Here is a 223592-nt window from a genome sequence, read left to right on the forward strand (position 1 = left end):
CGCCCAAAAGAAGTTCCGCCAGTAAGCCGCTATAGCCGGCGTTGGGGACGGAAAAGAACAGTTGGCCATCGGGCGCGAGCAGCTCGCGGCAGGCTTGGAGTATGCGTTCGGGATGGCTCAGGTGCTCCAGCACATCGGCGCAGACGATGGCTGTGTAGCTTTTGCGAGGGAACAGTTGCAGCAGGTCGGCGGTTTCCAGGTCGGCGACGATCATCTGGCGGTAGTGTGGGCGTGCCTGTGCCGCTTCGGCTTCGCTCCAGGTCAAGCCGTCACTGGTGCAATTGCGGGTGCGTGCCAGATACTCGCCCAGGGCGCCGCTGCCGCAGCCCAGGTCAAGCACCTGGGCTGCCGGGGGGATCAGCTGCGCCAGCACCGTCAGCGAAGTGCGGTCGTGGGCATCGATGGTGCGGGAATAAACATGCAACTCGTCATTGTTCTGCGTCATCCCTGAATTATCCCCAATGCAGGGATGATGTACGCGCTCTATCTGGCGGGCTGCATTTCCTTACTGCGCTTGGATCATCGTCCCGCAAGCCTGCGCCGTCAGAATCGTCAGCAGCATCGCGTGCGGCACGCGGCCATCGACGATGTGCACGGTTTTTACCCCGGCCTTGGCGGCGTCCATGGCGCCGGCGAGCTTGGGCAACATGCCGCCTGAGATGGTGCCGTCGGCCACCAGGGCGTCGATGTGGGCTGGGGTCAGCTGCGTCAGCAACTGGCCTTGCTTGTCGAGCACGCCCGGAATGTTGGTCAGAAGCAGGAGTTTTTCGGCCTGCAGCGTGGTTGCCAGTTGGCTGGCGACGACGTCGGCGTTGATGTTGTAGCTTTCATTGTCAGTGCCGAAGCCGATGGGGCTGATGACGGGGATGAAGCCGCTTTGTTGCAGCGTCTGGATCACGCCGGGGTTGATGGCGACGATGTCGCCAACCTGGCCGACGTCGTGTTCGATGTTCGGATCCTGGAGGTCGCGCAGCCGTAGTTTTTGTGCCTGGATGAGGGCGCCGTCGCGGCCACTCAGGCCCACGGCCTTGCCGCCAGCCTGGTGGATGAGGCCGACGATTTCTTGTTGCACCTCGCCGGCCAGCACCCATTGCACCACGCCCATGGTTTCGGCGTCGGTCACGCGCATTCCCTGGATGAACTGGCCTTTTTTCCCCAGGCGCTGCAGGGCGTTTTCAATCTGCGGGCCGCCGCCGTGCACCACCACCGGGCGAATGCCCAGCACCTGCAGCAGCACGATGTCGTGCGCAAAGGCGCGCTGCAAGGCCGGCTCGGTCATGGCGTTGCCGCCGTACTTGATGACCATGGTTTTACCCTGGTACTGCTGGAGGTAGGGCAGGGCCTGGGCCAGGATGGCGGCGTGGTCTTGGGGGGCGATGGTGTTCATGGGCAGACTCGCAGGATGGGTGGGCGGTGTTTCAAGGCTGGAACCAACCGGGTACTTTAAAACGAATGATGGCCAGGTAGGCCAGCACGTAGCAGACGATGAACAGCAGCGTCAGGGCAATCAAGACCACGGTGTTGCCGCGAAAAATGACGGCGGGTACGACGGTGAATAGGGCAAAGGCCCAGAGGTAGGGCGAGGTGCGGTTGTTGCGCTTGAGCATACGCCGTGCGATGTCTTCGTCGAAGGTGCGGCGCACGATGCGGCGGTAGATCAGCTGATGGAAGTGCAGTGCGTCGGCAACGCCGGGGGAGATGCCGCGCGCCAGCTTGCGGTAGGCGGAAAAACAGGTTTCCCAAATCGGATAGATCAGCAGCAGGACGGGGAACCAGGGCGAGATGCCGGCGTTGCGCTGCACCAGGTACAGGCAGGCCATGGCGATCACCGTACCCCAGATGTAGGCGCCGCCGTCGCCGGCGAACAGCAGGCCTTTGGGATAATTCCAGAGCAGGAAGCCGCCGGTGGCAGCGGCGGTACTGAGCAGCAGGGCTGCCAGGGTGCGGTCGCCCACCTGCAGGGCGACGTGGGCCAGGGCCAGGCAGATGATGAGGGCCACCATGCCGGCGAGGCCGTTGTAGCCATCGATGATGTTGAAGGCGTGGGGCAGGCCCGCCACGGCCAGCAGGGCAATGCCGATGCCGAGCCAGGGCAGGGGCTGCAGCAGGTATTGGTCGATCCAGGGAATGTCGAGTTCTGTCACGCGCAGCTGCAGCAGCAGCACGGCGAGCAGGCCGCTGAGCGCGGTGAGGAGCAGGCGGTAACGCACAGACAGGCGCTGCGTGATGTCTTCGGCGATACCGCCGCAGGCGCTGGGCAGCAGGGCGATGAACCAAAAAACCGCCCACTCCCCCATGCGCAGCGAGGCGGGATCGTCCCACAGGGTGGAGGCGATGCCCAGCAGCCAGCTCAAACCCATGCCGAACACGATGGCGAGCCCGCCGAGCCGGGGTACGTGGCCGTGGTGAAAACGCTGGGGCATATCGTGCCCGTACTGCCGTGCGTGATGGCGTGCAAACCGGATGATGGCCCCTGCTACAAGCGCAGCGGTCAAAAAGGCGATGAGTGAAAGCCAGATCATGAAGCGGTGGTCGTTTTCTCGGGGGCGTGGCGCAGTTGCTGGGCGGCTTTATACACGGGCGAGCGCCACAGTCGCATCAGGCTGCGCACATGCCACCAGAAAGGGCGCCAGGCGCGGCGGCTGGCGCGTTGGCCGGTGTGCTCGATGTGCGCTGGCGCACGTGCCAGCTGCAGTCCCTGCAGGCGCAGGCGCAGGCACAGATCGACGTCCTCGCCGTACATGAAGTAGCCCTCATCGAACCCGCCCAGGGCCTGCCAGACGCTGCGCCGCAGTACCAGGCAGGCGCCGTTGACCCACTCCACCGTGGCCGGTGGCGCCGGGTGGCAGCGCAGCCTGCGCCGCAGTACCTGCCAGGGGCTGGGCAGGCTGCGTTCGCTATCCTGGTGCCGGCCTTGGGCATCGAGCTGCAGTGGGTAGGCACAGCCGACGCTGGTTTGGGCGGCCGTTTGCATCAGGGCGGGGAACGGATCGGTGGCGTGCAGCTTGACGTCGGGGTTCAGAATGCAGACGAAGGGCTCGGTGGCGCCCGCCAGCGCCCGGTTGTGGTTCGGGCCAAAGCCCAGGGGGTGGGTGTTGTGGCGCAGTTCGAGCACAAACGGCCAGCCGCCTGTGGGCGCTTGCGGCGGTGGCTCAGGGATGTTGAGTGTCAGGATGACGCGTGCAATGCCGGCGCCGCTGTATTGGGCCAGGCCCAGGAGCAGTTCCTGCACCAGGGGGCCGTGGCCGTGGCTGACGATGGAGACGGCCAGCGTCGGGCGTAAATCCGTAGCGTGCATGGCTGTGCTCACACCCCGCGTGCGCGCTCGGTCTTGAACTGCGCCCGGAAGGCGGCAAAGCGCCCGGCGTCGAGTGCATCGCGCACTTCCTGCATCAAATTCAGGTAGTAATGCAGGTTGTGGATGGTGGTGAGCATGGGCCCGAGCATCTCGCCGCAGCGTTCGAGGTGGTGCAGGTAGGCGCGGCTAAAGCCGCCGCGCCCGCCGTCGTCCCAGGCCACGCCGTCCTTGCCGGCGCAGGCGTAGCAGGTGCAGCTGCTGTCCAGGGGCTGGTGGTCGGTCTTGTGGCGGGCGTTGCGGATTTTGAGGTCGCCGTAGCGCGTGAAAACGGTGCCGTTGCGCGCGTTGCGGGTGGGCATGACGCAGTCGAACATGTCCACGCCGCAGGCCACGCCTTCGACCAGGTCTTCGGGCGTGCCCACGCCCATGAGGTAGCGCGGCTTGTGCTTGGGTAGGCGGTGCGGCGTGTGCGCCATGATCTGCAGCATCTGCTCCTTGGGCTCGCCCACGGAGACGCCGCCCACGGCGTAGCCGGGAAAGTCCATCGCCACCAGGGCTTCGAGCGACTCCTGGCGCAGGTGCTCGAACATGCCGCCTTGCACAATGCCAAAGAGCGCGTTCGGATTTGCCAGGCGCTCGAATTCGGCCTTGGACCGCGCGGCCCAGCGCCGGCTCATTTCCATGCTTTTGCGCGCCTCGGCTTCGGTCGTCAGGTGGCCGTTGGTTTCATACGGCGTGCATTCGTCGAGCTGCATGACGATGTCGGAATTCAAAATCGTCTGGATCTGCATACTCACCTCGGGTGACATGAAGAGCTTGTCGCCGTTCACGGGTGAGGCAAAGTGCACGCCCTCTTCGGTGATCTTGCGCATGGCGCCCAGGCTCCAGACCTGAAAGCCGCCCGAATCGGTGAGGATGGGCTTGTCCCATTTTTCAAAGCCGTGCAGGCCGCCAAAGCTCTGCATCACATCCAGGCCGGGGCGCATCCATAGGTGGAAGGTGTTGCCGAGGATGATTTGCGCCCCCATGTCGGTCAGGCTTTGCGGCATCACGCCCTTGACGGTGCCGTAGGTGCCCACGGGCATGAAAATGGGGGTTTGCACCACGCCGTGGTTGAGCGTGAGGCGGCCACGGCGCGCGTGGCTGCTGGGGTCGGTGGCGAGCAGGTCGAATTGCAACATAGGGGCGTGATTTTCCCAGACTGTGGCCGGCCCTGGCCTACACTGGTTTTCAGACACTTTGATGACCACAGGAGGATAGAGCGATGCTGAGAATTTTGGTTGCCGTCGATGGTTCCGAGTTGGCGCTGGACGCCGTGCGCCACGCCACCATGCTGCTGCGCCGGGGCGGCCTGCAGGCTACGCTGGTGCTCGGCCATGTGCAAGAGGAAGCTTCGCTGCTGGAGCTGGCGACACACGGCGCCGACACCATGGCAGCGGCCAGTGTCGAGGCGGCGCAGGATCTGCTCGCCTCCGCCATTGCGCTGGTGGAGGCCGCAGGCGTGGGCTACGAAACCGAAATCGGCCTGGGCAGCGTCGCTGCCACCCTGGTCGATATGGCCGAGCGCTGCGGCTGCGATGCCCTCATCATCGGCGCGCGCGGCCTGGGCGGCCTGCGCGGCACGCTGCTGGGCTCGGTGTCGCAGGCGCTGATTCAGCACAGCCCGGTGCCGGTGACCGTGGTCAAGCACCCGGAGCCCGAGGATTTAGGCTGAGCACCCAGGTCAGCGCAGGGCGCGGAACAAGTCCTTGGGCCCGCCCGCGCTGGGCACCAGGGCGATGTCGTGGCCCAGCTGCCATTCCTGGGCCAGGCGCTGCACCAGGCACAGGGCGGCGTGGTCTTCCAGGGCAAAGCCCACCGAATCGAACAGCGTGATGTCGGCCGCACTCTGGCGCCCTGGTGCCTGGCCCGAGAGCACCTGCCAGAGTTCGGTCACTGGGTGCTCGGCGGGTAGCTGCTGGATTTCGCCCTCGATGCGCGTTTGCGGCGCGTATTCGACGAAGATGCGCGCCGCCCGCAGCACCTCGGGCGGCAGCTCGGTCTTGCCGGGGCAGTCGCCGCCAATGGCGTTCAGGTGCTGGCCGGGCGTGAGCTGGGCGGTGCCGAACAGGGCCGCGTGCGCCTTGGCCGCCGTGGCGGTGGTGATGATGTCGGCGCCCGCGATGGCCTCGTCAATGCTGGCCGCGAGGGTGATGTGCACTGGCAGCCCCAGCGCTGCCAGGTTGCGCTGCAGCTTGGCGCTGGCCTGCGGGTCCGGGTCGTACAGGCGCAGCTGCGTGATGCCCAGCAGGGTGTGAAACGCCAGGGCCTGGAATTCGCCCTGGGCGCCGTTGCCGATCAGGGCCATGCAGCGGCTGTCCGGGCGCGCCAGAACCCGTGCCGCCAGGGCCGAGGTGGCGGCGGTGCGCAGGGCGGTGAGCAAGGTGGCCTCGGCCAGCAGCAGCGGCGTGCCGGTGGCCATGTCGGCGAGCACGCCAAAGGCCATCACCGTGGGCAGGCCCTGCGCCGGGTTGCCGGGGTGGCCGTTGACGAATTTGAAGCTGTAGCGGGCGCCGTCGGAGATCGGCATCAGCTCGATCACGCCCTGGGCGCAGTGGTGCGCCAGGCGGGCGTTTTTCTCGAACGCCGGCCAGCGCTGAAAATCTGCCTCGATCTGCGCCGCCAGCTGGCGCAGGAAGTCGGCTGGGCCAACGTTGCGAACGAGTTGGGCGAGGGTGGGGAGGTCGAGCAGGCGGGTCATGGCGGCAGGGGCGGAAGTCCATCCTGCGGCCATTGTGGCCCCGGGGCGCGCTTTATGGCATGGAAGACACGTAGGCCACCAGGGCTTCGATGTCCTGGTCGCTCAGCAGCTTGACGTTGGGCGTCATGATGGAGTTCACGCGCACGTTGGTGCCGGCGCGGTAGCGCTGCAAAGTGGTGCGCAGGTATTCGTCTTGCTGGCCGGCGATGCGCGCCACCTGGTCGCTGCCGCGCCCGGCGTTGCCGTGGCAGCGAAAGCAGTTCTTGTTGAAGATGTCTGCGCCCCGGTCGGCCAGGGGTTTGTTGCTGCTGGGCTTGTGGACCACTTCCTGCGCTGCGTAGAACAAGACCATGCCGATTTTTTCGTCGTTGTTCATGGCGCGGATCATGCCTTCCATGAACTCGTAGCGGCGCCGGCCATCGCTGAACTGGCGGATCTGCTCCATCAGGTAGGCGGGGTTCTGCCCGGCCAGATTGGGCACGCTCGATTTGGTGCTGTTGCCGCCCTCGCCATGGCAGTTGGCGCACACGGCGGCCACCTTGCGCCCGGTTTTGTACAGCTGGTCAGCCAGCTGCGGGTTGCTCATGGCCTCTTTGAAGCGGGTGTCCAGGTCGGGTTTGGGGCCTGCTGCTGCGGCCGGCTGCCACACCGCCACCGCCATCAATGCCGCCGCCAAAACCCCTCGTATCCGCTGGACCATGGTGAAACCCTTTTGAAAAAAAGGGGATTCTAGTCCTGGCTGCGGTGGGTTCTGGCTTCGAGTAGAGCCTGGGCCAGCTCGGCAAACCCGGCGCCGCGCGCGCTCGGCGTGACGTAGCGCGGCAGATGGGCCAGTTGCGGCACAAAGCGTGCAATGTTGGCCACGCCCACGCTGTGCGGGAAGCGCTCGAACATCTTCTGGTCGTTGGTCGAGTCGCCGATGTACACCCAGCGCTCGATCTCGGCCGCCAGGTCACGCCCGAGCAGCTCGCGCACGAGCCACTCGGCACCCACCCATTTGTCGTGCGCGCCGAACCAGCCGTTGATGTGGATGCTGCTGACGGTGGCGTTCATGCCGGCGGCGCGCATGATGTGCACGCAGGCGTCGATGGCAGCTTGCGGCAGCTGGGTGAATTCGCTGTGGTCGATGGCGATGTCGCACTCGCGCCCGGGTGAATCCGTGGCGCGGTGCGCGCCCGGCACCTGGGCCTCGATGGTGGCCAGCACCTGCTGCATCCGCGTGTACTGCGCGGCGCGCGTGGCGGCATCCTGTTGGTATATTTTTGATAGCTGCTCGCGCTTGTCTGGTGCGCCTTGCAGCCCATTTTGGCTTGAATTTTGTGGCAGCAGCGCGCAGGCCCCGTTCTCGGCCACGATGGCGTCCACCGGCCAGCTCGTGGCAAAGGGCGCACTCCAACCCACCGGGCGGCCGGTAATGGGGATGACGTGCAGGCCGGCGGCCTTTAAATCGGCTAATGCCTGCAGCGCATCGGGCGTGATGGCGCCGTCGGTGGTCAGGGTGTCGTCGATGTCGGTGAGCACGCCTTGTATCGGTGTGCGGGTGTTTTCGGGCCACTGGCTGAGGGCTTGCATCATTGTTTCGCCAACTCGATGATGGCTCGGTAAAACTTGTCGGATCCGTCTTTTGGGTTGTCCGGTGCCAGTTCCATGCGATTTACGTCTTGCTCTACATTGGCCTTAAAGCGCTGCGGCACTACGGAAAAATAGTATGGGGCAATGAAACGTGCGCCGGCATTCATGTGGGTCTGCATGGCGGCAAGATGCACGCCTTCACGTTTCCATTGCTGTGGGTTGAACTCAGGCACACCATAGCCGGTAATTTTGCGCTGGGCGATGAAGGAATTCATCCATGGGCTGTTGGTGGCTCCGCCATACATGTTCAATCCTTGTTTCCATCGGGTATTGCCTTGCAGGGTGGTGTCGACAGCAAATAGCTGATGGTTCCAGGATGAATTCACATTGGGGACGATCTGATGTGAGTACAGCTTGTCTGCCGGTAGCCCTGCTTTCACGGCGCGCTCGTAAAACCCATCCAGGAAGGCATAGACCTGAGCTGCGCGGTAGGCATTCCAGTCGCGCGCTAGCGGGTTGTAGTAGACGTCCTGCAGGGGCTTGGGCATGTCCATGTACGTACGGATGCCGGGCAGTATTTTTTCAGTTGAGTTCAGGTTCTTCAGCCCCGTCGGTGTGCGCGAGCTGGTACGCGACTGGTCGCGCGGAACGACCACGAATTCGCGCTCAGCCAGCAGGGAGCGGCCCTGCTGCGAGTGGGCAATAACCTGCGCAATATGCCTGCCGGGGCGCAGGCCGGTGTAGTCGTAGTCGATGCGGTAGCCCGTGTTGGGCGATGTGACCTCGGCCAGGGCACGATAGACGTCCAGTCGGTTCAGGTAGCGGCCGATGGTGTCCGACGGCTTGCCATCGACATACAGCTCCAGCCGCTGGATGGCGTTGTCGGGATCCCAGAGCCAGCCGCCCAGCGGCAGGGTGCCAGCGGCATAGGTGTCGTAATGCTCTCCAAAGCTCTGTAGTGTCTCGGTGCGGATGTCCTTGGAGGGTGCGGGAACATCACCAAAGCTGCCGTAACGTAATCCGGTACGCTGGTGCAGCTCATCCGTCGTTTGGTACTTGGCCTGCAGCCACTGTCTAAAACCGGCGACTGACTGCGGGCTGTAGTCGGTCGTGCGCATCGTGACGGCCATGCCCATGCCGTTTTCGAAGTCGGGGAACATCTGGTGCAGTTCGCCCAGGAGGTTGATGGCGACGATGCGTCGCTGCACTGCAGTAGGTAGTGATGCAATGCGTTTGGCAACCAGCTCTAGTGCCTCGAATCGGTATTTGTTGACGGGTATTGTTGGGTCAGTGGACAGGGTGTAAGGCAGGATGGGGTAGCCGAAGTAGCCCAGCTGTGGCACTGTGCCATCGCGCAACTGCATCAGATTTTGCGGGTCTTGTGCCAAGGTTTTTGACAACGGTCCGACGGTGTCGAAATGATCTGCGGCCAGATAGATCACCACCGGACGCTTAATGTCGCGGACGAGCTGTAGGGCTGCATCAATCCGGTTTGCGTCGATGTGCCAACTGCCATTAGGTGCTTTTTGGTAGAGGCCCAGCAGTTGCAGCGTCAGGGTGAAGCCCACCTGCGTTCGCCCCTTGGGGCCGCCGGGCTCCAGGGTATCGAGTAGGCGCATGACGGCAGCTGCCCCGTTGCGTTTATGCGAACGACAGAACGACTCCGCTGCGTGGATGTCAGTGATGCGTGCATTTTTCGTAGCCTCATCGCAGAGATACATGCCCTCGATGGTGGGGGCGATGATGAATGGCTGGTGGGCTGGTTGCTGGGGTGGCTGTGCCCATGCGGGCGCTACCGCCAGGAGGGCGGCGAACAATGCTGCGGGGATAGCGGAAGGCTGGAGGGTCATTGGGCGTCTTGCTCCTGCGTTTGCAGCGACAGACTTAGCGGCTCCGTGGGCACGTTGCTCACGTCGTAGTGCAGAAAGGCAATGAGGAACTGGATGCCGACCAGAACCGGCAAGGCGGCCAGCATCACGGTGCCGCTGGTGGCCGGGCTGTGGGTCAGTGAACTGTCCAGCCAGCGGGCAACGCCAAACGCAGTGCCCGCGATCACCAGCAGCACGCCGCAGATGCTGTAGAGCGAGCCCACGTTGAAGTCGCGCACCAGGTAGTTGTAGACATACCTGCGCCATAGCCGCGAGCAATGCTTGCGCAAGAATTCGGGCAGCACCTTGCCGACCTTCAGGTTGGATTCCTCGTCGGCATAGACCGAATCCATGGGCACGTCCCTGACCACGGCGCGCAGCGTGTTCAGGCGGAACAGCATGTCGCTCTCGAAGAAATAGCGGCGCTCCAGCTTGTCCAGCGGCAGTTCTGCCAGCACGCAGGTGCGCACCGCGGTGTAGCCATTGGTTGGATCCATCACGTTCCAGTAGCCGCAGCTGAGCTTGGTCAGGAAGGACAGCACTGCGTTCCCGAAGAGCCGTACGGGCGGCATGCCCTGGACCGATTCGGGGCGGAAGAAGCGGTTGCCCTTGGTGTAGTCCGCCCTGCCTTGCAGCAGCGGACGCACGAACAGGGGCAGCAAGGCGGGATCCATCTGCCCATCGCCGTCGATCTTGACGACGATGTCCATGCCGTCCTCGACCGCCGCCTTGTAGGCTGTGACGATGGCGCCGCCGACGCCGCGGTTCTCCGGGTTGTAGAGCACACGCACGCGCGGGTCGCGGTTGTGTTCCTCGATGAAGCGGCCACTGCCGTCTGGGCAGGCATCGTCCACGGCGTAGATGGTCTCCACCTCGGGGCCGATGGCGGAAATCACCCACAGCACATGCTGGGTGACTTTGTAGCAGGGGATGGCGACGGCAATACGCATCATCAGGTTCGAATCCTCAACTCGTGGAGGCCAGCGCCACGCCGGCCATGATCAGTACGCCGCCCGCCAACGTGCGCCAGTGCAGGGGTTCGCCCAGGAATGCCCAGGCCAGTGTGGGCACGATCAGGAAGGCCAGCCCCATGAAGGGGTAGGCCAGGTGCAGTGGCGCGTGGCGCAGCACCCAGACCCAGCCAAGGGTTGTGAAGCCGTACAGGGCCAGCGAGGCGATCAGCCAGCCGTTGGTCACCAGCGCCATGAGGGAAAGTGTTTCGGGTAGGGCGGCGGCGGCTTTTTTGAACAGGAGTTGGCCGATGGAAATGCAAATAACACAGGCCAGGGTTTGGAGAGTGAGGATTAGGGGCATGTGGGATGGGTAAGACGGCTTAGCGTCAGGCTCGGGTCTGATGGTGCAGCATGAGCGTGGGGAATAGGTGTGTAGATTTTTGGTATGGGGTGTTTCACCGAATGTCATCTGCCCTGTAGGGGTTGATGGGGCGGCCATTTGTGATCAAGGCGTGCGTGGCCTCTGGCATGCTTGAGCGCAGCAATTGCGCGCCATGCCACTGCACTAACGTACCTGCCGGGCAGTGGAACACAAGGTTCAGATTGCCTGATGCGGCAGGGCGCAGCGCGCCGTTGCCCCGGATGGCGTACATGTGCGGTTTGCCGTCCAGATTTATATGAAGAATGGGGCGGGGCACATACCAACTGGTTTCTGGTGCAGGCTGTTCCAGGGAGATGTTGACAGCCATGCATTGGTGGCTGGATTTGGGTGCGGCGACGGTGAGCTTGAGCCGCCAGATGCCATCTATGAAATTCAGTGACTGATTCACGGTCAGTGGAATGGATAGCGTGCCGGGGGTGGCGGTGAGCACCCAGGTGTCTTCCGCCGCCATCCGGGCATTCGACATGCTCGGTGCGCCTACGGCGTCGCGGCCCAGCACCAACTCGGTGGGGCCGGGGCGCGCCGGATCCATGGACCAGGACATGTTTCTGGCAGCCGAACGGCTGAGCGCTCCTGTCGCGGCCATGAGTACGCCGACCAGGGTTATAGCGGCCAGGGCTTGCAGCATGTGGCGCAGGCCGGGGCGCTGAATGCGGGTGCAGATCAGTCGAGCCATGATGGCGATGCCGACAGCGGCAAGCGGCATCAGCAGCCAATCCATCAAAAATATGTTGTAGCGGATGTTGTAGAGCACCGGCAGCAGTTGCCCGGCCATACCCAATGCGAGCAGCAGGATGAAGGCGCTCATGCCCAGGCGTCGCGCTGCGCCGCCGTCTTCGTTGGGCAATGCTGCGTTCAGGTGCTGATGTTGTTGGGCAGACCATCGTCGCCAGGCAAGGCAGGCAGCGGCACCCAAGATGCTCAGCCATTCAAATACGCGGAACTGCCGCAGCTTGGGGCGCATGAAAGTGTCTTCAGGGCCGTAGAACATCCAGGCTTTGAATTTGAACCAGAAGAACGCCACGTTGTCCTGCAGCGAGGTGGACTGGACGATGCTGAGCGCTGCGCGGGACTGAATATGGTCGGAACGGGCGCGTAGCGGATGGCCTGCGGTAGTCGGGTCGGCCTCTTGGGTGACGATGCCTGCGTCGTATTCAAAGCCGCTAAATACCGGCTCCAGCCCCATCTTGAATGGGCTTATGCCATAGAGCAGGCCAGAACCAGCGCCAGTGCTGATACCCCAGTGGTTAAAGTACACCCCGTTTTTCACCACGGTCAATGCTGGCGGCAACAGGGCTAGAGCCAGGGCAAGCACGGCGTGTCGATTGACAACCCGATCCCAGCCAGCAAGCCGGTACGGCTTGATGTGACGCACCATGAGCAGGCCCAGCAGGCCGACGAATGTCAGGATGGCATACAACTGGAGCACGGGCCTTACGAGCAGCGTTGCGGCCAGCCCTGTGGCCGCCAGGGCCAGCCAGCACAGGCACCGATGATCGGTCAGTACATATTCCGTCAGTCCTGTCAAGAACAGCAATAGCCCGAACATGTAGGGTGGTTCGGTCAGCACCTGGGGGATGTAGCTTGCCAGTTCGGGAAAGTGAACCAGCAGACCCGTGGCCACCATGCCTGCAATCAAACCGCCCAGGCGGGAGGCTAGCTGCCACATTAAGGGGACGGCCAGCAGGTAAAGGGCGCTGTTGGCCACTTGTGTGATGACAGGGTTGGCTCCCCAAATGGCTGGCCAGATGTAGCCTAGCGGCGCGACGTGGATGCTTGACGCATCGGCAGTCATGAACGACCAAGGGTCGGACAGGAAAAGGCGTGCGCTGGGCAGGTACGTCCAATAGGCATCGCCATTGAGTTCCGCTCCCGGCGGCGGGAAGTAGCGGATGACCTGCCGCATGGCTGTCGTTAGCATCCAGGCCAGCCAGACGGTTGAAAATAAAAGTCGCAGTTGCTCCTGCGGGCGCTGAGCCATAGATGGCTTCACATCCCCTGCAGCGCCAGCCCCGCATGTTCGCGCAGCGGATGGAAGTGAATCTTCGGAAACCGCTCCTGCGCCAGCCGCACGTCGTACGGGCTGGTACACAGGTAGGCCAGGGTGTTGGCCGCGTCGTGCGCCAGGCGTAGCGGGTAGGCGGCCTCGAATTCGCGCAGCTCGGCCGGTGTGTCGGCGGTGATCCAGCGCGCGCCGGTGTACTGGCAGCTCTCCAGGCGCACGTCGCAGTCGTACTCGGTTTTCAGGCGGTGCTGCACCACCTCAAACTGCAGTTGGCCGACGGCGCCCAGCAGCATATTGCCGCCGGCATCGGGCTTGAAGACCTGGATGGCGCCTTCCTCGCCCAGCTCCATCAGGCCCTGCTGCAGCTGCTTGGAGCGCAGCGGGTTCTTCAGCACCACGGTCATGAACAGCTCGGGGGCGAAGAAGGGCAGGCCGGTGAACTGCAGCGCCGGGCCGTCGGTGATGCTGTCGCCCAGCTGCACGCCGCCGTGGATGGTGAAGCCGATGATGTCGCCGGCGTAGGCTTCATCGACGGCCTCGCGCCGCTGGCTCATGAAGGTGACGACGCTGGTGGGGCGCAGCTCCTTGCCGGTGCGCTGCACCTTCATCTTCATACCCGGGGTGTATTTGCCGCTGGCCACGCGCACGAAGGCGATGCGGTCGCGGTGGTTGGCATCCATGTTGGCCTGCACCTTGAAGACCACGCCGGTAAAGCCCTTGTCCTCGGGGTGGATGGTGACCTGCTCGCGCTCGCGGTTCACCTCGCGGTAGGCGATGCGCGCGCCCGGTGGCGGCGACATATCGACCACGGCGTTGAGCACCTCCTGCACACCAAAATTGTTCACGCCCGAGCCGAAGAACACGGGGGTGAGGCGCGCGGCCAGGAACTCCTGGTGGTCCCAGGCGATGGAGGCGCCCACGGCCAGCTCCATGCTCTCGATGGCGTCGTCGAACGCCTGGCCAAAGCGCGCGCGCAGCTTGTCCACCTCGCTCAAAGGGATGGCCTCGAAATCCTCCGGGCGTTTTTCACTGCCGGGCTGGAACACCGTCATGCTCTGCGTGCGCAGGTCGATGATGCCGCCGAAGCTCTTGCCCTGGCCTACCGGCCAGGTGATGGGGCAGCAGGGCATACCCAGCTCGCGTTCCACCTCGTCGAGGATGTCCAGCGGGTCGCGCACCTCGCGGTCCATCTTGTTGACGAAGGTGATGATGGGCGTGTCGCGCTGGCGGCAAACCTCGATCAGGCGGCGCGTCTGCGCTTCCACGCCGTTGGCGGCGTCGATCACCATCAGGGCGGAATCGACGGCGGTGAGCACGCGGTAGGTGTCTTCGGAGAAGTCCTTGTGGCCGGGCGTGTCCAGCAGGTTGATGACGTGCTCGCGGTAGCTCATCTGCATCACGCTCGACGCCACCGAGATGCCGCGCTGCTTCTCGATCTCCATCCAGTCGCTGGTGGCGTGGCGGCTGGCCTTGCGGCCCTTGACGGCGCCGGCGATCTGGATCGCGCCCGAGAACAGCAGCAGCTTTTCCGTCAGCGTGGTTTTACCCGCGTCGGGGTGGGAAATGATGGCGAAGGTGCGGCGGCGGCGGGTTTCGGGGGCGTGGGACACAGTGGCAAGAATTTGGGTGGGCGCGCACGGCCGGGTGGGGCGCGGCTTTTTGAGGGTGAAGGTGCGCGATTTTACCGGTAGGGCCCTCTCGGTATAATTGCCGGCTCCTCCCGAGGAGCGTTGCAGCGTCCCCAGCACAGCGGGGCGTGAGGCTCGGGAGACTTGCATTCGCAACGACGCTCACCCACGCCTGTCCTGTGCGGTGAACCGTGAACTCTCCCCCAGGCGCGTGGCTTTTTTCATTCTTCTTCATGAGGACGCCACCATGAGCGCAGCATTCAAAGCCCACGACTCGGCCATTGCCGACATCACCCTGGCCGCCTGGGGCCGCAAGGAAATCAAGATCGCTGAAACCGAGATGCCCGGCCTGATGGCGGTGCGCGAGGAGTTCGCGGCGCAGCAGCCCCTGAAGGGCGCGCGCATCACCGGCAGCCTGCACATGACGATCCAGACCGCAGTGCTGATCGAGACGCTCAAAGCCCTGGGCGCCGATGTGCGCTGGGCTTCGTGCAACATCTTCTCCACGCAGGACCACGCCGCTGCCGCCATCGCCGCCACGGGCGTGCCGGTGTTCGCCATCAAGGGCGAATCGCTCAAAGACTACTGGGACTACACCCACGCCATTTTTGAATTCGGCCCCAAGGGCGACGCTGCCGAAGGCCCGAACATGATCCTGGACGACGGCGGCGACGCCACCATGCTCATGCACCTGGGCCAGCGCGCCGAGAAGGACCTGTCGGTGCTGGCGAATCCGGGCAGCGAGGAAGAAAAAATCGTCTTCGCCGCGATCAAGGCCAAATTGGCACAAGACCCCACCTGGTACAGCCGCAAGAGCGCGCAGATCATGGGCGTGACGGAAGAAACCACCACCGGCGTGCACCGCTTGAACGAGATGTCGGCCAAGGGCGAGCTGAAGTTCCGCGCCATCAACGTCAACGACTCGGTCACCAAGAGCAAGTTCGACAACCTCTACGGCTGCCGCGAGTCGTTGGTGGACGGCATCAAGCGCGCCACCGACGTCATGATCGCCGGCAAGGTCGCCTGCGTGGCGGGCTATGGCGACGTCGGCAAGGGCTCGGCCCAAGCCCTGCGCGCGCTCTCGGCCCAGGTCTGGGTGACCGAGATCGACCCCATCAACGCCCTGCAGGCGGCCATGGAAGGCTACCGCGTGGTGACCATGGAATACGCCGCAGACAAGTGCGACATCTTCGTGACGACGACCGGCAACCGCGACGTGATTACGTTTGAGCACATGGCGGCCATGAAGAACGAGGCCATCGTCTGCAACATCGGCCACTTCGACAACGAAATCCAGGTGGCCAAGCTCGAAGAACACTGCCAGTGGGAAGAGATCAAGCCCCAGGTCGATCACGTCATCTTCCCGTCTGGCCGCCGCATCATCTTGCTGGCCAAGGGCCGCCTGGTGAACCTGGGCTGCGCCACCGGCCACCCCAGCTTCGTGATGAGCAACTCGTTTGCCAACCAGACGCTGGCGCAGATCGAGCTGTACACGCGCCCCGACGCCTACCAGGTGGGCAAGGTCTACGTGTTGCCCAAGGTGCTCGACGAGAAGGTGGCGCGCCTGCACCTGAAGAAGGTCGGCGCCCAGCTCACCGAGCTGACCGACGCCCAGGCCGCCTACATCGGCGTGGGCAAGAGCGGGCCGTACAAGCCCGATACCTACCGCTATTGAGGTATTGCTCCCTCCCCCGAAGGGGGAAGGGGTGAATGCAAAAAACATAGCTGCACGCGTTTGCTGGATAAGCATTGCAGCCCTATTTGATTGATAAAGGAAAGCGCCATGCGCGCCGATGTATTCCTGGTCGAAGGCGGCCACGCCGCCACCCGCTCGCAGGCCCAGCGCCTGATTGCCGCTGGCGTGCAGTGGCGCCTGGCGCCTACGCTGCCGTGGAACAAGGTGGCCAAGAACGGCGACGAGATTCCCTTGGGCGCCGAGCTGCAGCTGCTCGACGCGGCCGAGGCCAAGTATTTGTCGCGCGGCGGGCTCAAGCTCGAAGGTGCGCTGGCCGCCAGCGGCGTCAAGGTGGCCGGCCTGCGCTGCCTGGACGTGGGCCAAAGCACGGGCGGCTTTACCGACTGCCTGCTGCAGGCGGGCGCCGCCCAGGTGATTGGCGTGGACGTGGGCCAGGCCCAGTTGCACGAGCGCCTGCGCCAGGACGCGCGGGTGATCGGCTGCGAGGGCGTGAACGCGCGCCACCTGACGGCAGATGGCCTGGCCGAGGCCTGCGAGGAGGCAATCTCGGAACGTGTCGAGGCCGAGGTCGAGGACAACGACACCCAGCCCGAGGCGCCCTACGCCTGGATGCGCAACGGCGGCATGATCGACATCGAGTACGACGACAGCGCTGACGCCAAGGAGCACGAGATCGAGGCCTTCAAGGCCGAGCGCAGCGCCAAGGCCCGTGCCCGCGCTGCAGGCCAGGTGGCCACCGTGCGCCGCCGCCTGCCTGGGCGCGAGGGTGACGACCTGACACCGTCCTTTCCTCTCATCACCGGCGACCTGTCCTTCATTTCGCTGACCCTGGTGCTGCCGGCGTTGGTGCCGCTGCTGGCGCCGGGCGGCGCGCTGCTGATGCTGGTCAAGCCCCAGTTCGAGCTGCAGCCCGGCCAGGTGGGCAAGGGCGGCATCGTGCGCGACGCGGCGCTTTACCCGCTGGTCGAGCAGCGCCTGCGCGACTGCTGCAAGGAGCTGGGCCTGGAGGTAGTGGGCTGGCACGACAGCGCCATCGAGGGCGGCGACGGCAACCGCGAATTCTTCATCCACGCAAGGAGGGCGGCATGAGCCTGCCGATCAGCTTCGAGTTCTTCCCGCCCAAGACGCCCGAGGGCGCTGAAAAATTGCGCGCCGTGCGTGCGCAGCTCTACGCCCAGCGGCCGCAGTTTTGCTCCGTCACCTACGGCGCGGGCGGCTCCACGCAGGCCGGTACTTTTGCCACGGTGCGCGAGATCATTGCCGAGGGCCAGCAGGCGGCCTCGCACTTCTCCTGCATCGGCGCCACCAAGGACAGCGTGCGCCAGCAGCTCGCCGAATTGAAGGCCATGGGCGTCAAGCGCCTGGTGGCGCTGCGCGGCGACCTGCCCAGCGGCTACGGCCTGGGCGGCGAGTTCCACTACGCCAGCGACCTGGTGGCCTTCATCCGCGAGGAAACCGGGCGCGACTTCCACATCGAAGTCGCGGCCTACCCCGAGATGCACCCGCAGGCGCGGTCGTTCGAGGCGGATTTGCAAGCCTTTGCCACCAAGGTGCGCGCGGGCGCGGATGCGGCCATCACCCAGTATTTTTTCAACGCCGACGCCTACAGCCGCTTCGTCGATGAGGCGCAGCGCCTGGGGGCTGATGTGCCCATCGTGCCCGGCATCATGCCGATCACCGGCGCCACGCAGCTCATGCGCTTTTCCGACGCCTGCGGCGCCGAGATTCCGCGCTGGATCCGCCTGCGCCTGCAAGGCTTTGGCGACGACACGGCCAGCATCCGCGCCTTTGGCCTGGACGTGATCGCGCGCCTGTGCGAGCAGCTCGTGGCTGCCGGCGCGCCGGGCCTGCACTTCTACACCATGAACCAGAGCGCCGCCACGCTGGCGCTGTGCCAGCGCCTGGGGCGCTGAGGTGGGGCGCTGAGATGGGCTGGCACCTGCGCTGTTTCGGATGGCTGGCGCTGTGCCTGGTGCTGCCGCTGGCGCAGGCCAACGAAGGTTTGCAGCCCAAGGCGCAGGACTTTGCCCCGCTGGTGCTGACGCCGCCGGGCGAGGCCATGCTGCTCGACCCCGAGGGCAGCGCCACCGATGCCGATGCGGACGACGACAGCGCACCCGACCTGCCCGCGCCGCCGTCCTACGGGCTGCGCGAAACCGAGCGCGGTGCGGCCTCCTGGTATGGCGCGCGCTTTCACAAAAAACGCACGGCCAGTGGTGAGCGTTTTGACATGCGCGGCTTTACGGCGGCGCACCGCACCCTGCCGTTTGGCACCCGGGTGTGCGTGCGCAGCCTGCTCAACGGGCGCGCGGTGGAGGTGCGCATCAACGACCGGGGGCCGTTCCATGCCGAACGGGTGATCGACCTGAGCCAGGCGGCGGCAGAAAAAATCGGCGGCAAGGGCCTGGGCATCAAACAGGTGTCGCTCGCGCCCCTGGACGCGGGCGCGCTGTGCGAGGACGGCCCGCCGCCCGAGGAGGACGCGGCCAAAAGTGCGGGCGATTGATCAGCCGCCGTGCTCCAGGCTGTGCGCGGCGTGGCGATCCTGGCCGAGCAGGGCCTGCATCTGCGGCAGCGCCTGCTGCAGCGCTGGGTGCAGGGTGTAGGGCGGATTGATGACGAACATGCCGCTGGCCGGCAGCCCGGGGCGCTTGTCCTGGCCGGGTGTGAGCTTGCTCGATTTCACCGTCAGCGTGGCGTGCAGCCAGCCCTTGCCGGCCTTGGTGGCCAAAATTTTCAGGCGCCGGGGCAGGTCGTGCGCCTCCTGGCGGCCGATGATGGGGTACCAGACGGCGTAGCAGCCGGTGGCAAAGCGCTGCAGCGCATCCTGCACCATGGCTGGCACGCGCGCGTAGTCGCTCTTGATTTCATAGCTGGGATCGCACAGCAGCAGGGCGCGGCGGCTCGGTGGCGGCAGGAATTTCTTCACGCCCTCAAAACCGTCTTCGAGCAGCGTCGCCACCTGGCGCCCGGCTTCGAGCTGGGCGATGTTGCCGCTGAGCAGGCGGTGGTCGGTGGGGTGCAGCTCAAAGAGCTTGAGCTTGTCCTGCGGGCGCAGCAGGCGCTGGGCGATGAAGGGTGAGCCGGGGTAAATCTTGGCCTCGGCGCCGCTGTTGAAGCCGCGCACCAGTTCCACGTAGTCTTGCAGCGCCGGGGCCAGGGGTTGCTCCTTGGCGGCGGCCAGCAGGCGGCCAAAACCCTGGGCGGCCTCGCCGCTGGTGTGGGCGTAGTCGCCGTCGAGCCGGTACAGGCCGGCACCGGCGTGGGTGTCGAGCACCTGGAGCGCAGCATCCTTTTGTGTAAGATATTGCAAAATTGCAACCAGGGTCGTGTGCTTGAGCACGTCGGCGTGGTTGCCCGCATGGAAAGCGTGGCGATAACTAAACATGCGGCTATGGTAGCGGGCCCATGTGCGCCACAATCGGGCCGCACCCAATCTCCCTGCAACCGTGTGTCCATGACTTCTACTTCTCTCCCCGACCTGGCCGTCGGCGTCGATCACGTCGATGCCTTGCCCGTGGGCACACGCCTGGGCGAGTTCGAGATCATGGCCCTGCTCGGTGTCGGCGGCTTTGGCATGGTTTACAAGGCGTTCGACCATTCCCTGCGCCGCCAGGTGGCCATCAAGGAATACATGCCGGCGGCGCTCGCCGGGCGCTCCTCGGGGCTGCAGCTGTCGGTGCGCACCTCGGTTGATGCGCAGAGCTTTCAGGCCGGTCTGTCCTCTTTCGTCGATGAGGCGCGGCTGCTGGCGCGCTTCGATCACCCGTCGCTGGTCAAGGTGTTTCGCTTTTGGGAGGCGAACAACACCGCCTACATGGTGATGCCGCTGTACCAGGGCATCACGCTCAAGCAGGCGCGCCTGCAAATGCGCAAGCCGCCGTCCGAGGCCTGGCTGCGCAAGGTGCTGTGGGCCGTGCTCGATGCCTTGCGCGTGCTGCATGAGCACGACACCCTGCACCGCGACATCTCGCCGGACAACATCTTTTTGCAGGACGTGGGCCCGCCCGTGCTGCTCGACCTGGGTGCGGCGCGCCACGCCATCACCGATACCCAGCGCCAGCTCACCGCCATCCTCAAGGTCAACTACGCGCCGATCGAGCAGTACGCCCACGGCGGCAGCGCCGACGGCGAGCCGCCGCTGGCGCAAGGCCCCTGGAGCGATCTTTACGCCCTGGCGGCCGTGGTGCACGGCTGCGTGTGCAACGACATGCCGCTGCCCGCCTCGCTGCGCGCCATCCGCGACCGCATGGTGCGCTTCTCGCGCGTGGGCAAGACCGTCAAGCGCCAGTTTGGCGTTGAATATTCCGAGCCGTTTTGCACCGCCATCACGCAGTCGCTGGAACTCCAGCCCGAGCAGCGCCCGCAAAGCATCGACGCCTTTCTGGCCCTCATGGACATGCACAGCGCCCCGCCCGGGCTGGCGCAGTTCAACTGGCGCCAGGAGCTGGGGTCGAGCTGGGCGCCTTCGGAGGAGGCCCTGGCTTCGGAGCAGGAACTCGACTCTGAGGCTGAGCTGCCGACCCGTTTTCTCGACGCTCCGGCCGATTTGGCAGCGCTGGACCTGGATTTGACCGCCGCTGCGCCCGCTGCTGCGGGTGCTACGCCCATTCCCAGCGTGCGCGCCGTGACCCAGGCCCCGGCCCCCGCGCCGCAGGGCTTTGTGGCCGAACCTGTGCCGGCGCCGCGCCCACGCATCGACCGCCGGGTTCAACGCCGCCAGCGCTTGCTGATGCTGGTGCTGCTGGGCAGCGTGTTGCTGGCTGCCGCGCTGTGGTGGTGGTCGCGCTCGGCGGCGCCGGCGCTGGCGCCGCCCGTGCCCGCGCCTGAGGTCGTGGCCGCACCCGCGCCGGCCTCGGCGGCAGAGGAGCCCGAGGAAGTGGTGGAGTTTGTGGAAACCCCGGTCGAGCCTGCGTCCGCACCGGTGGCTGCTGCGCCTGCATCCACGTCCGCACAGGCCCCGGTGGCGGCACGCCCGCGCCGCAATGCGCCGCAACGCGCCGCGCCCGAGCCTGCCGCGCCGCTCCCCGCGCCTGCACCGGTCGTTGCCGCACCGTCGCCGCCCGCCCCCGAGCCCAAACCCACCCCGGTGCGCAACCCCGAAGATGCCTGCGCCGACGCCAACTTCATCGCCCGCCCGATGTGCCTGTACAACGAATGCCAGAAGCCCGGCCTGGCCCGCCACCCGGTGTGCGTGGCGCAGCGCAAGCACTACGAGGCCGAGGCCGAGCGCCGCCGCCTCTCGCCCTGATTTGCATAAATTTGTATAATGGCGGGCTTCGCAGCGTTTTGATTGGCCCCGCGACGAAGTTTTATCCCCACCTAAGAGGCTCCTTTTGAGAAGAGCACCGACCGTGGAAAAGGGCCGCCAACCCCTCTAGTTCAAGAGAAAAACCATGACTACTACTGTCAGCGCAAAGCCCGCTGAGGTTGTGCATGACTGGTTTGTGATTGACGCCACCGATAAGGTGCTCGGCCGGGTCGCCAGCGAAGTGGCCCTGCGTCTGCGCGGCAAGCACAAAGCCATCTACACGCCTCACGTTGATACCGGCGATTACATCGTCATCATCAACGCCTCCAAGCTCAAGGTCACCGGCACCAAGAGCCTGGACAAGGTTTACTACCGTCACTCCGGCTACCCGGGCGGCATTACGGCCACGAACTTCCGTGACCTGCAGGCCAAGCACCCCGGTCGCGCCCTGGAAAAGGCCGTCAAGGGCATGTTGCCCAAGGGCCCCCTGGGCTACGCCATGATCAAGAAGCTGAAGGTCTACGGTGGTGCAGAGCATCCGCACACCGCCCAGCAGCCCAAGCCCCTGGCAATCTAAGGAGCCGAGATGATTGGTGAATGGAACAATGGCACCGGCCGTCGCAAGTCCAGCGTCGCTCGCGTGTTTCTGAAAAAAGGCTCGGGCAAGATCACTGTGAATGGCAAAGACATTCAGCAGTACTTCGGCCGCGAAACCTCGATCATGATTACCAAGCAGCCCCTGGTGCTGACTGGCAACGTCGAAGCCTTCGACATCCAGATCAACGTCCACGGCGGCGGTGAATCCGGCCAGGCAGGTGCTGCCCGTCACGGCATCACCCGTGCCCTGATCGACTACGACGCCGCGCTCAAGCCGCAGCTGAGCCAAGCCGGCTTCGTCACCCGCGACGCGCGTGAAGTCGAGCGTAAGAAGGTCGGCCTGCACTCTGCCCGCCGCGCCAAGCAGTTCTCCAAGCGTTAATTCGCGCGGTTTACCTGCTCACAGCACCAAGGCCACCTGCGGGTGGCCTTGTGCTTTGTGGGTGCAAAATCCCTATCCCTTGGGGGCGCAAAGGCGCCGTGGGCCGTTGGGGCCCCGGGTTTGCAGTAGCATCGCCCCAGTTTTGAATTCTGGAGAACGCCATGAGCGCCGTTGCCCAAGCCACCCCCACCGAAGAAATCCCCGGCCCCATCCTCTTTACCGACAGCGCTGCTGCCAAGGTGGCCGACCTGATCGCCGAAGAGGGCAACCCCGACCTGAAGCTGCGCGTGTTCGTGCAGGGCGGCGGCTGCTCGGGTTTTCAGTACGGTTTCACGTTCGATGAAATCACCAACGACGACGACACCGTGATGACCAAGAACGGCGTCTCGCTGCTGATCGACGCCATGAGCTTCCAGTACCTGGTGGGCGCCGAGATCGACTACAAGGAAGACCTGCAGGGCGCGCAGTTCGTCATCAAAAACCCCAACGCCGAGACCACCTGCGGCTGCGGTTCGAGCTTCTCTTGATGCCCGCTTGGGCCCGCGCCAGCAACCGCCTTTTGGGGCGGTTTTTTTATGCCGATGGCTGGGGGGTCAGGCCGGGTAGATGGCGCCGAGCACCCGGGGGCCAGCGGCGCCGGTGACGGCGGCCAGATTGCCCGGCAGGCGCTGCAGGCAGCGCTGCGCCAGCCAGGCGAAGGCGGTGGCCTCCACCTGCAGCGGCGGCAGGCCATGCTGCGCCGAAGATTGCACGCGCCAGCCGGGCAGGCGTGCGGCCAGGCGCGCCATCAGTTGGCGGTTGTACGCGCCGCCACCGCAGACGATCAGTAGTTTGCTATTGTTTGCATAGCTGCTCGCGCAGTCTGCACAAGCGCTGGCGGTCAATTCGGTCAATGTGGCCTGGACATCGGCGGGCGCTGCCTGCGGCCAGTGGGCCAGGTGCGCTTGCAGCCAGGCGGGGTGAAACAGATCACGCCCCGTGCTTTTGGGCGGTGGCAGGGCCAGGAAGGGCTCGCGGCGCAGGGCGGCGAGCAAATCGGGCAGCACCTGGCCGCTGGCGGCCCAGGCGCCGTCGGCATCGTAGGGCTGGCCCCGGTGCTGCTGGCACCAGTGGTCGAGCAAGGCGTTGCCGGGGCCGCAGTCAAAGCCGAGCACGCTGGCGTCGGCGTGCAGCACGCTCAGGTTGGCGATGCCGCCGATGTTGAGCACCGCGCGTTCCTGCCCCGCCTGGCCGAAAAAGCCCTGGTGGAAGGCCGGCACCAGCGGCGCGCCCTGGCCGCCGGCGGCCAGGTCGCGGCTGCGAAAGTCGGCCACCACGGCGATGCCGGTGAGCTCGGCCAGCAGGGCCGGGTTGTTCAGCTGCAGGGTGTAGCCGGTGCCGTCGAAGGCTTGCGGGCGGTGGCGCACCGTCTGGCCATGGGCGCCTATGGCCTGCACGCGGTGGGCGGGGGTCTGGGTTTGCGCCAGCAGCTGCTGCACCGCCTGGGCATAGGTGCGTGCCAGGGCGTTGGCGGCCAGGGCGGCGCGGTGCAGCTCGTCGGCGCCGCTGCCGTTGAGGGCCAGCAGCTCGGCGCGCAGGGCCGGCGCCAGGGGCAGGGCGACGTGGCCGCGCACCTCGGGCCGGGCTGCCCCTAAATCGGCCAGCACGGCATCGACGCCGTCGAGCGAGGTGCCCGACATCAGGCCGATGAACAGTGCGGGCATGGGCGGGGCGCTGTGTGGCGGCTTAGTTGGCGCTGGCTTGCTCGATGGTTTCGGCGGCGGCCATCTGGCTGCTCATCATGCCGGCCACGCGGGCGAACGCCTGGCGCTGGCCTGCCGGGATGGGGGCGGCCGATTCGCTTTGCTGGGCGATGGTCATGGGGTCTTTTTGCTGGCCGTTGACGCGAAATTCAAAGTGCAGGTGTGGCCCGGTGGCCCAGCCGGTGGCGCCGACGGCGCCAATGAGCTCGCCCTGGCCCACGCTGGCGCCTTTTTTCACGTCGATGCGGCTCAGGTGCGCGTACACCGTCTCGTGGCCGTTGCGGTGCTTGATGAAGACGACGTTGCCAAAGCCGTTTTGCACGCCGGCGAATTCGACCACGCCATCGCCCACGGTGCGCACCGGCGTGCCGTGCGGGGCGGCCAGGTCGGTGCCGTTGTGCGCGCGCCAGGTGTTCAAGATGGGGTGAAAGCGCATCTTGAAGCCGCTGGAGACGCGGGTGTAGGCCACGGGCGAGGTCAGGTAGGCGCGCTGCAGGCTCTCGCCGTTGGCCTGGTAGTAGCTGCCCTTGCGCGCGCCCGGCGCCTGGAACCAGATGGCCTGGTGCGTTTTGCCGTTGTTGTGGAATTCGGCGCTGAGCAGGCGGCCGCTGCGCAGCGGCTCGCCGTCGGCTTCCAGGGTTTCATAGACGACGGCAAAGCGGTCGCCCTTGCGCAGCGAGCGGCGAAAGTCGATGCTGCCGGAGAACACGTCGGCCACCTGGTTGGCGACGGCGTCGGGAATGCGCGCGTCGTCGGTGGCGGCAAACAAGTTGCTGTGGATGACGCTGCCAGCCAGGCGGGTGTTGACCTGCAGCTGCCCCGTTTCGATGCGTGTGACCCAGGCGCCGGCGCTGTTGCGCTCGACAACCAGGCGCTTGAAGCTGCCGCTGTCGTCGGGTGCCCAGCGTGCGGTCAGGCGCACCAGGCGGTGGTCGTCGCTGGCCTCGGCCGTTACCAGGCGGTTGCTGCGCCCGAGCAGCTGCTGCTGCACCAGGTTGTCCTTGCGCAAGAAGGCGGCGGCCATCGGGTCGGCCACGCCCAGGCGCTGCAGCAGCGACTCGGCGGTGTCGCTGCTGCGCACCTGGTCGGAGCGGTAGAGCGAGAACGCCGGCATGGTGTCGGCCAGGGCGGCCAGGGTCTGGCCCTCGGCCAGGGACTGCACCGGCAGGCTGACGGTGGTGACGGGGAGCTCAGCCGGGTCGGGGCCGAGCGACGCCACGGCGTAGGCGCCGCCGCCGCCGGTGAGCAGCAAGGTGGCGATGGCGGCGGTGATGCGGCGCGGGTGTTGGCGTGCCAGGCGGGCCAAAGAGGCAAGCATGGCGTGGCAGGCGGTGGTCAAACCGTTGTTCAAGAGTCGATCCTCTGGGTGAAGTGCGTCCGCGAGAGGCGAAACCCCAGCTCGGGTCGGGGAGCCTGGACGCACTGAACAAACCGGAAAAAGCACCTTCGATGCAGTCGAAGGGGGCGGCTTTATTAGAATCCGCCTTTTGCAAATGAGGCCGAAGTATAGCGGTGAGCGCTCCCCCGGCATCCTCGAAAACCCTTATGAATCAATCTGCTACCACGTCCCCCGCGCCCAGCGCCGCAGTGCGCCAGGCCATGGAAATCAGCCTGCGCGGCGTCGATGAATTGCTGCCCCAGGATGAGTGGTTGAAAAAGCTCCAGCGTGCCGAGGCCAGCGGCCAGCCGCTGCGCATCAAGCTCGGGCTCGATCCCACGGCGCCCGACATCCACCTGGGCCACACCGTGGTGCTCAACAAAATGCGCCAGCTGCAGGATTTGGGCCATCAGGTGATTTTCTTGATTGGCGACTTCACCACGCTGATTGGCGACCCGTCCGGGCGCAACAGCACGCGCCCGCCGCTGACGGCCGAGCAGATCCAGGCCAACGCCGAGACCTACTACACCCAGGCGGCCAAGGTGCTCGACCCCGCCAAAACCGAGGTGCGCTACAACAGCGAGTGGTGCGACGCGCTGGGCGCGCGCGGCATGATCGAGCTGGCGGCCAAGTACACCGTGGCGCGCATGATGGAGAGGAACGACTTCCACCAGCGCTTCACCGACGGTAGCTCCATCAGCCTGCATGAATTCCTGTACCCGCTCTTGCAGGGCTACGACTCGGTGGCGCTCAAGGCCGACCTGGAGCTGGGCGGCACGGACCAGAAGTTCAACCTCATGATGGGCCGCCACCTGCAGCAGGAATGGGGTCAGGAGCCGCAGTGCGTGCTCACCATGCCGCTGCTCGTCGGCCTGGACGGGGTGCACAAGATGTCCAAGTCCAAGAACAACTACATCGGCATCACAGAAGACGCCAACACCATGTTTGCCAAGGTGCTGTCGATCTCCGACGACCTGATGTGGGACTGGTACACGCTGCTGTCCTTCCAGAGCCTGGAGCAGATTGCGCAGCTCAAGGCCGAGGTCGCCGCCGGGCGCAACCCCAAGGACGCCAAGGTGGCGCTGGCCAAGGAGATCACCACGCGCTTTCACAGCGCGGCGCTGGCCGATGCGGCGGAGCAGGACTTCACCAACCGCAGCAAGGGCGGCATTCCCGACGATATTCCCGCCGTGCAGCTCGCGGGCGCGCCGCTGGGCATTGCTGCGCTGCTCAAGCAGGCCAACCTGGCGCCCTCGACCAGCGAGGCTGGGCGCTTGGTCGATGGCGGCGGCGTGCGCGTCGATGGCGGCGTGGTCAGTGACAAGGGCTTGAAGCTGGCCGCTGGCACCTACGTGGTGCAGGTGGGCAAGCGCAAGTTCGCACGCGTGACCCTGGCCTGAGCGGCCGGGACGGGCTCAGGCGGCCAGCGCCTCTTGTGGTTCGAGCCCGAGGGCGGCGCGGAAAAACGGCAGGTAGGCGCGATCGACCTTGCAGATGTGGTCGATCAGCCAGTCCTTGAGAAAGTCCAGGGCTTCGAGCGAGACTTCCGCGCCGTCCTCAAAGCGCAGCAGCAAATCCATGGCCTTGGCCGTGAAGCGGTCGTGCTGCGCCTGGTGCGCCGGCGTTTCCGGGTAGCCGTGCCGCTGGAACAGCACTTCCTCGACGATGAAATGGTTGTGCGTGTAGTCCACCAGGCCTTCGAGCACCTCGCCAATCACGCTGCGCTGGGGCGCGGGGCGGCCCAGCTCCTCGTGCAGGGCGTTGGTCAGGCGCACCAATTCCTTGTGTTGGTCGTCGATTTCCGTAATGCCCAGCTCCAAGGTGCTGGTCCATGGCATGAATGTCATTGTTTGTGTCCTCCGGTGATGGCAATGCACCATGCTCGCTTAAAGGCCCATTTTTTATTGTGGTTATTACCCGGGTGTGTCAGTTCTTCTGAACATCGCTGCGCTAGATCAAGAAAAAACGCCCGCTGCTGCCCGCTTCGGGGTGGCGGGCGCTGGCGGGATAATCAGCAGCTGTCACCACTGCTTACCGTTCAATCTTTTTTATGAGCACCCCACCCCTGGACATCCTCGTCATGGCGGCCGGCAAAGGCACGCGCATGAAAAGCCGCCATCCCAAGGTCTTGCAGCGCCTGGCCGGGCGTGCCCTGCTGGGCCATGTGCTCGATGTGGCCGCGCAGCTGGCGCCGCGCCGCGTGGTCGCCATCACCGGCCACGGTGCTATAGAAGTAGAAGCTGCTTGCGCTGGCCTGGTAAGCCCTGGAGCCGGTTTTGATCAAAATTTTGACCTGAAATTTGCACGCCAGGAACCGCAGCTGGGCACGGGCCACGCCGTGCAGCAGGCCATGCCGGCGCTGGCGGAGTTTGGCGGCGACGGCCTGGTGCTGGTGCTCTCGGGCGACGTGCCGCTGACGCAGGCCGACACCCTGCGCGCCCTGGTGGCGGCGGCGCAGGCCGTGCCGGGCGGGACTTTGGCGCTGCTGACCGTGCGCCTGCCCGACCCCGCGGGCTATGGCCGCATCCTGCGCGGTGCGAATGGCGCGGTGCAGGGCATCGTCGAGCACAAGGACGCCAGCGCCGCGCAGCGCGCCATCGACGAAATCTACAGCGGCATCATGGCCGTGCCGGCGCGCCTGCTCGCGCCCTGGCTGGCGCGGCTCACCTGCGACAACGCCCAGGGCGAGTACTACCTGACCGACATCGTCGCCATGGCCGTGCACGACGGTCTGCCGGTGGTGGCGCACTGCATCACGGACGCGCAGCAGGTGGCGGGCGTGAACAGCCCGGCGCAGCTCGCCGAGCTCGAACGCGCGCACCAGCTGCGCCAGGCCGGCGCGCTGATGGAGCAGGGCGTGCGCCTGGCTGACCCGGCACGCTTTGAACTGCGCGCCGATGCCCGCAGCGGCCAGCGCGGCCAGTTGGTGTGTGGGCAGGACGTGGAAATCGACCTGGGCTGCATCTTTACCGGCAGCGTCGAGGTGGGCGCGGGCGCGCAGATTGGCGCCTACTGCTGCATTGCCAACGCCCGCATTGCCGAGGGTGCGGTGATCCACCCCTTCACCCACATCGACGGCGAGCAGGCTGGCGCCAGCGTCGGCCCCGGCGCGCTCGTCGGCCCGTTTGCGCGCCTGCGCCCGGGCGCGCAGCTCGGGCGCGAGGTGCACATCGGCAACTTCGTCGAAGTGAAAAACTCCACCCTGGCCGACGGCGCCAAGGCCAACCACCTGGCCTACCTGGGGGATGCCAGCGTGGGCGAGCGCGTGAACTACGGCGCCGGCAGCATCACCGCCAACTACGACGGCGCGAACAAGCACCGCACCGTGATCGAGGCCGACGCCCACATTGGCAGCAACTGCGTGCTGGTGGCGCCCGTCACCATCGGCGCGGGCGGTACCGTGGGCGGCGGCTCGACCATCACCAAGGACACCCCGGCGGGCGTGCTCACCGTCGCCCGGGGCAAGCAAACCAGCCTGAGCGCCAGCCAATGGCAACGCCCGCGCAAGACCCCCAAGACGCTCGAGACGCCGGCGCAGAGCTGAGCGCGCTGCGCGCCGAGCTGGCGGCCTTGCGCCAGGCGCACGCCGGGCTGCTGCACGCCGTCTCGCACGACCTGCGCGCGCCGCTGCGCCACATCAGCTCGTTTGCGCCGCTGCTGCGCGAGGCCGTGCAGGCGCTGCAGGCGGGCGACCTGGCTGCCGGCGCCGAAACCGAAGAATTTTTGCAGCCCATGGAGCAGGGCGCGCGCCGCCTGGCGCGCATGATCGACGCCCTGCTGCTGCTCTCGCGCACGGCCAGCGGGCCGCTGCAGCCCGCGCCCATCGACCTGGTGGCGCAGGCGCAGGCGCTGGCGGCGCAGCTGGCCGCGCCCGGCGCCCTGGTGCAGTGGCAGTGGCCCGCCGCGCCGGTGCTGCTGCAGGCCGATGCGGCGCAGCTGCGCCAGCTGCTGCAGGCGCTGCTGGAGAACGCGCTCAAGTTCAGCCAGGGCCGGGCGCCGGCGCAGATTGCGCTGCGGGCCGAACCTTTGGCCGGCGGCGGCTGGCGCTGGAGCGTGCAGGACAACGGCGCCGGCTTTGACCTGGCGCGCGCCCAGGGCCTGTTCGGCCTGTTCCAGCGCCTGCACCGCGAGAGCGAGTTCGAGGGCCTGGGCGTCGGCCTGGCGCTGGCGCAGGCGATTGCCCAGCGCCACGGCGCGCGCATCACGGCCCAGGCGCAACCTGGCGCTGGCTGCACCATCCACCTTGATTGGCCCGCGCACGTTTCGCACGTTTAGAAGTGACCCCCTATGCATACCAGCGCCCTGGTTCTTTTCTCTGGCGGGCAGGATTCAACCACCTGCCTGGCCCACGCCCTGGCGCGCTACGAGCGCGTCGAAACCCTGGGTTTTGACTACGGCCAGCGCCACCACGTAGAGCTCGATGCGCGGCGCACGGTGCTCGCGCGCCTGCGGCGTGAATTCCCGCACTGGGCGCCGCGCCTGGGCGAAGACCATGTGCTGGGCCTGGAGGTGCTGCGCCAGATTGGCGGCTCCAGCCTGACCGAGGAGCGCGCCATCGCCCTGCGCGCCGATGGCCTGCCCGACACCTTCGTGCCCGGGCGTAACCTGCTGTTTTTGACTGTGGCGGGGGCGCTGGCCTACCGGCGCAGCCTGCAGGTGCTGGTCACCGGCGTGTGCGAGACGGATTTTTCCGGCTACCCCGACTGCCGCGACGACACCATGAAGGCCATGCAGCTGGCGCTGAACCTGGGGCTGAACCAGCGCCTGCGCATCGAGATGCCGCTGATGTGGATAGACAAGGCCGCCACCTGGCGCCTGGCCGAGCAGCTGGGCGGCCAGGCGCTGGTCGATCTCATCGTGCAAGACACCCACACCTGCTACCTGGGCGAGCGCGGCGCGCTGCAGCCCTGGGGCCACGGCTGCGGTACCTGCCCGGCCTGCGCACTGCGCGCACGCGGCTGGGCGGCTTACCGCGAGAGCCGGTAGGGTTCCTCGAAGGGGCGAAAGTCCTGCTCCGCCAGCGCGCCCTCGATCCAGGCGCGCACGCCCGGCAGCGCCTGCACGCGCTGCACGTAGGCGGCAATGGGCGCCGGCAGCGGCAGGGCGAAAGTGGTCAGGCGCATACACACCGGGGCGTAGAAGGCGTCGGCAATGCTGAAATTGCCAAACAGCATGGGGCCGCCAAACTCCTGCAGCAGCGCGTCCCACATCTGCACCAGGCGCGCCACGTCGGCGCGCACGCCGGCGTTGTCGCGCCAGATCAGCGCCCCTACCTCGGGCAAATGCGCCTCGATGTTCATGCCGCAGGCGCTGCGCAGGGGCACAAAGCCGCTGTGCATCTCAGCGACCACGCTGCGCGCGCGCGCCCGGGCGCTGCGTTCTTGCGGCCACAAATGCTTGTCGGGATAAGACTCGGCCAGGTACTCGGCAATCGCCAGGCTGTCCCAGATGTGCAGCGCGCCATCGACCAGCAGCGGCACCTTGCCCGTGGGCGAGAGGCTGGCGAGCTGGGCCTTGAACTGTGAGTCGGGGGCAAAGCTGTCGAAGCGCAGCGGTTTTTCCTCGAACGCGATGCCCGCCTGGCGCAGCAGCACCCAGGGGCGCATGGACCAGGAGGAGTAGTTCTTGTTGCCGATGTACAGCTGCAGCATGGGTTTCATCCTTTGTTTCTGGCTCTAAGGCTTGCTGGGCAAGCGTGAGTAGCTATCATTTTTATACTGGCCAGATGGCGCCGTTGTCGTTCAGGATGGCGTCCAGTGGCAGGTCGTGGGCCTCGGGCTCGAAGTCGTCGATATAGCCCACGGTGTAGCCCAGGCCGACGGTTGCCGGGCGTGGCTGCAGGGCAGCGAGGGTGCGGTCGTAAAAGCCGCCGCCGTAGCCCAGGCGGTAGCCCCCCGGGCCGTAGCCGACGCAGGGCACGAACAGCAGCGTGGGGCTGAGCAGCTCGGTGTTCTTGGGCTTGGGGATGCCGTAGGCGTCCTCCTCCATCTCGCAGCCGGGGTACCAGGCGTGAAAGGTCAGCGTCTTGTGCTGCTTGTCGATCACCGGCAGGCCGATGCGCCGGCGCTCGGGGGCATCGAGCAGCTCGCCGTCTTCCTTCCAGCGGTGCAAGGCGGGCAGGGGGTCGAACTCGCCCTTGATCGACCAGTAGGCGCCGATGACCGTGTCGGTGCGCCCGAGCAGCCACAGGCGCAGCACGCGCTGCAGGGCTTCGGCGGCGAGCTGGCGATCGGGCAGGGCCAGGCGTTGCGATATCAGTTGGCGGCGCAGGGCGGCTTTGTCCATCACATAATTCCCGGTATGCAATGGCACAAGATTTTGACACCGCTGCTGGCCGCCGCCTGCCTGGGCGCCGCCAGCCCCGCCACCTGGGCCCAGAACGCGGGCGACGAGGTGCTGCTGCAGATGCAGCAGGCGTTTCGCAAGGGTGAGCGCAAAAAGCTCAGCCAGCTGCTGGCGCAGGCCGGCGGCCACCCGCTCGAACCCTGGGCCGCCTACTGGGAGCTGCGCGCGCGCCTCGATGAGGCGCAGCCGCAGGAGCTGCAGGACTTTTTCACGCGCTACGCCGGCAGCTACCAGGAAGACCGGCTGCGCAACGACTGGCTGCTGCTCTTGGGCCAGCGCCGCGACTGGGCGCGCTTTGCCGAGGTGCACCCGCAGTACCGCATGGGCGACGACCGCGAGGTGCGCTGCTACGCGCTCTACGTCGATCTGCTGCGCGGCCAGGCGCCGGCGCAGATAGAGAACCAGGCGCGCAGCCTGTGGTACGCGCAGCGCGACGCCGACGACGGCTGCACGCGCCTGGTGGGCCAGCTCTACAGCGACAAGAAAATCAGCGAGGCCGACATCTGGCGTCGCGCCCAGCAGGCGATGGAGGCCGGGCGCTCGCGCGCCGTGCGCGACGCCGTGGCCATGGTCTCCAGCGACGCGCTGCCCGAGCTGGCGCAGCTGCAGGCATCGCCCACCAAATACCTCACGGGCCGCGCCACGGCGGTGAGCCACCTGCGCCGCGAACTGGTGGCGCTGGCGCTCATCAAGCTCGCCACCAGCGACTACGAGGCCGCCGCCCGCCTGCTGGAACAAAAATGGGGCCCGCAGCTGAGCGTGCAGGAGCGCAACCAGGTCTGGGGCGTGATCGGCAAGCGCGCCGCGCAGCGCCTGTCGGACGAGGCCCCGGGCTACTTCGCCCAGGTCAGCCGCGATGCCGACCTGAGCGACGAGCTGCTGGCCTGGAAGGCGCGCGCCGCGCTGCGCGCCGGGCAGTGGAAGGCCGTGCGCCAGGCGATCGACGCCATGAGCGAGGCCGGGCGTGCCGACAGCACCTGGGTGTATTGGAAGGCGCGCGCCCTGCTCGCCGGCCGCCCGGGCGAGGCCGAGCGCCAGCAGGCGCAGCAGCTGCTGCACAGCATTGCCAGCGCGCGCGGCTTTTACGAGCAGCTGGCGCTGGAGGAGCTGGGTCAGCCCATCATGCTGCCGCTGGCGCCCGCACCCCTGACGGCGGCAGAAAAGGCCGCTGCCCAGGCCAACCCGGCGCTGCAGCGCGGCCTGTACGCCATCCAGATCGGCCTGCGCAGCGAGGGCGTGCGCGAGTGGAACTACGCCACCAACCTGCACCAAAGCGGCGGCATGGGCGACCGCGAGCTGCTCGCCGCCGCCGACCTGGCCTGCCAGCAGCAGGTGTGGGACCGCTGCATCAACACCAGCGAGCGCACGCGTGACGTGGTGGACATGGGCCAGCGCTACCCGACGCCGTTTCGCGCCCAGGTGCTCGAGCGTGCACGCGGCATCGGCTTGGACCCGGCCTACGTCTATGGCCTGATCCGCCAGGAAAGCCGCTTCATCATGGATGCGCGCTCGGGCGTGGGCGCTTCCGGCCTGATGCAGGTCATGCCGGCGACGGCGCGCTGGACGGCCAAGAAAATCGGCCTGGCGGGCTTTAGCCCCGAGCAAATCACCGACCGCGACACCAACATCACCATCGGTACCGCCTACCTCAAGCTGGCGCTGGACGACTTCGCCGGCTCCATGCCGCTGGCCGCCGCCGCCTACAACGCCGGCCCCGGGCGCCCGCGCAACTGGCGCAACGGCCCGCTGCTCGACGCCGCCATCTGGGCCGAGAACGTGCCCTTTACCGAGACGCGCGACTACGTGAAAAAGGTGCTGGCCAACACCGTGAACTACGCCGCCTTGCTCAGCGGCGCGCCGCAGTCGCTCAAGGCGCGCCTGGGCCAGATTGGGCCGCGCGACGCGGCCCAGCCCGAGCCGTACCGCGATTTGCCCTGAATTTCAGGATGAAAATGGCGTGTAAGGCACGCCAGTAAAGCGCGAGCAGCTATTAAAAATATAGCAAATCAGGCGTAGCGCTTGGCCCGCAGGTTGTCTTTCATCTGCTGCAGCAGCGGCTGCAGCGCCGGGCCGATGCGCAGCGCCACGCAGGTGGCGAGCACGTCGATCACCAGCAGGTGCAGCAGGCGCGAGACCATGGGGCTGTAGCGGTCGTAGCCCTCGGGGTGGTCGGCGGCGAGGTGGATGGCGCAGGCGCTGGCCAGGGGCGAGCCGCTGGCGGTGATGGCAATCGTGGTGGCGCCGTTCTTGCGTGCGATGTCGGCCGCGTCCATCAGGTCGCGCGTGCGCCCGGAGTTGCTGATGATGAGGGCGCAGTCGCCGGGGCCGAGCAGCGTCGCGCTCATCACCTGCATGTGGCCGTCGCTCGCCGAGATGCTGGTCACGCCCAGGCGAAAGAACTTGTGCTGCGCATCCTGCGCCACGATGCCGGAGTTGCCGGCGCCGTAGATTTCAATGCGCCGCCCCGTCTGCCAGGTGGCGGCAATGGCTTCGGCCGCCTGCTGCACGGCGGCCGTGCTGGCGGCGTTGCGGTACTGCAAAAAAGCGGCGACGGCGTTGTCCACCACCTTCACCAGCACGTCGCCGGTCTTGTCGTCGGCGTCCACGCTGCGGTGGATGAAGGGCACGCCCTCGCTCACGCTGCCGGCGAGCTTGAGCTTGAAATCGGCCAGGCCGTCGTAGCCCATGCTGCGGCAAAAGCGCACCACGGTGGGCTTGCTCACGTGCGCGCGCGCCGCCAGCTCGCGCACCGGCAGGCGGGCAAAGGCGCGGGCGTCGTGCAGCACGAGGCGGGCCACACGCTGCTCGGCGGGCGCCAGCGAGGGCAGGGAGGCGGTGATGCGGTCGAGCATGGGCAGTCGGTGGCGGCGGGGGGAGGCTGGCGCCGAATGTAACGCGGTTTCAACGCCTGGCGGGGCATACACTTGGGCCGCCGCCTTGTCGGCGACCGCTATTCGTTACAGGACAACACAGGCATGAACCAGCTCGACGCACTCAAGCAATGGACCACCGTGGTCGCCGATACGGGCGACTTTCACCAGCTGGCGCAGTTCCAGCCGCGCGACGCCACCACCAACCCGTCGCTGATCCTCAAGGCGGTGCAAAAGCCCGAGTACGCGCCGCTGCTGCAGGCCACCGTGGCGCGCTACCGGGGGCAGGCGCTCGACGCCGTCATCGACCGCCTGCTGGTGCGTTTTGGCTGCGAGATCCTGGCGCAGATCCCGGGCCGCGTCTCGACCGAGGTCGATGCCCGCCTGTCGTTTGATACGGCGGCCACCGTGGCGCGGGCCGAGCGCCTGATCGAGCTCTACCAGGGCGAGGGCGTGCACATCGACCGCGTGCTCATCAAAATCGCCGCCACCTGGGAGGGCATCGAGGCGGCGCGCAAGCTCGAAAGCAAAGGCATCCACACCAACCTCACGCTGCTGTTCTCCTTTGCCCAGGCGGTGGCCTGCGGTCAGGCCAAGGTGCAGCTGATTTCGCCCTTCGTCGGGCGCATTTATGACTGGTACAAGAAGCAGGCCGGCAGCGGGTGGGACGAGGCCGCCATGGCCGGCGCCAACGATCCGGGCGTGCGTTCGGTGCGCAAGATTTTCGAGTTCTACAAGCACTTCGGCGTTGCCACCGAGGTCATGGGTGCGAGCTTTCGCAACGTGGGCCAGATCCAGGCGCTCGCGGGCTGCGATCTGCTGACCATCGCCCCCGAGCTGCTGGCGCAGCTGGCAAACAACGATGCGCCGCTGCCCTGTGCGCTCGACGCCGAGGCCGCCCGGCACCAGGCGCAGCCCTTTGTGCAGTACGACGAGGCGGGCTTTCGCTACGCCCTCAACGAAGACGCCATGGCGACCGAAAAGCTGGCCGAGGGCATCCGCGCCTTTGCCGCTGACGCGCTCAAACTCGAACAGCTCGTGCTGGCCGCCTGATTGCTACGAACCTCGTAAACTCGCGTGTTACGCCCGCATGACGGGTGGCTCCCATTTTTTCTTTTATGCACCAAGTCGTCATCAGCGGCACCGGCCTGTACCAGCCGCCCTACACCATCAGCAACGCCGAGTTGGTCGAAGCGTTCAACCGCTACGTCGATCAGGAAAACGCGCGCCATGCCGCCGCCATCGAGGCCGGCACGCGTGCGCCGCTGGCGCATTCGAGCGTTGAATTCATCGAGAAAGCCTCCGGCATCCGCCAGCGCTACGTGCTGGAGAAAACCGGCATCCTCGACCCGGCGCGCATGTACCCGCATTACGCCGAGCGCGCCGACGACCAGCTCTCGCTCATGGCCGAGATCGCTGTCGCCGCCGCCGAGCAGGCGCTGGCGCAGGCCGGCAAGAGCGGCGCCGACGTCGATATGGTGCTGTGCGCGGCCTCGAACATGCAGCGCGCCTACCCGGCGATGGCGGTCGAGATCCAGCAGGCGCTGGGCGCGGGCGGCTACGGCTTTGACATGAACGTGGCCTGCTCCTCGGCCACCTTCGCCCTCGAGCAGGCGGTCAACGCCGTGCGCACCGGCAGCGTGCGCTGCGCGCTGGTGGTCAACCCCGAAATCACCTCCGGCCACCACGCCTGGAATGACCGCGACTGCCATTTCATCTTCGGCGACGTGTGTACGGCGCTACTGATCGAGCGCGCCGACCTGGCCACCGCCGCCGACACCTGGGAGGTGCTGGGCACGCAGCTGGCGACGCAGTTCTCCAACAACATCCGCAACAACTTCGGTTTCTTGAACCGCAGCGAAGACAGCGACCCGAACGCCCGCGACAAGACCTTCCGCCAGGAAGGGCGCAAGGTGTTCAAGGAGGTGGTGCCGATCGCCTCGGCGCACATCGAGTCGCACCTGGCGGCGCTGGCGCTGCAGCCGGCGCAGGTGCGCCGCTACTGGCTGCACCAGGCCAACCAGAGCATGAACCAGCTGGTGATCAAGAAGCTCGTCGGCGAGGCCAGCGCCGAGCGCGCGCCGCTGATCCTCGACGAGTTCGCCAACACCGCCTCGGCCGGCTCCATCATTGCCTTTCACAAGCACCGCGCCGATCTGCAGGCGGGCGATGCCGGCGTCATCTGCTCCTTTGGCGCCGGTTACTCCGTTGGCAGCGTAGTCGTGCGCAAGCGCTGATGGCGGCGCCCTTCCTGCGCTGCGACCAGAGCGCTGCCTGGCCCCAGCTGCAGGCGCACGCCCAGCAGCTGCAAGACCTGGACATGCGCCGCGCCTTCGCCCAGGACGGCGGGCGCTTTGCCCACTTCAGCCAGCAGGCGCCGGGGGTGTTTGCCGACCTGTCAAAAAATCTCTGGCAGCCGCAGACCGAGGCCCTGCTGCTGGCCATGGCGGCCGAGTGCGGCCTGGCGGCGCAGCGCGACGCCATGTTTGCCGGCGAGGCCATCAACCGCACCGAGGATCGCGCCGTGCTGCACACCCTGCTGCGCCGCCCGCGTGGCCTGGCGCTGGCGGGAGACCAGCCCTGGCTGGCGCAGGCGCTGCACGAAGTGCACGCCACGCTCGACGCCATGCTCGCCTTTGCCGAGCAGGTGCGCGCCGACGCGGCCATCACCGACATCGTCAACATCGGCATCGGCGGCTCGGACCTGGGGCCGCAGATGGTGGTGCGCGCGCTCGACGCCTACACCCAGCCCGGCCAGCGCCTGCACTTCGTCTCCAACATCGACGGCCACGAGCTGCAATCCGTGCTGCGCCGGCTGCGGCCCGAGAACACCTTGTTCCTGGTCGCCTCCAAGACCTTCACCACGCTGGAGACCATGACCAACGCGCGCTCCGCGCTGGCCTGGTTCCAGGCCCAGGGCGGGCAGGACGTGGCGCGGCATTTTGCCGCCCTCACCGCCTGCCCGGAGAAGGCGGCGGCCTGGGGCATTCGCACCACCTTTGGCTTCTGGGATTGGGTGGGCGGGCGCTATTCGCTGTGGTCGGCCATTGGCCTGCCGATTGCCATTGCCATTGGCAGCGCCGGCTTTCGCCAGCTGCTGGCCGGCGCCCATGCCATGGACATGCATTTTTGCCAGGCGCCGCTGGCGGCCAACCTGCCACTGCGCCTGGCCTTGCTCGATATCTGGTACCGCAATTTTCTCGGCTTCGGCAGCCGCTGCATTGCCCCTTACCACGCGGGCCTGCAGCGCCTGCCAGCGTACTTGCAGCAGCTGGAAATGGAGAGCAACGGCAAGGGCGTGGACATGGCGGGCCAGCCCCTGCCCATGGCCACGGCCCCCATTCTCTGGGGCGAGCCCGGCTGCAACGGCCAGCACGCCTTTTTCCAGATGCTGCACCAGGGGCGCGACCGCTTGCCGCTGGAAATCATTGCCGTGCACCAGGCGGCGCACGCCCTGCCCGGCCACCACCGGCTGCTGCTGGCGAACGCCCTGGCGCAGGCGCAGGCACTGCTCGTGGGGCGCAGCAGCGCCTGCGGCCACCGCCACTTTCCGGGCAACCGCCCGAGCAGCTTCTTCGTCCTCGATGCGCTCACGCCCGAGACCCTGGGCGCCTACCTGGCGCTGCAGGAGCACCGCGTGTTCTGCAGCGGCGCGCTCTGGGGCATCAACAGCTTTGACCAGTGGGGCGTGGAGCTGGGCAAGCAGCTGGCGCTGGAGCTGGTGGCGGGCCTGGAGGGCGGCGCCCTCGATGGGCTCGATGCCTCCACCGCCGGGCTGATTGCGCATCTGATTTAAAAAACAGGCGCAAAAAAAGGGCCGCAGCTGCGGCCCTTTTGTTTTTGGCGCAAGGCCGGGCTGATTACATGCCCATGCCGCCCATACCACCCATGCCGCCCATGTCGGGCATGGCCGGGGCTGCAGCGTCGTCCTTGGGCGCTTCGGCGACCATGCACTCGGTCGTCAGCAGCAGCGAAGCCACGGAAGCGGCGTTCTGCAGCGCGGTGCGGGTGACCTTGGTCGGGTCCAGAATGCCCATCTCCAGCATGTCGCCGTAGGTGTCGTTGGCAGCGTTGAAGCCGTAGTTGCCCTTGCCGTTCAGCACTTCGTTGACCACCACCGAGGCTTCGCCACCGGCGTTGTTCACGATCTCGCGCAGCGGCGCTTCGATGGCCTTGAGGATCAGCTTGATGCCGGCGTCCTGGTCGGCGTTGTCACCCTTGACGGTGCTGCCCACGGCCTGCTTGGCGCGCAGCAGGGCCACGCCACCACCGGCGACGATGCCTTCTTCCACGGCAGCGCGGGTGGCGTGCAGGGCGTCTTCGACGCGGGCCTTCTTTTCCTTCATCTCGACTTCGGTGGCAGCGCCGACCTTGATCACGGCCACGCCGCCAGCGAGCTTGGCCACGCGCTCTTGCAGCTTCTCGCGGTCGTAGTCGCTGGTGGCTTCTTCGATCTGGATGCGCACTTGCTTGACGCGTGCTTCGATGTCGGCTGCGGCGCCCGCACCGTCGATGATGGTGGTGTTTTCCTTGCCGATTTCGACGCGCTTGGCCTGGCCCAGGTCGGCCAGGGAGACTTTCTCCAGGCTCATGCCGACTTCTTCAGCGATGACCTTGCCGCCCGTCAGGATGGCGATGTCTTCGAGCATGGCCTTGCGGCGGTCGCCAAAGCCGGGGGCCTTGACGGCGACAACCTTCAGGATGCCGCGAATGGTGTTGACCACCAGCGTGGCCAGGGCTTCGCCTTCGACGTCTTCAGCAATGATGAGCAGCGGACGGCCAGCCTTGGCCACAGCTTCGAGCGTGGGCAGCAGGTCGCGGATGTTGCTGATCTTCTTGTCGAACAGCAGCACGAAGGGGTTGTCCAGCAGGGCAACTTGCTTCTCGGGGTTGTTGATGAAGTAGGGCGAGAGGTAGCCACGGTCGAACTGCATACCTTCGACCACGTCCAGCTCGTTGTTCAGGCTCTTGCCATCTTCGACGGTGATGACGCCTTCCTTGCCGACCTTGTCCATGGCGTTGGCGATGATTTCGCCGATGCTGGAGTCAGAGTTGGCGGAAATGGAGCCCACCTGGGCGATTTCCTTGCTGGTGGTGGTGGGCTTGGATGCCTTCTTCAGCTCCTCGACCAGGGCGGCGACGGCCTTGTCGATGCCGCGCTTGAGATCCATCGGGTTGATGCCGGCGGCGACGTACTTGCTGCCTTCGCGCACGATGGCCTGGGCCAGCACGGTGGCGGTGGTGGTGCCGTCACCAGCGTTGTCGCTGGTCTTGGAGGCCACTTCCTTCACGAGCTGCGCGCCCATGTTCTGCAGCTTGTCCTTGAGTTCGATTTCCTTGGCCACGGACACGCCGTCCTTGGTCACGGTGGGGGCGCCGAACGAGCGCTCGAGCACCACGTTGCGGCCTTTGGGGCCCAGGGTCACCTTGACCGCGTTGGCCAGGATGTTCACGCCTTCAACCATGCGAGCGCGGGCTTCGCCGCCGAAAACTACGTCTTTTGCTGCCATGTGTGGCTCCTACGAATTTGAATGAAATACGGTTCTAGCGCCCGTCAATCAAGCGCTAGCAGCTATCAATTAAATAGCGATCGGCTTATTTCTCGACGACGGCGAACAGGTCGTCTTCTTTCATGACCAGCAGCTCTTCGCCGTTCATCTTCACGGTTTGGCCGCTGTATTTGCCGAACAGCACGCGGTCGCCGACCTTGACGGTCAGGGCGCTGAGTTCGCCCTTGTCGTTGCGCTTGCCCGGGCCGACGGCCAGCACTTCACCCTGGTCGGGCTTCTCGGCGGCGTTGTCGGGGATGACGATGCCCGAGGCCGTCTTGGTTTCGTTTTCGAGGCGCTTGACGATCACGCGATCGGCGAGGGGACGAAGGTTCATGGTTTCTCCTGAAGATGTACCAAGGGGTGGACCGAACCAGCCTGCAACAGGCTGGCGAATGCATGGGAGGGGTGTTGTTAGCACTCGACCCCAACGAGTGCTAATGATAAGGGCGATTGCGGCGGTTTCAAGAGCCGGGGTTGTGCGTGTCAACCCAGGGGCAGGAACTGGCGCAGGACGTGGAAGTGGTCTTCAAAGAAGGCATCTTCGAGCGCCGCCAGGCTGGCGATGGGCTGCCACTGCGCCTGCGCCGCATCGTCGCCGCCGCGCACCGGCGGCAGGGCAGCGGCGCCAAGATCGAAGTAATGCACGTGCGTCACGGTGCGCCCGCGCTGGCTGCGCCCGGGGTGGTCAAACACCCGCACGGCCTGCAGCGCGGCCTGCATGGCCGCAGCATCGAGCGGCCAATGCGTTTCTTCCTGCAGCTCGCGCAGGCAGGACTGCCACAGCGTGTCCTGCGGCTCCAGAAAGCCCCCGGGCAGCGCCCACAGGCCCTTGCCCGGGGCGTGGGCGCGGCGAATCAGCAGCACCCGGTCCTGGCAGCGCAGCACGGCGTCCACCGTCACGAACACCGGCGGGTAGGGCGCGCCGGCCCAGCTGGCGCGGTAGGCGCGCAGCACCTGCCATTCCTCCTGCAGGGCGGCGTAGGCCGGCAGTTGGGCAAAGGCGGCCAGCCAGGCCAGGGTGCTGGCAGGCATCTGCTCGGCCAGTGGCGCCAGGGCGGCGGGGCTGTTGAAATAGGCGTCGCGGATGGCGGTGGCGTCGATGGCGCCCTGGCGCTCCATGCGGATCAGCTCCCAGCCCGGGAAGGCGCGCAGGTAGTTGCTGCTGGCATCCTTGAAATGGCCGACCAGGCCGATGCGCGCCCCGGGCGTGGTGTGTGCCGCCACCGCCTGTTGCACCGCTTGCTGCACGGCCTGGGCCCAGCGCGGCTCGTCGTAGTAGTCGCGCACGGGCAGCACGGTCAGGCGGGCCTGCTCCGCCTCGGGCAGGGCGGCGCGCAGCAGGGCGGCGCGCTCTTGCCAGGTAAAGGGGTTCTTCGGGCTGCGCGCCTGGTGCGCCGAGCCCACGACCACCACCACCTGCCGCGCCTGCGCCAGCGCCGCCTGCAGCAGTGCCAGATGGCCGTGGTGCACGGGCTGGAAGCGGCCAATGAGGACGGCGGTGTCGAGCATGTGTTTGCTATGAAAAATATAGCTGCTAGCGCTTGGTGGATAAGCGCTGGCGGCTATTTTTCTCACAGCCCCGCCGCTGTGCGCAGCGCTTGGGCTTTGTCCGTCCTCTCCCAGGTGAACTCGGGTTCCTCGCGGCCGAAGTGGCCGTAGGCGGCGGTCTTGCTGTAGATGGGGCGCAGCAGATCGAGCATCTGGATGATGCCCTTGGGGCGCAGGTCGAAGTGCTCCTGCACCAGCTTGGCGATTTCGTGGTCGGGGATCACGCCCGTGCCTTCGGTATAGACCGTCACGTTCATGGGCCGCGCCACGCCGATGGCGTAGGCCACCTGGATCTGGCACTGGCGCGCCAGACCGGCGGCGACGATGTTCTTGGCCACGTAGCGCGCGGCGTAGGCGGCGCTGCGGTCCACCTTCGTCGGGTCCTTGCCGGAAAAAGCGCCGCCGCCATGCGGGCAGGCGCCGCCGTAGGTATCGACGATGATCTTGCGCCCGGTCAGGCCGCAGTCGCCCTGCGGGCCGCCGACGACGAAGCGCCCGGTGGGGTTGATGAGGTATTGGGTGTCCGCCGTGATCCACTCCTTGGGCAGCACGGGCTTGATGATGTCTTCGATCACCGCCTCGACGAAGGCGCTCTTCATCTTGGTGCCGTCGCTCATCTCGGGGCTGTGCTGGCTCGACAGCACCACGGTGTCGATGCTGTGCGGCTTGCCATCGACGTAGCGCATGGTCACCTGGCTCTTGGCGTCCGGGCGCAGGAAGGGCAGGCGGCCATCTTTGCGCAGCTGCGCCTGGCGTTCGACCAGGCGGTGCGCGTAGTAGATGGGCGCGGGCATCAGCTCGGGCGTCTCGTCGCAGGCGTAGCCGAACATCAGGCCCTGGTCGCCGGCGCCGGTGTTGAGGTGGTCGTCGCTGGCGTGATCGACGCCCTGGGCGATGTCGTTGCTCTGCTTGTCGTAGGCCACGAGCACGGCGCAGCCTTTGTAGTCGATGCCGTACTCGGTGTTGTCGTAGCCGATGCGCTTGATGGTGTCGCGCGCCACCTGGATGTAGTCCACGTGGGCGTTGGTGGTGATTTCACCGGCGAGCACCACCAGGCCGGTGTTGCACAGCGTCTCGGCAGCGACGCGCGAGCGCGGGTCTTGCGCAAAAATTGCGTCCAGGATGGCGTCCGAGATCTGGTCGGCGACCTTGTCGGGGTGGCCTTCAGAGACGGATTCGGAGGTGAAGAGAAAGTCGTTCGCCATTTGAATAAACTCCACAGGTTGCAGCATTTTGGGCGTTGCCCTTGCTCTGGGAGCTTGGCGAACGCTTTAGCAGTTTTGTTTACCGTCGCCCTGCAAGTTGCTCATTTAACTCGGCGACCAAGCCTGTATTTTAATGCCTTTGATCTTCCGGTTTTTGTCCTTGTGGCCTTTGTGGCTGCTGCACGGCCTGGGCGCGGCCCTGGGCTGGGTGGCGTTTGTGGCCTCGGCCACGTACCGGCGCCGGTTTCTGGCCCACGCGCAGCTGGCGGGCTACGGCTTTGCGCAGGTGCGCGCCGCTGTCGGTCACGCCGGGCGCATGGTGGCCGAGCTGCCGCGCCTGTGGCTCGGGGCGCCGCTCGCTTGCGACATCGTGAATGCCGAGTGCGTCGAGCGTGCCTGGGCGGCGGGCCGGGGCATTGTGTTCCTGACGCCGCACCTGGGCTGCTTTGAACTCTCGGTGCAGGCGGCGGCGCAGCGCTGGGCGGGCGCGCATGGCGCCATCACCGTGCTCTACCGCCCGGCACGCCAGCCCTGGCTGGCCACCATCATGCGCACCGCGCGCAACCGTCCGGGGGTGCAGGCGGTGCCCACCGATCTCTCGGGCGTGCGCCAGATGCTCAAGGCCCTGCGCCGGGGCCGGGCCGTGGGCCTGCTGCCCGACCAGGTTCCGCCCGAGGGCCAGGGCCAGTGGGCGCCGTTTTTTGGCCGTCCGGCCTACACCATGACCCTGGCGGCACGCCTGGCACAGCAAACCGGTGCCAGCGTGCTGCTGGCGCGCTGCGAGCGCCGCGCCTGGGGCCGTGGCTACACCTTGATTCTGGAGGAATTGCCTGTGCCCCTGTCCGATCAGCTCGACGCTGCCGTGCTGCAGCTCAACCAGGCGATGGAGGCCACCATCGGCCAATGCCCGCAGCAGTACCTGTGGGGCTATGCGCGCTACAAGCAGCCGCGCGTGGAGGCCCAGGCATGATGGCGCGCGCCGGCATCTGGTTCATGCAGTCCCTGGCCCGGCTGCCGCTGTCGTGGCTGCGCGCCCTGGGCTGGCTGCTGGGGCAGGTTTTGTACCTGCTGGTGTGGCCGCGCCGGCGCGTGGCGCTGCGCAACCTGCAGCTGTGCTACCCCGAGGCCAGCGCCGCCCAGCGCCGCACCTGGGCACGCCAGACCTTTGTGTATTTCTGCCAGGCCTGGCTCGATCGCAGCTGGCTGTGGTCGGCGCCGCAGGCGGTGGTGGCGCAGCGCGTGCAGCTGCAAGGGGCGCTGCACGAGCTCGACGGCACGACGCCGACGATCTTGTTCGCGCCGCACTTCTACGGCATGGACGCTGGCGGCCTGGCGCTGCCGCTGCACACGGCACGGGCCTTCACCTCGATTTTTTCCACCCATCCCAATCCCGCGATCGACGCCTGGTTCATGGCCGGGCGCCAGCGCTTTGGCGAGGTGCGGATGCTCAACCGCGCCGACGGCGTCAAGCCCATCATCGCCAACCTGCGCCAAGGGGGGCTGCTGTACCTGCTGCCGGACATGGACTTTGGCGCCAAGGAGTCGATCTTCGTGCCGTATTTTGGCCAGCAGGCGGCCACCGTGCCCTCGCTCTCGCGCTTTGCACGCCTGGGCCGCGCCAAGGTGCTGGGCATGTACACGCGCATGACGCCCACCGGCTACGTGGCCGAGATCACCCCGGCCTGGGACAACTTCCCGACCGAGGACGTGGTGGCCGACACCACGCGCATGAACCGCGAGTTGCAAGCGGCCATCGCCACCATGCCGGGCCAGTACTACTGGGTGCACAAGCGCTTCAAGACCCGGCCTGAGGGGCAGTCGTCGGTGTATTGAGGGTGTTTTATGGCGCTAGGAGCCTGTCGGACTTGGAGCGTCGAAAGCGAAAATCGGCCCCAGCGAGACCAGTTTTTGCCGGATTGGCAGCCCAATAGCCGAGCTATTGGGCAAAAAGACGGTGTTCTCGAAGAGCGGCGAAGCCAAAAATGGGCCGCTGCGGTCGATTTGCAGCCGACGATTTCCAAGTCCGACAGGCTCCTAACGCTTGTCTATCAAGCGCTAACAGCTATCATTTTTATAGCTATTCTGGGCTATCTGCAGTGGGCGTAGGCGCAATGTCCTGCGCCTCGGGGGCCTGGGCGGCCTCGGCCTGCGGCGGGTGCGCCCATTGCCACAGCAGCTGCGCCACGTCCTCCACGCCCTGTTTCTTGAGTGCCGAGAACAGGCGCACCTCGCCGCCGCCGGCGTTCAGACGCGTAATCGACAGCACCTTGGCCTGCTCGGCGCGCGTCAGTTTGTCGGCCTTGGTCAGCAGCACCAAAAACTTCAGCCCCGCTTCGACGCGCGGGCGCACCACTTCGAGCAGCGCCTCGTCGAGCTCGGTCAGCCCCAGGCGCGGATCGCACAGCAGCACGATGCCCGTAAGCCCCTTGCGGCTGACGAGGTAGTTGGCCATCACCTGCTGCCAGCGCTGCTTGTCGCTGCGCGAGACGGCGGCGTAGCCGTAGCCTGGCAGATCGGCGAGCACGGCGTCCGTCACGCCTTGCTTGCCCAGGGCAAAGAGGTTGATGTGCTGCGTGCGTCCGGGTTTTTTGGAGGCAAAAGCGAGCTGGCGCTGCTGCGTCAAGGTGTTGATGCAGGTGGACTTGCCGGCGTTGGAGCGGCCGACGAAGGCGAACTCCGGCACCTCGACGGGCGGCAGCTGGTGCAACTGCGCAGCGGTAGTGAAAAAGCGCGCCGTGTGCATCCAGCCCATGGCGGTTTTTGCGTCGGGTACGCCGAGGGGGGAAGGGGCTGCATTAGATGCAGCGCAAAGCTTGGTCATGGGAGATGGGGATGCCGTAATCCCTCATTGTAGAATTGCGCGGATTTTCCCTGACATGACATAACCAGACTGCCCTCGATATGAAGTTGCTCGCCTCCTTGCTGACAGCTGCCGCTCTGGTGGCCCCTGCGCTCTCCGCTTTTGCTGCCGACCAGGCCCCGGCCAAGCCCGACCTGACCAAAGGGGAGGCCAGCTACGCTGCCGTGTGCGCCGCCTGCCACGGTGCCGATGGCAATTCCGCCATCCCAACCCAGCCCAGCCTGGCGCAGCAGCACCCTGAATACCTGGCCAAGCAGCTGCAGGAATTCAAGTCCGGCAAGCGCGCCGACGCCATCATGGCCGGCATGGCTGCGATTCTCACCGACGAGGACGTGAAGAACGTCTCCGCCTGGCTCGCCACGCAGCAGGCCAAGCCCGGCGCGGCGCAAGACAAGGAACTCGTCGGCCTGGGCGAGCGCATCTATCGCGGTGGCCTGCAAGATCGCCACATTGCCGCCTGCGCCGGCTGCCACAGCCCCAACGGTGCTGGCATTCCGGCCCAGTACCCGCGTCTGTCGGGTCAGCACGCTGAATACACCGTCGTCCAGCTCAACGCCTTCCGCGACGGCAAGCGTGCCAACAGCCCGCAAATGACCGGCGTCGCCGCCAAGATGACGGACCGCGAGATCAAGGCCGTGTCGGACTACATTGCCGGGTTGCGCTGATAGTTATTGATTCGCGTCAAAATCCGGGCGCCACTTTGGCATAGCCCCCGGAACCTTTCGCCCACGAGCAATCCCAACAAAGGCGGGCCCATCGCAGACGATGGTTCCGCCTTTTGTATTTTTGGCGCCCTTCATGACGGACTCCACCCACGGCCTTCGTATTCATTCCCGCTCCCAGGTGCTGCGCGCTGCGGTGGAGTTGCTGTCGTCGATGCGCTTTGCCATCGCCTTGTTGACGGTGATCTGCATTGCGTCGGTCATTGGTACCGTGCTCAAGCAGCAAGAGCCCCTGGTCAACTATGTCAACCAGTTTGGACCGTTCTGGGCCGAGCTGTTTCTGGCGCTCAAGCTCAACGCGGTGTACAGCGCCTGGTGGTTCTTGCTGATTCTGGCTTTTCTCGTCGTCAGCACCTCGCTGTGCGTGGCGCGCCACACGCCCAAGTACCTGGCCGATCTGCGCAATTACAAAGAAAACATCCGGGTGCAGAACCTGCAAGCCTTCCACCACAAGGCGCAGGCGGATGTGGCCGATGCCACCAGCGAGGTGGCAGCGCAGCGCATTGGCCAGCTGCTGGTCAGCGGCGGCTGGAAGGTGCGCCTGCAGCAGCGCAGCACGCCCCAGGGCGAAGGCTGGATGGTGGCCGCCAAAACCGGGGGGCTGCACAAGATTGGCTACATCGCCGCGCACAGCGCCATCGTGCTCATTTGCCTGGGCGGCCTGCTCGATGGCGACCTGATCGTGCGCGCGCAGATGTGGCTGGGCGGCAAGACGCCGTTCACCGGCAGCGGCACGGTGTCGCAGGTCGGGCCCGAGCATTTCCTGTCGGAGCGCAACCCCACGTTCCGGGGCAACCTGGTGGTGTCCGAGGGCGGGCAGTCGAGTACGGCGGTGCTCACGCAGTCCGACGGCATCTTGCTGCAGGAGCTGCCCTTTAGCGTCGAGCTGAAAAAATTCATCGTCGAGCATTACGACACCGGAATGCCCAAGCTCTTTGCCAGCGAGGTCGTGATCCACGACAAGGCCACAGGCGAGAAGGTCGAGCAGCGCATCGAGGTCAACCACCCCGGCCACTACAAGGGCGTGGAGATTTACCAGTCGAGCTTTGACGACGGCGGCTCGCACCTCAAACTGCGCGCCGTGCCCATGGCGGCGGGCGTGCAGCCGTTCGCGGTGCAGGGCCAGGTTGGTGGCCAAACGGCCATTACGGACCCGGTCAGCGGCGAGAAACTCACACTTGAATTTACCGGCCTGCGCACCATCAACGTCGAGAACATGGAAGACGAGGCCTCTGGTGCCGATGTGCGCAAGGTTGATCTGCGCAGCGCCATCGAGGAACGCCTGGGTGCAGGCCACAAGACGGCGACGAAAAAAGACCTGCGCAACGTCGGCCCGAGCGTGAGCTACAAGCTGCGCGACGGCGCCGGCCAGGCGCGCGAGTACAACAACTACCAGCTGCCGGTCGATCTGGGCGAGGGCGTGCCCCTGTACCTGCTGGGCGTGCGCGAGAGCCCGAGCCAGCCCATGCGCTACCTGCGCATTCCTGCCGATGAGCAGGGCAACCTCGACGGCTTCCTGCGTCTGCGCGCGGCCCTGAACGACCCGGCCATGCGCGAGCGCGCCGTGCAGGCTTACGTGGCCGAGGCCGTCGATCCGGCGCGCAAGGAGCTGCGCGCGCAGCTGGCCGTGTCGGCGCAGCGCGCGCTGGGGCTGTACGCCGGCACGCGCGGCGAAGATGGCCAATGGCATGGTGGTCTCAAGGCCATCTCCGACTTCATGGAGGCGGGCGTGCCCGAGGCCGAGCGCGAGCGTGCGGGCGAGGTCTTTATCCGCATCCTCAACGGCGCCCTGTTCGAGCTGGCGCAGCTCAGCCGCACCCAGGCCGGCCTGGCGCCCATGCAGCCGAGTGCCCACACCCAAGCCTTCATGACGCAGGCCGTGTTCGCCCTGAGCGACGCGCAGATTTACCCCGCCCCCATCGCCTTTGCGCTGGAGGACTTCCAGCAGGTGCAGGCCAGCGTCTTCCAGGTGGCGCGGGCGCCGGGCAAGAACGTGGTCTATCTGGGCTGCGCCTTCCTCATCCTGGGCGTGTTCGCCATGCTCTACATCCGTGACCGGCGCATCTGGGTCTGGCTGGCACCGCAGGACGGGCGCGTGCACGCCACCATGGCGCTGTCGAGCAACCGCAAAACCCTCGACGGCGACCGCGACTTCGCCGACCTCAGCCGCAAACTCATTGGCGCGCAGGCGCCGGGAGCCTCCACATGAACACCGCGACCACCACGCTGACCCTGAACGAAGGGTATTTTTCCCGCCGCAACTGGTTTGACTGGCTGTTTGCCCTGCTCGTCGTCGCTGGCGGCCTGTTTGCCTTGCAGCGCTACGCTGCCTTCATGGATGGGTATGAAAAAGGCATTCTGCTGTGCACCATCCCGAGCTTGATCTGGTTGGGCTGGTTCTGGCGCCCGCTGGCAACGCTGATGCTGGCCGTGGCCGGTCTGTCGCTGCTGGCGCTGGGTCTGTACCAAGGGGCCGATGGCGGCAGCCTGGCGCGGGCCGATGCCGTGTTCGGCCTTAAATACTTCCTCTCCAGTCAATCGGCCATTTTGTGGATGAGCATGTTGTTCTTCATGAGCACGCTGTTCTACTGGATCGGCATGTTCACGCGCGGCCAGGGCGACGTCATGGCACTGGTCGGTTCGCGCCTGGCCTGGGTGGCGGTGGCGCTGGCGCTGATCGGCACCATGGTGCGCTGGTACGAAAGTTACCTCGTCGGCCCCGACGTCGGCCATATCCCGGTGAGCAATCTGTACGAAGTCTTCGTCATGTTCTGCTGGATGACGGCGCTGTTCTACCTGTACTACGAAAAGCAGTACGAGACCCGCGCCCTGGGCGCCTTCGTCATGCTGGTGGTGAGTGCGGCGGTGGGCTTTTTGCTCTGGTATTCGGTGGTGCGCGAGGCACACCAGATCCAGCCCCTGGTGCCGGCCCTCAAAAGCTGGTGGATGAAGCTGCACGTGCCGGCCAACTTCATCGGCTACGGCACGTTCGCGCTCTCGGCCATGGTGGCGTTTGCCTACCTCATCAAGCAGCAGGCGGGCGAGACGCGCTGGTACAAGCTGGCGCCGCTGTGGATTTTGGGCATGGTGCTGTGCTTCGAGCCCATCGTGTTCCGCCAAAAAGGCGTGGAAGGCGGCAGCAGCTACTGGATGGTGTACTTCGGCATCTCGGCGCTCATCGTCGGCGGCATTTTGCTCGCGCGCCAGCGCATTGCGGCCCAGCTGCCGGCGTTTGAGATCCTCGATGACCTGATGTACAAGGCGATTGCCGTTGGTTTTGCCTTCTTCACCATCGCCACCGTGCTGGGCGCGCTCTGGGCTGCCGAAGCCTGGGGCGGTTACTGGAGCTGGGACCCGAAGGAAACCTGGGCGCTGATCGTCTGGCTGAACTACGCCGCCTGGCTGCACATGCGCCTGGTCAAGGGCTTGCGCGGTACGGTCTCCGCCTGGTGGGCGCTGACCGGCCTGGTGGTCACGACCTTTGCCTTCCTCGGCGTGAACATGTTCCTCTCCGGCCTGCACAGCTACGGCACGCTGTAAACCCGTCGGATGCCCCAGCAAAAAGCCCTGCAATGCAGGGCTTTTTGCTATTTATTTAGGAGCTGCTCGCGCTTGCTGGATAAGCGTTGGCGGCTCTTTTTATGCTATGGCAGCAGGCGCTCGTGGGCAAAGGTCTGGGCGGCGCTCTCGCGCGGGCGGATCAGCGTCGTCTGCGCGCCATCGACCAGCAGCTCGGCAGCGCGCCCGCGCGTGTTGTAGTTGCTGGCCATGGAGGCGCAGTAGGCGCCGGTGGAGAGCACGGCGAGCTTGTCGCCCGGCTGCACCGCCAGGTGGCGTTCGCGCCCGAGCCAGTCGCCGCTCTCGCACACCGGGCCGACCACGTCGTACAGGCAGCGCACGCCTTCCGGGCGCGGCTGCAGCGGCACGATGGCGTGGTAGGCCTCGTACATGGCCGGACGCGGCAGGTCGTTCATGGCGGCATCGACGATGCAGAAATTTTTCTGCTCGCCCGGCTTCAAGTACAGCACCTCGGTCAGGCAGACGCCGGCGTTGCCCACCAGCGAGCGCCCGGGCTCGATCATGATCTTGCGCCCGCCGTAGCCGCGTGCGTCGAGCTGGGCCAGCAGCGCCGTCCACAGCGCGTCGGCCGCTGGCGGCTGCTCGTCGTGGTAGGTGATGCCCAGGCCACCACCAAAATCGAGGTGCTCGATGGTGATGCCGGCGGCCTCGATCGCTTGCACCAGATCGAGCACGCGCTCGATGGCGTCGCGGTACGGCGCCAGCTCGGTGATCTGCGAGCCGATGTGGCAGTCAATGCCGACCACGCGCAGCCCCGGCAGGCTGGCTGCGCGCTGGTAGGTGGCCAGGGTGCGCTCGTGCGCAATGCCAAATTTGTTGCCCTTGAGGCCGGTGGAGATGTAGGGATGGGTCTTGGCGTCCACGTTCGGGTTCACGCGGATGCTCACCGGCGCGCGCAGGCCCAGCTCCAGGGCGACCTGGTTGAGCACCTCCAGTTCGGCTTCGCTCTCGACGTTGAAGCAGCCAATGCCCGCTTGCAGCGCCTGGCGCATTTCGGCGCGGGTTTTACCGACGCCGGAAAAAATCACCTTTGCGGGGTCGCCACCGGCGGCCAGCACGCGCGCGAGTTCGCCGCCGGAGACGATGTCAAAGCCGCAACCGGCGCGTGCGAACAGCTGCAGCACGGCCAGCGACGAGTTGGCCTTCATGGCGTAGCAAATTTGCACCTGGCGCCCGGCAAAGCCGCACTGGTAGGCGGCCAGGGCCTGCAGCATGGCGGCCTTGGAATAGACGTACAGCGGCGTGCCGTATTCCTGGGCCAGCGCGGCCAGGGGCTGGCCTTCGAGGCAGAGTTCGGCGCCTTGGTAGGCAAGGTGCGGGTGGCCGGGCAGGGCAGGGGCGGTCATGGAGCGGTGCGGGGGGCAGTGGAGGAGGAGGGGGGCGCGTCGGCGCTGCGCGTGGGCAGCTGCGGCGTCAGCGTCTGGGGCAGGCTGGCGCGCTCACGGGCGGCAGGCTCTTGCGGCAGGTACAGGTCGCCGGTCTGGCCGCAGGCGACCAGGGTGGCCGCAGCCGCAGCAAGGGCTAATACCCTGACTAGAATTTGGCTGGCTTTGAACATGCCCAAATTGTATGACCGACCTTGAATTCATGGACCGCGCCGAGCGCCTGTTGCTCGCTGTCGAACAGGCTTGCGACCGCATCAACGACACCACCGACGCCGACCTGGACGCGCAGCGCAACGGTGGCGTCGTCACCATCACCTTTGCCAACCGCAGCCAGATCGTTATCAACTGGCAAAAACCGCTGCACGAGGTCTGGATGGCCGCACGCGCCGGTGGCTTTCACTACCGTTTCGACGGCGCCCAGTGGTGCGACACCAAGGGCGCGGGCGAATTTTTTGCCCACCTTGGCCGCTGCGCCAGCGAACAGGCCGGGCAGGCGTTGCAGTTCAGTGCTTGATGCTATCAATTTAATAGCTGCTAGCGCTTGACTGGTGCGCGCTAGCACCTGTTTTGGCTTGTAATTCTCAATTGCGGAATAGGTCAAGAATCTTGTTGCGCTCCTCGGGCGCAGGCGCTGCGGGCGGCTCGGTGGCGCCGCCAGCGCCTGTGGGCGCTGCGTCCAGGCCCAGGCTGGTGACGCCGGCGTTGCGCGCAAACTCCTCAAACACCCAATCGCCGCCGGCCTGCACCACGCCCGGGGGCACGGCGGGCTCGGTCACGGGCACACCCTGCAGCGCCTTGGCCATGAAGCTGATCCACACCGGCAGGCTCAGGCCGCCGCCGGTTTCGCGGCTGCCCAGGTTGCGCGGTTGGTCGTAGCCTATCCAGGTGATGGCGGTGACGGTGGGCTGAAAACCAGCGAACCAGGCATCCATCTGGTCGTTGGTGGTGCCGGTCTTGCCGTACAGATCGGGCCGCTTGAGCGTGGCCTGGGCGCGGGCGGCAGTGCCGGCGCGGGTCACCTCTTGCAGCAGGCTGTCCATGATGAAGGCGTTGCGTGCGTCAATGGCGCGCGGCTGCTGCTCCAGGGGCGGCGGGGTGAATTCGGACAGCACCTGACCTTTGTTGTCCGTGATTTTGGTGATGAGCCAGGGGCTGACGCGGTGCCCACCGTTGGCAAACACCGAGTAGGCCACCGCCATCTGCATCGGCGTGACCGAGCCCGCGCCCAGTGCCATGGTCAGGTAGGCGGGGTGCTTGTCGGCGTCAAAGCCAAAGCGCGTGACCCATTCCTGCGCCGTCTTGGGGCCCACGGCCTGCAGCAGGCGGATGGAGATCATGTTCTTGGACTTGGCCAGGCCGGTGCGCATGGACATCGGGCCGTCGTACTTGCCGTCGTAGTTCTTGGGCTCCCAGGCCTGGCCGCCGGTGGTGCCGGCGTCAAAGTGCAGCGGGGCGTCGTTGATGACGGTGGCCGGAGTGAAACCCTTTTCCAGGGCAGCGGAGTAGATGAAGGGCTTGAAGCTCGATCCCGGCTGGCGCCAGGCCTGGGTGACGTGGTTGAATTTGTTTTTGTCAAAGTCAAAGCCACCGACCAAAGAGCGGATGGCGCCGTCGCGCGGGTCGATGGCCACCAGGGCGCCTTCGACCTGGGGCAGCTGCGTCAGCTCGTAACCGCCCTTGGCCAGCTTGGCGATGCGCACCACGGCGCCGGGACGCAGGCGGATATTGGGCGGCGCTTTGTCGCTCAGACCCGATTGCACGGGCTTCAAGCCCTCGCCGGTGATTTCTATGGGGTCGCCGTCAGCGCGTGTCAGCACTACTTTGCGCGGGGTCGCTTCGAGTACCACGGCGGCGAGCAGGTCGCCGTTGTCCGGGTGTTGGGCCAGAACCTCGTCGATGGCCTCGTCGCGGGCATCGGCCGCGCTCGGCAGGGTGATGAACTGCTCCGGGCCCCGGTAATGCTGGCGCCGTTCGTAGTCCATGATGCCCCGGCGCAGCGCCTGGTAGGCCACGTCTTGCTCGCCCGCGTTGAGCGTGGTGTAAACGTTCAGGCCGCGCGTGTAGGCTTCGTTGCCGTACTGCGAGAACACCATCTGGCGCGCCATCTCGGCCACATATTCGGCGTGCACGCGCGTGTTGCTGGCGTTGGCCGCGCGGATCTTGAGGTGCTCTTGCTTGGCCTGCTGCGCCTGCTGCGCCGTGATGTAGCCGTTCTCCTCCATGCGCTCGATGATGTAGAGCTGGCGCACGCGGGCGCGCTTGGGGTTGCTGATGGGGTTGTAGGCTGACGGCGCCTTGGGCAGGCCGGCGAGCATGGCCGCCTCGGCGATGGTGATGTCCTTGAGCGGCTTGCCGTAGTAAGCCTCGGAGGCGGCGGCAAAGCCGTAGGCGCGATTGCCCAGGAAAATCTGATTCATATAAATCTCAAGAATCTGATTTTTTGTGAGCAAGTGTTCTAATTTGAAAGTCAGTAAGATTTCGTAAATCTTCCGGGAAAAAGTTTTCTCGGATGACAAATACACATTGCGCGCTACTTGCATGGTAATGGTCGAGGCGCCCTGGCTTTTGACCTTTCCCAGGTTTGCCAGCGCCGCACGCACCAGGCCCTTGTAGTCCACGCCGCCATGCTGGAAGAAGCGAGCATCCTCGATGGCCAGTACCGCGTCCTGCATCACCTGCGGGATCTCGGAGATGGGCGTGAGCGTGCGCCGCTCCTCGCCAAATTCGCCCAGCAGCGCGCCTTCGCTGGAGTACACGCGCATGGGCAGCTTGGGGCGGTAGTCGGCCAAATCCGACACATCGGGCAAATTCGGATATGCCATCGCCAGCGCTACGGCGATAGTCAGGGCCAGGGCAATGGCCCCCGCCGCTGCCAGGCCGAACAGCCACAGCAGCAGCTTGAGCGCAAAGCGCAGCCACGAGAAGCCCCCGCTGGTACGGGTGGCGGTGTTTTTTTCATTCGGCTCGGAGGTGGGCATGAAGCGCAGGCAGGGCTCTGGACGAGCCTCTGGGCAAGGTTGGAGCGGGCATTATAAAAATCTGCCCTCCCAGCCCGCCGGGCAGGGGCTTGGAAGGTGGTGCTGGCGGTGCCGGCGTGTGGTTTTGGCAACGCCAGGGGTGAAAAGCGGTGTTTTTCCCGGTTTCAATCTCTTTCGAGGCGAACGGGCTAGCTGCTAGTATCGTTGCCAAGTAATAAACAGCTTTGCGCGCCCGGCGTGCAATCCATCGTACACATCGGAGGGACTCCATCTTGATTTCACTGGAGACTTTGTTCAGTCGCCAGCCTGCCCCCTTGTTGGGTATCGACATCAGTTCGTCGAGCGTCAAGCTGGTCGAACTCGGGCGCGATAAGGCAGGTGCACTGGTCCTCGAGCGCTGCGCCATCGAGCCGCTTGAACGCGGCTGGATCACCGACGGCAACATTGAAAAATTCGACGAGGTCGCAGAGGCCGTGCGGCGCCTGGTCAAAAAAAGCGGCACGCGCACCAAGAACGTGGCCCTGGCGCTGCCGCCATCGGCCGTCATCACCAAGCGCATTTCTCTGCCCGGTGGCATGAGCGACCAGGAGCTGGAGGTGCAGGTCGAGTCCGAGGCCAACCAGTACATCCCGTTCTCGCTCGAAGAAGTGAGCCTGGATTTTTGCGTCGTCGGCCCCACCAAAAGCTCCCCGGGTGACGTGGACGTGCTCATTGCCGCCTCGCGCCGCGAGAAGGTGCAAGACCGCCAAGGCCTGGCCGAGGCGGCGGGCTTGAAGCCCGTGATCGTCGATATCGAATCCAACGCCTCGCGCCTGGCCGCTGGCCGCCTGATTGAAGCCCTGCCGAAAAAAGGCGTCGATGCCCTGGTGGCCTTGTTTGAAGTGGGCGCCCTGACCACCAGTATGCAGGTCATGCGCAACGATGAGGTGCTCTACGACCGCGACCAAGCTTTTGGCGGTGCCCAGCTGACCCAGCTCATCGTGCGCCAATACGGCTTTTCTGTAGAAGAAGCTGAAACCAAGAAACGCAGCGGCGAGCTGCCCGAGGACTACCAGTCGGCCGTGCTGCGCCCGTTCGTGGACAGCATGGCGCAAGAAATTGGCCGTGCGCTGCAGTTTTTCTTCACCAGCACGCCGCACAACCGGGTCGATCACATCATGCTCGCTGGCGGTTCGGCGCCCCTGGCCGGCCTGCCCGAAGCCGTGACGCAGCAAACAGGCTTTGCCTGCAGCCTGATCAATCCGTTTGACGGTATGGAAATTGGCGGTGCGGTGCGTTTGAAGAAGATGGTGCGTGAAGCGCCGTCCTACCTCACCTCCTGCGGCCTGGCCATGCGGAGGTTCCTGCAGTGATACTCATCAACTTATTGCCGCACCGCGAGGCGGCACGCAAGCGCCGCAAAGATGCTTACCAGGTCGCTATGGGCATCTCCTTCCTGGTGGGCCTGCTCATTGCCGGTGCGATCTATACCTGGTTCCAGGGCATGATCGAAACCCAGCGTGAGCGCAACGCCTTTCTCACCACTGAAATCAAGGTGCTGGAAAACCAGATCAAGGAAATTGCCACCATCGAAGACGAAATTGCCGCCCTGCGCGCGCGCCAGAAAGCGGTGGAAGACCTGCAGGCTGACCGCAACCTGCCGGTGCACATGCTCAACGAGCTGGTCAAGCAACTGCCCGACGGCGTTTACATCACCAGCCTTAAGCAGGCCGATCAGGTCGTCACCATGACCGGCATGGCGCAGTCCAACGAACGCGTCTCCGAAATGCTGCGCAACCTGGCCGACAACACGCCCTGGATTTCCAAACCCGAGCTGGTTGAGATCGTCGCCGCCCAGGTGGCTTTGACCGCACGCGACCAGCGCCGCGTGGCCTCGTTCAACCTGCGTTTTCGTCTGACGCGCCCCGGTGACGCCCAAAAGGCCGAGGGCGACAAGGGCGCTGCGGCTGCCAAGTAGGTGACACATGGCCCAAAAAAATAAAACTCCGTCGATCGACATGGCGCAGCTGCAACTGCAGTTGCAAAAGCAATTTACCAATCTCGATCCCAAAGACCCCTCGCTCTGGCCCCTGCTGCCGCGCGTGTTGCTGTGCGCGTTTATCGCTGTGGCCGTGGCTGTGGCACTGTGGTTCGCCTGGCTGACCGACTATGAGGTCGAGCTCGAAGCCGCGCGCGCTGAAGAGGTCACGTTGCGCCAGGATTACGAGAAAAAGCTCATCAAGGCGGTCAGCCTGGATTTGCTCAAGAAGCAGCGTGAACAGGTGCAGCAGTACGTGATCCAGCTGGAAAAGCAGCTGCCCAGCAAGGCCGAGATGGCGGCGCTCCTGTCCGACATCAACCAGGCCGGCCTGGGCCGCAGCCTGCAGTTTGAACTGTTCCGCCCCGGCCAGGTGGTGGTGCGCGACTACTATGCCGAACTGCCGATTGCCGTGCGCGTGACAGGCAAATACCACGACATCGGTTCTTTCGCCGCCGACATCGCCCACCTCTCGCGCATCGTCACGCTCAATAACATTTCGCTGGCGCCCGCCAACAAAGACAGTGCCGGCGTTTTGACCCTGGATACCACGGCGCGCACCTTCCGCTACCTCGATCCTGAAGAGATCCAGGCACAGCGCAAAGCCACAGAAGGGAAGAAGAAATGAGCCGCCTCTTGAAATGCACCGCCCTGCTATGCGCAGCAGTGGCACTGGCGGCCTGCGGCAGCAGTGATGAAGACGAGCTGCGCCAATGGATGCAGGAGCAACGCGCCAATGCGCGTCCGCGCATCATCCCCATCGAAGAGCCCAAGGAATTCAAACCGCAGGACTACCTGGGCAGCGGCGATGCTGATCCCTACAGCCCGCAGCGCCTGACTTTGGCTTTGCGTCGCGATTCGAGCCAAGTGGCATCCAACGCCGCCCTGATCGCGCCCGAACTTGCGCGGCGCAAGGAGCCGCTGGAGGCCTTCCCCATCGACGCCATGACCATGGTCGGCTACCTGGTCAAGGCCGATGGGCCCACCGCCTTGCTCAAGGTCGATAACCTGATCTACCCGGTAAAACGCGGCAACTACCTCGGTTTGAATTACGGAAAAATCGCCAAGATCACCGAAACCGCGATTGAACTGCGGGAAATCGTGCAGGACTCCACCGGAGACTGGATAGAACGCCACACCACGCTGGACCTACAAGAAGGTAAGCAAGAGGGGAAAAAATGATGAACACAACGACGACTCCAAAGTTCAAGCGCTGCCTGGCGGTGCTGGGCTGGCTGGCCGCCAGTGGCCTGCCTTTGTCCGCCCTGGCGCAAAACGCCATTCAATCCATCACCGGCGCTCTGCAGGGCGGGGCCGAGGTCATCAAAATCGACCTGGCCGAGCCCCTGAGCAGCCTGCCCACCGGCTTTGCCATCCAGTCGCCGGCGCGTATCGCCATCGACCTGCCGGGGGCCACCAACGGCGTGGGGCGCAACCTGGTCGATATCAACCAGGGCAACCTCAAAACCGTGAACATCGTGCAGGCCGGTGAGCGCGCCCGCTTGGTGCTCAACCTCAAGCAGCCCACCTCCTACAAAGCCGAGCTGCAAGGCAAGTCCTTGTTCATTACGCTCGACCCCGTGGCTGCCGGCACCGTGCCCGTCGCCGCCAAGGTGAATACCGTGTTTGCCCCCGACGCCAACACCGAGACCCTGCCGCTGCGCGATATCGACTTCCGCCGCGCCCCCGATGGTGCGGGCCGCATCGTCGTCAACCTGGCCAACAGCCAAGTCGGCGTCGATCTGCGCCAGCAGGGCAAGAGCCTGGTGGCCGAATTCCTGCACACCTCCTTGCCTGAAGGGCTGCGCCGCAAGCTCGACGTCTCTGACTTCGGTACCCCGGTGCAAATGGTCACCACCACCCAGCAGGGCGATCGCGTGCGGATGCAAATCGACCCCACCGGCGAATGGGAGCACAACGCCTACCAAAGCGACACCCAATTCGTCATCGAGGTGCGCCAGAAGAAGCAAGACCTGAGCAAACTCACCCAGGGCCCGGGCTTTTCGGGGGAGAAACTCTCGCTGAACTTCCAAAACATCGAAGTGCGCTCGCTGTTGCAGGTGATTGCCGACTTCACCAACTTCAACATCGTCACCTCCGACACCGTCACCGGCTCGCTCACCCTGCGCCTCAAAGATGTGCCCTGGGACCAGGCGCTGCAAATCGTCATGGACTCCAAGGGCCTGGGAATGCGCAAGACCGGCTCCGTGCTCTGGATCGCGCCCAAGGACGAGATCGATGCCCGCACGAAGAAAGACTACGAAGCCGCGCAGACCATCGAAAAATTGGAGCCGCTCAAAACCCAGGCGTACCAGATGAACTACGCCAAGGCGACGGAAATGGTCAAGCAACTGACCACCAACCAGAACGCCACGGCCGGTGGTGGCGCTTCCACCGGCACCACGGCCACGCGTTTCCTGACCGAGCGTGGCTCCGCCATTGCCGAGCCGCGCACCAACCAGCTGTTCGTCACCGACACCCCGAGCAAGCTCGAAGAAGTGAAGGCGCTGCTGGCCAAGCTCGATATTCCTATCCGCCAGGTGCTGATCGAGGCGCGCATTGTCGAAGCCCGCGACACCTTTGGCCGCTCGCTGGGCGTGCGCCTGGGCGCCACCGACCTGCGCGCCAACCGGGGCGGTGATGGTGGCTACGGCATTGGCGGCGGCAACCGCGTCGCCTGGGGTACCGACTACAGCAACGCCGTCAGCTCCAGTGGCGCTGGGGGCACGACCAATACCAGCGGCAACTTCGTCAACCTGCCGGCCAAGGTCAGCGGTGTGGACAGCGTGGGCTCATTCGCTCTGTCGATCTTCAACACCGCCGCCAACCGTTTCCTAACGCTCGAACTCTCGGCCATGGAAGCCGACGGCAAGGGCCGCGTCATCTCCAGCCCGCGCCTGATCACAGCCGACCAGACCAAAGCCTTGATCGAGCAGGGTAACGAGTTCCCGACCCAGGTCGCAGACGCCATGGGCGCCTACAAGATCGAGTGGAAAAAAGCCGTCTTGAAGCTGGAGGTGACGCCACAGATCACCCCCGAAGGCAACATCATCATGGACTTGGACATCAGCCGCGACAACCGGGGCGAGACCACGCCCTGGGGTATTTCTATCAATACTCGTCATGTGCGTACGCAGGTGCTGGTGGAAAACGGTGGCACGGTGGCGATTGGTGGTATTTTTGAAATGGAAGAATCCAATCAGGAAAACAAAGTGCCAGTGCTGGGAGATATTCCGGTGATGGGCAACCTTTTCAAGAGCCGTTCGCGGGATTCGGAAAAGCGTGAGTTGCTGATTTTTGTGACGCCGAAGGTTATTTCTGAACGTGCGGCTTCTAACTAATTTGTCAAGTGGAGTGAAAATGAATAAAGTACTCAATGGGATGGCCTTGCTGGCATTGGCAGGACTTTCTGCTTGTGGTGGTGGTGGTGGTAGTTCGGGGAGCGGTTCCGGTGGTGGTGCTGCGGCCGAATATGAAATAACACTCCGCGCTGATAAAGTGGTGTTGCCCGTAAACGTTGCTGGTGTAGGGCCAGGTAAGGGTGTTTATTCTCCCTATACTACTGTTTTATACGTTCAGGCAACTGTTGCTGGGCAGCCAATTCCTGGAGGGGTGGATATTTTTGGGTGCAATGTATCTGGTGGTCTGAATTCTGGTAGTCTTTATTATTTGGATGGCAATCCGGATCATGAGATTCAAGTGGATGATGGTCAAGGTGGGAAAATTTCTGTTCCTGGTGCCTATCGTTCTATTACTTTGGGTTCTAATGCTGGTGGTAATTCATTCCATTTCCATGCTGGCAATCAAGTCGGAACTTCTAGGGTAACCTGTGCTGTTACTGATCCGCGCGATAAGCAGCAAAAATCTGCAAGTATTGATATCACTGTCGGTGGGCCGACGGGTAAAGTTGCAAGCATTGAGGCTATTGCTGCATACAAATCGCTCGGTTCCCAGGGGAATTTGAATAATGTACCCACGGCATCTGCAATACAAGTGCAGGTGCGGGATGACTCGAATCAGCCTGTTTCTGCTGGGGGGGGGGCCAATCTTCAGGTTGGAATTGTTTCCGGTGCTGGGAGTTTGGGGGCAACTTTGTTGTCTTCCCAAAATCGTACCAGCGTTGCCTGGGTATCGACGGTGAATGGGGTTGGTACATTTTCGCTCTCTAGTGGTCAGAATGAGGGTGTTATTTTGTTGGAGATCAAGGCAGATCGTTTTGATAATGACGTAACCAACGGCCTTCAAGATCCGGTGGTGTCGTATTTGGCTGTGCCAGTCTCCAATGGCGCGGTGACGGCGCCAACTATTGATCCGGTGGTTTTGGTGGATGTGGCAACGCCAGATGCTGCAAACGGCATACCTTATGCTTATGCTTTGAGCGCTAAGGGTGGCGTGGCTCCGTATACTTGGGTCTCTTTGGGGGGATTGCCTAATGGTTTGAGTTTGAGCTCTTCTGGCGTTATCAGCGGTACGCCTAGTGTCACCTTGCCAGGTGCTTATAACGTATCGTTCCGTGTGACGGATAACCGAGGAACTTCTTTGACTGGTAATGCAACAATTAAGGTTGATGTTACGCCAGGCATTGATCCGCTGCTCCAGCCGCCGTTGGCAATTAATCTTTCTGGTTGTGGTTCGGATGTGAATGCAGCCTGTGCTATTACTATTGCTAATCCGACGGCGCCGTTTCCGGAATTTTTCTATCAACGTGTATTGTCGGTATCTGGTCCTGGTACAGGGCTTGCTTCGTGGGCGGTAATTCAAAATCCATCATGGGTTACTATGGATCCGCTGGGAATATTGTTCGTGCGATCGTCGGATGCTACGACGTCTCCTGCCTTGATGGATTGCACTAGCGATGCGTTCTTTATTCGAGCAACGCGTGGTGGTCAAACAACGATGCGCAAGGTTAAGTTTGTGATTGGTTCTGGCGCAGGTGTTTGTAAGTTCTAATATGTATCGATAAAACTTCTATGACTTCATCCCCGGCCCCGCCGGGGATTTTTTCATTCTTTCTCCCCATGATCGTCCTCGTAGGTATGCCCGGTTGTGGCAAATCGACCATTGGCCGGCATCTGGCGCGCCGGCTGGGTCAGGAATTTGGTGATTCGGATGCGGTCATCGAGCAGCGCCTGGGCTGCAGCATCCGCAGTTACTTCGACCGTGAGGGCGAAGAGGCTTTTCGTGATGTCGAACAGGCCGTGCTGGCTGAGTTGTTGGCCCAGGGCGCCATGGGCGTGCTTGCCACCGGCGGTGGCGCCGTGCTGCGCGCGGCCAACCGCGCGGCGTTGCGCCAGGTGGCGCAGGTGGTGTACCTGCGGGCGACACCGGAGGAGATTTTTCGCCGCATCAAGCACGACCAGCGCCGGCCGCTGCTGCAGGTGGCCAACCCGCTGCAGCGCCTGCGCGAGTTGTTTGCGCAGCGCGATCCGCTGTACCGCGAGGTGGCGCACAGCACCGTCGATGCCGGCCACGGCACGGCGCAGATGGTGGTCAACCTGATTGCCATGCAGCTCGAACAGGCACAATGGGCCGCCGGCGCTGCGCCTGCCACGCCGGCATCACCGTAACCCCTGTTTGGGCCTGCCCCTTTTTCTCCCATGCCCCGCCTTTTGCACAGCGTTTCGATCGACCTGGGCGCGCGCAGCTACCGCATTGCCATTGGCAGCGGCCTGCTGGCCGACCCTGCCACCTACGACGGCCTGCCCGCTGCGCGCAGCGCCGTCATCGTCAGCAACACCACTGTTGCGCCCCTGTATGCGGCGCAGCTGCGCGCCGCCCTGGCCGGGCGCTTTGCGCACATTCACGAGGTGCAGCTGCCCGATGGCGAGGAATTCAAGAACTGGCAGACCCTGCAGCAGATTTTTGATGCCCTGCTGGCGCAGGAATGCGACCGCAAGACCGTGCTCTTTGCCCTGGGCGGCGGCGTGGTGGGCGACATGACCGGCTTTGCCGCCGCCAGCTACATGCGCGGCGTGCCCTTTGTGCAGGTGCCGACGACGCTGCTGGCGCAGGTTGATTCCTCGGTTGGCGGCAAAACCGCCATCAACCACCCGCTGGGCAAGAACATGATCGGTGCCTTTTACCAGCCGCAGCAGGTGGTGTGCGACCTGGACGTGCTCGCCAGCCTGCCGCCGCGCGAGTTCAGCGCCGGCCTGGCCGAAGTCATCAAATACGGCCCGATCGCCGACATGGCGTTTTTTGACTGGCTGGAGCAGCACATGGATGCGCTCATGGCGCGCGACGGCGCCGCCCTGGCCCATGCCGTGCGCCGCAGCTGCGAGATCAAGGCCGAGGTCGTCGGCCAGGACGAGCGCGAAACCGGCCTGCGCGCCATCCTCAACTTCGGCCACACCTTCGGCCACGCCATCGAGGCCGGCATGGGCTACGGCGCCTGGCTGCACGGCGAGGGCGTGGGCGCGGGCATGGTGATGGCGGCCGCGCTGTCGCAGCAGCTCGGGCTGGTTGATGCGGCCTTTGTGCAGCGCCTCACGGCCTTGGTGCAGCGCGCCGGCCTGCCGGTGCGCGCGCCGCAGCTCGACGCCCAGGACAACGCCGGGCGCTACCTGCAGCTCATGCGCGTGGACAAAAAGGCCGAGGCGGGCGAGATCCGCTTCATCGTCATCGACGGCCCGGGCCGCGCCGCCCTGCGCAGCGCCCCCGACGCCCTGGTGCGGGCCGTGATCGACGCCTGTTGTGCTGCATAAATGATAGCTGCTTGCGCTTGCTGGATAAGCGCTGGAGCCTGATTTGACCACTATTTTTGCCCCCTACGCCTGCGACCCGGCGCGCACCCGGGGGCGGCGCCACCCCGAGCCCGCTGCGCCCACGCGCAGCGACTACCAGCGCGACCGCGACCGCATCGTGCACAGCACGGCGTTCCGGCGCCTGGTGTACAAGACCCAGGTGTTCCTCAACCACGAGGGCGACCTGTTTCGCACCCGGCTGACGCATTCGCTGGAGGTGGCGCAGCTCGCGCGCTCGATTGCGCGCACCCTGCAGCTCAATGAAGACCTGGTCGAGGCCATCTCCCTGGCGCACGACCTGGGCCACACGCCGTTTGGCCACGCCGGGCAGGACGCGCTCAACGCCTGCATGGCCGACTTTGGCGGCTTCGAGCACAACCTGCAAAGCCTGCGCGTGGTCGATGTGCTGGAGGAGCGCTACCCGGCGTTCGACGGCCTGAACCTCACCTTTGAAACCCGCGAAGGCATCTTGAAGCACTGCGCCCGCGCCAACGCCGAGCGCCTGCAGGCGCGCGAGCCCGGTGGCGTTGGCGCGCGCTTTTTGCTCGGCCAGCGCCCGAGCCTGGAAGCGCAGCTGTGCAACCTGGCCGACGAGATCGCCTACAACGCGCACGACATCGACGACGGCGTGCGCTCGGGCCTGCTCACCCTGGCGCAGCTGCAGGACGTGCCGCTGTTTGCGCGCTACCGCGCCCAGGCCCAGGCCGAGCACCCGGCGCTGGCGCAGGCGCCGCGCCGCCTGCTGTACGAGGCCATCCGGCGGATGCTCAGCGACCAGGTGTACGACGTCATCGCCGCCACCCGCGCCGCGCTCGCCGCCGCCCGTCCTGCCGATGTGGATGCGGTGCGCGCCGCCCCGGCGCTGGTGCAGTTCAGCCCCGAGATGCGCGCCCAATCCCTGGCGCTCAAGCGCTTTTTGTTCCAGAACCTGTACCGCCACCCCCAGGTCATGGCGACCACGGCCTGCGCGCAGCAGGTGGTGCGCGAATTGTTTGCCGCCTACCAGGCCGATCCGGCGCAGATGAAGCCGGCCTACGCCGCCCGTGCCCAGGCCAGCCGCAGCGCTGCCGGCCATGCCCGCGTGGTGGCCGACTTCATCGCCGGCATGACCGACCGCTACGCCGCACGCGAGCACGCGCGTCTGACGGGTCAGACGCTGGACTGGGGCGGCAGCGGCGGGTAGCAGCACCAGGCGCCGAATGCCGGCGCCGGCAGCGTCCAGTCCTGCGCCTGCGGCAGCTGCCCGGGGGCGGCGCTGCGCAGCCAGGCCAGGCAGCGCGCCACGCCGGCATGGCTGATCCAGACCGCTGGCGTGGGTGTGGCCGCCAGTGCCTGCTGCACCCGCACCAGCATGGCCGCCAGGGCCTCGCCGCCGCCGGGGCGGTAGTGGGCCAGGTCGGCCGCCCAGGCGTCAAGCTCGGTGCGTGGCACGGCGCTCCAGGGTTGGCCCTCCCAGCGGCCAAAGTCCAGCTCCTGCAAGCGCGGCTCGGTTTTGTAGGCCAAATCGGGCCGCAGCGCTTGCAGGGCCAGCGCGAGCTGCTCACATCTTTGTAGCGGCGATGTGTACACCGGCAGCCGCTGCGGCAGCACCTGCGCCAGGGCCTGGGCGGCGCTGGCGGTGGCAGCGGGGCAGGCCGCCAGATCGAGCCGGCCATAGCAGCGGCCGGCCGCGTCCAGCGGCTGGGCGTGGCGCACCAGCCACAAAGCCATCAGGCCACCTGCTGCGCCAGGCCCAGCGCCAGGGCGGCGCCGAGGTAAAAACCAATTTCCCCCACCTGCTGCGCGGCCCCCAGGCAATCGCCCGTAAAGCCCTGCAGACGGCGTGCGCACAGGCGCTGCACCCGCCAGGCGGCGAACGCGCTGCACAGCACAGTTACTATTAAAAACAGAGCGCCTTGCGCTTGCCAGACAAGCCCTAGCGCCGGAATGCACCACAGGCCGGCGGCGGCCAGGGCGGCGGCGCTGATCTGGTCGGCCAGCGGCTTGCTTTTGGAGCGGGCGCTGTCGCCCACATGGGGCAGGCTGCGGATGATGAAGAGCGGCCAAAAGCGCGAGAGCACCTGGCCGCCGGCCAGCGCCGCCAGCGCCGCGCCCAGGCTGTGCGCGCCCAGCAGCGCCAGCAGCAGGCATTTGGCCAGCAGCGCCAGCACCAGGGCCATGCTGCCGTAGGCGCCGATGCGCGAGTCCTTCATGATGTCGAGCGCGCGCGCGGCATCGGCGCTGCCGCCCAGGCCATCGGCCATGTCGGCCAGGCCGTCTTCGTGAAAGCCGCCGGTCAGCAGCACCGTGGCGATGGTGCCGCCCACCGCCGCCACCGCGCTGGCCCAGGGGCTGTAGGCCAGCGCCAGCGCCAGCACGCCATAGCTGGCGCAGGCGGCCAGCGCCACCAGCACCCCGACGCCGGGGAAATGCGCACCGCTGGCGCGCAGCATGGCCGGGCTGTAGCCCACCCAGGCCGCCAGCCGCCCGGTGACGGGGATGCGGGTGAAAAACTGCACCGCCAGCAGGTAGTGGCGCAGGGCTTGCTGCAGGGCTTGCATACTCTTGTTTTGATAGCTGCTCGCGCTTGCTGGACAAGCGCTGGAGGCTTATTTTGTTTGTAAAAATAGCTTGTATGCGGGGTTGTGCGTTTCCTCCGCGTAGGGGTAGCCCAGCTGCGCCAGGAAGGCGTCGAAGGCGGCGCCGTCCTCGGGCGGCACCTGCAGGCCAATCAGGATGCGGCCATAGTCTGCGCCCTGGTTGCGGTAGTGAAACAGCGAGATGTTCCAGCCCGGCGCCATCAGGCTCAGGAACTTGAGCAGCGCCCCCGGGCGCTCGGGGAACTCAAAGCGCAGCAGGCGCTCGTCCTGCGCCAGCGCCGAGCGCCCGCCCACCAGGTGGCGCAGGTGCTCCTTGGCCAGCTCGTCGTGCGTCAGGTCCAGGGCCTCGAAGTCCTGGCGTTCAAAGGCTTTGACGAGTTTTTCCGATTCGCCCCGGCCATGCGTCGTCATGCCCACAAATACATGGGCGCGCGCGCTGTCGCCGATGCGGTAGTTGAATTCGGTGATGTTGCGCGGCCCGCCGGGCAGCTGGCCGATGAGCTGGCAAAAGCGCTTGAAGCTGCCGCGCGCCTCGGGGATGGTGACGGCCAGCAGTGCCTCGCGCTCCTCGCCCACCTCGGCGCGCTCGGCGACGAAGCGCAGGCGGTCAAAATTCATGTTCGCGCCGCAGAGGATGGCGGCGTAAGTTTCGCCCTTGGTTTTGTGCTGCGCCACGTACTGCTTGATGGCCGCCACCGCCAGCGCTCCGGCCGGCTCGACGATGCTGCGCGTATCGACAAAAATATCCTTGATCGCCGCGCACACGGCGTCGGTGTTGACGGTGATGAAATTGTCCACCAGGCCCTGGGTGACGCGAAACGTCTCCTCGCCCACGAGCTTGACGGCCGTACCGTCGGAGAACAAGCCCACATCAGCGAGCGTCACGCGCGCGCCCGCACGCACGGACTCGATCATGGCGTTGGAGTCGTTCATCTGCACGCCAATCACCTTGATCTCCGGGCGCAGCGCCTTGATGTAGTTGGCCACGCCGGCAATCAACCCGCCGCCACCAATGGCGACGAACACCGCATCGAGCCGCTGGCTGCCCAGGCTTTGCAGCTGGCGCAAAATTTCCATCGCAATCGTGCCCTGGCCGGCGATCACGTCCGGGTCGTCGAACGGATGCACAAAGGTCAGCCCCTGCGCCTGCTGCAGCTGCAGCGAGTGCTGGTAGGCGTCGGTAAAGCTCTCGCCCGCCAGCACGACCTCGCCGCCCAGCGCCTGCACGGCATCGATCTTGAGCTGCGGCGTGGTCGTCGGCATGACGATCACGGCGCGCGCGCCGAGCTTGCGCGCGCTCATCGCCACGCCCTGGGCGTGGTTGCCGGCCGAGGCGCAGATCACCCCCTTTTGCAGCAGCTCGGGTGCCAGCTGCGCCATCTTGTTGTAGGCCCCGCGCAGCTTGAAGCTGAACACCGGCTGCTGGTCCTCGCGCTTCAAGAGCACCTTGTTGTGCAGGCGCCGGCTCAGCGACTTGGCCGGCTCCAGCGCCGACTCCACCGCCACGTCGTAGACGCGGGCGGTGAGGATTTTCTTCAGATAGTCGAGGGGGGTCAGGGGCTGGCTCATGGTCGGCGGGCAAGGGCAGGGGGAAACCCCAAATCATAGGCCCGTCGCCCGCAGAGCAAAAAAAAGCCCCAGGCCGCAGGGCCGGGGGCTGAATCCACCGTTAGAGGAGGTGGAGGAGACAAGAGGCGCAACGCCCAGGGCATTGCATGGCGGCGATTGTAGCGCATTTATGTTGCGGTGCAACATAGTGCGACCCTTCTAGGCGAAGGGCGGATTTTTTTGTTGCAATCGAGCCCTTTTCTTCACTGCAGGGAGCAAGACGATGGAATGCACCGTCAACTGGACAGGGGGCCTGGGCACGCGCTCGGGCATGGGCTTTGTGGCCGAGACGGGCAGCGGCCACGTCCTCACCATGGACGGCGCGCCCGACGCCCAGCAACCCGCCCTGGGCGGGCAGAACCTGGCGCCGCGTCCGCTGGAGACGCTGCTCGCCGGCACCGGCGGCTGCACCGCGTACGACGTGGTGCTGATCCTGCGCCGGGGCCGCCACGACGTGCGCGGCTGCAGCGTCAAGCTTTCGGCCGAACGTGCCGATACCGAGCCCAAGGTGTTCACCAAGATCCACATGCACTTCACCGTCACCGGCCACAACATTCCCGATGCCGCCGTCGAGCGCGCCATCGCCCTGAGCCACGAAAAATACTGCTCGGCCAGCGTCATGCTGGGCAAGACGGCGCAGATCACCACGGGTTTCGAGGTGGTGGCGGCCTGAAATGCCATCACCGGGGCACGGAGCCGCCATGGCCGTGAAAACCCGTGGGTGTAAGCCCGTGTGTGGTTGTTGCACTACAGCAACGAAATCGGCGGTTTCGTACGTTGGCATGGGGATTTTCTTTGCGCTGTCCCCCCGGCTCTGGTGCAATTGGTGCAACTTCCCCATCAGGAGGTTGGCCGGGATCGGTAGGGCGCGCCCTGGCGCTGCTTGCGCAGCGCCCCGGTTCCACTGTTAAACCTTGGAGTATTTGTAATGAAAAAATCCCTGATCGCCCTGGCCGTGCTGGCTGCTTCCGGCGCCGCCATGGCCCAATCCTCCGTGACCCTGTACGGCGTGGCCGACGCTGGCGTGACCTATGTCAACGGCGGTAAGAATTTCACTGGCGTTGAATCCGGCCAAAACAAAACTAGCCGCCTCGGCTTCAAGGGTGTGGAAGACCTGGGCGGTGGCTTGAAAGCCAACTTCGTCCTGGAAGGTGGTCTGAATCTTGATTCTGGTGATGGCAACTCCGGCGCTCCTGCTGGTGCAGCTGCTAGCACCGGCTTCTCGTTCCAGCGTCAATCCACTGTTGGCCTGTCTGGCGGCTTTGGCGAAGTGCGCCTGGGTCGTGAGCTGACCGCTGCTTACAACGCCACTGCGCGTTACGACGTGTTCGGCTCTGTGGGTCTGGGTGCTTCCCAGCTGTGGGCTAACGGCGGTGTGTTCAGCATTCCTGTCGATCCTACGACTGTTATCAAGGCTCGCTCTACTACCGATCAGCGTGTGAGCAATGCTGTGACCTACGTGTCGCCTGATTTTGCTGGCTTCAAGGTTGGTGTGAACTACGGCTTTGGCGAAGTGGCTGGCGCTAACAGCGACAACCGTTACATGGGCGCTGCCGCAACCTACGACAACGGCCCGATCAGCTTGGGTTTTGGTCTGGAGCGTATGAACAAGCCGGGCAATGCTTTGGCTCTGGGTAACACCGATGCGATTAGCCTGGGTGGTTCTTACGACCTGGGTGTTGCCAAGCTGCTGGCTGGCTATCGCCAGTCGACCGTTAAGGGCTTCTTGGGCGATAACACTCCGAATCTGAAGACCAAGGGCTACATGCTGGCTGTGACTGCCCCTGTGGGCCCTGGTCTGGTTCGCGCCTCTTACAACCGTTATGAAGCACGCTTTGATGACGGCAAGACTACTGCTAACCACTTCAGCGCTGGTTATGTGTACAACATGTCCAAGCGTACGGCTCTGTACGGTACCTACTCGTACCTGAAGAACAGCAACGAAGACAACCTTTGGGGTATTTCCAGCAAGGCTGCTGTGAAGGACAACGGTTCGCAGCAAGGTCTGCAAGTTGGTGTGACCCACGCCTTCTAATCACCGGCTGGCGCAAGCCAGCCAGTGCCAAGAAGCACAAAAACCGCTGCCGCGTGCAGCGGTTTTTTTTCACCCTTTCAAAGCAAGTGTCTCTTGTGTGACATGGCCCTAGGGTTAACGCCTGTGGTGTATGTGCCCAGCGCGCTTGCCGGTGCGGTGAGAGATTTGAACAATCGGTTCACTTTCCCTTTGCCGTCCCCAACAGGGATGGCGCAGCCGGCTTGGGTAGCAGGCGAGGTGATTGTCACGGTCACACGCCGTTATTCTGGGTGCAGGCTGGCCTGTACCGTCCGAATGAAAACAAGCAATTTTTCCCATCCTAGAGGAGTCGTTTCCATGAAGAAAACCGTCATCGCAGCCCTGGCCCTGTGCGGCGCAGGCGCTGCCCTGGCCCAGTCCCAGCCCGCAGCTGCGCCCGCTAACACCAGCAAGGTGCAGCTCTCTGGCGTGGTCGATGCTGCTTATCGCTATACCAACAACGAAGGCAAAGATCAAGGCGGCCTCAACCGTATGGTGGGCGGCGGCATGTCGCAAAGCCGCTTGGAATTCACCATTGAAGAAGACATGGGCTCGGGCACCAAGGCTCTGGCTTATATGGAGCACCGTTTCAACACCGACAACGGCCAGAAAGACACCAAGCCGGTCGATGCACCGTTTTTCCAGCTGTCTTACGTGGGCCTGCAAGGCCCCTACGGTCGCCTGACCATGGGCCGCCAGTGGAACGTACTGTTCGACGTGGTGACCAGCACCTACGCCTCGTTCCCGTACTCGCCCTACATGGACGCCTACAAGCCCGAGCTGGGCATGGCCATGGGCGCACGCACCAGCAACTCGCTCAAGTACATCATTGCGAACGCCGACCGCAGCCTGGCCGCTGGCCTGCAGTATTCGTTTGGCGAGAACAATGAAGTCAAGGACATGCCCTTGATTGATTTGCTCAAGCCGGGCGCTAAAGAAGCGCTGGTGACCCAGTTGCAGGGCCCGGTGCAAAATTACGGCGGCTTCGTGCGCTACTCCAAGAACGGCATTTCCGTCGGCGGTGGCTACATGAACTTCAAGCTGCCCGGCGGCACCAAGGTCGATGCCTTCACCCTGGGCGGTTCCTACAAGGTTGGCGCCCTGTACCTGAACGCTGGCTACGGTCAGAACAAGGTCAAGAACCCGTTCAACGCCACGGTGCCAAGCATGGCCGATGCGGTGCTGTTGTCCACCTACTGGTCGGGCCAGACCAACGGCGGTTTCATGCCCGGTCCTATGATTTATGACTTTGACGCGGGGGCACTGCAGCCGCAGAACGTGGGTCAGGTCGGCAACTCCGCAAGCAAGCGCGAGATGTTCAAGATCGGCTTTGGCTACCAGGTCACGCCGCAGATCAACGCTGGCGCGCATTACTTCCACGCCAAGCAGTCCGGCTCGGCCAATGGCGTGTACAACGGCAATGCCAATTTCTTCGTCACGGCCGTGGATTACGCTTTCTCCAAGCGCACCGATGCGTACGCTGCTATCGACTACACCAAGGTCAGTGGCGGCGATGGCATGACCATCGACAAGTTCGGCGCCCGCAGCCGCACCGGCTTCACCGTCGGCCTGCGCCACCGCTTCTAAGCTGCCGCGTAAGCCTTTAAAGCCCTTCCCTGGGCTTTCCCGGTTTGCTCCCAGGCCCCTGCGTGCAGGGGCTTTTTTTCGTCCTGCTGCCTGCTAGCATGGGCGCTCCCCTTATCCATTGCAGAGGGCTTGTATGCCGGCATTACGTTACAGGGCCAGTGGCCGCGTGTTTGCGCAGATTGCCCAGTTCCACCCCGAGCTGACGGCGCTGCGCCGCGATTTGCACGCGCACCCCGAGCTGGGTTTTGAGGAGCATTACACGGCGGCGCGGGTGAAAGAGGCGCTGCAAGCCTGCGGTGTTGATGAAATCCACACCGGCATCGGCCGCACCGGCCTGGTGGCATTGATCCGGGGCCGGGGCGATGGCGGCGGCGCCATGGTCGGCCTGCGCGCCGACATGGACGCGCTGCCCATGACCGAGCACAACGACTTCGCCTGGAAGTCCGGCAAGAGCGGCCTCATGCACGGCTGCGGCCACGACGGCCACACGGCCATGCTGGTGGGCGCGGCGCGCTACCTGGCGGCCACGCGCTACTTTGACGGCACGGCGGTGCTCATCTTCCAGCCCGCCGAAGAGGGCGGCGGCGGCGCCCGCGTGATGATGGAAGACGGCCTGTTCGAGCGTTTTCCGGTGCAGGCGGTGTACGCCCTGCACAACTGGCCGGCGCTGCGCGCCGGCATGGTGGGCCTCAACGGCGGCGCCATGATGGCGGCGGCAGACCGCATCACCATCGACATCAGCGGCCGGGGCGGCCACGGCGCCCACCCCTACCAGACGCAGGACGTGATCCTGGCGAGCGCGCACATCATCACCGCCATTCAGAGCATCGTGGCGCGCAATGTGCGGGCGCTCGACAGCGCCGTCATCAGCCTGTGCGCCATGCAGGCCGGTGACTTGGGCGCCTTCAGCGTGCAGCCCGGCTGCGCCACCCTGGTGGGCACGGTGCGCACGTTTGACGCCGGGGTGCAGGAGCTGGTGGAGACGCGGCTCAAGGAGCTGTGCAGCGCCGTGGCCCTGGGCCTGGGCGTGTCGGCCAGCGTGCGCTATGAGCGCGTCTATCCCGCCACGCTCAACCATGCCGAGCAGGCGCGCCTGGCGGGCGACGTGGCGCAAAGCCTGGTCGGGGCCGATAACGTCGAGCGCCAGCTGGAGCCGAGCATGGGGGCGGAGGATTTTTCCTTCATGCTGCAGGCCCGTCCCGGCGCCTACCTGCGCCTGGGCCAGGGCGGCGTGCAGGGCGGTGCGGCGCTGCACAGCAGCCGCTACGACTTCAACGACGAGGTGCTGCCCCTGGGGGCGGCGCTGCACGCCGGCCTGATCGAGCAGTCCTTGCCCTGGCAGGCGCAGCCCACGCCGGCGCTGCCCGGGCGCGACCAGAAGGCGCTGGCGGCGATTTTTTCCTAACCGTGTCAGAGCCGGTGCGTGCGGTCGCCGTGGCCAAAGCCCACGGCGGGCCAGGGTGCACCCTTGGCCAGCAGCAGCACCTTGAACAGCTCGCCCATTTCGTGCTCCAGCATCAATTTGGCCGCCATGGCGCGCTGGGCAAGCGTGACTAGCTCCATTTTTTGTAGCAAACCGCAGTTCACCAAAAAATGCCCCTGCGAGGTGTAGCCCAGCACCTCAAAGCCCGCCTCCTGCCCGGCGACGGCGATGGCGGTGAAGTTGACGTGGGCGGTGATGTCCTTGGCGCCCACGGCGGTCAGCGGGTCGGGGTCGGCGCGGTGCGCCTGGTGGCACATCACCGTGCCCATGCTGCGCTGGGGGTGGTAGTACTCGCTCTCGCCAAAGCCGTAGTCGATGAGCAGCAGCGCGCCGCGCGCGAGGCGCTCGCCCAGGGTGTGGATGAAGGCTTCGCCCTGCGCGTGCAGCTCGGTCAGGTAGTCGTGCTCGCCTTCCACGTCCAGCGGGGGGCGCAGCGCCGTGGGGCGATCCTCCCAGGCCAAGCCGTGCCCCTGCCAGGCCACGCCGCGCTCGTACCACTGGCCGTCCACGCGGGCGATGAGCTGCACCGGCATGGCGTCGAGCAGCTCGTTGCCCAGCACCACGCCGGTCATGTGCGCGGGCAGCGTGCTGTGCCAGCAGACCCGCTCGCCCCAGGCGGCCAGGCGTTCTTGCTGGCGCGCGCGCAGGTCGCCCGAGAGATCGACGATGTGGTAGCGCCGCAGCGGCTGGCCCAGGGCGTCGAGGGCGGTGAGCAGCTGCGCCGCCAGCGCGCCGGTGCCGGCGCCAAACTCCCACACCTCGTCGGTGCCGGTGTGCACCAGCGCCTCCTGCACCTGCACGGCCAAGGTGGCGCCAAACAGCGGGGACATTTCTGGCGCGGTGACAAAGTCGCTGCCGCCCTCGGGCATGGCGCCGATTTTGGGCAGGCCGCCGCTGTAGTAGCCCAGGCCCGGGGTGTAGAGGGCCAGTTCCATGAAGCGGTCAAAGCCGATCCAGCCGCCGGCCTGGGTGATCGCCGCGCAAATCACCGACGACAAGGGTGATTCGGGGGCGCTGGGTAGAATTTTCGGTTCGTTGCTCATCACAGCCGGGATTGTCCCCGACTCTTTGCCATGCCCCCACCCTCTTTTCGCACCGTGCTGGTGACTGGCGCGGCCCGGCGTCTGGGGCGCGAGATTGCCTTGGATTTGGCGCGTGCCGGCTGGCGCGTGGCCGTGCATTACCGGGGTTCGCGCCAGGATGCTATGCAAACTGTAGCTGCTTGCGCTGATCTGGCGGGCGATAGCGCCTGTTTTGATGCTGATTTTGCCGATGAGGCGGCGGTGCGCAGCCTGCTGCCGCGCGTGTGCGCGCACTGGGGCCGGGTGGACGCCGTGGTCAACAGCGCCGCGCTGTTCGAGCATGACGACGCCGCCAGCTTCAGCTACGCCCGCCTGGAGCAGCATGTGCGCAGCAACACCGGCGCGCCCATTGTGCTGGCGCAGGCGCTGCACGCGCACCTGTTGCAGCGCCAGGCGGCGGGCGAGGCCGACGTGCAGGGTGCGGTGGTCAACCTGCTCGACCAGAAGCTGTGGAACCAGAACCCCGATTTTTTGAGCTACACCCTGTCCAAAGCCGCGCTCGAAGCCGCAGGCACCATGCTGGCGCTGGCGCTGGCGCCGCTGGTGCGGGTGGTGGGCGTGGCCCCGGGGTTGACGCTGACCAGCCATATGCTCGCGCCCGAGCGCTTTGCCCAGCTGCACGCCCTGAGCCCGCTCGGGCGCAGCTCCGAGCCGGCCGAGGTGGCGGCGGCGGTGCGCTTTGCGCTGGAGAACCGGGCGGTGACAGGCACCACGCTGCTGGTCGATGGCGGCCAGCACCTGCAGCGCTTTACACGCGATTTTTCCTTGATGTGAGTTTGACCATGTACAACCCCGCCGGTACGCAAATTTTGACCCTGACGGGCCTGCGCTTCGATGCCAATCTGGGCATCCTGGCGCACGAGAAAACTGCCCCCCAGCCCATCCAGGTCGATGCCGAGCTGAACCTGGGCACGCAGCCCCTCAAGCCGCAAGACGATGACATCCTGCACGTGCTCGACTACCGCAAGGTGCGCCAGATCATCATCGACGAGTGCCGCGCCGAGCACGTGAACCTGCTCGAGAGCCTGATCGGCAAGCTCGCGCAGCGCCTGCTGCAGCTGCCGGGCGTGATCGGCGTGCGCGTGAAAATCGCCAAGCTGGAGATTTTTGACGACTGCGAGGTCGCCATCCGCATGGAAAGCGGCCAGTGGTAGCTCAGGTGTTGGCGGCTGCGGCTATGGCCTGGGCCCGCAGGTAATCCTCCAGCTCCCGAAGCGGCAGCGGGCGGCTGAAAAAATAGCCCTGGTAGTAGCGGCAGCCCCAGCCGTGGAGCAGGTCGCGGTGTGCCTGCGTTTCCACGCCCTCGGCAATCACCTCCAGCCCCAGGCTCAGGCCCAGGCCAATGATGGATTGGGCGATGACGGCGTCGTTGGCGTCGTCGAGCAGGTCGCGCACAAAGCTCTGGTCGATCTTGAGCTGATCGAGCGGCAGACGCTTCAAGTAGGCGAGCGAAGAAAAACCCGTGCCGAAGTCGTCGAGCGAAAAGCGCAGCCCCAGCTGGCGCAGCGCGTTCATGCGCTCAATCACTTGCTCGGTGTCGTGCAGCATCAGGCTCTCGGTGAGTTCGAGCTTGAGCTGCGCCGCTGGCGCGCCTGTGGCGTGCAGCACCTCGTACACCTGCTGCACAAAATCTTCCTGGCGAAATTGGTCGGCGCTGACGTTCACGGCCATCGTCAGGTGGCGCCGCGCCGGCTCCTGCGCCCAGGCCGCGAGCTGGCTGCAAGCCTGGTGCAGCACCCAGCGCCCCAGCGGCACGATGAGGCCGGTTTTTTCTGCCAGCGGAATGAATTCTGCCGGCGAGACCATGCCGTGGCCCGGCAGGTGCCAGCGCAGCAGCGCCTCCACACCGACAACCTGGCCGGCGGTATCGAGCTGGGGCTGGTAGTGCAGGGCGAACGATTGTTTTTGCAGCGCCTCGCGCAGGCTGCGCTGCAGGCGCGCGCGGCCGCTGACCTGGTCTTGCATCTGCGGCTCAAAAAACAGCACGCTACCGGCACCGGCGTTCTTGGCCTGGTTCAGCGCCAGCACCACGCGGCGCAGCAGCTCTTGCGGCTCCTGGTAGCTCTCGCCCCACACCAAAATGCCAATGCTGACGCTGGCATGGTGTTGCACGCCCGCCAGCGTCAGCGGCTCGGCCAGGGCTTTTTGCAGGCGTTCGGCCAGGTGCTGGGCGTCGTGCGCGGCCAGCACCGGCGGCAGGTTTTCGAGCAGCACCAGAAACTGATCGGCCCCCAGACGCGCCACCGGGTGCTGCGGGCGCACGATGGTGCTGATGCGCTGCGCCAGCTGGCGCAGCAGGGCGTCGCCCTGGTCGCGGCCCCAGGCATCGTTGACGGATTTGAAATCGTCAAGGTCCAGGCACAGCAGCGCGCCCAGCTGCCGGCGTTCGAGGGTGCGCGTTTGCGCCTGCGCCAGCAGCGTGCTCAAGTGCTGGGCGTTGCACAGGCCGGTGAGGCTGTCGGTGTGCGTCAGGCGCTCGATTTGCTCGGACGCCTGGCGGTAGGCGGTGATGTCTTGCGCCGCCCACAGCAGGCAGGGCTGGCCGTCCAGGTGCAGCAAGCTGGCGGAGATGCGCACCGTCAGCCGCTGGCCGTCGCGCGTGAGCAGCTCTTGCTCGCTGGGGGTGCTGTAGCCCTGCGCCAGTGCCTGCTCGATGATGGGCGTGCGCTCGCTCGGGTCGGGCCACAGTTGCAGCGACGGGCCGCTTTGCCCCAGCACGTCGCTGCGGGGCCAGCCAAAGAGGCGCTCAAAGCTGTGGTTGATGTCCAGGATCTGACCGTCGGCCAGGCGCGTGATGTCCAGCGCGTCGTGGCTCGTCATGAACGCCTGGCGGTAGCGCTCCTCGCTCTCGCCCAGGGCTTGCTGGCGCTGGCGCAGCTGCGCCAGCAAGTGGTTGAAGCCGCGCACCAGCAGGCTGATTTCATCGGGGCGCGGCGCCGTCAGCGGCGCCAGCGGGCTCTGGCCCTGCGCCATGGCGCTGAGCTGGCTGGCAATGCGTTCGAGCGGCTGCAGCTCGCGGCGCAGCAGCCACCACATGGTGCCCACCACCAGCAGCGTGAGCGCCAGGGCACCGGCCAAAATTTGGCGCTGCACGAGCTGCAACGGGGCAAAGGCTTGCGCCGTGGGCTGCACCACCACCACCATCCAGTCGGGCAGCGCCACATGCCGGGTCGATGCCAGAACCTGCACCTTGCCCATGGGCGCGACGGTGCTCTCTTGCAGCGCGCCCCGGATGAAGCGATCCATTTCCGGGTTCACGCCCACGGGCGGCAGCGCTTCGAGCACCCGGCGCCGGTCGCTGGCGGCGACGATGGTGCGCGTCTGGCGCGCGATGACGTAGTAGTCGCCCAGCTGGCGTTCGGACAGCAGCTGTACGGCATCGACGAAGTTGGGCTGGCTCAGGTTTACCAGCCCGACCAGGGTGCCCAGCACCCGCCCGTCCATGCCGCGCACCGGCGTTGCCAGCGCCACGATGGGATATTGCCCATCGGGCCCGGCCATGGGGTGGCTGATGACGGTCAAGCCCCCCAGTGCCGCCTGCACGTAGCTGCTAAAGCCCTGGTGCAGGGCGCTGGCGGTGTGAAACACCGTGTGCGGATAGGCCGCGAGCACGCTGCCCGCGCTGTCGGTCACAAAGGTGCCGCCGGTGAACATCTGCTGCAGCACGGTGCGGCTGGTCAGGCGCTCGGGCAGGTCGTCGGGATAGCGTTCGAGCGCGGCGCTGAGCACGGCGGCCACGCTTTGCAGGGCTTGGGTGCGCTCTTGCAGCGCCTGCTCCATTTCCTGGCCCAAAAGGGTGGCGACGGCCATCTGCCGCTCCTGCAGCTGCAGCTGCAATTCCTGGCGCAGGCGCTGTTGGGCCAGCAACACCAGCGCCCACATGCCCGCCAGCAGCAAGGCCAGCACCCAGAGGGTGATGCGGGTTTTGAGCGAGCGTTGCAAGGCAGTTACGAGCATGGTGTGGATGACCTTAGCACGCTTGGCTGATAGCTGCCTGATGGCGGGCGGGTGCCGGATGGTGGGGTGCGCTGGCGGGCCTGCCATCGTTGCCAAAAAGCCCTAAAAACCGCTGCCAGGGCGCAAATACAGGGACAATTTGCGCCCCCGCCGCTGCCCACCCTGGGCGCGCTGCCTCTTTTTTTGTTTACTAGCGCACCATGAACGCCGCCACCGACAACCCCTGGCTGACCGAAGAAGCCGAACCCGCCGCCGCCGGCACCACCAGCACGGCCAGCAACAAGCCCAAAATCGAGCGCGAGGCGCACAAGCTGGAAAAGCGCCTGTGCCGCGAGGTGGGGCGCGCGATCACCGACTTCAACATGATCGAGGAGGGCGATCGCATCATGGTCTGCATGTCCGGCGGCAAGGACAGCTACACCCTGCTCGACATCCTGCGCAAGCTGCAAAAGCGTGCGCCGGTGAAGTTCGAGATCGTTGCCGTCAACCTCGACCAGAAGCAGCCGGGCTTTCCCGAGCACGTGCTGCCCGACTACTTCAAGAGCATAGGCGTCGAGTACCACATCGAGAACCAGGACACCTACAGCGTCGTCAAGCGCGTCGTGCCCGAGGGCAAGACCACCTGCAGCCTGTGCAGTCGCCTGCGCCGCGCCATCCTCTACAAGGTGGCCGATGACTTGAAGTGCACCAAGCTGGCGCTGGGCCACCACCGCGACGACATCGTCGCCACGCTCATGCTCAACATGTTCTACGGCGGACGCATGAAGGGGATGCCGCCCAAGCTGGTGTCCGACGACGGCAAGCATGTCGTCATCCGCCCGCTGTGCTACGTGCCCGAGAAGGACACGGCGCGCTGGGCGCAGTACCAGCAGTTCCCCATCATCCCCTGCAACCTGTGCGGCAGCCAGGAGGGCTTGCAGCGCGTGGTCGTGAACGAAATGCTGCGCGAGTGGGACAAAAAATTCCCCGGCCGCATCGAGAGCATGTTGCGCGCCATGGGCCACGTGGTGACCACGCACATGATGGACCCCAAGCTCTACGACTTCTACAACGCCCGCGCCACCGGCATTGCCGATCCCAATGGCGACATGGTGTTTGACGAGGAAGAATTCCCCGCCACCCCCAGCCTGCCGGGGATGCAGGTCATCCAGATGGGGTGATTGCAAGCAAAAAGTGGCTCTAGCGCTTGCCAGGCAAGCGCAAGCAGCTATTAAATAAATAGCATCAGGAACCAATTCCCGGCGCTGCCCCTCCCTCTTTGTCAACACCCAAGGAGTTGCCATGCTGTTGTTTCAACGTTGTGCTGCGGCGCTGGGCCTGGTGGGCGCACTGCTGCTCACGGGCTGCGCCACGCAGCGCGCCGTGCAGGCCGAGGTGCAGAGCTATTCGCAGCTGCAGGCCCTGCCGGCGCCGCCCACCTACCGGCTGGAGCTGCTGCCTTCGCAGCAGGCGCAGGCCGGGCAGTTCGCCGCCATCGAGGCGCAGGCCGTGCAGGCCCTGGCCAAGGTCGGCCTGCAGCGCGATGAGGCGCAGCCGCGCCTGGTGGTGCAAATCAGCGCCCAGGCGCGCACCACCTTGCCCGAGAACTGGCCCTACGGCCCGGGCGGCGGTGGTTGGGGCTGGGGCATGGGCTGGGGCTGGCACCGCCACGGCGGCCTGGGCGGCGCCTGGATGCTCGACCGGCCGCCGACCCTGCAGTACCGCTCGGTCGGCATCGTCATGCGCGATGCGCAGACGCAGCAGCTGGTGTATGAAACCTCGGCCACGCACGAAGAGGTGTGGAGCAACGACCGCCTCATCTTCGGCACCCTGTTCGATGCCGCGCTCACCGGCTTTCCGCACCCGCCCGCCGGTGCGCGCCAGGTGCGCAGCGAAATTCCCACGCAGTAACCATGCAAGTGACCCGCATCATCGCCGTGCGCCATGGCGAGACGGCCTGGAACCGCGACACCCGCATCCAGGGCCATACCGACATCGCCCTCAACGCCACCGGCCAATGGCAGGCGCGCCAGCTCGCGCGCGCCCTGGCGCAGGAGCCGCTGGCCGCCATCTACAGCAGCGACCTGCAGCGCGCCCAGGCCACCGCCCAGGCCGTGGCCGAGGCCACGGGGGCGCCGCTGCACCTCGATGCCGGCCTGCGCGAGCGCGGCTTTGGCGCTTTCGAGGGGCGCAGCTTTGCCGAGATTGAGGCGCAGCTGCCCGAGCAAGCGCGCCGCTGGCGCCAGCGCGAGCCGGACTACGCTCCCGAGGGCGGCGAAACCCTGCTGCAGCTGCGCGCGCGCGTGCACGCCGCCACCGAGGGCATTGCCGCGCGCCACCCGGGCGCGCTGCTGCTGCTGGTGGCGCATGGCGGCGTGCTCGACGTGCTCTACCGCGCCGCCACGCGCCAGAGCATCCAGGCGCCGCGCACCTGGCAGCTGACGAACACGGCCATCAACCGGCTGCTGTGGACCCCCGGTCATGGGCTAAGCTTGGTGGGTTGGGCCGATACCGGCCACCTCGAACAAGCCAGCCGTGATGAAACCACTGCCTGAACACCTGCGCGCCAGCATCGGCCTGCGCGTCGATCTGATTGAAACCCCGGCCCCGGTCGTCGATCTCGATGCCATGGAGCGCAACATCCAGCGCATGGCCGAGTTCGCGCGCAAGCACGGCGTGCGCTGGCGCCCCCATGCCAAGCTGCACAAGAGCGCCGACATCGCCCTGCAGCTGCAGCAGGCCGGCGCCTGCGGCGCCTGCGTGCAAACACTCGCCGAAGCCGAGGCCCTGGCGGCGGGCGGCGTCAATGACATCTTTCTCACCAACGAGCTGCTCGCGGCCAGCAAGCTGCTGCGCGCGGCCAGTCTGGCGGCGCAGCTGGCGGCGCGCGGTGGGCGCCTGGCGCTGGCGGTTGACAGCGCCGAGGGCGTGGCGCGCCTGGCCGAGGCCATGCAGGTGGCGGGCAGCAGCGCCGGCATCGACGTGTTCGTGGAAATCGACGTCGGCCAGGGCCGCTGCGGCCTGCCCCCCGGGCCCGAGGCCGTGGCCCTGGCGCAAGCCATCACGGCGCAGCCGCGCCTGCGCTTTGCCGGCCTGCAGGCCTACCACGGCAGCGCCCAGCACCTGCGCAGCTGCGCCGAGCGGCGCGCCGCCATTGCCGGCGCCACCGCCCTGGCGGCCAAGGCGCGCAGCCTGATCGAGGCTGCCGGCCTGGGGCTGCCGCTGGTCACCGGTTCGGGCACCGGCACCCTGGTGCACGAGGCTGCCAGCGGCGTTTACGGCGAGCTGCAGCCGGGCTCTTTTCTGTTCATGGATGCCGACTACGCGCGCAACGAGCGCGAGCCGGCGCAGCCGGCGTTCGAGCAGGCGCTGTTCATCAAGACGCAGGTGATTTCGGCGCGCGAGACGCATGTGGTGTGCGACGCTGGCCACAAGAGCCACGCCATCGACTCCGGCCTGCCCCAGGTCTGGGGCCTGGCGCCCGAGCGTGCCCTGGGCTTTGCCAACGGCGGTGACGAGCACGGCATCCTGACCGTGCGCGGCTCCAAGGCGCGCCTGCCGGCGCTCGGGCGCATGTTGTGGCTGGTGCCCGGCCACTGCGACCCGACGGTGAACCTGCACGACCACCTGATCGGCGTGCGCGGCGGGCTCGCGCACGGCACGGTCGAGCGCATCATCAGCGTGGACGCGCGCGGCTGACGCTGCTTATTTTTCCAGCGCCAGCGCCCACTGGCACTTGGCGCGTTTGACGCTGAAAAACGCCTTCACGTTGCGCACATTGCCGTCTTGCGTGAACAGGCGCTGCGCCAGCGCCTGGTAGGCCGGCATATCGCGCGTGTGCGTCACCAAAATAAAGTCGGGCCCGGGCGAGACACGCCAGCACTGCTGCACCTGCGCCTCGGCCACGGCGCGGGCCTCAAAGGCGTCGAGCCATTCGGCCCCCTGGCGATCGAGGCTGACCTCGACGATGGCCGACAGGCCATGGCCGATCAGCTGCGCCAGGCGTTCGGGCCGCAAGATGGCCACCTGGCGCTCGATCAGGCCCAGCGCCTGCAGCCGGCGCACGCGCCGCAGGCAGGTGGGGGCGGAGATGTGTGCGCGCTCGGCCAGGGCCTGGTTGCTTTGGCTGGCGTCTTCTTGCAGGGCTTGCAATAGCAGCCAATCCGTATCGTCTAATTGCGTTTGTTCCATGGTTTTGAAATTTTATTTCTCACATGGGTATTGGTGTAATTTAATTTCATAAATTTCAAAAAAACAATCTGAAATTTCTTTTTGCTTTGCCTAGCATCGCCCCATCTTTCACAAAGGCGGTTTTTTTATGTGCGGCATCGTCGGCGCAGTCTCTGCGCGCAACATCGTTCCCATCCTGGTGCAGGGCCTGCAACGCCTGGAATACCGGGGTTATGACTCCTGCGGCGTTGCCATCCACGGCGCCAGCCTGGGCGGCAGTGGCGGCCTGCAGCGCGCGCGCAGCACGGCGCGCGTGGCCGAGCTGCTGGCGCAGGTCGAGCACGAGCACATTGCGGGTGCAACCGGCATTGCGCACACGCGCTGGGCCACGCATGGTGCGCCGGCGGTGCACAACGCGCATCCGCATTTCAGCCCCGGGCCGGGCGCCGGGCTGGACGCACCCGGGCGCATCGCCCTGGTGCACAACGGCATCATCGAGAACCACGAGGAGCTGCGTGCGCAGCTGCAGGCGCGCGGCTACGTGTTCGTCAGCCAGACCGATACCGAAGTCATCGCCCACCTGGTCGATAGCCTGTACGAGGGCGACCTGTTCGCTGCCGTGCACGCCGCCACGCACCAGCTGCACGGCGCCTACGCCATTGCCGTGATGCACAAGGACGAGCCGCAGCGCGTGGTGGGTGCGCGTGCCGGCTCGCCACTGGTGCTGGGTGTGGGCCAGGGTGAGCATTTCCTGGCCAGCGACGCCATGGCGCTCGCTGGTGTCACCGACCAGATCGTGTACCTGGAGGAGGGCGACCTGGTCGATCTGCAGCCCGGGCGCTACTGGATTGCCGGCGCCGATGGCCGCCCGCTGCCCGAGGGCAGCCGCCCGGTGCGCACCGTGCACGCGCACAGCGGCGCGGCCGAGCTCGGGCCCTACCGCCACTACATGCAAAAAGAAATTTTCGAGCAGCCGCGCGCCCTGGCCGATACGCTCGAAGGCGTGCAGGCCATCACGCCCGAGCTGTTTGGCGACGGCGCCTACCGCGTCTTCAAGGAGATTGATTCGGTGCTGATCCTCGCCTGCGGCACCAGCTACTACAGCGGCTGCACGGCCAAATACTGGCTTGAAAGCCTGGCGCGCATCCCGACGCAGGTGGAGGTGGCGAGCGAATACCGCTACCGCGACAGCGTGCCCAACCCGCGCCAGCTGATCGTCACCATCAGCCAGTCGGGCGAAACCGCCGACACCCTGGCGGCGCTGCGCCACGCGCAAAGCCTGGGCCACCGCCATACGCTGACCATCTGCAACGTCGCCACCAGCGCCATGGTGCGCGAGTGCCAGCTGGCCTACGTCACGCGCGCCGGAGTGGAGATTGGCGTGGCCAGCACCAAAGCCTTCACCACCCAGCTGGCCGGGCTGTTCTTGCTCACCCTGGCGCTGGCGCAGGTGCGCAATCTGCTCACTGAGGAGCAAGAGGCAGCGCACCTCAAAGCCATGCGCCACCTGCCCGTGGCGCTGCAGGCCGTGCTGGCGCTCGAACCCCAGCTCATCAGCTGGGCCGAGGACTTTGCGCGCATGGAAAACGCCCTCTTCCTGGGCCGGGGCGTGCACTACCCGGTGGCGCTCGAAGGTGCGCTCAAGCTCAAGGAAATCAGCTACATCCACGCCGAAGCCTACCCGGCGGGCGAGCTCAAGCACGGCCCGCTGGCGCTGGTCACCAGCGCCATGCCGGTGGTGACCGTCGCACCCAACGATGCGCTGCTGGAAAAGCTCAAGAGCAATATGCAGGAAGTGCGCGCACGCGGCGGCGTGCTCTACGTGCTGGCCGATGCCGATACCCGCATCGACAGCGCCGAGGGCCTGCACGTCATCCGTATGCCCGAGCACTACGGCGCCCTGAGCCCGCTCTTGCACGTGGTGCCGCTGCAACTGCTGGCCTACCACACCGCCTGCGCACGCGGCACAGACGTGGACAAGCCCCGCAACCTTGCCAAGAGCGTGACGGTCGAATGACCGGCACGTTCTTGGGGGCGCGCAGCGCCACGCCGTAGGCGCAAGGTTGCGGGGCTTGCGGCGCAGGCTCATGTCGGCGCAGCCGGCGTGAAGCTGCGCAGCAGCGTGCCGCAGCCACAAGGGTTGTTTGATTGCCAAGAGCGTGACGGTCGAATGACCGGCGCGCTCTTGGGGGCGCGCAGCGACCCGCCGTAGGCGCAAGGTTGCGGGGCTTGCGGCGTGAAGCTGCGCAGCCCTGTGCATGTACATATCTTTTTTTGATAGCGCACAACGCTTGTTTGGCGCTGGTTTGCACTCCCTCTCCCCTTGCGGGAGAGGGTTGGGGAGAGGGGTGAATAGGCAAGGTGCTGCCAGCGCCCCCTCTCCCCCAGCCCCTCCCCCGCGAGGGGGGAGGGAAGCAAAAACCGCCCTTTGACCAGGCGGATGGGAGCCGTCAAAAGATGTGTGCATACACAAGCCCCAGAGGGGGAAGGAGCAAAACCCGCTGCGTGACCAGGCGGCCGGGCGCTAATAGCCCCCGCTTTGCACCTTGATTCGAATACTGGCCACATCCCAGCCCTTGCTGCGCAGGTGCGCCGCCAGGGCGGGCAGCAGCTGGCGCAGCTTGGCGGCGCCGGCGTTGCCCTGCACCAGCAGGCACCAGCTGCTGCCATCGATCGGGCCGGCTTGCACCAGGGCGCGCAGGCCGGGCGGCAGCAGCGGGGTGATGGCCTGCAGGCGGGCGCTGGAGTCGCGCGTGAGCGTGACCAGCTGCGCCAGCGTGGGCGCTTCGGTCGCGGCTTGCTGCAGGCTGATGGCGTGGTGGCGGCGGTGCATGGGGCGATTATCGCCAGCGTGGGCGCCGCCTTGCGGTGCTGGCTTGGGGGCGGGCAGTAAAATGGCGCGTTTGGTTTCCCGCTTCCCGGTGCAGGCGCAGCTTGCAATGCTGGGCAGTGGCCCCACCTGAACTTCCGTACTTTTTAGGGATTTTGGGTCGCTGTGCCGGCGCAATGCGGTGGCAGCGGCTTTTGTTCGCATGGCCACCAACTTTCTCACCAAAATTTTCGGCAGCCGCAACGACCGGCTGCTCAAGCAATACCGTAAGCAGGCGGCGCGTATCAACGCCATGGAGCCTGAGTACGAAAAGCTCAGCGACGAGCAGCTGCGGGCCAAGACCGAGGAATTCAAGCAGCGCGTGGCCCAGGGTACGTCGCTTGACGACTTGCTGCCCGAAGCCTTTGCCGTGGTGCGCGAGGGCTCCAAGCGCGTGATGAAGATGCGCCACTTCGACGTGCAGCTCATCGGCGGCATGGCGCTGCACTACGGCAAGATTGCCGAGATGCGCACCGGCGAGGGCAAGACGCTCACCGCCACGCTGCCGGTGTACTTGAACGCGCTCTCGGGCCAGGGCGTGCACGTGGTCACGGTAAACGACTACCTGGCCAGCCGCGACGCCACCTGGATGGGGCGGCTGTACAACTTCCTCGGCCTGACGGTGGGCATCAACCTGCCGCAGATGCCGCGCGAGGAAAAGCAGGCCGCCTACGGCTCCGACATCACCTACGGCACGAACAACGAGTACGGTTTTGACTACCTGCGCGACAACATGGTGTACGAGGTGCGCGACCGTGTGCAGCGCGGGCTCAACTTCGCCATCGTCGATGAGGTCGATTCCATCCTGATCGACGAGGCGCGCACGCCCCTCATCATCAGCGGCCAGGCCGAAGACCACACTGCGATGTACCTGGCGATCAACGCCATCGTGCCCCAGCTCACGCGCCAGGAGGGCGAGGCCGATCCGCGCACCGGCGAGGGCGTGACCAAGCCGGGCGATTTCACGCTCGACGAGAAGACGCACCAGGTGTTCCTCACTGAACAAGGGCACGAGAACGCCGAGCGCATCCTGGCGCAGGCCGGGCTGATTCCCGAGGGCGCCTCGCTCTACGACCCGGCGCACATCACCCTGGTGCACCACCTGTACGCCGCGCTGCGCGCGCACCACATGTACCACCGCGACCAGCATTACGTGGTGCAGGGCGATGAGATCGTCATCGTCGATGAATTCACTGGCCGCCTGATGTCGGGCCGGCGCTGGAGCGAGGGCCTGCACCAGGCCGTCGAAGCCAAGGAAGGCGTGGCCATCCAGGCCGAGAACCAGACCCTGGCCTCGATCACCTTTCAGAATTATTTCCGCCTCTACAACAAGCTCGGCGGCATGACCGGCACGGCCGACACCGAGGCCTACGAGTTCCAGGAAATCTATGGCCTGGAAACCGTCATCATCCCGCCCAACCGCCCGAGCAAGCGCGAGGATCAGCTCGACCGCGTGTACAAAACCACGCGCGAGAAATACGAGGCGGCGATTGCCGACATCCGCGAATGCCATGGCCGGGGCCAGCCGGTGCTGGTCGGTACCTCGTCGATCGAGAACTCGGAAATCATCTCCGAGCTGCTGACCAAGGCCGGCCTGTCGCACCAGGTGCTCAACGCCAAGCAGCACGCCCGCGAGGCCGACATCGTCGCCCAGGCCGGGCGCCCGGGCATGATCACCATCGCCACCAACATGGCGGGCCGGGGCACCGACATCGTGCTCGGCGGCAACATTGAAAAATCCATCGCCGCCATCGAGGCCGACGAAACCCTGAGCGCCGAACAGCGGGCGGCGCAGATCGAGCAGCTGCGCGCCGACTGGAAGGTGGAAAACGCCAAGGTCGCGGCCCTGGGCGGCCTGCGCATCATCGCCACCGAGCGCCACGAGTCGCGCCGCATCGACAACCAGCTGCGCGGCCGCTCGGGCCGCCAGGGCGACCCCGGCTCCTCGCGCTTCTACCTCGGGCTCGACGACCAGCTGATGCGCATCTTTGCCGGCGACCGCGTGCGCGCCATCATGGATCGGCTGAAGATGCCCGACGGCGAGGCCATCGAGGCCGGTATCGTCACGCGCAGCATCGAGAGCGCGCAGCGCAAAGTGGAGGCGCGCAACTTCGACATCCGCAAGCAGCTGCTCGAATACGACGACGTCGCCAACGACCAGCGCAAGGTCATCTACCAGCAGCGCAACGACATTCTGGACGCCACCGACCTGGCCCCCATGATCGCCGCCATGCGTGAAGACTGCCTGACCGACGTCGTGCGCCAGTACGTGCCGGCCGAGTCGGTGGAAGAGCAGTGGGACTTGCCCGGCCTGGAAAAAGCCCTGGCCGGCGAGTGGCAGCTGGCGCTGGCGCTGCAGCAGGAAGTGGCGGGCGCCAACAGCATCACCGACGACGAAATCCTGGAGAAAGTGCTGCAGGCCGCCACCGCCGCCTTCGAGGCCAAGGTGGCCCTGGTCGGGCGCGAGAATTTCATGCAGTTCGAGCGCGCCGTGCTGCTGCAGAGCTTTGACAGCAACTGGCGCGACCACCTCTCGGCGCTCGATTATTTGCGCCAGGGCATCCACCTGCGCGGCTACGCGCAAAAGCAGCCCAAGCAGGAGTACAAGCGCGAGGCTTTCGAGCTGTTCCGCCAGCTCATCGACCAGGTGAAGAACGAAGTCACGCGCATTTTGCTGACCGTGCAGGTGCAGTCGCCGACACAGATGGACGCTGCCACCGAGGCGCTGGAAAGCCGCGCCGAGGCCATCAGCAACGTCACCTACACGGCGCCCAACGAAAGTGGCGAGGCCGAATCGACCGTCGATCCGGCCACCGTTGCTGCCACGCCGCAGGGCGTGCGCGTGGGCCGCAACGACCCCTGCCCCTGCGGCAGCGGTAAAAAATACAAGCAGTGCCACGGCAAACTTGCCTAGAACCAGGCACAACCCCCTGAGCGGCTGCGCCGCTTCCCCCTTCTCTCGGCTGCGCCGGGAAGGGGGACGACACCAGCGCGGCGGGGCGGCCCTTGCGCGGTGTCTGCTGGTGTGGGCCGCGCCAGTTTCAGGGGGTTGCGGTCCATGTTTTTTGGGGGCGCCTTATCGTCGTCCCTGTTTTTGGAAGGATCATCCCCATGCCCGTACATCTCTCTGCTCCCAACCCTGCTGACCTGCACCCCGTGCGCGGCGTGCGCATTGGCGTGGCCGAAGCCGGCGTGCGCAAGGCCGGTCGCAAAGACTTGACGGTGTTCCTGCTCGACGCGGGCGCCAGCGTGGCCGGCGTGTTCACGCAAAACCGCTTCTGCGCCGCGCCGGTGCAGGTCTGCCGCGAGCACCTGGCTGCGGGCAGCGCCATCCGCGCCATGGTCATCAACACCGGTAATGCCAACGCCGGCACCGGCGCCGACGGCCTGGCGCGTGCGCGTGCCACCTGCGACGCGCTGGCGGCGCAGCTGGGCCTGGCGGCGCAGCAGGTGCTGCCGTTTTCCACCGGCGTCATCATGGAAACCCTGCCGGTCGAGCGCATCACCGCCGGCCTGCCCGCCGCCCTGGCCGACGCCCAACCCGCCCACTGGGCGCGCGCGGCCGAAGGCATCATGACCACCGACACCCTGCCCAAGGCCGCCAGCCGCCAGATCACCCTGGGCGGGCAGAGCGTGAACATCACCGGCATCAGCAAGGGCGCGGGCATGATCCGCCCGAACATGGCGACCATGCTCGGCTTTGTCGCCACCGACGCCGCCATCGATCCGCAGCTGCTGCAGCCGCTGGTGCGCGAGATTGCCGACCAGTCCTTCAACCGCGTGACCATCGACGGCGATACCTCGACCAACGACTCCTTCGTGCTCGTCGCCACGCACCAGGCGGGCAATGCGGCTATCACCTCTTTGGACAGCACCGAGGGCGCGCAGCTCAAGGCCGCGCTCTTGGCCGTGGCGCAGCAGCTGGCGCAGGCCATCGTGCGCGACGGCGAGGGGGCGACCAAGTTCATCACCATCCGCGTCGAAGGGGGCAAAACCAGCGATGAATGCCGCCAGGTGGCTTACGCCATCGCCCATTCGCCGCTGGTGAAGACGGCGTTTTTCGCCAGCGACCCGAACCTGGGCCGCATCCTGGCGGCGGTGGGCTACGCCGGTATTGCCGACCTGGACCAGACCCACATCGACCTGTACCTCGACGAGGTGCACGTGGCCGTGCAGGGCGGGCGCAACCCCCAGTACCGCGAGGAAGACGGCCAGCGCGTGATGCAGCAAAGCGAGATCACCGTGCGCGTCTGCCTGGGCCGGGGCACGGCCAGCGACACCGTCTGGACCTGCGACCTGAGCCACGACTACGTCACCATCAACGCCGACTACCGTTCCTGATATCGCTATTTTTTTAATAGCTGCTTGCGCTTGCCTGGCAAGCGCTAGAGGCCAAAATGAATGAAAATTTTGAGCGCCTGATTGCGCGTGCCGAGCAGCTCATGGCGCGCATCGAGGCGGCCCTGCCGCAGCCCTTGCAGGCGCCCGACTGGGCGGCCGGCGTGGCCTGGCGCTACCGCCGCCGTGCCAGCGGCCAGGGGCGGCTGGAGGTGGTGCGCCACCTGGCGCCGATGGCGCTCGCCGAGCTGCGCGAGATTGAGGTGCAGAAGGAAAAAATCGTGCGCAACACGGCCCAGTTCGTCGCCGGCAAGACGGCGAACAACGTGCTGCTGACGGGCGCGCGCGGCACGGGCAAGTCTTCGCTCATCCGTGCCTGCCTGCAGCACTTTGCGCCCCAGGGGCTGCGCCTGATCGAGGTCGATAAGGATGATTTGACCGACTTGCCCGACATCGTCGAGGTGGTTGCCGGGCGGTCAGAGAAATTCATCATCTTTTGCGACGACCTGAGCTTTGAGGACGGCGAGGGCGGCTACAAGGCGCTCAAGTCCATCCTCGACGGCTCGGTGGCTGCCGCCACGCCCAATGTGCTGATCTACGCCACCAGCAACCGCCGCCACCTGCTGCCCGAGTACATGCGGGACAACCTGGCGCAAACGCGCGGTGCCGACGGCGAGATCCACCCCGGCGAGGTGGTGGAAGAAAAAATCTCGCTCTCCGAGCGCTTTGGCCTGTGGGTGAGCTTCTACCCCTTCAGCCAGGACGAATACCTGCACATCGCCGCACAGTGGCTTGCCAGCCTGGGGCTGGCCCCGGCGCAGATCGAGGCTGCACGGCCCGAGGCGCTGCTGTGGGCCTTGGAGCGCGGCGCGCGCTCGGGCCGCGTGGCCTACCAGTTTGCGCGCGACTACGTGGGGCGCCAGCATGACTGAGGCGGCGTTGCAGCGGCCCTATACCGAGGTGGCGGTGGGCATCCTCATCCGCGCCGATGATGGCGCGCTGCTGCTGTCCACGCGCCCGCCGGGCAAGGCGTACGCGGGCTATTGGGAGTTTCCTGGCGGCAAGATCGAGGCGGGAGAGAGCGTGGAGCAGGCGCTGCGCCGTGAGCTGATCGAGGAGCTGGGCGTGACCATCAGCGCCGCCGAGCCCTGGCGCGTGACCGAGTACGACTACCCGCACGCCCTGGTGCGCCTGCACTGGTGCAAGGTGTTTGCCTGGCAGGGCGCGTTCGAGATGCGCGAGGGCCAGCAAATGGCCTGGCAGCAGCTGCCCCTGAGCGTGCGCCCGGTGCTGCCGGGGGCGTTTGACGTGCTGGGCTGGCTGGCGCAGGAGCGTGGGCTCGATTTCGATCCGAAATTGCTATTAAATGAATAGCTGCTCGCGCTTGCTGGATAAGCGCTAGAGGCCGTTTTTGCCCTTAAAAATCAGGCGTCCTGGCGCTTGGGGTCGCCAAAGGCTTCGTCCTGCGGCCCGCTGGCGCTGGGAACGCGAAATTCCTCGTTCGCCCAGGCGCCGAGGTCGATTTTCTGGCAGCGCTCGCTGCAAAACGGCCGCCAGGGGTTGCTGGGGGCGAACAGGCTCGGGCCGGCGCAGCGCGGGCAGGCGATGGTGCGGGCGGTGGTGGGTTGGGGGCGGTTCATGCGCACAGCGTCAGCTCGAAGGCTGCGTCCTCCTGGCTGGCTTGCAGGCGGCCGTCGGGCTCCATGCGCATCAGGCGCACGGACACCAGCAGGCGGTTGCCGCTGATCTCGGGCACCAGGCCCAGGCTGGGGTCGATGCGCAGGCGCAAGAGCTGGAACGAGCGCCCCTGCGGCAGGTTTTGTTGGAACTGCCCCTGGCTGGCGGCCACGCGCTGCGGCACGCCGGCGTCGCGCAGCATCTTGAGCAGCAGGTAGATCGATTCGGCCAGTGGCGCCATGGTGCTGGCCCAGGTTTCGAGCGCGCGCTGGCGGTAGGCGGGGTCGCTATGCTGCCAGGTGTGGTAGCCCGGCAGGTCAAAACCGCAGGTGCCCCCGGGAATGCCCAGACGGCTGCGGATGCCCATCAGCCAGTCGTTTTCCGTCAGTGCCTGGCCGGCCTTGCCGTTTTGCTGGCTCAGGGCGGTAAAGCAGCGGTCGAGCTGGGCAATGATGGCGTTGAGCGCCGATTCGGAAATCGACGGGTTGCCCCGGTAGCCGTCGAGCAGGTGTTTTTGCCGCTCCAGATCCTTGAGCACGTCGGCCTTGAGGTCGGCGCGCGCCGCCACGTCCATGATCTCGAACAGCGTCACCAGGGCAAAGTGGTGATCCAGCGGATGGGTGCGCGACACCAGTTCGCCGAGCCGGCGAAACAATTGCTCCAGGCGCAAATAGGTTCTCAGCCGTTCGTTGAAAGGATATTCGTAGAGGATCACGCTGCCGGGTTCCTGGGGGGCATTGAAGAAAGCAATCATAGCTGCAACCAGATTGCGATCTGCTCGGCTTGCGCCTCCAATGCGGCCAAAGAGGGCGCTTCGTTGTCGATCACGATGTCCGCCGCCGCTCGGCGCTGCGCCCGGCTGGCCTGGGCGTCGATGATGGCCTGCACCGCGCTGCGCTCCAGGCTGCTGCGCGCCATGGTGCGCTGGATTTGCGTCTCGGCGCTGCAATCGACCACCGCCACAGCATCGAGCCGCTGCGCCCAGTGCCCGGATTCGACCAGCAGCGGAATGTCAAACACCGCCACCCGGCAGCCCCGGGCGGCCGCTTGCGCGGCCTGCGCCGCCGTCGCTTGCCCGACCAAGGGGTGGATGATGGCTTCGAGCTGCTGGCGTGCCTGCGGCTGGGCAAACACCAGGGCGCGCATGGCGGCGCGGTCGAGGGCGCCGCTGGGGTCCACCAGCGCCTCCCCAAATTGGGTGCGAATAGCTGCAATGGCGCCGCCGCCGGGGGCCGTGAGCGCACGGGCGTTGGCGTCAGCGTCGATCCAGGCAGCGCCGCGCGCCGCCCACATGCGTGCCAGCGTGCTCTTGCCGCTGCCAATGCCTCCGGTCAGCCCCAGGCGCAGCATGGCGGCCCCCCAGGGCTAGAGTCCGAGCAGGGCCAGGAACCGCTGCATCATGGTTTGGGGGCCAAAGATCAGTGCGGTCAGGCCGGCACCGGCGAGGAAAGGGCCAAACGGGATGTAGCCACCCTCGCGCAGCCCGCTGGAGAATTTCATGGCGATGCCGACGATGGCGCCAATGACCGAGGACAGCAAGATGATGGGCACCAGCGCCTGCCAGCCAAACCAGACGCCGAGCGCTGCAAAGAGTTTGAAGTCGCCGTACCCCATACCCTCCTTGCCGGTGGCGAGCTTGAAGCCCCAGTACACCAGCCACAGCGACAGGTAGCCTGCGGCGGCACCCATGACGGCGGCAAACAGCGGTACCTCGATCCACTGCAGGGCCGAGGCCAGCAGGCCAGCCCAGAGCAGGGGCAGCGTCAGGTCGTCGGGCAGCAAAGTGGTGTCCCAGTCGATGCCTGCCATGGCGACGATGAGGGCGCAAAACAGGCACCAGGCGGCGCCGGTGGCGGTAATTCCCCAGCGCCAGGCGCAAAACGCAAACAGCGCGCCCGTGACGAGCTCGACCAGGGGGTAGCGCAGGCTGATGCGGGCCTTGCAGCCGGCACAGCGCCCGCCCAGGAAAAGGTAGCTCAGAACGGGAATGTTTTCATACCAGGCAATGGCATGGCCGCAATGCGGGCAGGCCGAGCGTGGGTGCGACAGGCTGATGGCGGGCGCCGTGGCTGCTGCGGGGGCCGCGCCTTGCTCGGCAGCGTAATGGGCGTAATCCGCCGCCCATTGCTGCTCCAGGATTTTGGGGAGGCGGTGGATGACGACGTTGAGGAAACTGCCGATGAGCAGGCCAAAAATGCCGGCCAGGGTACTGGCCAGCCACGGATCCAACAACATCAAACCACCTGACCGAGCTTGAAAATAGGAAGGTACATGGAGACGACGATGCCGCCAATCAAACCACCCAGGAAAACGATGATGATAGGCTCCATCAGGCTAGAGAGCCCTGCCACCATATCGTCCACTTCTTCCTCGTAAAAATCAGCAGCCTTGCCCAGCATGTGGTCAATGGAGCCCGATTCTTCACCAATAGCGCACATTTGAATGACCATGGTGGGAAATACGTTTGCATTGCCCATGGCAGCCGTCAAACTGGTGCCGGTAGAGACTTCCTGCTGGATTTTTTCGGTGGCGACGGCATAGACGGAGTTGCCAGCAGCGCCAGCGACCGAGTCCAGCGCTTCGACCAAGGGGACGCCGGCGGCAAACATGGTGGAGAGGGTGCGTGTCCAGCGGGCAATGGCGGCTTTGTTGATCAAGTCGCCGAACACCGGCATTTTCAGCAGCCAACGATCCATGGCCATTTGCATTTTTTCGCTGCGCCTCCAGGCTTGCATGAAGAAATAGAAGCCGCCGCCAATAACGCCAAAAATTAACCACCACCATTGCACGAAAATCTCACTCATACCCATCACAAACAAAGTTGGGGCGGGGAGTTCGGCGCCAAAAGAGGTGAAAACTTCTTTGAAGGCTGGGATCACGAAAATCATGATTACGGTCACGACAACAAAAGCCACAATCACCACGGAGATTGGGTACATCAAGGCAGATTTAATCTTGCCTTTAATGGCCTCGGTTTTTTCCATGTAGGCGGCAAGGCGATCGAGCAGTGTTTCAAGAATACCTGCAGCTTCGCCCGCTTCGACCAGGTTGCAGTACAGGCTATCAAAATACAGGGGGTATTTACGAAATGCGGCGCTGAGTGAAGTCCCGGTTTCGACATCGGCGCGGATATCGTTGAGCAGCTTGGTCACGCTGGGGTTGGCGTTGCCACGCCCGACGATGTCGAACGCCTGCAGCAGTGGCACGCCGGCCTTCATCATGGTCGCCATCTGGCGCGTGAACAGGGCGATGTCCTTGGGCTTGATCTTCTTGCCCGCGCGCATCCGGCGCTTTTTGATCTTGGTGGGCAGCACACCCTGGCGGCGCAAGGTGGCTTGCACCTGGTTTTCGCCCACGGCACGCACTTCGCCACGCACGGTTTTGCCGTGGCGATCCTTGCCTTCCCATTCGAAGACGAATTCTTTGATGTCCCTGGATGCTGCGGTGGCCATGGTGCTCCCTCGTGGTTCCCCGTGGTGTGGTTGTTTTATTCGTTGGTGACGGCGAGCACTTCTTCAAGCGATGTCAGTCCGAGCTTGACTTTTTGCAGCCCCGATTCGCGCAAAGAACGCACGCCTTCGAGCTTGGCTTGTCTGGCGATGTCGGGGGCGCTGCCGTCCTGCAGGATGATGCGTTGAATTTCTTCAGAAATTGGCATCACCTGGTAAATGCCAACGCGGCCTTTGTAACCATTGTTGCAAGCAGAACAGCCTACGGGTTTGTAGGTGACCCAGGAGCCGTCGATTTCAGCGTCGCTGTAGCCGGCTTCGAGCAGGGCTTCGTGCGGAATGTCTGCGGGTGCCTTGCACTGTGCGCACAGGCGCCGGGCCAGGCGTTGTGCGGTAATCAGGATCACGCTCGATGCAATGTTGAATGGGGCAATGCCCATGTTGCGCATCCGCGTCAGTGTGGTCGGAGCATCGTTGGTGTGCAGCGTGGAGAGCACCAAGTGGCCGGTTTGGGCGGCTTTGATGGCGATGTCGGCGGTTTCTAGGTCGCGGATTTCGCCCACCATGATGATGTCAGGATCTTGGCGCAGGAAGGATTTGAGCGCGGCGGCAAAGGTCAGGCCGGCTTTTTCGTTGACGTTGACCTGGTTGACCCCCGGCATGTTGATTTCCGACGGGTCTTCGGCGGTGGCGATGTTCACCCCCGGCTTGTTGAGCAGGTTCAAGCAGGTGTAGAGCGACACCGTTTTGCCCGACCCCGTTGGCCCAGTCACCAGCACCATGCCGTAGGGCCGGTTGATAGCGGCGAGCAGCCGCTCTTTTTCCTGTGGCTCGTAGCCCAGTGCATCAATCCCCAGTTTGGCGCTGCTCGGATCGAGAATACGGATCACGATTTTTTCGCCAAACAAGGTCGGCAGCGTGCTGACGCGGAAGTCGATGACGCGGTCGGGGCCCACCTTGAGCTTCATGCGCCCGTCTTGCGGGATGCGCTTTTCAGAAATGTCCAGGCGTGAGATCACCTTGATGCGAGATGCCAGCTTGTCTTTGATGGCAATCGGCGGTGAGGCGATTTCGCGCAGCTCGCCGTCGATACGAAAGCGCACGCGGTAATTGTGCTCGTAGGGCTCGAAGTGCAAGTCGGAGGCGCGCATGTTGAACGCATCGAGCAGCATCTTGTGCAGAAATTTGACGACCGGGGCGTCTTCCACGTCGCCGGCAGCCTCGGCCTCGTTGCTTTCCTGGGCTTCCTCGACCGGGATGTCGCCAAACTCGAAATCGCCCCCGGCGGTCAGCGTATCCATGGATTCGCTGACGCTCTTTGTGGTGGCCTCGATTAGCTTGGTGAGCTTGTCGTACTCGGCAATGACCCAGTCCACCCCCATTTGGGTGGTGAATTTGATTTTTTCTGCCGCCTCTTGGTCTGTCGGGTCGGCGGTAGCAACGATCAGGCGGTTGTTGCGTTTGGCCAGGGGCAGGACGCGGTACGACTGGCAGAGCTTGGCGTCGAGCAACTCCTTGGGCAGGCGTAGAGGGTCTATGGCGGCCAGATCGAGCAAGGGCGCGCCAAACATGGTGGCCACGGTATAGGCCAGATCGCTGGCGGAGACTGCGCCCGATCCGGTCAGTTCGGCGATGAAGCTGGTTTTGCTCAGCTGCGATTTTTTATAGATGTCTTCCGCCGCTTGCTGGGTCAGCTTGCCCGCAGACATAAGCGCCCGCCCCAGACCGGGAAGGGCGATTGCAGGGGCTTGTTTGGGTGCGGTATCAACAGCTGCCATGAACCGAGAGTCAAAAGATGCGGAAGGTTCATCCTATCATCGTCGATCACGCCGGGGCTGCATAGCAGCGTAAATCCTTGGTTGTGGTGGCGATGCAAAAAACAAAAGACAGAAGGGGGGGATCCCGGTCGTTTGGCGCAGAACCGCCAAAAAGCAAAACATCTGTTTCGGGGAACGCTTCCTTTCAGGAGCCCAGCCATGGGCCAAGCGCTCCACATCGCGGGCGCCGCTTTTATCTATGTGATTGCATATTTTTTGCGATGTGCTTTTCTCCGTATATAAAAATCTAGCCTGTTGCATATATTTTCTTGAAGAACCAACTGAGATTCGATGAATGTATGCGATAGCATAGATTTTCTGGTCTGTCTAAACTCTGTCGGGTAAAATCTATGCGTAGCCATAGATTTTGGAGTGCTTATGCGAGTCCCCATCCATACCGTTTCTGACCTCGGTCTCGCACTGCGTGCCACCCGCAAGGCCCAGGGCGTGCGCGGTGATGACCTGGCGGGAGCCGCCGGGGTGGGGCACGTATTTCTTATTGATGTGGAGCACGGCAAAGACACTGTCCAGTTGGGGAGGGTGCTGCGCCTTTTGGATGAGGCGGGCTTGCGCTTGACCGTGGATGTACCGACGGAGGCGGAGCCCGTTTTTGCCACTTTGCGCACCAATGGTCTGCGCCGAGCGAAACGTGGCCAGCGTGTGCTGGCCGACACCGATACCGACGGCGCGACAGACGGCACTGCATCACTGTCTGGGAGTGGGACAGATGAATGACATAGCACCCGGCCTACCGCTGGTCGCCGAGCGCAGTGAGCGCGTGCGTGAGCTTCTGGCAGAGGGCATCGAACCCCGTGTCCTGGTCGTGCTGGTCAACGACCGGGAGGTGGGCTGGCTGATAGACGCCAAGAATATCTGGGCCTTCGAGTACAGCCCTGATTGGCGCGCGGCACCCGACGCCTTCGCCCTGTCCCCGGGGTTGCCACTCGCCACAGGCGTACATCTGGATGGCGCTTCCAGCCGACCGGTTCAGTGGTACTTTGACAATTTGCTCCCCGAAGAAGAGCTCCTCAGAATCTTGGCACGGGAGGCAAAGCTCGAGCACACGGACGCGTTCGGGCTACTGCGTCATTTCGGCGGCGAGTCTGCAGGTTCGCTGGTGTTGCTTGACCCCGGTGCGCTTGCGGCGACCCAAGGTCTGAAGCCGTTGCCCTTGTCAGAGCTCAGCCAGCGTATCCGAAACCTGCCTCAGGCGGCGATGACTCTGAATTCGCCCAAGCGCATGTCGCTGGCTGGTGCGCAGCACAAGATGGTGGTAGTTCTGCGGGAGAACGACCCCGACAAGGGAATCTTCGAACCCCTGCAGGGCACCGCTTCCACGCATATCCTGAAGCCGGACTCCCCGTCGAGCCATTACCCCTCGTCGGTGATGAACGAGTACTTCACGATGCGCCTAGCCAAGGCCATGGGGCTGGATGTACCAGACGTGCGCCTCATCCATGTGCCCGAGCCGGTGTACTTGGTTCAGCGGTTTGACCGCACGCCTGCGGTAAACGGTGATGCCGTTCAGCGCGAGCACATCATTGACACCTGCCAGCTCCTGAACGAGTCGAGGCAGGTGAAATATCACAACGCCAATCTGGAAACTCTCCAGTTGGCGTTGCGCCGGTGCCAGTCCAAGACACGCGCACGCATTCAGCTCTTTCGTTGGCTCGCGTTCAACGTCTTGGTGGGCAATGGCGACAACCACCTGAAGAACATCTCTTTCAAGGTGACGGCCAAGGGGGTGGAGCTCGCCCCGTTCTATGACTTGCTTTGCACGGGCGTTTACGACGCCGTGGTCTATGCTGGGGCCGACAAAGCCATCTGGCCCAAGAGTGAGCTGGGCGTAGCCATGGGGCCGGTCAGCAGGTTCGCAGATGTCACGGTGGAGAGCCTGCTGCAAGCTGGAGAAGCTTTGGGCTTGGCGCGCAAGACCGCAGAGCGTGAACTGCTGACGATGAAAAAAGACCTGGCTAGCAAGGCCGAAGCACTGGCGCAAAGCATCCAGCAAGAAGCGGCGGCCAGGGTGCAGGGCATGCCTGCCGGTGACGACAAGGAAACGGCGCAGGCAACCTTGGGCGCCGAAGCTCAGCTGCTATGCGCCATCCAATACATCGTCATTCGAGAGATGCTGACGCGGCTGTGGCCAGCATCCTGAACGTTCGCGCCACGGCACTTTCGGGGCCTCATGGGCGTGTCCTCAAACGCAGTCTTTAAGTCGTTTGTGTCCGTGTTTACGGACTTGAGGGTTGGGGGCACTGACAGTCCGACGCGTGGATAACTAGGTGCGCAGCAAGGCCTGCTCGCGAATGCCGACCAGCCAGCTTTCGTCGAACTGCACGACCATCGGCTTGTAGCCTTGGGCACGCAGGTCGCGCATGTACGTCTCGACCTCAGCCACCTTGTTGAAGCTGAAGTACAGGGTCAGGTCGGGCTTGTTCTTGACGGTGACGCGAAAGCGGCTGCGATTGGCAATGTGTGCCATGGATATCTCCGATTAATGAGGAGACTCCTGTAGGCAGTGGGCTTATATGGACCCGGTAGCTGGCCGTTGAATCCCGGCCGTTTGGCACAGAATTGGCACAGAACCGCCAGAAAGCAAAACAGCCGCGTCGCGGCGGCTGTTCTAAGTCCTTGAATTACAAGGTAATTCTGGTCGGGGTGAGAGGATTCGAACCTCCGGCCTCTACGTCCCGAACGTAGCGCTCTACCAGGCTAAGCTACACCCCGCAGTTGCTTGAATTTTCGCTCAGTGGCGTCGATCAAGTAGCTGAGCCGCTAATTGTAGCAAACTTGCGGCATGTGGATTGGTTGGCAGATGTTGGAGGGCTGCGATCGCGCGCTCGGCTTCGGCGGCGGCGGCGGCGCGGGCTACTTGCAGGGCGCCGGTTTCCTTGACGATGGTGACGACAGTATCCAGCGATTCGGTCGAGCCTTGCTCGATCGCTTCGCGCACGATGGCGGCTTGTGCGGGGGTGCCGCGTTGCATGGCAGCGATCAGGGGCAGGGTGGCTTTTCCTTCGCGCAAGTCGTCACCAATGTTTTTACCCATTTCGGCGCTGTTGCCAGCGTAGTCGAGCACGTCGTCGATGATCTGAAATGCCGTGCCCAGCGCCTGGCCGTAGGTGGCGCAGGCGGCTTCCACGGTGGGGTTGCTGTTGGCGAGAATGGCCCCCAGCTGTGCGCTGGCCTCGAACAGCTTGGCGGTTTTGGAGCGGATCACGCGCAGATAGCCTTCTTCGTCGAGCGAGGCGTCGTGCATGTTGATGAGTTGCATCACCTCGCCCTCGGCGATGACGTTGGTGGCAGCTGACAAAATTTCCATGATGCGCATGGAGCCGGCCTCGACCATCATCTGAAACGACCGAGTGTGTAAAAAATCGCCCACCAGTACACTCGCTGGATTGCCAAAACTCTCGTTGGCCGTGGCGCGGCCCCGGCGCAGGGTGGATTCATCGACTACATCGTCGTGCAGCAAGGTGGCGGTATGAATCAGCTCGACCACGGCGGCCAGGTTGAAGCGTTGCGCGCCTTCGTAGCCTAGGGCGCCACACACCAGCAGCAGCAGGGCGGGGCGCAGGCGCTTGCCGCCAGCGGCAATGATGTAGTGCGAGATTTGGCCGATCAACGGCACGCTGGTGCTCAGGCGTTCGGCGATGACGCGATCGACTTCGCGCATGTCGCCGGCGATGAGCCCCAGAGGGGAGGAGGAGGTGGTGGTGGTCAAGATCGAGCCAGGGTCTAACAGCGCGGGGCCAACCAGGCGTGGCCATTGCGCCCGCGATTATAGGAAGGCCCTGCGCTGCGCTCGCCAGCGCGCAAAGGGCTTGGCAAAATTGTGGGGTGGCTGCTACAATCGCCGGTTCTGCAGGGATGGCCCTGCGGAACTCCAACCAAAGAGGTTATCCATGTACGCGGTCATAAAAACCGGCGGCAAGCAGTATCGCGTTGCTGTCGGCGAAAAAATCAAAGTAGAACAGATTGCTGCGGACGTTGGCCAGGAGATCGTGATTGACCAGGTTCTGGCTGTCGGCAACGGCGCTGAACTCAAGGTCGGCACGCCCCTGGTGTCCGGCGCAGCTGTCAAGGCCACGGTTGTGGCCCACGGCAAGCACGACAAGGTGCGCATTTTCAAGATGCGCCGTCGCAAGCACTATCAAAAGCGCCAAGGCCACCGCCAGCAGTTCACCGAACTGCAAATCGGCGCCATCACTGCTTAAGGAGTTTGAGTCATGGCACAGAAAAAAGGCGGCGGCTCTACGCGAAACGGGCGCGATTCCAAGCCCAAAATGCTCGGTGTGAAGGCCTTCGGCGGTGAGTTGATCAGCGCCGGTTCGATCATCGTGCGCCAGCGCGGCACCCAGTTCCACCCCGGCAACAACGTCGGCGTGGGCAAGGATCACACGCTGTTTGCCCTGGTCGATGGCCATGTGTCGTTCGCCACCAAGGGTGCGCTGAACAAGCACACGGTGAATGTGACCCCGGCGGCCTAAGCCCCGCTCGCTGCATTTGCTGCCAAGCCCCGCCCGTGCGGGGCTTTGTGCTTTTTGCGCGCAGCGGTTTTGTAAACTGGCGCGCTCTAACGGAAGAACACCCCCATGAAATTCGTCGATGAAGCCTATATAGACATTGCCGCTGGCGATGGTGGCAACGGCTGCGTGTCGTTTCGGCATGAAAAATACAAGGAATTCGGCGGCCCCAATGGGGGTGATGGCGGGCGTGGCGGCCATGTGTATGCGGTGGCTGACGTCAACCTCAATACGCTGGTCGATTACCGCTATTCGCGCCGCCACGAGGCCAAGCGTGGCGAGCACGGCATGGGTTCGGACATGTTTGGTGCTGCCGGCGACGACATCACACTCAAGATGCCGGTGGGCACCATCATCACCGACGCCGAGACGGGTGCGGTGCTGTACGAGCTGCTGACCCCCGGCGAGCGCATCACCATCGCCAAGGGCGGCGATGGCGGCTTTGGCAACCTGCGCTTCAAGAGCGCCATCAACCGCGCACCCCGGCAAAAAACCCCGGGTTGGTCGGGCGAGCGCAAAAGCCTCAAGCTCGAACTCAAGGTGCTGGCCGACGTGGGCCTGCTGGGAATGCCCAATGCCGGCAAATCGACCTTCATCGCCGCCGTCTCGAACGCGCGCCCCAAGATTGCCGACTACCCCTTCACCACGCTGCATCCCAATCTGGGCGTGGTGCGCGTCGGGTCCGAGCAGAGCTTTGTGGTGGCCGATATTCCGGGCCTGATCGAAGGTGCCTCTGAGGGCGCGGGCCTGGGCCACCAGTTCTTGCGCCACCTGCAGCGCACGCGCTTGCTGCTGCACATCGTTGATCTGGCGCCGTTTGACGAGGCCGTCGATCCGGTGGCGCAGGCCAAGGCCATCGTCGGCGAGCTGAAAAAATACGATGAGGCGCTGTATGGCAAGCCGCGCTGGCTGGTGCTCAACAAGCTCGATATGGTGCCGGGCGACGAGCGTGCCGCCAAGGTCAAGGACTTCGTCAAGCGCTTCAAGTGGAAGGGGCCGGTGTTTGAGATCTCTGCCCTGACGCGCGAAGGCTGCGAGCCGCTGATCAAGTCCATCTATCAGCATGTGCACGCCCAGCAGCAAATCGAGCAGGGTGTGGTCGAGGTTGATCCACGCTTTGTTGAGCAGCCCGCGCCGTGAGCGGGCGCTAGAATGCTCTTTTTTTCATAGCTGCTAGCGCTTGTCTAATAAGCGTTAGAGGCCAAAAAGACACTTAAAAATGGCTTCGAATGTGCTGCGCGATGCCCGCCGCATCGTGGTGAAGGTGGGCTCCAGCCTCGTGACCAACGAGGGCCGGGGTCTGGATGAAAACGCGATCGGTGAATGGTGCCGCCAGCTCGCCGCCCTGGTGCAGGGCGATACCAGCGGGCGGCGCGAGGTCATCATGGTCTCCAGCGGCGCCATTGCCGAAGGCATGAAGCGCCTGGGCTGGGCCACGCGGCCCAAAGAGGTGCACGAGCTGCAGGCGGCTGCCGCCGTCGGCCAGATGGGCTTGGCGCAGATGTACGAAACCAAGCTGCGCGAGCAGGGCCTGGGCAGCGCCCAGGTGCTGCTGACGCACGCCGACCTGGCCGACCGCGAGCGCTACCTCAACGCCCGCTCCACGCTGCTGACGCTGCTGCAGCTGGGGGTGCTGCCGGTCATCAACGAAAACGACACCGTGGTCAACGACGAAATCAAGTTCGGCGACAACGACACCCTGGGCGCGCTCGTGGCCAACCTGGTCGAGGCCGATGCGCTCGTCATCCTCACCGACCAAAAGGGCCTGTACACCGCAGATCCGCGCAAAGACCCGGCGGCGCAGTTCGTGCACGAGGCGCGCGCTGGCGAGTCTGCGCTCGAAACCATGGCCGGCGGCGCTGGCAGCAGCATTGGCCGGGGCGGCATGATCACGAAAATTCTGGCCGCCAAGCGCGCGGCCGGTTCGGGTGCTTCCACCGTCATCGCCTGGGGGCGTGAGCGCGACGTGCTGTTGCGCCTGGCGCAGGGCGAGGCCATTGGCACCCTGCTGGTGGCGCAAACCGCCAAGACCCAGGCGCGCAAGCAGTGGATGGCCGATCACCTGCAGCTGCGCGGTGCCGTGCTGGTCGATGCCGGCGCCGTGGCCAAGCTCCAGGGTGAAGGCAAGAGCTTGCTGCCCATTGGCATGACGGCGGTGGAGGGCGAATTCTCACGCGGCGACGTCATCGCCGTGCGCGACAGCGCCGGGCGTGAAATTGCGCGCGGCCTGGCCAATTACGCCAGCGCTGAAGCCCGTTTGCTGTGCCGCAAGCCTTCGAGCGAATTTGAAAGCCTGCTCGGCTACGCCGCTGAGCCGGAGATGGTGCACCGCGACAATCTGGTGCTGGCACCGGCATAAAGACAACAGGCCCGCTGCGTTGCGGGCCTGTTCGTTTCAGGGCTCGTGGCTCCCGGTTTGTGGGTCGGGGTCAAAGCTGGCCCCGGGGGGTAACTCCAGCCCGGGTGGGGGCTGCAAAACACCGCCGCGCAGCAGCCCGGACAAGGCGGGTGCGTTGGTGGCGGGCTCGCGGTATTCGCGGCTGCGCATTGCACTGCGCAGGTAGCGCGTGCGCTGATCTTGCCGGGGCACGAAGCGTGCCAGCTCGGTCAGAGCCATTTCGTACACGCCGCGCTTGAATTCGACGACGACGTCGAGCGGCACCCAGTAATCGTTCCAGCGCCAGGCGTCAAACTCTGGGTGGTCGGTGGCACGCAGGTTCAGATCCCAATCGTGGCCAGTGAGTTGCAGCAGGAACCAGATTTGTTTCTGGCCGCGATAGTGGCCGCGCGCGTCGCGGCGGATATACCGGTCAGGCACCTCGTAGCGCAACCAATCCCGGGTGCGGGCAACCAGGCGCACATGCTGTGGCTGTAATCCGACCTCCTCGTGCAGCTCGCGGAACATGGCCTGTTCGGGGGTTTCTCCCCGGTCAATGCCCCCTTGCGGAAACTGCCAGCTGTGGGTGCGGATACGCTTGCCCCAGAATACCTGGTTCTTGTGGTTGAGCAGGATGATGCCGACGTTGGGCCTGAAGCCATCCCGGTCGAGCATAATCTAACCCCAAATTTTTAAACTGCAGCCATTATGCCCGCTGCCTCGTGCCCGCCCAGGGTACTTGCCCGCATAGCCCCCTAGGGTTCCCCCGCCATGAAAGCCTCCCAGTTCTTTATCTCCACCCTGAAAGAAGCCCCCGCCGACGCCGAGGTGGTCAGCCACCAGCTCATGATGCGCGCGGGCCTGATCAAGAAGCTGGGCGCCGGCATCTACAACTACATGCCCATGGGCCTGCGCGTGATCCGCAAGGTCGAGGCCATCGTGCGCGAGGAAATGGACCGCGCCGGCGCAGTCGAGGTCACCATGCCCGTGGTGCAGCCTGCCGAGTTGTGGCAAGAAACGGGCCGCTTTGAGAAAATGGGCCCCGAGCTGCTGCGCATTCAAGACCGCCATGGGCGCGACTTCATCGTCCAGCCCACCAGCGAGGAGGTGGTGACCGACATCGCCCGCCAGGAGCTGCGCAGTTACAAGCAGCTGCCCAAGAACTTCTACCAAATCCAGACCAAATTCCGCGACGAGCGCCGTCCGCGCTTTGGCCTCATGCGCGGGCGCGAGTTCATCATGAAGGACGCCTACTCCTTCGACCGCAGCCCTGAGGCCGCCAAGGCCAGCTACCAGGCCATGGCGCAGGCCTACCGGCGCATTTTTGACCGCTTCGGCCTGACCTACCGCGCTGTGGCGGCCGATTCGGGCGCCATTGGCGGCGACCTGAGTGAAGAATTCCAGGTGATTGCCGCCACCGGCGAGGACGCCATCGTCTATTGCCCCGGCAGCGACTACGCCGCGAACATGGAAAAAGCCGAGGCCGCCGCCCCCACGCACACGCGCCCCGCACCGGCCAAGGCCATGGAAAAAATGCCCACCCCCGGCAAGGCGACCTGCGCCGACGTGGCCGCGCTGCTGGACGTGCCGCTGGCGAGCACCGTCAAATCGCTGGTGCTGGCCACCGACGAGACGAACGAAGCGGGCGAGATCGTCCAAAGCCAGGTCTGGCTGCTGCTGCTGCGCGGCGACCACGACATGAACGAGATCAAGGTCGGCAAGGTGCCCGGCCTGGACAAAGGTTTTCGCTTTGCCAGCCTGGCCGAGATCGAGGCGCACTTTGGCTGCAAGCCCGGTTACCTCGGCCCCATCGGCCTGCAAAAGCCGCTCAAAATCGTGGCCGACCGCGAAGTGGCCGTCATGGCCGACTGGATTTGCGGCGCCAACGCGGTCGATTTCCACACCACCGGCGTCAACTGGGGCCGTGACCTGCCCGAGCCCGATCTGGTGGCCGACCTGCGCAACGTCGTCGCTGGCGACGCTTCGCCCGACGGCCAAGGCGTGCTGGCGATCGAGCGCGGCATCGAGATCGGCCACGTGTTCTACCTCGGCACCAAGTACTCCAAGGCCATGAACGCCACCTTCCTGGGCGAGGACGGCAAGCCGGCGTTCTTTGAAATGGGCTGCTACGGCATCGGCGTCACGCGCCTGCCCGCCGCCGCCATCGAGCAAAACCACGATGCGCGCGGCATCATCTGGCCCGATGCGATCGCGCCGTTTACCGTCGTCATCTGCCCCATCGGCATGGACCGCAGCGACGCCGTGAAAGCCGCTGCCGAGCAGTTGCATGACCAGCTCGCCGCCCTGGGCGTGGACGTGCTCCTGGACGACCGGGGCGAGCGCCCGGGCGCCATGTTTGCCGATTGGGAGCTGATCGGCGTGCCGCACCGCGTGACGATTGGCGACAAGGGCCTCAAGGAAGGCGTCGTCGAATACCAGCACCGCCGCGACAGCGCCGCCACCAAGGTGGCCGCGCTTGACATCCTGGGCACGCTGCGCACACGCTTGGGGCTATGACACACGTGGATGGTTGGGCGCGTCGGCGCTTGCTGGGTACTTTGCCCGCCCTGGCCCTGGGGCCGGCGGCCTGGCTGGGTGCGCCGCAGATGGCGCACGCCGGGGGGCAACTCGAAGAGCCTTTGGCCGATGCGGTGCGCACCGCGCTCAGCTCCGCCGTGGGGGATTTGGCCCCGCCGGAGCCGATTTTTGCCAGCACCGAAACACGCCTGCACTACCTGCGCTGGCTGGGCACCATGAGCGACAAGCTGCGCAAGCGCAAGCCCGACTGGATGGTGCGGCGCGATTTTTTGCAAACCATTTGGTACGAAGCCAAGCGCGCCGGGCTCGATGTCTCGCTCGTGCTCGGCCTGGTGCAGGTCGAGAGCGGCTTTCGCAAATTTGCCGTCTCCAGCGTCGGTGCGCGCGGCTACATGCAGGTCATGCCGTTCTGGACGCGCGTGATTGGCGACGGCGACGCGGGCAAGCTGTTTCACATGCAGACCAACCTGCGCTTTGGCTGCGTCATCCTGCGCCACTACCTGGAGCGCGAGCGCGGCGACGTGTTCATGGCGCTGGGGCGCTACAACGGCAGCCGGGGCAAGTCGCCTTACCCCAATGCCGTGTTTGCGGCGCAGCGCAACTGGCTGTTCCCGGCCACGCTGCAGGCCACGGGCCAAGGGGCGGCGCAGGGGTGATGGAGAAAACTCAGGCGCTGGTGTCCGCTGCAGCGGGCAGGCGCGTGACCATCACCTGGTCGATGCGGTAGCGGTCCACGTCCAGCACCTCGAACTGGTAGCCACCCCAAGTCACGCTGTCGGTGCGCCGGGGTACGCGGCGCAGCATCACCATCAGGAAGCCGGCCAGGGTTTCGTATTCCTCCGCCTGGGGCAGGGCGTCGAGCTGCAGGGCGTGCAGCACGTCGGCAATCGGCGTCACGCCGTCGATGAGCCAGGAATTGGCGTCGCGCTGCACGATTTGTTCTTCGTCCACTGTCTCGACCAGGTCGCCCATGACGGTGCTCATGACGTCGTTGAGGGTGACCACGCCCACCACCAGACTGTATTCGTTGACGATGACGGCAAAGTCCTCGTGCACGTGGCGAAACTGCTCCAGCACCTCCGACAGGCTCAGGCGGTCGGGCACGACCAGTACCTTGCGCACCAGGCTGTCGTCCTGCAGCGAAATCGGCTGGTTGTTGAGCACGCGCTGGAACAGGTCTTTGGCGTCCACGTAGCCCATGACGTGGTCGATGTCGCCGTCGCACACCGGGTAGGTGGAAAAAGGCTCGGCCGCAATGCGCGTGCGAATGAGCGCGTCGGGGTCGTCGCGCAAGAAGAAGGCAATGCGCTCGCGTGCCGTCATGGCGGAGGAGACGGTGCGCGAATCCAGCTCAAAGACGTTGGCAATGACTTGCTGCTCGCTCTCGTGGAGCACGCCGGCGCGGGTGCCCGCTTCGGTCAGGGCCAGGATGTCGGCGTGGGTGATGCGCTCATCGCGCACCGTGGGCAGGCCCAGCAGCGCCGCAATGCGGTCGGCCAGCCAGTTGAACAGCCCCACCAGCGGCCCGAGCAGCGCGGTCAGCCACTGCATGGGCCGGGCAACCCACAGGGCCAGGCGCTCGGGCTCGGCCATGGCCAGGCGCTTGGGGCACAGGTCGGCGAGCAAGATAAAGAGCGAAGTCACCAGCGTGAACGAGGCCAGAAAGCCCACCGTCGCCGCCGTCTGCGGCCCCAGCCAGGGGGCGAGCCAGGCGGTGAAGAAAGGCGTAAGCGCGCCCTCGCCCACCACACCGCCCAAAATGGCCACGGCATTGACGCCGATTTGCACCACCGTGAAAAACTCCCCCGGCTGCTCTTGCGTGCGCATCACCAGGGCGGCGCGGGCGTCGCCATCGTCGAGCATTTGGCGCAGCCGCAGCTTGCGCGAGGCGGCCAGCGAAATCTCAGCGATGGAGAAAAACGCGCTGGCAACAATCAACAGGGCAATGGTCAATAGGCTTTCGAGCAGGCTCATGGCTGCCAGTGTAGCCAGCGCCCGCTGTGGCCCCACGCCACGGCGGGCGCAAAAAAACCGCCCGCAGGCGGTTCCGGGGTGGGCGCGGGGCGCGGGGGATGCGCTTTAGGCCAGCAGCTTTTGCAGCTCGCCCGCTTCGTACATCTCCATCATGATGTCCGAGCCGCCGATGAACTCGCCCTTGACGTAGAGCTGCGGGATGGTGGGCCACTGGCTGTAGTCCTTGATGCCCTGGCGAACGGCGTCGTCTTCGAGCACGTTGACCGAGCCAATCGCCTTGGGATCGACGCCGCAGGCTTTCAAAACCTGCACGGCGCGGCCAGAAAAGCCGCACATGGGAAAGCTGGGGGTGCCTTTCATGAACAGCATCACGGTGTTGTTCTTGACCAGGTCTTCGATGCGGGCGCGGGTGGCTTCGTCCATGGGGTACTCCTAGAAAACGGGCCGCTGGGTTGAAAAAGAAAAAAGGGGTTGCGGCGTTGGGGCGTAATTATTTCATTGTTGGTGCATCTTTTGCGCGCCAGGGCTTTGCGCGCCGCTGCAGCGCACGGTGCCGGCCAAATCGCAGCGGCCCTGCACCTGCTGCAGGCCGGACTCGCGCAGCAGGGCTTGCACGGCGTCTGCCTGGTCCCAGCCGTGTTCGAGCAGCAGCCAGCCGCCCGGGGCGAGCAGTGCGGGCGCGGCGGCGATGATGCGGCGGATGTCGTCCAGCCCATCAGCGCCGCTGGCCAGGGCCGACAGCGGCTCGTGCGTGAGCGCGGCCAGGTGCGGGTCGTGCGCGGCGATGTAGGGCGGGTTGCTGACGATGGCGTCAAACGGCCCCGCCAGGCCCGCCAGCCAGTCGCCCTGGGCAAACTGCACCGGCAGGCGCAGCCGCTGGGCGTTGGTGCGGGCCACTTGCAGGGCGGCGCTGCTGGCGTCCACGGCCAGCACCTGGGCGTCCTGGCGCTGGCTTTGCAGCGCCAGGGCGATGGCGCCGCTGCCGGTGCCCAGATCGACGATGCGCGGGGCGCTGCAGTGCTGCAGCACCTGCAGCGCCCAATCGACCAGGGCCTCGGTGTCGGGCCGGGGGTCGAGCACGCGCGCATCGACGGCCAGCTCCAGGCCGTAGAAGGCTTTGTGGCCCAGCAGGTAGGCCACGGGCTCGCCCGCAGCGCGGCGCTGGCACAGGGCCTGGAACTGCGCCAGCGCCTCGGGGGCGATGGCGTCCTGGTCGTGCGCCAGCAGCCAGGCGCGGTCGTGCGCGCTGCGCCCGAGGGTGTGCAGCAGCAGCATCTGCGCGTCGATGCGTGCCAGGCCCGTTTGCTGGGCCTGGCGCAGGGCATGGTGCAGGGAAATAGTCACTATGGTTTTAATAGCTGTTTGCGCTTGACTGGTAAGCCTTGGAGGGCGATTTGGCCTGATTGGCGACCTTCCTCAGACAAACCCCGTTCGCCCTGAGCTTGGCCTGTCCTGAGCTTGCCGAAGGGTCGAAGGGCGGTTCGCACATCACGCCCTGGCTTCGACAAGCTCAGCCCGAACGGATGGTGGCCAATATCTGGGGCAGATCACCATGGGCTTAAACCGAGGTTTCCAGCTCGGCCAGCAGCTCGGCTTCGCGGGCGTGTTGCAAGGCGGTGAGCACGTCGCCCAAATCGCCTTCCATCACCGCCAGCAGCTTGTACAGCGTCAGGTTGATGCGGTGGTCGGTGAGCCGCCCCTGCGGGAAGTTGTAGGTGCGGATGCGGTCGCTGCGGTCGCCGCTGCCGATCAAGCCTTTGCGCAGCGCGGCCTCTTTGGCGGCGCGTTCGCTGCGTTCCTTTTCCTGGATGCGCGCCTGCAGCACCTGCAGCGCCTTGGCCTTGTTGCTGTGCTGGCTGCGCCCGTCCTGGCATTCGGCGACGATGCCCGTCGGGAGGTGTACCACGCGCACGGCGGAGTCGGTTTTGTTGATGTGCTGGCCGCCCGCGCCGCTGGCGCGGAAGGTGTCGATGCGCAGGTCGGCGGGGTTGAGCGTGATCGCCTGGGCCGCGTCGGGCTCGGGCATCACCGCCACGGTGCAGGCGCTGGTGTGGATGCGGCCCTGCGTCTCGGTCGCGGGCACGCGCTGCACGCGGTGGCCGCCCGATTCAAAGCGCAGCGCGCCGTACACCTGCTCGCCGTCCACGCGCAGCACCACTTCCTTGTAGCCGCCAAGCTCGCTTTCGTTGGCGCTCATGATTTCGACCCTCCAGCCGGCGTTGGCGGCGTAGCGCGTGTACATGCGCGCCAGGTCGGCGGCGAACAGGGCCGATTCGTCGCCGCCCGTGCCGGCGCGGATTTCGACGAAGGCCGGGCGCGCATCATCGGGGTCCTTGGGCAGCAAGAGGCGCTGCAGCTCGTCTTCGAGCTGCGTGAGTTCAGCCTCGGCGGCGCTGATTTCTTCTTGCGCCATCTCGGCCATGTCCGCGTCGGCCAGCAGCTCCTGCGCGGCGGCCAGGTCGGCCTCGCGCTGCTGGTAGCGGGCGTAGCGGCCGGCCACCTGGGTGACTTCGGCGTGCTCCTTGGAGATGGCGCGGTACTGCGCCATGTCGGCCATGATGTCTTCGCGCGAGAGCAAGAAATCGAGCTCTTGCAGGCGCTGGGCGTAACGCTCCAACTGGCTTCTGAGAAAGGGTTTCATGGGGTGGGGTTGTTTTTGCTACTTTTTTCGTAGCTGGTTGCGCTTGCCAGGCAAGGGCTAGAGGCCAAAAATGCTTAAAAATGCCTAGCAAGCGCAAGGCGGGCGCACGGCAGCGGCGCTAGAGCCCGCTCTTGCTTTGCGAGCGCAGGAACAGGCGCGAGACGGTCTGCGCCGTTTGCTGGCGCGCCTGGGCGTCGCCCGCGCGCAGTTCGGCCAGGGGGCCGTGCAGCATTTTTTGCGTCAGGCCCCGGGCCAGGGCGTCGAGCACGGTGTCGATGTCCTCGCCCTTGGCCAGCAGTTTTTTGGCGCGGGCGATTTCCAGCGTGCGCCACTGCTCGGTCTGGGCGTTGAGCTGCTGGATCAGCGGCACCACCGCGCCCTGCTGGGCGGCGGGGCTGCGCAGCTCCATCCAGTGGACGAAGCTTTGCACGCCGGCGTCGATGATGGCCTCGGCCTGCGCCACGGCCGCCTGGCGGTTGGCGTGCGCTTTTTGCACCACGCTGGCGAGGTCGTCCACGGTGTACAGGTACACGTCTTCGAGCTGCTTGACCTCGGGCTCGATGTCGCGCGGCACGGCCAGATCGACCATGAACATGGGGCGGTGGCGGCGCTTCTTCAGCGCGCGCTCGACTGCGCCCAGGCCGATGATGGGCAGGCTGCTGGCGGTGCAGCTGATGACGGCGTCGTACTCGTGCAGGTGCTCGGGCAGGTCGGCCAGGCGCATGACCTCGGCGCCAAAGCGCGCGGCCAGCTTCTCGCCGCGCTCGAGGGTGCGGTTGGCAATGGTGATGTGCTTGGGGCTCTTGGCGGCAAAGTGCGTGGTGCACAGCTCGATCATCTCGCCCGCGCCGACGAACAGCACGCGGATTTCGCCCAAATCCTCGAACAACTGCCCCGCCAGGCGCACGGCGGCGGCGGCCATGCTGATGCTGTGCGCGCCGATGTCGGTGCTGGTGCGCACCTCCTTGGCAACGGCAAAGCTGCGCTGAAAGAGCTGGTTGAGCGTGCTGCCCAGGGCGCCCGCGCCTTCGGCGGCGCGCACCGCGTCCTTCATCTGGCCGAGGATTTGCGCCTCGCCCAGCACCATGGAATCGAGCCCGCTGGCGACGCGAAAGGCGTGGCGCGCCACCAGGCCGTCTTGCAGGGTGTAGGAGTGCGAGCGCAGCACGTTGGCCTGCACGCCGCCGGTCTCGGCCAGCCAGCCCAGGGTGTGCTCCAGCGCCGGCTGGGCGGCGGCGCAGTAAATCTCGGTGCGGTTGCAGGTGGAGATGATGGCGGTTTCCACCTGCGGGTGCTGGGTGCGCTCGGTCAGCGTCTGGCGCAGGCCCTGCAGCGTGGGCGCGATCTGGTCGAGCGCAAACGCAAAGCGGCCGCGCAGATCGAGCGGCGCGGTTTTGTGGTTGATGCCTAAGGCCCAGACTGCCATGGGCGCGGATTATAAAATTGCGCGGCGTCCAGTGCCGCACTGCGGGATTGCGGCGCTGCACAAATCTTGATGTACGTCACGCCCGTGGACCTGCCCACCCTGCTCAACCACCTGTTCAATTTTGCTGCCCCGGCCCTGGGGTTGGCGCTGTGGCTCACGTTGGTGGCCCGCTTTTTGGGGCCAAAACCGGCTGCAGGGCTTGCCTGGTGGGCGCAAGCAGCTATCAATACTGTAGTGGGTTGCACCGTGCTTGGGGCAGGCCTGTGGGTGCTGGGGCGCGACGGCAAGATGCTGACCTACGGCGCGCTGGTGCTGGCCATGGCCAGCGCCCAGGCGCTGATGCGGCGCGGCTAGCTGGGCTTATGCCGCCGGGCTGAACAGATCGACCCGGTCGGTGATGATGCCGTCGGTGCCCAGATCGAGCAGGCGCTCGGCAGCCCATTCGTCGTTCACGGTGTAGCTCAGGCAGCGCAGGCCGGCGCCGTGCACCAGGGCGACTCGGGGCGCATCCCACAGCGCGTGGTTGAGCACCATGGCCTGGCAGCCCAGTTGCTGGGCGCTGTGCAGGTCGGCGTCGGCCGGCGCCCATTGATCGACCAGCAGGGCGCGCGGCAGCTGCGGCGCGGTGGCGCGCGCACCGGCCAGGGCGGCGCTTTTGAACGAGGACAGCAGCGGCGCCGTGGCGCTCGCTGGCCAGATGCGCGCCAGCAGCTCGCCCACAGCGCGGCCCGTGGCCTCTTCCTGGCCGGGGTTGGGTTTGATCTCGACGTTGAGCTGGTAGCCGTTGGCCAGGCAAAAGCGCGCCAGCGCTTCGAGCGTGGGCAGGCCCTCGCCGGCGTAGGCGCGCGAATGCCAGCTGCCGGCGTCGAGCTGCGCCAGCTGCCCCAGGGTCAGGCCGGCTGCCGCGCCCTGGCCGTTGCTGGTGCGCTCCAGGGTGGCGTCGTGCAGCAAGAAGAGCACACCGTCGGCCGAGAGCTTGGCGTCGCACTCGAACATGCGCCAGCCGTGCTGCGCCCCCAGGCGGAAGGCCGCCAGGGTGTTTTCGGGCGCGAGCTTGCCCGCGCCCCGGTGGGCGATCCAGCGCGGGTAGGGCCAGGGGGGGAGGGTGGTGGTGCTCATGCGTTGATCCTGTGGCCGGTGGTGGCGTCAAACCAGTGCAGACGATCGGCGCGCGGGGCGATGCGCGCCGTCTCGCCGGGGTGGGGGTAGGGCAGGCCCTCTTCCAGGCGCAGCGTGACGTCGTCGGCGCCGACCTTGCCGTAGAGCAGGCGTTCGGCGCCCAGCAGCTCCACGGTTTCAATCTTGAACTCCCAGCCGCCGCTGCTGACCAGATCGAGGTGCTCGGGGCGAATGCCCAGAATGCGCCCGGCCTGGCCGCCCGGGGCGTTTTTCAGCAGGTTCATGGGCGGCGAGCCGATGAAGCCGGCGACGAAGGTGCTGGCGGGTGCGTGGTACACCTCCTCGGGCGTGCCGAACTGCTCGACGTTGCCGCCGTTCATGACGATCATGCGCTGCGCCAGCGTCATGGCCTCGACCTGGTCGTGCGTGACGAACAGGCTGGTGATGCCGAGCTCGGCGTGCAGCTTCTGGATCTGGATGCGCGTCTGGCCGCGCAGCTTGGCGTCCAGGTTCGACAGCGGCTCGTCGAACAGGAATACCTGCGGCTGGCGCACGATGGCGCGGCCCATGGCCACGCGCTGGCGCTGCCCGCCCGAGAGCTCGCGCGGCTTGCGCTCGAGCAGGTGCGACAGCTGCAAGATTTCGGCGGCCTTGTCCACGCGGCGCGCGATCTCGTCCTTGGGCACCTTGGCGAGCTTCAGGCCGTAGGCCATGTTCTCGTAGTTGCTCATGTGCGGGTAGAGCGCGTAGTTCTGGAACACCATGGCGATGTTGCGCTTGGCCGGCTCCAGGTCGTTGACGCGCTGGTCGCCAATGCGCAGCTCGCCGCCGGTGATCTCTTCGAGCCCGGCGATCATGCGCAAGAGCGTCGATTTGCCGCAGCCAGAGGGCCCGACGAGGACGATGAACTCGCCATCCTTGATCTCGGCGTTGACGCCGTGGATGACGGGCACGGCGGACTTGCCGTGCCCATAGCGCTTGACGATGTTCTTGAGGGAGATGGATGCCATGATTGCAATGATTTTGATAGCTGCAGACGCTTGATGGATAAGCCCTGCAGCCGGATTTTGTTTATTTTTCGGTGTCCACCAGGCCCTTGACGAACCACTTCTGCATCAGCATCACCACCAGGGTGGGCGGCAGCATGGCGAGCACGGCGGTGGCCATGACGATGTTCCAGTCCACGGCGGCCTCGCCACCGGCGAGCATCCGCTTGATGCCGATGACCACGGGGTACATGTCCTCGCTGGTGGTCATCAGGAGCGGCCACAGGTACTGGTTCCAGCCGTAGATGAACTGGATCACGAACAGCGCCGCGATCGAGGTGCGCGACAGCGGCACCAGGATGTCGATGAAAAAGCGCATGGGCCCGGCGCCGTCGATGCGCGCAGCCTCCACCAGCTCGTCGGGCACGGTGAGGAAGAACTGGCGGAACAAAAACGTGGCCGTGGCCGAGGCGATGAGCGGCAGCGACAGGCCGGCGTAGCTGTTCAAGAGCCCCAGGTCGGCCACCACCTTGTAGGTCGGCAGGATGCGCACCTCCACCGGCAGCATCAGCGTCAGGAAGATGGCCCAGAAGCAGATCATCTTGAACGGGAAGCGGAAGTAGACGATGGCGAACGCCGACAGCAGCGAGATGGCGATTTTGCCCAGCGTGATCGTCATGGCGACGACGAAGCTCACCCACATCATGTGCACCACGTTGGTGGTGGAGCCGAGCTTGCCCGAGCCCACGAGGGCGTCGCGGTAGTTCTCCCACAGATGGCTGCCGGGCAGCAGCGGCATGGGCGACTGCACGATGGCTTCGGCCGTGTGCGTGGAGGCGACGAGCGCCAGGTAGAGCGGAAAGGCGACGATGGCAACGCCCAGTACCAGCACGGCGTGGGAGAGGAAGGTCAGCCAGGGATTGCGGTCAACCATGTCAGTACTGCACTTTCTTTTCGACGTAGCGGAACTGCACCACGGTGAGCACGACGACGATGGCCATCAGCACCACCGACTGCGCGGCCGAGCCGCCCAGGTCCAGTGCTTTAAAGCCATCGAGGTACACCTTGTAGACCAGGATGGAGGTCGATTGCCCGGGGCCGCCCTGGGTGGCGGCGTCGATGATGCCGAAGGTGTCGAAGAAGGCGTAAACGATGTTGATCACCAGCAGGAAGAAGGTGGTGGGCGACAGGAGCGGCAGCTGGATGTTCCAGAAGCGCCGCCAGGGGCCGGCGCCGTCGATGGAGGCGGCCTCGATCAGCGCCTTCGGAATCGACTGCAGGCCGGCGAGGAAGAACAGGAAGTTGTACGAAATCTGCTTCCACACCGAGGCGATGACGATCAGCGCCATGGCCTGGTTCTCGTTCATGAGGTGGTTCCAGGTGATGCCCAGGCGCCCCAGGTAGTAGGTGGCGACGCCGATCGAGGGCGAGAACAAAAACACCCAGAGCACGCCGGCAATCACCGGTGCCACGGCGTAGGGCACGATGAGCAGCGTTTTGTAGATCATGGCAAAGCGCACGATGCGGTCGGCAAAAATCGCCAGCACCAGCGATATGGCGATGCCGCTGCCCGCCACCAGCACCGAGAACAGGGCGGTGCGCTCGAAGGCGCCGAGGTAGTCCGGGTTGTCCCAGAGCTGGCGGAAGTTCTCCAGCCCCACCCACTCGCGGCTCAGGCCGAAGGCATCTTCCATCTGGAACGATTGCAGCACGGCCTGGCCGGCGGGCCAGAAAAAGAACACGGCGATGATCGCCAGCTGCGGCGCAATCAGCACCCAGGGCAGCCAGGCAGAGCGAAAGAGAACACGTTTTTCCATAGGGGCTCGCAAACGGAAAAAGCCGCCACCCCGGCGCCGGGGTGGCGGCTTTGGCCGCAGGTTTACTTCTTGTACGACTTCTCGAAACGCGCCAGCAGCTCATCGCCCCGGCTGACGATGCTGTCCAGGGCCTGCTGGCCGGTCTTCTTGCCGGCCCAGACTTGCTCCAGCTCCTCGTCCTCGATGGTGCGGATCTGCACGTAGTTGCCCAGGCGGATGCCGCGCGAGTTGTCGGTGACCTTGCGGATCATCTGGTTCACGGCGACGTCGGTGCCCGGGTTCTTTTGGTAGAAGCCCGATTTTTCCGTCAGGTCGAACGCGGCCATGGTGACGGGCAGGTAGCCGGTGCGCTGGTGGCTGGCCGCTTGCACCTTGGACTGCGACAGGAACTCGAAGAACTTGGCCACGGCCTTGTATTCCTCGGGCTTCTTGCCGGCCATGACCCACAGCGAGGCGCCGCCGATGACGGTGTTCTGCGGCGCACCCTTGACGTCGGGGTAGTAGGGCAGGGGGGCGATGCCGAAGCTGAATTTGGCATTTTTCGCAAAGTCACCGTAGGAGCCGGACGACGCCTGGATCATGGCGCATTCGCCCGAGACGAAGGCGGCGTTGGGGTTCGAGCCCCGGCCCTTGTAGACGAACTCGCCGCTCTTGGCCGCCTGCGCCAGGTTGTCGATGTGGCGCACGTGCAGCGGCGAGTTGATCTTCAGGCGCGCCTTGTAGCCGTCGGCGGCCAGGCCGTTCTTGTGCGTGGCAAATTCCACGTTGTGCCAGGCCGAGAAGGATTCGAGCTGCGTCCAGCCCTGCCAGGCCAGCGTCATCGGGCAGCTGTGGCCGCTGGCCTTGAGCTTTTTGGTGGCCTCGAAGACCTCGGGCCAGGTGGTGGGCGCCTTGTCGGCGTTCAGGCCGGCCTTCTTGAAGGCGTCTTTGTTGTAATAAAACACCGTGGTCGAGCTGTTGAACGGGAAGCTCAGCATCTGGCCGTCGGGCGCGGTGTAGTAGGTGGCGACGGCGGGAATGTAGCCGGCGGGGTTGAAGTCGGCGCCGGCGTCCTTCATCACCTTGCCCACCGGCACGGTGGCGCCCTTGCTGGCCATCATGGTGGCGGTACCCACTTCAAACACCTGCAGGATGTGCGGCGCGTTGCCCGAGCGGAAGGCGGCGATGGCGGCGGTCATGGACTCGTCGTAGTTGCCCTTGAAAACCGGCGTGACCTTGTAGTCCTTCTGGCTGTCGTTGAACTGCCGGGCCAGGTCGCTGACCCACTCGTTGTTCACGGCGGTCATGGAATGCCACCACTGAATTTCGGTTTGCGCTTGCGCGCTCAAGGTGGTGGCAAGCAGGGCGGTGGCCAGGGCCAGGGGCTTGAAGGACATAAAGACTCCTGTGGAGGGTAGGGGCACAAAAAGCGCCCAGGGTAGGGGCGCTGTGTGTCAAATCGGTGTCGTTGTCGCACAGGCGCGGCGCTTGTCACAACCGGGAAAAACCCCGCTCGCCCCGCGCCCGTCAGTACACAGGGGGGCGATTGTCACCAATTGCACCGGGGTGGCGACTGTATTTACCGCAATGCCCGGCGGCAATAGCGGTGCTTTGGCTAAGGTTTTGTGCAATGCAGCATCCTTGCCTGCCCGGTTGCTTTTTGAAGGATGGCCCATGCCCGACAAGACTTCGCTCGACAAGAGCAAGATCCGTTTTCTGCTGCTCGAAGGCATTCACCCCAGCGCGCAAGAGGTGTTGCGCGCGGCGGGTTACACGCAGATCGAGGCCCTGCCCGGCGCGCTCGAAGGCCAGGAGCTGCAGCGCAAGATCGCCGATGCGCACTTCATTGGCGTGCGCTCGCGCACCCAGCTCACGGCCGAGGTGCTGGCGCACGCGCACAAGCTGGTGGCGATTGGTTGCTTTTGCATCGGCACCAACCAGGTCGATTTGAACGCCGCGCGCGAGAAGGGCATTGCCGTCTTCAACGCGCCGTACTCCAACACCCGCTCGGTGGCCGAGCTGGTGCTGGCCGAGGCCATCTTGCTGCTGCGCGGCATTCCGGCGCGCAACGCGGCGGCGCACCGGGGCGGCTGGCTCAAGAGCGCCGACAACGCCTTCGAGGCGCGCGGCAAGACACTGGGCATCGTCGGCTACGGCGCCATCGGCTCGCAGCTGTCGGTGCTGGCCGAGGGCCTGGGAATGCAGGTGCTGTTCCATGACGTGGTCAACAAGCTGCCGCTGGGCAACGCGCGCCAGGCGGCCAGCCTGCCGGCGCTGCTGGCGGCGAGCGACATCGTCAGTCTGCACGTGCCTGAGCTGCCGTCCACGCAGTGGATGGTCGGCGCCGCCGAGATCGCGCAGATGAAGCCCGGCGCCATCCTCATCAACGCCTCGCGCGGCACGGTGGTCGAGATCGAGCCGCTGGCCGCTGCCCTCAAGGCGGGCAAGCTGCTGGGTGCGGCCGTGGACGTGTTCCCTGCCGAACCCAAGAGCAACAAGGACGAATTCGTCTCGCCGCTGCGCGGGCTCGACAACGTCATCCTGACGCCGCACATCGGCGGCTCGACGCAGGAGGCGCAGGCCAACATCGGCCTGGAAGTGGCAGAAAAACTCGTCAAGTACAGCGACAACGGCACCAGCACCACCTCGGTCAATTTCCCCGAAGTGGCGCTGCCGGCGCACCCGGGCAAGCACCGCATCCTGCACGTGCACCGCAACCAGCCGGGCGTGCTCTCGGCCATCAACCAGGTGTTTGCGCAGCTGGGGGTGAACATTGCGGCGCAGTACCTGCAGACGAACGAAAAACTGGGCTACGTGGTGATCGACCTGGATGCGGCTTCGTCCGAGGCGGCGCTGGAAAAATTGGCGCAGATCGACGCCACGCTGCGCAGCCGGGTGCTGTTTTAGGCCGCCCGGTCTAGCCGCAGTGCCCCCGGGGGAGCAGGCCGGGCCCCTGCTCCCTTAAAATTTGCCCCCCCGAGGCCCCCGGGGCGCAGTGCGCCCCTCCCAGGTTGCACCCCATGAACGTTCCGATTGAGCTGGCCGCCTTGCCGCAAGCCGCAGGCACCGAGCCTGTTCGCCTGCGCGAGATTCCGTACAACTACACGAGCTTTTCCGACCGGGAAATCGTCATCCGCCTGCTCGGCCATGACGCCTGGGCCGTGCTCGACCAGCTGCGCCGCGAGCGCCGCACGGGCCGCTCGGCGCGGATGCTGTACGAGGTGCTGGGCGACATCTGGGCCGTGCAGCGCAACCCCTACCTGCAGGACGACCTGATCCACACCCCCGCGCGGCGCAAGATGCTGGTGGACGCCATGCGCCACCGCATGGGCGAGATCGACAAGCGCCGCACGCCCGACGAAAACCTCGAGCGCGACCGCCGCGTGGGCCTGCTGCTCGACGCTGCCCACCGCGCCATTGCCGAGTTCGACGCCACCCTGGTCGAAGTCGCCGCCCTGCGCAAGAGCGTGGAAAAGCGCCTGGGCCGGCACACGGCGCGCGACAACATCAAGTTCGACGGGCTGTCCCGCGTCTCGCACGTGACCGACGCCACCGACTGGCGCGTGGAATTCCCCTTCGTCGTGCTCACGCCCGACACCGAGGCCGAGATGGCCGCGCTCGTCAAGACCTGCATAGCGCTCGAACTCACCATCATCCCGCGCGGCGGCGGCACCGGCTACACCGGCGGCGCCATACCGCTCACCTGGCGCAGCGCCGTCATCAACACCGAAAAGCTCGAAGCCATGAGCGAGGTGGAAATGCGCCGCCTGCCGGGCCTCGACCACGAGGTGGCGACGGTCTGGAGCGAGGCCGGCGTGGTGACGCAGCGCGTGGCCGATGCGGCCGAGCGCGGCGGCTACGTGTTTGCCGTCGATCCCACGTCCATCGAGGCCTCGTGCATTGGCGGCAACATCGCCATGAACGCCGGCGGCAAGAAGGCCGTGCTCTGGGGCACGGCGCTGGACAACCTGGCGAGCTGGCGCATGGTGACGCCCGAGGCCCAGTGGCTCGAAGTCACGCGCATCAACCACAACCTGGGCAAGATCCACGACGTGGAGGTGGCGAGCTTTGAGCTGGCGTACTTCGAGGCCGATGGCAAGACCTTGATTCGCACCGAGCGCCTGGACATCCCCGGCAAGACCTTCCGCAAGGAGGGCCTGGGCAAGGACGTGACGGACAAGTTCCTCGCCGGCCTGCCCGGCGTGCAAAAAGAGGGCACGGACGGCCTGATTACCAGTGCGCGCTGGATCGTGCACCGGATGCCCGCACACACGCGCACCGTGTGCCTGGAATTTTTTGGCTCGGCCAAGCTCGCCGTGCCCAGCATCGTCGAGATCAAGGACTTCATGTTCGCCGAGCAAAAGCGCTCGGGGGTCTTGCTGGCGGGCCTGGAGCACCTGGACGACCGCTACCTCAAGGCCGTGGGCTACGCCACCAAGAGCAAGAAGGGCGCAGGCCGCCTGCCCAAGATGGTGCTGATCGGCGACATTGCCGGCGACGACCCCGATGCCGTGGCGCGCGCCACCGCCGAGGTGGTGCGCATTGCCAACTCGCGCGAGGGCGAAGGCTTTACGGCCGTGAGCAGCGAGGCACGCAAGAAGTTCTGGCTCGACCGCAAGCGCACGGCGGCGATCTCCAAGCACACCAACGCCTTCAAGATCAACGAAGACGTGGTCATCCCGCTGCCGCGCATGGCCGAGTACACCGACGGCATCGAGCGCATCAACATCGAACTCTCGCTGCGCAACAAGCTGGCGCTGTGCGACGCGCTGGCGGCGTTCTTTGCGCGCGGCGACCTGCCGCTGGGCAAGTTTGACGACGCGCAGGGCATCTCCGCTGCCGAGCTGCTGGGCGACCGCGTGGCGCAGGCGCAGGCCCTGGTGGCCGAGGTGCGCGCACTCTGGCAGGGCTGGCTCGACGGCGTGGCCGAACTGTTCCCGCAGCTGCAGGACCACAGCCTGCGCGCGAGCTGGAAAGTGCAGCTGCAAAAGCCGCTGGCCGAAATTTTTGCCGGCGTGGCCTACGAGCCCATCCTGAAGGAAGCCGCCGCCATCCACCAGAAGGTGCTCAAGGGCCGCGTCTGGGTGGCGCTGCACATGCACGCGGGTGATGGCAACGTGCACACCAACATCCCCGTCAACAGCGACGACTACGAGATGCTGCAGACGGCGCACGGCGCGGTCGAGCGCATCATGGCTCTTGCCCGCAGCCTGGACGGCGTGATCTCCGGCGAGCACGGCATCGGCATCACCAAACTGGAATTCTTGACCGACGCCGAGCTGGCGCCGTTTGCCGAGTACAAGCGCAAGGTCGATCCGCAGGGGCGCTTCAACCGGGGTAAGTTGCTACGAAATCAGGAGCTGGTAGCGCTTGATGGGCAAGCGCTGGAGGCTGATTTGGCCCATAAAAACGTGCGCCGCTCGCTGCCCTTTGCCGACCTCACCAACGCCTACACGCCCAGCTTTGGCCTGATGGGCTATGAGTCGCTCATCATGCAGCAGAGCGACATCGGCAGCATCGTCGCCAGCGTCAAGGACTGCCTGCGCTGTGGCAAGTGCAAGCCGGTGTGCGCCACCCACGTGCCGCGCGCCAACCTGCTGTACAGCCCGCGCAACAAAATCCTCGCCACCTCGCTCCTGGCCGAGGCGTTCTTGTACGAGGAGCAGACGCGCCGCGGCATCTCCAGCCACCACTGGCAGGAATTCGAGGACGTGGCCGACCACTGCACCCTGTGCCACAAGTGCTACAACCCCTGCCCGGTGAAGATCGACTTCGGCGACGTCACCATGGCCATGCGCAACCTGCTGGTGAAGATGGACAAAAAGAGCTGGCGCGCCGGCAACAAGCTGGCCATGGCCATGCTCAACAGCACCGAGCCGCGCACCATCAACCTGCTGCGCGCGGGCATGGTCAACGTCGGCTTTCCGGCGCAGCGCCTGGCCGTCGATGTGCTCAAAAGCGTGAGCAAACCGCAAACCGCGCGCCCGCCGGCCACCGTGGGCGCCGCGCCCATCAAAGAGCAGGTGATCCACTTCGTCAACAAAAAGCTGCCCGGCGGCCTGCCGACGAAGACGGCGCGCGCCCTGCTCGACATCGAGAACAAGGACTACGTCCCCATCATCCGCGACCCGGGAACGAGCAGCGATTCCGAGGCGGTGTTCTACTTCCCCGGCTGCGGCTCGGAGCGCCTTTTTTCACAGGTGGGCCTGGCGACGCAGGCCATGCTCTGGCACGCCGGCGTGCAGACCGTGCTGCCGCCGGGCTACCTGTGCTGCGGCTACCCGCAGCGCGGCAACGGCCTGCAGGACAAGGCCGAGAAGATGATCACCGACAACCGCGTGCTGTTCCACCGCGTGGCAACGACGCTGAACTACCTGGACATCAAGACCGTGGTCGTCTCCTGCGGCACCTGCTACGACCAGCTGCAGGGCTATGAATTCGACAAGATCTTCCCCGGCAGCCGCATCGTCGATATCCACGAATTTTTGCTGGAGAAGGGCATCACGCTGCCGGCAGGCCAGGGCGGCTACCTGTACCACGAGCCCTGCCACAACCCCATGAAGCAGGGCGACTCCATGGCGACGGTGCGCGCGCTGGTGGGCGACAAGGTGCTCAAGAGCGAGCGCTGCTGCGGCGAATCGGGCACGCTGGGCGTCTCGCGCCCCGATGTGTCCACCCAGGTGCGCTTTCGCAAGACCGAAGAAATCAGGAAGGGCGAGGCCCAGCTGCGCGCCAGCGGCGCCGTCGGCGCGCAGGACAACGTCAAAATTTTGACCAGCTGCCCGAGCTGCCTGCAGGGCATCTCGCGCTACCAGGACGACCTGTCCACCGGCCTGCTCGAAGCCGACTACATCGTCATCGAGATGGCCAAGCAGCTCCTGGGCGAGAACTGGCTGCCCGAATACGTGGCGCGCGCCAACGCGGGCGGCATCGAGCGGGTGCTGGTGTGACCGCATCGAGCTGCCCCCTGTGCACCACCGACGGCGGCCCGCTGGTCTGGCGCGGCGACAAGCTGCGCGTCATCCGCGCCGATGAGGAGGCCGAAAAAGGCTTTCCCGCCTTCTACCGCGTGGTCTGGAACGGCCATGCGGCCGAGTTCTCCGACCTCTCGCCGCCCGAGCGCCAGCACTGCATGGAGGCCGTGGCCGTGGTCGAGCAGGCGCTGCGTGAGCAGCTCGCGCCCACCAAGATCAACCTGGCGGCGCTGGGCAATATGGTGCCGCACCTGCATTGGCACGTGGTGGCCCGTTTTGACTGGGACAGCCACTTCCCCGCGCCCGTGTGGGCCCCGGCGCAGCGTGCGCGCGACCTGCAGCGCGAGCAGGCCGTCAGGGCGCGCCTGCCCGCGCTTGAAGACCTGCTGCGCGCGCGTTTGTCGAACCTTGTCCCTTCTGCGTCATGAGCAAATCCCCCATTCCCCAGGCCATCACGGTGCACGAGCAGTCGCGCGTGCTCGAAGTCGTGTTCGACGATGGCGCACACTTTCGCCTGCCGTTCGAGTTGCTGCGCGTGTACTCGCCCTCGGCCGAGGTCATGGGCCACGGCCCGGGCCAGGAGGTGCTGCAGACCGGCAAGCGCGAGGTCGCCATCGTGCAGCTCGACGCCGTCGGCCACTACGCCGTGCAGCCCACGTTCTCCGACGGCCACGACAGCGGCATCTTCACCTGGGCCTACCTGTACGAGCTCGGGCGCGACCAGGTGCAGCTGTGGCAGCGCTACCTCGACCGCCTGCAGGCCGCCGGCGTAGAGCGCGATGCCCCCATGCGCCCCAAGGCCCACAAGGGCGGCTGCGGCGGGCATTGATGCTATTATTTTGGTAGCTTGTAGCGCTTGCTGGATAAGCGTTACGGCCTGTTTTCATTCATTTTTGCGACACATGCCCCAGGCCCGTGCGGGGTTGTCGCTGTACGCCGGGCGCCCGCGTCCCTAGGATTGCCTCCCTATGAGCACCACGCATTTCGGTTTTGAAACCGTCGAAGAACAAGACAAGGCGCGCCGCGTGCGCGGCGTGTTCGACTCCGTTGCCTCCAAGTACGACGTCATGAACGACTTCATGTCGGCCGGCCTGCACCGCGCCTGGAAGGCGTACACCGTCATGGTGGCGAACCTGCGCGAGGGCGACCAGGTGCTCGACATCGCTGGCGGCACGGGCGACCTGTCGCTGGCCTTTGCCAAAAAAGTGGGCGCCACCGGCCGCGTGGTGCATACCGACATCAACGAAGCCATGCTGCGCGTGGGGCGCGACCGCCTGATCGACAAGGGCGTGGTGCTGCCCACCCTGGTGTGCGACGCTGAAAAGCTGCCCTTCCCGGATGGCCATTTCGATCTCGTGAGCGTCGCCTTCGGCCTGCGCAACATGACGCACAAAGACCAGGCCCTGGCCGAGATGTGCCGCGTGCTCAGGCCCGGTGGCCGCCTGCTGGTGCTCGAATTTTCCAAAATTGCCCAGCCGCTGGCCAAAGCCTACGACTGGTATTCCTTCAACGTCCTGCCGCGCCTGGGACAGTTCGTGGCCGGCGATGCCGACAGTTACCGTTATTTGGCCGAATCCATCCGGATGCACCCCGGTCAGGAGGAACTAAAAGCCCTGATGCAGAACAATGGATTTGGTCATGTGGATTATCACAACATGACCGGCGGCATTGTGGCCTTGCATATGGGCATCAAGTGCTGATTTTTTTTTCCAACTGCTCCTCGATAGAAAGCGAAACAAGACATGAAAAAACTGTGGTCTGTGGTTCTCGTCGCCCTGCTGACGCTGGCCCATGTGGATGCCGACGCCCGCCGCCTGGGTGGCGGCAAGTCCATGGGCAAACAGTCGAGCAACGTCACGCAACGCGAGGCGGCGCCCTCCGCGCCGGCTGCGCCGGCCCAAAACGCCGTACCGCAAAACGCTGCGGCCAAGCCGGCCACGCCGGCAGCAGCCCCTGCGACGGCACCGAAGAAGCCGTGGGGCGCCATGCTCGGGGGGCTGGCCGCTGGCCTGGGGCTGGCTTGGCTGGCCCATTCGCTGGGCTTGGGTGAGGCCTTTGGCAATATGTTGATGTTCGCTTTGCTCGCTTTTGCCGCAGTAGCCGTGATCGGTATGGTGATGCGAGCGCGCAAGGCCAAATCGGCCCAGCCGGCGGCAGCGCCTTTTGCTTTTCAGGGTGCAGCTGCGGGAGTGGGGCCGGTGCCGGTCAACGCCCCTGTGGCGCCGCAGTACAACCCCGAGAAAATTGGCAACGACGCCTCGGCACGCCCTTGGGAGAGCCAGGGCGCGTCCTTTGAGGCAGCGCGTCCGGCCGCTGGCGGCGTGGTCATCGGCTCGGCCCTGGCAGGCTCGCAAAATTGGGGCGTACCGGCAGATTTCGATACCGCCGGCTTCTTGGCAGCGGCCAAGCGCAACTTCGTCACCCTGCAGTCTGCCTGGGATCGCGCCGACGTGGATGCCCTGCGCTCGATGATGACCGACGACATGCTGGCCGAGGTGCGCAGCCAGCTCGCCGACCGCGAGCAGCACCGGGGCAGCGAGCCCAACCATACCCACGTGGACGTGATCGAGGCGCAGCTGCTGGGCATCGAAGACCTGGGCAGCGACTACATGGCCAGCGTCGAGTTCTCCGGCATGATGCGCGAGGAACAGGGTGCCGGCCTGAGCCCGTTCCGTGAAGTCTGGAACATGACCAAGCCCAAGAGCGGCAGCAGCGGTTGGCTGGTGGCGGGCCTGCAAGCCCTGCAATAAGGCAGCAACCCTAGGCGAAGCAGCCCTTGGCGGGCTGCAAGCCTGGTGGATTGGGGATAATCGGGGACTATGGCAACACAGTCCCCTTTTTCATTCCTGCAAGGTCTTTTCGAGCGCGTCGCCGCCGGGCCGCAACCGCCGCAATGGATGGTGCATGAGGTGCAGCAGCGCGTGGTGTTGCTGCTCAACCATGTGCTGATGCAAGAGCGCGAGGCCATGGCACGCCTGCTGGCGCAGCGCGGGCGCGTGGCGCGGGTGCAGTGGCGCCAGTATTTCATGGCTCTGCAAATCACCCCGGCGGGCCTGTTCAACCTGGCTGCCGACGGCGCTGCGCCCGATCTGCAGATCGAGGTCACCGAACCTTCGCCCCTGGCGCTGGCCCAGGCTGCGCTGCGCGGCGACAAGCCCACCATCCGCATTCAGGGCGACGTGCAGCTCGCCGGCGAGATCCAGTGGCTGGCCGACCACGTGCGCTGGGACATCGAGGAAGACCTGGCGCGCCTGCTGGGCGACGCGCCAGCGCACCTTATCGCCGCCACCGCGCGGCGCGTGCTGCAGGCGCTGGCCGGTTTTGTGGCGCCCCTGGCCGGCAAGGCGGCGGGTGCGGCCCTTGTCGTGCCCGAGCGGACGGTGCCATGACGCGTTTTTTTCGTGGCGCCACCATCGTCTGGGTGGTGCTGCGTTATGGGCTCGACGAGCTGGTGCTGTCGAGCTTCGAGCACCCCTGGCTGCGCCTGCTGACGCGCATCGTCACCGTCGGGCGCAAGCTCGAAGCACCGCGCGGCCAGCGCCTGCGCGAGGCGCTGGAGCGCCTGGGCCCGATCTTCGTCAAGTTCGGGCAGGTGCTCTCCACCCGGCGCGACCTGATGCCGCCCGACATTGCCGACGAGCTGGCGCTGTTGCAGGACCGCGTGCCGCCGTTCGATCCAGAGATCGCCATCGCCACCATCGAGCGCGCCTACCGCAAGCCGCTGGCGCAGGTGTTCACGCATTTCGAGCGCGAGCCGGTGGCCAGCGCCTCGATTGCCCAGGTGCACTTTGCGCGCCTGCGCGACCGTGCGGGCGTGGAGCGCGAGGTGGCCGTCAAGGTGCTGCGCCCGAACATGCTGCCGGTGATCGAGAAAGACCTGGCCCTCATGCGCCTGATGGCTGGCTGGGTCGAGAGCCTTTCGGCCGACGGCAAGCGCCTGAAGCCGCGCGAGGTCGTGGCCGAGTTCGATATGTACCTGCACGACGAGCTCGACCTGATGTGCGAGGCGGCGAATGCAGCGCAGCTGCGGCGCAACATGGATGGCCTGAACCTGGTGCTGGTGCCCGAGATTTTTTGGGATTTTTGCCGCACCGACGTGATGGTGATGGAGCGCATGAACGGCGTGCCCATCAGCCAGGTCGAGCGCCTGCGCGCGGCCGGGGTCGATATCCCCAAGCTGGCGCGCGACGGCGTGACGATTTTCTTCACCCAGGTGTTCCGCGACGGCTTTTTTCATGCCGACATGCACCCGGGCAACATCCAGGTCAGCCTGGACGCGGCCACGTTCGGGCGCTACATCTCGCTCGACTTCGGCATCGTCGGCTCGCTCACCGAGGTCGATAAAGAATATCTGGCGCAAAACTTCACGGCATTTTTTCGCCGCGACTACAAGCGCGTGGCTGAGCTGCACATTGAAAGCGGCTGGGTGCCCGCGAGCACGCGCGTCAACGAACTCGAAGCGGCGGTGCGCACCGTGTGCGAGCCCTACTTCGATCGCCCGCTCAAGGAAATATCGCTGGGCATGGTGTTGATGCGGCTGTTCCAGACCTCGCGCCGCTTCAACGTCGAGATCCAGCCGCAGCTCGTGCTGCTGCAAAAAACCCTGCTCAACATCGAGGGCCTGGGGCGCCAGCTCGACCCCGAACTCGATTTGTGGAGCACGGCCAAGCCGTTCCTGGAAAAGTGGATGCTTGACCAGATGGGCCCGCAGCGCCTGCTGCGTGAGCTGCGCGACCAGGCGCCGCACTACGCCAAGCTCCTGCCCGAGCTGCCGCGCCTGCTGCACAGCCATTTGCAGCAAAACCAGGGCCCAACGCCGCAGTTGCTGCGCGAGCTGCTACAAACTCAGGAGCGCACCAACCGCCTGCTGCAAAGTCTGGTGTACGGTGGCATGGGCTTTGTGCTGGGCCTGCTGGTGATGCAGCTGTACGTGCGCATCCGTATTTTCTAATCCCCTTTTTGTTTTTTGCCCTAGGAGTCCAGCGTGCTGCTCTTCATGGTGATTGCCTACCTGTTTGTCACCATCGGCATCGGCCTGTGGGCGGCGCGGCGCGTGCAAAGCTCGGCCGACTTTGCCATTGCCGGGCGCCACCTGCCGATGTACATGATCATCACCACCACCTTTGCCACCTGGTTCGGCTCCGAGATCGTGCTCGGCGTGCCCGCCAAGTTCATCAAGGGGGGGCTCAATGCCGTGGTGGAAGACCCGTTTGGCGCCGGCATGTGCTTGATCTTGGTCGGCGTTTTTTTTGCCGCCAAGCTCTACCGCATGACGCTTCTCACCATCAGCGACTACTACCGCGCGCGCTATGGCCGCAGCGTCGAGGTCATCTGCTCGCTCATCATCATGCTCAGCTACCTGGGCTGGGTGTCGGCGCAGGTGACGGCGCTGGGGCTGGTGTTCAACCTGCTCTCGGGCGGGCTCATTTCCATTCCCTGGGGCATGGCGATTGGCGTCGGCTCCATCCTCATCTACACCCTGTGGGGCGGCATGTGGTCGGTGGCGGTGACGGACTTCATCCAGATGATCATCCTGGTGCTGGGCCTGGTGGTGCTGGCGTTCTTTGCCGCCGACATGGCCGGCGGCGCCGGCAAGGTGATCGACCTGGCTGTGAGCCGCGACATGTTCCGCTTCTGGCCCGAGCCGAGCTGGCACGAGATTGTTTTCTTCTTCGCCGCCGCCATCACCATGATGCTGGGCTCCATTCCGCAGCAGGACGTGTTCCAGCGCGTGATGTCGGCCAACACCGAGCGCGCGGCCACGCACGGCACCGTCATCGGCGGCACGGCCTACATCCTGTTTGCCTTCGTGCCCATGTTCCTGGTGGCGAGCGCGCTGCTCATCATGCCCGAGCAGACCCAGGCGCTGCTGGCCGACGACCCGCAAAAAGTGCTGCCCACCCTGGTGATGGAGCGTATGCCCGTCATGATGCAGGTGCTGTTCTTCGGCGCGCTGCTCTCGGCCATCAAATCCTGCGCCTCGGCCACGCTGCTGGCGCCCAGCGTCACGTTTACCGAGAACATCTGGCGCCAGTTCCGCACCGGCTATGTGGGCGACCTGGAGAACCTGCGCATCATGCGCATCAGCGTGTTCGTGTTTGCCATCGCGGTGCTGGCGTATTCCATCAAGATGGAAGGCACGCCGATTTTTGAGCTGGTTTCCGGCGCTTACCAGGTGCCGCTGGTGGGCGCCTTCGTGCCGCTGGTGTTTGGCCTGTACTGGAAGCGTGCTACCACCCAGGGGGCGCTGTGCGCTACCGGCCTGGGGATTGGCGTGTGGATTGCCTTCATGGCCACGCCGGCGTGGAGCGCCGTCTTTCCGCAGCAACTCGCAGGCTTGCTGGCGGCGCTGGTGGGGATGGTGCTGGGGTCGCTGTTGCCGCAGTGGGTGGCGCACCGCCCTGAGGGTGCACCGGCACTGGCGCCGGCTGGGCGCTGAGCGGCGCCCTGCATAAAACAGGTGCGAATCTATAATCGAGAGTTTTTCTGCCTGAGTACCGCTGAGTACCATTTTTCTGCAGTATGCCTATCTACGCGTATAAATGCGGCGCCTGTGGCCATGCCAAGGATGTGCTGCAAAAAATCTCCGACGCTCCCCTGACCCAATGCCCCGCCTGCGGCGCCGAGGCGTTTGCCAAGCAGCTGACGGCCGCTGGCTTTCAGCTCAAGGGTTCGGGCTGGTATGTGACCGATTTTCGGGGCGGTAATGCCGCTGCCAGCAGCCCCACCGCAGCGCCTGCGCCCGAGGCCGCACCGGCTGCGGCGCCAGCGGCCTGCGCCGCCTGCCCAGCGGCAGCCGCCAGCAAGGACTGAGCCCGCCCATGGCTGCCCTGCGCAAATGGTTGTTTACCGGCCTGCTGGTGATCGTGCCCGGCGTGATTACGGCCTGGGTGCTCAACTGGATCGTCGGCACCCTCGATCAAACCCTGGCCATCCTGCCCGAGGCCTGGCAGCCCGACCGTCTGCTGGGTTTTCACCTGCCCGGCTTTGGCGTGCTGCTGACGTTGGCGATCTTGCTCATCGCCGGCGCCCTGACCAGCAATTTCGCCGGGCGCAAGCTCGTGGCCTGGGGCGACGGCTTGGTCAGCCGCATTCCCGTGGTGCGCTCGATTTATTCCAGCGTCAAGCAGGTATCAGACACGCTGTTTTCCGAAAACGGCAACGCCTTTCGCACGGCGGTGCTGGTGCAGTGGCCGCGCGAAGGCGTGTGGACCCTGGCCTTCATCACCGGCCAGCCCGGCGGCGAGGTTGCAGCCTATTTACGCGACGAGTACGTCAGCGTTTACGTGCCGACCACGCCCAACCCCACCGGGGGGTATTTTGTGATTTTGCGCAAGAGCGACTGCATTGAGCTCGAAATGAGCGTGGACGCCGCGCTCAAATACATTGTTTCCATGGGAGTGGTGGCGCCGCCTGAGCCTGCAGCGCTTCACAACTCCCGCTAACCCACATCGCGCCCCACGAGGGCGCAGGAAGAATCCACCATGGCCATGCGCTCTGAATACTGCGGTCTCGTGACCGAAGCCCTGATGGGCCAAACCGTCACCCTGTGCGGCTGGGTGAACCGCCGCCGCGATCACGGCGGTGTGATCTTCATCGACCTGCGCGACCGCGAAGGCTATGTGCAGGTGGTGTGCGATCCCGACCGCGCCGAGATGTTCAAGGTGGCCGAAGACGTGCGCGGCGAGTTCTGCGTGCAAGTCAAGGGCCTGGTGCGCGCCCGCCCCGCCGGCACCACCAACGACAAGCTCAAGAGCGGCCAGATCGAAGTGCTGTGCCACGAACTGACGGTACTCAACGCTTCCGTCACGCCCCCGTTCCAGATGGACGACGACAACCTGTCGGAAACCACGCGCCTGACGCACCGCGTCATGGACCTGCGCCGCCCGGCCATGCAGCGCAACATGATGCTGCGCTACAAGACGGCCATCCAGGTGCGCAACTTCCTGGACAAAGAAGGTTTCATCGACATCGAAACCCCCATGCTCGGCAAGAGCACGCCCGAAGGCGCGCGTGACTACCTCGTGCCCTCGCGTGTCCACGACGGCCAGTTCTTCGCCCTGCCGCAGTCGCCCCAGCTCTACAAGCAAATGCTGATGGTGGCCGGCTACGACCGCTACTACCAGATCACCAAGTGCTTCCGCGACGAAGACCTGCGTGCCGACCGCCAGCCCGAGTTCACGCAGATCGACTGCGAGACCTCCTTCCTGAACGAGGAAGAAATCCGCGCCATCTTCCAGCGCATGATCAAAGAGGTGTTCCAAACCCAGCTGAACGTGGACCTGGGCGAGTTCCCCACCATGACCTACGCTGAGGCCGCGCACCGCTTTGGCTCCGACAAGCCCGACCTGCGCGTCAAGCTCGAATTCACCGAGTTGACGGATGTGATGGCCGATGTGGACTTCAAGGTGTTCTCCACCCCCGCCACCACCAAGGGCGGGCGCGTGGTGGCACTGCGCGTGCCTGGCGGCGCGCAGATCAGCCGGGGCGAGATCGACCAGTACACCGAGTTCGTCAAAATCTACGGCGCCAAGGGCCTGGCCTGGATCAAGGTCAACGAAGTGGCCAAGGGGCGCGACGGTTTGCAATCGCCCATCGTGAAGAACATCCACGACGCCGCGCTGACCAAAATCCTGCAGCGCACCGGCGCGCAGGACGGCGACATCCTGTTCTTCGGTGCCGACAAGCTCAAGATCGTGAACGACAGCATGGGCGCGCTGCGCCTGAAGATCGGCCACAGCGAATTTGGTAAGGCAAACGGCCTGTTTGATAACCGCTGGGCGCCGCTGTGGGTGGTGGACTTCCCCATGTTCGAGCACGACGAGGAAGACAACCGCTGGGTGGCCGTGCACCACCCCTTCACGTCCCCGAAGGACGGCCACGAAGACCTCATGGACACCGACCCCGGCCAATGCATCGCCAAGGCCTACGACATGGTCTTGAACGGCTGGGAGCTGGGCGGCGGCTCGGTGCGTATCCACCGCGCCGACGTGCAGGCCAAGGTGTTTGCTGCGCTCAACATCACGCCCGAAGACCAGCGCGCCAAGTTCGGCTACCTGCTCGACGCCCTGCAGTACGGCGCGCCCCCGCACGGCGGCCTGGCGTTTGGCCTGGATCGCCTCATCACCCTGATGACCGGCGCCGAATCCATCCGCGACGTGATCGCCTTCCCCAAGACCCAGCGCGCCCAGGACCTGCTGACCATGGCCCCCAGCCCGGTCGATGAAAAGCAGCTGCGCGAGCTGCACATCCGCCTGCGCAACCCGGGGGCTGCGGCGCAGTAAACCGCGCCCATTCGGGGGCACAATCCCCAGGCCACAACGCCAGGACGCTTCGGTGTCCTGGCGTTTTTTTTGGGGGGTGCTGCCTACAATCGTCGGTGCCATCCCCTGCAGTAATCCCCATGACCGCCTCCAGCCCCGATACCCAATTCCTGCTGCACGGCGGCCTGCTGCGCGTGGCCACCTACAACATCCACAAAGGCGTTCTTGGCCTGGGGCCAGCGCGGCGGCTGGAAATTCACAACCTTGGCCTGGCGGTGGAGCAGCTCGATGCCGACATCGTCTGCCTGCAGGAAGTGCGGCGCCTGAACCGGCGCGAGCAAGATTATTTTGAGCGTTGGCCCGCCGTGCCGCAGGCCGAATACCTGGCGCCGCTGGGCTACGAATCGGTGTACCGCACCAACGCCTACACGCGCCACGGCGAGCACGGCAACGCGCTGCTCACACGCTGGCCGGTGCTGGGGCACCAGCACGAGGACATCTCCGACCACCGCTTCGAGCAGCGCGGCCTGCTGCATGTCGAGGTGCTGTTCCAGGGGCGGCCGGTGCACGTCATCGTCGTGCACCTGGGGCTCATTCCGGGCAGCCGCGTGCGCCAGGCGGCGCAGCTGCAGCGCTTTATCGAACGCGAGGTGCCCAGCGGCGCACCGCTGATCGTCGCCGGGGACTTCAACGACTGGGGCTCGCGCCTGCAGCGCCTGCTGCGCGGCTACGGCCTGCATGAATACGACGAAGTGCGCGCGCCCACCTACCCGGCGCGTCTGCCGCTGGCGCAGCTCGACCATGTGTACGTGCGCGGCCTGACGCCCGTGGGGCTGCAGGTGCCGCAGGGGCGCATCTGGTGGCGCATGTCGGACCACCTGCCGCTGATTGCCGAATTCCATTGGTAAGCTCAGGCCGGTGAAATCCGCCGCCCCCACGTTCTCGCTTGCCCATGGCGTCCAGCTCTTGCAGGGCGGGGTGCAGCTGTTTCCGGCCCTGGTGCAGGCCATTGACGGCGCGCGCCGCAGTGTGCACCTGGAAACCTATATTTTTGACACCACCGGCGCTGGCGGCGACGTGGCGCTGGCGCTGGTGCGCGCTGCCGAGCGGGGCGTGAGCACGCGCCTGGTGGTCGATGGCGTGGGCACCGGGCGCCTGCCTTCGCCTTGGTTCGAGCGCCTGCAGGCCGCCGGGGTGCAGCTGCGCGTGTATTCGCCCCTGGGGCCGCTGGGGCTGCTGCTGCCCATGCGCTGGCGGCGCCTGCACCGCAAGCTGTGCGTGGTCGATGGCCAGGTGCTGTTTTGCGGCGGCATCAACATCCTGGACGACTACCACGACCCGAACTTCGGCCCCCTGGCGGCGCCGCGCTTTGACTTTGCCGTGCGCGCCCAGGGGCCCCTGGTGGGCCAGGCGCAAAGCGCCATGGAGCAGCTGTGGTGGCGGATGCAGGCCGTGCACGACATGCGCCAGCACCACCTGCCCGAGGCCGTGCACGCGCTGCGCGAGGCCGGCGTGGGCGCCGGCGTGGGCCCTGGCGGTGCGATGCGGGCGGCGCTGCTGCTGCGCGACAACCTGCGCCACCGCAGCCGCATCGAGCGTGCCTACCGCCGCGCCATCGCCCGCGCCCGGCATGAAATCATCATTGCCAACGCCTACTTTCTGCCCGGCGGCAAGCTGCGGCGCGCGCTCATCCTGGCCGCACGCCGGGGCGTGCGGGTGCAGTTGCTGCTGCAGGGGCGCTACGAATACTTCATGCAGTACCACGCGGCGCGCCCGGTATACGGTGCACTCCTGGGCGCGGGGGTGGAAATTTATGAGTACGCGCCGAGCTTTCTGCACGCCAAGGTGGCCGTCATCGACGCCCAGGCGCGCCGCCCCTGGGCCACGGTCGGCTCGTCCAACCTTGACCCCTTGAGCCTGCTGCTCGCGCGCGAGGCCAACGTCGTGGTGCGCGACCGGGCCTTTGCCGCCGAGCTGCGCGCGCGCCTGTGCCAGGCCATGGCGCAGGCCGGGCAGCGGGTCGAGCCCGAGGTGTTTGCGCAGCGCCCATGGCGTGAGCGGGTGCTCGACCGCATCGCCTACGCGCTCATGCGCAGCGCCTTGTGGGTGACGGGGAATCGCTATTAATAATCGCTATTAAATTGCTAGCTACTCACGCTTGGTGGATAAGCGCTGGAGCCTGAAAACCCTCTCAAAAACGGCAGCTTCAATCGCTGTTACCATGCGCGCATGAACCGATCTGCTGCCGACCTTCCCCTCGATCCCGCCGATGTCGGCGTGCCCGTCTCCGTCAAGATCCGCGAACGGCTCATGGCGGCCCGCCAGCGTTTCAACGCCAACGACAACATCGCCGACTTCATCGAGCCCGGGGAGCTCGGGCAGCTGCTCGACGAGGTCGAAGTTAAGATGCAGGCCGTGCTCGACAGCATGGTGATCGACACCGCTGGCGACCACAACACGCACAACACCGCGCGCCGCGTGGCCAAGATGTACCTGCAGGAAGTCTTCAAGGGCCGCTACGTGCCGGCGCCGGCAATCACCGAATTCCCCAACGCCGAGCACCTCAACGAGCTCATGATCGTCGGCCCCATCACCGTGCGCAGCGCCTGCAGCCACCACCTGTGCCCGGTCATCGGCAAAATCTGGATCGGCGTGCTGCCCAACAAGAACACCAACGTCATCGGCCTGTCGAAGTACGCGCGCCTGGTCGATTGGGTCATGGGCCGGCCCCAAATCCAGGAAGAAGCCGTGGTGCAGCTCGCTGACCTCATCATGCAAAAAACCCAGCCCGACGGCCTGGCCGTGGTCATGGAGGCGAGCCACTTTTGCATGTCCTGGCGCGGCGTGCGCGAGATGGACAGCAAGATGCTCAACTCCGTCATGCGCGGCGCCTTCCTCAAGGACGCCACGCTGCGGCGCGAATTCCTCGCCCTCATCCCCGGGCGCCACTGAGCTTGGCGCCCCAGGCTTTTGCCCTCATCCTGCTCGCCGGCCTGATCCACGCCCTGTGGAACATCGTTGCCAAGAAGGCCGGTGGCGACGCGCGCTTCGCCTTCTTCACCTCGGCCCTGATGGCGCTGCTGTGGGCGCCACTGGGCTGGTGGCTCGGGCGCAGCGCGCTGCCGCAGTGGGGTGCGCAGGAGTGGGTGGTGGTTGCCGTCAGCGGCCTGCTGCACGTGCTGTATTACGTGATTTTGCTGCGCGGCTACCGCCGGGCGGACCTGACCGTGGTCTACCCGCTCGCGCGCGGCACCGGGCCGCTGCTGTCCTCGCTGGTGGCGATTGCGCTGCTGGGCGAGCGCCCGGGCTGGCTCGGTGGCCTGGGCATCGTGGCGGTGGTCGGCGGCGTGTTTTTGATTGCTGGCGGCCCGGCCCTGTGGCGCAGCGCCCACAGTCAGGCGGCGGCGCAGCAGCAGCGCCTGCACGCGGGCCTGCGCTACGGCCTGCTGACCGGCGCCTTCATCGCCGCCTACACCGTGGTCGATGGCTACGCCGTCAAGTGGCTGCTGCTCTCGCCCATTTTGGTGGACTACGTGGGCAATTTCGTGCGCCTGGCGCTGTTGGCTCCGGTCGTGCTGCGCGACCTGCCGGCGGCGCGCGCTTTGTGGCGCGTGCAGTGGCGCGCGGCGCTGGTGGTGGCGGCGTTCAGCCCCATCGCCTACGTGCTGGTGCTGTTTGCCATGCGCCAGGCGCCGCTGTCGCTGGTGGCGCCGGCACGTGAGGTGTCGATGCTGTTCGCCGCCCTGATCGGCGGCCACCTGCTGGGCGAGGGCGCGCGCCTGGCCCGCCTGGGCGGGGCGCTGCTGATTGCCGCCGGCGTGGCGGCGCTGGCGCTGGGCTAGCATGGCGGCCATGCTCCGTCGCCAATCCCTCTCCCGCCGGTGGGCCGCTGCCGTAGCCGCTGCGCTGGGCCTTCTGGGCCTGCTTGGCGCCCAGCTGGCCCTGGCCGCCCCTGCGCTCTGGTACTACTGGCGCAGCACCATCGACAACGCCCGCGTCTGCGCCCAGACCTCGCCCGGCTCCGGCTGGGTGCAAGACAGCGGCCCCTTCGACGGCCCCGGCTGCCAGCCGCGCCCGCGAGTTTTCATCCTGCCCAGCCGCTGAACCGCACCCCTGCCAGCCATGCCCAGCCTTGATGTCTTGATCGCTTTTTTTGGTATTTCTGCCCTGCTGGCCCTCACGCCGGGGCCGGACAACCTGTTCGTGCTGCTGCAGTCGGCGCAGCACGGCTGGCGCACCGGGCTGTGCGTGGTGCTCGGGCTGTGCCTGGGGCTGGTGGTGCACACCAGTGCCGTGGCCCTGGGGCTGGCAGCGCTGCTGGCGGCGTCGAGCCTGGCTTTTACCCTGCTCAAACTCGTGGGCGCGGCCTACCTGGCGTACCTGGCCTGGCAGGCGCTGCGTGCGCCCGCCGCCGTCGCCAGCGCCGGCCCGGCTGCAGCGCCGTCAGGCCGGCCTGCCGCAGGCGCGCTGCGCATGGTGGGGCGGGGCGTGCTCATGAACCTGAGCAACCCCAAGGTGCTGATTTTCTTCCTCGCCTTCCTGCCCCAGTTCGCCGACCCGGCGCGCGCCAGCGTGGCGCCGCAAATCCTGCTGCTGGGGCTGGTGTTCATGCTCGCCACGCTGTTGGTGTTCGGCGTCATCGCCCTGTTTTCGGGGCATTTTGGCGCCCTGCTGCAACGCTCGGCCCGCGCCCAGCAGTGGCTGCAGCGCACGGCGGGGCTGGTCTTTCTGGGGCTGGCGCTGCGGCTGGCGACGAGCGCCCGTTAGGAGCCTGTCGGACTTGGAAATCGTCGGCTGCAAATCGACCGCAGCGGCCAATTTTTGGCTTCGCCACTCTTCGAGAACACCGTCTTTTTGCCCAATAGCTCGGCTATTGGGCTGCAAATCCGGCAAAAACTGGTCTCGCTGGGGCCGATTTTCGCTTTCGACGCTCCAAGCCCGACAGGCTCCTAGCTATATTTTTAATAGCTGCTTGCGCTTGATGGGATTGGGTTAGAGGCTTTTTGGGCTTAGGCCCAGTACATCCCCGCCAAATCGTTCACGAACACCGGCATGTCGCTCCACAGCCCGCGCAGGTCTTTGGCGGCGACGGTGACCCATTGCGGTTGGTAGAGAAAGGCGTGCACGCAGTCTTCGGCCAGCAGGCGCTGGGCGTCGCCGAGCAGGCGGGCGCGGTCGGCGGGGCGGGTGCTGTGCTGGATTTGCTGGTACAGGGTGTTGAAGGCCGGGGATCGGTAGCCCCAGTAGTAGCCTGGCTTGGCGAAGTTGCCCAGGTCCAGGGGTTCGACGTGTGAGATCAGCGTCAGGTCGTAGTTTTTCTGGCCGTAGGTGCCGGCCAGCCACTGCGCCCATTCCACGTTCTGCAGCCGCGCCTGGATGCCAACCTTGGCCAGCATGGCGGCGATGATCTCGCCGCCCTGGCGCGCGTAGGGTGTGGGTGGCAGGGTCAGGGTCAGTGCCAGCGGTAGCTTGACGCCGGCTTCGGCCAGCAGTTTTCTGGCCTTGTCGGGGTCGTAGGGATTCAGGCCAGTGGTATCGACGTAGCCGAAGGCGCCGGGCACGTAGTGGCTGCCGATGGCGCGGCCGAGGCCGTCGGCAGCGCCCTGGATGACGGCCTCGCGGTCGATGGCGGCGGCGATGGCGCAGCGCACGCGCCTATCCTGCAGCGGCTTGCGCGCGTGGTTCATGGCCAGAATGGTTTTGGCGCGCGAGCCGCTGACGATGACCTGAAAGCGCGGCTGGGCCTTGAACTGCGCCATGCTGCGCGGCGTCACGCGCGGGAAGGCGTCCACGTCGCCGGCCAGCAGCGCAGCCACCTGCGCTGCCGGGTCGGGGATGAAACGGAAGGTGATGCGCGCCAGGCGCACGCTGTGCGCGCTGCGCCAGCCGTCCCAGCGCGTGAGCGTGAGCGCGGCGCCGCGTGTCCAGGACTGCAGCCGGTAGGGGCCGGTGCCTATGGGTTTGCTGGCGTTGCTGGCGGCGCTGGTGGGCTCGACGATGATGGCCGTGGCCTGGCCGAGCAGGAACAGCAGGTCGGGCTCGACCTCGCTGCTGTGCAGGCGCACGGTGTGTTCGTCGAGCACCTCGGTGCGCAGCTGGGCGAAGGTGGCTTTGTCTTTGTTCGTGCTCTTGGCGCTGCCAGCGCGCTCGAAGGAAAACTGCACGCTGCGCGCGTTGCAAGGTGCGCCGTTGTGAAACTGCACGCCCCGGCGCAGGCGCAGGGTGCAGGTTTTGAGATCGCGCCCAAGCTCCCAGCTCTCGGCCAGCAGGGGCGAGACGCTGCCGTCGGGGTTGATTTTGGTCAGGGTCTCGAAGACGTTGTAGAGCACCACTTCGGCAATCGACGAGGCTGCGCCGGCGGTGGGGTCGAGCCCCGGCGGCTCCAGAGCCAGGCCCAGGGTGAGGCGGTCTTTGGGTGCCTGCGCCCAGGTGGGCCAGGGCAGGGTGCTGGCGGCAGCGGCGAGGGCGCCGCCGGCCAAAAGCGAGCGTCGGGTGCGGTGCATGGAAATCCTTTGGGCGCGTTTGTACACCAGCGGGATAACCCTGGTTGTAAAAAAATCCAGGGTGCTGGCCGCTTCAGCGCAGGCGCGGGTCGAGCCAGTCGCGCAGGCCGTCGCCCAGCAGGTTCAGCCCCAGCACGGTGAGGGCGATGGCGCTGCCGGGCCAGAGAGCGAGCAGTGGGGCGTCGAACAGCAGCGTTTGCGCTTCGCTCAACATGCGGCCCCAGGAGGGTTCGGGCGCTTGCGTGCCCAGGCCGAGGTAGGACAGGGCGGCTTCGGCCAGGATGGCCAGGGCGCATTGCACGGTGGCCTGCACCAGCAGCAGCGGCGCCAGGTTGGGCAGGATGTGGATGCGGGTGATCTGCGCCTGCGTGCGGCCGCAGGCGCGGGCGGCGCGCACGAATTCGCGCGCCCACAGGCTGTGCGCGCTGGCGCGGCCCAGGCGTGCGAACACCGGCACGTTGGCGATGGCCAGGGCGACGATGGCATTTTTCATGCCCGGCCCCCACAGGGCGCTGAGGGTGATGGCGCTGAGCAGGGCCGGGAAGGCAAAGCTGAAATCGACCAGGCGCATGAGCAGCGCCTCGACCCAGCCACGCCGCGCCGCTGCCCACAGCCCCAGCGCCGTGCCCAGCACCAGCCCCAGGCCGACGGCGCCCAGGGCCACGGCCAGGCTGCTGTGCGCGCCCTGCAGCAGTTGCGCGGCCACGTCGCGGCCATAGGCGTCGGTGCCCAGCCAGTGTGCGCTGCTGGGCGCTTGCAGGCGCTGCGCCATGTCCATGGCCTGGGCGCTGGCGGGCGGCCACAGCAGGCCCGCCAGGCTGGCCAGCAGCAGCGCCAGCGTGAGCAGCCCACCCAGCCACAACGAGAGGGGGTGGGGGCGGCTAGGCATGGCGGTGGCGGCTGCGTGGATCGGCCCAGGCGCTGGCGAGATCGACGCCGGCGTTGATGAGCAGCACCAGCGCGCACAGCAGCAGCACGCAGTTGCGCAGCACGATCAGGTCGCGGTTGGCAATGGCCTGAAAAATCAGGCGCCCCAGGCCCGGCAGGTTGAAGACGTTTTCCACCACGATGGTGCCGGCCAGCAAATTGGCGAGCTGCAGGCCGGCAATGGTGAGCACCGGCACCAGGGCGTTGCGCAGCACATGGCGCAGCAAGGTGGCGCGTGGTGATAGGCCCTTGGCGCGGGCGGTGCGGACAAAGTCTTGCCCCAGCACGTCGAGCACGGCGGCGCGCACGATGCGCGCCAAAATCGCCGCCTGCACCAGCGCCAGCGCCAGCGCCGGCAGCACCAGGGCGCGCAGCCCGGGCAGCAGGCCGCCGCCGGCTTCAGCGCTCCAGCCTGGGAAGCCCCCTGCCGCCACCCATTGCAGGCGCACGGCAAATAGCAAGATCAGCAAGATGGCCAGCCAGAAGCTGGGCACGGCCAGGCCCAGCTGGGTGAGCGCCATCAGCCCCCAGTCGCCCATGCGGCCGTGGTGCAGGGCGGCGTACAGACCGGTGGCGAGCGCCAGCAGCAGCGTCAGCAGCAGGGCCAGCAGAGCCAGGGGGACGGTTACTTGCAGGCGCTCGGCGATGAGATCGGCTACCGGGCTGGCGTAGGCCCAGCTCTCGCCGAGTTCGCCGTGCAGCAGGCCCCAGAGCCAATCCTGGTAGCGCTGCCAGGCGCTGTGCTCCAGCCCGAGTTGCGTGGCCAGCTGCGCCACGGCCTCGGGGTCGGCGTCGGGGCCCAGTTGCAGCTCGGCGGCGTTGCCCGGTAGCCAGTCGAGCAAGATAAACACCAGGGCCGAGGCCAGCAGCAGCGTGGTGGCCAGGGCAGTCAGGCGGCGCAGCAGGTACGAGGGCATGGTGGCGGTGAATGCAAAACCCTGCACAAGAGGATGGCAGGCGGGCGGCAGGATAATGCCGGCCCCGTGAGGTTCAAGAAGTTGCGTTGCGAAGGAGGCGAGAGAGCACTATGGCACTGATGATTACCGACGAGTGCATCAACTGCGATGTGTGTGAGCCCGAGTGCCCGAACGATGCCATTTCTTTGGGCGAGCTGCACTACGACATCGACCCTCACAAGTGCACCGAGTGCGTCGGGCACTTTGATGAACCGCAGTGCGTGCAGATTTGCCCCGTGGCCTGCATTCCGGTGCACCCGCAGCATGTGGAGGGGCGCGAGACGCTGTTCCAAAAATTCCAGCGCCTGCAGGCGGCCAAGACGCGCTAGCTCAATGGCTTGATTCCTGGGTTTTGCCGAGTGTTTTAGGCCGCTAGCGCTTATCTGGCAAGCGCTGGCAGCTATCAAATAAATAGCATCAATCCTCGCCCTCGGGCAAGCGCCGGGCGGGCTTGGGGCGGGGTGGCTCGGTGGTGTGGATGTGTTGTGTGGCCTTGTCCATGTCGCCCGCGAGCAAGGTGGGCAGGGCCGGCAGGGTGTGGATGATGGCGTCCTCGATGCGGCGCATATCGTCAGGCGCGGGTTTTTTCAGCACCCAGTGCACCACTTCATGCTTGACGCCGGGGTGGCCGATGCCGATGCGCAGGCGCCAGTAGTCGCTGCTGCCGAGCTGGGCGTGGATGTCGCGCAGGCCGTTGTGCCCGCCGTGGCTGCCGCCGCGCTTGAGCTTGACGACGCCGGGGGCAAAGTCGAGCTCGTCGTGTGCCACCAAAATCTCGTGCGGCGCGATCTTGAAAAAGCGCGCCAACGCCGCTACCGATTTGCCCGAGAGGTTCATGAAGGTTTGCGGCTGCAGCAGCCAGCGCGCCTCACCAGAGACGTTCACGCGCGCCGCCAGGCCCCAGTAGCTGCGCTCGGGCACCAGCGTGGTGCGCAGCTCGCGCGCGACGGCGTCGAGCCACCAAAAACCGGCGTTGTGGCGCGTGGCCTCGTATTCCGGGCCAGGATTGCCCAGGCCGACAAAGAGTTTGATCATGCTGCTTCATGCTCCCAAAGCAAACGGCCCACCAGAGGTGGGCCGCTGAAGTGGCGGGGCTGGCGCAAGCGCCAGCCCGTGGGGCGAAGATTACTTCTTGCCCTTCTTGGCCGGAGTGGCTGCGGGGGCAGCGGCGGCTTCCACCACCACTTCGGGCAGCTTGATGGAGATCAGGGCCGGGTTCTTGTTCGAGCCACGCACCACGGTCTTGACGCCGTTGGGCAGCTTCAGGGCTTGCACGCCCAGGGCCGACTTGCTGGTGATCTGGCTCAGGTCCACGGTGACGAACTCGGGCAGCTGTGCGGGCATGCAGACCACGTCGATTTCGTGCATCACGGGGGTGATGGTGCAGCCTTCGGCCTTGACGGCGGGCGACACGTCAGCACCTTCGAAGTGCAGCGGCACCTTCAGGTGGATCTTGGTGGAAGCATCCACGCGCTGGAAGTCCACGTGCAGCACCAGCTGCTTGAAGGGGTGGAACTGCACGTCGCGCAGCACGACCTTGCTGGTCTGGCCGCCGATTTCCATGTCCAGAACGCTGGAGTGGAAAGCTTCTTTTTTCAGGGCGTGCCACAGGGCGTTGTGGTCGAGCTCGATGGCTTGGGGCTCCAGACCCGCGCCGTAAACGATGCCGGTGGTACGGCCAGAATTGCGCAGACGGCGGCTCGCACCCGTACCTTGCTTGGCGCGCTCAAAAGCGACGAATTGCATAAGAAAACTCCTGAGAGGATCGGCCGCGACCAGCGCGATCCGTTTGATGAAAAAGGGCGGGGCCGATCTGCCCTGCCCTGGTGCTGAACCCGAGGGGCGCGCAGGGCGCTCAGTCGGAGAACAAACTCATGACCGACTCGCCGGTGGCAATGCGCTGGATGGTCTCGCCAATCAGCGGTGCCACGGAGAGTTGGCGAATCTTGGGGCAGGCCTTGGCAGCGGCGTGCAGCGGGATGGTGTTGGTGACGACGACTTCGTCCAGGGCCGAACCCTGGGCGATGCGCTCGATGGCCGGGCCGGAGAAAATCGGGTGCGTGCAATACGCGTAGACGTTCTTGGCACCGCGCTGCTTGAGCACTTCGGCAGCTTTGACCAGCGTGCCGGCGGTGTCGATCATGTCGTCCATGATGACGCAGTTGCGGCCTTCGATGTCGCCGATGACGTGCATGACTTCGGAGACGTTGGCCTTGGGGCGGCGCTTGTCGATGATGGCCAGGTCGCAGCCGAGTTGCTTGGCCAGGGCGCGTGCGCGCACCACGCCGCCAACGTCGGGGCTGACGACGATCAGGTTGTCGTAGTTTTTCTGCGTCAGGTCGCCCAGCAGCACCGGCGAGGCGTAGATGTTGTCCACCGGGATGTCGAAAAAGCCCTGGATCTGGTCGGCGTGCAAGTCCATGGTCAGCACGCGGTTCACGCCCACGGCTTGCAGCATGTTGGCCACCACCTTGGCCGAGATGGGCACGCGCGTCGAGCGCGGGCGGCGATCCTGGCGGGCGTAGCCGAAGTAGGGGATGACGGCAGTGATGCGCTCGGCCGAGGCGCGCTTGAGCGCGTCCACCATGATGAGCAGTTCCATCAGGTTGTCGTTCGTCGGTGCGCAGGTCGATTGCACGACGAAGACGTCACGGGTACGCACGTTTTGCTTGATCTCGATGGTGACTTCACCGTCGGAGAAGCGGCCAACGTCAGCGGCGCCCAGGGTGGTTCCCAGTTGGGAAGCAATTTCGCCGGCCAGGCCAGGATTGGCGTTGCCGGTAAAAACGAGAAAATCGGGTTGGTTGGCTTGCATGACCGTCTCAGCCGTTAGATGTTGCGTGAAAGCAAAAGTATTTGGCAGGGGAGGAAGGACTCGAACCCTCGCATGCCGGAATCAAAATCCGGTGCCTTTACCAACTTGGCGACTCCCCTACACTGGTTGATTGTCTTGGCGACAACCCACCGATAACTTTCAATCTAAGGCCCATCCAGCCAATGGATGAAGCTCTAGATTATTGCATACTTTGATTTTCCACGCTGAGTTTGCGTCATTTAAATCAACTGTATGCAACATTGGTGCAAACACTGCACTTCCTGAGCCCGTCATGCGCCCTTGCAAGCCTTTGGTTTTGAGCCATGCAAGGGCTTCATTAACCTCGGCACACAGAGTTTGTGCTACAGGCTGCAAGTTGTTTCGACCAAAGCCGAAGTGATTTGCAGCAAAGCCTGAGATTGTAGCACTGTCTGAATCGCGTTCAAGAGTTGGGTGCGAAAAAATTGTTTTCGTCTCCAGCCCGGCAGCGGGTTTGACAACCAGAAAACGCGCAGGCGGTGGCTGGTATGCAATCTCAAGAGGCGCAATTATGTCACCAATTCCCTCCACCCAGGCGTTGCGGCCACACAAAAAAAACGGTACGTCGGCGCCCAGCTGCAGCCCAATGGTTTGCAGCTGGCGCCGCGTCAGGCGCAAATTCCACAGCCGGTTGAGTGCGAGCAAGGTGGTGGCGGCGTCCGATGAGCCCCCGCCCATGCCCGCTTGCGCCGGAATGCGTTTGTGCACGCCAATGTGCGCGCCCAGGCGGCAGCCGGTGGCTGCTTGCAGTGCCTGGGCGGCGCGCACGATCAGGTCTTGCGCTGGCAGGGGCGGGCCGTCCGCCAGGTCTTCGCGGGAAATGGCGCCGTCCTGGCGCAATGCGATGTGCAGGCTGTCGCACCAGTCGATGAGCATGAACACCGACTGCATCAGGTGGTAGCCGTCGGCGCGCCGGCCGGTGATGTGCAAAAACAGGTTCAGCTTGGCCGGAGCTGGCAGGTCGTAGAGCGCTTGCATGAAAAAAATCAGGGGGTGAGAACGATGCGCAAGGTGGTCTGCGGCAGAGGCTGCCAGCGCTGCGCAGTGATGCGGCCTTGGGCGGCGGCGCTCATGTCCACCTGCCAGCCAGCAGTGGGTGTGGCCTGGCCTTGGAGCCAGTCGAACAAGGCGGCAATTGGCAGGCTGCTGCCGGTGAGTTCGTGCAGCAAGGCGTCGAGCGAGGTCGAGGTGCGCTCTTGCCCGCCTTGCTCCAGCCGGGCCATGCCTGCAGCCCAGCGCAGGCGCGCCACGCTGGTGCCCAATGGGGTGGTGAGCAGCAGCGCGCCCTGTTCCGGGGTGCCGCTGAGCTGAAAATTGGCATGAAACGACTGCGCGGCATCGTCTTGCACTTGCAGCGCCAGACGCCCGCTCCAGGTGTTGGGGTTTGCCGCTTCTCGTGGCGGCGGCTGGGCGCAGCCGGCCAGCCACAGCAGGCACAGCACCAGGCCGATGCGGGCCCACCATGGGCTCAAGGTTGCACTCCCAGGCGCTGCAGGGTTTTTTGGAGGGTTTCGTTGTCGGGGTTGAGTTCGAGGCCCTCGCGCCAGGTTTTGCGCGCCAGTTCCGGGTGCTGCAGCTGCCAGAGCACCTCGCCCAGGTGGGCGGCGATTTCGGCGTCGGGCTGGGCTCGGTAGGCTTGTTCCAGCAGGCGCAGGGCTTCGGTGGTGTTGCCCAGGCGGAACTCGACCCAGCCCAGGCTGTCGGTGATGAAGGGGTCGCCGGGAGCGTATTCCAGGGCTTTTTGCACCAGGGCCTTGGCTTCTGGAAGGTTCGCACCACGATCGGCCAGCGAGTAGCCCAGGGCGTTGTAGGCGTGGTGATAGTCGGGGTGCTTGGCGATCAGGGCGCGCAGCAGCTGTTCCATGGTTTCGCGCTGCCCGGCTTTGTCGGCCAGCATCGCCTGGTCGTAGAGCAGGTCGCCATCGTCAGGCGCCAGGGCGACGAGCTGGCCCTGGAGTTCGTAAGCGGCCTGGTATTGGCGGGCTTCGCGCAGCAGCTGCACCTCGGCCGCGAGCTTCATGCGCTGGTCTTGTTCGCTACCGCTGGGCAGGGCCTGGATCAGGGCACGGGCTTGCGCCAGCTGGCCCTGGTGCACCAGGATGGAGGCGCGGCGCAGCTGCGCCCCGAGCAGCTCTTGCGGGTTGGGAATGCGGTCGAGCCAGGCCAGGGCTTGTGGGTATTGCTGGCGTTTTTCGGCAATGTGGGCCTGCAGCAGGAAGGCTTGCGTCAGGCCGGCCTGGTGCGTTTGGCTTGCCTGGTGCGACTGCCCTGGGGCGGTGGCGGTGTCTGTCAGGGCCATGAACTGGCGCAGAGAGGCTTCGGCGCCATCGAGGCGGCCGTCCTGCACCTGCAAGGTGGCCAGCAGCAGCCAGGGGTCGGGCAGGCTCGGTTGCTCGGCCGTCAGGCGTTTGAGCTGCACGGCAGCCTCTGGGTAGCGCTGGCGCCCGAGCAGCGAGCGGGCATAGGCCATGCGGGCCTCGGGGCTGCTCGCTCCCTGGAAGTGCTGGGCGATCAGGGGTTCGGCGGCGCTCATGCCGTCTTCGCTCAGCGCCAGCGCCAGCAGCACAGGGCCGTCGGCCTGGGGGTCGAGCTGCAAGGCTTGGCGGGCTGCAGCCAAGGCGCCTTCTTGGTCGGCGGCGGCCAGGCGCATCTGGCCTATGGTGGTCCAGGCAATGGCGCCCAGGGCGGGTTTTTGCAGCTCGCCTTGCAGGGCCTGGGCGGTGATGTCGGCCGCCAGGGTCTTGTCGCTGACGTGGGCGTAGAGCCGGGGGATGGTGGCAATGGCTGCGGCGCGCTGCGGCGCCGGGGTTTGGGCCAGTTCCTGGCGCAGTGGTTCGGCGCTGTCGCCCACGCGGTTGAGGGCAATCAGAATTTGCAGCACGAAGCGGTTGGCATCGCGCGATTGCGGTTGGGCGCTGCGCCAGGCTTGGGCGGCGTTGAGGGCGGCGTCGCCCGAGCGCGCTTGCAGGGCGATTTCTATCGCGCGGCGGTAGAGCGCGCTGTCGTCGCTTTGGCGGGCGGCTTGCAGCATCAGGGCGTAGCCCGTGCCGGGCTCGCCGGTGCTGGCGGTCAATTCGCCCAGCAGGACTTCGTAGAACAGCTCGGCGGTACGGGCCTCGCGTACCTCGTCGGCGCGTACGGCTTTGGATTTGGTGGCGCTGGCGGCTTGGGCGCCAAGGCTCAGGGGGAGTACAAGCAGGGCGCAGGCCAGGGGTCGCAGGCGTGGGTGGAGCAGCATCGACCCATAATAATCCAAGCCTTGCTGTGTTTTGGACTGTCGCTGCCATGCCTGAATTGCCCGAGGTTGAGGTCACCCGCCAAAGTTTTGCGGCGCATATTGCCGGTGCCCACATTACGGCCGTGCGCCTGGGTAAGCCGCTGCGTTGGCCCCTGGGGTGCGCGCCCGAGCAGCTGCTCGGGCAGCAGGTGCTGGGGGTGCGCCGGCGTGGCAAATATCTGTTGTTGGATTTGAGCGGCGGTCTGTTGCTGCTGCACCTGGGCATGTCGGGGCGGTTGCGCTTTGCGCCTGCTTTGCCGCCGCCGGGAGGGCACGATCACTTTGATCTCGACACGGATCAAGGGCTGCTGCGCCTGCACGATCCCCGGCGCTTTGGGGCCGTGGTGTTCACAGCGTCGGAGCAATCGCCCGTGGCGCGCAAGCTGCTGGGGGGCTTGGGGCTCGAACCTTTGAACGCAGACTTTACGATGGCCGCCTTGCAAGCGGGGCTGGCGCGCCACCGGGCGCCCATCAAGCAGGTGCTGCTCGCTGGCAAGGTGGTGGTGGGGGTGGGCAATATCTATGCGTCAGAAGTGCTGTTTTTGGCCGGCATTCGGCCCACGACTGCTGCTGCTGTCCTGGGGCCGGTGCGGGTGCGGCGGCTGCAGCAGGCAATTGGGGCCGTGTTGACGCGGGCTGTGGAGCGTGGGGGCACAACTTTGCGCGACTTTGCCAGCGCTGACGGCAATGCAGGACATTTTCAAACAGAAACAAAAGTGTATGGCCGCGCTGGCCAGCCTTGCGTGCAGTGCGGCGCGCCCATACAAAACCTGGTGCAAGGCCAGCGCAGCAGCTTTTATTGCCCCCGCTGTCAGCGCCCTTGAACGCCGGCCTTTGATAGGCGCGGCGTGACGGCGATGCTATATTTTGTCCAGTTCCAGCCCTTGGCCTGGACATCTACTTTGCGGAACACCAGTGGGACCTTCATTCAACGAGCAATTTGACCAGCATGGCGCCTGGCGGCGGGCCTTTGCGCAGCAGCTCAAGCAGCTGTCGGAATGGTTGTCGGCCAACGATTTGATGGACGCGGCGGTCGAGGAGCGGCTGCAGCGCCTGGAATCCCAGGTGCGCAGCGACAAGGTCATGGTGGCCTTCGTCGCCGAGTTCTCGCGCGGTAAGTCCGAGCTGATCAACGCCCTGTTTTTTGCCGACTATGGCCGGCGCATCATGCCGGCGAGTGCTGGGCGCACCACGATGTGCCCGACCGAGCTCGGTTATGAAGCCGATGTGCCGCCAAGCCTGCGCCTGCTGCCCATCGAAACCCGCCTGCAAGCGCAGGGCCTGGCGGAGTGGCGGCTGCGGCCCGAGCAGTGGTTGCAGATTGCGCTGGACGTCAACAATGCCGATCAGATTGGGCGGGCGCTGGAAAAAGTCTCTGAAGTGCGCCGCGTCAGCCTCGATGAAGCGCGTGCGCTGGGCTTTTGGCATGACGAGTTACCCGAAGAAAACCCGGTGCCAGATGCCGAGGGCCTGGTCGAAGTGCCCATGTGGCGCCATGCCCTCATCAATATGCCGCACCCGCTGCTCAAGCAGGGCCTGGTCATTTTGGACACCCCGGGCCTCAACGCCGTTGGCGCCGAGCCCGAACTCACGGTCAGCCTGATTCCACAGGCCCATGCGGTGCTGTTTATTTTGGCGGCCGATACGGGTGTGACGCGCTCGGATTTGTCGATTTGGCGTGAGCATTTGGTGCCCCCCGGGGGCAGTGCCGAAGCGCGCTGGGTCGTGCTCAACAAAATCGACACCCTGTGGGACAGCCTCAACACCACGGCGCAGGTGCAATTGCAGCTCGAACGCCAGTGCACCACGGTGGCCGATATGCTGGCCATGCCGCGCGCCCGGGTGCTGCCGATTTCGGCACAAAAAGGTTTGGTGGCCAAGGTGACGCACAACGCCTCGTTGCTCAAAACCAGTGGCCTGCCCGAGCTCGAAGATGCGCTGGCGCAGGGCATCATGGGCCAGCGCCAGGCCATCTTGCGCGCAGCCGTGACGACGGGTGTGACGGGGCTGCGCGCCGAAACCGAGCGTGTGCTCAACGTACGCCGGCGCGATTTGGATGAGCAAATGCTGGAGCTGCGCAGCCTGCGTGGCAAAAACGCGTCGGTGATTGATTCCATGCGCGGGCGCATCGAGCTCGAACAGCGCGAATTTGACGCCAGCGCCGCCAAAATCCAGGCCGTGCGCGCTGTGCACCTGAAGCTGCTGCGCGAGCTGTTTCGCCAGCTTGGCGCGCGCTCCCTCAAGCACGAGCTGCAGGCGCTCACCGATGCGCTGCAGCAGCGCGGGCTCAAGCTCGGTGTGCGCAAGATTTATGAAGAATCGTTTGCCCGGCTGCGCGCCATTGTCGATAAGGCGCAGGCTTCGGGCACTGAAATCCACGCCATGCTCGATGGCACGTTCCGCCAGCTCAATGCGGAGTTTGGCTTCTCTTTGCAAGTGCCCGCCGTACCCCGGCTTGACAGTTTTCTGCAGGAAATCTCCCGCATCGAGGCCAACCACCTGCAGTACCTGAGCATGGGCAATGCCCTGCGCCTGTCGCAGCCCGAGTTCACGCAGCGCCTGGTGCGGGCGCTGTCGATGCGCCTGCGCACGGTGTTCGAATCGATTGCCAACGACCTGGAGTTGTGGAGCAAGTCGGCCACGGCGCAGCTCGATGCCCAGCTGCGCGAGCGCAAGCGCAGCTTTGCACGCCGCATCGAGGCGGTTGACCGTATTCAGAGTGCCGCCAATGGCCTGGACGAGCGCATTGGTGAAATCGAGCTGTCCGAGCAAGAGCTGCAGGCGCTGCAAAGCCGCTTGCACAGCTTTACGCAGCAGCTGCTGACCATGCCCGGCAGCCAGGGCGCACCGCACTGATGCTCTGGCCCCGTTTGGACATTGCCACGCCCGTGGTGCGCTGGCAGGTGCAGCATGGGCGCCAGAGCCTGCCGTGGCAGCAAACGCGCGATCCATACCGCGTCTGGCTGTCTGAAATCATGCTGCAGCAGACCCAGGTGGTGACCGTGCTCGACTATTACGGTCGCTTTCTGGCGCGGTTTCCTGATGTGGCGGCGCTTGCCGCTGCACCGCAAGACGAGGTGCTGGCGCTGTGGAGCGGCCTGGGCTACTACAGCCGTGCGCGCAACCTGCACCGCTGCGCGCAGCAGGTGCTGGCGCAGTACGGCGGCGTCTTTCCGGCCACGGCAGCGCAGCTGGCCGAGCTGCCCGGCATTGGGCGCTCGACGGCGGGGGCGATTGCGGCGTTTTGCTTTTCTGAACGGGTGCCCATCCTCGATGCCAACGTGCGGCGTGTGCTCACCCGCGTGCTGGGCTTTGATGCCGATCTGGCCCAGGCGCGCAACGAGCGCCAGCTATGGGAGCAGGCCCAGGCGTTGCTGCCAACCGATGATGTGGCCCAGGCCATGCCGCGCTACACCCAGGGCTTGATGGATTTGGGTGCGATGGTGTGCCTGCCGCGCCAGCCGCACTGCAATGCCTGCCCACTGCAGGCGCAATGCGCCGCCCTGCGTGCGGGCACGCCCGAGCGTTTTCCCGTGCGCACGCGCCGGCTGCAGCGCCGGGCCCAGTCCTGGTGGCTGCTGCTGGCGCGCAACGCCGAGGGCGAGTTCTGGTTGCAGCGCCGACCATCAACAGGGATTTGGGCCAGCCTGTACTGCCCGCCTGTGTTCGAGGATGAAGCTGACATGGCGCCCTGGGTGGACGCCCGGGCCCAGCACCTGCCTGCCTTTGTGCACGTACTCACGCACCGCGATCTGCACCTGCACCCAGTGCTGGTGGCTGGCATCCAGCCGCCGGGCGAGGGGCGCTGGTGCAGCGCCGCGCAGTGGGCCGCCCTGGGGTTGCCTGCACCGGTGCGCAAGCTGCTCGATGCCTGGAATTAATTGCTATCAAAATAATAGCTACTCGCGCTTGCCTGGTAAGCGCTAGGGGCTAAAAACACTTGTTTTTTACCGCCCATCGAGCTCACGGTGGCGGCACAGCGTCGTCCATTGGGCGGCGAACTGCGCCGTCAGTTGCTCGGCCAGGTAAACCGAGCGGTGCTGACCGCCGGTGCAGCCGATGGCAACGGTGACGTAGCTGCGGTGGTTGAGCACCAGGGCTGGCAGCCAGCGCTGCAGAAAGGTGGCCACGTCGTGCTGCATCTGCAGCACCTCGGGTTGCAGGCGTAAAAAATCGGCCACGGGCGCATCTTGCCCGGTGAGCTCGCGCAGGTCGGGTTCGTAATGCGGGTTGGGCAGCATACGCACGTCAAACACGTAGTCGGCATCCATGGGAATGCCGCGCTTGAAGGCAAAAGACTGGAACACCAGGGTGAGCTGGTCTTCGGGCGTGGCCAGCAGTTGCTTGATGGTGCTTTGCAGCTGCGAGGGGCGCAGCACGCTGGTGTCGATCACATGCGCTTGCTCGCGCAGCCCGGCGAGCAGCTCGCGCTCGTGTTCGATGGTTTGCACCAGCGCCTGCCGCCCGACGGGGCCGGCGCTTTGGTCGAGTGGGTGGCGGCGGCGCGTTTCGGAAAAACGCCGCACCAGGGTGCCGGTGGAGGCATCGAGAAACAGCGGCCGCACCACAATGCCCTGCGCCCGCAGCTGCGCCAGCTGCGCCGGCAGTTGCGGCAGGCCGGTGGCGCTGCGCGCATCCATGGCAACCGCAATGCGCCCGCCGTGTTGCGGGTGCTCCAGGGCGACGAAGGCGGCGAGCAAATCGGGCGGCAGATTGTCGATGCAGTAGTAGCCCGCGTCTTCGAGCGCATGGAGGGCGACGGATTTCCCTGAGCCGGACAGGCCGGTGAGCAAGACGAGTTCAAGTGGCATGGCCGAGCTCCGTGGTCAACATTTCCTGGGCGTGCGCCAAGGTGGCGTCCGAGAGCTGGGCGCCGCCCAACATGCGCGCAATTTCATGCACCCGCGCCTGCGCTGCCACGGCGGTGACGCGGCTGCGCGTTCCCGCCTTGCCCTGCTGTTTGGCTACGACCAGGTGCTGGTCGGCGCAGGCCGCAACCTGGGGCAGGTGGGTGACGGCGAGCACCTGGCGGTCACGCCCCAGGCGCTGCATGAGCCGGCCCACGGTGTGCGCCACGGCGCCGCCGACGCCGGCATCGACCTCGTCAAAAATCAAGGTGCCGGCCTCGCCCAAAGCGCTGGTGGTGACGGCAATGGCGAGCGCAATGCGCGAGAGTTCCCCGCCCGAGGCAACCTTGGCGATGGGCCGGGGGCTGGCGCCGGGGTGGCCGGCGACGAGGAATTCCACCGCATCGAGCCCCTGCAGGCCGGGGGTGGCGGCAGGCGCGAGCTGCACCTGGAATTGCCCCCCAGCCATCCCCAAGCCTTGCATGGCCTCGGTGATGGCGCGTGATAAACGAGGCGCAGCTTGCGTGCGTTGCTTCGATAGTTGTAGTGCCGCCGTCTGGTAAGCCTGGGCGCAGGCTTGCTCCGTGGCCTGCAGCTGCGCCAGGTCGGCAGCAGCGTCGAGCTGCGCCAGCTCCTGGCGCCAGCTGGCGAGCAGCGCCGGCAGGTCTTGCGGCTGGCGTTTGTAGCGCCGCGCCAGCGCCAACCACTGCGCCAGCCGGGCGTCGAGCGTGGCCAGGCGCTGTGGATCGAGTTCGGTGCGGCGCAGATAAGCGTGCAGCGAGTGGCAGGTATCGTCGAGCTGCGCCAGGCTGGCAGCCAGCACCTCGGCCATGGCGGTCAGGGCCGGGTCGAGGTGCGCCTGCTGCGCCAGTTGGTGCTGGGCCCGGCTCAGTGGGCTGTGCGCGCCGCTGTCCTCGTGTTCGAGCAGCGCCAGGGCGCTGCTGGCGGTGTCGAGCAGGGATTGGGCGTGCGTCAGGCGGTTGTGCTCGGTGTTGAGCGTTTCCCATTCCTGCGCGCTGGGGCTGAGTTTGTCGAGCTCGCCAATTTGCCACTGCAGGCGTTCGCGCTCGCGCAGCAGGCTCTCTTGCTGCTGCTGCGCTTGCTGCTGCGCCTGCTGCGCTGCGCGCCAGGCCGTCCACAGGGGGGCCAGGGGCGCGCTGGACAGGCCGGCGTAGGCATCGAGCAGGTCGCGCACGGCGTCGGGTCGCGTCAGGCTTTGCCAGGCGTGCTGGCCATGGATGTCGAGCAGCTGCTCGCCCAGGTGGCGCAGCTGGGTAGCGGTGGCGGGGCTGCCGTTGATCCAGGCGCGGCTTTTGCCTTGCAGGTCGATGACGCGGCGCAGCAGCAGGGCCGGGCCGGCTTCAAAACCGCCATCGTCCAGCCAGGCGATGAGGGTTGGGGGAACGTCGAATTCAGCGCAAATATCGGCCTGGCGTGCGCCCTCGCGCACCACGGCGGTGTCGGCGCGCGCGCCCAGCGCCAGTTGCAGGGCGTCGATCAGAATGGATTTGCCTGCGCCGGTTTCGCCTGTGAGGGCGGTAAAGCCCGATTGCAGCTCGATGTCGAGCGTCGGCACGATGACGAAATCGCGCAGGGCAATGCGCCGCAGAGCCATGGTCAGGAGCCTCCTTCGTTCCAACGCAGTTTTTTACGCAAGGTGGCAAAGTAGTTCCAGCCCTGCGGGTGCAGAAACCGCACGCAATGCGCCGAGCGGCGCACCAAAATCCGGTCGCCGTGCAGCAGCGAGGTGAGCGACTGCATGTCGAAATTGGCGCTGATGTCGCGCCCGCCGACGAGTTCGATGGCGATTTCGGTGCTGTCGGGCAGCACGATGGGGCGGTTGGAGAGGGTGTGCGGCGCAATCGGCACCAGCACCCAGCCGCCCACCGACGGGTGCAGCATGGGCCCGCCAGCAGAGAGCGCGTAGGCCGTCGAGCCGGTGGGCGAGGAGACGATCAGGCCGTCGGCGCGCTGGTTGGCAACGAAGTGGCCATCGACCTCCACGCGCAGCTCCACCATCGCCGCCGTTGCGCCGCGTGCGACCACGACGTCGTTCATCGCCAGCGCCTCGAACACGCATTCGCCGTCGCGCAGTACCTGCGCCTGCATCAGCGGGCGGGTGTCTTCTTCGTACTGCCCGCGCAGCATGGGGGTGAGGGTGCTTTGGTAGTCACCCAGTGGAATGTCGGTGACAAAGCCCAGGCGCCCCTGGTTGATGCCGATCAGCGGCGTGCCGTAACGCGCCAGGCGCCGGCCAATACCGAGCATGGTGCCGTCGCCGCCGACGACCAGCCCCAGATCGCATTGCGCGCCGATGGCGTCGGCATTCAGGGCGTTGTAGTGCGTCAGGCCCGTGTTGGCGGCAGTTTCGGCCTCCAGCGACACTTCGCAGCCCTGGCGCTCCAGGAACTGGGCAATGTCCTGGATGATCTCGCGCGAGCTGCAGACCGTGGTGCCAGACACTGCGTTTTGGTACTTGCCAATCAGGGCCACGTGGTGGAAGCGGGACGTCATGCTGAAATTACATCATTAAAATCAAAGGATGCTCGATGATCGCGCCAAGTTGTTGCTCAAAGCGCTTGTAGAACGTTACATCGCCGATGGGCAACCCGTCGGCTCGCGCACTCTTTCCAAAGCCTCGGGGCTTGAACTCTCGCCCGCCACCATCCGCAACGTGATGGCCGACCTGGAGGAACTGGGCCTGATCGCCAGCCCCCACACCTCCGCCGGCCGCATTCCCACGGCGCGCGGCTACCGCCTGTTTGTGGACACCATGCTGACCGTGCAGCGCCACCAACTGGCCCCGCCCGAACTGGTGGCCGAGCAGCCGCAGAAGGTGATTGCCAATGCCGCCAGCCTGCTGTCGAATCTGTCGCAATTCGTGGGTGTGGTGATGGCGCCCCGGCGTACTTCGGTGTTCCGGCAGATCGAATTTTTGCGCCTGTCCGAGCGCCGCTTGCTGGTCATCATCGTCTCGCCTGAGGGCGATGTGCAAAACCGCGTCATCTTCACCGATGTCGATTACACCCCGACGCAGCTGGTGGAGGCGGCCAATTTTCTCAACACACATTACGCTGGCTTGGCCATGGAGCAGGTGCGCGAGCGCCTCAAAACCGAGGTCGAACGCCTGCGCGGCGAGGTCGCCACCTTGATGCAGGCCGCCGTCAACGTCAGCTCCGAAGCCCTGTCGCAGGCGCAAGATAAGGTTGTCATCGCCGGTGAGCGCAATCTGCTGGCGGTGAGTGATTTTTCGGGCGACATGCACAACCTGCGCCGTGCGTTTGATCTGTTCGAGCAAAAAACGCAAATCCTGCGCCTGCTCGACATCTCCAGCCAGGCCGAGGGCGTGCGCATCTTCATCGGTGGCGAGAGCCAGGTCGTGCCGTTCGAGGACTTGTCGGTGGTGAGTGCGCCCTATGAGGTCGATGGCCAGATCGTCGGCACCCTGGGCGTCATCGGCCCAACGCGCATGGCATACGATCGCATGATCGAAATCGTGGACATCACCTCCAAGCTCGTTACCAACGCCTTGAGCCATCGCCGCTGAAGGTGGCCTCAAGCCCTACAATAGCCGGCTTTGGTGCCCGCAAGGGTGAGGGGCGTTAGCTCAGTTGGTTAGAGCAGAGGACTCATAATCAATCCAGCAACGACGTTAACGCTGATGATTCGTGGATTGAGTGGCGTGCTTCCAACGTTGTGTGGCAAGCGTTCGCAGCGAAGTGACCACTTCTTGTGATTGCTACCGAAAGGTGGTGCGCCAGGGTACTTGCTACGATCTTGCTACTGGAGATAAAAGAGGCTTGGTTGGCGTGCGGAGGACGCATGCCGAGCAGGCACAATGATGGTTTTGGTATGAATGGGCCGTTAGCTCAGTTGGTTAGAGCAGAGGACTCATCAAAAATGGTGACCATGGGGCGAGAGCCCCATTGGAAAACCGGGTGAATTCAAGGAACCCTACAGCGCAAGCCATGGCAACCTTGAGCCAAGCCCGCCGAAAGGCAGGTCGCAAGACCGGTAGGCGGGAAGGTGCAGAGACTAGGACGTGAGGAGCCCATCCGATAAGCGTCCCGTGAGCGCCCGGCGCCCCAACAGTTCGGCTGTGGGCGGTGAGATAGTCCAAGGAGTGGGGAAACCCACGCAAACTTGAATCCTTTGGTCGCTGGTTCGAGCCCAGCACGGCCTACCATTCATCCACCATCGGCGCATGGCGACGCCAATTCCCTTGTCCACGGTGCTGAGCTTTGAGGCGCAACCCGACCTCTACGAGCCCGTCGCCGACTGGACGGACGCCACGCATTACGCGCCCATCAAGCCACTCGACGACTACACCCCGCAAGATCACGCGCGGTTAGCGTGGGAGATCCTGCGCCGCATGCCGCTGTACCGCCTGCACCTGAAGGAACTCCAGGCGCTGGGCATCCCACACCATTTCCTGTATGGCCGCCACAGCTACCTGACGGGCCGGCACCTGGGCCAAGTCCAGGACTGGGAGCGCATCTCCGTTTTGGGTCATGTGTGCAACCCGCCTGCCTCCCCGCGCCAGCGCACGCTCAAGGCCTATGTCTACGACAAGCCCGAAGGCGGCTGGCACGTCGTCAACCGCAATATGTGGGTGCGTGAGTACTGGGGGCTGGAAAAGCTGCCAGCCTGGCGCAAGGCTTGGGATGCGCGGTGGAGCGCCGCCAGCTTGTTCACGTCCCCCGCGCAGCGCGTGGCGCAAGGCGTGACGCGTTCAGCCGGGCGCAAAAGCCATCCGGTGGTGAATGTTGGGGCCAATGAGGTGCTGCTCGCGTTCAGGCTGGATGTGCCGGTGGAGCCCCAGTTGAGGGCGGCCAAGCAGGTATTGGAGGAGTGCAGGAGGCAGGCCATCGCTGTCGCTCCTGCTTCTTCGATCCCTGTCAGCGGAACCAAAGGGGCGTGGCGGCCGCTGCGCGATCCGCTGACGATGGAGTCGCTGGGATGCACGGCGGGCGTGTTGCTCAAGCAATTGGAACTGCATCCGCTGTGGCTGCGCGTGTGGGATGCGTGGCAAGTGGCGCGCCAGGAGCAAGGGACGGCGCACCCACGTCTTGCACGGGCAGAGATCATCGGGCGGTTCCGCAGCGACTACGCGGCCATCCTGCAAGGTGCCGCTGGCAAGACCTTGGTGGACACGCTGGCCACCAAGCACCAGCGGCGGACCAAGGCCGTGACGCTGTGGGATGCACTGGAGCAGGCGCTCAGGCCTGCCATGGTGCCCAAGTGGCAGGCACGCGGCGAGAAATACATCGAGCGCAGCGCCGAGGCGTATCGGCAGGTGGCGGCGCTGTCGTTCGCCTCCGGTTGAGGGTGGTGGTTCAGCGCATCGGCACCAGGTGCGATTCGATGAAGTGCTCCAAGTCCTGGCGGCGGTAGCGCACCAGACGCCCGTACTTCACGTAGGGCAGGTCGTAACGCTTGGTGCAGCGCCAGACGGCCAGCGTCTTTGGATTCGTCAGGCCCAGGTACGCGGCGGCTTCGGCCTCGTCCAGTAGTTCCTTGTGTGCTCGGGCGGGTGTCATGGGGGCTCCGTTGTTTTTCATGAACCGGACTGTAGGCAGCGAACCTCTCAAAGCACTCTTTTTGTGAAATTTCAAAAAGAGCGAATCTGCGGTTTCTTCGCCTGTTGTCTGGCGAAGTTATTCAGTGGTTGCCAGGCCCGTTGAGCGCCTGATACGCTGCCATGGCGCGGCTTGCTGGGTGGCATCGACACCATGTGCAGCCGCCGCGTTTCACTGCGGCTTCGCCGCTTCCCCACCCCCACACTTCTTTCCCCGACGCCACTGCAGTGGTGCGCTGCCGCATGCGCTATCGGGCGGGGGAGGAGGTATTGCACTTGGAGAACCATCGTCATGTCCATCAAACTCATCACCCAAGAAACTCTCACGGATTGCGGCCTGGCCTGCGTTGCCATGGTGGCGGGCCGCAGCCTGGAGGCCGTGCGCAAGGTAGCCGTCAAGGAGCTGGGTTACCCGAAGGATGGCCCCTACACCACTACGCACGAAAACTTGTTCAAGCTGCTCAAGCACTTCGGCATCGGGCATGGCAAGAAGGCGCCGTTCAAGACGCTTGCGGCCATGCCGTCGCTGGCGATCATGGAGACGCGCAAGATGCCCAGCACCGGCAACTCACACCTCGTCGTGTTCGAGCGTACGGAGGATGGCGATGCCCGCGTGCTTGATCCTGGTTGGTGGCTCAAGCAGCAGGTCAGAAGGGATTGGAACCGCATCAAACTCGATACCTTTGTACCCATTTACCTCGCCGACGAGCCGGAGGCCAAAAAGGCTGCGGGGAAGAAGCCGGTCGGCAAGAAAGTGACTGCGGCCGTTGAATTGCAGGTGGATGCGCAGGCCGATGACAGGCCTGCAGCCGAAGAGCCCATGCCGACGAAGCCGGTGCGCGGGAGCAAGAAGCCCAAGGCCAAGAAGGCGGCTCAAGAAAAGAGTGCCGCGGTGGGTAGCAAACGGTTGGCGGTCGATAGCGCGCAGGATGGCGCTCACCTTCAGCCAGCAGCCGTCGCGCAGGCTTCTGACGATGCGGTGGCACAGAACGGACCACCGGTTGCCGATGGCATGGTGGCGAGCGCGCAGGAGTGGGGCGATGCTGTTTGAGGCACTCTTGCGCCCAACCTTGCGTCGCATCGATCTGATTGAACCGTGGCCGATGCCCGACCACTCTTCGGGCAAGGTTGGACGCAGCCTGCTGGCCGGCGGCATGGTTCTGCACTTTGACAGCTTGGCGCTGGTCTGCACTTCCCCGCTGCGCTATCGGCGGGGCCAGAACGGAGCGCGCATTGGCGATGTGGACCTGGGTTACCGGCTCACGTCGGTGGCTCGGGAAGATGCAGACCTGTGTTTCCCATCGTGCGTCGCACGCACAACCATCGCGCCTGCAGACTGGTTCGCCGGGTTAGGGAGCGTGCCGCCGTTGTTGCTGCTGGTGATCTTGGAAGAGTGCGCAGGGGCCTGGGTGTTGACTTGGCGCTTTGTGAACGATGCTCTTCTCCAGTTGGGGTACCGCCCCGATCTCGATGGCTGCATCGAGCTTGCGCCGGTCGGGCATCGTTTCACGCTGGGTCGCATCGCCGTCAATAGTCCTGCCGATGCCTTCGGTTGGCTGCACCCGGCCAGTGCGTACCCGTTTGCATTGGATGGCTACTGCTGGCGTAGTGCCCATCCCCGTGATTGGCCGTGGCCTTTGCGCAAGGCGTTGCAAAGTCAGTCGGCTGGCGTGCGCTATCGAGAGGTTATGCGGCGTGCATTGCTGGCGCGCTTTCAGCAACACGACAACCTTCGGCGAAGGTTGCGCATGCTGTGCTATGCGGTGAACGTGGCGGATGTGCCGGCTGGGTTGATCGAAGAGCTGGCGTGGCAGCTGCGGCAAAAAAGCGAGGCGTGAGCGCCCTCAACGCTTGCCCTTGCGTGCCGGCAAATCCTGAAGCAGTTCGTCCGTCGCCAAGCCCAGCCCCTGGGCGAGCCGCCAGATGTTGTACAGGCTCAGGTTGCGTTCGCCGCGCTCCACGGCGCCCACATAGTTCGCATGCAGGTCGGCCCGCTCAGCCAGCATCTCCAGCGTCAACTGCTTCTCCACTCGAAATTCCCTCAGCCGCTTTCCGAAGGCCGCCTGCACCCGGTCGCGTTCCTGCGCGAAGCGTGCTTCGAGCGGTTGCGGCTTGTTGACGAGTACCCGGGTCATGCCGGGCAGTCTGTTTTTTCACCTCCTATCAGTCCACAAACTATCCGTTTGTTTCTGGCAAACTAATAAACCAACCAAAACGGATAGTGTTTTTTGAAAGCATCCAGATGACGACCACCTATTTCTATCCTGTCGCCGTTCTTCGCAGGGCTGAACGCAAATACCTCGGTCTGCAGATTGCCGTGCTGGCGACTACCTTGGCACTGGCTGGGTGTTCGTCCCAGCCGGAGACGGCCGATATTCAAAAGGATTTGGCGGAGGCCTATGCCTGTCCCATCCTCGATCTGTCAGATGTGAAGAAAGTGGATGGCGCTGCCAATGGCAAGTTCTACGACGTAGCATTCACCCACACGATGAGCATCAAGGGTGGCGCAGACACTGCGGCAAAGCTGTTCGCCGAGTGGTCGCATCTGGCGGGCCAGCAACTACCCGCCAAGATGGCGTTGGAGCAGGCCCAGGCCACAGGGAATGTCGCAGCCATCACACAGGCCGAACAAAGGCTCAATGCCATGGATGCCCGGCTGGTTCAGATCATGCCTTGTGAGACACTGGAGGCTGTGACTCGCTTGCAGATCATGCGCGCCAAGGCCGATGAAACCATCAAGACGGGGCAGGACACCACCTCCGTGCCGATTTCCGTCAAAGTCCGCGGCCAGGGTCGCATGGCAAAGGCTGAAAGCGGTTGGCACTTTGCAGGCATGCCCGCGTTCAGCACCGCAGAGATCGTGACGGCCCCGGCGACATACCCGCGCTTTGCCGCCCCATCAACGCCCATCGCTGCAGCGGATACGGTTCCCACGGAGGCTGCAGGCAGTGGCAGCGTAACGCCAAGCGCAGAGGCCATTGCACCCGCCGGCCCCAGCTTCGATTGCACCAAGGCATCCACGGTCGTCGAAAAGATGATCTGCACCAGTCCAGCATTGGCGGCTGCAGATGCCCAAACGGTGGCTGCCTACAAGGCGAAGCTGTCCGCGTCCAGCGATCCCGAAGGGATCAAGCAGCATCAGGCCACTTGGCGGCGCACCGTGCGCGATGCTTGCACCACGCCGGAATGCGTGACTACGGCGTACCAACAACGGCTGATGGAACTGAAATGATCTGCTGGTACAGAACCTTTGCCGGGCTGGCGTTGCTTGCAGCGGCCATGACGGCGCATGCGGAAGGTGCCTTGCTCAAAGTGCCCACTCGTGAGGGCGTCACCGCAACGCTGTTCTGGGAAGCCGTGCCCGACGCCAAGGCCACGGTGTTCATGTTTCCTGGTGGTGGTGGTGGCTTCGGCAAGGTCGAGGATGGCAAGGCCACCGGCGGCAACTTCCTGGTGCGCTCGGCACCGTACTTCCTGGCCAATGGTTTCAACGTTGCGATCTTTGGCCGCCCCAACGACATGGAGCTGGGCTGGACGGAGCGCACCGAGTCCGCACACATGACCGATGTGGCCAAGGTGCTGAACTTCGTCAAGCAGAAAAGCGACCTGCCCGTCTGGATCGTGGGCACCAGCCGGGGCACAGTGTCTGCCACCGCCATGGCGATCAACGTCCGTGATCCGGCCATCGCCGGGTTGGTGCTGACCTCTAGCGTGGTTCGCTATGCCACGCCCGGAGCCGTACCGCGCCAAGACCTCAAGGCCATCACCGTGCCGGTGCTGGTCTATCACCATGCCAAAGACGGCTGCAAGCACTGCCAGGCCAGCGAAGCGCCTTTTATTATCAAGGGGTTGACCAACGCGCCCATCAAGAAGCTGATGGTGGTCGATGGCGGGGCCAACCCAACGGGGGATGTGTGCGCAGGCCAGCACTGGCATGGCTTTATCGGCATGGAGCGCAATGCCATTGACCAGATTGCGGCCTGGATCAAAGCACCCTCGAACTGAAGCCTCACCCTCTCAGGAGACGTCCTTGTCCTTTGTTTATCCCCAGACACGCCGCCAAGCCCTGGCGCAAGTCGCCGCGCTTCTGGCAGGTGCATGTGCATCCACCGCAGGCAGCCAGCCCACCAAGCCCCAGCTCGTTCCCTTGGCTGACATGCACACCCACTTGGGCCGCAAGACCCGGGCGAACCTGCCGCTGGACCTCGCAGAGGAAATGAGGGCCAACAATGTGCTTCTCGCTGCTTGGGCGTATTCCACAGACCGGGCCTACATCGAGTCCCGCCCCGACGGCACGCACCAGAAGGCCGAGCCCGACCCTACCAAGATCTGGGCCGCCATGCGCAACGAACTGCGAACGAGCACGCAATACGCCAAGTCCGCCGGCCTGGGTGTGGTGCTGACGGCCAAGGACGTGGACCGCGCGGTCAATGGCCTGCCCAGCGTGGTGATCGCGGCCGAAGGCACGGACTTCATGCAGGGCCGTATGGGCTTGCTGGATGAGGTTTATGACGGTGGCCTGCGCCACCTGCAACTGGTGCACTACACCCTGAACGTCGTGGGTGACATCCAGACCGAGGCTCCCCGTCACGGCGGTTTGAGCGACTTTGGCCGTGAAGTGGTGCGCAAGGCGCAGGCCAAGGGCATGTTGGTGGACTTGGCCCACAGCACTGAGACGGCCGTCGGCCAAGCCCTGGAGGTGGCCACAAAACCCATGGTTTGGTCACATGGCTGGGTGGATCAGGTGCCTGGTGCCTACGACGACAAGGTGGGCTGGTTACGCCGCCGCCTGTCCCTGGCCACCGCCCGCAAGATTGCCGAAGCGGGTGGCGTGGTCGGTATTTGGGGCCTGGGCTTGAAGAAAACCACGCGGCAATGGCCCGTGGGGCGTGATGATCCCGAGGGCTATGCCAAGGTGATACGGTCGCTGGTCGATCAACTCGGGGCCGACCATGTCGCCATTGGAACGGACCTCTCGGGCATGGGCGAAAGCGCGTCAGTAAACAGCTATGCCGACGTGCGCCGGGTGGTGCAAGCCTTGCAACGCAGTGGCCTTGATGAAGCATCAGTCGCCAAGGTGAGCTACCAGAACTATGCGCGCGTCCTGCGCGCATCCCTGGCCTGACCCGGTGCAAGCCAGTCGTCCATGCTGGGGGCTGCGAAGTTATCGCGCGCTTGAACCAGCCACCAGGGCACAAACATAATCGCCACCGTCGCAGCCATTCGGCTGCGCGGCGCTGACGGAACCCTCTTTGTTCCGTCACATCCCCTCCGGCGTGCCGCGAGCACGTCACTTCTTCCCCCTTCCTTCCATCTGAGCCGATTCGGGCATGCATTCCTGCGTGCTTGAGCGGTAGCGGCTGCGCGCGCCGGAGTTTTTCCCTTTCTCGCGGAGAACTCCAGATGCACGACTATCCCCTTACGTACAAACACCTCAAGGACATTGAGCTGCGCCGCCTCGTCGGCAAACCCTTGTTCGGCCTGGGCCGCCTGGTCGCCACGCCGAGGGCTTTGGAACTGCTCACCACGGCGCAATGCCGTCCGATGCGCTTGCTTCAGCGGCACCAATGCGGCGACTGGGGTGAGCTTTGCCCCGCCGACAAAGCAGCCAATGACCAAGCCCTGCTGAACGGAGGCCGGGTGCTGTCGCTCTACCGCGTGGATGACATCCGGCTCTATGTCATCACCGAAGCGGTGAACGATGCCACCGGCCAGCGGGACAGCACCTGCATCCTGCTGCCCTCGGAGTACTGACATGCGAGCACCCGAAACCCCAAGGCCCAGCCGTAGCCTGATGGCGCTTCTGCCCCAGCTGGTAGTCAATGACCAGGGACAACCCGATTTCGATGCCAGCGATGCCACCGTTCTGTTGAGCATTGCTGAAGCCGCCGAACTGCTCCAGCGCGTATTGCAATTGGGCATCTCTGCCATCGGGCAGTTGCTGGCCCATGCCTCGGTGCAGGTGGAAACCGGCGAACTGGCCCAGGACACGGTCGAAGCCCTGGGATGGCTGCTCGCCGAACTCGGGGATGCGGCCGCAGCTTGCGTTGAGCTGGCGGCACCCTGTCGGCGTGCGACGGAGGACTTTACCGGAGCGCGCCATGGCTGAACGCGCAGCACCCTCTGCCCAGGTCAACCGCTACACCCAGGCGGCACTGGCCGACAACACGCACCGCAGCTACAAGGCCGATCTGGCGCATTTTCGTGCCCATGGGGGTGCCATCCCAACGACTGCGGTGCAACTGGCCGAATACCTCGCCACCTTCGCGGCCACTTTGGCTGTGGCCACCTTGCGGCACAGGCTGATTGCCATCCACCGGGCGCACCTGGAAGCTGGGTATCCATCGCCCGCCATGGACTCCCTGGTCAAGCGTACAATGCAGGGCATCCGGCGAACGAAGGGCACGGCTCAGCGGCGCGTCCGTGCGCTGGTCAAGGATGACATCATCGAACTGGTGCTGACGGCGGAAAAGCAGAAACCGATGAAGGCGGCGAGGGATGCGGTGCTGATCCTGGTGGGCTTCGCGGGGGCGTTTCGGCGATCCGAGCTGGTGAGCATTCGCCGGGAGGACATCACTGCTTTCGACCACGGCATCGAGATTCATATTCGACGCACGAAGACCCAGCAGGAGAAGGGACACACGGTATTCATCCCCTGCGCCAAGTCCTCGCGCTGCCCGGTCAAGGCGTTGGAGCAGTGGCTAAAACTCAGCGGGATCGAGCAGGGGCCGGTGTTCCGGCCGATCAACCGGCATGACCAGATTACCAGCGGCAAGGAACTGACGCCGCAGTCGGTGGCCCTGGTGCTCAAGGGGGTGACGAGCCATGCCAAGAGCGCGGAGGCTGCGAAGTCGGTGGCGGGGCATAGCTTGCGAGCAGGCTACTGCACGGAAGCGGCCAGCGTGGGCGTTGCCACGCACGTCATTATGGAACAGACGGGGCACCGCTCCAGTGCAACGCTGGCAAAGTACATCAGGCCACTGTCAAGGCGGAAGACGCCCTCGCTGCTTTGAACGCCATTCTGACGGTGCAGTGGGATGCCCAACAGGGCGCTTGGTTGGGCGCCCCGTCCACCCCGACATCCTCCATCTAGACGCGCTGGTCACAGGCGAAAAAATGGGAAGCGAAATGCACCAAATCAGGTGGCGATCTTCGCCGACACCGTGCGGAAAGCCGCGCTCAGTATGATTTACGCGCTGATACCTAAGCCATGAAAAAAAAGTTCTCATTCCTTGATCGTATTCACCTCGGCGACTGCCGAGATGCGCTTGCTTCTGTCCCCGATGAGTCTGTCGATCTCGTCGTATCCTCACCGCCGTACAACATTGGCAAGGAGTACGAGGTCAAGAAGGCGCTGAAGCCGTACCTCGACGAGCAGACCGAAGTGCTCCGCGAGTGCTATCGCGTCCTCAAGCCAACGGGGTCGATCTTCTGGCAGGTTGGTTCCTACACGCACAATGGCATTCTTGTGCCGCTGGACGTCAAGTTCTTCCCGATCCTTGAGGAACTTGGCATGCAGCCTCGCAACCGGATCGTTTGGGTGCGACAGCATGGCTTGCACGCCACCAAGAAGTTCTCCGGTCGCCACGAAACCATCCTTTGGTTCACGAAGAGCGACGACTACAAGTTCGACTTGGACGCCGTGCGCGTCCCTCAAAAGTGGCAGAACAAGAAGTCGTTCAGGGGTGACAACAAGGGTGAGCTAACCTGCAACCCTGACGGCAAAAACCCGGGCGACGTGTGGGTGTTCCAGAACATCAAGCACAACCACGAGGAGCAGACGATCCACCCCGCTCAATTCCCCGAGGGATTGATCGCGCGCATCATGCTCGCAACTGTGCCGGAAGGCGGCGTCGCCCTAGACCCCTACATGGGGACTGGCACAGTGGCAGTCGTCGCACGCGACCATGGCCGCCACTTCGTTGGCGCAGAGCTTGATCCCGACTATCACCGCGTAGCGATGCGTCGCTTGAGCGGTGAACCGGACGAAAACAACACATTCCCGAACTTGAAAACGCTGCGCGAGTACGTGCGCCGCACGGGCAAGCCCATCCAGAACTACAGATTCGACAAGCAGATCGGGAAGGTCGCGTCGGACGGAGACAGCGCGAAGATTTATCCCGAGGAGTATCACGCCGAGCAACTCGTCGAGCGCCTGCAGCACGAGGCGGATGCGTTCGAGGCGAAGATTCATGGGCGCGAAGTCCCGGTCGCTAAGGATCTGAACGGTAAGTCGACCAAGAAGCTCCGGGAGGTATTGCCGCCTCCCGGTATGCCGCTCTTCGAGGACTGATCAGACGGGATTGGATTGCGGTCCAGCCGTTTGCGTGATCTTGAACTTGTCGCTGCGCTCGGAGCGCCGCACGTCGAACGACGTCAGCTGGTTCGATGCCACGGTGCGGGAGTAGCGGGCCGACGAGTATTGCGTCCACATCGCGGTCTGTTGGCCGGGGTCGCCCATCAGGCCCACCAAGCGCATTGGCGCGGTGAAGATGCCGGCATGGATCGTGTTCATCTGGGCCACAGCCTGCTCGTAGTACAGGGTACTGTTCGACGCGGGCCAGCAACCGCTCTTCGCGATGATGATGATCAACCCCGTAGGACGGTCATGGAACACGGTGCCGTTGCGGAAGAAGGTCTCCGAGCGAACCGCGTTGTTGAAGAAGAACGGATAGTTTGAGAACTGAACTTCCGCAAGTACCCCGTTCTTCGCGAAGTCGATTCCAACACCAAGGACCCCGAGGTCGTTGGGAATCGGGGTACCTGATCGCCAGCCTCTTGCGACGAGAGCCTGCTGGATGGCGGCGTTGGTTCCAACGACGTCGAAGATAGCGTTGCCCTGAAGGCCATCTTGATCAGAAGCCTTCAGATGAAGCGGCATGGCTTCTAGCGATTCTTGAAGCTCGCGCCACTCGTTGCCGAAGGAGCTGTTGATGACAACATCCGCCCCGTTATAGTCCCTGAATTCAATACGCATGGCTCCCCGCCGTTTGTTTTTGGGGGAAAGATGGTATCAAGGAATTCCGGCTGACCGTGAGCGTGAAGACTGCCAACATTCGCACTAACGATTGGTAGCAGTTGTCGATAGTTGGCTTGCAGCCGCTGAATACCGGAAGTTTCGACCAGTGATTGGCCCCAGTTCGAAGGGGGCTACTTAAGGTCATTCGCGGTCGCTGGGGCGTCGAACGCGAGTGACCAATAGCAACCGTCCGGTGGGCAATCGCTCGCATAACCGCATTGCATCTAGGCAGGCACTTCTTCGGTGCTGAAGTGCCGCTCCGGCCCTGGCCTGAGGCGGCATCCTAAGGAATCTCCAAGATTTCTCCTTCAGCAAACCAGCCGCTCTCGCTCCGCGCGAATTTCAGTGCGTCGGTCGGGTTCTCTGCCCACAAAACCAACGCCAGCGTTTCACGGGCCCGGCTACAGGTAACGTACAGCAGTCGCAGGCTTCGGTCGATGGTCGTTTCCTTCCCGGCCTGGACGTTTTCCAGGTCGCGATCTCCCAGCTCGGTCGCGCCGAACAGCTTGTCGTAGGAAATCTGGTTGCCGCCGGACTGCTCGTCGTCCATGACGACCATGACGTGCGTGAACTCGGACCCCTTGACCACCTGGTGGGTGGCGAGTTCTGAATTGCCGGCCAGGTAGCGTCGGTACCGCTCCAACTCGGCCCATGGAGCTTCGAACAACGCGCACCACCCCCTTCGCCGCCGGGCGTCATCTGTCTCGGTTTCCCTGCGGGGGATCGGCGGAGGTGGCGGTGGTGTCTGGTCGGCAAACTGCTGCAGCAACCGAGCGTCCACCTTGAACACCTGCGCCTCGATGATGGGCGCGATGACCTCGGCGACGGTGGCGTCTGGTTTGACGCACGCCGCGCCAAACGCCACGACGGCCTCATGCATTTCTTCGGCCCGCGCAATTCGCTGATCGGATTCGATCGGCAACTGCTCAAGGCAGCCGGCGCGTCGCAAGACTTCGGTGGCCGCAAAGTCGTTGACGCTCCCGTCCGCGGCCACGCAGGCCACGAGCTGCGCGAGATCCTGAAGCACTAGGCGGGCGGCTGAAGGTCCAGTGTTTTCACCCCTGCCCGATGGCGCGGCGGCGTTCGGGTCGATGAGCGTCATCGCTGTGTACACATTCAAGAAGTCACCGCGCGCCGCGACCAGCTTGTGCTCAAGCGCAAGCGACTGATAGCCAGTAGGCGTCGCCCACGCATCGCTCTGGGCTGTCTGCCGCATCTGCGTCGCAACCCAGGCTTCTTTCAGTCGCTTCTCTGGCGTCGACAGCGACGTGCTTCCGATGAACAGACGCACGGTGCCACCGGTCTTCTCGGTGCGGTGATGCTGTTCGACGCCGGAAGTAGGCTGTGTACGACCAGCCAGCTTCGTCGCCCAGATTTTGTTGATGAGCTGAACAATCCGCTGCTGGCTGCGGTGGTTCATCTTCAGCTCCGGCTTGGCCCAGCCGGAGGGAACGAGGCCGGGCAGATCGACATGCCCGTCCATGTAGATGCGTTGCCGATGATCCCCGAGGAGGCCGAGCGTGAAGCCGCTGCCCCTGGGCTCCGCCAGGGTCATTAGCGAGTCCAGCACCGACTTCATCGTGTCCTGGGACTCGTCGATCAGGATGATGGGGTGGCGATCCTGCAGGATGGTTTGCAACGTCGGCCTGTTCAACAGCAGCCAGGCCGTTGCGTCCAGTACTTGGCTGTGCTGCAGGGCGCCTTCACCGTAGGTATCCTTGTCCGGATGGTAGACAAACGTTGACACGGCCTTCAGAGCTTCGATATCTGCCTCGATCTCGGCGAATTTCCTGCGGTCTGTGTCACTGACGCCCCTTGCCTTGGCCGCCGCCTTGGTCTTAGCCTCTTCGAGCTGCAGGCCCTTGTCAGCGATCAGCGCCTCGCGGATATCGTCGTCAAAGCCGCCGATCAGCTCCCAACAAAACGAGTGGATGGTCGAGACGGCGACTAGGTCATTGCTGCCCAGCCGCCCGCTGATGACCGCAACGGCGTTCTTGGTATACGTGACGACGCGGATTGACCGACCATAGAGACGCAGCCGGTGGGCTAACATTTCACCGTGTTCGTGCGCAACGACGCCGGTCAGGCGGCGCAGGACTTCGACGAGCGTGCGCGTCTTGCCGGAGCCGGCTCCCGCGAACATGAAAAAGCTGCGCGGCGGCTGCTCTGTCAGGTATCCGCAGATTTCCTCGACGACGCTGGCGTCGCGGTCGTTGCTTTCAGGTACTACGGCGCCGTTCATAGCGTTGTGCTTCCAGCGGGCTCAAGCTCGTCCTGCAGCCAGGCGAGGGCGTCAGCGATGTACTTCGGGCAGGTCACGTCCTCACCGGCAGCTACGCGCTCGAAGATGCTGGCCGCGAAATCGCCCTTGCTGAACGAATCGCGCATCAAATCGTGAAGGTCGCTCAGCAGGTCGACCGTCGTGGCAGCGCCCGCAACAGCCTCCGCCGCATCGGCCAGTGCGCCGGTTGGTGGTTTGACCTTCTTGCCATCGTCATCGGCCTTTTGTTGGCCGCTGGCTTTGGCAGCCTCGGCTTCTTCAACCAACTTGTTCAGCCCCTTGAACCACTCGATGTTGGTCAGGATCAGCGAGTCCTCGAAGGTCGTCGGCCATTGGCCGCCCGCCTCGGCAACCGGCAGCTGCCACGCGAACCGCACCTTGCAGCCCGGGGTACCAGTCCAGATGAGTTGGGCAGGAGTTGGCGCCTTATAGTCGTCCACGTTGTGCAATTGGGGATGCCATTCGCGCAGAGTGGCATTGCCGCACCTGAGGCCAGCCTGACCGGTGTTTGCCGTGGCCATCCAGCGCATCTTGCCTTTGGGGCCGGCCTTCTTCTCGGTCGGATCGAGGTCGGTGATGACGACGGTGGGAATCCGGAGCTTTTCGACCAGGGGCCTCAGCCTGTGGGCGTGGCTGCCGCCGATGTCTAGAAAGGAAACGTAGCGGCTGTTTAACTTCTCGTACTTCAGCTCCATGAAGAGCGGCACGAGCATACGCTCTGCGACGCCTTCCACGAGCAGGGCGGCGTTGGCGAACAGCAGATCGGTGTGTTGCACGCGGAAGTAGCGTTCCGCGAATTGGCGAGTCTCTTCGTCGTCGCCGAACACCTCGCCCAGGTCGACGACCTCGGTGCTCGGCGTCGGATGGGCCGTCGAGGGTGGGATTCGCCGGACGTACCGCAGCCGGTCGAAGTCCTCGGCGTGCGCGAGGTGGCTTGAATGCGTGCTTATCAGCAACTGACTTCGCAGCGCGCTGGCATCCTTGCCGGCCGGGCTGATGAGCTTGTGCGCTTTGTCCGGAAAGATGCGCTGCACCTGAACGTGCAGGTGCGCCTCGGGCTCCTCGATCATGACGAGGTGGACCGGCGGCGGTGAGCCCTTCTCGGGGTTCATGCGCGCGGTCTTGAACGACACTAGCTGGTAGCTCAGCGACTGGAGGTTTTGGTAGCCCAGGCCGATCGAGAACTCCGGTAGCATGTCTTCGCCGGTCCCACCCTTCATGCTGTACTGAACGGCGGTGCTGTGGTCTAGCAGATCGGCAGTGTGAATGCGCGTCCTGAACCGAATTTCCTGGGGGTCATGAAGGCCGGGATAGCCGAGCAGCTTCACCTCGGCCACCGATGATGCCAAAGCATCATGGATCTTCTGGTCCAGGTCCTTCTGCGCATTGGCGACCGCCTGGATGAGGTCGGCCCGTTGCCCGTGCCCAGTCACGGCAACGTTGAGATGCTGGCGCGCGAACTTCAGAAGCTGGTTCGAAAACAGGCCGACGGGATGAGACGACGACATGGACTTCGAGTCGGCCTCTTCCGAACCGAGGCCCCGCTGGGCGGCCACGAAGTCGACACGGATCAGCTTGGCCAGGTGCTTGCGGTCGCCTGGCTGCGCGCCAGCCGCCAGGCTCTGGGTTTGGTAGGTCTTGATCCCCTGTATGGGATTGTTGGCGGCATCGAGGCTGTACGGCTTGACCTGTCCAAGCTTCTTGGGCTCGCGCAGCCAGTAGTCCAGCAGGTCGATCGGCCAAGCCAGCGACTCGCTGCTCATGCCCTTCACGGGTCGGCGCGCCAGGTTGTACGCCCAGGCCAGCTCTTTGAGCGATGCAACATCGCTGGCTGGCTCCAGGCGCAAGCGAACGCCAACGGCGCCACCTTTCCAGATCAGCTTGGACAAGAAAGGTTGGACGTAGTGAAACATCCCAGCTTCGGCATCGAACCACAGATCCAGCGTGGGCATTGCCGCCAGCAGCATAGCGAGCTGGCCATCCCAGTCGTCGTCATCTTTAGGCGTCGCGGTCGACGGATCCTCCGCCAATGCCTCCCATTTGGCACCCAGCGCACGCAACGCGGGCCACTCCGACAAGCTGATGTCGAACGCTCCGAAGGGCGAAGATTCAGCCAAAAAATGCCTCAGCGCAGTGAGGATAGCGGTCTTACCGCTGTTGTTGGCGCCCACAAGAATCGTCGTCTGCGGGTCCAGGTCCAACTGGACCTTGCCAAGGCGTCGGAACTTGCATAGCTCGACGTACCGCAGAGTGATGCTTCCCGCCGGAACTGCTGCCGCTGGTGGTGCCGTTGGCGTGGTCATGACTATGAGTCTCCCATATTGAGTGGCCGCGATTTCCGCGACATTGATACAAGAGGCTGCCATGCCGGCCGGTTGCGTCCGCGCGTGCTATGCCGAGCCCCTCCCTTTGTCTTGATTAGACTTCAAGCAGCGGCTGCTGTCGCGAACGCGGCGGAAATCGGGGAGGGGTTAACGCATCACTTGGGATGCGTGTCTGCAACAAGTCGAGCAACACCCAAGCTCGTGGAAGTACGGATCGCCGCAGCGGTAGTCGGTAGGTCTGTTCATCGAAGATCATACGCATGGCTACCATGCGTGCAGCCAACTAGCGATAACACGCACTTGTCGATAGTCAGCCACCGTTGAAAAGCCGCGCCATGCGCTGCGCAGGAGCCGGAACTGACGCGGTCAATCCGCTGCACCAACATGCCGTAGTGCAGCGCAAGAACGGCCTGATCGCCTCTGCGATGGATCAGGCCGTAGCAATCGGCGCGTTGATCGAGATCGTGCTGGCGACCGGCATCACGATCTTCTTGCGTCCGTGCCCTTCATTTGTGACCACTTCCACCTTGACCAGGCCCAACTGGCTCAGCTTGGCCACGTCGCGCGAGACGGCGCTTTGGTCACGGTGGGCTGCAGTCGCCAAGTCCGCAATGGATCGGCGACCCTTGCTGGCCAGGCGCAACAACTCGAACCGTTTGGGGGTGAGCTGGCTCAGGAAGTCCTCGAACTCGAAGCTGGTGAAGGTCTTGGCATAGGGCAGCACTTCCGCACTCTCGTCCAGAGCACGGGCAACGGCACGGCTCTTGCGGGCATGCTCCTGCAGTACGGGACTCTTGGCGAAGTCCGCCAGCGTGATCTTTGGCTTCGTCATATTTTTTCTCCATTCACGAACTTGATAGCGATGGTCTGCCTTTGTGACACAAAGGGTGCGCGTCGTACTCCCACACCACAATCCTGGTCACCAACCCTGCGCCACCTCTTCGTCGGTGATCGGTTTGGACGCTGCGGGCACCCCATCGCCCACCAGGGGTTTGTACACCGCAGGGATGTCCCGTGCGCGGACGATGCGCACGAGGATTTCGCCGGAGTCCAACAGGCGCACGTAGGCTTGGTCGTGCGCCTGCAGCCCAGCACGTTCCGCCACGTACTTGGGAATCCGAATTCCGAGACTGTGCCCCCAACGTGAAATCTTCGCCATTGCGGGTTCCTCCATTGATAGTCAATGGCGACAAATTGCCATGCGCTGGGGCACGGTGGCGCGGCAGTCAGTACGCCAGCTTGTTCAGCTCGGGGTCGTTCATGATGGCGTCAAGGCTGTCATGCGGGATCATGGTGGGGGCGGCGGGGGACTGCAATGTCGCAGCGGATTTGGCCGCGGCAGCTTCCTCCATCGCACGGCCCGGTGCCCAGTAGCGTCTCGGGTTTTCGTAGGCCCAGTTGGGGATCGGCACGATGTTGCCGGGCACCAGCAGTTCGCGCAGGTCAACGGGGGGCAGGGCGTCGGGGCGGCGATGGCCGCGCACGTTCATCTGCGTCTTTTCCTTGATGTCCGTGGCGTATTTCCACACCGTGGTGCGCGAGTAGTACTGCTCCAGATCGATGCCGTTGAGCCAGAGCAGGTAGGCGCGGCGTTCGGCGGGCGAGAGGGCGCGCTGCTCGTCCTCGGTCAGCAAGGGCTGGATGGCGCTGGCGATCTGGTACTCGGCCAGGAGCTTGAAGAAGATGGCGTTCACGTCCACATCCTTCCAGCGCATCACATAGTCCAGCTTGTGGCGCTTGAGCCATTGGGAATAGAGCTTGAATTCAACGCGCAGCGAACGGCGTGAGGCGCCGAGGATGCGTGTTTGCAGCGGGCCAGGGCGCGGCCACTCCTTCTCCAGCATCACATGTTTGGCGTAGACGGTGCCCACGTGGTACTGAGAGCGTCCACGCGGGGTGAAGCCGATAGAGATGCACGTCTCCTCGTCGCGATGCTTGCCCTGGCGGTGGTTCTCGTCAATGGCGTCGATGCATTCTTGCTGCACGCCCTCGGGGCACCAGAAGTTGGCGCACAGATGAACGCAGGTCACGCCGACTTGGCCGGTGGCCCAGCACTGGCGATCATCACTGCTTACCTCCTGCTTGATGACACTGCGCGTCTGGCGGTCGAACAGGGCGTAGGTGTAGTCGGCCAAGTCGGCGTGGCCGAAGAAGTTGTGGCCCTGGAGGATCTTCGGCGGGCATGCGTCGAACTCCAGCATGTACGCCCGGCCACTGGGCTGCACGCTTTTCGAGCGGATGTAGATTTCTTCAGGGTTGCGCCGGGTATTCGGCTTGACCGCGCTGGCCCCGATGGGGATCACGGTGTTCGAGTCCAACTCCTTGTAGAGCAGTTCTCCGAGGGGGTCGTGGTCGAGTGGCCCGTTGACGTGAATCCGGTCGATGTGCACGGTCCTGACAAGGGGCCATGGGGTGGTGGGGAGTGGAAGGGCGGTACTCATGGTGATGGTGCTCCAGATGGTTGGTTGGTGGTTCGTTCAAATTGCGAACGAAAGTGAGTTGCTATAGCTGTTGGCGTTTACAGAGCACTCACCCGGCCACCATCTGGCACCGATGCGCCGCCATGCACCCCCGCAAGGCGCTGGGTGCGCCAAGGGCACTGCGGCAGGTCAGTCGCGGCTATCTTTCGACGCCCGAACTTGCAGAATTGCGTGCATGCACGTCTGCAATGGAGCCCTCGGCTTGGCCGCTCCTTGGATGCATTGCAAAAATGCGTGCATGCACGAGGTGCGAGACGCCGTTAGTCGCGCAAGGAGATGGGCGGAACGCCCTTTTTGCGCAGAAACGGCAAGGGGGCGATGCCTACTCCGCGGGCGCGGTCGTAGCGGCGGTGGCGAGGCGCCTTGCGCGGCCCGGCGGGCGTTTCGGCGGGCACGCCGTCTTCATCACCCTCGAAGCGGTGCACGGGAGTTTGACCGACACCGCGGCCCCGGGCGGTGCCGTGCGGTTGCGGCGCAACGGGCTGCACTGCCTTGGCATCGGTGCCCCATTCATCGGTCAGCTCTTCGGACTGTGCGGGCATCGCGCCCTGCGCCTTCAGCGCAGCCACGTCGCGCGAGATGGTGGCCGCGTTGACCTCCAAATGCTTGGCGATGCGGTTTTGTCTCCACTTGAGCCCCAGCAGCCGGGCCACCTCAATCTGGCGCTGCACCATTTCCACCTGCTTGGCCGTTTGTTCGTCGTTCGGGCTGCGGTATTCCAGGCCGTAGTTCATGTCGCATTCCGATTCGGTGAACCAGAATTGCAGCGTCGCGGGCACTTGGTCTTCCGGCGTCGTCTTGGTGCGGTGCAGATGGAAGCCACCGCCCATGGCGTACGGCGCAGCGTGGTCGTGCGAGAGGCGGATGAGGTTGGCCTTGTGCGTGACCAGTTGGGCGCCGAGGCTGATGCGCTGCGACGCATGTTCGACAAGCACCACGGTAATGCCCTTCTTGTTCAGATTGCGCAGGAAGGGGCGCAGCCGTTGCACCGATTCGGCAGCGGTGTGCGCGGGGCTGAGCCAGGCTTCGAGGTCGGACACGATGAGCGTCTTGATGCCATCCAAGGCTGCACGCAGCGCGCCTTGCCCCTCCGGCGTGTCGAGATAGGCGATGTCCCCGCCGTCTTCGTCGCTGTGGTACAGGCGAAGGAACTCGTCGCGGTCGTTGCCGCTGGGGGGAAGAGGGGCGGCGCGGCTGGTGGCGTGCAGCGTGCGGAGAAAGTCCGGGCATTCCACTTCCGCCGTGCTCAACAGCAGGACGGATGAGGCGCCGCTCGAAGCGAACGGCCCGAAGTCCCGCCCGCGCACGATGTGCAGGGCAAGCAGATCGGTGAACGGCAGCGTGCGCATGTCCGGCTCTGCGAGAAAGCAGCATGTGCTTTTTGCAGGGATGAGATGCCGCAGCACATGCGCGCGTGGCGTGATCTGCCATTGCTGGGCGTCTTTCCAGCTATGGGTCTTGAGTTGAACAAAGCGGTTCCATTCGTCGCGGGGCGAGGTCATAGCGGTTTCCTTTCCGGCTCCATCGAGCCGAGGAGGCTGGGCGGAAAGGGGCGCACGAATGGGAGCTTCCAACCACTGCACGCACCCATTCGCCGCCCAAGCCTTTGGGTGGTTGAAATGAGAGCGGGGAGCCTTGCGGTGTTGCCGCGCAGCATCCCGGTTTAGGGGTTGGAAGTTGGAAGCACGAGGAGCAGCGGCCAGGGAGGCCACGGCACTTCGTGAAGGCGGCAAGGTGGAAGCCTTGTTGCGCTGGCGTTGATTCTAGCGAAATGGCGCTGCCAGCAGCAGCACCGCGTTACACGCCCTTGGCGTTGCGCATGGCGTTCGTGGCTTCTTCCATTGCATCGCGCACCGGCCCCAGCATGAGCCGCGCATAGATTTGCGTGGCCTGTGGGCTCTTGTGGTTCAGCGCCTTGCCGATGATGGGCAGGCTGGTGCCGCCAGAGGCCAGCCAAGAACCCAGCGTCCGACGCAGGTCGTGCATATGCAAATCCCGCATCTCGTAGTGCTCGACAAACAGACCGTGCGAACGCGCCAATGCACTGAACCGCTCGATGGTCTGGTGCGGGAAGTTGGTGGCCTCCTCTACCGCCGTGAGGTAGTCGAACTCGATGGCCTTGGCTCGTGCCGCGATGGCATCGACGAGCCCCAGCGCCGTGCCACGCGCCAGCACCCGATCCCAGGCGCGCTGGGGATCCACGATATGGCCGTTTGCGCCGGGGCCTGGGAAGACATAGGGCGTGTCGAGGCCTTGCACCGCCTGCTGGCGCCGTTGCAGCACCTCGATGGCCGCTTGCGGCAGTGGGATTGTTTGCGCGGTGCCGTTCTTGGTGCGGGCGATGCGCCACTCCTTGCGCTCCATATGCACGTCGGCCCACTGCATCGTCAGCACATTGCTGCGGCGTGCGCCGGTGAAAAGAGCCGTGAGCAGGAAGTCGCGCACAGTCTCGTTTTCCTCGTTCTCCAGCGCGTAGAGCAGCCGAGGCATTTCGTCGGGCTGCACGAAGCGTTCGCGGGCGCGCTCGGGAAACTTCTCGATGCCACGGCATGGGTTCACCCCCTCGAAGTAGCTCCACTGAATCGCCTTGCTGAACATCGAGCTGACGAGCGCCAGCACGCGGTTGGCTGTGGTGGGAATGGCGCGCATGCGGGCGTGGTGCGCCGTGAGCTTGGCTCGCGTGACCTCCGACAGCGGCAGCTTGGCGAGGTTGGGTCCGTGGACGGAGGTGTTGACGTGGCGGCGGAAGTGCTCGATGTCCTCCAGGTGCGTGACCTTGCGCAGCGAGGAGTGCTGCTCGTAGTACTTCTCGAACAACTCGGCCAGCGTCATCTCATTGCGCTTGGCACGGCCCGTGTCCGCAGGGTTGGCGTCTTGGGCGATCTGCGCGTTGAGAACGGCGGTGGATTTGCGCGCCTGCTCGATAGAGAGGTCGGGGTAGGGGCCAATCTTGATGCGTTCCGGCCGCCCTTTGATCTTGCGGTAGAGCAGGAAGCTCTTGCGCCCTGTGGTGCCCACGCTCAGGGCAAGCCCCTTGGCCTTGGTGTCGTAGTAGTAGGCCACGCCGGTGGAGGGCGTGGGCAGCCGGTTGATCGTGCTTTTGGTGAAGTCGAACCGGTTGGTGGTGCTGGTTGTGTCTGAAGGCATGCCTGATTTCTTGCTACCGTGGCGCTACTTTTTGACCAATCCTTTGGTCAAAAGACCGTTCTTGCTACCACCCCCGTTAACCGAGCGTCTTTGAGCGCCGTTAACCTGAAGGGTCAGCGGAGACCCGCATGGCTGCTGGGTTTCGTTAACGTCCGTGGTTGCCGGTGGGTGGTCAACAAGCTAGCTTAACAATAGCAAAAGTGCCGCTCATAATCCTTTGGTCGTCGGTTCAAGTCCGCCACGCCCTACCAAGCCACACAAGGAAACCACGCTATCAAAACGGTAGCGTGGTTTTTTCATTCTGGGCCAGAACTGCGATTTACAGATTATGCAGCTTGGCCTAGTTGTCCCATCTCGTGTGATCATATACCCCACAGGAGTTGGGCATTCTTCCAAGCAAGAGAGGTAATGCGCAACGTGGTGGAATCCTTCAAACAGGAGCAATCGACATGAGCCAAGTGCACGCGCAAGCACGAACCACACCGCGTACGAGAGCCGAGATCAAAGATTCTCCAGCATCCATTGCACAACTGGCCGAGCTCTACAACATCACCCGTGCGACGGCACGCAAATGGAAGCACCGAGACAGCCCGGATGATCTCTCGCACCGTCCGCACACGCTGCATACAACGCTCTCGCCCGTGCAAGAGGCCATCGCTGTGGAGCTGCGCCGCCTGCTGTTTTTGCCCCTGGATGACCTGCTGGCGGTGGTGCGAGAGTTTGTGAACCCGCAGGTCTCCCGTGCAGGTCTGGATCGTTGCTTGCGCCGCCACGGTGTCTCCAGTTTGCGTGAACTTCAGGCCCAGGCCCAGGCCGACGCAGGCACTGCTGACAAGCCCGTCAAGACCTTCAAGGACTATGAACCAGGCTTTGTGCATGTGGACATCAAATACCTGCCGCAGATGCCCGACGAGCGCCAGCGGCGCTATCTGTTCGTGGCCATAGACCGGGCAACGCGCTGGGTGTTCATGCACATCTATGCCGACCAGAGCGAGGACTCCAGCGTGGACTTCCTGGAGCGTCTGGAGCGTGCAGCGCCCATGAAGATCGTCAAACTACTCACCGACAACGGCAGTCAGTTCACGGATCGGTTCACGAACAAAAAACGCGAACCCAGCGGGCGGCACAAGTTCGATATGCGCTGCAAGGCGTTGGGCATTGAGCACCGGCTGTGTCCGCCGCGTCACCCACAGACCAACGGCATGGTGGAGCGCTTCAACGGGCGTATCAGCGAAATCGTCAGGCAAACGCGCTTTGCATCCGCAGCGCAGCTGGAGGCCACATTGATGAACTACGTCAAAACCTACAACCACCAGATTCCACAGCGTGCACTCAAGCACGTTTCACCCGTTCAGGCGTTGAAGTGTCCGCGCCGATCCAAATTTGAGCCACCGTGCCGACTGAATATTGAGCCAGGGGTGGAAGCCGACTTTTGTGGGGTCGGCTGTGGATAAGTGTAGGTGCTGTCCTGGTTCGGCGATCTCCTTGTTGTTGTGTTGAAGGCGCTGTGCAAGCCGCGCAGGGCGTAGCCCGTAGCGGCTTGCACAGCGCGGCACTTGCTCAGAATGGGTCGGGCTCAGCCTGCGTCGAGGCACTCTTTCGCGCCTGCTCGCGGGCCTTGATACGCTTCTTGGCTGCAGCCGTGCTGCGACTGAACCGGATCGACTCGTTGCCCGTCTCCACGATGTGGCAGTGGTGCGTGAGCCGGTCCAGCAGCGCCGTGGTCATCTTCGCGTCGCCGAACACGCTGGACCATTCGGCGAAGTCCAGATTGGTTGTGATCATCACGCTGGTGTGCTCGTACAGCTTGCTCAGCAGGTGGAACAGCAACGCCCCGCCGGCCTGGCTGAACGGCAGGTAGCCCAGCTCATCGAGGATCACCAGGTCCATGCGCAGCAAGCTCAGCGCAATGCGCCCGGCCTTGCCTTGGGCCTTCTCCTGCTCCAACGCGTTGACCAGATCGACGGTGGAGTAGAACCGCACCCGCTTGCCGTGCCGGGTGATGCCCGAGACACCCATGGCCGTGGCCAGATGGGTCTTGCCTGTGCCCGGTCCGCCCACCAGCACCACGTTGTGCGCCTCGTCGGTGAAGGCCGTGGTGGCCAGAGTCTCCACCAGCTTGCGGTCCACCGGTGAGACCTCGAAGTCAAAGCCCGCCATGTCCCGGTGCACCGGGAACTTCGCCGCGTGCATCTGGTGGCTGACCGAGCGCATCGCGCGGTCCGTGCCCTCGGCCTGCAACAAATGCTCGATCAGCCAGCGCGAGGTCTCGATGCCCACACCGCCTCCCTCACCACCCCCTTGCTCGACCAGATCGGCCCACGCGCCGGCCATGCCGTGCAGGCGCAGTGCCTTGAGTTCGACCAGCACGTCAGTCTTCATGGTCGGCTCCTTCGGTGGTCACGCCCACAATGTTGCCCACGGTGTCCGAACGCAGGCTGTCGTAGCGCGCCGTGTTCGCCAGCGGCGGCGTGGTCACTCTCAGCAGCGTGGCCGCCGTGGGCGGCACCGGCTGCGCGTTGAGCCGGTTCAGCACATTGACCACATGCTCCACGCTGACCTTGCCCGGTGCACCGCTCTCCAGCGCCAGCTCGATGGCCACCAACACCGCGTCCAGGCCGGCGCTGAGCACAACGGCCAGCACCTGCGCCATGACCCTGTCGCCGCCCGGGTTGCGCAGCAGCCCTCGGCGCAGCCGCTGCAGCGGCTCGGGCATGTCGGCAAAGGGCGCGCCGTTCCTCAGCGCGCCGGGCTTCCTCTGCAGCAGCGGGATGTAGTGCTGCCAGTCGTACCGGGTCTCGCCCGCGTTGCTCAGCCGCTCGTGGCGCGCCACGATGGTGTCGTCGGCCACGATGGCGACGCTGCCCGGATACAGCCGCGTGCTGACCAACTGGCCGACCCGTTCGCACGGCACCGAATAGCGGTTGCGCGCCACCGACACCAGGCAGGTGCTGGAGACCTGCGCGGGTTTCTCGACGTAGCCATCGAACGGCACCGGCATGGGCATGAGGTGCGCGCGCTCGTGTTCGAGCATCTCGGCCACGCTGAACTGGGTGTGCTCGGGGTGGCGCACCTCGTCCCACAGCGCGCGGCAGCGCTGGCCCAGCCAGGCGTTGAGTTCGGTGAAGCTGGCGAACTTGATCTTGGCCGCGTCGATCCAGATGCGCCGCCGGCTGTCCTGTACGTTCTTCTCGACGACACCCTTCTCCCAGCCGCTGGCCACGTTGCAGAAGTCCGGGTCATAGAGGTAGTGCGCGCACATGGTGGCAAAGCGCTCGTTGACGATGCGCCCCTTGCCCTTCTTGACCTTGTCCACCGCCGTCTTCATGTTGTCGTAAATGCCCCGGCGGGCCACACCGCCGAGTGCCGCGAAGCTGCGGGTGTGGGCATCGAACAGCATCTCGTGGCCCTGGCTGGGGTAGGCCACCAGCCAGAAGGCCCGACTGGCGCACAGCTTCATGTGTGAGACCTGCACCCGGTAGTAGATGCCACCGATCACCATGCCTTCCTCGCTCCAGTCGAACTGGAAGGCCTCGCCCAGTTCGAAGGCCAGTGGCACAAAGGCGTTGCCCGCAGACCCCTGGCCTTCGCCCTGGCGCCATGCCCGGATGAAGTCGGTCACCCGCGTGTAACCCCCCTCGTAGCCCGCACGCCTGATCTCGGCGTACAGCGCTTTAGCTGTTCTGCGCTCGTGTTTGGGCCGACGTGCATCGGCCTTCAAGGCCAGCCTGAGCGCGTCATGGAACGCCGTGAGTTTGTTGGGTTGTTCGCCGCGCCGGTACTTCGGTGGGCCGTCCACCTCCCCGTGCAGCCACTTCGCCACCGTGTTGCGCGAGAGCCCTGTCATGCGAGATATCTCGCGCTCCGATTTGTTCTTCCGGGCATGCAAATGCCGGATCCTGCCAATCATGTCCATGGTGATCACTCCTTGTCCTCTGCTGCACAAAAAAACAGCAGAGTAGGTTGTTCACCTGGCTCAGTTTTGGGTCGGCACTACCCTCAAAAGTGGCTCAGTTTTCGGTCGGCGCCAACATTGAAGGATTGGTATGCAAAAAAGCCGGAATTGTTCAAGAAGCGTGTTTACAAACAGGCGGGACTTGACACCTAGTTCGCTTGGCCGGACTTGACAGGTAGACTTTTGACAAGTCAACAAGCGGTTACTTTCTTTGAAATTCCCGATCGGTAAAATTTTTCTTTGAGAGTGCGCTGCTGTACGAAAAATTCCCGAACGGGAAGCATTGCTTCCCTCCTTCTTTGATTTGGTTCATAATTTCCCGAACGGGAAATAAGGCCAGTGATGAGATCCATACAGACCACAGTACAACTCGGTGACGCGTTGCGTGCTGCACGCAAGCTGTTGGGCCTGACACAGCCTCAACTGGCTCTGGCTGCAGGCGTTGGTGTGCGCTTCATCGTTGACCTGGAAGCAGGCAAAACCACGCTACGTTTGGAAAACGTGTTGCGCGTGATTGACGCGCTGGGGGGGACGCTCCAGCTTATTGGCTTGCCATCATCCGCCCCTGACAGCCACCCAGAGGGCAACGACCATGGCGCGTGAGCTGGAAGTGTGGCTGGTCGCCGAGCGGGTTGGTGCCCTGGCGATGATTGATGGCAGGCTGAATTTCCGTTATGCCCCCGATTGGCTCTCACGCTCTGACGCGGTGGGCCTATCGAGCTCGCTGCCTTTGCAAGCAGAGCCGTTCGACGATCATCACACGCGCCCCTTCTTTGCAGGGCTTTTGCCAGAGGGCCAACTCAGGCGCCTCATTGCCCGGCAATTTCAGGTGTCGAGCCAGAACGATTTTGCGCTGCTCGATCGCATCGGTGGTGAGTGTGCCGGGGCCGTGACCTTACTGGAGCCAGGGCAGCCACTGTCTATTCTTGAGCATGACCACGACGTTCAGTGGCTGAGTGACGAAGAGATCGTTGCCATTCTTGATGAACTGCCGCATCGGCCGATGCTGGCCGGCAAGGATGGTCTGCGGCTCTCCCTGGCGGGCGCTCAAGACAAGTTGCCGGTGGTCTTCGATGGCGCCCGGATCGGGCTTCCAAAGAATGGAACGCCCAGCTCGCATATCTTGAAGCCAGCCATCCGCACCCTGTCGGGCACCGTCACAAACGAAGGCTTTTGCCTGGCGCTGGCAGAGGCCATGCAGCTGAAACCAGCAAAGTCGCAGGTGCGTTCCGTGCTGGGGCGAGAGTTTTTGTTGGTTGAACGCTATGACCGGGTGGTTGATGCACAAGGCCTGCGGCGGCGCCTGCATCAAGAGGACTTTTGTCAGGCGCTGGGCGTGGTGCCTGAAATGAAATACCAGAACGAAGGTGGCCCGGATCTGGCACTATGTTTCGATCTGGTTCGGCGCGCGACACGCCCCAGCGCACCCCACATCCTGCGTATGCTCGACTACGTGATCTTCAACGCCTTGATCGGCAATCACGACGCGCACGCCAAGAATTTCTCGCTGCTTTACGCGGGCAAGTCCGCTGTTTTGGCGCCGCTCTATGACGTGCTTTCGACGGCGATCTATTCAAATCTGACGCCCAAGATGGCGATGAAGATTGGCAGCAAGTACAAGTTCAGCGAAGTCCAAGCACGGCACTGGAACCAGTTCACGGAGGCCGTTGGTCTCAGCAAGGCTCAGGCCAGAAAGCGGATTCTGTCCTTGACAAATTCCATGCCGATTACCGCGCGTGCACTGCAGTCAGACCCGAAGCGTGGCTTCTCCGGTCAGGGTGTGATTGAGCAAATCGTGCTTTTGATTGAGCAACGTTGTGCCCTGACGGCTCAGAGACTCAGTGCAACCACCGCTGACATGGAGGAAGCGCCTGAGCCATCCACATGAGCCAAAAGGCGTTTACGAATATGGGCTATCAGGGGAGCCAAGTGGTCCAGACTGGTCGGACGGCTTCATGTGTTTGCGGAACTCGGCGGTCGATGACTTTCCCGGGCCCTACCAAAAAATGCTTGGATGCAAAAAATGATGGGTTCTGAAAAAACAGCAAAAAACTGCATTACAATCACGGCTTCGCTCAGTATCTGAGGTTTGTTGCAAAGCAGTAGGCCAAAGACGTTGCAAGAATGAAGAAATGCTCTGAATTCGTGCTACAATGCAAAGCTTAGCGGCTGTAGCTCAGCTGGATAGAGTACTTGGCTACGAACCAAGGGGTCGTGGGTTCGATTCCTGCCAGCCGCACCAATTTGAAGCCCTGGAACTGAAAGGTTCCAGGGCTTTTTGGTTTTTGTCTGCACAATGCCGCCATGAGCAAAGCCTTTACCAAAGAGTCCGATGGTGATGATGACGAGGGCCTGAGCCTGCCGCCGCTTCCTGCGGGGGGCAAAAACTACATCACTCCAGCTGGCTACGCCCGTTTGCGCACTGAGCTGCTGGCGCTGATTGATGATGAGCGCCCGAAACTGGTCGAGATCGTGCATTGGGCGGCAAGCAACGGCGACCGCTCGGAAAATGGCGACTATCTGTATGGCAAGAAGCGCTTGCGCGAGATTGATCGGCGCATTCGTTTCCTGACCAAGCGCCTGGAGATCGCTGAAGTCGTCGATCCATCGGTTCATGCCGGCAGCGACCAGGTTTTTTTTGGTGCCAGCGTGACCTATGCAGACTCCGATGGCAGCGAGCGCGAAGTCACCATCATGGGCATTGATGAAGCCGATAGTGCGCTGGGGCAGATCAGCTGGATCTCGCCAGTGGCGCGTGCCTTGCTCAAGGCGCGTGAGGGCGATGAGGTACAACTGCCCACGCCTGGAGGGCAGCGTACGCTTGAAATTTTGGCGGTGCGCTATCCGCCGAAAACCTGAGCTTTATTGCGGCAGCACGCGTTCGGCGCGCAGCACCGCCGGGGTGCGGCGCAGGTTGCGCAGGGCACTTTCAAGGTGGGTTTGGTCGCGTGCGACGACGACAAAGCGCAGATCAACGGTGTCGAGCGCGGTTTCGTCATCCATGTCCACGTGCACGATGTCGGCTTCAGAGGTGGCCAGCTCGGCGGCCACGCGCGCCAGAATTCCCTTGCCGTTGCGTACCGTGACCTTGATGCCCGCCTCGAAAGCGCGGGTTGGCTCCTCGTTCCAATCGACCGTGATGAAGCGCTCGCTATCCTTGTGCTGCAGGCGCTTGGCGACGTTGCACAGGGCGCGGTGCACCACCAGGCCCTCGCCCCGGCCAAGGTAGCCGACGATCGGGTCGCCCGGCACCGGGCGACAACAGGGTGCGTACTTGACGGAGGCGCCTTCGCTGCCGTCGAGCACCACCGCACCCTGGGTGATGTTGTCCTGGGCGGTGTAGCGCTCGCGGGTCATGAGCAGGGCATCGGGGCGCTGGCCATGTTCGGCCAGCAGTGCCGTCAGGCGCTTGGCGACGATGTTGGCAATGCGCTTGCCCAGGCCGATGTCGGTCATGAGTTCGGCGCGGGTGCGGTTGCCGGTGAAGCGCAGCAGCTTTTCCCACAGGGGTTGGTCGGTTTCCGCGTTCGGCAGCAGCTCGATGCCTTCGGCGCGCAGGGCTTGGGCCAGCAGCTTCTCTCCCAGGCCGACGGATTCGTTTTGCGCCAGGGTCTTGAGGTGGTGGCGGATTTTGGAGCGTGCGCGCCCGGTGCGCACAAAGCTCAGCCACGCGGGGTTGGGTGTGGCATCGGGGGCGGTAATGATCTCCACCACATCGCCGTTATTGAGCTCGGTGCGCAGGGTGACGGGCTCGTTGTTGATGCGTGCCGCCGTGGTGCGGTCGCCGACGTTGCTGTGAATGGCGTAGGCGAAATCGACCACTGTGGCGCCGCGTGGCAGGGCCATGATCTGGCTCTTGGGGGTGAAGACGTACACCGCATCCGGGAAGAGATCGACCTTGACGTGATCCCAGAATTCGGCTGCATCGCGCGTTTCGTTCTGGATGTCGAGCAGCGATTGCAGCCACTTGGTGCCCAGGCGCTCGGCGGTGCTGCCACTGGCATCTTGCGCCTTGTACAGCCAATGGGCGGCGACGCCGGCCTCGGCCACCACGTGCATTTCCTCGGTGCGCATCTGAAATTCGATATTGATGCTGGAGGGGCCGACCAGGGTGGTGTGCAGTGACTGGTAGCCGTTGAGCTTGGGGATGGCGATATGGTCCTTGAACTTGCCCGGAACCGGCTTGTACATCTGGTGCAGAACCCCAAGGGCGGTGTAGCAGTCCGTCACGCCTGGGACGATGACACGAAAACCGTAGATGTCGGTCACCTGGGCAAAGCTCAGGTGCTTCAGGCGCATCTTTTGATAGATGGCGTACAGGGTTTTCTCGCGCCCGGCCAGGCGCACGCGCATACCGATGCGGGCAAAGGCGGCATCGACTTCGGCTTGCACTTTCTGGATCAGGTCGCGGCGGCGGTGGCGTGATTTGTTCACTGCCTTGGTCAGTGTGGCGTAGCGCCAGGGGTGCAGGTGGCGAAAAGAGAGGTCTTGCAGCTCGCGGTAGGTTTGGTTCAGGCCCAGGCGGTGGGCGATGGGGGCGTAGATTTCTAGCGTTTCTGACGAAATGCGTGCCCACTTGCTGCGTGGCATGTCCGAGAGCGTGCGCATGTTGTGCGAACGGTCGGCGAGCTTGATGAGAATGACGCGCACGTCGCGTGCCATGGCCAGCAGCATCTTGCGAAAGGATTCGGCCTGGTTTTCCTCACGTGTGTTGAATTGCAGCTTGTCGAGTTTGGTCAGGCCATCGACCAGTTCAGCCACCGGCGCGCCAAAGCGGTCGATCAGATCGGCCTTGGTGACGCCGCAGTCTTCCATGGCGTCGTGCAAGAGCGCCGCCATCAGGGCCTGGGCGTCGAGCTTCCATTGCGCGCACTGGGCGGCGACGGCGATCGGGTGGGTGATGTAAGGCTCGCCGCTGCTGCGCAGCTGGCCCAAGTGGGCGATGTCGGCAAAACGGTACGCCTGGCGTACTTGTTCAATGCTTGCCGAGTCAAGATAGCCGAGGGTTTCGGTCAGCGCAGCAAAGCTCGCCGCAGCGGCATTGGCGGCGGCGGTGGCGGGGCTGGCCGGGTCGGCGGGGAGCTCGGGCCGTGGTTCGGGGGCTGGGGGCGGGACCGCGTTCATGGGCTTAATGTAGCGCGGACTGGGCAGGTATAAAAAAAGCACCGCCAAGCGGTGCTCGATAGGCAGGGGCTACGGCGATCAGCCCGGAACCTTCTTCAGCATTTCGATGCCGACTTTGCCTTGGGCGATCTCGCGCAGGGCGGTGACGGCGGGCTTGTTGCGGCTTTCGATTTTGGGCGTATGGCCTTGGCTCAACATGCGAGCGCGGTAGGTGGCGGCCAGGACGAGTTGGAAACGGTTCGGGATCTGCTGCAGGCAGTCTTCAACGGTAATGCGTGCCATGGGGCAATTCTCCGGGAGATTCAGGTGAGGTGAAGCGACTCGAACGTGCTGGCCCGGGCGCGGCGCTGGGCGGCGTACTTCAGGCGCTGGGCGTGCACGATGGCTTTGAGGTCAAAAAGCGCGCGCTCAAACAGTTCGTTGATTATAACGAAGTCGAATTTTTCGACCTGCGCCATCTCATGGGCGGCATTGTGCAGGCGTTTTTCTATGACTTCGGCGGTGTCTTCACCTCGGCGCTCCAGGCGCGCGCGCAGTTCTTCCCAGCTTGGTGGCAGGATGAAAACCAGCACCGCGTTGGCAAAAGATTGCTTGATCTGCAAGGCGCCCTGGAAGTCGATTTCGAGCACGATGTCGGCGCCCTGGGAGATGCGTTCCTCGATGGCTTTTTTCGAGGTGCCGTAGCGCTTGCCGTGTACATGCGCCCATTCGATGAAGGCGTTGCCCGCCACCATGGCATCAAACTCTTGTTCAGAGGCAAAGAAATACTCGCGCCCGTGCTTTTCCTGGCCGCGCGGGGCGCGGGTGGTGTGCGAAATGGAACGGTGGGCTTGTGAGTCGAGCTCGAGCAGGGCCTTGACCAGGGTGGACTTGCCTGCCCCGCTGGGCGCTGAGACGACGAACAGATTTCCGGGATAGTCCATCTGTCGGAACTCCAATAGCTATAGCTGTCAAAACGAGATTATCACTCGATGTTCTGCACTTGCTCGCGCATCTGCTCGATCAGCACCTTCATATCGACGCTGATGCGCGTGAGTTCGAGCGTGGCCGATTTGGAGCCCAGGGTGTTGGCTTCGCGGTGCAGTTCCTGGATGAGAAAGTCCAGGCGTTTGCCGATATCGCCGCCCTGGCCGAGCAGGCGCTCGATCTCGTCGAGGTGTGCCTGCAGGCGGGTGACTTCTTCGGCCACGTCGATGCGGATGGCAAAGGCGGTGGCTTCGGTCAGCGCCCGGTCGCGGGCTGCCTCGGGGGGCACCTGGCCATCGCCCAGGGTCAGGGCTTCTCTCCAGCGCTCCAAGAAGCGTTGGCGTTGCTGCTCTACCAGCAGCGGCACCAGCGGCACGGCCTGCGCCGCCAAGGTGCGCAGCTGCGCCAGGCGCTCGTGCAGCATGGCGGCCAGGCGCTCGCCTTCGCGTGCCCGGGCGGCCAGCAATTCGCTCAGAACTTGCTCGGCCAGGGCGTGGGCGGTGGCGCTCCAGTCTTGCTCGGTGTTGCTGCTGCTGCCGGCGCACAGGCGCAGGGTGTCGGCCACGCTCAGGGGCGCGGCTTGCGGCAGCCAGGCTCGGACGGTGTCTTGCAAGCTGCCCAGGCGCTGCAGCAGCTGGGCGTTGGGCTGGGGCAGAGCGGCTGCGCCGGCGTTGTCCAGGCTGGCGCGCAGTTCGACCTTGCCGCGCTTGAGGCGGGCCGTGAGCTGCGCGCGCAGCGCCGGTTCGAGGGCGCGCAGCTCGTCAGGCAGGCGCAGCACCAGGTCGAGAAAACGGCTGTTGACGGAGCGTATTTCCAGCCCCAGGCGCTGTGCGGATACGGCGTTTTCACCCCCTTCTTGGGCGGCGCCTTGCTGGGCGCTGGCGTATCCGGTCATGCTGTAAACTGGCATAGGACTTTCCGATGGTTGCTTGCGATGCCCGCGATTATCCGGGTTCCGCTCCCTGCCCGAGGTTTTTTCTCCCACTATGTCGTCGCCCAAGATCAAGCCAACCCCCTTGCCTCCAGACACCATGATTGGTGGCTATCGTGTAGTGCGCAGGCTGGCGGCGGGCGGTTTTGGCGTGGTGTACCTGGCCATCGACGGTGAGGGCCAGCAGGTGGCCATCAAGGAGTACCTGCCGGCCTCGCTGGCTACGCGCGGCGTGGGCGAATTGGCGCCCAAGGTGGCGCCGGAAAAGCTCTCGTTGTACCGCCTCGGGCTCAAGAGTTTTTTTGAAGAAGGGCGCTCGCTGGCGCAGATTTCGCACGCCTCGGTGGTGAGCGTGCTCAACTTCTTTCGCGAGAACGAAACCGTTTATATGGTGATGAACTACCTGGAGGGCGCGTCCCTGCAGGATTTCATCATCACCGCGCGCGACCTCAAGGCCGAGAAGGTGTTTCGCGAGTCCACCATCCGTTCGCTGTTCGACGAAATTTTGCGTGGCCTGCGCATCGTGCACCAGCACAAGATGCTGCACCTCGATATCAAGCCGGCGAACATCTTCATCACCGACGACAACCGCGCCGTGATGATCGACTTTGGCGCTGCGCGCGAGGTGCTGTCCAAAGAGGGCAACTTCATCCGTCCCATGTACACCCCCGGCTTTGCCGCACCCGAGATGTACCGGCGCGATGCGCAGATGGGCCCCTGGACCGACATTTACGCCATTGGCGCCTGCATCTACGCCTGTATGCAGGGCTTTCCGCCGAACGAGGCGCCGCAGCGCACCGAAAAAGACCGCCTCTCGCTGGCGCTGACCAAGCTGCGCGGCATCTACTCCGACAACCTGATCGAGGTCGTCGAATGGTGCATGGCGCTCGATCCGCTGTCGCGCCCGCAGTCGGTGTTTGCCCTGCAAAAAGAGCTGGCGCGCGAAGGCGAGCGGCGCTACACCAAGCTCACCGTCGCTGAAAAAATGCGCCTGCAACTCGATACCCTCGTCTCCGACACGAAGAAAAACGTGCAAAAAATGGGTGAGGCCACCGGCATTGGAGTCAAGCCCAAATGAAATTTTCCGTGTTCCAGGTCAGCCGCTTGGGTGGCCGCGAGAAGAACGAAGACCGTATGGGCTACTGCTACACGCGTGAAGCCGGGCTGTTTGCCCTGGCCGACGGCATGGGCGGACACCCCGACGGCGAGGTGGCGGCGCAGATCGCGTTGCAGACCGTCTCCGCCCTGTTTCAACGCCAGGCGCGCCCCAAGCTGCCGGATGTGAAAGAATTTTTGGCCGAGGCGCTGATGGCCGCGCACCACCAAATCTTGCGCCATGCCATGGAAAAGGGCATGGCCGACACGCCGCGCACCACCTTGGTCGCCGCCGTGGTGCAGGACGGGCGTGCCGAGTGGATTCACTGTGGCGACTCGCGCTTGTACATGGTGCGCGGCGGCGAGCTGCTGGCGCGCACGCGCGACCACTCCTACCAGGAGCTGCGCAAAATGGCGATTGCCGGACTGGAGAAGGTCAACCGCAACGTGCTCTTTACCTGCCTGGGCTCGCCTTCCAAGCCGATTTACGACATCACCGGCCCCGTCACCCTGGAGCAGGGCGACCGCATCCTGCTGTGCTCCGATGGCCTGTGGGGTACCTTGAGCGACGACACCATCGTGCGCCAGATTGCCCGCCAGGCGGTGGCGCACGCCGTGCCCGACCTGGTCGAAGACGCCCTGCGCAAGGCCGGCGAGCACAGCGACAACGTCACCGTCATCGCCATGGAGTGGGAGACGCCCGACGCGTTCGCCACCACCCAGGGCATTTCCACCGAAGGCTTTGACGACGAAGCCTTTGAATCGACCATCCAGGCCGGGCCGGTGGACGCCATCGTCGATGACCTCGACGACGACGCCATCGAACGCTCGATCGCCGAGATCAACGAAGCCATCCGCCGTTCGGCGGCGCGCAAAGCCTGAACCCAGGCCCTGGGCGCCGCGCTGGCTTGCGGTGGGGCGCCTTTTTTCTTGGAGCCCCATCCCATGACCGTATTCACCCGCAGCGGCGCCCGCGCCGCCGATCAACTGCGCCCGGTGCGCATCACCCGCCACTACACCCGCCACGCCGAAGGCGCGGTGCTGATCGAGTTTGGCGACACCCAGGTGCTGTGCACCGCCTCGGTCGAAGAAAAAGTGCCGCCGCACAAGAAAGGCAGCGGCGAAGGCTGGGTCACGGCCGAATACGGCATGTTGCCGCGCGCCACGCACACGCGCAGCAGCCGCGAAGCGGCCAAGGGCAAGCAGACCGGGCGCACGCAGGAGATCCAACGCCTGATCGGGCGCAGCCTGCGCGCCGTGTTCGACCTGAAGCAGCTCGGCGAGCGCACCATCACCCTCGACTGCGACGTGCTGCAGGCCGACGGCGGCACGCGCACGGCGGCCATCACCGGCGCCTTCGTGGCCGCGCAAGACGCCGTCAGCCGCCTGCTGGCCGAGGGCAAGCTGGCGCAGTCGCCCATTCTTGGGCCGGTGGCCGCCATCTCCGTCGGCCTGGTGCAGGGCCAGGCGCTGCTCGATCTGGAATACGTGGAAGACTCGGCCTGCGACACCGACATGAACGTCGTCATGACCGGCGCCGGGCATTTCGTCGAAGTGCAGGGCACGGCCGAAGGCGTGGCCTTCACGCGCGAGCAGATGAACCAGCTCCTGGCGTTGGCCGAAAAAGGCATTGGCGAGCTGGTGCAGCTGCAGCGCGATGTGCTATCAAAATAATAGCTATTCGCGCTTACTGCATAAGCCTTGGAGGCCAATTTCATCATGAGAATCGTACTCGCATCGAACAACCAGGGCAAACTCGCTGAGCTGCAGACCCTGTTCGCGCCGCTGGGCGTGCAGCTGGTGGCGCAGGCGCAGCTGGGCGTGGGCGAGGCCCCCGAGCCGCACTGCACCTTCGTCGAAAACGCCCTGGCCAAGGCGCGCTTTGCCGCTGAACACACCGGCCTGCCTGCCATCGCCGACGATGCCGGCCTGTGCGTGCACGTCTTTGGTGGCCTGCCGGGGGTCGATACCGCCTACTACGCCACCGAGTTCGGCTACGCCAAGGGCGACGACAACAATGTGCGCGCCCTGCTGGAGCAGCTGCAGGGCCACAGCGACCGGCGTGCCGCCATGGTCAGCACCCTGGTGGCGGTGCGCAGCCCGCGCGATCCGGAGCCGCTGATCGCCATTGGCCGGGTCGAAGGCGAGATCACGCGCGAGCGCCGGGGCAGCGGCGGCTTTGGCTTTGACCCGGTGATGCTGCTGCCGGCGCTCGGCCAGACTTTTGCCGAGCTGCCTGCCGAAGTGAAAAACGCCCACAGCCACCGGGGCCGGGCGGCGCAGCAGATGCTGCAACTGCTGCGCGAGCGCTGGCTATGAGCCTGCCCGACATCCAGCACTACCTGCGCCCCGGCCTGCTGCAACTGACCAGCTTGCCGCCGCTGTCGCTGTACGTGCACCTGCCCTGGTGCCTGCACAAATGCCCGTACTGCGACTTCAACTCGCACGCCTGGCAAAGCAGCGCCCAGGGCGCGCTGCCCGAGCAGCGCTACCTCGACGCCCTGATCGCCGACCTCGACGCCGCCCTGCCGCTCATCTGGGGGCGCCAGGTGGTGAGCATCTTCATCGGCGGCGGCACGCCCAGCCTGTTCTCGCCCGAGGCCATCGACCGTCTGCTGTCGGATATCCGCGCGCGCCTGCGCCTGGAGGCCGACTGCGAAATCACCCTCGAAGCCAACCCTGGAACGTTTGAAAAAGACCGCTTTCGCGCCTTTCGCGCCGCTGGCGTCACGCGCCTGTCGGTGGGGGTGCAGAGCTTTGACGACCGCTTCCTCAAAACCCTGGGCCGCGTGCACGACGGCGCCCAGGCGCGCGCTGCACTCACCGAGGCGGCGCAGGTGTTCGAGACCTTCAACCTCGACCTGATGTACGCCCTGCCGGGGCAGAGCCTGGCCGACCTGGAGCGCGACGTGCAGACGGCGCTGTCGTTTGCGCCGCCGCACCTGTCGATCTACCACCTCACCATCGAGCCCAACACCTACTTCGCCAAGCACCCGCCGCGCCAGCTGCCCGAGGGCGACCTGGCCTACGCCATGCTCGACCACATCACCGAGCGTACGGCCCAGGCCGGCCTGGCGCGCTACGAAGTCTCGGCCTACGCGCGCGGCACGGCGCACCAGTGCACGCACAACCTCAACTACTGGCAGTTTGGCGACTACCTGGGCATTGGCGCCGGCGCGCACAGCAAGCTCAGCTTTGCGCACCGCGTCGTGCGCCAGGTGCGCCTGCGCGAGCCGCGCCTGTACATGGACAAGGCCCTGCAGGGCAACGCCGTGGCGCAGGACGAGGAGGTGCGCCGCGCCGATCTGCCGTTTGAGTACCTGCTCAACGCCCTGCGCCTCAAAGACGGTTTTGCGCTGCAGGATTTTTGCGAGCGCACCGGCCAGGCCGTCACCAGCATTGCCGCCGGCCTGGAGGCCGCCGAACGCAAGGGCCTGATTGCGCGCGACATGGGGCAGGTGCGCCCCACGGAGCGGGGCTTTGATTTTCTGAGCGACCTGCAGGCGCTGTTTCTGCCCGATTGATGGATGGGCGGGCGGTGGTGGCGCCCGCGTGAGCGTCAGCGCTGGCGCAGCACCACCGCCTCCAGCCCCAGCTCGCGGATGCGCTGCGCCGCCTTGTCGGCTTCTTGCGTCTGGTGAAAGGGGCCGGCACGTACGCGAAACTGTTCGCCTTTGTTCGTGCCCACGGTCTGCACCTGCACTGGCAGCTTGGCTTTTTGCAGCTGCTTTTGCACCTTTTGCGCGTTGGCGTTGTCGGCAAACACGCCGATGGTGACGTAGTGGCGTGCGGCGCTGCTGTCGGCTGCCGGGGCGGGCGTGGCTTTGTGGGCGACTTGGGTGGCGGGCTGGGGTTTTTCTTTTTCCTTGGCCTTCCCCTTCGCTGCTTCTTTGGCCTTTTCTTTGTCCTTGGCCTTGTGTGGGGGCGGGGCTTTTTCTGCAGGTTTTTCGGTTGCCGGCGGCGCTGCCGCCGCGAGCAAGGGAGCGGGTGCGGCTGGGGGCTCGGGCGCTACGGTGGCAGCGGTGTCGGGGGCCGCGACATCGACCACCGGCGCCGGTGTGGGCGCAGGCACTGGCGCGGGCTCTGCTGCGGGTGCAAGTTCAGGCGTGGGCGTGGGCGTGGGTGCGGGCGCTGCAGGCGCGGTGGGCACAGGCACGTTGCTGACCAGCTCGTACGCCGGTGGCGCCCGCCACAAGGCGCTGGCCAGCAGCGCCAGGGCGGCACCCAGGTACAGGGCCAGCAGGCCGAACAGGCGCTGGCGGCTCGGGGCCTGCTGCTGCAGCGCGGTGCGCGCCTGGGCGATGGTGGGGGCTTGCGCCAGCGCCTGCAGCGTGCGTGCCCGTATGTCTTGATAGACCAGGGCATCGCCCCACAGGCCGGGCAGGGCGCAGCCCAGCAGCAGCAGGGCCAGGGCCAGCCCCAGCTCTATGGGTTGCGCCGGCGCCAGCCAGGGGCGCAGCAGGGCAAACCACAGCAGCAACAAAGCCTGCAGCAGGCCGGAATAGAGCAGCGCCTGGCTCCAGAGCCGGCGGTACAGCAACCAGCCCAGGGTGCAGAAAGCGGCGGCGTGGTTCCAGCTGGAGCGGGTGCGCCCCAGGGTTTCAAAACGGGTGAACGGGGCAGCGTAATGCGCGCCACCGGTGGCGCCCAGGGCGTCCTGGTACAGCTGGTCGATGACGTTGGTGGGGGCAGCGGTGGCAGAGGCGGCCGACATGCCGGCATTGTGCATGGCCGGGGCATTCGCACCATGCCTGAGCGCTTGGGGGCGTTGCAGCCATGCAACCTCGGCGTTTATTTGATGCGTCACAACAAAGCGCTAGCGCCGCTGCGGCATGATGCCAAGCCGTGAATTCCCGCAGTGCATCCCTTTCGCAACAGCGCCTCGGCTTGGGCATGGCCCTGGCGCTGTTGGCGCTGCTCGGTCAGTTGTGCCTGGGCAGCTTCAGCACCGCGCACTGGGCGCAGCGGCTGACGCTGCAGTACATGCACAGCGACATCTGCTCGGCCCACGGCGGGCAGTTTGCGCCCGAAGATGATGGCGGCAGCCCCCTGCCCGGCACCCACGGCACGGCCTGCCCGGTGTGCAGCGTGGCCGGCAATGCCAGCGCGCCCGGTCCCCTGGCGCCGCCCCTGCCGTTGCTGCAAGCCCTGCCGCAGCCGCTGGCCTGGGCGCCGGTGGCAATGGCTGCCGTGCCCGCACGCGCACACGAACGCCCACCGGCACAGGCGCCGCCGCTGGCCTGATCGGCCCCCTTCGCGTCTTTGTTTTTTGATTTTTGAGGCCGGCTGCCCGCCCCTGGTTGTGCGCTGCTGTGCCTGTGCTTGTGATTTTTTGCCATGAACCGTTTTGCTTCTTCTTCCTCTGCCGCTGCCCGCCCGCAGCGCCTGGCCCTGCGCCCGCTGTGCGCGCTGCTCGCTGCCCTGCCCCTGTGGGCCGGGGCGCAAGAGGCGCAGCTGGGCACCGTCACCGTGCAATCGCCCAAGGCAGCAGTGCTGCCCCTGGGCGCGGCCGACGCCGATGCCGCCGCCCTGGCGGCCGAGCGCACGCGCAGCAGCGACAGCGCCAGCCTGCTGCAGTCCCTGCCGGGCGTGAGCCTGCAGGGGGCGGGCGGCGTCTCCAGCCTGCCGAGCGTGCACGGCATGACGGACGACCGCCTGCGCATCCAGCTCGACGGCATGGATTTGTACTCGGCCTGCGCCAACCACATGAACCCGCCGCTGTCCTACATCGACCCCACGCGCGTGGGCAAGGTGCGGCTGTTTGCCGGCATCACCCCGGTGAGTGTGGGCGGCGACAGCATTGGCGCCACCATCCAGGTCGAATCGCTGCCGCCTGAATTTGCTGCGCCCGGCCAGGGCACCTTGCTCAAGGGCGAAATCGGCGGTTTTTACCGCAGCAACGGCGCGGCCAGCGGCGGCCATGTGAACGCCACCTGGGCCAATGAGCAGATGAGTCTGCGCTACGACGGCTCCAGCGCCCAGTCTGACAACTACCGCGCCGGCGGCAACTTCCACCCCGCAGGCCCGGCGGCCAGCAACAAGCCGCAGCAGTGGATTGCCGGCGACGAAGTGGGTTCGAGCAGCTACAAGGCGCGCAACCATGCCCTGACCTACGCCCTGCGCAGCGAGGCGCACCTGCTGGAGCTGCGCCTGGGGCAGCAGGATATTCCGTACCAGAACTTTGCCAACCAGCGCATGGACATGACGCGCAACGACAGCAACCAGTTCAACCTGCGCTACCTCGGCCAGTACGACTGGGGCCAGCTGCAGGCGCGCGTGTACCACGAGAAAACCCGCCACGGCATGAACTTCGGCCAGGACAAGCAGTTCTGGTACGGCGCCAGCAACAACGTGCCCGGAATGCCGATGGACACCGAGGGCAAGACCACCGGCGCGCAGCTCAAGGCCGACATCAACGTGAGCGCGCGCGACACCCTGCGCGTGGGCGCCGAGCTGCTGCGCTACCGGCTCGACGACTGGTGGCTGCCCTCGGGCGGCGGCATGGCGCCCAACACCTTCTGGAACATCCGTGACGGCCAGCGCGACCGCTTCGACGTCTTTGCCGAGTGGGAGGCGCGCTGGAGCCCGCAGTGGCTGACCCAGTTCGGCCTGCGCGCCGCCCAGGTCAAGAGCGACAGCGGTGCCGTGCAGGGCTACAACAGCGGCTACGACATGGAGGCCAAGGCCTTCAACGCCCAGGATCGCAGCCGCAACGACAAGCACCTGGACGCCAGCGCCCTGGCGCGCTACACGCCCAACGCCAACGCCAGCTACGAGTTCGGCTTTGCGCACAAGAACCGCGCCCCCAACCTGTACGAGCGCTACAGCTGGAGCACCGGCGGCATGGCCATGCGCATGGTCAACCTGGCGGGCGACGGCAACGGCTACTTTGGCGACCCCAACCTCAAGCCCGAAGTGGCCAACACCCTGAGCGCCACCGCCGACTGGCACGACAGCACGGGTGAGCGCTGGGGCGTCAAGCTCACGCCCTACCTGAGCTATGTGGACAACTACATCGACGCCGTGCGCTGCGGCGGCGGCATGGGCGGCATGTCGGCCTGCAGCGCGGCCAACCTGACGGCGCAGCAGGGCTTCGTCTACCTGCGCTTTGCCAACCAGGACGCGCGCCTGTACGGCTTTGACCTCTCGGGCTTTGCCGACCTGGGCCAAAGCGGCGCCTGGGGCCGCTTTGGCGTCAACGGCCTGCTGAGCTACGTGCAGGGCAAGAACCGCAGCACCGGCGACTACCTCTACAACACCATGCCGTTGAATGCCCGCGTGGCGCTGAGCCACCGCCTGGGCGGCTGGAGCAGCGCGGCCGAGCTGCAGATGGTGGCCGCCAAGACCCGCGTCTCCGCCGTGCGCAACGAGCTGCCCACCGCCGGCTACGCCCTGGTCAACCTGCGCACCAGCTACGAGTGGAAGCAGGTGCGCCTGGACCTGGGCGTGGACAACCTGTTCGACCGCCTCTACAGCCACCCGCAGGGCGGCGCCTACCTGGGCCAGGGTCGCACCATGGCGGGCACGGCCGTGCCCTGGGGCACAGCCGTGCCGGGCATGGGGCGCTCGGTCAACCTGGGCGTGACCGTCAAGTTCTGATCTTGGCGTAAAAATAGCTGCTAGCGCTTACCAGATAAGCGCTAGCAGCTATATTTTTTATAGCAATCAAGTCACTTCAAGCACCGCCAGCGTGTACAGCGGCGCGCCTATCCAGGGCCGCCACAGGGCTTCGAGCCACAGGCCCAGCCAGCCGTAGCATTCGGCCACGTTGTAGCTGCTGTGCAGGCGCAGGCGTGGGTGCATCCGGGTGAGCTCGCTCAGGCAGCCAATGCCCCAGTGGAACTGCGCCCCGGTGCGCCCGACGCTGGCGTGCCACCCCGCCTGGCCGACGCCGCAGTGCGCAATCGCATCGAGCACCAGGCGCGAGCCCGGCGGTGCGTGGTCGGCAAATTCCTGCAACACCTGGCGCACCTGGGCTGGCGCCAGGTACATCAGCACCCCCTCGCACATGGCCCACAGCGGCTGCGCCAGGGCCTCGGGCGGCAACTGCAGTGCTGGCCACCAGTCGGGCGTCTGCAGGTCGATGGCGGCGCTGTGCTGGCGTGCTGTGGGCGTGGGCAGCAGGCGCCGGCGCAGCGCCATCACGGCGGGCAGGTCGGCGTCGAGCCAGTGCGCGGCCCCGGGCAGCCACTGCAGGTATTGCGACAGGCCGCAGCCAAGGTTGATGCCCCAGGCTGGGGGGTGGGCAGCAAAGAAGTCTTGCGCCAGAGCCCGGATGCGGCGCGTGCGCCAGAGCACGTTGAGCACGGTGGGCCGGTCGGCCAGGTAGGCGCTGACGTCGGCGCCGAGCTGCTGCAGCAATCCGGCTGCCTGGGTATCGGCGCAATCGAGTTGTGGAAAGTAGCGCCCGCCGTGGGCGCGTGCGGCCAGTGGGATCAGCAGCGTGCTGGGTACCGGCGGCAGGGGCAGGGTGTGGATGCGGGCGCCGCCGGGTGTGGCGCTGGGGCCGGCGGTGGGTGGGTGATGCAGTGGCGCTGGCATGAAAACCCTTTCTGCACCCAGGGCGGCGGGCGCGGCCAACCAATCTACGGCGTGTGGGCCGGGCGGGCAATCGGGCGGCGCTGGCATGTTGCGCCAGGTCAAAGCGGGGCGGCCAGTGCCTCGCGCCAGCCCAGGCCGGCCTCGGTGCCGGCGGCGGGCCGGTATTCAGCCCCCACCCAGCCGCTGTAGCCGATGCGGTCGAGGTAGGGCAGCAAAAAGCCGTAGTGAATCTCGCCCGTGCCCGGTTCGTGGCGCCCGGGGTTGTCGGCAATCTGGATATGGCCGATGCGTGCCAGGTGGCGCGCAAGCGTGGCCGCGAGCTCGCCCTCGCTGCGCTGGGCGTGGTACACGTCGTACTGCAAAAACAGGTTGGGCGCGCCCACCTCATCCATCAGCGCCAGCGCCTGCGCTGTGCGGTGCACGTAAAAGCCCGGAATGTCGTAGCGGTTGATCGGCTCGACCAACAGGCGCAGCCCGGCGCCGGCCAGGGCGGCGGCGGCAAAGCGCAGGTTCTCGACCAAGGTTTGGTGCACCAGGGCCGGGTCTGCGCTTTCGGGCGCTGGGCCGGCGAGGCAGTTGAGCTGGGGCACGCCCAGGGCCTGGGCGTAGGCGATGGCGCGCGCCACGCCGGCGCGAAACTCTGCCACCCGATCCGGATGGCAGGCAATGCCGCGCTCGCCCGCCTCCCAATCGCCGGCGGGCAGGTTGTGCAGCACCACCTGCAAGCCGGTGGCGGCCAGGCGCGCGGCAATGTCCTCGGGCCGGTAGGCGTAGGGGAACATGAATTCGACGGCGGCAAACCCGGCCTGCGCTGCGCGCTCGAAGCGCTCAAGAAAGGGCACCTCGGTGAACAGCAGGCTCAGGTTGGCGGAAAAGCGCGGCATGACAGGGCTCCAGTGCGAGTGCGATGGTATGGAGCCCGATTGTCGCGTTCAGGCTGCCCTGCTCAGGCCGCTGCCTGCAGCCGGGGCGGCTCGGCTTGCGCGGGCAGCAGCGCCAGGGGGTGGGCTGGGCTGTGCGCGGCCTCTTCGGGCTGGGGCTGGGAGTCGAGCCAGAGGCCCTCGGCATCGGCGTCGCCTTGCAGGCGAAACACCGCCAACGCCTGCACCTGGGCCTGGGCCTGGTGGCGCAGGCTGGCGGCGGCCTGGGAGATTTCCTCGACCAGCGCGGCGTTGCTTTGCGTGCCCTGGTCCATGTGCTGCATGGCCTGGCCGATTTGCACCATGCCCGCGCTTTGCTCGGCGCTGGCGCTGCTGATGGCCTGCATCAGCGGCGCGGCGCGGGCGATGGTGGCTTCGGCCTGGCGCAGCGTCTGGCCGGCGCGCTCGACCAGGGCCGTGCCCTGGCTGCTGTGGCCGGTGCTGGTGGCAATCAGCTGCTTGATGTCTTGTGCCGCCTCGGCGCTGCGCTGCGCCAGGTTGCGCACCTCGGCCGCGACGACGGCAAAGCCCCGGCCCTGGGTGCCGGCGCGTGCGGCCTCGACGGCGGCGTTGAGCGCCAGCAGATTGGTCTGGAAGGCGATGCCGTCGATCAGGCCGATGATGTCGGCCATCTTGGCCGAGGAGGATTCGATCGCGCCCATGGTCTGCACCACGGAGGCCATGGTGTGCGCCGCCTCGGAGGTGGCACGGCTGGCGTCTTGCACGATGGCCTGGGCCTGCTGCGCGTGGCTGCAGCTGTGCTCCATGCTCACGCCCAGCTGGCGCAGGGCAGCCGCTTCTTGCTCCAGGTCGCTCGCCTGCTCGGTGGTGCGCGTGGCCAGGTCGGCGTTGCCGGCGGCAATCTGCACGGCGGCGTTGGCCACGTTCTCGCTGCCGTCGCGGATGTCTTGCACCAAGGTGGCGAGCTGGCCCTGCATGGTGGCCAGAGCCTGCAGCACCTGGGTTGCTTCATCGTGGCCCTGCACGGCAATCGGCTGTGCCAGATTGCCGCTGGCCATGTGCTGCGCCGCCTGCACGGCCTGGCCCAGGGCGCTGCGCACGCTGCGCACCAGCGCCAGGCCAAAGAGCAGGGCAAACAGCAGGCCGCAGCCAATGGCGGCGAAGGTGAAGGTGCGGATGCCGTCGTAGCGCTGCTGGGCAGCGGCGTAGGCCTGGCCGGCGGCTTCGCGCTGCCAAGTGACGAGGGCGGCAATGCCTGCGCCCACCGGGCCGTACAGCGGGCGCACGGCGTCGAGCGTGAGCTGGCGCGCTTGCGCTACATCCTGCGCGCGCAAGGCGGCGACGGCGGGGCGCAGACCCTCTTGCACGAAGCGCTGGCGCTGGGTGATGAACGCCTGTGCCTGGGCTTTTTCGGCAGCGCTGTGCGGTGCTGCTTCATAGTGCTGCCAGAGTTGGTTGATCTCGGCAATATTGGCTTCGATCTCGTCGGCGCCCGCTTGCAACAAGGTGGGCTCGGGCGTGACCAGGGCGGTGGCCAGCGCCAGGCGGTTGCGCAGCAGCAGCGCCTGGATGCGCCCCATCTGCTCGGTCGCTGCCAGGCGCTCCTGGTACAGGCTTTGCAGCGCTGCATTGGCCTGGGAAATGCCCCATAAACCCAGCAGGCCGATGACCAGCACCAGCAGCGACAGGGCCGTGGCCAGCAGGGCCACGCGGGTGGAGATGAGCAAGCGGTTCATGCGGACCTTTCTTGGGTGACAGGGCTGTGCCGGAGAGGGAGCGTCGATGGTGCGGGCGGGGCCGGCGGCGCGGCCACGCTCAGCGGGCGGCGCAGGGGCAGGCTGCTGCGCAGCAGGCTGTGCAAACTGTCGGCGGTTTGGGGGGCGTTAAACAGATAGCCTTGAAAACTCGGGCAGTGCAGGGCCAGCAGGGCGGCGTACTGGGCTTCGTTCTCGACGCCTTCGGCAACCACGTCCAGCCCCAGGTTCTGCGCCATGCCGATGATGGTCTGCACGATCACCGTGTCCTGCGCCTGCGCGCCCATGTCCTGGATGAAGCTGCGGTCGATCTTGAGCTGGTACAGCGGCAGGCGCTGCAGCTGCGACAGGCTGGAGTGGCCGGTGCCAAAGTCGTCGAGCGCAAAGCGCACGCCCAGGCGGCGCAGCTCCTGCATCTTGCGCACGGTGTCGGCCACGTCGTGCAGCACCATGGATTCGGTCAGCTCCAGCACCAAGAGCTGCGGGTCGGCGCCGCTGTGCTGCAGCGCTGCCTGTACATGCTCGGTGAAGTGGCTGTGCGCAAACTGGCGTGCGCTGACGTTGACCGACATCGTCAGCCGCGCCAACGCAGGTTCGTCGGCCCAGGTGCGCAGCTCAGTGCAGGCGGCCTCCAGTACCCAGTCGCCCAGCTCCAGGATGAGGTCGGAGTCTTCGGCAATCGGGATGAACTGCGCCGGCGAGACGGGGCCGTGCAGCGGGTGCTGCCAGCGCAGCAGGGCCTCGACGCCGATGGGTTGGCGCTGGGCATCGACCTGTAGCTGGTAGTGCAGCGCCAGCTGCTGCGCGCCGATGGCGCTGCGCAGCGCCGCCTCCAGCGCGGCCCGCGCTTCTTGCTGCGCCTGCAGCACCGGGTCGTAGAAGCGGTAGGCACTGCGCCCGGCGCTTTTGGCCTGGTACATGGCGGTGTCGGCGCGCTTGAGCAGCTCCTTGCCCGAGAGCGTGCCGGGGCGAAACAGGCACACGCCCACGCTGGCGCTGCTTTGCAGCTGGCGCCCGGCCAGGCGCACTGGGCGTGCGACGGCGGTGAGCACCTGCAGCGCCAGCGTGCGGGCCTGCTCCTGGGCGCGCTGCTCGTCGCTATCGAGCGCCTGCGCCAGGAGCACGAACTCGTCGCCGCCCAGGCGCGCCACCAGGGCCTGATCGCCGGCGGCGTCGCGCAGCTGGCGTGCTACGTGCTGCAGGTGCTGGTCGCCGATCTCGTGGCCCAGGCTGTCGTTGATGGTTTTGAAGTTGTCCAGGTCGATCAGCAGCAGCGCGCCATGGGCGCCTTCGTCGCTGGCCTGCAGTGCCTGTTCCATGGCGTGCCGCAGCTGGGTGCGGTTGGGCAGCTCGGTCAGCGGGTCGAAATAGGCCAGGCGGTGCACGGCCTGGGCGCTGTCGGCCAGCTGCTGCTGCATGGCGTGCAGGGCGCGAAAGACGGCGCCGATCTCGTCGCGCCCGTTCTGGGCGACGGGGTTGTCCAGGCGCCCGGCGGCAATGCGCGCGCACAGTGCAATCATGTGCTGCAGTGGCTCGGCAATGGAGCGGATCAAGAGCGCCCCCAGGCGCCCGAGCAGGGCCATGGCCAGCAGCAAGCCGCCCAGGGCCAGCCAGCCGGTGCGCTGGTAGCGCAGCACGCCGCTGTGGTAGGCGGCCTGGGCCTGCTCGAACTGCAGGCGGATGAGGGTTTGTACGTCGGGGTAAGCCTGCTCGTAGAGCGAGCGGGCGTTGAGCGCCAGGCGCTGGGTATCGCTGTAGTCCAAGGCGCGCAGCGCGGCCAGGCCGGGGGCCACGGCTTCGCGCAGGTAGCGGCTGCGGCGCTCGCCAAACTGCTGTGCCAGCAGCTGCTCCTCGGGCGCGCGCGGGGCGGCCAGGTAGCTGCGCCAGAGTTGGTCGATGGTGGCCACGTTGCGCTCGATTTCTTCGGCCGCCTGGTAGGCCGAGCTGCGTCCGAGCACCGGGCCATGCTGTCCGGGGCGGGCCTGCACCAGGGCCAGCTGCATCTGCAATTGGTTGGCCAGCATCAGGCGGCCAATTTCCGAAAGGTTGCGCACGGGTGTCATGCGGTCTTCGTAGACCACGCGCAGGCTCTCCTGGGCCGCCGCCAGGCCGCGAATGCCCAGCGCCGCCAGCAGCCCGGCCACCAGGGCGGCGAGCAGCATCAGCGCCGTGATGCGGGTGCGTATGCGCAGCTGCGCCAGCTGGTGCGTGAACCAGCCCCGGCGTATGGGGGGTAGCGAGAGGGTGTCGGGTGCGGGAGGTGGCATGGCCTGCTTTCTGCGCGCAACGTGGGGTCAAACGGTGCGGCAGGAGCAAGGCCGGTGGAACAGTCCACTGTCTGGAGTGCAGTGGGCGGGGCCATTTTTGGGACAAGGCCCGTGGAATGATGTGCGTGGTAACCCGTATGCCTTACAGGTGGTTACCAGCGCCTTTTGCGCTGGATCAAGCGTGTGCGTCGTCGAAGGCCTGCACCGTCTCCTGGGCGACATCGATGAGCTTGCGCCGCTGGGCGCGCGCAGCCGAGCGCAGCAGCTCGAAGGCGCGCTGGCGCGGCAGCTTGTACTGCGCCATGGTCAGGCCGGTGGCGACGTTGATGATGCGGTCGCCGTCCAGGGCGGACTGCAGCTGCTCGCGGGTGCGCCGCAGTTCGCCAATTTCGAGCGCGCGCTGCAGCGCGGTTTCGATGGCGGGCTGGATTTGCGTCAGCGCCAGGGGCTTGACGAGGTAGGCCAGGGCGCCGCTGCGCGTGGCCTGGGCGACGGTGCTGGCGTCGCCATAGGCGCTGAGCATGACGAAGGGCACATGCTCGATCTCGCGCAGGCGCTGCGCCAGCCACAGGCCGCCGGCGCCGGGCATGTGCACGTCCAGCAGCGCCATGTCCGGGCGCAGGCCGCTGCTGAGCAGGGCTTCGGCGTCTTCGGCCGATTCGGCCTGGTGCACCTCATAGCCCATGTGGCGCAGGCCCTGGGCCAGGGTGCCGAGGATGAGGCGGTCGTCGTCCACCAGCAGCAGGCGGGCGGGGCGGGCGGGGGTGTCTGTCATGGCAGGCGTTCTCCGTCGGTGGGCAGTTGCAGCACGGGGGGCTGCAGTTGCAATTCGGCCAGGGCGCGTGCGCCTTCCTGGCGCAGTTGTAGCGCCGCGCCGTGGCGCGGCATGAGGGCAGCGACCAGCTCCAGCCCGACCTGGGCCGGCTGCGGCCCCTGGGCGGGCCATTGGCCGGGGTTGGAAATCGTAATCAGCATATGCCCAGGCTGGGCCCCGGGTGCCAGGGCCATGCTTACGTCCTGCGCTTGCTGGCCGCCATGCTTGATGGCGTTGACCAGCAGCTCGTGCACGATCAATGCCAGCGGCACGGCCTCGCTGCTGAGCAGGGTGCAGGTGTGGCAGCAGTCGTCCAGATCGAACGCCAGCGGCAGCCCCCAGAGGGCGCCCACGCCCTGCGCCACGTCGCGCAGCAATTCGCACAGCTGCACCTGCTCGGCGTGGCCGCGTCCTTGCAGGCCGTGCAGCACGGCAATGCTTTGCACCTGGCCGGTGGCCTCGGTCAACGGTTCGCGCAGCGCGGGGTAGCGCAGCGCCAGGGTCTGCAACATGCCGCTGATGCCTTGCAGGTTGTTCTTGATGCGGTGGTGCACCTCGCGCACCAGGGCGCTGCGCAGCTGCAGCTCGCGCTGGCGGCGCTGGGCGCGTTGGGCGCGCCAGTCGCTCAGGTCGGTCATGGTGAGCACGTAGTGCGTCACCTGGCCGCGCCCACCGAGCACCGGCGTGCGCGTGAACCACACCGGGTAGCGTTCGCCGCTTCTGCGGCGGTGCCATTCCTGGCGCTGCAAGGCAGCCCAGGGCAGGGGTTCGGCGCTGCCGTGGGCGAGCAGGAAATGCGGCATCTGGCCCACGACCTGTGTGCAGTCGTGGCCCGAGAGGGTCTGGAACGCCTGGTTGGCGCGCAGGATGCGGCCCTGGGCGTCGGTGATGAGCAGCCCCTCCTGGCATTCAAAGGCGATGGCGGCGATGCGCGCATCGGCTTTTTGCCGGCGCAGCGCCGCCAGGTAGCCCGCCAGCGACCAGCCCACCAGCGCCAGGATCAGCATGTATGAGGCGTAGCCGAGCCAGACGCCGGAGTTCAGGTCGCGGGCAAAAAAGCCCAGCCCCTGCTGCGTGCCCCAGCCGGCCTGCAGGCCGATGAGCAGCAGCAGCCCGGTCGTGCCCCACCAGCCCAGACGCACCCCGGCCCAGGTGACGAACAGAAACAGCCAGTAAGCGTTGCCCAGTGGCCACAGCAGGGCATCCCACCAGTCCCAGAAGGCGACCAGGCCGACGGTCAGCGCCAGGGCGTAAACCAGCAGGGTTTCGAGCAGCCAGGGGCCGTGCGCGCGGCACCAAGCTGCCAGGCGCTCTGGCGCTGGCGGCGGTGGACTCAAGGGGCGCGATGGGTGGGCCATGGGCGCCGATTGGACACCCAAAATTGATAGCTGCGCGCGCAGCTAGATCAAGCGCCGCAGCATTTTTTGTACTTTTTCCCGCTGCCGCAGCTGCAGGGGTCGTTGCGCCCCGGTGCCTGGCTGCGGGCGATGGGTTCCTGGCGCGGGCCCAGGCTCTTCCAGACCTGGCGCAGGTCGTACACCGCCCACACGGCTTCGCCGTAGGCGTTCAGGCGTGCCTGGCTGGTGCTGGGCGGGCCGTCTTCGGCGTACATGCAGACTTCGGGCTTGCCGGTGTCGTCCTCGGTCAGGGCGACGATGCGCGAGAGGGCGTCGTCGATCCACTGCGCCGCTTCCTTGTCGCGCGGCGCGGCCCAGTCGTCCTCCCAGTTCTCGACGGCGAACATGAAGCCCAGGGCCCAAATCTGGCCGAACGAGGGGATGGGCTGGCCGTCGAGCTCGGCGCGCTCGTCCTCGGGCAGGCTGGCGATGGCGCCGCGCGTGTCCATGGCCTCGGGGCAGTAGGCTTCGTCCTCGTCCAGGCTTTTCACGTCGGCGTCGAGCTGGCGCTCGACTTCGGCCCAGCGGCGCGCCCACAGGGCCAGGAAGCGTTCTTGCTGCACCGGGGTTTCAAAAGCGTCGAGCAGCGGCAGCGGCGCGCCCTCGGCCTGCTCCAGCGCCAGGCCATCGCCCAGCAGCATGGGCAGCCATTCGGCCACGGGCACCGGGCGGCGCATACAGGCGAGGGCGGCGAGAAAGCCGTCGCAGAACTCCCACTGCGGGATTTCTTCGCTGCGCGCGCGCAGGCTGTCGAGCAGGTCGTCGAGTTCCTGCAGTTCGTCGTTGCTCAGGGCGTGGGGGAAGGCGGGGGTGTCGTGGGTGTCGGTCATGGCGTCAGCCTTGTAAAACGAGGGTGGTGGCAACCTGCGCGCCCAGGCGCTGCAGGCGTTTGTTCAGGCGCAGCACGGCGCGATCCTTGGACAGCAGCAGGGCGGCGTGGGCGGCGGCCAGGTCGATGAATTTCTGGTCGTCGGCGTCTTTGCAGACGTAGGGCGCGCGCGGCGCCTCGGGGCACAGGCGGACCTGGGCGTCCCAGGTGGCGAGCACGGCGGCGTCGCTCAGGCCATGGTAGGCCAGGCGCGGCGCCAGCTGCGGGTAGCGCAGCACGCAGGCGAGCTCGGCGCGCATGGCGGCGGTGCCGATCCAGTCGAGTGCGCGCGCCGCCAGCAGCGGCGCCAGCGGGGCGCTGGCGGGGTCGGCAAAGACCAGCAGGTCGAGGGCGATGTTGGTGTCGAGCACCAGCGCGCGCGGGGCACTGGCGGCGGGCCAGGCGAAAATTTCTGGGCGCATCAGGCGGCGGGATCAGGCGGCAGGGGCCGCGCCTTCGTCGGCCGGGCGGCGCCGGGCCGAGCCGGCGATGAGGTCAAAGCGCAGCAGGCGGCATTCGATCGGGCCGTTCCACAGCGGCACGCGGCGCGATTCTTTCAGGCGCATCTTGCTCGCCAGTTTCAGGTCGGGCGTGAGCATCCAGGCCTGCCAGCCGCTGTAGTTTTTCTTCCAGTGCGTGGCCAGTTGCTGGAAGAAATCGACGCCGTCCTCGGTCTGCGCCTGCTCGCGCCCGGCGCGGCCGACTTCGGCCATGCGTTCGTGCGCGTTGCGGCCAAAGCTGCCGGCGGCGGCAATGCGCTCGCCGTAGGGCGGGTTCATCAGGATCAGGCCCGGCTGGGCGCAGGGCGGCATACGCTGCAGGGCGTCGCCGCCGCGCAGCTGCACGGCGTGGGCGACGCCGGCGCGCTCGGCGTTGTGCTGCGCAAAATCGACCATGCGGTGCGAAATATCACTGCCAAAAATCGGCACAGAGGGCGCAGATACAGCGTCAGCAGCTTCGTTTTTAATAGCAGACCAGACGTGCGCCTGGTAGGGCAACAGCTTTTCAAAGGCAAAGCGCCGCTGCAGGCCGGGGGCGATGCGGCAGGCCATTTGCGCCGCCTCGATGACCACCGTGGCGCTGCCGCAACAGGGGTCGTACAGCGGCAGCGGCGCCTCGCCCAGCGGGTCCCAGCCGCTGGCGGCAATCATGGCGGCGGCCAGGGTTTCTTTCAGCGGTGCGTCGCCCTTTTCCTGGCGCCAGCCGCGCTTGAACAGCGGCTCGCCCGAGGTGTCGATGTACAGCTGCGCCTGGTCGGTCGTCAGGTGCAGGTGGATGCGCACGTCGGGCCAACGGGTTTGCACGTCCGGGCGCACGCCGGTCTTGGCGCGAAAGCGGTCGGCGACGGCGTCCTTGATGCGCAGGGCGGCAAAGTTCAGGCTGGTCAGCGGGCTGTGCTGCGCCGTGACCTCGATCTTGAAGCTCTGGCGCGGGGTGAACCAGATTTCCCAGGCGATGTCGCTCGCCAGGGCGTAGAGGTCGTTCTCGTTGCGGTACAGGCGCTCGCCCAGCTGCACCAGTACGCGCTGCGCCAGGCGGCTGTGCAGGTTCAGCTGCAGAGCCTGGCGCCAGGAGGCGGTGAGTTGCACGCCGCCCCGGCCGACCAGCAGGTCGTGGCCGGTCAGGCCGGTGAGGGTGTGCACCTCGTCGGCCAAATAGCCCTCGACGCCGGCGGCGCAGGGCAGAAAAAGTTGCAAGGTGTTCATGGTGTGTGTGCGGCGCGCGCACCGGCGGCCCCCGCAGGGCCAAAGCACGTATTGTCCCCCGCACTGCCATGGCCTTGGGCCGGCACTGTGCGATCGGCCCCAATGGCCTTTTGTTTTGTCGGGGTGATTAACACAAAATTTTACGTGTAAAAGACAATGGTCGGCTTTTCTTTTAAGGGGTAACCCTATGTTGACCACTTTGCGTGCCCGCTTGATTGCGATTTGCGTCGCCATCACCATGCTGTCGCTGGCGGTGTTGGCCTTGGCGACCTTGTTTTTTGTCCGCAGCAATACGCTGGCCGCGCTCGATGGCGAGATTGGCCAGCTCACCCGCACCCACGCCGAAGAAATTGGCGGCTGGCTGCAGGAAAAGCAGCAGCTGGTCACGGCACTGACGCCGTTGGCGGCGAACAACGACCCGCTGGCGTTTTTGCAGCTGACGCAGCGCGCCGGCGGTTTTGATGCCGTGTTCCTGTCCCACGCTGACAAGCGCCATTTTTCGACCTCGCCACCGGCCACCGGCTACGACCCGACGAGCCGTCCCTGGTACCAGCAGGCGGCGCAGGCGGGCAAGGCCGTGGTCAGCCCGCCCTATACCGACGCCAGCAGCGGCCGCCTGACGGTGACGCTGGCCACGCCTGCGATGCAAGGCGGCAAGGCCGTGGCCGTGGCGGGCAGCGATTTGTTCCTCGATTCAGTGACGCAGAAGGTGGCCGCCATCCGGCCGCTGGAAAAGAGCTTTGCCATGCTGGTCGATGCCGACGGCAAAATCCTGGCGCACCAGCGTGCCGATCTGGCCATGAAGCCGGCGACCGATCTGGCCCCCGCACTCACCGCCAGTTTGTTGACCAGCCTGGCTGGCAGCGGCAGCCACGCCGAGGTGGAGGTCGGCGGTGCCGAGCAGATGCTCTACGCCAGCCGCGTGCCGGGCACGCCCTGGCTGCTGGCCGTGAGCGCCGACCGCGCCGAGGCCACGGCGCCGGTGCGCCGCTTGGTGCAAATTGCCACGGTGATTGCCTTGTTGTGCGCCGTGGGGACGGTGTTGCTGTTGTCTTTCGTTGTCAGCCACATGCTGCGCCGCCTGGGTCTGGTGCGCGATGCGCTGGCCGACATCGCCAGCGGCGAGGGCGACCTGACGCGGCGCATGGACGCTTCGGGTCAGGATGAGCTGGCGCAGATTGGCCAGGCGTTCAACCAGTTTGCCGACAAGATCGCCGCCGTGCTGCGGCGCATTCGCGACGCCTCGGACTCGGTGCGCACCGCCAGCAGCGAGATCGCCAGCGGTAACCACGACCTGTCGGCACGCACCGAAAACCAGGCTAGCTCGCTCGAAGAAACCGCCGCCGCCATGGAGCAGCTTACGGCCACGGTGCAGCAAAACGCCTCCAACGCCCGCCAGGCGAGCGAGTTGGCGCGCGATGCCTCGCAGGTGGCCAGCCAGGGCGGCGCGGTGGTGCAGCAGGTGGTACAGACCATGGGCGGCATCGACGCCTCGGCGCACAAGATCGAGGACATCATCGGCGTCATTGATGGCATCGCCTTCCAGACCAACATCCTGGCGCTGAACGCGGCGGTGGAAGCCGCGCGCGCTGGCGAGCAGGGCCGGGGCTTTGCCGTCGTCGCCGCCGAGGTGCGTGCGCTGGCGCAGCGCAGCGCCAGTGCGGCCAAGGAGATCAAGGGCCTGATTGCTGATTCGGTGGCGCAGGTGGACGCCGGCAGCCGCCTGGTGCAAGACGCTGGCCAGACCATGGCCCAGGTGGTGCAGAGCGTGCAGCGCGTGACGGCCATCGTCGCTGAGATCAGCAACGCCAGCCAGGAGCAGAGCACCGGCATTGCCGAGATCGGCAGCGCCGTGACGCAGATGGACCAGGCGACGCAGCAAAACGCCGCGCTGGTGGAAGAGGCCACGGCGGCGGCGCAGTCGCTGCAGCAGCAGGCGCACGAGCTGGCCGCCACGGTGGCCGGCTTCAAGCTCGACGAGGGTGCGGCCCACGTGTTGGCGGGCCGGGCGTTGCTGCGTTAATTACAGCGCCAGCAGCTGCGCGCGCACGGCCTCGGGGATGCTGGCGGCGCGGTGCGTGGCCGGGTCAGTAAAGACGATGCCGTGCTTGCCGCGCGCGACTTCGCGCCCCTGGCTGTTTTCGGTCACGCACCAGGCCAGGTCAAAGGCGCAGCGGCTCAGATCGGTGGGCTGCATGGCAATGCGCAGCTGCTCGCCGTAAAAAGCCTCGCTGCGGTACTGCGCCAGCACGTCGCCGACGACGATGGGCAGGCCGCCGACGTCGTTCTCGGCGTAGCCCAGGGCGCGAAAAAAGCGCACCCGCGCCTCGGACACCAGGGTCAGCAGCAGCGCGTTGTCGAGGTGGCCGCCGTAGTTGACGTGGTTGATGTAGACCTGCACCTCGGTGTCAAAGCCAAAGTGCGGCGGAAGGTCAAAAACGATACGGGCCATGGTCGGGGGCGGTTAAAGCGCTTTGCGCAGGTTGGCGGGGGCGATTTTCAGCGCCTCGCGGTATTTGGCGACGGTGCGGCGTGCGCACTCTATGCCTTGTTCTTTGAGCATTTCGGCCAGCTGGCTGTCCGACAGCGGCTTGGTCGGGTTCTCGGCGGCGACGAATTGCCGGATGAGCGCGCGTACGGCGGTGCTGGAGGCGCTGCCGCCGGTTTCCGTGCCCAGGCCGGAACCAAAAAAATACTTCAGCTCGAACGTGCCCTGGGGCGTGGCCATGTACTTGGCGCTGGTGACGCGCGAGATGGTCGATTCGTGCAGCCCGAGCTCGTCGGCAATTTCGCGCAGCACCAGCGGGCGCATGGCGAGCGCGCCGTGCACGAAGAAGCTTTTTTGCCGCTCGACGATGGCCTGCGAGACCCGCAAGATGGTGTCAAAGCGCTGCTGGATGTTCTTGATGAACCAGCGCGCCTCCTGCAGCCGTGCTTGCAGCCCGGCATGGCCGTCGCTGCCGCGCTGGCCGCGCAGGGCGTTGGCGTAGACCTCGTGCACGCGCAGGCGTGGCATGACGTCGGGGTTGAGCTGCACGCGAAAGCCGTTGCCAGCCTTGCTGACGATGACGTCGGGCACCAGGGCGTGGCGGCTGACGTCGGCAAAGCGCCGCCCGGGGTGCGGCTCCAGGCGCGCGATCACGGTCAGGGCGGCGCGCACCTGCTCTTCGTCGCAGGCGCAGTGCTGCGCCAGGCGGCGCAGGTCGCGCCGTGCCAGCAGCTCCAGCGGCTGCGCGCACAGCTGCTGTGCCGTGGCGAGCAGGGCCGGGTCGCCCCATTCTTCGCGTTCGAGCGCGTGCAGCTGCAGCTGCAGGCATTGCGCCAGGCCGCTGGCGCCGACGCCGGCGGGCTCCAGGTGCTGCAGCAGGCCCAGGGCGACGCTCAGGTGGTGCAGCAGCGCCTCATAGGCTTCGCCAGTGCTGGCGCCTGCGAGGTGGGCGGCGAGCGCATCCAGGGGTTCTTCAAGGTAGCCGTCGTCGCTCAGCGATTCGATCAGGAAGTACAGCGCTGCGCGGTCGTCCTCGCCCAGGCGCAGCACCAGCGCCTGGCGGTGCAGGTGCGCGGCCAGGGACTCGTGGCTGTCGGCGCGGCTGCCGGCGTCGAGCTGCTCGTCGTCTTCGCCCGCGCTGGCCTGGCGCGGCGCACCCTCAAAGCCCCATTCACCGTCGGCGTGGGCGCTGTCGATGGCGCCTTCGCCCTCCCAGTCGGTGGGCTGGTAATCGGCATCATTTTCGGCTCCAGCGCTTGCTGGATCAGCGTCAGTAGCTCCTGAAATAGGAGCATCATGGGCCGCCTCCGGGGGCGGCGTGGGGGTGTCGTCGGTGTGGCCGTCGCTGTCGCCGTCGCGCTCCAGAAAGGGGTTGTCATCGAGCATTTGCTCGACTTCCTGCGCCATCTCCAGGGTCGAGAGCTGCAGCAGCCGGATCGACTGCTGCAGCTGCGGTGTGAGGGCGAGGTGCTGCGAGACGCGCAGCGACAGGCTGGGCTGCATGGCGGCGGGCCGGGCTACATGCGGAAATGCTCGCCCAGGTAGACGCGGCGCACTTCGGCGTTGTCTACGATGTCCGACGGTGCGCCCTGGGCCAGCACCCGGCCTTCGCTGATGATGCAGGCGCGGTCGCAGATGCCCAGCGTCTCGCGCACGTTGTGGTCGGTGATGAGCACGCCGATGCCGCGCTCCTTGAGAAAGCCGATGATGCGCTGGATCTCGATGACGGCAATCGGGTCGATGCCGGCAAAGGGCTCGTCGAGCAGGATGAAGCGCGGCTGCGTCGCCAGGGCGCGCGCGATTTCCACGCGCCGGCGCTCGCCGCCCGAGAGCGCCAGCGCCGGCGACTGGCGCAGGTGCTCGACGCGCAGCTCCTGCAGCAGGCTGTCGAGGCGGCGCTCGATCTCAGGCTTGCTCAGGGGGCGGCCATCTTCGGTTTTTTGCAGTTCGAGCACGGCGCGCACGTTGTCCTGCACGCTGAGCTTGCGAAAGATCGACGCCTCTTGCGGCAGGTACGACAGCCCCAGGCGCGAGCGCCGGTGGATGGGCATGTTGGCGATGGAGTGGCCGTCGATGCGGATGTCGCCGCCGTCGCTGCGTACCAGGCCAACGATCATGTAGAACGAGGTCGTCTTGCCGGCGCCGTTGGGGCCGAGCAGGCCCACGACCTCGCCCTTGCGCACGGCGAGCGACACGTCCTTGACCACCTTGCGGCTGCCGTAGGACTTTTGCAGGTGCAGCACTTCCAGGCAGCTGCCAGCGTCTTGGGGGGCGGGTGCACTCATAGTCACTGCTCGCCGCCCATGGCGGGGCTGGGGCGCAATGCCGGTGCGGGGCCGGGGGCGGCAGGTGCTGGCGCCGGCTGCTCCTTGGGTACGAGCACGGCGCGCACGCGCGGCGCCTTGCTGCTGGGGGTGGGCGCGCCGGCGCTGCTCTTGGGGCCATCGACCTGGAATTGGTCGGTGAGGTTGTTGTAGGTGATGATGCTGCCCGAGACTTCGTCGGCCAGGGTGGCGCCCCGGTAGCGGCGCAGCTCGGCGCGGCGGATGAATTTGACGGTGTCGTTGCGCCCGTCGTAGACGATGGTTTCGCCCTCGCCCTCCATGAACTCCTCGGGCTGGCCCGGTGCGCTGTCGCGCTTTTGGCGGAAGAAGGCGCGCTCGCCCGGGGCGGCCACGGCCACGCCGGACTGGTAGCCCTCGGGGTCTTGCGTGACCTCCAGGCGCTCGCCGCGCAGCACGATGGTGCCCTTGGTCATGACGACGCGGCCCGTGAAGATGCTGGTTTGCTTGAGCTCGTCGTGGTGCAAGGTGTCCGACTCGATATTCATCGGCTTGTTGCGGTCGGCTTTCTCAGCCAGGGCGTTGCCGGCCAGGCAGGTCAGGGCGGGCAACAGAAGGAGGGGGAGCAGGCGTTTGGTCATGAGGGGCACGGTTCTTGCATTTGATTGTAGCCATCTCCCCCGGCCCGCAGCCCCCCGCGTCGGGGGGCTGGTTGGGCTCAGTGCGCGGCGGCGCTGGCAGCGCCCACGCCCGTTTGGGCGCGCACGTACTGGTCGTCAAACGCGTCCCGCTCGCTGGCGGCACGGGCACTTCGGTCGAGCGTGGAGACGACGTAGATCGCCAGGAAGGCCAGCGGCATGGCAAACAGCGCCGGCTGGGTGTAGGGGAACAGCGGCGCGGCATTGCCCAGCACGTCCACCCATACCGACTTGGACAGTAGCACGAACAGCACCGAGCTGATCAGGCCCGTGTAGCCGCCGGCGAGCGCACCGCGCGTGGTCAGGCCCTTCCAGTACATCGACATCAGCAGCACCGGGAAGTTGGCGCAGGAGGCGACGCCAAAGGCCAGTGCCACCATGAAGGCGACGTTCATCTTCTCGAACGCCATGCCCAGCAGCACCGCCACCACGCCCAGGCCCAAAGTCGCGAACTTGGAGACACGGATTTCCTTTTCCTCGCTCGCCTGGCCCTTCATGATGACGCGCGCGTACAGGTCGTGCGAGATGGCCGAGGCCCCAGCCAGCGCCAGGCCCGCCACCACCGCCAGGATGGTGGCAAAGGCCACGGCCGACAAAAAGCCCAGCAGCAGGTTGCCGCCAGCGGCCTTGGCCAGGTGCAGCGCCACCATGTTGCCGCCGCCAATGAGCTTGCCGCCGACCTGGCCGCCCTCGAAGAAGTCGGGGTTGGTGCCCACCAGCACGATGGCGCACAGGCCCATGATGGCGATGACGTTGAAGAAGAAGGCGATGATGCCCGAGGCGTAGAACACCGATTTGCGCGCCTCCTGCGCGTTGGTGACGGTGAAAAAACGCATCAGGATGTGCGGCAGCCCGGCGATGCCAAACATCAGGCCCAGGCCCATGGACAGGGCCGTGACCGGATCGGCCAGCAGCTTGCCGGGCGAGAGCATGTTGGCGCCCAGCTTGTGCACCTCCATGGCCTTGGTGGTCAGGGTGTCGAAGCTGAAGCCAAACTGCGAGAACGCCAGCAGCATGATGGCCGTGCCGCCCACGAGCAACATGCAGGCTTTGATGATCTGCACCCAGGTGGTGGCGACCATGCCGCCGAAGATGACGTAAACCATCATCAACACGCCGACCACGACCAGGGCCACGTGGTAGTCCAGGCCAAACAGCAGCTTGATGAGCTGGCCGGCGCCCACCATCTGCGCCACCAGGTAGAAGCACACCACGGTCAGCGAGCTGACGGCCGCCATGGTGCGCACCGGGCCCTGGCTCAGGCGGTAGGCGGTGATGTCGGCAAAGGTGAACTTGCCCAGGTTGCGCAGGCGCTCGGCCATCAAAAACAAAATGATGGGCCAGCCGACGAAGAAGGCCACCATGTAGATGTAGCCATCGACGCCGTCGCCGTAGATCATGGCCGTGAGGCCCAGCAGCGTGGCGGCCGACATGAAGTCGCCGGCGATCGCCAGGCCGTTTTGCTTGCCGGTGATGCCGCCGCCGGCGGTGTAGAAGTCCGACGCCGACTTGGAGCGCCCGGCGGCCCAGTAGGTGATGGCCAGCGTCATCAGCACGAAGACGAAGAACATGCCGATGGCGTGCCAGTTCAGCGGCTGCTTTTGCGTGGCGCCCAGGTCGGGGCCGGCCAGGGCCAGTGCGGGCAGCAGCAGCAGGGGCAGGGCCGCGAGTGCGCGGCGAGCGTGGGGAATGTGGCGATGCATCATGCGGCTTTCTTCAAGGCGTCGGCGACGATCTGGGCGTTGCGGGCATCAAAGTCGCTGTTCGCACGGCGCACGTAAACCCAGGTCAGCAGGCAGAAGAACACGAACTGGGAGAACCCCAGGGCCACGCCCAGCGTCAGGTTGCTGCCCTCGACCAGGCGCAGGGCAATCACGCCCGGCACAAAGGCCACCAGCAGCACGAAGGCAAAAAAGACCGCAATCACCAAGAGTGCCAGCGTGGCGGCAAAGCGCCCGCGCTCGCGCACGAGCTGCGCGTAGCGCGGGTCGCGCTTGATGTTTTCATACAGTGGATTGGACATGGCTCTCCCGGTTGTTGTGCGTGGATGAAAGTCATGCTGCAGTGCAACATGGCGCCTGCATTCTTGGGGGGCTGCCCTATACCAGGCTTACAAAAAAATCAGCCTTGACATGGATTTGTCACATGGGTGACAGCGCCCGGCGGGCGCAAAAAAACCCGCCGGCGGCGGGCGCGGTGGGGAGGGCGCAGAGGATCAGGCTTTGCCGACCTGGGCGGCGAGTTGCTCCACGGTGCGCAGCATGTTGTCCATGCTGCCCGACATATTGCCGTCGATGTAGTAGCGCCCGGCCACCCCCATGGAGGGCACGCCTTCGACTTCATAAGCCTGCTGCAGCTGGGTGGCTTTGCGCACCTGGTTGGCAACGCCAAAAGAGTTGTACATCTCTTTGAATTTGCTCAGGTCTAGGCCCTGGGCGCTGGCCCAGGCAAAGATTTGCTCGTCTTCCTGCAGCGGCTTGCGCTCGACGTGGATGGTGCGAAACGCCTGTGCGTGCAGGGTTTCGAGCTTGCCCAGCCCTTCGAGCGCGTAGTACAGCTTTTGCATGGGCACGGTCTTGGGGTTGAAGTTGACCGGCACACGGCGGAAGGCGATTTCCTTGGGGGCTTTTTTCGTCCAGGCGCTCAGCGTGGGCTCAAAGGAGTTGCAGTGTGGGCAGAAGTAGCCAAAGAACTCCACCACCTCGATTTTGCCCGCAGGCGCCTCGGTCGGTGCGGGCTTGGAGAGCTTGTGGTAGTCCTTGCCTTCGCGCAGTTGGGCCAGGGCTGGCAGGGCCAGGCTGCCAGCGGCGAGGGCGGCGGCGCAGCGGGAAAATTCACGGCGTTGCATATCGGAAAACTCCTTGTTTTATCGAAGGGCTAGAGCGCAGCAGGCGACAAAAGTTCAGCGCTGCACGCGCACCAGGTTGGTTTGCACGCCGGCATCGTCGAGCTTTTCTTTCAGGCCGGCGGCGTCGTCGCGCTTGGCAAACGGCCCCACGCGTACGCGAAACACCGGGCGCCCGTCCTTCTTGTTTTCGCTGACCTTGGCCTCCCAGCCGAGCATGGCGAGCTTGGCACGCTGTGCATCGGCGTCGCCTTGGGTGTTGTAGGCACCGGCCTGAACGAAGTATTCGTGCGGCTCGGCGTTGGTGGTGGCGGCCGGGCTGGCGCTGGTCTTGGCTTTGGCAAAGTCGCCCAGCGGGTCGGAGGTCGCTGTTTCCTTGGCCGGGGCTTTGGTGTCGGCTTTGGCGTCAGCCTTGGGATCGGTCTTGGCTTCGGCCTTGGCCTCCGGCTTGGCATCGGTGCTGGCGGGGGCTTCGGCCTGCGGTGGGCGCGCAGGCATGGTGCCGGTCAGGGCCTGGTTGGGGTTCCAGTTGCGGTTGCGCTCGGCTTCGGCGCTGTCCTGGCTGGCGCTGCGCAGTCCGGCCTTGTTCAAAAACGGTACAGGCACCTTGGCCACGTACACCGCGACGGCTAGCGCCGCCCCCAGGCCCACGAGCAAACCGAGGATGAAGCCGACGATGGTGCTGCCGCGTTGGGTGTGTTTCATGGCGCTTACATTCTTTCAGGGGCCGATACGCCCAGCATGGCCAGGCCGTTGCGCAGCACCTGGGCGGTGGCCGCCACCAGCGCCAGGCGGGCGTGCTTGACGGCTTCGTCGTCCACCAGAATGCGCTCGGCGTCGTAGTAGCTGTGGTAGCAGGCGGCGAGCTCGCGCAGGTAAAAAGTCACGTCGTGCGGGGCGTTGCCGGTGGCGGCAGCGGTGAGCATGTCGGGGTACTTGGCCAAGAGCAGCATCAGCGCCTGGGCTTGCGGGCCTTCCAGCGGCGACAAATCCACGCTGGCCAGTTGTGCCAGGTCGTAGTCCTCGCGCCAGCCGCGCAGCACCGAGCAGATGCGCGCGTGCGCGTACTGCACGTAGAACACCGGGTTGTCGTTGTTCTGCGCCACGGCCAGGTCGATGTCGAAGGTGTATTCGGTATCGGGCTTGCGCGAGAGCAAGAAAAAGCGCACGGCGTCTTTGCTCGTCCACTCGATCAGGTCGCGCAGCGTGACGTAGCTGCCCGCACGCTTGCTGATTTTGACTTCTTCGCCGTTTCTCACCACGCGCACCATGGTGTGCAGCACGTAGTCGGGGTAGCCGGCGGGGATGCCGACGTCGGCTGCCTGCAGGCCGGCGCGCACGCGGGCGATGGTGCCGTGGTGGTCCGTACCCTGGATGTTCACCACCTTGGTGAAGCCGCGCTGGAATTTCTGGATGTGGTAGGCCACATCGGGCACAAAGTAGGTGTAGCCGCCGTCGCTCTTGCGCATCACGCGGTCTTTGTCGTCGCCGTAGTCGGTGCTTTTGAGCCACAGCGCGCCGTCTTGTTCGTAGGTGTGGCCGCCCTCGATCAGGCGGTTGACGGTGGCCTCGACGTGGCCGTTGGTGTACAGGCTCGACTCAAGGTAGTACTCGTCGAACTTGAGGTTGAAGGCTTGCAGATCCTTGTCCTGCTCGTTGCGCAGGTAGGCGACGGCGAACTGGCGGATGTTGTCGTAATCCTGCACATCGCCATTGGCGGTGAAAGCGCGGTCGTCGGCCTGGACGGTTTCCCGGGCCAAAAAGGCGTTGGCAATGTCCTGGATGTAGTCGCCGTTGTAAAAATTCTTCGCCAGTGGGTTTTCGGCGTCGGTGGGCCAGCAGGCGTCACCGGGCTTGAAACCCTGGGCGCGCAGCTGCGTGCTCTTGGTCAGGGTGTCGATTTGCACGCCGGCATCGTTGTAATAAAACTCGCGGTGCACGGCCCAGCCCTGGCTGGCGTAGAGGTTGCAAATCGCGTCCCCCAGCGCCGCCTGGCGGCCATGGCCGACGTGCAGCGGGCCGGTGGGGTTGGCGGAGACGAATTCGACCAGGATTTTCTCGCCACGCGCGGGCTGCACGCCAAACTGCGTGCCCTGCGCCAGCACCTCGCGCACCACCTGCTGCTTGGCGCTGTTCTTCAGGCGGATGTTCAAAAAGCCTGGGCCGGCAATCTCGATGGCATCGACCCATTGTGCAAAGGCGGGCGTGGCCATCAAGGTCGTCTGCAGCTGCTCGCCCAGGGCGCGCGGGTTGGCCTTGAGCGGCTTGGCCAGCTGCATGGCGGAGGTGCAGGCGAAGTCGCCATGTGCGGCCACCTTGGGCGATTCAAAGGCGGCGCGGCTGCCCGCACCGGGGGAGAGTTGTTCGAGCTCGCCAGCCAGGGCTGCGAGCAATTGTTGTTTCACGCTGAGCATGGGGGCGAATTCTACGGGTCACCCCGTCATCGCCCGGCAGGCGTGGCGCGTTATCCTGTGGCGCGCGCCAGACAGTGGTGCGTGCCTTCCTTTTATTTGTAGGAGTCTTGCATGAAAAAACTGCTTTCCTTGTTGGCCGTTGCCAGTCTTGCTTTCTCTGCTGCCGCCCAGGCGGCCAATGCCGAAGCCCCTGCTGCCAAAGCCCCTACGGCGCAGCAGACCAAGATGAAAGACTGCAACGCCGAGGCCAAGACCAAGGACTTGAAGGGCGATGAGCGCAAGGCCTTCATGAAGCAGTGCCTGAGCAACAAGCCCCAGGCTGAGGTCGCCCAGGGCACACCGCAACAAGAAAAAATGAAGGCCTGCAACGCCGATGCCAAACAACAAAATCTGGCGGGCGACAAACGCAAAGTTTTCATGAAGGAATGCCTGGCCGCCAAACCCTGAGGCGCAGGCGTTTGGAAAACACAAAAGCCCCAGATCGGGGCTTTTGTGTTTTTGGCGGGGGCCTCAGAAGGTTTCCCAGTCGTCATCTGCGCCGGCAGCGGGCTTGGCCGCCGGTTTAGGCGGTGGCGGTGCCAGGGCTGCCTTGGGCGCGGCCTTGATTGTGGGGGTTGCGGGGGCAGGGCGGCGGATGCTGGTGCTCGCGGGCGCGGGCATAGACGGGTTGGTGGGCGCCGGGCTGCTGTAGCGCGGGCCGGGTTGGCTGGTTTCGGCGCCGGCGCGGAAGGCGGAGACGGTTTCCACCAACTGCTGCGCCTGCGATTTGAGGCTGCTGGCGGCGGCGGCCATTTCTTCGACCAGGGCAGCGTTTTGCTGCGTTGCCTGATCCATCTGCGTCACGGCCTCGCCGACCTGGGCCACGCCGCTCGATTGCTCGCGGCTGGCGGCGCTGATCTCGCCCATCAAATCCGTCACGCGGCGGATGCTGGCGACGACTTCCTCCATGGTGCTGCCGGCCTTGTCCACCAGCTGCGTGCCTTGCTCGACGCGTTGTACGCTGTCGGTGATGAGCTGCTTGATCTCTTTGGCTGCATCGGCGCTGCGCCCGGCCAGGCTGCGCACCTCGCCCGCGACCACGGCAAAGCCCCGGCCCTGCTCGCCGGCGCGCGCGGCTTCGACGGCGGCGTTGAGCGCCAGGATGTTGGTCTGAAACGCAATGCCGTCGATCACGCCGATGATGTCGGCAATCTTGTGGCTGCTGGTGGAGATGCCCTGCATGGTGGTCACGACCTCGGCGACCACGCCGCCAGCCTGCTCGGCCACGCGCGAAGCGCCCAGCGCCAGTTGGTTGGCCTGCTGTGCGTTGTCGGCGTTGTGGCGCACGGTCGAGCCCAGCTGCTCCATGGATGCTGCCGTTTGCTGCAGCGCGCTCGCCTGGCTTTCGGTGCGCGCCGACAGATCGTGGTTTCCCTGGGCGATCTCGCTGCTGGCGGTGGCCACGCCTTCGGAGCCCCGGCGCACGTCGAGCACGATGCGCGCGACGCTGTCGCGCATGGAGCGGATGCCGTGGGCCACGCTGTTGCTGTCCACGTCGCTGGGAATTTCAGCCGTCAGGTCGCCGCTGGCGATGCGGTGTGTGATGGCGTTGAGCACTGCGGGCTCGGCACCCAGTTGGCGCAAGATGCTGCGTGCAATCGCCCAGCTCAGCCCCAATAGCAACAAGGCCAGCGCCACGGCGACGGCGCCCGATTCGAGCAGGCGCTGCACAAAAGTGGCCTGCACGCTGTTGACGTAAACGCCCGAGCCAACGATCCAACCCCAGGGGGCAAAGCCCTTGACGTAAGAGATTTTGTCCACCGGTTTGTCGCTGCCGGGCTGGGGCCATTGGTACTCCACGTAGCCTTCGCCTTTTTGTTTGACGGTGTTGACAAACTCCGTGAACAGGAGTTTGCCGTTGGGGTCTTTGGTACCACTCAGGTCTTTGCCTTCGAGCTGCGGGCTGATGGGGTGCATGACCATGCGCGTTTGCATGTCGTTGACCCAGAAATACTCTTTACCGCTGTAGCGCAGCGAGCGCATGGCCTCCAGGGCGCGCTCCTGGGCAACGTTGTCGGGCAGCTTTCCGTCTTTGCTCAGGCTGTGGTAGTAAACCACCAGGCCGTGGGCGGTTTCTACCACTTGGCGCACATTGGCGGCACGTTCGGTCAGCAGCAGGCTGCGTTCGCTGAGCATGGTGCTCAGCAGCAGCGCCACCATGGATAGCAAGGCCAGGGCCACCAGGGTAGCCAGACGCCGCGAAACGGTCAGGCGATGGAGGAATTGCACGGTGTCTCCTTTTTGAAACAATCAGAGACGAAATATAGAGCAGCCCCTCCAGGTTCAGGCGTTTCGGGGCCCGGTTTATGCATAAATCCTTACTGGGTTTTCCCTAGGAGGGCGTCCTTGAGCTTCCAATCCACCGGCTGCGGGCCGAGCCAGATGTTCATCATGGCGTTGAAAAACTCGGGTTCCTTGAACGATTCGCCCTGCACCTTGCCCTTGACGGTGATGACCGTGCCCGTGCCCGGCACCCAGTCGATGGAGAACTCCTCGCCGGCCAGCAGTTTTTTGTGGTCGGTAAAGACTTGGCTCATGCGCATCACGCCCGGAATGAGCTTGGAGAAGGTGGAGCGGTCGAGGTTGTCTTCCATGCCGCGCGAGAACAACTTGCCCAGCTCGGCGGCGTCAATTTCGCGCAGCATGACGATGCGCAGGCGCTTGGGGCCTTTCTGGCCCAGCACTTCTGGCGTGGTTTCGGCTTTTTTCTCCAGGTACAGGCCGGCGGTATAGACCTTGAACACGGCCTTGTAGCGCACACCGGCGCCGTTGAGGTGCAAGGATGTGCCGTTGACGCTGGCATCAGCGTCGTACTTCACGTCAGCGACGGTGATTTGTGCCAGGGCGCTGCTGCAAGCGAGGACAAGGGCGGCAGCGGTAACGGCCAGGCGCGGGAAGAAAGCCATACAAACTCCTAAAAGAGAACGCTCGTGCGTTTCTAATTGTTTGCAGCCCTGGGTGGGGCTGCAATAGGGTTTATGCGGGGGTATGGGGCGGTTGGCGTGGCCGATGGCGCTGCGGGCAGCGGCCCTTTGCTACACTTTGCGCCCATGTTCATTCACCGCGTGTTACTTGCAGGTCGTGCCGACCGGGGAGCCTGGCCCTGGCGCAAGCCTGTCCATACGTAACACCTTGCCCGCCGCCGGACACCGCCCGGTGCGCTTTTTGGGCCCCCCGCCGGGCCTTTTGCTTGAACTGCGGCGCCGGTTGTGCACCGTGCCTGCCGCCCCCACTGGGAGCTTCCCCCTGTGATTTCCGAACTTGAATTTCAAAGCCTGGCGCGCGCCGGCTACAACCGCATCCCGCTGCTGGCCGAGGCTTTTGCCGACCTCGAAACCCCGCTCTCGCTCTACCTCAAGCTGGCCCACGCCAAGGGTGATGGCCGCAACAGCTTTTTGCTCGAATCGGTGGTCGGCGGCGAGCGCTTTGGGCGCTACAGCTTCATCGGCCTGCCGGCGCGCACGCTCTTGCGTGCCAGCGGCTTCGGCAGCGCCGCCAAGACCGAGGTCGTGACCGACGGCCAGGTGGTGGAAACCGCCCATGGCAACCCGCTGGACTTTATCGCCCAGTACCAAAAGCGCTTCAAGGTCGCGCTGCGCCCCGGCCTGCCGCGCTTTTGCGGTGGCCTGGCGGGCTATTTTGGTTACGACGCGGTGCGCTATATCGAGAAAAAGCTCGAAGCCACCTGCCCGCCCGACACCCTGGGCTGCCCCGACATCCTGCTGCTGCAGTGCGAGGAGCTGGCCGTCATCGACAACCTCTCGGGCAAGCTCTACCTCATCGTCTACGCCGACCCGGGCCAGAGCGAAGCCTATGCGCGCGGCAAGAAACGCCTGCGCGAGTTGAAGGAGCTGCTCAAGTACTCGGTCAGCGCGCCGCAGGTGCTGGCGAGCGAAAGCCACCCGGCCGAGCGCAGCTTTGTCAAGCAGGACTACCTCGCGGCGGTGGCCAAGGCCAAGGAGCTGATCGCGGCGGGCGACTTCATGCAGGTGCAGGTGGGCCAGCGCATCCACAAGCGCTACACGCAAAGCCCGCTGTCGCTGTACCGCGCGCTGCGCTCGCTCAACCCCTCGCCCTACATGTACTACTACCACTTTGGTGATTTCCAGGTGGTGGGCGCCAGCCCCGAGATTTTGGTGCGCCAGGAGCAGACCGAGGCGGGCACCAAGGTCACCATCCGCCCGCTGGCCGGCACCCGTCCACGCGGTGCGACGCCGGAGAAAGACAAGGCGGCCGAGCAAGAACTCATCAACGACCCGAAGGAGCGCGCCGAGCACGTCATGCTCATCGACCTGGCGCGCAACGACATCGGCCGCATCGCCAAGGTGGGCAGCGTGAAGGTGACCGAAGCCTTTGTGGTCGAGCGCTACAGCCATGTGATGCACATCGTCAGCAACGTCGAGGGCATCTTGAACGAGGGCATGAGCAGCATGGACGTGCTCAAGGCCACCTTCCCGGCGGGCACGCTCACTGGCGCGCCCAAGGTGCACGCCATGGAGCTGATCGACCAGCTCGAACCCACCAAGCGCGGCCTGTACGGCGGCGCCTGCGGGTATCTGAGCTACGCCGGCGACATGGACGTGGCCATTGCCATCCGCACGGCCATCGTCAAGGACGGCATGTTGTACGTGCAAGCGGCCGCCGGGGTGGTGGCCGATTCCGTTCCGGAGCTGGAATGGAAGGAAACAGAACACAAGGCGCGTGCCCTGCTGCGCGCCGCTGAATTGGTGGAAGAAGGACTGGAATGACGACGCGCGCAATCGAGCAGACACAACATTGCAACACCATGGCGGATGTGCGCCGCGCCATCGATGCGCTGGACGACATCCTGGTGCCGCTGCTGGTCACCCGGGGCGGCTACATGACGCAGGCGGCGCGCATCAAGCAGCGCGATAGCCAGGTGCGCGACGAAGAACGCATCGAGGCCATCGTCGCGCGCGTACGCGAGCGGGCGCTGCAAGAGGGCGGCGAGCCTGACGTCATCGAGGCCATCTACCGCAGCATGATGGAGGCCTACATCGCCTACGAGCACCGGGAATTTGCGCGCCAGCACGCGCCAGGGGAAGGCACATGAAACTCTTGATGGTCGATAACTACGACAGCTTCACCTACAACATCGTGCAGTACTTTGGCGAATTGGGCGCCGAGGTCGAAGTCTTTCGCAACGACGAGATCACCCTGGAGGGCATCGCCGCGCGCGCGCCCGACCGGCTGGTGATCTCGCCCGGCCCCTGCTCGCCAGCCGAGGCGGGTATTTCGGTTGCCGCCATCCGGCACTTTGCCGGCCGGCTGCCGATTTTGGGTGTGTGCCTGGGGCACCAGAGCATTGGCGCCGCCTTTGGCGGGCGCATCGTGCGCGCGCAAGCGCTGATGCACGGCAAGACCAGCACCATCACCACCACGCAAAAAGGCGTGTTCGCCGGCCTGCCGGAAAAATTCACCGTCAACCGCTACCACTCGCTGGCCATCGAGCGCGAGAGCTGCCCCGAGGTGCTGGAGATCACCGCCTGGACGGAGGACGGCGAGATCATGGGCGTGCGCCACCGCGAGCTGGCCATCGAGGGCGTGCAGTTCCACCCCGAGAGCATCCTCACCGAGCACGGCCACGCCATGCTGCGCAACTTTCTTGAGCAAAAAGCATAGCGCCTAGCGCTTGTATTTAGGGCGTTTGCGTATCAAAACATGCGCAAATGCTTATGTAGCAAGCGCGAGCAGCTATCAAAATCATAGAGGCTGGTATGAACAAAATCACCCCCCAGGAGGCGCTGCAGCGCACCATCGAACACCGCGAGATCTTCCACGACGAGATGCTCGACCTCATGCGCATGATCATGCGCGGCGAGCTCTCGCCGGTGATGACGGCGGCCCTGCTCACCGGCCTGCGCGTGAAGAAGGAGACGATTGGCGAGATCACGGCGGCGGCGCAGGTCATGCGCGAGCTCTCGACCAAGGTGCCGGTGACCGATACGCGCCACCTGGTCGATATCGTCGGCACCGGCGGCGATGGCGCGGGCACCTTCAACATCTCCACCTGCGCCATGTTCGTCGCCGCCGCTGCCGGCGCGCGCGTGAGCAAGCACGGCGGGCGCGGCGTCTCCAGCAAGAGCGGCAGCGCCGACGTGATGGAGGCGCTGGGCGTGCACATCAACCTCGCGCCCGAGCACATCGCGCAGTGCATTGCCGAGGTCGGCATCGGCTTCATGTTCGCCCCCAACCACCACCCGGCGATGAAAAACGTCGCCCCCGTGCGCCGCGAGCTGGGCGTGCGCACGCTGTTCAACATCCTCGGGCCGCTGACCAACCCGGCGGGTGCGCCCAACATCCTGATGGGCGTGTTCCACCCCGACCTGGTCGGCATCCAGGTGCGTGCGCTGCAGCGCCTGGGCGCCGAGCACGCCCTCGTCGTCTATGGCCGCGACGGCATGGACGAAGTCAGCCTGGGCGCCGCCACCTTGGTCGGCGAGCTGAAAAACGGCGCCATCACCGAGTACGAAATCCACCCCGAAGACTTCGGCCTGGCCATGGTCAGCAACCGCGCGCTCAAGGTCGAGACGCCCGAGCAATCGCGCGCGCTGCTGCTGGGCGTGCTGCGCGGCGAAGGCGGCGCGGCGCGCGAGATCGTGGCCCTCAACGCCGGTGTGGCGCTGTACGCTGCCAACGTGGCCGACGACATCGCCAGCGGCCTGGCCCTGGCGCACCAGGCCATC

209 protein-coding genes, 3 tRNA genes, 1 pseudogene and 1 riboswitch (2 of these 214 cut by a window edge) are annotated in these 223592 nt (G+C 65.3%); of the genes and pseudogenes, 107 read left to right on the forward strand and 106 right to left on the reverse strand.

Features of this window, described 5'->3' with window-relative positions:
- The 5 genes in view from G7045_RS01385 to tgt are tightly spaced (at most 60 nt apart) and all read right to left on the reverse strand, a layout consistent with a single transcriptional unit that may run on beyond the window.
- Positions 1-445: the beginning of a methyltransferase domain-containing protein gene (locus G7045_RS01385; protein WP_240919250.1), read on the reverse strand. The gene continues 3446 nt to the left of window position 1, outside the view; only the first 445 of its 3891 coding nucleotides appear in the window; it begins with the start codon at positions 443-445; its stop codon lies off the left edge, out of view.
- 60 nt (positions 446-505) lie between these two features.
- Positions 506-1387: an acetylglutamate kinase gene (gene argB, locus G7045_RS01390; protein WP_166156258.1), complete on the reverse strand. Its 882-nt coding sequence runs from the start codon at positions 1385-1387 to the stop codon at positions 506-508.
- 31 nt (positions 1388-1418) lie between these two features.
- The gene (locus G7045_RS01395) at positions 1419-2522 is read right to left on the reverse strand and encodes a glycosyltransferase (RefSeq protein ID WP_166156261.1); all 1104 of its coding nucleotides are present in this window, start codon (positions 2520-2522) and stop codon (positions 1419-1421) included.
- Entirely contained in the window at positions 2519-3298 is a 780-nt protein-coding gene (locus G7045_RS01400; protein WP_166156263.1) for a glycosyltransferase family 2 protein, read from the reverse strand. The genes G7045_RS01395 and G7045_RS01400 overlap by 4 nt, the downstream gene beginning before the upstream one ends.
- An 8-nt stretch (positions 3299-3306) precedes the next feature.
- Positions 3307-4479 carry a tRNA guanosine(34) transglycosylase Tgt gene (tgt, locus tag G7045_RS01405; protein ID WP_166156266.1) on the reverse strand — a complete coding sequence of 391 codons (1173 nt, stop codon included), beginning with the start codon at positions 4477-4479 and terminating at the stop codon, positions 3307-3309.
- Positions 4480-4562: 83 nt separating this feature from the next.
- On the opposite strand from tgt, the gene G7045_RS01410 reads away from it, so the two are divergent.
- Positions 4563-5012, forward strand: a complete 450-nt coding sequence (locus tag G7045_RS01410; RefSeq protein WP_166156269.1) for a universal stress protein — start codon at positions 4563-4565, stop codon at positions 5010-5012.
- Between the two features lie 9 nt (positions 5013-5021).
- On the opposite strand, the gene G7045_RS01415 is transcribed toward G7045_RS01410, so the two are convergent.
- The 8 genes from G7045_RS01415 to G7045_RS01450 form a co-directional block, all read right to left on the reverse strand.
- Complete coding sequence (locus G7045_RS01415) at positions 5022-6038, reverse strand: ornithine cyclodeaminase (RefSeq protein WP_166156272.1); 1017 nt, start codon at positions 6036-6038, stop codon at positions 5022-5024.
- Positions 6039-6090: 52 nt separating this feature from the next.
- Positions 6091-6738: a c-type cytochrome gene (locus tag G7045_RS01420; protein WP_166156275.1), complete on the reverse strand. Its 648-nt coding sequence runs from the start codon at positions 6736-6738 to the stop codon at positions 6091-6093.
- Positions 6739-6767: 29 nt separating this feature from the next.
- Positions 6768-7610 carry an HAD-IIB family hydrolase gene (locus G7045_RS01425; RefSeq protein WP_166160313.1) on the reverse strand — a complete coding sequence of 281 codons (843 nt, stop codon included), beginning with the start codon at positions 7608-7610 and terminating at the stop codon, positions 6768-6770.
- Positions 7610-9460: a hypothetical protein gene (locus tag G7045_RS01430; RefSeq protein ID WP_166156278.1), complete on the reverse strand. Its 1851-nt coding sequence runs from the start codon at positions 9458-9460 to the stop codon at positions 7610-7612. Before G7045_RS01430 ends, G7045_RS01425 begins: the two co-directional genes overlap by 1 nt.
- Positions 9457-10428 carry a glycosyltransferase family 2 protein gene (locus tag G7045_RS01435; protein ID WP_166160314.1) on the reverse strand — a complete coding sequence of 324 codons (972 nt, stop codon included), beginning with the start codon at positions 10426-10428 and terminating at the stop codon, positions 9457-9459. Before G7045_RS01435 ends, G7045_RS01430 begins: the two co-directional genes overlap by 4 nt.
- 16 nt (positions 10429-10444) lie before the next feature.
- Positions 10445-10792, reverse strand: coding sequence for an EamA family transporter (locus G7045_RS01440; RefSeq protein WP_166156280.1), 348 nt, complete (start codon positions 10790-10792; stop codon positions 10445-10447).
- A 94-nt stretch (positions 10793-10886) separates the two neighbouring features.
- The gene (locus G7045_RS01445; protein ID WP_166156283.1) at positions 10887-12854 is read right to left on the reverse strand and encodes a hypothetical protein; all 1968 of its coding nucleotides are present in this window, start codon (positions 12852-12854) and stop codon (positions 10887-10889) included.
- A gap of 8 nt (positions 12855-12862) precedes the next feature.
- A complete protein-coding gene (locus tag G7045_RS01450; protein WP_166156285.1) occupies positions 12863-14488 on the reverse strand; it encodes a peptide chain release factor 3 in 1626 nt (541 codons plus the stop codon).
- A 106-nt stretch (positions 14489-14594) separates the two neighbouring features.
- Positions 14595-14677, forward strand: a riboswitch (S-adenosyl-L-homocysteine riboswitch).
- 76 nt (positions 14678-14753) lie between these two features.
- Between G7045_RS01450 and ahcY the strand changes: the two genes are divergently transcribed.
- From ahcY to G7045_RS01470, 4 genes are all read left to right on the forward strand, one after another.
- The gene (gene ahcY, locus G7045_RS01455; protein ID WP_166156287.1) at positions 14754-16181 is read left to right on the forward strand and encodes an adenosylhomocysteinase; all 1428 of its coding nucleotides are present in this window, start codon (positions 14754-14756) and stop codon (positions 16179-16181) included.
- Between the two features lie 108 nt (positions 16182-16289).
- Complete coding sequence (locus G7045_RS01460; RefSeq protein WP_166156289.1) at positions 16290-17291, forward strand: TlyA family RNA methyltransferase; 1002 nt, start codon at positions 16290-16292, stop codon at positions 17289-17291.
- Positions 17288-18115, forward strand: coding sequence for a methylenetetrahydrofolate reductase [NAD(P)H] (gene metF / locus G7045_RS01465; RefSeq protein ID WP_166156291.1), 828 nt, complete (start codon positions 17288-17290; stop codon positions 18113-18115). The genes G7045_RS01460 and metF overlap by 4 nt, the downstream gene beginning before the upstream one ends.
- A 14-nt stretch (positions 18116-18129) precedes the next feature.
- Positions 18130-18708, forward strand: a complete 579-nt coding sequence (locus tag G7045_RS01470) for a septal ring lytic transglycosylase RlpA family protein (protein ID WP_166156293.1) — start codon at positions 18130-18132, stop codon at positions 18706-18708.
- Here the strand turns inward: G7045_RS01470 and G7045_RS01475 are convergent, their stop codons facing one another.
- Positions 18709-19590, reverse strand: a complete 882-nt coding sequence (locus G7045_RS01475; RefSeq protein ID WP_166156295.1) for a 23S rRNA (adenine(2030)-N(6))-methyltransferase RlmJ — start codon at positions 19588-19590, stop codon at positions 18709-18711.
- Between the two features lie 69 nt (positions 19591-19659).
- Between G7045_RS01475 and G7045_RS01480 the strand changes: the two genes are divergently transcribed.
- The 4 genes from G7045_RS01480 to erpA all read left to right on the forward strand — a co-directional run bounded on the left by G7045_RS01480 (position 19660) and on the right by erpA (position 22959).
- Positions 19660-21453, forward strand: coding sequence for a serine/threonine-protein kinase (locus G7045_RS01480; protein WP_166156297.1), 1794 nt, complete (start codon positions 19660-19662; stop codon positions 21451-21453).
- Between the two features lie 145 nt (positions 21454-21598).
- Positions 21599-22030 (forward strand): 50S ribosomal protein L13, encoded by a 432-nt coding sequence (rplM, locus tag G7045_RS01485; protein WP_166156299.1) that lies wholly within the window; start codon positions 21599-21601, stop codon positions 22028-22030.
- Between the two features lie 9 nt (positions 22031-22039).
- Entirely contained in the window at positions 22040-22432 is a 393-nt protein-coding gene (gene rpsI / locus G7045_RS01490) for a 30S ribosomal protein S9 (RefSeq protein WP_166156302.1), read from the forward strand.
- Between the two features lie 161 nt (positions 22433-22593).
- Complete coding sequence (gene erpA, locus G7045_RS01495) at positions 22594-22959, forward strand: iron-sulfur cluster insertion protein ErpA (RefSeq protein WP_166156305.1); 366 nt, start codon at positions 22594-22596, stop codon at positions 22957-22959.
- A gap of 66 nt (positions 22960-23025) precedes the next feature.
- Here the strand turns inward: erpA and G7045_RS01500 are convergent, their stop codons facing one another.
- Together G7045_RS01500 and G7045_RS01505 are read right to left on the reverse strand one after the other, a co-directional pair.
- On the reverse strand, positions 23026-24135 hold the full coding sequence (locus G7045_RS01500) for an anhydro-N-acetylmuramic acid kinase (RefSeq protein WP_166156308.1): 1110 nt from the start codon (positions 24133-24135) through the stop codon (positions 23026-23028).
- A 22-nt stretch (positions 24136-24157) separates the two neighbouring features.
- Positions 24158-25492, reverse strand: coding sequence for a peptidoglycan DD-metalloendopeptidase family protein (locus G7045_RS01505; protein WP_370521684.1), 1335 nt, complete (start codon positions 25490-25492; stop codon positions 24158-24160).
- A 227-nt stretch (positions 25493-25719) separates the two neighbouring features.
- On the opposite strand from G7045_RS01505, the gene tyrS reads away from it, so the two are divergent.
- Positions 25720-26952: a tyrosine--tRNA ligase gene (gene tyrS / locus G7045_RS01510; RefSeq protein WP_166156314.1), complete on the forward strand. Its 1233-nt coding sequence runs from the start codon at positions 25720-25722 to the stop codon at positions 26950-26952.
- 15 nt (positions 26953-26967) lie between these two features.
- On the opposite strand, the gene G7045_RS01515 is transcribed toward tyrS, so the two are convergent.
- Positions 26968-27399, reverse strand: coding sequence for a bacteriohemerythrin (locus tag G7045_RS01515; protein ID WP_166156317.1), 432 nt, complete (start codon positions 27397-27399; stop codon positions 26968-26970).
- A 203-nt stretch (positions 27400-27602) separates the two neighbouring features.
- Between G7045_RS01515 and glmU the strand changes: the two genes are divergently transcribed.
- The 3 genes from glmU to queC are packed head-to-tail and all read left to right on the forward strand — an operon-like array spanning position 27603 to position 30538.
- The gene (gene glmU / locus G7045_RS01520; protein ID WP_166156320.1) at positions 27603-29096 is read left to right on the forward strand and encodes a bifunctional UDP-N-acetylglucosamine diphosphorylase/glucosamine-1-phosphate N-acetyltransferase GlmU; all 1494 of its coding nucleotides are present in this window, start codon (positions 27603-27605) and stop codon (positions 29094-29096) included.
- Positions 29042-29827 (forward strand): ATP-binding protein, encoded by a 786-nt coding sequence (locus tag G7045_RS01525; protein ID WP_166156323.1) that lies wholly within the window; start codon positions 29042-29044, stop codon positions 29825-29827. The genes glmU and G7045_RS01525 overlap by 55 nt, the downstream gene beginning before the upstream one ends.
- Before the next feature lie 12 nt (positions 29828-29839).
- Positions 29840-30538, forward strand: a complete 699-nt coding sequence (queC, locus tag G7045_RS01530; protein ID WP_166156326.1) for a 7-cyano-7-deazaguanine synthase QueC — start codon at positions 29840-29842, stop codon at positions 30536-30538.
- Here the strand turns inward: queC and G7045_RS01535 are convergent.
- Positions 30520-31203, reverse strand: coding sequence for a glutathione S-transferase family protein (locus G7045_RS01535; protein WP_166156329.1), 684 nt, complete (start codon positions 31201-31203; stop codon positions 30520-30522). The genes queC and G7045_RS01535 overlap by 19 nt on opposite strands.
- A 61-nt stretch (positions 31204-31264) precedes the next feature.
- On the reverse strand, positions 31265-31837 hold the full coding sequence (locus G7045_RS01540; protein WP_166156331.1) for a 5-formyltetrahydrofolate cyclo-ligase: 573 nt from the start codon (positions 31835-31837) through the stop codon (positions 31265-31267).
- A gap of 15 nt (positions 31838-31852) precedes the next feature.
- On the opposite strand from G7045_RS01540, the gene G7045_RS01545 reads away from it, so the two are divergent.
- Complete coding sequence (locus G7045_RS01545; RefSeq protein WP_166156334.1) at positions 31853-33835, forward strand: lytic transglycosylase domain-containing protein; 1983 nt, start codon at positions 31853-31855, stop codon at positions 33833-33835.
- A gap of 68 nt (positions 33836-33903) precedes the next feature.
- Here the strand turns inward: G7045_RS01545 and G7045_RS01550 are convergent, their stop codons facing one another.
- Positions 33904-34749 carry a MurR/RpiR family transcriptional regulator gene (locus G7045_RS01550; RefSeq protein WP_166156337.1) on the reverse strand — a complete coding sequence of 282 codons (846 nt, stop codon included), beginning with the start codon at positions 34747-34749 and terminating at the stop codon, positions 33904-33906.
- Positions 34750-34872: 123 nt separating this feature from the next.
- On the opposite strand from G7045_RS01550, the gene tal reads away from it, so the two are divergent.
- The 3 genes from tal to pgi all read left to right on the forward strand — a co-directional run bounded on the left by tal (position 34873) and on the right by pgi (position 38563).
- Positions 34873-35820 (forward strand): transaldolase, encoded by a 948-nt coding sequence (gene tal, locus G7045_RS01555; protein WP_166156340.1) that lies wholly within the window; start codon positions 34873-34875, stop codon positions 35818-35820.
- 65 nt (positions 35821-35885) lie between these two features.
- Positions 35886-37004, forward strand: a complete 1119-nt coding sequence (locus tag G7045_RS01560) for a beta-ketoacyl-ACP synthase III (protein ID WP_166156343.1) — start codon at positions 35886-35888, stop codon at positions 37002-37004.
- Positions 37004-38563, forward strand: coding sequence for a glucose-6-phosphate isomerase (gene pgi, locus G7045_RS01565; RefSeq protein ID WP_166156346.1), 1560 nt, complete (start codon positions 37004-37006; stop codon positions 38561-38563). The genes G7045_RS01560 and pgi overlap by 1 nt, the downstream gene beginning before the upstream one ends.
- 64 nt (positions 38564-38627) lie before the next feature.
- On the opposite strand, the gene groL is transcribed toward pgi, so the two are convergent.
- From groL to metK, 4 genes are all read right to left on the reverse strand, one after another.
- Positions 38628-40277 (reverse strand): chaperonin GroEL, encoded by a 1650-nt coding sequence (groL, locus tag G7045_RS01570; RefSeq protein ID WP_166156349.1) that lies wholly within the window; start codon positions 40275-40277, stop codon positions 38628-38630.
- Between the two features lie 85 nt (positions 40278-40362).
- The gene (gene groES / locus G7045_RS01575) at positions 40363-40653 is read right to left on the reverse strand and encodes a co-chaperone GroES (protein WP_166156352.1); all 291 of its coding nucleotides are present in this window, start codon (positions 40651-40653) and stop codon (positions 40363-40365) included.
- Positions 40654-40802: 149 nt separating this feature from the next.
- Positions 40803-41828: a bifunctional nicotinamide-nucleotide adenylyltransferase/Nudix hydroxylase gene (locus tag G7045_RS01580; RefSeq protein ID WP_166156355.1), complete on the reverse strand. Its 1026-nt coding sequence runs from the start codon at positions 41826-41828 to the stop codon at positions 40803-40805.
- A gap of 62 nt (positions 41829-41890) precedes the next feature.
- Complete coding sequence (metK, locus tag G7045_RS01585; RefSeq protein ID WP_166156358.1) at positions 41891-43072, reverse strand: methionine adenosyltransferase; 1182 nt, start codon at positions 43070-43072, stop codon at positions 41891-41893.
- 133 nt (positions 43073-43205) lie between these two features.
- On the opposite strand from metK, the gene G7045_RS01590 reads away from it, so the two are divergent.
- Positions 43206-44042 (forward strand): lysophospholipid acyltransferase family protein, encoded by an 837-nt coding sequence (locus G7045_RS01590; protein WP_166156361.1) that lies wholly within the window; start codon positions 43206-43208, stop codon positions 44040-44042.
- On the forward strand, positions 44039-44905 hold the full coding sequence (locus tag G7045_RS01595) for a lysophospholipid acyltransferase family protein (RefSeq protein ID WP_166156364.1): 867 nt from the start codon (positions 44039-44041) through the stop codon (positions 44903-44905). The genes G7045_RS01590 and G7045_RS01595 overlap by 4 nt, the downstream gene beginning before the upstream one ends.
- 244 nt (positions 44906-45149) lie before the next feature.
- On the opposite strand, the gene yihA is transcribed toward G7045_RS01595, so the two are convergent.
- Positions 45150-45824 (reverse strand): ribosome biogenesis GTP-binding protein YihA/YsxC, encoded by a 675-nt coding sequence (gene yihA / locus G7045_RS01600; RefSeq protein ID WP_370521686.1) that lies wholly within the window; start codon positions 45822-45824, stop codon positions 45150-45152.
- A 149-nt stretch (positions 45825-45973) separates the two neighbouring features.
- On the opposite strand from yihA, the gene G7045_RS01605 reads away from it, so the two are divergent.
- The 3 genes from G7045_RS01605 (at position 45974) to ccsB (ending at position 50194) form a co-directional block, all read left to right on the forward strand.
- On the forward strand, positions 45974-46597 hold the full coding sequence (locus G7045_RS01605; RefSeq protein ID WP_166156370.1) for a cytochrome c: 624 nt from the start codon (positions 45974-45976) through the stop codon (positions 46595-46597).
- Between the two features lie 133 nt (positions 46598-46730).
- Complete coding sequence (locus G7045_RS01610; RefSeq protein ID WP_166156373.1) at positions 46731-48863, forward strand: cytochrome c biogenesis protein ResB; 2133 nt, start codon at positions 46731-46733, stop codon at positions 48861-48863.
- Positions 48860-50194: a c-type cytochrome biogenesis protein CcsB gene (gene ccsB / locus G7045_RS01615; RefSeq protein WP_166156376.1), complete on the forward strand. Its 1335-nt coding sequence runs from the start codon at positions 48860-48862 to the stop codon at positions 50192-50194. Before G7045_RS01610 ends, ccsB begins: the two co-directional genes overlap by 4 nt.
- Before the next feature lie 104 nt (positions 50195-50298).
- Here the strand turns inward: ccsB and lysA are convergent, their stop codons facing one another.
- On the reverse strand, positions 50299-51579 hold the full coding sequence (lysA, locus tag G7045_RS01620) for a diaminopimelate decarboxylase (RefSeq protein ID WP_166156379.1): 1281 nt from the start codon (positions 51577-51579) through the stop codon (positions 50299-50301).
- A complete protein-coding gene (locus G7045_RS01625; protein ID WP_166156382.1) occupies positions 51576-51791 on the reverse strand; it encodes a lipoprotein in 216 nt (71 codons plus the stop codon). Before G7045_RS01625 ends, lysA begins: the two co-directional genes overlap by 4 nt.
- Positions 51792-51802: 11 nt before the next feature.
- Between G7045_RS01625 and cyaY the strand changes: the two genes are divergently transcribed.
- Positions 51803-52132 carry an iron donor protein CyaY gene (cyaY, locus tag G7045_RS01630; RefSeq protein ID WP_166156385.1) on the forward strand — a complete coding sequence of 110 codons (330 nt, stop codon included), beginning with the start codon at positions 51803-51805 and terminating at the stop codon, positions 52130-52132.
- 67 nt (positions 52133-52199) lie between these two features.
- Here the strand turns inward: cyaY and G7045_RS01635 are convergent, their stop codons facing one another.
- Complete coding sequence (locus tag G7045_RS01635; RefSeq protein ID WP_166156387.1) at positions 52200-54596, reverse strand: penicillin-binding protein 1A; 2397 nt, start codon at positions 54594-54596, stop codon at positions 52200-52202.
- 272 nt (positions 54597-54868) lie between these two features.
- On the opposite strand from G7045_RS01635, the gene G7045_RS01640 reads away from it, so the two are divergent.
- From G7045_RS01640 to G7045_RS01680, 9 genes are all read left to right on the forward strand, one after another.
- Positions 54869-55948, forward strand: coding sequence for a pilus assembly protein PilM (locus G7045_RS01640; RefSeq protein WP_166156390.1), 1080 nt, complete (start codon positions 54869-54871; stop codon positions 55946-55948).
- The gene (locus tag G7045_RS01645; protein WP_166156393.1) at positions 55945-56553 is read left to right on the forward strand and encodes a PilN domain-containing protein; all 609 of its coding nucleotides are present in this window, start codon (positions 55945-55947) and stop codon (positions 56551-56553) included. Before G7045_RS01640 ends, G7045_RS01645 begins: the two co-directional genes overlap by 4 nt.
- Positions 56554-56560: 7 nt before the next feature.
- Positions 56561-57241: a type 4a pilus biogenesis protein PilO gene (locus tag G7045_RS01650; protein WP_166156396.1), complete on the forward strand. Its 681-nt coding sequence runs from the start codon at positions 56561-56563 to the stop codon at positions 57239-57241.
- On the forward strand, positions 57238-57795 hold the full coding sequence (locus G7045_RS01655; RefSeq protein ID WP_166156399.1) for a pilus assembly protein PilP: 558 nt from the start codon (positions 57238-57240) through the stop codon (positions 57793-57795). The genes G7045_RS01650 and G7045_RS01655 overlap by 4 nt, the downstream gene beginning before the upstream one ends.
- The gene (gene pilQ, locus G7045_RS01660) at positions 57792-59954 is read left to right on the forward strand and encodes a type IV pilus secretin family protein (protein WP_166156402.1); all 2163 of its coding nucleotides are present in this window, start codon (positions 57792-57794) and stop codon (positions 59952-59954) included. The genes G7045_RS01655 and pilQ overlap by 4 nt, the downstream gene beginning before the upstream one ends.
- 19 nt (positions 59955-59973) lie before the next feature.
- A complete protein-coding gene (locus tag G7045_RS01665) occupies positions 59974-61563 on the forward strand; it encodes an Ig domain-containing protein (protein WP_166156405.1) in 1590 nt (529 codons plus the stop codon).
- Positions 61564-61631: 68 nt separating this feature from the next.
- A complete protein-coding gene (locus G7045_RS01670) occupies positions 61632-62180 on the forward strand; it encodes a shikimate kinase (protein WP_166156408.1) in 549 nt (182 codons plus the stop codon).
- A gap of 30 nt (positions 62181-62210) precedes the next feature.
- Positions 62211-63317 carry a 3-dehydroquinate synthase gene (gene aroB / locus G7045_RS01675; RefSeq protein ID WP_166156411.1) on the forward strand — a complete coding sequence of 369 codons (1107 nt, stop codon included), beginning with the start codon at positions 62211-62213 and terminating at the stop codon, positions 63315-63317.
- Between the two features lie 43 nt (positions 63318-63360).
- Positions 63361-64539: a deoxyguanosinetriphosphate triphosphohydrolase gene (locus tag G7045_RS01680; RefSeq protein WP_166156415.1), complete on the forward strand. Its 1179-nt coding sequence runs from the start codon at positions 63361-63363 to the stop codon at positions 64537-64539.
- Here the strand turns inward: G7045_RS01680 and G7045_RS01685 are convergent.
- From G7045_RS01685 to ilvA, 3 genes are read right to left on the reverse strand one after another with little or no spacing between them, the layout of a single operon-like run.
- On the reverse strand, positions 64506-65066 hold the full coding sequence (locus tag G7045_RS01685; protein ID WP_166156418.1) for a histidine phosphatase family protein: 561 nt from the start codon (positions 65064-65066) through the stop codon (positions 64506-64508). The genes G7045_RS01680 and G7045_RS01685 overlap by 34 nt on opposite strands.
- Entirely contained in the window at positions 65066-65896 is an 831-nt protein-coding gene (locus G7045_RS01690; RefSeq protein WP_166156421.1) for an adenosylcobinamide-GDP ribazoletransferase, read from the reverse strand. Before G7045_RS01690 ends, G7045_RS01685 begins: the two co-directional genes overlap by 1 nt.
- Positions 65897-65944: 48 nt before the next feature.
- The gene (ilvA, locus tag G7045_RS01695) at positions 65945-67504 is read right to left on the reverse strand and encodes a threonine ammonia-lyase, biosynthetic (protein WP_166156424.1); all 1560 of its coding nucleotides are present in this window, start codon (positions 67502-67504) and stop codon (positions 65945-65947) included.
- A 262-nt stretch (positions 67505-67766) separates the two neighbouring features.
- Here ilvA and G7045_RS01700 point away from each other — a divergent pair, with 262 nt between their 5' ends.
- From G7045_RS01700 to G7045_RS01715, 4 genes are all read left to right on the forward strand, one after another.
- Positions 67767-68216 carry an OsmC family protein gene (locus tag G7045_RS01700; protein WP_166156427.1) on the forward strand — a complete coding sequence of 150 codons (450 nt, stop codon included), beginning with the start codon at positions 67767-67769 and terminating at the stop codon, positions 68214-68216.
- Between the two features lie 255 nt (positions 68217-68471).
- Positions 68472-69578, forward strand: coding sequence for a porin (locus G7045_RS01705; protein WP_166156430.1), 1107 nt, complete (start codon positions 68472-68474; stop codon positions 69576-69578).
- A gap of 336 nt (positions 69579-69914) precedes the next feature.
- On the forward strand, positions 69915-71183 hold the full coding sequence (locus tag G7045_RS01710; RefSeq protein WP_166156433.1) for a porin: 1269 nt from the start codon (positions 69915-69917) through the stop codon (positions 71181-71183).
- A 133-nt stretch (positions 71184-71316) separates the two neighbouring features.
- A complete protein-coding gene (locus G7045_RS01715; protein WP_166156436.1) occupies positions 71317-72588 on the forward strand; it encodes a M20 aminoacylase family protein in 1272 nt (423 codons plus the stop codon).
- Between the two features lie 5 nt (positions 72589-72593).
- Here G7045_RS01715 and G7045_RS01720 read toward each other — a convergent pair whose 3' ends face one another.
- Positions 72594-73709: a class I SAM-dependent methyltransferase gene (locus G7045_RS01720; RefSeq protein WP_166156439.1), complete on the reverse strand. Its 1116-nt coding sequence runs from the start codon at positions 73707-73709 to the stop codon at positions 72594-72596.
- A gap of 30 nt (positions 73710-73739) precedes the next feature.
- On the opposite strand from G7045_RS01720, the gene G7045_RS01725 reads away from it, so the two are divergent.
- Both G7045_RS01725 and G7045_RS01730 read left to right on the forward strand, forming a co-directional pair.
- Positions 73740-74522: an SDR family oxidoreductase gene (locus tag G7045_RS01725; RefSeq protein WP_166156442.1), complete on the forward strand. Its 783-nt coding sequence runs from the start codon at positions 73740-73742 to the stop codon at positions 74520-74522.
- Positions 74523-74530: 8 nt separating this feature from the next.
- Positions 74531-74902 carry a dihydroneopterin aldolase gene (locus G7045_RS01730; protein ID WP_166156445.1) on the forward strand — a complete coding sequence of 124 codons (372 nt, stop codon included), beginning with the start codon at positions 74531-74533 and terminating at the stop codon, positions 74900-74902.
- Between the two features lies 1 nt (position 74903).
- Here the strand turns inward: G7045_RS01730 and G7045_RS01735 are convergent, their stop codons facing one another.
- Positions 74904-77705, reverse strand: a complete 2802-nt coding sequence (locus tag G7045_RS01735) for an EAL domain-containing protein (protein WP_166156448.1) — start codon at positions 77703-77705, stop codon at positions 74904-74906.
- A 200-nt stretch (positions 77706-77905) separates the two neighbouring features.
- Between G7045_RS01735 and ttcA the strand changes: the two genes are divergently transcribed.
- The 4 genes from ttcA (at position 77906) to G7045_RS01755 (ending at position 81383) form a co-directional block, all read left to right on the forward strand.
- Positions 77906-78865, forward strand: a complete 960-nt coding sequence (gene ttcA, locus G7045_RS01740) for a tRNA 2-thiocytidine(32) synthetase TtcA (RefSeq protein WP_166156451.1) — start codon at positions 77906-77908, stop codon at positions 78863-78865.
- A gap of 121 nt (positions 78866-78986) precedes the next feature.
- Positions 78987-79595: a DUF4136 domain-containing protein gene (locus G7045_RS01745; RefSeq protein ID WP_166156454.1), complete on the forward strand. Its 609-nt coding sequence runs from the start codon at positions 78987-78989 to the stop codon at positions 79593-79595.
- 2 nt (positions 79596-79597) lie between these two features.
- Entirely contained in the window at positions 79598-80239 is a 642-nt protein-coding gene (locus tag G7045_RS01750) for a histidine phosphatase family protein (RefSeq protein WP_166156457.1), read from the forward strand.
- Entirely contained in the window at positions 80223-81383 is a 1161-nt protein-coding gene (locus G7045_RS01755; protein WP_166156460.1) for a DSD1 family PLP-dependent enzyme, read from the forward strand. The genes G7045_RS01750 and G7045_RS01755 overlap by 17 nt, the downstream gene beginning before the upstream one ends.
- A 6-nt stretch (positions 81384-81389) precedes the next feature.
- Here G7045_RS01755 and G7045_RS01760 read toward each other — a convergent pair whose 3' ends face one another.
- Positions 81390-81875: an Lrp/AsnC family transcriptional regulator gene (locus G7045_RS01760; RefSeq protein WP_166156463.1), complete on the reverse strand. Its 486-nt coding sequence runs from the start codon at positions 81873-81875 to the stop codon at positions 81390-81392.
- A gap of 127 nt (positions 81876-82002) precedes the next feature.
- Between G7045_RS01760 and glmS the strand changes: the two genes are divergently transcribed.
- Positions 82003-83871 (forward strand): glutamine--fructose-6-phosphate transaminase (isomerizing), encoded by a 1869-nt coding sequence (gene glmS, locus G7045_RS01765; protein WP_166156466.1) that lies wholly within the window; start codon positions 82003-82005, stop codon positions 83869-83871.
- A gap of 507 nt (positions 83872-84378) precedes the next feature.
- On the opposite strand, the gene G7045_RS01770 is transcribed toward glmS, so the two are convergent.
- Positions 84379-84687 (reverse strand): hypothetical protein, encoded by a 309-nt coding sequence (locus G7045_RS01770; protein WP_166156469.1) that lies wholly within the window; start codon positions 84685-84687, stop codon positions 84379-84381.
- A gap of 199 nt (positions 84688-84886) precedes the next feature.
- On the opposite strand from G7045_RS01770, the gene secA reads away from it, so the two are divergent.
- The 4 genes from secA (at position 84887) to G7045_RS01790 (ending at position 90435) form a co-directional block, all read left to right on the forward strand.
- Positions 84887-87637, forward strand: a complete 2751-nt coding sequence (gene secA, locus G7045_RS01775) for a preprotein translocase subunit SecA (protein WP_166156472.1) — start codon at positions 84887-84889, stop codon at positions 87635-87637.
- Between the two features lie 197 nt (positions 87638-87834).
- On the forward strand, positions 87835-89064 hold the full coding sequence (gene argJ, locus G7045_RS01780; RefSeq protein WP_166156475.1) for a bifunctional glutamate N-acetyltransferase/amino-acid acetyltransferase ArgJ: 1230 nt from the start codon (positions 87835-87837) through the stop codon (positions 89062-89064).
- 56 nt (positions 89065-89120) lie between these two features.
- On the forward strand, positions 89121-89993 hold the full coding sequence (locus tag G7045_RS01785) for an ATP-binding protein (protein ID WP_166156478.1): 873 nt from the start codon (positions 89121-89123) through the stop codon (positions 89991-89993).
- Positions 89986-90435, forward strand: a complete 450-nt coding sequence (locus tag G7045_RS01790; protein ID WP_166156481.1) for an NUDIX domain-containing protein — start codon at positions 89986-89988, stop codon at positions 90433-90435. Before G7045_RS01785 ends, G7045_RS01790 begins: the two co-directional genes overlap by 8 nt.
- A gap of 50 nt (positions 90436-90485) precedes the next feature.
- Here G7045_RS01790 and G7045_RS01795 read toward each other — a convergent pair whose 3' ends face one another.
- Genes G7045_RS01795 through pilB form a run of 6 tightly spaced genes read right to left on the reverse strand, consistent with a single transcriptional unit; the run spans position 90486 to position 95965 of the window.
- Positions 90486-90701 carry a DNA gyrase inhibitor YacG gene (locus tag G7045_RS01795; protein ID WP_166156484.1) on the reverse strand — a complete coding sequence of 72 codons (216 nt, stop codon included), beginning with the start codon at positions 90699-90701 and terminating at the stop codon, positions 90486-90488.
- Positions 90698-91453, reverse strand: coding sequence for a cell division protein ZapD (gene zapD, locus G7045_RS01800; protein ID WP_166160315.1), 756 nt, complete (start codon positions 91451-91453; stop codon positions 90698-90700). Before zapD ends, G7045_RS01795 begins: the two co-directional genes overlap by 4 nt.
- 35 nt (positions 91454-91488) lie before the next feature.
- On the reverse strand, positions 91489-92088 hold the full coding sequence (gene coaE / locus G7045_RS01805) for a dephospho-CoA kinase (protein WP_166156487.1): 600 nt from the start codon (positions 92086-92088) through the stop codon (positions 91489-91491).
- A gap of 15 nt (positions 92089-92103) precedes the next feature.
- On the reverse strand, positions 92104-92973 hold the full coding sequence (locus G7045_RS01810) for an A24 family peptidase (protein WP_166156490.1): 870 nt from the start codon (positions 92971-92973) through the stop codon (positions 92104-92106).
- Complete coding sequence (locus G7045_RS01815; RefSeq protein ID WP_166156493.1) at positions 92973-94190, reverse strand: type II secretion system F family protein; 1218 nt, start codon at positions 94188-94190, stop codon at positions 92973-92975. The genes G7045_RS01810 and G7045_RS01815 overlap by 1 nt, the downstream gene beginning before the upstream one ends.
- 35 nt (positions 94191-94225) lie before the next feature.
- Positions 94226-95965 (reverse strand): type IV-A pilus assembly ATPase PilB, encoded by a 1740-nt coding sequence (gene pilB, locus G7045_RS01820; protein WP_166156496.1) that lies wholly within the window; start codon positions 95963-95965, stop codon positions 94226-94228.
- A 417-nt stretch (positions 95966-96382) separates the two neighbouring features.
- Between pilB and G7045_RS01825 the strand changes: the two genes are divergently transcribed.
- Positions 96383-96739, forward strand: coding sequence for a helix-turn-helix domain-containing protein (locus tag G7045_RS01825; RefSeq protein ID WP_166156499.1), 357 nt, complete (start codon positions 96383-96385; stop codon positions 96737-96739).
- Entirely contained in the window at positions 96732-98162 is a 1431-nt protein-coding gene (locus G7045_RS01830) for a HipA domain-containing protein (RefSeq protein ID WP_166156504.1), read from the forward strand. Before G7045_RS01825 ends, G7045_RS01830 begins: the two co-directional genes overlap by 8 nt.
- Before the next feature lie 123 nt (positions 98163-98285).
- Here G7045_RS01830 and G7045_RS01835 read toward each other — a convergent pair whose 3' ends face one another.
- The 3 genes from G7045_RS01835 to G7045_RS01845 all read right to left on the reverse strand — a co-directional run bounded on the left by G7045_RS01835 (position 98286) and on the right by G7045_RS01845 (position 99683).
- Positions 98286-98489 (reverse strand): hypothetical protein, encoded by a 204-nt coding sequence (locus G7045_RS01835; protein WP_240919251.1) that lies wholly within the window; start codon positions 98487-98489, stop codon positions 98286-98288.
- Between the two features lie 168 nt (positions 98490-98657).
- A tRNA-Pro gene (locus G7045_RS01840) sits at positions 98658-98734 on the reverse strand.
- Between the two features lie 19 nt (positions 98735-98753).
- Positions 98754-99683, reverse strand: a complete 930-nt coding sequence (locus tag G7045_RS01845) for a polyprenyl synthetase family protein (protein ID WP_166160316.1) — start codon at positions 99681-99683, stop codon at positions 98754-98756.
- A 229-nt stretch (positions 99684-99912) separates the two neighbouring features.
- Here G7045_RS01845 and rplU point away from each other — a divergent pair, with 229 nt between their 5' ends.
- The 4 genes from rplU (at position 99913) to proB (ending at position 102892) form a co-directional block, all read left to right on the forward strand.
- Positions 99913-100224 carry a 50S ribosomal protein L21 gene (rplU, locus tag G7045_RS01850; protein ID WP_166156507.1) on the forward strand — a complete coding sequence of 104 codons (312 nt, stop codon included), beginning with the start codon at positions 99913-99915 and terminating at the stop codon, positions 100222-100224.
- Positions 100225-100236: 12 nt separating this feature from the next.
- Positions 100237-100497 carry a 50S ribosomal protein L27 gene (rpmA, locus tag G7045_RS01855; RefSeq protein ID WP_166156510.1) on the forward strand — a complete coding sequence of 87 codons (261 nt, stop codon included), beginning with the start codon at positions 100237-100239 and terminating at the stop codon, positions 100495-100497.
- A 105-nt stretch (positions 100498-100602) separates the two neighbouring features.
- Positions 100603-101673: a GTPase ObgE gene (gene obgE, locus G7045_RS01860; protein ID WP_166156513.1), complete on the forward strand. Its 1071-nt coding sequence runs from the start codon at positions 100603-100605 to the stop codon at positions 101671-101673.
- A gap of 79 nt (positions 101674-101752) precedes the next feature.
- Complete coding sequence (gene proB, locus G7045_RS01865) at positions 101753-102892, forward strand: glutamate 5-kinase (RefSeq protein ID WP_166156516.1); 1140 nt, start codon at positions 101753-101755, stop codon at positions 102890-102892.
- Positions 102893-102928: 36 nt separating this feature from the next.
- Here proB and G7045_RS01870 read toward each other — a convergent pair whose 3' ends face one another.
- Positions 102929-103585: an RNA pyrophosphohydrolase gene (locus G7045_RS01870; RefSeq protein WP_166156519.1), complete on the reverse strand. Its 657-nt coding sequence runs from the start codon at positions 103583-103585 to the stop codon at positions 102929-102931.
- Between the two features lie 96 nt (positions 103586-103681).
- Between G7045_RS01870 and G7045_RS01875 the strand changes: the two genes are divergently transcribed.
- Together G7045_RS01875 and G7045_RS01880 are read left to right on the forward strand one after the other, a co-directional pair.
- Complete coding sequence (locus tag G7045_RS01875) at positions 103682-105427, forward strand: proline--tRNA ligase (protein ID WP_166156522.1); 1746 nt, start codon at positions 103682-103684, stop codon at positions 105425-105427.
- The gene (locus G7045_RS01880) at positions 105424-106104 is read left to right on the forward strand and encodes a lytic transglycosylase domain-containing protein (RefSeq protein ID WP_166156525.1); all 681 of its coding nucleotides are present in this window, start codon (positions 105424-105426) and stop codon (positions 106102-106104) included. Before G7045_RS01875 ends, G7045_RS01880 begins: the two co-directional genes overlap by 4 nt.
- 10 nt (positions 106105-106114) lie before the next feature.
- On the opposite strand, the gene G7045_RS01885 is transcribed toward G7045_RS01880, so the two are convergent.
- The 6 genes and pseudogenes from G7045_RS01885 to hemA all read right to left on the reverse strand — a co-directional run bounded on the left by G7045_RS01885 (position 106115) and on the right by hemA (position 111489).
- Entirely contained in the window at positions 106115-107422 is a 1308-nt protein-coding gene (locus tag G7045_RS01885) for a hemolysin family protein (protein WP_166156528.1), read from the reverse strand.
- 105 nt (positions 107423-107527) lie between these two features.
- Complete coding sequence (gene grxD, locus G7045_RS01890) at positions 107528-107845, reverse strand: Grx4 family monothiol glutaredoxin (RefSeq protein WP_166156531.1); 318 nt, start codon at positions 107843-107845, stop codon at positions 107528-107530.
- A 72-nt stretch (positions 107846-107917) separates the two neighbouring features.
- Positions 107918-108766, reverse strand: a complete 849-nt coding sequence (prmC, locus tag G7045_RS01895) for a peptide chain release factor N(5)-glutamine methyltransferase (RefSeq protein ID WP_370521688.1) — start codon at positions 108764-108766, stop codon at positions 107918-107920.
- 214 nt (positions 108767-108980) lie between these two features.
- Positions 108981-110063, reverse strand: a complete 1083-nt coding sequence (prfA, locus tag G7045_RS01900) for a peptide chain release factor 1 (protein ID WP_166156534.1) — start codon at positions 110061-110063, stop codon at positions 108981-108983.
- Positions 110060-110134: pseudogene (locus G7045_RS14870) on the reverse strand (DUF1010 domain-containing protein); the annotation flags it as partial. The gene prfA and the pseudogene G7045_RS14870, both read right to left, overlap by 4 nt.
- A 47-nt stretch (positions 110135-110181) precedes the next feature.
- On the reverse strand, positions 110182-111489 hold the full coding sequence (hemA, locus tag G7045_RS01905; RefSeq protein ID WP_166156537.1) for a glutamyl-tRNA reductase: 1308 nt from the start codon (positions 111487-111489) through the stop codon (positions 110182-110184).
- Between the two features lie 69 nt (positions 111490-111558).
- Between hemA and G7045_RS01910 the strand changes: the two genes are divergently transcribed.
- Positions 111559-111843 carry a hypothetical protein gene (locus tag G7045_RS01910; protein WP_166156540.1) on the forward strand — a complete coding sequence of 95 codons (285 nt, stop codon included), beginning with the start codon at positions 111559-111561 and terminating at the stop codon, positions 111841-111843.
- A gap of 6 nt (positions 111844-111849) precedes the next feature.
- On the opposite strand, the gene ugpQ is transcribed toward G7045_RS01910, so the two are convergent.
- The 5 genes from ugpQ to ugpB all read right to left on the reverse strand — a co-directional run bounded on the left by ugpQ (position 111850) and on the right by ugpB (position 116787).
- On the reverse strand, positions 111850-112608 hold the full coding sequence (gene ugpQ, locus G7045_RS01915; RefSeq protein ID WP_166156543.1) for a glycerophosphodiester phosphodiesterase: 759 nt from the start codon (positions 112606-112608) through the stop codon (positions 111850-111852).
- Entirely contained in the window at positions 112605-113618 is a 1014-nt protein-coding gene (locus G7045_RS01920; protein ID WP_166156546.1) for an ABC transporter ATP-binding protein, read from the reverse strand. Before G7045_RS01920 ends, ugpQ begins: the two co-directional genes overlap by 4 nt.
- Before the next feature lie 61 nt (positions 113619-113679).
- Positions 113680-114528, reverse strand: coding sequence for a sn-glycerol-3-phosphate ABC transporter permease UgpE (gene ugpE / locus G7045_RS01925; protein WP_166156549.1), 849 nt, complete (start codon positions 114526-114528; stop codon positions 113680-113682).
- A 1-nt stretch (position 114529) separates the two neighbouring features.
- On the reverse strand, positions 114530-115411 hold the full coding sequence (gene ugpA / locus G7045_RS01930) for a sn-glycerol-3-phosphate ABC transporter permease UgpA (protein WP_166156552.1): 882 nt from the start codon (positions 115409-115411) through the stop codon (positions 114530-114532).
- A gap of 62 nt (positions 115412-115473) precedes the next feature.
- A complete protein-coding gene (gene ugpB, locus G7045_RS01935) occupies positions 115474-116787 on the reverse strand; it encodes a sn-glycerol-3-phosphate ABC transporter substrate-binding protein UgpB (protein ID WP_166156555.1) in 1314 nt (437 codons plus the stop codon).
- A 277-nt stretch (positions 116788-117064) separates the two neighbouring features.
- Here ugpB and serA point away from each other — a divergent pair, with 277 nt between their 5' ends.
- The 18 genes from serA (at position 117065) to G7045_RS02025 (ending at position 136394) form a co-directional block, all read left to right on the forward strand.
- A complete protein-coding gene (gene serA, locus G7045_RS01940; RefSeq protein ID WP_166156558.1) occupies positions 117065-118297 on the forward strand; it encodes a phosphoglycerate dehydrogenase in 1233 nt (410 codons plus the stop codon).
- A gap of 113 nt (positions 118298-118410) precedes the next feature.
- The gene (locus G7045_RS01945; protein ID WP_166156561.1) at positions 118411-122340 is read left to right on the forward strand and encodes an FAD/FMN-binding oxidoreductase; all 3930 of its coding nucleotides are present in this window, start codon (positions 118411-118413) and stop codon (positions 122338-122340) included.
- Entirely contained in the window at positions 122337-122792 is a 456-nt protein-coding gene (locus G7045_RS01950) for an HIT family protein (RefSeq protein WP_166156564.1), read from the forward strand. The genes G7045_RS01945 and G7045_RS01950 overlap by 4 nt, the downstream gene beginning before the upstream one ends.
- Positions 122789-123193, forward strand: a complete 405-nt coding sequence (locus G7045_RS01955; protein ID WP_166156567.1) for a gamma-butyrobetaine hydroxylase-like domain-containing protein — start codon at positions 122789-122791, stop codon at positions 123191-123193. Before G7045_RS01950 ends, G7045_RS01955 begins: the two co-directional genes overlap by 4 nt.
- Before the next feature lie 139 nt (positions 123194-123332).
- Positions 123333-124064: a bifunctional demethylmenaquinone methyltransferase/2-methoxy-6-polyprenyl-1,4-benzoquinol methylase UbiE gene (gene ubiE / locus G7045_RS01960; protein WP_166156570.1), complete on the forward strand. Its 732-nt coding sequence runs from the start codon at positions 123333-123335 to the stop codon at positions 124062-124064.
- A gap of 42 nt (positions 124065-124106) precedes the next feature.
- Complete coding sequence (locus G7045_RS01965; protein ID WP_166156573.1) at positions 124107-125114, forward strand: Tim44 domain-containing protein; 1008 nt, start codon at positions 124107-124109, stop codon at positions 125112-125114.
- Positions 125115-125183: 69 nt separating this feature from the next.
- Positions 125184-125753 carry a hypothetical protein gene (locus G7045_RS01970; RefSeq protein ID WP_166156576.1) on the forward strand — a complete coding sequence of 190 codons (570 nt, stop codon included), beginning with the start codon at positions 125184-125186 and terminating at the stop codon, positions 125751-125753.
- Positions 125750-127315, forward strand: coding sequence for a ubiquinone biosynthesis regulatory protein kinase UbiB (ubiB, locus tag G7045_RS01975; RefSeq protein WP_166156579.1), 1566 nt, complete (start codon positions 125750-125752; stop codon positions 127313-127315). Before G7045_RS01970 ends, ubiB begins: the two co-directional genes overlap by 4 nt.
- A 33-nt stretch (positions 127316-127348) precedes the next feature.
- Complete coding sequence (locus tag G7045_RS01980; RefSeq protein WP_166156582.1) at positions 127349-128803, forward strand: sodium:solute symporter family protein; 1455 nt, start codon at positions 127349-127351, stop codon at positions 128801-128803.
- Positions 128804-128886: 83 nt separating this feature from the next.
- Positions 128887-129177: an FmdB family zinc ribbon protein gene (locus G7045_RS01985; protein WP_166156585.1), complete on the forward strand. Its 291-nt coding sequence runs from the start codon at positions 128887-128889 to the stop codon at positions 129175-129177.
- Positions 129178-129185: 8 nt separating this feature from the next.
- Complete coding sequence (locus tag G7045_RS01990) at positions 129186-129809, forward strand: DUF502 domain-containing protein (RefSeq protein ID WP_166156588.1); 624 nt, start codon at positions 129186-129188, stop codon at positions 129807-129809.
- A gap of 39 nt (positions 129810-129848) precedes the next feature.
- On the forward strand, positions 129849-131648 hold the full coding sequence (gene aspS / locus G7045_RS01995) for an aspartate--tRNA ligase (protein ID WP_166156590.1): 1800 nt from the start codon (positions 129849-129851) through the stop codon (positions 131646-131648).
- 119 nt (positions 131649-131767) lie between these two features.
- On the forward strand, positions 131768-132535 hold the full coding sequence (locus tag G7045_RS02000; protein WP_166156593.1) for an endonuclease/exonuclease/phosphatase family protein: 768 nt from the start codon (positions 131768-131770) through the stop codon (positions 132533-132535).
- Positions 132536-132545: 10 nt separating this feature from the next.
- Positions 132546-133754, forward strand: a complete 1209-nt coding sequence (gene clsB / locus G7045_RS02005; RefSeq protein WP_240919252.1) for a cardiolipin synthase ClsB — start codon at positions 132546-132548, stop codon at positions 133752-133754.
- 102 nt (positions 133755-133856) lie between these two features.
- A complete protein-coding gene (gene folE / locus G7045_RS02010; protein ID WP_166156596.1) occupies positions 133857-134579 on the forward strand; it encodes a GTP cyclohydrolase I in 723 nt (240 codons plus the stop codon).
- A gap of 2 nt (positions 134580-134581) precedes the next feature.
- On the forward strand, positions 134582-135469 hold the full coding sequence (locus tag G7045_RS02015; RefSeq protein WP_166156599.1) for a DMT family transporter: 888 nt from the start codon (positions 134582-134584) through the stop codon (positions 135467-135469).
- Positions 135470-135479: 10 nt separating this feature from the next.
- Positions 135480-135731, forward strand: coding sequence for a hypothetical protein (locus tag G7045_RS02020; protein ID WP_166156602.1), 252 nt, complete (start codon positions 135480-135482; stop codon positions 135729-135731).
- An 18-nt stretch (positions 135732-135749) separates the two neighbouring features.
- Entirely contained in the window at positions 135750-136394 is a 645-nt protein-coding gene (locus tag G7045_RS02025) for a LysE family translocator (RefSeq protein WP_166156605.1), read from the forward strand.
- A gap of 242 nt (positions 136395-136636) precedes the next feature.
- Here G7045_RS02025 and G7045_RS02030 read toward each other — a convergent pair whose 3' ends face one another.
- The 3 genes from G7045_RS02030 to G7045_RS02040 form a co-directional block, all read right to left on the reverse strand.
- The gene (locus G7045_RS02030; protein ID WP_166156608.1) at positions 136637-138130 is read right to left on the reverse strand and encodes an ABC transporter substrate-binding protein; all 1494 of its coding nucleotides are present in this window, start codon (positions 138128-138130) and stop codon (positions 136637-136639) included.
- 73 nt (positions 138131-138203) lie between these two features.
- Positions 138204-139019 carry an ABC transporter permease gene (locus tag G7045_RS02035; RefSeq protein WP_166156611.1) on the reverse strand — a complete coding sequence of 272 codons (816 nt, stop codon included), beginning with the start codon at positions 139017-139019 and terminating at the stop codon, positions 138204-138206.
- Complete coding sequence (locus G7045_RS02040) at positions 139012-139974, reverse strand: ABC transporter permease (protein ID WP_166156614.1); 963 nt, start codon at positions 139972-139974, stop codon at positions 139012-139014. Before G7045_RS02040 ends, G7045_RS02035 begins: the two co-directional genes overlap by 8 nt.
- Before the next feature lie 110 nt (positions 139975-140084).
- On the opposite strand from G7045_RS02040, the gene G7045_RS02045 reads away from it, so the two are divergent.
- Positions 140085-140342 carry a YfhL family 4Fe-4S dicluster ferredoxin gene (locus G7045_RS02045; RefSeq protein WP_166156617.1) on the forward strand — a complete coding sequence of 86 codons (258 nt, stop codon included), beginning with the start codon at positions 140085-140087 and terminating at the stop codon, positions 140340-140342.
- An 88-nt stretch (positions 140343-140430) separates the two neighbouring features.
- On the opposite strand, the gene pth is transcribed toward G7045_RS02045, so the two are convergent.
- The 7 genes from pth to G7045_RS02080 form a co-directional block, all read right to left on the reverse strand.
- Positions 140431-141048, reverse strand: a complete 618-nt coding sequence (gene pth, locus G7045_RS02050) for an aminoacyl-tRNA hydrolase (protein ID WP_166156620.1) — start codon at positions 141046-141048, stop codon at positions 140431-140433.
- Positions 141049-141138: 90 nt separating this feature from the next.
- Entirely contained in the window at positions 141139-141759 is a 621-nt protein-coding gene (locus G7045_RS02055) for a 50S ribosomal protein L25/general stress protein Ctc (RefSeq protein ID WP_166156622.1), read from the reverse strand.
- Between the two features lie 109 nt (positions 141760-141868).
- Positions 141869-142828, reverse strand: a complete 960-nt coding sequence (locus G7045_RS02060) for a ribose-phosphate pyrophosphokinase (protein ID WP_166156625.1) — start codon at positions 142826-142828, stop codon at positions 141869-141871.
- Positions 142829-142870: 42 nt separating this feature from the next.
- Positions 142871-142947: transfer RNA gene (locus G7045_RS02065), tRNA-Gln, on the reverse strand.
- Positions 142948-142987: 40 nt separating this feature from the next.
- Positions 142988-143845: a 4-(cytidine 5'-diphospho)-2-C-methyl-D-erythritol kinase gene (ispE, locus tag G7045_RS02070; protein ID WP_166156628.1), complete on the reverse strand. Its 858-nt coding sequence runs from the start codon at positions 143843-143845 to the stop codon at positions 142988-142990.
- Positions 143846-143853: 8 nt separating this feature from the next.
- Positions 143854-144339 carry an outer membrane lipoprotein LolB gene (locus G7045_RS02075; RefSeq protein ID WP_166156631.1) on the reverse strand — a complete coding sequence of 162 codons (486 nt, stop codon included), beginning with the start codon at positions 144337-144339 and terminating at the stop codon, positions 143854-143856.
- On the reverse strand, positions 144336-146105 hold the full coding sequence (locus G7045_RS02080) for a tetratricopeptide repeat protein (protein ID WP_240919253.1): 1770 nt from the start codon (positions 146103-146105) through the stop codon (positions 144336-144338). The genes G7045_RS02075 and G7045_RS02080 overlap by 4 nt, the downstream gene beginning before the upstream one ends.
- A 47-nt stretch (positions 146106-146152) precedes the next feature.
- Here G7045_RS02080 and mutM point away from each other — a divergent pair, with 47 nt between their 5' ends.
- The 3 genes from mutM (at position 146153) to mutY (ending at position 150025) form a co-directional block, all read left to right on the forward strand.
- The gene (gene mutM / locus G7045_RS02085; protein WP_166156637.1) at positions 146153-146968 is read left to right on the forward strand and encodes a bifunctional DNA-formamidopyrimidine glycosylase/DNA-(apurinic or apyrimidinic site) lyase; all 816 of its coding nucleotides are present in this window, start codon (positions 146153-146155) and stop codon (positions 146966-146968) included.
- A 91-nt stretch (positions 146969-147059) separates the two neighbouring features.
- Entirely contained in the window at positions 147060-149000 is a 1941-nt protein-coding gene (locus tag G7045_RS02090) for a dynamin family protein (protein WP_166156640.1), read from the forward strand.
- The gene (mutY, locus tag G7045_RS02095) at positions 149000-150025 is read left to right on the forward strand and encodes an A/G-specific adenine glycosylase (protein ID WP_166156643.1); all 1026 of its coding nucleotides are present in this window, start codon (positions 149000-149002) and stop codon (positions 150023-150025) included. Before G7045_RS02090 ends, mutY begins: the two co-directional genes overlap by 1 nt.
- Before the next feature lie 66 nt (positions 150026-150091).
- Here the strand turns inward: mutY and rapZ are convergent, their stop codons facing one another.
- Genes rapZ through G7045_RS02110 form a run of 3 tightly spaced genes read right to left on the reverse strand, consistent with a single transcriptional unit; the run spans position 150092 to position 153505 of the window.
- Positions 150092-150955, reverse strand: a complete 864-nt coding sequence (gene rapZ / locus G7045_RS02100) for an RNase adapter RapZ (RefSeq protein ID WP_166156646.1) — start codon at positions 150953-150955, stop codon at positions 150092-150094.
- Complete coding sequence (gene recN, locus G7045_RS02105) at positions 150945-152606, reverse strand: DNA repair protein RecN (protein WP_166156649.1); 1662 nt, start codon at positions 152604-152606, stop codon at positions 150945-150947. Before recN ends, rapZ begins: the two co-directional genes overlap by 11 nt.
- A 2-nt stretch (positions 152607-152608) precedes the next feature.
- The gene (locus G7045_RS02110) at positions 152609-153505 is read right to left on the reverse strand and encodes an NAD kinase (protein ID WP_166156652.1); all 897 of its coding nucleotides are present in this window, start codon (positions 153503-153505) and stop codon (positions 152609-152611) included.
- Between the two features lie 28 nt (positions 153506-153533).
- Here G7045_RS02110 and hrcA point away from each other — a divergent pair, with 28 nt between their 5' ends.
- Positions 153534-154538, forward strand: a complete 1005-nt coding sequence (hrcA, locus tag G7045_RS02115; RefSeq protein WP_166156654.1) for a heat-inducible transcriptional repressor HrcA — start codon at positions 153534-153536, stop codon at positions 154536-154538.
- A 657-nt stretch (positions 154539-155195) separates the two neighbouring features.
- Entirely contained in the window at positions 155196-156317 is a 1122-nt protein-coding gene (locus G7045_RS02120; RefSeq protein WP_166156656.1) for a hypothetical protein, read from the forward strand.
- Between the two features lie 10 nt (positions 156318-156327).
- On the opposite strand, the gene G7045_RS02125 is transcribed toward G7045_RS02120, so the two are convergent.
- A complete protein-coding gene (locus G7045_RS02125) occupies positions 156328-156531 on the reverse strand; it encodes a helix-turn-helix domain-containing protein (protein ID WP_240919254.1) in 204 nt (67 codons plus the stop codon).
- A 330-nt stretch (positions 156532-156861) separates the two neighbouring features.
- On the opposite strand from G7045_RS02125, the gene G7045_RS02130 reads away from it, so the two are divergent.
- Positions 156862-157620 carry a cysteine peptidase family C39 domain-containing protein gene (locus tag G7045_RS02130; protein ID WP_166156660.1) on the forward strand — a complete coding sequence of 253 codons (759 nt, stop codon included), beginning with the start codon at positions 156862-156864 and terminating at the stop codon, positions 157618-157620.
- A complete protein-coding gene (locus G7045_RS02135) occupies positions 157610-158407 on the forward strand; it encodes a hypothetical protein (protein ID WP_166156662.1) in 798 nt (265 codons plus the stop codon). Before G7045_RS02130 ends, G7045_RS02135 begins: the two co-directional genes overlap by 11 nt.
- Positions 158408-158413: 6 nt before the next feature.
- Here G7045_RS02135 and G7045_RS02140 read toward each other — a convergent pair whose 3' ends face one another.
- Positions 158414-158704, reverse strand: coding sequence for a helix-turn-helix domain-containing protein (locus tag G7045_RS02140; RefSeq protein WP_166156664.1), 291 nt, complete (start codon positions 158702-158704; stop codon positions 158414-158416).
- A 107-nt stretch (positions 158705-158811) separates the two neighbouring features.
- On the opposite strand from G7045_RS02140, the gene G7045_RS02145 reads away from it, so the two are divergent.
- From G7045_RS02145 to G7045_RS02175, 7 genes are all read left to right on the forward strand, one after another.
- Positions 158812-159801, forward strand: a complete 990-nt coding sequence (locus tag G7045_RS02145) for a lysozyme inhibitor LprI family protein (protein WP_166156666.1) — start codon at positions 158812-158814, stop codon at positions 159799-159801.
- The gene (locus G7045_RS02150) at positions 159798-160574 is read left to right on the forward strand and encodes an alpha/beta hydrolase (RefSeq protein WP_166156668.1); all 777 of its coding nucleotides are present in this window, start codon (positions 159798-159800) and stop codon (positions 160572-160574) included. The genes G7045_RS02145 and G7045_RS02150 overlap by 4 nt, the downstream gene beginning before the upstream one ends.
- Positions 160575-160785: 211 nt before the next feature.
- Complete coding sequence (locus G7045_RS02155; protein WP_255492048.1) at positions 160786-161694, forward strand: dipeptidase; 909 nt, start codon at positions 160786-160788, stop codon at positions 161692-161694.
- 278 nt (positions 161695-161972) lie between these two features.
- Positions 161973-162323, forward strand: coding sequence for a hypothetical protein (locus G7045_RS02160; protein WP_240919255.1), 351 nt, complete (start codon positions 161973-161975; stop codon positions 162321-162323).
- A 40-nt stretch (positions 162324-162363) separates the two neighbouring features.
- Positions 162364-162678, forward strand: coding sequence for a hypothetical protein (locus G7045_RS02165; RefSeq protein WP_166156672.1), 315 nt, complete (start codon positions 162364-162366; stop codon positions 162676-162678).
- Complete coding sequence (locus tag G7045_RS02170; RefSeq protein WP_166156674.1) at positions 162671-163582, forward strand: site-specific integrase; 912 nt, start codon at positions 162671-162673, stop codon at positions 163580-163582. Before G7045_RS02165 ends, G7045_RS02170 begins: the two co-directional genes overlap by 8 nt.
- 197 nt (positions 163583-163779) lie before the next feature.
- Positions 163780-164862, forward strand: coding sequence for a site-specific DNA-methyltransferase (locus tag G7045_RS02175; protein ID WP_166156676.1), 1083 nt, complete (start codon positions 163780-163782; stop codon positions 164860-164862).
- Here G7045_RS02175 and G7045_RS02180 read toward each other — a convergent pair whose 3' ends face one another.
- The 8 genes from G7045_RS02180 to G7045_RS02215 form a co-directional block, all read right to left on the reverse strand.
- On the reverse strand, positions 164863-165546 hold the full coding sequence (locus G7045_RS02180) for a restriction endonuclease (RefSeq protein WP_166156678.1): 684 nt from the start codon (positions 165544-165546) through the stop codon (positions 164863-164865). It lies immediately after the preceding gene.
- A 325-nt stretch (positions 165547-165871) separates the two neighbouring features.
- Complete coding sequence (locus G7045_RS02185; protein ID WP_166156680.1) at positions 165872-167830, reverse strand: UvrD-helicase domain-containing protein; 1959 nt, start codon at positions 167828-167830, stop codon at positions 165872-165874.
- Positions 167827-170172 (reverse strand): AAA family ATPase, encoded by a 2346-nt coding sequence (locus G7045_RS02190; RefSeq protein ID WP_166156682.1) that lies wholly within the window; start codon positions 170170-170172, stop codon positions 167827-167829. Before G7045_RS02190 ends, G7045_RS02185 begins: the two co-directional genes overlap by 4 nt.
- A 451-nt stretch (positions 170173-170623) precedes the next feature.
- Positions 170624-171025 (reverse strand): ArsR family transcriptional regulator, encoded by a 402-nt coding sequence (locus tag G7045_RS02195; RefSeq protein WP_166156683.1) that lies wholly within the window; start codon positions 171023-171025, stop codon positions 170624-170626.
- Between the two features lie 87 nt (positions 171026-171112).
- The gene (locus G7045_RS02200; RefSeq protein WP_166156684.1) at positions 171113-171352 is read right to left on the reverse strand and encodes a hypothetical protein; all 240 of its coding nucleotides are present in this window, start codon (positions 171350-171352) and stop codon (positions 171113-171115) included.
- A 67-nt stretch (positions 171353-171419) separates the two neighbouring features.
- Positions 171420-172496, reverse strand: a complete 1077-nt coding sequence (locus tag G7045_RS02205; protein ID WP_166156685.1) for a phage/plasmid replication protein, II/X family — start codon at positions 172494-172496, stop codon at positions 171420-171422.
- 437 nt (positions 172497-172933) lie between these two features.
- On the reverse strand, positions 172934-174175 hold the full coding sequence (locus tag G7045_RS02210) for a hypothetical protein (protein WP_166156686.1): 1242 nt from the start codon (positions 174173-174175) through the stop codon (positions 172934-172936).
- Between the two features lie 295 nt (positions 174176-174470).
- A complete protein-coding gene (locus G7045_RS02215) occupies positions 174471-175820 on the reverse strand; it encodes a site-specific integrase (protein ID WP_166156687.1) in 1350 nt (449 codons plus the stop codon).
- Between the two features lie 449 nt (positions 175821-176269).
- Between G7045_RS02215 and G7045_RS02220 the strand changes: the two genes are divergently transcribed.
- Positions 176270-177274 carry an IS481 family transposase gene (locus tag G7045_RS02220; RefSeq protein WP_166156688.1) on the forward strand — a complete coding sequence of 335 codons (1005 nt, stop codon included), beginning with the start codon at positions 176270-176272 and terminating at the stop codon, positions 177272-177274.
- Positions 177275-177380: 106 nt separating this feature from the next.
- On the opposite strand, the gene istB is transcribed toward G7045_RS02220, so the two are convergent.
- Entirely contained in the window at positions 177381-178202 is an 822-nt protein-coding gene (gene istB, locus G7045_RS02225) for an IS21-like element ISThsp19 family helper ATPase IstB (RefSeq protein WP_166156689.1), read from the reverse strand.
- Positions 178192-179736, reverse strand: coding sequence for an IS21 family transposase (gene istA, locus G7045_RS02230; protein WP_166156690.1), 1545 nt, complete (start codon positions 179734-179736; stop codon positions 178192-178194). The genes istB and istA overlap by 11 nt, the downstream gene beginning before the upstream one ends.
- 381 nt (positions 179737-180117) lie before the next feature.
- Between istA and G7045_RS02235 the strand changes: the two genes are divergently transcribed.
- The 4 genes from G7045_RS02235 to greB all read left to right on the forward strand — a co-directional run bounded on the left by G7045_RS02235 (position 180118) and on the right by greB (position 182634).
- Positions 180118-180378 carry a helix-turn-helix transcriptional regulator gene (locus tag G7045_RS02235; protein WP_166156692.1) on the forward strand — a complete coding sequence of 87 codons (261 nt, stop codon included), beginning with the start codon at positions 180118-180120 and terminating at the stop codon, positions 180376-180378.
- Complete coding sequence (locus tag G7045_RS02240) at positions 180368-181663, forward strand: type II toxin-antitoxin system HipA family toxin (protein ID WP_166156694.1); 1296 nt, start codon at positions 180368-180370, stop codon at positions 181661-181663. The genes G7045_RS02235 and G7045_RS02240 overlap by 11 nt, the downstream gene beginning before the upstream one ends.
- Before the next feature lie 277 nt (positions 181664-181940).
- Positions 181941-182017, forward strand: a tRNA-Arg gene (locus tag G7045_RS02245).
- A gap of 62 nt (positions 182018-182079) precedes the next feature.
- Positions 182080-182634 (forward strand): transcription elongation factor GreB, encoded by a 555-nt coding sequence (gene greB / locus G7045_RS02250; protein ID WP_166156696.1) that lies wholly within the window; start codon positions 182080-182082, stop codon positions 182632-182634.
- Between the two features lie 3 nt (positions 182635-182637).
- Here greB and G7045_RS02255 read toward each other — a convergent pair whose 3' ends face one another.
- The 4 genes from G7045_RS02255 to G7045_RS02270 all read right to left on the reverse strand — a co-directional run bounded on the left by G7045_RS02255 (position 182638) and on the right by G7045_RS02270 (position 186760).
- Positions 182638-184899 (reverse strand): bifunctional (p)ppGpp synthetase/guanosine-3',5'-bis(diphosphate) 3'-pyrophosphohydrolase, encoded by a 2262-nt coding sequence (locus G7045_RS02255; protein WP_166156698.1) that lies wholly within the window; start codon positions 184897-184899, stop codon positions 182638-182640.
- Between the two features lie 78 nt (positions 184900-184977).
- Complete coding sequence (rpoZ, locus tag G7045_RS02260) at positions 184978-185181, reverse strand: DNA-directed RNA polymerase subunit omega (RefSeq protein ID WP_166156701.1); 204 nt, start codon at positions 185179-185181, stop codon at positions 184978-184980.
- Positions 185182-185201: 20 nt separating this feature from the next.
- Positions 185202-185822 (reverse strand): guanylate kinase, encoded by a 621-nt coding sequence (gmk, locus tag G7045_RS02265; protein WP_166156704.1) that lies wholly within the window; start codon positions 185820-185822, stop codon positions 185202-185204.
- Between the two features lie 41 nt (positions 185823-185863).
- On the reverse strand, positions 185864-186760 hold the full coding sequence (locus G7045_RS02270; RefSeq protein WP_166156707.1) for a YicC/YloC family endoribonuclease: 897 nt from the start codon (positions 186758-186760) through the stop codon (positions 185864-185866).
- Positions 186761-186851: 91 nt separating this feature from the next.
- On the opposite strand from G7045_RS02270, the gene G7045_RS02275 reads away from it, so the two are divergent.
- The 5 genes from G7045_RS02275 to hemW all read left to right on the forward strand — a co-directional run bounded on the left by G7045_RS02275 (position 186852) and on the right by hemW (position 191415).
- Entirely contained in the window at positions 186852-187874 is a 1023-nt protein-coding gene (locus G7045_RS02275; RefSeq protein WP_166156710.1) for a serine/threonine-protein kinase, read from the forward strand.
- Complete coding sequence (locus G7045_RS02280; protein WP_166156713.1) at positions 187871-188773, forward strand: PP2C family serine/threonine-protein phosphatase; 903 nt, start codon at positions 187871-187873, stop codon at positions 188771-188773. The genes G7045_RS02275 and G7045_RS02280 overlap by 4 nt, the downstream gene beginning before the upstream one ends.
- A gap of 63 nt (positions 188774-188836) precedes the next feature.
- Positions 188837-189565: a ribonuclease PH gene (gene rph, locus G7045_RS02285; protein ID WP_166156716.1), complete on the forward strand. Its 729-nt coding sequence runs from the start codon at positions 188837-188839 to the stop codon at positions 189563-189565.
- 45 nt (positions 189566-189610) lie between these two features.
- Positions 189611-190210, forward strand: coding sequence for an RdgB/HAM1 family non-canonical purine NTP pyrophosphatase (rdgB, locus tag G7045_RS02290; protein WP_166156719.1), 600 nt, complete (start codon positions 189611-189613; stop codon positions 190208-190210).
- On the forward strand, positions 190207-191415 hold the full coding sequence (gene hemW, locus G7045_RS02295) for a radical SAM family heme chaperone HemW (protein WP_166156722.1): 1209 nt from the start codon (positions 190207-190209) through the stop codon (positions 191413-191415). The genes rdgB and hemW overlap by 4 nt, the downstream gene beginning before the upstream one ends.
- 35 nt (positions 191416-191450) lie before the next feature.
- Here hemW and G7045_RS02300 read toward each other — a convergent pair whose 3' ends face one another.
- Positions 191451-192605: an SPOR domain-containing protein gene (locus G7045_RS02300; protein WP_166156725.1), complete on the reverse strand. Its 1155-nt coding sequence runs from the start codon at positions 192603-192605 to the stop codon at positions 191451-191453.
- A 131-nt stretch (positions 192606-192736) separates the two neighbouring features.
- Here G7045_RS02300 and G7045_RS02305 point away from each other — a divergent pair, with 131 nt between their 5' ends.
- Together G7045_RS02305 and G7045_RS02310 are read left to right on the forward strand one after the other, a co-directional pair.
- Complete coding sequence (locus G7045_RS02305) at positions 192737-193135, forward strand: hypothetical protein (RefSeq protein ID WP_166156728.1); 399 nt, start codon at positions 192737-192739, stop codon at positions 193133-193135.
- A 93-nt stretch (positions 193136-193228) separates the two neighbouring features.
- Positions 193229-195490 carry a TonB-dependent receptor gene (locus G7045_RS02310; protein ID WP_166156731.1) on the forward strand — a complete coding sequence of 754 codons (2262 nt, stop codon included), beginning with the start codon at positions 193229-193231 and terminating at the stop codon, positions 195488-195490.
- A gap of 66 nt (positions 195491-195556) precedes the next feature.
- On the opposite strand, the gene G7045_RS02315 is transcribed toward G7045_RS02310, so the two are convergent.
- The 9 genes from G7045_RS02315 to G7045_RS02355 form a co-directional block, all read right to left on the reverse strand.
- Positions 195557-196432 carry a class I SAM-dependent methyltransferase gene (locus G7045_RS02315; RefSeq protein WP_166156734.1) on the reverse strand — a complete coding sequence of 292 codons (876 nt, stop codon included), beginning with the start codon at positions 196430-196432 and terminating at the stop codon, positions 195557-195559.
- Positions 196433-196530: 98 nt separating this feature from the next.
- A complete protein-coding gene (gene hyi, locus G7045_RS02320) occupies positions 196531-197316 on the reverse strand; it encodes a hydroxypyruvate isomerase (RefSeq protein WP_166156737.1) in 786 nt (261 codons plus the stop codon).
- A gap of 62 nt (positions 197317-197378) precedes the next feature.
- Positions 197379-199049 (reverse strand): methyl-accepting chemotaxis protein, encoded by a 1671-nt coding sequence (locus tag G7045_RS02325; RefSeq protein ID WP_166156740.1) that lies wholly within the window; start codon positions 199047-199049, stop codon positions 197379-197381.
- The gene (locus tag G7045_RS02330; protein WP_166156743.1) at positions 199046-201334 is read right to left on the reverse strand and encodes a bifunctional diguanylate cyclase/phosphodiesterase; all 2289 of its coding nucleotides are present in this window, start codon (positions 201332-201334) and stop codon (positions 199046-199048) included. Before G7045_RS02330 ends, G7045_RS02325 begins: the two co-directional genes overlap by 4 nt.
- 175 nt (positions 201335-201509) lie before the next feature.
- The gene (locus G7045_RS02335; protein WP_166156746.1) at positions 201510-202109 is read right to left on the reverse strand and encodes an ANTAR domain-containing response regulator; all 600 of its coding nucleotides are present in this window, start codon (positions 202107-202109) and stop codon (positions 201510-201512) included.
- Complete coding sequence (locus G7045_RS02340; RefSeq protein ID WP_166156749.1) at positions 202106-203506, reverse strand: sensor histidine kinase; 1401 nt, start codon at positions 203504-203506, stop codon at positions 202106-202108. Before G7045_RS02340 ends, G7045_RS02335 begins: the two co-directional genes overlap by 4 nt.
- Positions 203507-203553: 47 nt before the next feature.
- Entirely contained in the window at positions 203554-204375 is an 822-nt protein-coding gene (locus tag G7045_RS02345; protein ID WP_166156752.1) for a YecA family protein, read from the reverse strand.
- 4 nt (positions 204376-204379) lie between these two features.
- Positions 204380-204835, reverse strand: coding sequence for a PIN domain-containing protein (locus G7045_RS02350; protein WP_166156755.1), 456 nt, complete (start codon positions 204833-204835; stop codon positions 204380-204382).
- A gap of 12 nt (positions 204836-204847) precedes the next feature.
- Positions 204848-206119 (reverse strand): class I SAM-dependent RNA methyltransferase, encoded by a 1272-nt coding sequence (locus tag G7045_RS02355; RefSeq protein WP_166156758.1) that lies wholly within the window; start codon positions 206117-206119, stop codon positions 204848-204850.
- 187 nt (positions 206120-206306) lie between these two features.
- Between G7045_RS02355 and G7045_RS02360 the strand changes: the two genes are divergently transcribed.
- The gene (locus G7045_RS02360) at positions 206307-208142 is read left to right on the forward strand and encodes a methyl-accepting chemotaxis protein (RefSeq protein WP_166156761.1); all 1836 of its coding nucleotides are present in this window, start codon (positions 206307-206309) and stop codon (positions 208140-208142) included.
- Here the strand turns inward: G7045_RS02360 and G7045_RS02365 are convergent, their stop codons facing one another.
- The 9 genes from G7045_RS02365 to argS form a co-directional block, all read right to left on the reverse strand.
- On the reverse strand, positions 208143-208571 hold the full coding sequence (locus G7045_RS02365; RefSeq protein ID WP_166156765.1) for a thioesterase family protein: 429 nt from the start codon (positions 208569-208571) through the stop codon (positions 208143-208145).
- Positions 208572-208583: 12 nt separating this feature from the next.
- Positions 208584-210110 carry an RNA polymerase factor sigma-54 gene (locus G7045_RS02370; protein WP_166156768.1) on the reverse strand — a complete coding sequence of 509 codons (1527 nt, stop codon included), beginning with the start codon at positions 210108-210110 and terminating at the stop codon, positions 208584-208586.
- Positions 210111-210124: 14 nt separating this feature from the next.
- Complete coding sequence (gene lptB, locus G7045_RS02375; RefSeq protein ID WP_166156770.1) at positions 210125-210892, reverse strand: LPS export ABC transporter ATP-binding protein; 768 nt, start codon at positions 210890-210892, stop codon at positions 210125-210127.
- Between the two features lie 2 nt (positions 210893-210894).
- On the reverse strand, positions 210895-211530 hold the full coding sequence (gene lptA / locus G7045_RS02380; protein ID WP_166156773.1) for a lipopolysaccharide transport periplasmic protein LptA: 636 nt from the start codon (positions 211528-211530) through the stop codon (positions 210895-210897).
- A 77-nt stretch (positions 211531-211607) separates the two neighbouring features.
- Entirely contained in the window at positions 211608-213290 is a 1683-nt protein-coding gene (locus G7045_RS02385; RefSeq protein WP_166160320.1) for a cation acetate symporter, read from the reverse strand.
- Positions 213290-213610 carry a DUF485 domain-containing protein gene (locus G7045_RS02390; RefSeq protein ID WP_205737199.1) on the reverse strand — a complete coding sequence of 107 codons (321 nt, stop codon included), beginning with the start codon at positions 213608-213610 and terminating at the stop codon, positions 213290-213292. Before G7045_RS02390 ends, G7045_RS02385 begins: the two co-directional genes overlap by 1 nt.
- 192 nt (positions 213611-213802) lie before the next feature.
- The gene (locus G7045_RS02395; protein WP_166156776.1) at positions 213803-214435 is read right to left on the reverse strand and encodes a thiol:disulfide interchange protein DsbA/DsbL; all 633 of its coding nucleotides are present in this window, start codon (positions 214433-214435) and stop codon (positions 213803-213805) included.
- Between the two features lie 54 nt (positions 214436-214489).
- Entirely contained in the window at positions 214490-215137 is a 648-nt protein-coding gene (locus G7045_RS02400; RefSeq protein ID WP_166156779.1) for an SPOR domain-containing protein, read from the reverse strand.
- Between the two features lie 5 nt (positions 215138-215142).
- On the reverse strand, positions 215143-216846 hold the full coding sequence (gene argS / locus G7045_RS02405; RefSeq protein ID WP_166156782.1) for an arginine--tRNA ligase: 1704 nt from the start codon (positions 216844-216846) through the stop codon (positions 215143-215145).
- Between the two features lie 111 nt (positions 216847-216957).
- Between argS and G7045_RS02410 the strand changes: the two genes are divergently transcribed.
- Positions 216958-217293, forward strand: a complete 336-nt coding sequence (locus tag G7045_RS02410; RefSeq protein WP_166156785.1) for a PsiF family protein — start codon at positions 216958-216960, stop codon at positions 217291-217293.
- 63 nt (positions 217294-217356) lie between these two features.
- On the opposite strand, the gene G7045_RS02415 is transcribed toward G7045_RS02410, so the two are convergent.
- Positions 217357-219045, reverse strand: a complete 1689-nt coding sequence (locus tag G7045_RS02415; protein WP_166160322.1) for a methyl-accepting chemotaxis protein — start codon at positions 219043-219045, stop codon at positions 217357-217359.
- Between the two features lie 158 nt (positions 219046-219203).
- Positions 219204-219791 carry a chalcone isomerase family protein gene (locus G7045_RS02420; RefSeq protein ID WP_166156788.1) on the reverse strand — a complete coding sequence of 196 codons (588 nt, stop codon included), beginning with the start codon at positions 219789-219791 and terminating at the stop codon, positions 219204-219206.
- Positions 219792-220133: 342 nt separating this feature from the next.
- Between G7045_RS02420 and trpE the strand changes: the two genes are divergently transcribed.
- The 4 genes from trpE to trpD all read left to right on the forward strand — a co-directional run.
- On the forward strand, positions 220134-221633 hold the full coding sequence (gene trpE, locus G7045_RS02425; protein WP_166156791.1) for an anthranilate synthase component I: 1500 nt from the start codon (positions 220134-220136) through the stop codon (positions 221631-221633).
- The gene (locus G7045_RS02430) at positions 221630-221959 is read left to right on the forward strand and encodes a chorismate mutase (protein WP_166156794.1); all 330 of its coding nucleotides are present in this window, start codon (positions 221630-221632) and stop codon (positions 221957-221959) included. Before trpE ends, G7045_RS02430 begins: the two co-directional genes overlap by 4 nt.
- Complete coding sequence (locus G7045_RS02435; protein ID WP_166156797.1) at positions 221956-222528, forward strand: aminodeoxychorismate/anthranilate synthase component II; 573 nt, start codon at positions 221956-221958, stop codon at positions 222526-222528. The genes G7045_RS02430 and G7045_RS02435 overlap by 4 nt, the downstream gene beginning before the upstream one ends.
- 95 nt (positions 222529-222623) lie before the next feature.
- Positions 222624-223592 carry the 5' portion of an anthranilate phosphoribosyltransferase gene (gene trpD / locus G7045_RS02440; RefSeq protein ID WP_166156800.1) on the forward strand. Its footprint extends 66 nt past the window's final position, so only the first 969 of its 1035 coding nucleotides appear in the window; it begins with the start codon at positions 222624-222626; its stop codon lies beyond the right edge, outside the window.

This window comes from Acidovorax sp. HDW3 (assembly GCF_011303755.1).
Lineage (GTDB): Bacteria > Pseudomonadota > Gammaproteobacteria > Burkholderiales > Burkholderiaceae_C > Paenacidovorax.

Bases quoted from the DNA above. Each gene is read 5' to 3' on its own strand.
- argB (WP_166156258.1), bottom strand. From the start codon at position 1,387: ATGAACACCATCGCCCCCCAAGACCACGCCGCCATCCTGGCCCAGGCC.
- G7045_RS01395 (WP_166156261.1), bottom strand. From the start codon at position 2,522: ATGATCTGGCTTTCACTCATCGCCTTTTTGACCGCTGCGCTTGTAGCA.
- G7045_RS01400 (WP_166156263.1), bottom strand. From the start codon at position 3,298: ATGCACGCTACGGATTTACGCCCGACGCTGGCCGTCTCCATCGTCAGC.
- tgt (WP_166156266.1), bottom strand. From the start codon at position 4,479: ATGTTGCAATTCGACCTGCTCGCCACCGACCCCAGCAGCCACGCGCGC.
- G7045_RS01410 (WP_166156269.1), top strand. From the start codon at position 4,563: ATGCTGAGAATTTTGGTTGCCGTCGATGGTTCCGAGTTGGCGCTGGAC.
- G7045_RS01415 (WP_166156272.1), bottom strand. From the start codon at position 6,038: ATGACCCGCCTGCTCGACCTCCCCACCCTCGCCCAACTCGTTCGCAAC.
- G7045_RS01420 (WP_166156275.1), bottom strand. From the start codon at position 6,738: ATGGTCCAGCGGATACGAGGGGTTTTGGCGGCGGCATTGATGGCGGTG.
- G7045_RS01425 (WP_166160313.1), bottom strand. From the start codon at position 7,610: ATGCAAGCCCTCAGCCAGTGGCCCGAAAACACCCGCACACCGATACAA.
- G7045_RS01430 (WP_166156278.1), bottom strand. From the start codon at position 9,460: ATGACCCTCCAGCCTTCCGCTATCCCCGCAGCATTGTTCGCCGCCCTC.
- G7045_RS01435 (WP_166160314.1), bottom strand. From the start codon at position 10,428: ATGCGTATTGCCGTCGCCATCCCCTGCTACAAAGTCACCCAGCATGTG.
- G7045_RS01440 (WP_166156280.1), bottom strand. From the start codon at position 10,792: ATGCCCCTAATCCTCACTCTCCAAACCCTGGCCTGTGTTATTTGCATT.
- G7045_RS01445 (WP_166156283.1), bottom strand. From the start codon at position 12,854: ATGGCTCAGCGCCCGCAGGAGCAACTGCGACTTTTATTTTCAACCGTC.
- ahcY (WP_166156287.1), top strand. From the start codon at position 14,754: ATGAGCGCAGCATTCAAAGCCCACGACTCGGCCATTGCCGACATCACC.
- G7045_RS01460 (WP_166156289.1), top strand. From the start codon at position 16,290: ATGCGCGCCGATGTATTCCTGGTCGAAGGCGGCCACGCCGCCACCCGC.
- metF (WP_166156291.1), top strand. From the start codon at position 17,288: ATGAGCCTGCCGATCAGCTTCGAGTTCTTCCCGCCCAAGACGCCCGAG.
- G7045_RS01470 (WP_166156293.1), top strand. From the start codon at position 18,130: ATGGGCTGGCACCTGCGCTGTTTCGGATGGCTGGCGCTGTGCCTGGTG.
- G7045_RS01475 (WP_166156295.1), bottom strand. From the start codon at position 19,590: ATGTTTAGTTATCGCCACGCTTTCCATGCGGGCAACCACGCCGACGTG.
- G7045_RS01480 (WP_166156297.1), top strand. From the start codon at position 19,660: ATGACTTCTACTTCTCTCCCCGACCTGGCCGTCGGCGTCGATCACGTC.
- rplM (WP_166156299.1), top strand. From the start codon at position 21,599: ATGACTACTACTGTCAGCGCAAAGCCCGCTGAGGTTGTGCATGACTGG.
- rpsI (WP_166156302.1), top strand. From the start codon at position 22,040: ATGATTGGTGAATGGAACAATGGCACCGGCCGTCGCAAGTCCAGCGTC.
- erpA (WP_166156305.1), top strand. From the start codon at position 22,594: ATGAGCGCCGTTGCCCAAGCCACCCCCACCGAAGAAATCCCCGGCCCC.
- G7045_RS01500 (WP_166156308.1), bottom strand. From the start codon at position 24,135: ATGCCCGCACTGTTCATCGGCCTGATGTCGGGCACCTCGCTCGACGGC.
- G7045_RS01505 (WP_370521684.1), bottom strand. From the start codon at position 25,492: ATGCTTGCCTCTTTGGCCCGCCTGGCACGCCAACACCCGCGCCGCATC.
- tyrS (WP_166156314.1), top strand. From the start codon at position 25,720: ATGAATCAATCTGCTACCACGTCCCCCGCGCCCAGCGCCGCAGTGCGC.
- G7045_RS01515 (WP_166156317.1), bottom strand. From the start codon at position 27,399: ATGACATTCATGCCATGGACCAGCACCTTGGAGCTGGGCATTACGGAA.
- glmU (WP_166156320.1), top strand. From the start codon at position 27,603: ATGAGCACCCCACCCCTGGACATCCTCGTCATGGCGGCCGGCAAAGGC.
- G7045_RS01525 (WP_166156323.1), top strand. From the start codon at position 29,042: ATGGCAACGCCCGCGCAAGACCCCCAAGACGCTCGAGACGCCGGCGCA.
- queC (WP_166156326.1), top strand. From the start codon at position 29,840: ATGCATACCAGCGCCCTGGTTCTTTTCTCTGGCGGGCAGGATTCAACC.
- G7045_RS01535 (WP_166156329.1), bottom strand. From the start codon at position 31,203: ATGCTGCAGCTGTACATCGGCAACAAGAACTACTCCTCCTGGTCCATG.
- G7045_RS01540 (WP_166156331.1), bottom strand. From the start codon at position 31,837: ATGGACAAAGCCGCCCTGCGCCGCCAACTGATATCGCAACGCCTGGCC.
- G7045_RS01545 (WP_166156334.1), top strand. From the start codon at position 31,853: ATGCAATGGCACAAGATTTTGACACCGCTGCTGGCCGCCGCCTGCCTG.
- G7045_RS01550 (WP_166156337.1), bottom strand. From the start codon at position 34,749: ATGCTCGACCGCATCACCGCCTCCCTGCCCTCGCTGGCGCCCGCCGAG.
- tal (WP_166156340.1), top strand. From the start codon at position 34,873: ATGAACCAGCTCGACGCACTCAAGCAATGGACCACCGTGGTCGCCGAT.
- G7045_RS01560 (WP_166156343.1), top strand. From the start codon at position 35,886: ATGCACCAAGTCGTCATCAGCGGCACCGGCCTGTACCAGCCGCCCTAC.
- pgi (WP_166156346.1), top strand. From the start codon at position 37,004: ATGGCGGCGCCCTTCCTGCGCTGCGACCAGAGCGCTGCCTGGCCCCAG.
- groL (WP_166156349.1), bottom strand. From the start codon at position 40,277: ATGGCAGCAAAAGACGTAGTTTTCGGCGGCGAAGCCCGCGCTCGCATG.
- groES (WP_166156352.1), bottom strand. From the start codon at position 40,653: ATGAACCTTCGTCCCCTCGCCGATCGCGTGATCGTCAAGCGCCTCGAA.
- G7045_RS01580 (WP_166156355.1), bottom strand. From the start codon at position 41,828: ATGCTCGACACCGCCGTCCTCATTGGCCGCTTCCAGCCCGTGCACCAC.
- metK (WP_166156358.1), bottom strand. From the start codon at position 43,072: ATGGCGAACGACTTTCTCTTCACCTCCGAATCCGTCTCTGAAGGCCAC.
- G7045_RS01590 (WP_166156361.1), top strand. From the start codon at position 43,206: ATGCCTTTGATCTTCCGGTTTTTGTCCTTGTGGCCTTTGTGGCTGCTG.
- G7045_RS01595 (WP_166156364.1), top strand. From the start codon at position 44,039: ATGATGGCGCGCGCCGGCATCTGGTTCATGCAGTCCCTGGCCCGGCTG.
- yihA (WP_370521686.1), bottom strand. From the start codon at position 45,824: ATGGGCTGGATGCACACGGCGCGCTTTTTCACTACCGCTGCGCAGTTG.
- G7045_RS01605 (WP_166156370.1), top strand. From the start codon at position 45,974: ATGAAGTTGCTCGCCTCCTTGCTGACAGCTGCCGCTCTGGTGGCCCCT.
- G7045_RS01610 (WP_166156373.1), top strand. From the start codon at position 46,731: ATGACGGACTCCACCCACGGCCTTCGTATTCATTCCCGCTCCCAGGTG.
- ccsB (WP_166156376.1), top strand. From the start codon at position 48,860: ATGAACACCGCGACCACCACGCTGACCCTGAACGAAGGGTATTTTTCC.
- lysA (WP_166156379.1), bottom strand. From the start codon at position 51,579: ATGACCGCCCCTGCCCTGCCCGGCCACCCGCACCTTGCCTACCAAGGC.
- G7045_RS01625 (WP_166156382.1), bottom strand. From the start codon at position 51,791: ATGTTCAAAGCCAGCCAAATTCTAGTCAGGGTATTAGCCCTTGCTGCG.
- cyaY (WP_166156385.1), top strand. From the start codon at position 51,803: ATGACCGACCTTGAATTCATGGACCGCGCCGAGCGCCTGTTGCTCGCT.
- G7045_RS01635 (WP_166156387.1), bottom strand. From the start codon at position 54,596: ATGCCCACCTCCGAGCCGAATGAAAAAAACACCGCCACCCGTACCAGC.
- G7045_RS01650 (WP_166156396.1), top strand. From the start codon at position 56,561: ATGGCCCAAAAAAATAAAACTCCGTCGATCGACATGGCGCAGCTGCAA.
- G7045_RS01655 (WP_166156399.1), top strand. From the start codon at position 57,238: ATGAGCCGCCTCTTGAAATGCACCGCCCTGCTATGCGCAGCAGTGGCA.
- pilQ (WP_166156402.1), top strand. From the start codon at position 57,792: ATGATGAACACAACGACGACTCCAAAGTTCAAGCGCTGCCTGGCGGTG.
- G7045_RS01665 (WP_166156405.1), top strand. From the start codon at position 59,974: ATGAATAAAGTACTCAATGGGATGGCCTTGCTGGCATTGGCAGGACTT.
- G7045_RS01670 (WP_166156408.1), top strand. From the start codon at position 61,632: ATGATCGTCCTCGTAGGTATGCCCGGTTGTGGCAAATCGACCATTGGC.
- aroB (WP_166156411.1), top strand. From the start codon at position 62,211: ATGCCCCGCCTTTTGCACAGCGTTTCGATCGACCTGGGCGCGCGCAGC.
- G7045_RS01685 (WP_166156418.1), bottom strand. From the start codon at position 65,066: ATGGCTTTGTGGCTGGTGCGCCACGCCCAGCCGCTGGACGCGGCCGGC.
- G7045_RS01690 (WP_166156421.1), bottom strand. From the start codon at position 65,896: ATGCAAGCCCTGCAGCAAGCCCTGCGCCACTACCTGCTGGCGGTGCAG.
- ilvA (WP_166156424.1), bottom strand. From the start codon at position 67,504: ATGAGCCAGCCCCTGACCCCCCTCGACTATCTGAAGAAAATCCTCACC.
- G7045_RS01700 (WP_166156427.1), top strand. From the start codon at position 67,767: ATGGAATGCACCGTCAACTGGACAGGGGGCCTGGGCACGCGCTCGGGC.
- G7045_RS01705 (WP_166156430.1), top strand. From the start codon at position 68,472: ATGAAAAAATCCCTGATCGCCCTGGCCGTGCTGGCTGCTTCCGGCGCC.
- G7045_RS01710 (WP_166156433.1), top strand. From the start codon at position 69,915: ATGAAGAAAACCGTCATCGCAGCCCTGGCCCTGTGCGGCGCAGGCGCT.
- G7045_RS01715 (WP_166156436.1), top strand. From the start codon at position 71,317: ATGCCGGCATTACGTTACAGGGCCAGTGGCCGCGTGTTTGCGCAGATT.
- G7045_RS01720 (WP_166156439.1), bottom strand. From the start codon at position 73,709: ATGAGCAACGAACCGAAAATTCTACCCAGCGCCCCCGAATCACCCTTG.
- G7045_RS01725 (WP_166156442.1), top strand. From the start codon at position 73,740: ATGCCCCCACCCTCTTTTCGCACCGTGCTGGTGACTGGCGCGGCCCGG.
- G7045_RS01730 (WP_166156445.1), top strand. From the start codon at position 74,531: ATGTACAACCCCGCCGGTACGCAAATTTTGACCCTGACGGGCCTGCGC.
- G7045_RS01735 (WP_166156448.1), bottom strand. From the start codon at position 77,705: ATGCTCGTAACTGCCTTGCAACGCTCGCTCAAAACCCGCATCACCCTC.
- ttcA (WP_166156451.1), top strand. From the start codon at position 77,906: ATGAACGCCGCCACCGACAACCCCTGGCTGACCGAAGAAGCCGAACCC.
- G7045_RS01745 (WP_166156454.1), top strand. From the start codon at position 78,987: ATGCTGTTGTTTCAACGTTGTGCTGCGGCGCTGGGCCTGGTGGGCGCA.
- G7045_RS01750 (WP_166156457.1), top strand. From the start codon at position 79,598: ATGCAAGTGACCCGCATCATCGCCGTGCGCCATGGCGAGACGGCCTGG.
- G7045_RS01755 (WP_166156460.1), top strand. From the start codon at position 80,223: ATGAAACCACTGCCTGAACACCTGCGCGCCAGCATCGGCCTGCGCGTC.
- G7045_RS01760 (WP_166156463.1), bottom strand. From the start codon at position 81,875: ATGGAACAAACGCAATTAGACGATACGGATTGGCTGCTATTGCAAGCC.
- glmS (WP_166156466.1), top strand. From the start codon at position 82,003: ATGTGCGGCATCGTCGGCGCAGTCTCTGCGCGCAACATCGTTCCCATC.
- G7045_RS01770 (WP_166156469.1), bottom strand. From the start codon at position 84,687: ATGCACCGCCGCCACCACGCCATCAGCCTGCAGCAAGCCGCGACCGAA.
- secA (WP_166156472.1), top strand. From the start codon at position 84,887: ATGGCCACCAACTTTCTCACCAAAATTTTCGGCAGCCGCAACGACCGG.
- argJ (WP_166156475.1), top strand. From the start codon at position 87,835: ATGCCCGTACATCTCTCTGCTCCCAACCCTGCTGACCTGCACCCCGTG.
- G7045_RS01785 (WP_166156478.1), top strand. From the start codon at position 89,121: ATGAATGAAAATTTTGAGCGCCTGATTGCGCGTGCCGAGCAGCTCATG.
- G7045_RS01790 (WP_166156481.1), top strand. From the start codon at position 89,986: ATGACTGAGGCGGCGTTGCAGCGGCCCTATACCGAGGTGGCGGTGGGC.
- G7045_RS01795 (WP_166156484.1), bottom strand. From the start codon at position 90,701: ATGAACCGCCCCCAACCCACCACCGCCCGCACCATCGCCTGCCCGCGC.
- coaE (WP_166156487.1), bottom strand. From the start codon at position 92,088: ATGCTGCGCCTGGGGCTGACCGGAGGCATTGGCAGCGGCAAGAGCACG.
- G7045_RS01810 (WP_166156490.1), bottom strand. From the start codon at position 92,973: ATGTTGTTGGATCCGTGGCTGGCCAGTACCCTGGCCGGCATTTTTGGC.
- G7045_RS01815 (WP_166156493.1), bottom strand. From the start codon at position 94,190: ATGGCCACCGCAGCATCCAGGGACATCAAAGAATTCGTCTTCGAATGG.
- pilB (WP_166156496.1), bottom strand. From the start codon at position 95,965: ATGGCAGCTGTTGATACCGCACCCAAACAAGCCCCTGCAATCGCCCTT.
- G7045_RS01825 (WP_166156499.1), top strand. From the start codon at position 96,383: ATGCGAGTCCCCATCCATACCGTTTCTGACCTCGGTCTCGCACTGCGT.
- G7045_RS01830 (WP_166156504.1), top strand. From the start codon at position 96,732: ATGAATGACATAGCACCCGGCCTACCGCTGGTCGCCGAGCGCAGTGAG.
- G7045_RS01835 (WP_240919251.1), bottom strand. From the start codon at position 98,489: ATGGCACACATTGCCAATCGCAGCCGCTTTCGCGTCACCGTCAAGAAC.
- G7045_RS01845 (WP_166160316.1), bottom strand. From the start codon at position 99,683: ATGCGCGAAGTCGATCGCGTCATCGCCGAACGCCTGAGCACCAGCGTG.
- rplU (WP_166156507.1), top strand. From the start codon at position 99,913: ATGTACGCGGTCATAAAAACCGGCGGCAAGCAGTATCGCGTTGCTGTC.
- rpmA (WP_166156510.1), top strand. From the start codon at position 100,237: ATGGCACAGAAAAAAGGCGGCGGCTCTACGCGAAACGGGCGCGATTCC.
- obgE (WP_166156513.1), top strand. From the start codon at position 100,603: ATGAAATTCGTCGATGAAGCCTATATAGACATTGCCGCTGGCGATGGT.
- proB (WP_166156516.1), top strand. From the start codon at position 101,753: ATGGCTTCGAATGTGCTGCGCGATGCCCGCCGCATCGTGGTGAAGGTG.
- G7045_RS01870 (WP_166156519.1), bottom strand. From the start codon at position 103,585: ATGCTCGACCGGGATGGCTTCAGGCCCAACGTCGGCATCATCCTGCTC.
- G7045_RS01875 (WP_166156522.1), top strand. From the start codon at position 103,682: ATGAAAGCCTCCCAGTTCTTTATCTCCACCCTGAAAGAAGCCCCCGCC.
- G7045_RS01880 (WP_166156525.1), top strand. From the start codon at position 105,424: ATGACACACGTGGATGGTTGGGCGCGTCGGCGCTTGCTGGGTACTTTG.
- G7045_RS01885 (WP_166156528.1), bottom strand. From the start codon at position 107,422: ATGAGCCTGCTCGAAAGCCTATTGACCATTGCCCTGTTGATTGTTGCC.
- grxD (WP_166156531.1), bottom strand. From the start codon at position 107,845: ATGGACGAAGCCACCCGCGCCCGCATCGAAGACCTGGTCAAGAACAAC.
- prfA (WP_166156534.1), bottom strand. From the start codon at position 110,063: ATGAAACCCTTTCTCAGAAGCCAGTTGGAGCGTTACGCCCAGCGCCTG.
- hemA (WP_166156537.1), bottom strand. From the start codon at position 111,489: ATGGCAGTCTGGGCCTTAGGCATCAACCACAAAACCGCGCCGCTCGAT.
- G7045_RS01910 (WP_166156540.1), top strand. From the start codon at position 111,559: ATGTACGTCACGCCCGTGGACCTGCCCACCCTGCTCAACCACCTGTTC.
- ugpQ (WP_166156543.1), bottom strand. From the start codon at position 112,608: ATGAGCACCACCACCCTCCCCCCCTGGCCCTACCCGCGCTGGATCGCC.
- G7045_RS01920 (WP_166156546.1), bottom strand. From the start codon at position 113,618: ATGGCATCCATCTCCCTCAAGAACATCGTCAAGCGCTATGGGCACGGC.
- ugpE (WP_166156549.1), bottom strand. From the start codon at position 114,528: ATGGTTGACCGCAATCCCTGGCTGACCTTCCTCTCCCACGCCGTGCTG.
- ugpA (WP_166156552.1), bottom strand. From the start codon at position 115,411: ATGGAAAAACGTGTTCTCTTTCGCTCTGCCTGGCTGCCCTGGGTGCTG.
- ugpB (WP_166156555.1), bottom strand. From the start codon at position 116,787: ATGTCCTTCAAGCCCCTGGCCCTGGCCACCGCCCTGCTTGCCACCACC.
- serA (WP_166156558.1), top strand. From the start codon at position 117,065: ATGCCCGACAAGACTTCGCTCGACAAGAGCAAGATCCGTTTTCTGCTG.
- G7045_RS01945 (WP_166156561.1), top strand. From the start codon at position 118,411: ATGAACGTTCCGATTGAGCTGGCCGCCTTGCCGCAAGCCGCAGGCACC.
- G7045_RS01955 (WP_166156567.1), top strand. From the start codon at position 122,789: ATGAGCAAATCCCCCATTCCCCAGGCCATCACGGTGCACGAGCAGTCG.
- ubiE (WP_166156570.1), top strand. From the start codon at position 123,333: ATGAGCACCACGCATTTCGGTTTTGAAACCGTCGAAGAACAAGACAAG.
- G7045_RS01965 (WP_166156573.1), top strand. From the start codon at position 124,107: ATGAAAAAACTGTGGTCTGTGGTTCTCGTCGCCCTGCTGACGCTGGCC.
- G7045_RS01970 (WP_166156576.1), top strand. From the start codon at position 125,184: ATGGCAACACAGTCCCCTTTTTCATTCCTGCAAGGTCTTTTCGAGCGC.
- ubiB (WP_166156579.1), top strand. From the start codon at position 125,750: ATGACGCGTTTTTTTCGTGGCGCCACCATCGTCTGGGTGGTGCTGCGT.
- G7045_RS01985 (WP_166156585.1), top strand. From the start codon at position 128,887: ATGCCTATCTACGCGTATAAATGCGGCGCCTGTGGCCATGCCAAGGAT.
- G7045_RS01990 (WP_166156588.1), top strand. From the start codon at position 129,186: ATGGCTGCCCTGCGCAAATGGTTGTTTACCGGCCTGCTGGTGATCGTG.
- aspS (WP_166156590.1), top strand. From the start codon at position 129,849: ATGGCCATGCGCTCTGAATACTGCGGTCTCGTGACCGAAGCCCTGATG.
- G7045_RS02000 (WP_166156593.1), top strand. From the start codon at position 131,768: ATGACCGCCTCCAGCCCCGATACCCAATTCCTGCTGCACGGCGGCCTG.
- folE (WP_166156596.1), top strand. From the start codon at position 133,857: ATGAACCGATCTGCTGCCGACCTTCCCCTCGATCCCGCCGATGTCGGC.
- G7045_RS02020 (WP_166156602.1), top strand. From the start codon at position 135,480: ATGCTCCGTCGCCAATCCCTCTCCCGCCGGTGGGCCGCTGCCGTAGCC.
- G7045_RS02025 (WP_166156605.1), top strand. From the start codon at position 135,750: ATGCCCAGCCTTGATGTCTTGATCGCTTTTTTTGGTATTTCTGCCCTG.
- G7045_RS02030 (WP_166156608.1), bottom strand. From the start codon at position 138,130: ATGCACCGCACCCGACGCTCGCTTTTGGCCGGCGGCGCCCTCGCCGCT.
- G7045_RS02035 (WP_166156611.1), bottom strand. From the start codon at position 139,019: ATGCCTAGCCGCCCCCACCCCCTCTCGTTGTGGCTGGGTGGGCTGCTC.
- G7045_RS02040 (WP_166156614.1), bottom strand. From the start codon at position 139,974: ATGCCCTCGTACCTGCTGCGCCGCCTGACTGCCCTGGCCACCACGCTG.
- G7045_RS02045 (WP_166156617.1), top strand. From the start codon at position 140,085: ATGGCACTGATGATTACCGACGAGTGCATCAACTGCGATGTGTGTGAG.
- pth (WP_166156620.1), bottom strand. From the start codon at position 141,048: ATGATCAAACTCTTTGTCGGCCTGGGCAATCCTGGCCCGGAATACGAG.
- G7045_RS02055 (WP_166156622.1), bottom strand. From the start codon at position 141,759: ATGCAATTCGTCGCTTTTGAGCGCGCCAAGCAAGGTACGGGTGCGAGC.
- G7045_RS02060 (WP_166156625.1), bottom strand. From the start codon at position 142,828: ATGCAAGCCAACCAACCCGATTTTCTCGTTTTTACCGGCAACGCCAAT.
- ispE (WP_166156628.1), bottom strand. From the start codon at position 143,845: ATGCAAGCGCTCTACGACCTGCCAGCTCCGGCCAAGCTGAACCTGTTT.
- G7045_RS02080 (WP_240919253.1), bottom strand. From the start codon at position 146,105: ATGCTGCTCCACCCACGCCTGCGACCCCTGGCCTGCGCCCTGCTTGTA.
- mutM (WP_166156637.1), top strand. From the start codon at position 146,153: ATGCCTGAATTGCCCGAGGTTGAGGTCACCCGCCAAAGTTTTGCGGCG.
- mutY (WP_166156643.1), top strand. From the start codon at position 149,000: ATGCTCTGGCCCCGTTTGGACATTGCCACGCCCGTGGTGCGCTGGCAG.
- rapZ (WP_166156646.1), bottom strand. From the start codon at position 150,955: ATGCCACTTGAACTCGTCTTGCTCACCGGCCTGTCCGGCTCAGGGAAA.
- recN (WP_166156649.1), bottom strand. From the start codon at position 152,606: ATGGCTCTGCGGCGCATTGCCCTGCGCGATTTCGTCATCGTGCCGACG.
- G7045_RS02110 (WP_166156652.1), bottom strand. From the start codon at position 153,505: ATGACGTCCCGCTTCCACCACGTGGCCCTGATTGGCAAGTACCAAAAC.
- hrcA (WP_166156654.1), top strand. From the start codon at position 153,534: ATGCTCGATGATCGCGCCAAGTTGTTGCTCAAAGCGCTTGTAGAACGT.
- G7045_RS02120 (WP_166156656.1), top strand. From the start codon at position 155,196: ATGGCGACGCCAATTCCCTTGTCCACGGTGCTGAGCTTTGAGGCGCAA.
- G7045_RS02125 (WP_240919254.1), bottom strand. From the start codon at position 156,531: ATGACACCCGCCCGAGCACACAAGGAACTACTGGACGAGGCCGAAGCC.
- G7045_RS02130 (WP_166156660.1), top strand. From the start codon at position 156,862: ATGTCCATCAAACTCATCACCCAAGAAACTCTCACGGATTGCGGCCTG.
- G7045_RS02135 (WP_166156662.1), top strand. From the start codon at position 157,610: ATGCTGTTTGAGGCACTCTTGCGCCCAACCTTGCGTCGCATCGATCTG.
- G7045_RS02140 (WP_166156664.1), bottom strand. From the start codon at position 158,704: ATGACCCGGGTACTCGTCAACAAGCCGCAACCGCTCGAAGCACGCTTC.
- G7045_RS02145 (WP_166156666.1), top strand. From the start codon at position 158,812: ATGACGACCACCTATTTCTATCCTGTCGCCGTTCTTCGCAGGGCTGAA.
- G7045_RS02150 (WP_166156668.1), top strand. From the start codon at position 159,798: ATGATCTGCTGGTACAGAACCTTTGCCGGGCTGGCGTTGCTTGCAGCG.
- G7045_RS02155 (WP_255492048.1), top strand. From the start codon at position 160,786: ATGAGGGCCAACAATGTGCTTCTCGCTGCTTGGGCGTATTCCACAGAC.
- G7045_RS02160 (WP_240919255.1), top strand. From the start codon at position 161,973: ATGCACGACTATCCCCTTACGTACAAACACCTCAAGGACATTGAGCTG.
- G7045_RS02165 (WP_166156672.1), top strand. From the start codon at position 162,364: ATGGCGCTTCTGCCCCAGCTGGTAGTCAATGACCAGGGACAACCCGAT.
- G7045_RS02170 (WP_166156674.1), top strand. From the start codon at position 162,671: ATGGCTGAACGCGCAGCACCCTCTGCCCAGGTCAACCGCTACACCCAG.
- G7045_RS02175 (WP_166156676.1), top strand. From the start codon at position 163,780: ATGAAAAAAAAGTTCTCATTCCTTGATCGTATTCACCTCGGCGACTGC.
- G7045_RS02180 (WP_166156678.1), bottom strand. From the start codon at position 165,546: ATGCGTATTGAATTCAGGGACTATAACGGGGCGGATGTTGTCATCAAC.
- G7045_RS02185 (WP_166156680.1), bottom strand. From the start codon at position 167,830: ATGAACGGCGCCGTAGTACCTGAAAGCAACGACCGCGACGCCAGCGTC.
- G7045_RS02190 (WP_166156682.1), bottom strand. From the start codon at position 170,172: ATGACCACGCCAACGGCACCACCAGCGGCAGCAGTTCCGGCGGGAAGC.
- G7045_RS02195 (WP_166156683.1), bottom strand. From the start codon at position 171,025: ATGACGAAGCCAAAGATCACGCTGGCGGACTTCGCCAAGAGTCCCGTA.
- G7045_RS02200 (WP_166156684.1), bottom strand. From the start codon at position 171,352: ATGGCGAAGATTTCACGTTGGGGGCACAGTCTCGGAATTCGGATTCCC.
- G7045_RS02210 (WP_166156686.1), bottom strand. From the start codon at position 174,175: ATGACCTCGCCCCGCGACGAATGGAACCGCTTTGTTCAACTCAAGACC.
- G7045_RS02215 (WP_166156687.1), bottom strand. From the start codon at position 175,820: ATGCCTTCAGACACAACCAGCACCACCAACCGGTTCGACTTCACCAAA.
- G7045_RS02220 (WP_166156688.1), top strand. From the start codon at position 176,270: ATGAGCCAAGTGCACGCGCAAGCACGAACCACACCGCGTACGAGAGCC.
- istB (WP_166156689.1), bottom strand. From the start codon at position 178,202: ATGAAGACTGACGTGCTGGTCGAACTCAAGGCACTGCGCCTGCACGGC.
- istA (WP_166156690.1), bottom strand. From the start codon at position 179,736: ATGGACATGATTGGCAGGATCCGGCATTTGCATGCCCGGAAGAACAAA.
- G7045_RS02235 (WP_166156692.1), top strand. From the start codon at position 180,118: ATGAGATCCATACAGACCACAGTACAACTCGGTGACGCGTTGCGTGCT.
- G7045_RS02240 (WP_166156694.1), top strand. From the start codon at position 180,368: ATGGCGCGTGAGCTGGAAGTGTGGCTGGTCGCCGAGCGGGTTGGTGCC.
- greB (WP_166156696.1), top strand. From the start codon at position 182,080: ATGAGCAAAGCCTTTACCAAAGAGTCCGATGGTGATGATGACGAGGGC.
- G7045_RS02255 (WP_166156698.1), bottom strand. From the start codon at position 184,899: ATGAACGCGGTCCCGCCCCCAGCCCCCGAACCACGGCCCGAGCTCCCC.
- rpoZ (WP_166156701.1), bottom strand. From the start codon at position 185,181: ATGGCACGCATTACCGTTGAAGACTGCCTGCAGCAGATCCCGAACCGT.
- gmk (WP_166156704.1), bottom strand. From the start codon at position 185,822: ATGGACTATCCCGGAAATCTGTTCGTCGTCTCAGCGCCCAGCGGGGCA.
- G7045_RS02270 (WP_166156707.1), bottom strand. From the start codon at position 186,760: ATGACCGGATACGCCAGCGCCCAGCAAGGCGCCGCCCAAGAAGGGGGT.
- G7045_RS02275 (WP_166156710.1), top strand. From the start codon at position 186,852: ATGTCGTCGCCCAAGATCAAGCCAACCCCCTTGCCTCCAGACACCATG.
- G7045_RS02280 (WP_166156713.1), top strand. From the start codon at position 187,871: ATGAAATTTTCCGTGTTCCAGGTCAGCCGCTTGGGTGGCCGCGAGAAG.
- rph (WP_166156716.1), top strand. From the start codon at position 188,837: ATGACCGTATTCACCCGCAGCGGCGCCCGCGCCGCCGATCAACTGCGC.
- rdgB (WP_166156719.1), top strand. From the start codon at position 189,611: ATGAGAATCGTACTCGCATCGAACAACCAGGGCAAACTCGCTGAGCTG.
- hemW (WP_166156722.1), top strand. From the start codon at position 190,207: ATGAGCCTGCCCGACATCCAGCACTACCTGCGCCCCGGCCTGCTGCAA.
- G7045_RS02300 (WP_166156725.1), bottom strand. From the start codon at position 192,605: ATGTCGGCCGCCTCTGCCACCGCTGCCCCCACCAACGTCATCGACCAG.
- G7045_RS02310 (WP_166156731.1), top strand. From the start codon at position 193,229: ATGAACCGTTTTGCTTCTTCTTCCTCTGCCGCTGCCCGCCCGCAGCGC.
- G7045_RS02315 (WP_166156734.1), bottom strand. From the start codon at position 196,432: ATGCCAGCGCCACTGCATCACCCACCCACCGCCGGCCCCAGCGCCACA.
- hyi (WP_166156737.1), bottom strand. From the start codon at position 197,316: ATGCCGCGCTTTTCCGCCAACCTGAGCCTGCTGTTCACCGAGGTGCCC.
- G7045_RS02325 (WP_166156740.1), bottom strand. From the start codon at position 199,049: ATGAACCGCTTGCTCATCTCCACCCGCGTGGCCCTGCTGGCCACGGCC.
- G7045_RS02330 (WP_166156743.1), bottom strand. From the start codon at position 201,334: ATGCCACCTCCCGCACCCGACACCCTCTCGCTACCCCCCATACGCCGG.
- G7045_RS02335 (WP_166156746.1), bottom strand. From the start codon at position 202,109: ATGACAGACACCCCCGCCCGCCCCGCCCGCCTGCTGCTGGTGGACGAC.
- G7045_RS02340 (WP_166156749.1), bottom strand. From the start codon at position 203,506: ATGGCCCACCCATCGCGCCCCTTGAGTCCACCGCCGCCAGCGCCAGAG.
- G7045_RS02345 (WP_166156752.1), bottom strand. From the start codon at position 204,375: ATGACCGACACCCACGACACCCCCGCCTTCCCCCACGCCCTGAGCAAC.
- G7045_RS02350 (WP_166156755.1), bottom strand. From the start codon at position 204,835: ATGCGCCCAGAAATTTTCGCCTGGCCCGCCGCCAGTGCCCCGCGCGCG.
- G7045_RS02355 (WP_166156758.1), bottom strand. From the start codon at position 206,119: ATGAACACCTTGCAACTTTTTCTGCCCTGCGCCGCCGGCGTCGAGGGC.
- G7045_RS02360 (WP_166156761.1), top strand. From the start codon at position 206,307: ATGTTGACCACTTTGCGTGCCCGCTTGATTGCGATTTGCGTCGCCATC.
- G7045_RS02365 (WP_166156765.1), bottom strand. From the start codon at position 208,571: ATGGCCCGTATCGTTTTTGACCTTCCGCCGCACTTTGGCTTTGACACC.
- G7045_RS02370 (WP_166156768.1), bottom strand. From the start codon at position 210,110: ATGCAGCCCAGCCTGTCGCTGCGCGTCTCGCAGCACCTCGCCCTCACA.
- lptB (WP_166156770.1), bottom strand. From the start codon at position 210,892: ATGAGTGCACCCGCCCCCCAAGACGCTGGCAGCTGCCTGGAAGTGCTG.
- lptA (WP_166156773.1), bottom strand. From the start codon at position 211,530: ATGACCAAACGCCTGCTCCCCCTCCTTCTGTTGCCCGCCCTGACCTGC.
- G7045_RS02385 (WP_166160320.1), bottom strand. From the start codon at position 213,290: ATGCATCGCCACATTCCCCACGCTCGCCGCGCACTCGCGGCCCTGCCC.
- G7045_RS02390 (WP_205737199.1), bottom strand. From the start codon at position 213,610: ATGTCCAATCCACTGTATGAAAACATCAAGCGCGACCCGCGCTACGCG.
- G7045_RS02395 (WP_166156776.1), bottom strand. From the start codon at position 214,435: ATGCAACGCCGTGAATTTTCCCGCTGCGCCGCCGCCCTCGCCGCTGGC.
- G7045_RS02400 (WP_166156779.1), bottom strand. From the start codon at position 215,137: ATGAAACACACCCAACGCGGCAGCACCATCGTCGGCTTCATCCTCGGT.
- argS (WP_166156782.1), bottom strand. From the start codon at position 216,846: ATGCTCAGCGTGAAACAACAATTGCTCGCAGCCCTGGCTGGCGAGCTC.
- G7045_RS02410 (WP_166156785.1), top strand. From the start codon at position 216,958: ATGAAAAAACTGCTTTCCTTGTTGGCCGTTGCCAGTCTTGCTTTCTCT.
- G7045_RS02415 (WP_166160322.1), bottom strand. From the start codon at position 219,045: ATGGTGGCGCTGCTGCTGAGCACCATGCTCAGCGAACGCAGCCTGCTG.
- G7045_RS02420 (WP_166156788.1), bottom strand. From the start codon at position 219,791: ATGGCTTTCTTCCCGCGCCTGGCCGTTACCGCTGCCGCCCTTGTCCTC.
- G7045_RS02430 (WP_166156794.1), top strand. From the start codon at position 221,630: ATGACGACGCGCGCAATCGAGCAGACACAACATTGCAACACCATGGCG.
- G7045_RS02435 (WP_166156797.1), top strand. From the start codon at position 221,956: ATGAAACTCTTGATGGTCGATAACTACGACAGCTTCACCTACAACATC.